General features: G+C 58.9%; 172 protein-coding genes, 1 tRNA gene and 2 riboswitches (1 of these 175 only partly in view). Of the genes, 107 read left to right on the top strand and 66 right to left on the bottom strand.

Features of this window, described 5'->3' with window-relative positions; translation table 11 throughout:
* Nucleotides 1-1,176 (top strand): elongation factor Tu (gene tuf, locus ACP15L_RS09620; protein ID WP_170381019.1); only part of this gene is annotated, 1,176 nt, incomplete at its 5' end.
* Between the two features lie 225 nt (nt 1,177-1,401).
* Entirely contained in the window at nt 1,402-2,343 is a 942-nt protein-coding gene (locus ACP15L_RS09615; protein ID WP_425083987.1) for a lipid A-modifier LpxR family protein, read from the top strand.
* A 36-nt stretch (nt 2,344-2,379) separates the two neighbouring features.
* Here ACP15L_RS09615 and rpe read toward each other — a convergent pair whose 3' ends face one another.
* Entirely contained in the window at nt 2,380-3,069 is a 690-nt protein-coding gene (rpe, locus tag ACP15L_RS09610) for a ribulose-phosphate 3-epimerase (protein ID WP_425083986.1), read from the bottom strand.
* Nucleotides 3,070-3,238: 169 nt separating this feature from the next.
* On the opposite strand from rpe, the gene phnC reads away from it, so the two are divergent.
* The 5 genes from phnC (at nt 3,239) to ACP15L_RS09585 (ending at nt 7,964) form a co-directional block, all read left to right on the top strand.
* The gene (gene phnC, locus ACP15L_RS09605; RefSeq protein ID WP_425083985.1) at nt 3,239-4,060 is read left to right on the top strand and encodes a phosphonate ABC transporter ATP-binding protein; all 822 of its coding nucleotides are present in this window, start codon (nt 3,239-3,241) and stop codon (nt 4,058-4,060) included.
* Between the two features lie 67 nt (nt 4,061-4,127).
* Nucleotides 4,128-5,030 carry a phosphonate ABC transporter substrate-binding protein gene (phnD, locus tag ACP15L_RS09600; protein ID WP_170527473.1) on the top strand — a complete coding sequence of 301 codons (903 nt, stop codon included), beginning with the start codon at nt 4,128-4,130 and terminating at the stop codon, nt 5,028-5,030.
* Nucleotides 5,031-5,096: 66 nt separating this feature from the next.
* Nucleotides 5,097-5,978: a phosphonate ABC transporter, permease protein PhnE gene (gene phnE / locus ACP15L_RS09595; protein WP_425083984.1), complete on the top strand. Its 882-nt coding sequence runs from the start codon at nt 5,097-5,099 to the stop codon at nt 5,976-5,978.
* Nucleotides 5,975-7,333, top strand: a complete 1,359-nt coding sequence (gene phnE / locus ACP15L_RS09590; protein ID WP_425083983.1) for a phosphonate ABC transporter, permease protein PhnE — start codon at nt 5,975-5,977, stop codon at nt 7,331-7,333. The genes phnE (ACP15L_RS09595) and phnE (ACP15L_RS09590) overlap by 4 nt, the downstream gene beginning before the upstream one ends.
* A gap of 16 nt (nt 7,334-7,349) precedes the next feature.
* Complete coding sequence (locus ACP15L_RS09585) at nt 7,350-7,964, top strand: chloramphenicol acetyltransferase (protein WP_170676738.1); 615 nt, start codon at nt 7,350-7,352, stop codon at nt 7,962-7,964.
* Nucleotides 7,965-8,104: 140 nt separating this feature from the next.
* On the opposite strand, the gene phnF is transcribed toward ACP15L_RS09585, so the two are convergent.
* Nucleotides 8,105-8,815: a phosphonate metabolism transcriptional regulator PhnF gene (phnF, locus tag ACP15L_RS09580; RefSeq protein ID WP_170676740.1), complete on the bottom strand. Its 711-nt coding sequence runs from the start codon at nt 8,813-8,815 to the stop codon at nt 8,105-8,107.
* A gap of 103 nt (nt 8,816-8,918) precedes the next feature.
* On the opposite strand from phnF, the gene phnG reads away from it, so the two are divergent.
* Genes phnG through phnN form a run of 8 tightly spaced genes read left to right on the top strand, consistent with a single transcriptional unit; the run spans nt 8,919 to nt 14,515 of the window.
* Nucleotides 8,919-9,377 carry a phosphonate C-P lyase system protein PhnG gene (gene phnG, locus ACP15L_RS09575; RefSeq protein ID WP_425083982.1) on the top strand — a complete coding sequence of 153 codons (459 nt, stop codon included), beginning with the start codon at nt 8,919-8,921 and terminating at the stop codon, nt 9,375-9,377.
* A complete protein-coding gene (gene phnH / locus ACP15L_RS09570) occupies nt 9,377-9,952 on the top strand; it encodes a phosphonate C-P lyase system protein PhnH (RefSeq protein ID WP_425083981.1) in 576 nt (191 codons plus the stop codon). Before phnG ends, phnH begins: the two co-directional genes overlap by 1 nt.
* Before the next feature lie 3 nt (nt 9,953-9,955).
* Complete coding sequence (locus tag ACP15L_RS09565; RefSeq protein ID WP_425083980.1) at nt 9,956-11,047, top strand: carbon-phosphorus lyase complex subunit PhnI; 1,092 nt, start codon at nt 9,956-9,958, stop codon at nt 11,045-11,047.
* The gene (locus ACP15L_RS09560) at nt 11,044-11,640 is read left to right on the top strand and encodes an HAD family hydrolase (RefSeq protein ID WP_425083979.1); all 597 of its coding nucleotides are present in this window, start codon (nt 11,044-11,046) and stop codon (nt 11,638-11,640) included. The genes ACP15L_RS09565 and ACP15L_RS09560 overlap by 4 nt, the downstream gene beginning before the upstream one ends.
* Complete coding sequence (locus tag ACP15L_RS09555) at nt 11,637-12,497, top strand: alpha-D-ribose 1-methylphosphonate 5-phosphate C-P-lyase PhnJ (RefSeq protein ID WP_170640654.1); 861 nt, start codon at nt 11,637-11,639, stop codon at nt 12,495-12,497. The genes ACP15L_RS09560 and ACP15L_RS09555 overlap by 4 nt, the downstream gene beginning before the upstream one ends.
* On the top strand, nt 12,494-13,264 hold the full coding sequence (phnK, locus tag ACP15L_RS09550) for a phosphonate C-P lyase system protein PhnK (protein ID WP_425083978.1): 771 nt from the start codon (nt 12,494-12,496) through the stop codon (nt 13,262-13,264). The genes ACP15L_RS09555 and phnK overlap by 4 nt, the downstream gene beginning before the upstream one ends.
* A gap of 22 nt (nt 13,265-13,286) precedes the next feature.
* A complete protein-coding gene (phnL, locus tag ACP15L_RS09545) occupies nt 13,287-13,970 on the top strand; it encodes a phosphonate C-P lyase system protein PhnL (protein WP_425083977.1) in 684 nt (227 codons plus the stop codon).
* Nucleotides 13,967-14,515, top strand: a complete 549-nt coding sequence (phnN, locus tag ACP15L_RS09540; protein ID WP_425083976.1) for a phosphonate metabolism protein/1,5-bisphosphokinase (PRPP-forming) PhnN — start codon at nt 13,967-13,969, stop codon at nt 14,513-14,515. The genes phnL and phnN overlap by 4 nt, the downstream gene beginning before the upstream one ends.
* On the opposite strand, the gene ACP15L_RS09535 is transcribed toward phnN, so the two are convergent.
* Nucleotides 14,497-15,180, bottom strand: coding sequence for a DUF1045 domain-containing protein (locus ACP15L_RS09535; RefSeq protein WP_425083975.1), 684 nt, complete (start codon nt 15,178-15,180; stop codon nt 14,497-14,499). The genes phnN and ACP15L_RS09535 overlap by 19 nt on opposite strands.
* A gap of 53 nt (nt 15,181-15,233) precedes the next feature.
* On the opposite strand from ACP15L_RS09535, the gene ACP15L_RS09530 reads away from it, so the two are divergent.
* Entirely contained in the window at nt 15,234-16,376 is a 1,143-nt protein-coding gene (locus ACP15L_RS09530) for an alpha-D-ribose 1-methylphosphonate 5-triphosphate diphosphatase (protein ID WP_425083974.1), read from the top strand.
* Here the strand turns inward: ACP15L_RS09530 and ACP15L_RS09525 are convergent, their stop codons facing one another.
* Genes ACP15L_RS09525 through ACP15L_RS09495 form a run of 7 tightly spaced genes read right to left on the bottom strand, consistent with a single transcriptional unit; the run spans nt 16,377 to nt 22,871 of the window.
* On the bottom strand, nt 16,377-16,853 hold the full coding sequence (locus ACP15L_RS09525; RefSeq protein ID WP_425083973.1) for a class I SAM-dependent methyltransferase: 477 nt from the start codon (nt 16,851-16,853) through the stop codon (nt 16,377-16,379). It lies immediately after the preceding gene.
* Nucleotides 16,850-17,620 carry a polysaccharide deacetylase family protein gene (locus ACP15L_RS09520; protein WP_425083972.1) on the bottom strand — a complete coding sequence of 257 codons (771 nt, stop codon included), beginning with the start codon at nt 17,618-17,620 and terminating at the stop codon, nt 16,850-16,852. The genes ACP15L_RS09525 and ACP15L_RS09520 overlap by 4 nt, the downstream gene beginning before the upstream one ends.
* Nucleotides 17,617-18,759, bottom strand: coding sequence for a glycosyltransferase family protein (locus ACP15L_RS09515; protein WP_425083971.1), 1,143 nt, complete (start codon nt 18,757-18,759; stop codon nt 17,617-17,619). Before ACP15L_RS09515 ends, ACP15L_RS09520 begins: the two co-directional genes overlap by 4 nt.
* Nucleotides 18,756-19,340 carry a histidine phosphatase family protein gene (locus tag ACP15L_RS09510; RefSeq protein WP_425083970.1) on the bottom strand — a complete coding sequence of 195 codons (585 nt, stop codon included), beginning with the start codon at nt 19,338-19,340 and terminating at the stop codon, nt 18,756-18,758. Before ACP15L_RS09510 ends, ACP15L_RS09515 begins: the two co-directional genes overlap by 4 nt.
* Entirely contained in the window at nt 19,337-20,413 is a 1,077-nt protein-coding gene (locus tag ACP15L_RS09505; RefSeq protein ID WP_425083969.1) for a glycosyltransferase family 4 protein, read from the bottom strand. The genes ACP15L_RS09510 and ACP15L_RS09505 overlap by 4 nt, the downstream gene beginning before the upstream one ends.
* A complete protein-coding gene (locus ACP15L_RS09500) occupies nt 20,413-21,660 on the bottom strand; it encodes a glycosyltransferase family 4 protein (RefSeq protein ID WP_425083968.1) in 1,248 nt (415 codons plus the stop codon). Before ACP15L_RS09500 ends, ACP15L_RS09505 begins: the two co-directional genes overlap by 1 nt.
* On the bottom strand, nt 21,657-22,871 hold the full coding sequence (locus ACP15L_RS09495) for a glycosyltransferase family protein (protein ID WP_425083967.1): 1,215 nt from the start codon (nt 22,869-22,871) through the stop codon (nt 21,657-21,659). Before ACP15L_RS09495 ends, ACP15L_RS09500 begins: the two co-directional genes overlap by 4 nt.
* A 273-nt stretch (nt 22,872-23,144) precedes the next feature.
* On the opposite strand from ACP15L_RS09495, the gene ACP15L_RS09490 reads away from it, so the two are divergent.
* Nucleotides 23,145-25,502, top strand: a complete 2,358-nt coding sequence (locus ACP15L_RS09490) for a mechanosensitive ion channel domain-containing protein (RefSeq protein ID WP_425083966.1) — start codon at nt 23,145-23,147, stop codon at nt 25,500-25,502.
* An 87-nt stretch (nt 25,503-25,589) separates the two neighbouring features.
* Here the strand turns inward: ACP15L_RS09490 and ACP15L_RS09485 are convergent, their stop codons facing one another.
* Genes ACP15L_RS09485 through ACP15L_RS09465 form a run of 5 tightly spaced genes read right to left on the bottom strand, consistent with a single transcriptional unit; the run spans nt 25,590 to nt 32,799 of the window.
* Nucleotides 25,590-26,933, bottom strand: a complete 1,344-nt coding sequence (locus ACP15L_RS09485; RefSeq protein ID WP_425083965.1) for a CoA transferase — start codon at nt 26,931-26,933, stop codon at nt 25,590-25,592.
* Nucleotides 26,930-28,084 carry an ABC transporter permease gene (locus ACP15L_RS09480; protein WP_425083964.1) on the bottom strand — a complete coding sequence of 385 codons (1,155 nt, stop codon included), beginning with the start codon at nt 28,082-28,084 and terminating at the stop codon, nt 26,930-26,932. Before ACP15L_RS09480 ends, ACP15L_RS09485 begins: the two co-directional genes overlap by 4 nt.
* Nucleotides 28,081-29,109 (bottom strand): ABC transporter permease, encoded by a 1,029-nt coding sequence (locus ACP15L_RS09475; protein WP_170377562.1) that lies wholly within the window; start codon nt 29,107-29,109, stop codon nt 28,081-28,083. The genes ACP15L_RS09480 and ACP15L_RS09475 overlap by 4 nt, the downstream gene beginning before the upstream one ends.
* Before the next feature lie 14 nt (nt 29,110-29,123).
* Complete coding sequence (locus ACP15L_RS09470; RefSeq protein ID WP_425083963.1) at nt 29,124-31,034, bottom strand: ABC transporter substrate-binding protein; 1,911 nt, start codon at nt 31,032-31,034, stop codon at nt 29,124-29,126.
* Entirely contained in the window at nt 31,027-32,799 is a 1,773-nt protein-coding gene (locus ACP15L_RS09465) for a dipeptide ABC transporter ATP-binding protein (RefSeq protein WP_425083962.1), read from the bottom strand. The genes ACP15L_RS09470 and ACP15L_RS09465 overlap by 8 nt, the downstream gene beginning before the upstream one ends.
* 231 nt (nt 32,800-33,030) lie before the next feature.
* Between ACP15L_RS09465 and ACP15L_RS09460 the strand changes: the two genes are divergently transcribed.
* From ACP15L_RS09460 to ACP15L_RS09425, 8 genes are all read left to right on the top strand, one after another.
* Entirely contained in the window at nt 33,031-33,528 is a 498-nt protein-coding gene (locus tag ACP15L_RS09460) for a class I SAM-dependent methyltransferase (RefSeq protein ID WP_425083961.1), read from the top strand.
* A gap of 53 nt (nt 33,529-33,581) precedes the next feature.
* A complete protein-coding gene (locus ACP15L_RS09455) occupies nt 33,582-34,730 on the top strand; it encodes an acetate/propionate family kinase (RefSeq protein WP_425083960.1) in 1,149 nt (382 codons plus the stop codon).
* 20 nt (nt 34,731-34,750) lie between these two features.
* On the top strand, nt 34,751-35,380 hold the full coding sequence (locus ACP15L_RS09450) for a glutathione S-transferase family protein (protein WP_425083959.1): 630 nt from the start codon (nt 34,751-34,753) through the stop codon (nt 35,378-35,380).
* 112 nt (nt 35,381-35,492) lie between these two features.
* A complete protein-coding gene (locus ACP15L_RS09445; protein ID WP_425083958.1) occupies nt 35,493-37,895 on the top strand; it encodes a GcvT family protein in 2,403 nt (800 codons plus the stop codon).
* Nucleotides 37,895-39,448: a trimethylamine methyltransferase family protein gene (locus ACP15L_RS09440; protein ID WP_425083957.1), complete on the top strand. Its 1,554-nt coding sequence runs from the start codon at nt 37,895-37,897 to the stop codon at nt 39,446-39,448. Before ACP15L_RS09445 ends, ACP15L_RS09440 begins: the two co-directional genes overlap by 1 nt.
* Entirely contained in the window at nt 39,449-40,123 is a 675-nt protein-coding gene (locus ACP15L_RS09435) for a TetR/AcrR family transcriptional regulator (protein ID WP_425083956.1), read from the top strand.
* Nucleotides 40,120-41,424 carry an NAD(P)/FAD-dependent oxidoreductase gene (locus ACP15L_RS09430; protein WP_425083955.1) on the top strand — a complete coding sequence of 435 codons (1,305 nt, stop codon included), beginning with the start codon at nt 40,120-40,122 and terminating at the stop codon, nt 41,422-41,424. The genes ACP15L_RS09435 and ACP15L_RS09430 overlap by 4 nt, the downstream gene beginning before the upstream one ends.
* Before the next feature lie 55 nt (nt 41,425-41,479).
* Nucleotides 41,480-42,211: a hypothetical protein gene (locus ACP15L_RS09425; protein ID WP_425083954.1), complete on the top strand. Its 732-nt coding sequence runs from the start codon at nt 41,480-41,482 to the stop codon at nt 42,209-42,211.
* A 4-nt stretch (nt 42,212-42,215) separates the two neighbouring features.
* Here the strand turns inward: ACP15L_RS09425 and ACP15L_RS09420 are convergent, their stop codons facing one another.
* A complete protein-coding gene (locus ACP15L_RS09420; RefSeq protein ID WP_170472196.1) occupies nt 42,216-42,605 on the bottom strand; it encodes a DUF3307 domain-containing protein in 390 nt (129 codons plus the stop codon).
* 216 nt (nt 42,606-42,821) lie between these two features.
* Between ACP15L_RS09420 and ACP15L_RS09415 the strand changes: the two genes are divergently transcribed.
* Nucleotides 42,822-45,818 carry an ABC transporter transmembrane domain-containing protein gene (locus ACP15L_RS09415; RefSeq protein ID WP_425083992.1) on the top strand — a complete coding sequence of 999 codons (2,997 nt, stop codon included), beginning with the start codon at nt 42,822-42,824 and terminating at the stop codon, nt 45,816-45,818.
* A 34-nt stretch (nt 45,819-45,852) separates the two neighbouring features.
* Here the strand turns inward: ACP15L_RS09415 and ACP15L_RS09410 are convergent, their stop codons facing one another.
* The 11 genes from ACP15L_RS09410 to ACP15L_RS09360 all read right to left on the bottom strand — a co-directional run bounded on the left by ACP15L_RS09410 (nt 45,853) and on the right by ACP15L_RS09360 (nt 57,049).
* A complete protein-coding gene (locus tag ACP15L_RS09410) occupies nt 45,853-46,140 on the bottom strand; it encodes a metalloregulator ArsR/SmtB family transcription factor (RefSeq protein ID WP_170555798.1) in 288 nt (95 codons plus the stop codon).
* A 112-nt stretch (nt 46,141-46,252) separates the two neighbouring features.
* Complete coding sequence (locus tag ACP15L_RS09405; RefSeq protein ID WP_425083953.1) at nt 46,253-47,485, bottom strand: mandelate racemase/muconate lactonizing enzyme family protein; 1,233 nt, start codon at nt 47,483-47,485, stop codon at nt 46,253-46,255.
* A 1-nt stretch (nt 47,486) separates the two neighbouring features.
* Entirely contained in the window at nt 47,487-47,855 is a 369-nt protein-coding gene (locus tag ACP15L_RS09400; RefSeq protein WP_170659828.1) for a hypothetical protein, read from the bottom strand.
* Between the two features lie 4 nt (nt 47,856-47,859).
* Nucleotides 47,860-48,951 (bottom strand): Zn-dependent alcohol dehydrogenase, encoded by a 1,092-nt coding sequence (locus ACP15L_RS09395; protein ID WP_425083952.1) that lies wholly within the window; start codon nt 48,949-48,951, stop codon nt 47,860-47,862.
* A gap of 81 nt (nt 48,952-49,032) precedes the next feature.
* Nucleotides 49,033-50,232, bottom strand: a complete 1,200-nt coding sequence (locus tag ACP15L_RS09390) for a TCR/Tet family MFS transporter (protein WP_425083951.1) — start codon at nt 50,230-50,232, stop codon at nt 49,033-49,035.
* 97 nt (nt 50,233-50,329) lie between these two features.
* Nucleotides 50,330-51,043, bottom strand: a complete 714-nt coding sequence (locus ACP15L_RS09385) for an alpha/beta fold hydrolase (protein ID WP_170555753.1) — start codon at nt 51,041-51,043, stop codon at nt 50,330-50,332.
* An 11-nt stretch (nt 51,044-51,054) separates the two neighbouring features.
* A complete protein-coding gene (pcaD, locus tag ACP15L_RS09380) occupies nt 51,055-51,843 on the bottom strand; it encodes a 3-oxoadipate enol-lactonase (protein ID WP_425083950.1) in 789 nt (262 codons plus the stop codon).
* A gap of 55 nt (nt 51,844-51,898) precedes the next feature.
* Nucleotides 51,899-52,873 (bottom strand): threonine ammonia-lyase, encoded by a 975-nt coding sequence (locus ACP15L_RS09375; RefSeq protein ID WP_425083949.1) that lies wholly within the window; start codon nt 52,871-52,873, stop codon nt 51,899-51,901.
* Entirely contained in the window at nt 52,870-53,697 is an 828-nt protein-coding gene (locus ACP15L_RS09370) for an alpha/beta fold hydrolase (protein ID WP_425083948.1), read from the bottom strand. The genes ACP15L_RS09375 and ACP15L_RS09370 overlap by 4 nt, the downstream gene beginning before the upstream one ends.
* Entirely contained in the window at nt 53,697-54,383 is a 687-nt protein-coding gene (locus ACP15L_RS09365) for a haloacid dehalogenase type II (protein ID WP_170719555.1), read from the bottom strand. Before ACP15L_RS09365 ends, ACP15L_RS09370 begins: the two co-directional genes overlap by 1 nt.
* A gap of 2,102 nt (nt 54,384-56,485) precedes the next feature.
* Nucleotides 56,486-57,049 (bottom strand): recombinase family protein, encoded by a 564-nt coding sequence (locus ACP15L_RS09360; protein ID WP_170802297.1) that lies wholly within the window; start codon nt 57,047-57,049, stop codon nt 56,486-56,488.
* A gap of 399 nt (nt 57,050-57,448) precedes the next feature.
* On the opposite strand from ACP15L_RS09360, the gene ACP15L_RS09355 reads away from it, so the two are divergent.
* Both ACP15L_RS09355 and ACP15L_RS09350 read left to right on the top strand, forming a co-directional pair.
* The gene (locus ACP15L_RS09355; protein ID WP_171212994.1) at nt 57,449-59,038 is read left to right on the top strand and encodes a DNA sulfur modification protein DndB; all 1,590 of its coding nucleotides are present in this window, start codon (nt 57,449-57,451) and stop codon (nt 59,036-59,038) included.
* Nucleotides 59,039-59,130: 92 nt separating this feature from the next.
* On the top strand, nt 59,131-59,727 hold the full coding sequence (locus tag ACP15L_RS09350; protein ID WP_425083947.1) for a hypothetical protein: 597 nt from the start codon (nt 59,131-59,133) through the stop codon (nt 59,725-59,727).
* Nucleotides 59,728-59,770: 43 nt separating this feature from the next.
* Here ACP15L_RS09350 and ACP15L_RS09345 read toward each other — a convergent pair whose 3' ends face one another.
* From ACP15L_RS09345 to ACP15L_RS09335, 3 genes are all read right to left on the bottom strand, one after another.
* A complete protein-coding gene (locus ACP15L_RS09345) occupies nt 59,771-61,189 on the bottom strand; it encodes a site-specific integrase (RefSeq protein ID WP_425083946.1) in 1,419 nt (472 codons plus the stop codon).
* A gap of 282 nt (nt 61,190-61,471) precedes the next feature.
* A tRNA-Ala gene (locus ACP15L_RS09340) sits at nt 61,472-61,547 on the bottom strand.
* Nucleotides 61,548-61,687: 140 nt separating this feature from the next.
* Entirely contained in the window at nt 61,688-62,014 is a 327-nt protein-coding gene (locus ACP15L_RS09335) for a TIGR02300 family protein (RefSeq protein ID WP_170377607.1), read from the bottom strand.
* 100 nt (nt 62,015-62,114) lie between these two features.
* On the opposite strand from ACP15L_RS09335, the gene ACP15L_RS09330 reads away from it, so the two are divergent.
* The 3 genes from ACP15L_RS09330 to ACP15L_RS09320 all read left to right on the top strand — a co-directional run bounded on the left by ACP15L_RS09330 (nt 62,115) and on the right by ACP15L_RS09320 (nt 64,731).
* Nucleotides 62,115-62,810 (top strand): M48 family metallopeptidase, encoded by a 696-nt coding sequence (locus tag ACP15L_RS09330; protein WP_425083945.1) that lies wholly within the window; start codon nt 62,115-62,117, stop codon nt 62,808-62,810.
* A 30-nt stretch (nt 62,811-62,840) separates the two neighbouring features.
* On the top strand, nt 62,841-63,488 hold the full coding sequence (locus tag ACP15L_RS09325; RefSeq protein ID WP_170377611.1) for a GntR family transcriptional regulator: 648 nt from the start codon (nt 62,841-62,843) through the stop codon (nt 63,486-63,488).
* A gap of 112 nt (nt 63,489-63,600) precedes the next feature.
* Nucleotides 63,601-64,731, top strand: a complete 1,131-nt coding sequence (locus tag ACP15L_RS09320; protein ID WP_425083944.1) for a lytic murein transglycosylase — start codon at nt 63,601-63,603, stop codon at nt 64,729-64,731.
* A gap of 4 nt (nt 64,732-64,735) precedes the next feature.
* Here the strand turns inward: ACP15L_RS09320 and ACP15L_RS09315 are convergent, their stop codons facing one another.
* On the bottom strand, nt 64,736-65,698 hold the full coding sequence (locus ACP15L_RS09315) for an acetyl-CoA carboxylase carboxyltransferase subunit alpha (RefSeq protein ID WP_170639227.1): 963 nt from the start codon (nt 65,696-65,698) through the stop codon (nt 64,736-64,738).
* Nucleotides 65,699-65,821: 123 nt separating this feature from the next.
* On the opposite strand from ACP15L_RS09315, the gene ACP15L_RS09310 reads away from it, so the two are divergent.
* Nucleotides 65,822-66,655: an AraC family transcriptional regulator gene (locus tag ACP15L_RS09310; protein WP_425083943.1), complete on the top strand. Its 834-nt coding sequence runs from the start codon at nt 65,822-65,824 to the stop codon at nt 66,653-66,655.
* Here the strand turns inward: ACP15L_RS09310 and ACP15L_RS09305 are convergent, their stop codons facing one another.
* On the bottom strand, nt 66,656-67,252 hold the full coding sequence (locus tag ACP15L_RS09305) for a LysE family translocator (protein WP_425083942.1): 597 nt from the start codon (nt 67,250-67,252) through the stop codon (nt 66,656-66,658). It lies immediately after the preceding gene.
* Between the two features lie 73 nt (nt 67,253-67,325).
* Between ACP15L_RS09305 and ACP15L_RS09300 the strand changes: the two genes are divergently transcribed.
* Nucleotides 67,326-67,778, top strand: coding sequence for an Lrp/AsnC family transcriptional regulator (locus ACP15L_RS09300; RefSeq protein ID WP_425083941.1), 453 nt, complete (start codon nt 67,326-67,328; stop codon nt 67,776-67,778).
* A 107-nt stretch (nt 67,779-67,885) separates the two neighbouring features.
* Entirely contained in the window at nt 67,886-68,464 is a 579-nt protein-coding gene (locus ACP15L_RS09295; protein WP_425083940.1) for a PA14 domain-containing protein, read from the top strand.
* Between the two features lie 54 nt (nt 68,465-68,518).
* Here ACP15L_RS09295 and ACP15L_RS09290 read toward each other — a convergent pair whose 3' ends face one another.
* Nucleotides 68,519-69,481: an L-malyl-CoA/beta-methylmalyl-CoA lyase gene (locus tag ACP15L_RS09290; protein ID WP_425083939.1), complete on the bottom strand. Its 963-nt coding sequence runs from the start codon at nt 69,479-69,481 to the stop codon at nt 68,519-68,521.
* A gap of 296 nt (nt 69,482-69,777) precedes the next feature.
* Here ACP15L_RS09290 and dgcN point away from each other — a divergent pair, with 296 nt between their 5' ends.
* From dgcN to rplQ, 12 genes are all read left to right on the top strand, one after another.
* Nucleotides 69,778-70,779, top strand: coding sequence for an N-acetyltransferase DgcN (gene dgcN / locus ACP15L_RS09285; protein WP_425083938.1), 1,002 nt, complete (start codon nt 69,778-69,780; stop codon nt 70,777-70,779).
* A gap of 66 nt (nt 70,780-70,845) precedes the next feature.
* Nucleotides 70,846-71,811, top strand: coding sequence for an N-acetyl-D-Glu racemase DgcA (dgcA, locus tag ACP15L_RS09280; protein WP_425083937.1), 966 nt, complete (start codon nt 70,846-70,848; stop codon nt 71,809-71,811).
* A 10-nt stretch (nt 71,812-71,821) separates the two neighbouring features.
* Complete coding sequence (locus tag ACP15L_RS09275; RefSeq protein WP_425083936.1) at nt 71,822-72,682, top strand: D-amino-acid transaminase; 861 nt, start codon at nt 71,822-71,824, stop codon at nt 72,680-72,682.
* Between the two features lie 389 nt (nt 72,683-73,071).
* Nucleotides 73,072-73,287 carry a DUF1127 domain-containing protein gene (locus ACP15L_RS09270; RefSeq protein WP_170472137.1) on the top strand — a complete coding sequence of 72 codons (216 nt, stop codon included), beginning with the start codon at nt 73,072-73,074 and terminating at the stop codon, nt 73,285-73,287.
* Nucleotides 73,288-73,493: 206 nt separating this feature from the next.
* On the top strand, nt 73,494-73,967 hold the full coding sequence (gene rplO, locus ACP15L_RS09265) for a 50S ribosomal protein L15 (RefSeq protein ID WP_170377635.1): 474 nt from the start codon (nt 73,494-73,496) through the stop codon (nt 73,965-73,967).
* 109 nt (nt 73,968-74,076) lie between these two features.
* Nucleotides 74,077-75,441 carry a preprotein translocase subunit SecY gene (gene secY, locus ACP15L_RS09260; protein ID WP_170555668.1) on the top strand — a complete coding sequence of 455 codons (1,365 nt, stop codon included), beginning with the start codon at nt 74,077-74,079 and terminating at the stop codon, nt 75,439-75,441.
* A complete protein-coding gene (locus ACP15L_RS09255; RefSeq protein ID WP_425083935.1) occupies nt 75,438-76,082 on the top strand; it encodes an adenylate kinase in 645 nt (214 codons plus the stop codon). The genes secY and ACP15L_RS09255 overlap by 4 nt, the downstream gene beginning before the upstream one ends.
* A gap of 79 nt (nt 76,083-76,161) precedes the next feature.
* A complete protein-coding gene (locus tag ACP15L_RS09250; RefSeq protein ID WP_425083934.1) occupies nt 76,162-77,178 on the top strand; it encodes a DUF1254 domain-containing protein in 1,017 nt (338 codons plus the stop codon).
* A gap of 208 nt (nt 77,179-77,386) precedes the next feature.
* Nucleotides 77,387-77,755 (top strand): 30S ribosomal protein S13, encoded by a 369-nt coding sequence (gene rpsM, locus ACP15L_RS09245; RefSeq protein ID WP_170377641.1) that lies wholly within the window; start codon nt 77,387-77,389, stop codon nt 77,753-77,755.
* A gap of 15 nt (nt 77,756-77,770) precedes the next feature.
* On the top strand, nt 77,771-78,160 hold the full coding sequence (rpsK, locus tag ACP15L_RS09240) for a 30S ribosomal protein S11 (RefSeq protein WP_008757289.1): 390 nt from the start codon (nt 77,771-77,773) through the stop codon (nt 78,158-78,160).
* A 114-nt stretch (nt 78,161-78,274) separates the two neighbouring features.
* Nucleotides 78,275-79,291: a DNA-directed RNA polymerase subunit alpha gene (locus ACP15L_RS09235; protein ID WP_170377644.1), complete on the top strand. Its 1,017-nt coding sequence runs from the start codon at nt 78,275-78,277 to the stop codon at nt 79,289-79,291.
* A gap of 118 nt (nt 79,292-79,409) precedes the next feature.
* Nucleotides 79,410-79,829, top strand: a complete 420-nt coding sequence (gene rplQ, locus ACP15L_RS09230) for a 50S ribosomal protein L17 (RefSeq protein ID WP_170334079.1) — start codon at nt 79,410-79,412, stop codon at nt 79,827-79,829.
* Nucleotides 79,830-79,930: 101 nt separating this feature from the next.
* Here the strand turns inward: rplQ and ACP15L_RS09225 are convergent, their stop codons facing one another.
* The 5 genes from ACP15L_RS09225 to ACP15L_RS09205 are packed head-to-tail and all read right to left on the bottom strand — an operon-like array spanning nt 79,931 to nt 83,338.
* On the bottom strand, nt 79,931-80,581 hold the full coding sequence (locus ACP15L_RS09225) for an energy-coupling factor ABC transporter ATP-binding protein (RefSeq protein WP_425083933.1): 651 nt from the start codon (nt 80,579-80,581) through the stop codon (nt 79,931-79,933).
* The gene (gene cbiQ / locus ACP15L_RS09220; protein WP_425083932.1) at nt 80,578-81,360 is read right to left on the bottom strand and encodes a cobalt ECF transporter T component CbiQ; all 783 of its coding nucleotides are present in this window, start codon (nt 81,358-81,360) and stop codon (nt 80,578-80,580) included. The genes ACP15L_RS09225 and cbiQ overlap by 4 nt, the downstream gene beginning before the upstream one ends.
* Nucleotides 81,360-81,938 carry a cobalt ABC transporter permease gene (locus ACP15L_RS09215; protein ID WP_170555663.1) on the bottom strand — a complete coding sequence of 193 codons (579 nt, stop codon included), beginning with the start codon at nt 81,936-81,938 and terminating at the stop codon, nt 81,360-81,362. The genes cbiQ and ACP15L_RS09215 overlap by 1 nt, the downstream gene beginning before the upstream one ends.
* A complete protein-coding gene (gene cbiM / locus ACP15L_RS09210) occupies nt 81,935-82,546 on the bottom strand; it encodes a cobalt transporter CbiM (protein WP_425083931.1) in 612 nt (203 codons plus the stop codon). The genes ACP15L_RS09215 and cbiM overlap by 4 nt, the downstream gene beginning before the upstream one ends.
* Before the next feature lie 6 nt (nt 82,547-82,552).
* The gene (locus tag ACP15L_RS09205) at nt 82,553-83,338 is read right to left on the bottom strand and encodes a DUF4198 domain-containing protein (protein WP_425083930.1); all 786 of its coding nucleotides are present in this window, start codon (nt 83,336-83,338) and stop codon (nt 82,553-82,555) included.
* 128 nt (nt 83,339-83,466) lie between these two features.
* Nucleotides 83,467-83,668: riboswitch (cobalamin riboswitch) on the bottom strand.
* A gap of 249 nt (nt 83,669-83,917) precedes the next feature.
* On the opposite strand from ACP15L_RS09205, the gene ACP15L_RS09200 reads away from it, so the two are divergent.
* Nucleotides 83,918-84,346 (top strand): FKBP-type peptidyl-prolyl cis-trans isomerase, encoded by a 429-nt coding sequence (locus ACP15L_RS09200; protein WP_425083929.1) that lies wholly within the window; start codon nt 83,918-83,920, stop codon nt 84,344-84,346.
* A 12-nt stretch (nt 84,347-84,358) separates the two neighbouring features.
* Here the strand turns inward: ACP15L_RS09200 and ACP15L_RS09195 are convergent, their stop codons facing one another.
* From ACP15L_RS09195 to fabA, 4 genes are read right to left on the bottom strand one after another with little or no spacing between them, the layout of a single operon-like run.
* Nucleotides 84,359-84,538, bottom strand: coding sequence for a hypothetical protein (locus ACP15L_RS09195; RefSeq protein WP_170377659.1), 180 nt, complete (start codon nt 84,536-84,538; stop codon nt 84,359-84,361).
* A 59-nt stretch (nt 84,539-84,597) separates the two neighbouring features.
* Nucleotides 84,598-85,389 (bottom strand): enoyl-ACP reductase FabI, encoded by a 792-nt coding sequence (locus ACP15L_RS09190; RefSeq protein ID WP_170377661.1) that lies wholly within the window; start codon nt 85,387-85,389, stop codon nt 84,598-84,600.
* 5 nt (nt 85,390-85,394) lie between these two features.
* Complete coding sequence (fabB, locus tag ACP15L_RS09185; protein ID WP_425083928.1) at nt 85,395-86,624, bottom strand: beta-ketoacyl-ACP synthase I; 1,230 nt, start codon at nt 86,622-86,624, stop codon at nt 85,395-85,397.
* 47 nt (nt 86,625-86,671) lie between these two features.
* On the bottom strand, nt 86,672-87,181 hold the full coding sequence (gene fabA / locus ACP15L_RS09180) for a bifunctional 3-hydroxydecanoyl-ACP dehydratase/trans-2-decenoyl-ACP isomerase (protein ID WP_170378117.1): 510 nt from the start codon (nt 87,179-87,181) through the stop codon (nt 86,672-86,674).
* 187 nt (nt 87,182-87,368) lie between these two features.
* Here fabA and irrA point away from each other — a divergent pair, with 187 nt between their 5' ends.
* The gene (gene irrA / locus ACP15L_RS09175; RefSeq protein ID WP_170477982.1) at nt 87,369-87,788 is read left to right on the top strand and encodes an iron response transcriptional regulator IrrA; all 420 of its coding nucleotides are present in this window, start codon (nt 87,369-87,371) and stop codon (nt 87,786-87,788) included.
* Here irrA and ACP15L_RS09170 read toward each other — a convergent pair.
* Entirely contained in the window at nt 87,763-88,686 is a 924-nt protein-coding gene (locus ACP15L_RS09170) for a LysR family transcriptional regulator (RefSeq protein WP_425083927.1), read from the bottom strand. The genes irrA and ACP15L_RS09170 overlap by 26 nt on opposite strands.
* A gap of 83 nt (nt 88,687-88,769) precedes the next feature.
* On the opposite strand from ACP15L_RS09170, the gene ACP15L_RS09165 reads away from it, so the two are divergent.
* A complete protein-coding gene (locus tag ACP15L_RS09165; RefSeq protein WP_425083926.1) occupies nt 88,770-89,567 on the top strand; it encodes a phytanoyl-CoA dioxygenase family protein in 798 nt (265 codons plus the stop codon).
* Nucleotides 89,568-89,631: 64 nt separating this feature from the next.
* On the opposite strand, the gene ACP15L_RS09160 is transcribed toward ACP15L_RS09165, so the two are convergent.
* Nucleotides 89,632-90,495 carry a hypothetical protein gene (locus tag ACP15L_RS09160; protein WP_425083925.1) on the bottom strand — a complete coding sequence of 288 codons (864 nt, stop codon included), beginning with the start codon at nt 90,493-90,495 and terminating at the stop codon, nt 89,632-89,634.
* Between the two features lie 122 nt (nt 90,496-90,617).
* Here ACP15L_RS09160 and miaB point away from each other — a divergent pair, with 122 nt between their 5' ends.
* The 11 genes from miaB (at nt 90,618) to cmk (ending at nt 102,258) form a co-directional block, all read left to right on the top strand.
* A complete protein-coding gene (miaB, locus tag ACP15L_RS09155) occupies nt 90,618-91,940 on the top strand; it encodes a tRNA (N6-isopentenyl adenosine(37)-C2)-methylthiotransferase MiaB (protein WP_170472116.1) in 1,323 nt (440 codons plus the stop codon).
* Nucleotides 91,941-92,224: 284 nt separating this feature from the next.
* A complete protein-coding gene (locus tag ACP15L_RS09150) occupies nt 92,225-92,863 on the top strand; it encodes an outer membrane protein (RefSeq protein WP_425083924.1) in 639 nt (212 codons plus the stop codon).
* A 122-nt stretch (nt 92,864-92,985) separates the two neighbouring features.
* Nucleotides 92,986-94,008: a PhoH family protein gene (locus tag ACP15L_RS09145; protein WP_170472113.1), complete on the top strand. Its 1,023-nt coding sequence runs from the start codon at nt 92,986-92,988 to the stop codon at nt 94,006-94,008.
* Between the two features lie 34 nt (nt 94,009-94,042).
* Nucleotides 94,043-94,537, top strand: a complete 495-nt coding sequence (ybeY, locus tag ACP15L_RS09140) for an rRNA maturation RNase YbeY (RefSeq protein WP_425083923.1) — start codon at nt 94,043-94,045, stop codon at nt 94,535-94,537.
* A gap of 36 nt (nt 94,538-94,573) precedes the next feature.
* Nucleotides 94,574-95,455 (top strand): hemolysin family protein, encoded by an 882-nt coding sequence (locus ACP15L_RS09135; RefSeq protein ID WP_425083922.1) that lies wholly within the window; start codon nt 94,574-94,576, stop codon nt 95,453-95,455.
* Nucleotides 95,452-96,957: an apolipoprotein N-acyltransferase gene (gene lnt, locus ACP15L_RS09130; protein ID WP_425083921.1), complete on the top strand. Its 1,506-nt coding sequence runs from the start codon at nt 95,452-95,454 to the stop codon at nt 96,955-96,957. The genes ACP15L_RS09135 and lnt overlap by 4 nt, the downstream gene beginning before the upstream one ends.
* A gap of 41 nt (nt 96,958-96,998) precedes the next feature.
* Nucleotides 96,999-97,047, top strand: a riboswitch (SAM-SAH riboswitch).
* A gap of 5 nt (nt 97,048-97,052) precedes the next feature.
* Nucleotides 97,053-98,234, top strand: coding sequence for a methionine adenosyltransferase (gene metK / locus ACP15L_RS09125; protein WP_425083920.1), 1,182 nt, complete (start codon nt 97,053-97,055; stop codon nt 98,232-98,234).
* A gap of 108 nt (nt 98,235-98,342) precedes the next feature.
* On the top strand, nt 98,343-99,056 hold the full coding sequence (gene trmB / locus ACP15L_RS09120; RefSeq protein WP_425083919.1) for a tRNA (guanine(46)-N(7))-methyltransferase TrmB: 714 nt from the start codon (nt 98,343-98,345) through the stop codon (nt 99,054-99,056).
* Between the two features lie 85 nt (nt 99,057-99,141).
* On the top strand, nt 99,142-100,215 hold the full coding sequence (locus tag ACP15L_RS09115) for an amidohydrolase family protein (protein ID WP_425083918.1): 1,074 nt from the start codon (nt 99,142-99,144) through the stop codon (nt 100,213-100,215).
* A gap of 85 nt (nt 100,216-100,300) precedes the next feature.
* On the top strand, nt 100,301-101,647 hold the full coding sequence (aroA, locus tag ACP15L_RS09110; protein ID WP_425083917.1) for a 3-phosphoshikimate 1-carboxyvinyltransferase: 1,347 nt from the start codon (nt 100,301-100,303) through the stop codon (nt 101,645-101,647).
* Nucleotides 101,644-102,258 (top strand): (d)CMP kinase, encoded by a 615-nt coding sequence (cmk, locus tag ACP15L_RS09105; RefSeq protein ID WP_425083916.1) that lies wholly within the window; start codon nt 101,644-101,646, stop codon nt 102,256-102,258. The genes aroA and cmk overlap by 4 nt, the downstream gene beginning before the upstream one ends.
* A gap of 23 nt (nt 102,259-102,281) precedes the next feature.
* On the opposite strand, the gene ACP15L_RS09100 is transcribed toward cmk, so the two are convergent.
* Nucleotides 102,282-102,758: a YHS domain-containing (seleno)protein gene (locus ACP15L_RS09100; RefSeq protein WP_170377702.1), complete on the bottom strand. Its 477-nt coding sequence runs from the start codon at nt 102,756-102,758 to the stop codon at nt 102,282-102,284.
* A 219-nt stretch (nt 102,759-102,977) separates the two neighbouring features.
* On the opposite strand from ACP15L_RS09100, the gene ACP15L_RS09095 reads away from it, so the two are divergent.
* The 8 genes from ACP15L_RS09095 (at nt 102,978) to trpB (ending at nt 110,673) form a co-directional block, all read left to right on the top strand.
* Nucleotides 102,978-103,514, top strand: coding sequence for a hypothetical protein (locus ACP15L_RS09095; protein WP_425083915.1), 537 nt, complete (start codon nt 102,978-102,980; stop codon nt 103,512-103,514).
* A 269-nt stretch (nt 103,515-103,783) separates the two neighbouring features.
* Nucleotides 103,784-105,457, top strand: coding sequence for a tryptophan halogenase family protein (locus ACP15L_RS09090; RefSeq protein ID WP_425083914.1), 1,674 nt, complete (start codon nt 103,784-103,786; stop codon nt 105,455-105,457).
* Nucleotides 105,458-105,735: 278 nt separating this feature from the next.
* On the top strand, nt 105,736-107,412 hold the full coding sequence (rpsA, locus tag ACP15L_RS09085) for a 30S ribosomal protein S1 (protein ID WP_170377709.1): 1,677 nt from the start codon (nt 105,736-105,738) through the stop codon (nt 107,410-107,412).
* A gap of 269 nt (nt 107,413-107,681) precedes the next feature.
* The gene (ihfB, locus tag ACP15L_RS09080; protein ID WP_008758048.1) at nt 107,682-107,966 is read left to right on the top strand and encodes an integration host factor subunit beta; all 285 of its coding nucleotides are present in this window, start codon (nt 107,682-107,684) and stop codon (nt 107,964-107,966) included.
* A gap of 7 nt (nt 107,967-107,973) precedes the next feature.
* Complete coding sequence (locus tag ACP15L_RS09075) at nt 107,974-108,324, top strand: lipopolysaccharide assembly protein LapA domain-containing protein (RefSeq protein ID WP_170489348.1); 351 nt, start codon at nt 107,974-107,976, stop codon at nt 108,322-108,324.
* A gap of 9 nt (nt 108,325-108,333) precedes the next feature.
* Nucleotides 108,334-108,975, top strand: coding sequence for a phosphoribosylanthranilate isomerase (locus ACP15L_RS09070; RefSeq protein WP_425083913.1), 642 nt, complete (start codon nt 108,334-108,336; stop codon nt 108,973-108,975).
* 46 nt (nt 108,976-109,021) lie between these two features.
* A complete protein-coding gene (locus ACP15L_RS09065; RefSeq protein ID WP_425083912.1) occupies nt 109,022-109,357 on the top strand; it encodes a hypothetical protein in 336 nt (111 codons plus the stop codon).
* 68 nt (nt 109,358-109,425) lie between these two features.
* Nucleotides 109,426-110,673, top strand: coding sequence for a tryptophan synthase subunit beta (trpB, locus tag ACP15L_RS09060; protein WP_170377715.1), 1,248 nt, complete (start codon nt 109,426-109,428; stop codon nt 110,671-110,673).
* A 50-nt stretch (nt 110,674-110,723) separates the two neighbouring features.
* Here the strand turns inward: trpB and ACP15L_RS09055 are convergent, their stop codons facing one another.
* The 8 genes from ACP15L_RS09055 to ACP15L_RS09020 all read right to left on the bottom strand — a co-directional run bounded on the left by ACP15L_RS09055 (nt 110,724) and on the right by ACP15L_RS09020 (nt 117,129).
* Nucleotides 110,724-111,044 (bottom strand): antibiotic biosynthesis monooxygenase family protein, encoded by a 321-nt coding sequence (locus tag ACP15L_RS09055; protein ID WP_425083911.1) that lies wholly within the window; start codon nt 111,042-111,044, stop codon nt 110,724-110,726.
* A gap of 84 nt (nt 111,045-111,128) precedes the next feature.
* Nucleotides 111,129-111,506: a DUF2237 family protein gene (locus tag ACP15L_RS09050; RefSeq protein ID WP_425083910.1), complete on the bottom strand. Its 378-nt coding sequence runs from the start codon at nt 111,504-111,506 to the stop codon at nt 111,129-111,131.
* Nucleotides 111,507-111,516: 10 nt separating this feature from the next.
* A complete protein-coding gene (locus ACP15L_RS09045) occupies nt 111,517-112,680 on the bottom strand; it encodes a serine hydrolase domain-containing protein (RefSeq protein WP_425083909.1) in 1,164 nt (387 codons plus the stop codon).
* Between the two features lie 81 nt (nt 112,681-112,761).
* Nucleotides 112,762-113,445 (bottom strand): aminoacyl-tRNA hydrolase, encoded by a 684-nt coding sequence (gene pth / locus ACP15L_RS09040; protein WP_425083908.1) that lies wholly within the window; start codon nt 113,443-113,445, stop codon nt 112,762-112,764.
* 137 nt (nt 113,446-113,582) lie between these two features.
* Complete coding sequence (locus ACP15L_RS09035; RefSeq protein ID WP_170472082.1) at nt 113,583-114,236, bottom strand: 50S ribosomal protein L25/general stress protein Ctc; 654 nt, start codon at nt 114,234-114,236, stop codon at nt 113,583-113,585.
* Nucleotides 114,237-114,472: 236 nt separating this feature from the next.
* The gene (locus tag ACP15L_RS09030; protein ID WP_425083907.1) at nt 114,473-115,639 is read right to left on the bottom strand and encodes an alpha-hydroxy acid oxidase; all 1,167 of its coding nucleotides are present in this window, start codon (nt 115,637-115,639) and stop codon (nt 114,473-114,475) included.
* A 130-nt stretch (nt 115,640-115,769) separates the two neighbouring features.
* Nucleotides 115,770-116,561, bottom strand: a complete 792-nt coding sequence (gene trpA / locus ACP15L_RS09025; protein ID WP_425083906.1) for a tryptophan synthase subunit alpha — start codon at nt 116,559-116,561, stop codon at nt 115,770-115,772.
* A 79-nt stretch (nt 116,562-116,640) separates the two neighbouring features.
* Nucleotides 116,641-117,129 carry an acyloxyacyl hydrolase gene (locus tag ACP15L_RS09020; protein ID WP_425083905.1) on the bottom strand — a complete coding sequence of 163 codons (489 nt, stop codon included), beginning with the start codon at nt 117,127-117,129 and terminating at the stop codon, nt 116,641-116,643.
* 199 nt (nt 117,130-117,328) lie between these two features.
* Here ACP15L_RS09020 and ychF point away from each other — a divergent pair, with 199 nt between their 5' ends.
* Entirely contained in the window at nt 117,329-118,426 is a 1,098-nt protein-coding gene (ychF, locus tag ACP15L_RS09015) for a redox-regulated ATPase YchF (RefSeq protein ID WP_425083904.1), read from the top strand.
* A 188-nt stretch (nt 118,427-118,614) separates the two neighbouring features.
* Here ychF and ACP15L_RS09010 read toward each other — a convergent pair whose 3' ends face one another.
* Both ACP15L_RS09010 and ACP15L_RS09005 read right to left on the bottom strand, forming a co-directional pair.
* A complete protein-coding gene (locus ACP15L_RS09010) occupies nt 118,615-119,556 on the bottom strand; it encodes a hypothetical protein (RefSeq protein WP_425083903.1) in 942 nt (313 codons plus the stop codon).
* 496 nt (nt 119,557-120,052) lie between these two features.
* A complete protein-coding gene (locus ACP15L_RS09005) occupies nt 120,053-121,648 on the bottom strand; it encodes a GMC family oxidoreductase N-terminal domain-containing protein (protein ID WP_170639269.1) in 1,596 nt (531 codons plus the stop codon).
* Between the two features lie 108 nt (nt 121,649-121,756).
* Here ACP15L_RS09005 and ACP15L_RS09000 point away from each other — a divergent pair, with 108 nt between their 5' ends.
* The 9 genes from ACP15L_RS09000 (at nt 121,757) to ACP15L_RS08960 (ending at nt 133,245) form a co-directional block, all read left to right on the top strand.
* Nucleotides 121,757-122,995, top strand: coding sequence for a TRAP transporter substrate-binding protein (locus ACP15L_RS09000; RefSeq protein ID WP_170380876.1), 1,239 nt, complete (start codon nt 121,757-121,759; stop codon nt 122,993-122,995).
* Nucleotides 122,996-123,064: 69 nt separating this feature from the next.
* Entirely contained in the window at nt 123,065-123,730 is a 666-nt protein-coding gene (locus ACP15L_RS08995) for a TRAP transporter small permease subunit (RefSeq protein WP_170555588.1), read from the top strand.
* Nucleotides 123,730-125,088, top strand: coding sequence for a TRAP transporter large permease (locus ACP15L_RS08990; RefSeq protein WP_170380872.1), 1,359 nt, complete (start codon nt 123,730-123,732; stop codon nt 125,086-125,088). The genes ACP15L_RS08995 and ACP15L_RS08990 overlap by 1 nt, the downstream gene beginning before the upstream one ends.
* A gap of 11 nt (nt 125,089-125,099) precedes the next feature.
* A complete protein-coding gene (locus ACP15L_RS08985) occupies nt 125,100-125,879 on the top strand; it encodes an IclR family transcriptional regulator (RefSeq protein WP_425083902.1) in 780 nt (259 codons plus the stop codon).
* 455 nt (nt 125,880-126,334) lie between these two features.
* Complete coding sequence (locus ACP15L_RS08980) at nt 126,335-127,216, top strand: LysR family transcriptional regulator (protein WP_425083901.1); 882 nt, start codon at nt 126,335-126,337, stop codon at nt 127,214-127,216.
* An 85-nt stretch (nt 127,217-127,301) separates the two neighbouring features.
* The gene (locus ACP15L_RS08975; RefSeq protein WP_170665783.1) at nt 127,302-129,005 is read left to right on the top strand and encodes an NAD(P)H-dependent oxidoreductase subunit E; all 1,704 of its coding nucleotides are present in this window, start codon (nt 127,302-127,304) and stop codon (nt 129,003-129,005) included.
* Nucleotides 129,006-129,019: 14 nt separating this feature from the next.
* The gene (fdhF, locus tag ACP15L_RS08970) at nt 129,020-131,806 is read left to right on the top strand and encodes a formate dehydrogenase subunit alpha (RefSeq protein WP_425083900.1); all 2,787 of its coding nucleotides are present in this window, start codon (nt 129,020-129,022) and stop codon (nt 131,804-131,806) included.
* Between the two features lie 111 nt (nt 131,807-131,917).
* A complete protein-coding gene (locus tag ACP15L_RS08965) occupies nt 131,918-132,703 on the top strand; it encodes a cyclase family protein (RefSeq protein ID WP_425083899.1) in 786 nt (261 codons plus the stop codon).
* Nucleotides 132,700-133,245 (top strand): thioesterase family protein, encoded by a 546-nt coding sequence (locus ACP15L_RS08960; RefSeq protein WP_425083898.1) that lies wholly within the window; start codon nt 132,700-132,702, stop codon nt 133,243-133,245. Before ACP15L_RS08965 ends, ACP15L_RS08960 begins: the two co-directional genes overlap by 4 nt.
* Here ACP15L_RS08960 and ACP15L_RS08955 read toward each other — a convergent pair.
* The 4 genes from ACP15L_RS08955 to ACP15L_RS08940 form a co-directional block, all read right to left on the bottom strand.
* Nucleotides 133,242-137,321: a translocation/assembly module TamB domain-containing protein gene (locus ACP15L_RS08955; RefSeq protein ID WP_425083897.1), complete on the bottom strand. Its 4,080-nt coding sequence runs from the start codon at nt 137,319-137,321 to the stop codon at nt 133,242-133,244. The two genes, ACP15L_RS08960 and ACP15L_RS08955, sit on opposite strands and share 4 nt — an antisense overlap.
* Nucleotides 137,318-139,123, bottom strand: a complete 1,806-nt coding sequence (locus ACP15L_RS08950; RefSeq protein WP_425083896.1) for an autotransporter assembly complex protein TamA — start codon at nt 139,121-139,123, stop codon at nt 137,318-137,320. The genes ACP15L_RS08955 and ACP15L_RS08950 overlap by 4 nt, the downstream gene beginning before the upstream one ends.
* A 253-nt stretch (nt 139,124-139,376) precedes the next feature.
* Nucleotides 139,377-140,363: a type I glyceraldehyde-3-phosphate dehydrogenase gene (locus tag ACP15L_RS08945; RefSeq protein ID WP_425083895.1), complete on the bottom strand. Its 987-nt coding sequence runs from the start codon at nt 140,361-140,363 to the stop codon at nt 139,377-139,379.
* 54 nt (nt 140,364-140,417) lie between these two features.
* The gene (locus tag ACP15L_RS08940) at nt 140,418-140,741 is read right to left on the bottom strand and encodes a hypothetical protein (protein WP_170377748.1); all 324 of its coding nucleotides are present in this window, start codon (nt 140,739-140,741) and stop codon (nt 140,418-140,420) included.
* A gap of 210 nt (nt 140,742-140,951) precedes the next feature.
* Here ACP15L_RS08940 and ACP15L_RS08935 point away from each other — a divergent pair, with 210 nt between their 5' ends.
* Nucleotides 140,952-141,302 carry a hypothetical protein gene (locus tag ACP15L_RS08935; protein ID WP_425083894.1) on the top strand — a complete coding sequence of 117 codons (351 nt, stop codon included), beginning with the start codon at nt 140,952-140,954 and terminating at the stop codon, nt 141,300-141,302.
* Nucleotides 141,303-141,308: 6 nt separating this feature from the next.
* Here ACP15L_RS08935 and ACP15L_RS08930 read toward each other — a convergent pair whose 3' ends face one another.
* Nucleotides 141,309-142,244, bottom strand: a complete 936-nt coding sequence (locus tag ACP15L_RS08930; RefSeq protein WP_425083893.1) for a 2-hydroxyacid dehydrogenase — start codon at nt 142,242-142,244, stop codon at nt 141,309-141,311.
* Between the two features lie 126 nt (nt 142,245-142,370).
* Between ACP15L_RS08930 and ACP15L_RS08925 the strand changes: the two genes are divergently transcribed.
* Genes ACP15L_RS08925 through ACP15L_RS08910 form a run of 4 tightly spaced genes read left to right on the top strand, consistent with a single transcriptional unit; the run spans nt 142,371 to nt 146,083 of the window.
* Nucleotides 142,371-143,606 carry an acyl-CoA dehydrogenase family protein gene (locus ACP15L_RS08925; RefSeq protein ID WP_170665768.1) on the top strand — a complete coding sequence of 412 codons (1,236 nt, stop codon included), beginning with the start codon at nt 142,371-142,373 and terminating at the stop codon, nt 143,604-143,606.
* Between the two features lie 8 nt (nt 143,607-143,614).
* Nucleotides 143,615-144,418, top strand: coding sequence for a thioesterase family protein (locus ACP15L_RS08920; RefSeq protein ID WP_425083892.1), 804 nt, complete (start codon nt 143,615-143,617; stop codon nt 144,416-144,418).
* Nucleotides 144,357-145,139: a DUF1007 family protein gene (locus ACP15L_RS08915; RefSeq protein ID WP_425083891.1), complete on the top strand. Its 783-nt coding sequence runs from the start codon at nt 144,357-144,359 to the stop codon at nt 145,137-145,139. The genes ACP15L_RS08920 and ACP15L_RS08915 overlap by 62 nt, the downstream gene beginning before the upstream one ends.
* The gene (locus ACP15L_RS08910) at nt 145,124-146,083 is read left to right on the top strand and encodes a nickel/cobalt transporter (protein WP_425083890.1); all 960 of its coding nucleotides are present in this window, start codon (nt 145,124-145,126) and stop codon (nt 146,081-146,083) included. The genes ACP15L_RS08915 and ACP15L_RS08910 overlap by 16 nt, the downstream gene beginning before the upstream one ends.
* A gap of 6 nt (nt 146,084-146,089) precedes the next feature.
* On the opposite strand, the gene truA is transcribed toward ACP15L_RS08910, so the two are convergent.
* A complete protein-coding gene (gene truA, locus ACP15L_RS08905) occupies nt 146,090-146,854 on the bottom strand; it encodes a tRNA pseudouridine(38-40) synthase TruA (protein ID WP_170676998.1) in 765 nt (254 codons plus the stop codon).
* A gap of 107 nt (nt 146,855-146,961) precedes the next feature.
* Here truA and ACP15L_RS08900 point away from each other — a divergent pair, with 107 nt between their 5' ends.
* The 7 genes from ACP15L_RS08900 (at nt 146,962) to ACP15L_RS08870 (ending at nt 154,849) form a co-directional block, all read left to right on the top strand.
* Nucleotides 146,962-148,377 carry a YcjX family protein gene (locus ACP15L_RS08900; protein WP_170677000.1) on the top strand — a complete coding sequence of 472 codons (1,416 nt, stop codon included), beginning with the start codon at nt 146,962-146,964 and terminating at the stop codon, nt 148,375-148,377.
* The gene (locus ACP15L_RS08895) at nt 148,374-148,829 is read left to right on the top strand and encodes a GNAT family N-acetyltransferase (RefSeq protein ID WP_170677002.1); all 456 of its coding nucleotides are present in this window, start codon (nt 148,374-148,376) and stop codon (nt 148,827-148,829) included. The genes ACP15L_RS08900 and ACP15L_RS08895 overlap by 4 nt, the downstream gene beginning before the upstream one ends.
* The gene (locus ACP15L_RS08890) at nt 148,822-149,811 is read left to right on the top strand and encodes a YcjF family protein (RefSeq protein WP_170377765.1); all 990 of its coding nucleotides are present in this window, start codon (nt 148,822-148,824) and stop codon (nt 149,809-149,811) included. Before ACP15L_RS08895 ends, ACP15L_RS08890 begins: the two co-directional genes overlap by 8 nt.
* Nucleotides 149,812-149,870: 59 nt before the next feature.
* Nucleotides 149,871-150,581 (top strand): VIT1/CCC1 transporter family protein, encoded by a 711-nt coding sequence (locus tag ACP15L_RS08885; protein ID WP_170639288.1) that lies wholly within the window; start codon nt 149,871-149,873, stop codon nt 150,579-150,581.
* 216 nt (nt 150,582-150,797) lie between these two features.
* Nucleotides 150,798-153,710: an isoleucine--tRNA ligase gene (gene ileS, locus ACP15L_RS08880; RefSeq protein ID WP_425083889.1), complete on the top strand. Its 2,913-nt coding sequence runs from the start codon at nt 150,798-150,800 to the stop codon at nt 153,708-153,710.
* Nucleotides 153,711-153,849: 139 nt separating this feature from the next.
* Nucleotides 153,850-154,305, top strand: coding sequence for a methylated-DNA--[protein]-cysteine S-methyltransferase (locus ACP15L_RS08875; RefSeq protein ID WP_425083991.1), 456 nt, complete (start codon nt 153,850-153,852; stop codon nt 154,303-154,305).
* Nucleotides 154,306-154,381: 76 nt separating this feature from the next.
* Nucleotides 154,382-154,849 (top strand): hypothetical protein, encoded by a 468-nt coding sequence (locus ACP15L_RS08870; protein WP_170377775.1) that lies wholly within the window; start codon nt 154,382-154,384, stop codon nt 154,847-154,849.
* Here ACP15L_RS08870 and ACP15L_RS08865 read toward each other — a convergent pair.
* The 4 genes from ACP15L_RS08865 to fsa form a co-directional block, all read right to left on the bottom strand.
* Nucleotides 154,834-155,547 carry a CDP-alcohol phosphatidyltransferase family protein gene (locus ACP15L_RS08865; RefSeq protein WP_425083888.1) on the bottom strand — a complete coding sequence of 238 codons (714 nt, stop codon included), beginning with the start codon at nt 155,545-155,547 and terminating at the stop codon, nt 154,834-154,836. The genes ACP15L_RS08870 and ACP15L_RS08865 overlap by 16 nt on opposite strands.
* 88 nt (nt 155,548-155,635) lie before the next feature.
* Nucleotides 155,636-156,556 carry a tyrosine recombinase XerC gene (locus ACP15L_RS08860; RefSeq protein ID WP_425083887.1) on the bottom strand — a complete coding sequence of 307 codons (921 nt, stop codon included), beginning with the start codon at nt 156,554-156,556 and terminating at the stop codon, nt 155,636-155,638.
* Nucleotides 156,553-157,260, bottom strand: coding sequence for a DUF484 family protein (locus ACP15L_RS08855; protein WP_425083886.1), 708 nt, complete (start codon nt 157,258-157,260; stop codon nt 156,553-156,555). Before ACP15L_RS08855 ends, ACP15L_RS08860 begins: the two co-directional genes overlap by 4 nt.
* Before the next feature lie 198 nt (nt 157,261-157,458).
* The gene (gene fsa, locus ACP15L_RS08850) at nt 157,459-158,112 is read right to left on the bottom strand and encodes a fructose-6-phosphate aldolase (protein WP_170719441.1); all 654 of its coding nucleotides are present in this window, start codon (nt 158,110-158,112) and stop codon (nt 157,459-157,461) included.
* A gap of 88 nt (nt 158,113-158,200) precedes the next feature.
* Here fsa and ACP15L_RS08845 point away from each other — a divergent pair, with 88 nt between their 5' ends.
* From ACP15L_RS08845 to ACP15L_RS08830, 4 genes are all read left to right on the top strand, one after another.
* Nucleotides 158,201-160,396, top strand: coding sequence for a primosomal protein N' (locus ACP15L_RS08845; protein ID WP_425083885.1), 2,196 nt, complete (start codon nt 158,201-158,203; stop codon nt 160,394-160,396).
* Nucleotides 160,397-160,476: 80 nt separating this feature from the next.
* On the top strand, nt 160,477-161,709 hold the full coding sequence (locus ACP15L_RS08840; protein ID WP_170477551.1) for an MFS transporter: 1,233 nt from the start codon (nt 160,477-160,479) through the stop codon (nt 161,707-161,709).
* A gap of 66 nt (nt 161,710-161,775) precedes the next feature.
* Nucleotides 161,776-162,648, top strand: a complete 873-nt coding sequence (locus tag ACP15L_RS08835; protein WP_425083884.1) for a 50S ribosomal protein L11 methyltransferase — start codon at nt 161,776-161,778, stop codon at nt 162,646-162,648.
* A 108-nt stretch (nt 162,649-162,756) separates the two neighbouring features.
* Nucleotides 162,757-163,101 carry a hypothetical protein gene (locus tag ACP15L_RS08830; protein ID WP_170377788.1) on the top strand — a complete coding sequence of 115 codons (345 nt, stop codon included), beginning with the start codon at nt 162,757-162,759 and terminating at the stop codon, nt 163,099-163,101.
* Between the two features lie 98 nt (nt 163,102-163,199).
* Here ACP15L_RS08830 and ACP15L_RS08825 read toward each other — a convergent pair whose 3' ends face one another.
* Entirely contained in the window at nt 163,200-163,415 is a 216-nt protein-coding gene (locus ACP15L_RS08825; protein ID WP_170472013.1) for a DUF1127 domain-containing protein, read from the bottom strand.
* Between the two features lie 332 nt (nt 163,416-163,747).
* On the opposite strand from ACP15L_RS08825, the gene ruvC reads away from it, so the two are divergent.
* The 13 genes from ruvC to ftsH form a co-directional block, all read left to right on the top strand.
* Nucleotides 163,748-164,245 (top strand): crossover junction endodeoxyribonuclease RuvC, encoded by a 498-nt coding sequence (gene ruvC / locus ACP15L_RS08820; protein ID WP_425083883.1) that lies wholly within the window; start codon nt 163,748-163,750, stop codon nt 164,243-164,245.
* Nucleotides 164,242-164,919, top strand: a complete 678-nt coding sequence (gene ruvA / locus ACP15L_RS08815; RefSeq protein ID WP_425083882.1) for a Holliday junction branch migration protein RuvA — start codon at nt 164,242-164,244, stop codon at nt 164,917-164,919. The genes ruvC and ruvA overlap by 4 nt, the downstream gene beginning before the upstream one ends.
* A gap of 4 nt (nt 164,920-164,923) precedes the next feature.
* On the top strand, nt 164,924-165,943 hold the full coding sequence (gene ruvB, locus ACP15L_RS08810; protein ID WP_170462271.1) for a Holliday junction branch migration DNA helicase RuvB: 1,020 nt from the start codon (nt 164,924-164,926) through the stop codon (nt 165,941-165,943).
* A 63-nt stretch (nt 165,944-166,006) separates the two neighbouring features.
* Nucleotides 166,007-166,630, top strand: a complete 624-nt coding sequence (locus ACP15L_RS08805) for a hypothetical protein (protein WP_425083881.1) — start codon at nt 166,007-166,009, stop codon at nt 166,628-166,630.
* Nucleotides 166,627-167,010: a tol-pal system-associated acyl-CoA thioesterase gene (ybgC, locus tag ACP15L_RS08800; RefSeq protein WP_170472006.1), complete on the top strand. Its 384-nt coding sequence runs from the start codon at nt 166,627-166,629 to the stop codon at nt 167,008-167,010. Before ACP15L_RS08805 ends, ybgC begins: the two co-directional genes overlap by 4 nt.
* A gap of 107 nt (nt 167,011-167,117) precedes the next feature.
* Nucleotides 167,118-167,813 (top strand): protein TolQ, encoded by a 696-nt coding sequence (tolQ, locus tag ACP15L_RS08795; RefSeq protein WP_170377803.1) that lies wholly within the window; start codon nt 167,118-167,120, stop codon nt 167,811-167,813.
* A 2-nt stretch (nt 167,814-167,815) separates the two neighbouring features.
* Complete coding sequence (gene tolR, locus ACP15L_RS08790; protein ID WP_170472004.1) at nt 167,816-168,286, top strand: protein TolR; 471 nt, start codon at nt 167,816-167,818, stop codon at nt 168,284-168,286.
* Nucleotides 168,287-168,301: 15 nt separating this feature from the next.
* Entirely contained in the window at nt 168,302-169,405 is a 1,104-nt protein-coding gene (locus ACP15L_RS08785) for an energy transducer TonB (RefSeq protein WP_425083880.1), read from the top strand.
* Nucleotides 169,402-170,721 carry a Tol-Pal system beta propeller repeat protein TolB gene (gene tolB, locus ACP15L_RS08780; protein ID WP_425083879.1) on the top strand — a complete coding sequence of 440 codons (1,320 nt, stop codon included), beginning with the start codon at nt 169,402-169,404 and terminating at the stop codon, nt 170,719-170,721. Before ACP15L_RS08785 ends, tolB begins: the two co-directional genes overlap by 4 nt.
* Before the next feature lie 84 nt (nt 170,722-170,805).
* Complete coding sequence (gene pal / locus ACP15L_RS08775) at nt 170,806-171,312, top strand: peptidoglycan-associated lipoprotein Pal (protein ID WP_170462258.1); 507 nt, start codon at nt 170,806-170,808, stop codon at nt 171,310-171,312.
* A gap of 4 nt (nt 171,313-171,316) precedes the next feature.
* A complete protein-coding gene (gene ybgF, locus ACP15L_RS08770; protein WP_170691129.1) occupies nt 171,317-172,141 on the top strand; it encodes a tol-pal system protein YbgF in 825 nt (274 codons plus the stop codon).
* Complete coding sequence (gene tilS, locus ACP15L_RS08765) at nt 172,132-173,391, top strand: tRNA lysidine(34) synthetase TilS (RefSeq protein WP_425083878.1); 1,260 nt, start codon at nt 172,132-172,134, stop codon at nt 173,389-173,391. Before ybgF ends, tilS begins: the two co-directional genes overlap by 10 nt.
* 76 nt (nt 173,392-173,467) lie before the next feature.
* A protein-coding gene (gene ftsH / locus ACP15L_RS08760) for an ATP-dependent zinc metalloprotease FtsH (protein ID WP_170377815.1) crosses the window boundary here: on the top strand, nt 173,468-173,525 show its 5' end (the start). It continues 1,859 nt past the right edge of the window; only the first 58 of its 1,917 coding nucleotides appear in the window; it begins with the start codon at nt 173,468-173,470; the stop codon falls past the right edge of the window.

The following is a 173,525-nucleotide window of genomic DNA, read 5'->3' as shown; positions in this document are numbered from 1 at the left end:
ATGGCAAAGGAAAAGTTTGAGCGTACAAAACCGCACGTCAACATCGGCACGATTGGGCACGTTGACCACGGCAAGACGACGCTGACCGCAGCGATCACCAAGTATTTCGGTGACTTCAAAGCGTATGACCAGATTGACGGTGCGCCGGAAGAGAAAGCGCGCGGCATCACCATCTCGACCGCCCACGTGGAATACGAGACCGAGAACCGCCACTACGCGCACGTTGACTGCCCCGGCCACGCCGACTACGTCAAGAACATGATCACCGGTGCTGCTCAGATGGACGGCGCGATCCTGGTTGTGAACGCTGCTGACGGCCCGATGCCGCAGACCCGCGAGCACATCCTGCTGGGCCGCCAGGTTGGCATCCCGAAGATGGTCGTGTTCCTGAACAAAGTTGACCAGGTTGACGACGAAGAGCTGCTGGAACTGGTTGAGATGGAAGTTCGCGAACTGCTGTCCAGCTACGAATACCCTGGCGACGATATTCCGATCATCGCAGGTTCGGCTCTGGCCGCGATGGAAGGCAACAAGCCTGAAATCGGCGAAGAGAAGATCAAGGAACTGATGGCGGCCGTTGATGAGTACATCGACACCCCTGAGCGTGCTGTTGACCAGCCGTTCCTGATGCCGATCGAAGACGTGTTCTCGATCTCGGGTCGTGGTACCGTTGTGACCGGTCGTGTTGAGCGCGGCGTGATCAACGTTGGTGACGAAATCGAAATCGTCGGCATCCGCGACACTTCGAAAACCACCTGCACCGGCGTTGAAATGTTCCGCAAGCTGCTGGACCGCGGTGAAGCGGGCGACAACATCGGCGCGCTGCTGCGTGGTGTTGACCGTGACGGCGTTGAGCGTGGCCAGGTTCTGTGTAAGCCGGGTTCGGTTACACCGCACACCAAGTTCGAAGCCGAAGCCTACATCCTGACCAAGGAAGAAGGCGGTCGTCACACTCCGTTCTTCGCGAACTACCGTCCTCAGTTCTACTTCCGTACAACTGACGTGACCGGCACCGTGACCCTGGCGGAAGGCACCGAGATGGTCATGCCCGGCGACAACGTGTCGTTCGGCGTTGAGCTGATCGCGCCGATCGCGATGGAGCAGGGCCTGCGCTTTGCGATCCGCGAAGGCGGCCGCACCGTCGGCGCCGGCGTTGTATCGAAAATCACTGAATAATTCGCGCAAGCGAATAATCAGACGGAAAGGGCGTCCCTCGGGACGCCCTTTTTCGTTTGAGCCACGATCCGGATGTCTCTCAGGGCGCCTGAGATGTTGCCTTTTGGCCGCGACTCACTGCACTCGCGCATGAAAATATTGTTGAAATCAAAACCTTTTCTTACGGTCCTTGAAAACGTATCGCGCCTGATGAACGGCTGAGCGTGAAGAGGGAAGGGGACGGCAATGAAGATATTCTGGGCACTTGTCTTCCTGTGTGTTCCGCATTTTCTGCTCGCACAATCCTTGTCTCCCACGCCCCAACAAACAGAGTCATCAAAGCGAGAGTTGATCGGCTTCGGCTGGATGTTCACGGATGATCTGATTGGTGATGATCATGACCGTTGGCAGACGTCGTCTCTGAACCTGTCCTGGATTCTTGCGCGCGGCTGGAGCGGGGAACTGCCCGAAACCTTTGGGGACGTGATCGAGATTCGGGCGTACACGCAGATGGTATCTCCCGAGGACCTGGTTACGCCAAACCCGCAGGACAGACAGTATGCCGGGATCCTGTCGCTTGGTGCTTATACGCATTTTCAAAGACGCGGTGCGCAGTTCACTGTAGGCGCTGAATTGGTGGCCGTAGGGCCGCAAACGGGCGTGGACAGTCTGCAGACCGAGTTTCACGAGCTGATCGGAAGCACCCCACCGTCCCGGGCGGTCCTGGATGATCAGATTTCCAATGATTTTTATCCCACCGTAGTCGCGGAAATCGGACGAGAGTGGGATTGGGGCCGAAACACGCGCCTCCGCCCGTTTGCCTCTGTGCGGGCCGGGGACGAAACTCTCGCCCGCGTTGGAATGGACGTGACATTTGGACAGGTGGGGCGGTCAGAGCTTCTGATCCGCGACAAGATCACTGGGCAGCGCTATCGCTCCATGCGGACAGGGCCAAAGGGTGTCAGCGGCGTGTTCGGGTTTGATGCAGCCTATGTGGACGACAGCGCATATATCCCGAATTCCGGGGTGGTCAGCCTTAAGCATGAACGGTATCGCGCGCGCCTTGGTCTGAACTGGGAGGCCAAATACGGAACTCTGTTTTACGGCGCGACGTATCTTAGCGAAGAATTCAACCAACAACCTGAAGGGCAGGTTGTTGGATCATTGAGTTTCAAGATCTCGTTCTGACCTTTTGCGGCTGAGATACAGCGGCGGCCAGTAGCATTACTTCAATGCAGATTCCGCAGCCGACCGAACCGAAGCGATATTCGCACCATAGACCTCAGGCTTGTCGACAGACCCGCCCTTGAACACGGCCGATCCCGCGACCAGCACATCCGCGCCTGCTGCTGCGACCAGCGGGGCTGTGTTTGGGTCAACACCGCCGTCAATCTCGATATGCACCGGGCGGTCTCCGATCATCTCGCGGAGCTTGCGGACTTTGGTGGTCATGTCGATGAACTTTTGGCCTCCGAAGCCCGGGTTCACGGTCATGACGCAGACCAGATCGGTGAGGTCCAGCAGATGTTCGACCGCCTCGGCAGGGGTGCCGGGGTTCAAGGCAACACCGGCCTTCATGCCCGCAGCGCGTATGGCCTGCAAGGTGCGGTGTGTATGCGGACCGGCTTCGATATGGGCGGTCAGGATGTCGGCGCCCGCATCGGCATAGGCTTGGATGTAAGGATCGACCGGCGTGATCATCAGATGCACATCCATCACCGTTTTCACATGGGGACGGAACGCTTTGACCGCCGGAGGGCCGAAGGTCAGGTTTGGCACGAAATGGCCATCCATGACATCGACATGGACCCAATCGGCACCCTGGGCCTCGATGGCCTGAATTTCGGCTCCGAAATTGGCGAAATCGGCGGACAGGATCGACGGAGCGATCTTGATGGAACGGTCAAAGCTCATGGCGGGCCTCATGCAGGAAACTGGGGTTGCGGGCGCGTATAGCGGGGAATGAGCCCGAAGGGTAGGCCCTATGGTACCGGCTGCGGTGTTTACAAAACTTTCACTGAACCGACACATATCCGTTGAGTGCAATCCGTAGCTACCCGCCAACATGAATTGGGGGTGGCACGTGCTGCACATCAAAAAACTGACCAAACGCTTCGGTGAGAATGTGGCGGTGGATACCGCAACGCTGGACGTGGACAAGCCCTGCATGATCGGCATTATCGGTCGATCGGGTGCGGGTAAATCGACACTGTTGCGCATGATCAACCGGCTGACGGATGCCAGCGATGGCGAGATCCTGTTCCAAGGCCGTGACGTGACCCTGTTGAAGGGTCGCGACAAGCGCGCCTGGCAGGCCGATTGTGCGATGATCTTCCAGCAGTTCAACCTCGTGCCGCGTCTGGACGTGGTGTCGAACGTGCTTCACGGCACGCTGAACCGCCACTCGACCCTGGCTACGATGTTCAACCTGTTTCCGATGGATGAGGTCCACCGCGCCATCGACATTCTGGATCGTCTGGGCATCGCGGAACATGCGCCCAAACGGGCCGAGGCGCTTTCGGGTGGTCAGCAGCAGCGCGTGGCCATTGCCCGCGCCCTGATGCAGGACCCCAAGATCATTCTTGCCGATGAACCGATTGCCTCGCTGGACCCGATGAACGCGCAGGTGGTGATGCAGACCCTGCGCCGCATCCACGAAGAGGACGGCCGCACTGTCATTGCCAACCTGCACACGCTGGATACTGCGCGGCGCTATTGCGACCGCGTGGTGGGTATGCGCGACGGACGTATCGTCTTTGACGGCCTGCCCGAGCAACTGACCACCGGTGTCGCCCGCGAGATCTATGGCGCCGATGCCAGCTTCTCAGAAGAGGCAACCTCGACCGAGATCGATACCCTCGACGCCACACAAAAGGCCCTGATGGAAGCTGAAGCGACCGTCTGAGCCACCCAAAACCCTTTCATCGCCCGGCCCGATGAGAGGTCGGGAACATCAAACTGGAGAGAGACAGATGAAAAAACTAGTTGCTGCCCTTGTTGCGACCACTGCCATGGCCGCGCCTGCAATGGCTCAGGAGATTTCCGAGCTTCGTATCGGCATTCTGGGCGGTGAGAACGCTCAGGACCGTCTGAACAACAACGAATGCCTGCGCGTCTACACCGAAGAGGCTCTGGGCGTTCCGGCCAAGCTGTTTGCCCCTGCCGACTATAACGGTGTGATCCAGGGTCTGCTGGGCGGCACCATTGACGTAGCCTGGCTGGGCGCGTCGGGCTATGCAAAAACCTACCTGTCCGACCCCGAAGCGGTTGAGCCGGTTCTGGTCAAGGTCAACACCGATGGTGGCTACGGCTATCACTCGATCGGGTTTGCGCGCAAAGACAGCGGCATCACCTCGCTGGAAGACATGAAGGGCAAGACCTTTGGCTTCGGCGATCCGAACTCGACCTCGGGCTACCTGATCCCGTCGATCGAAATCCCTGCCGCCACCGGCGCGACCATGGATTCGGGCGACTATTTCGGTGAAGTGAAGTTCACCGGCGGTCATGAGCAGACCATCGTTGCCGTGAATAATGGCGACGTTGATGGCGGTGTGACCTGGGCCGACGGTCTGGGCGAATGGGAAGACGGCTACCAGTCGGGTGCCCTGCGCCGTGCCGTTGATGCCGGTCTGATCGACATGAACGATCTGGTGCAGATCTGGAAATCCGAGCCGATCCCGGAAGGCCCGGTTGTTGTCCGCAAGGCCCTGCCTGCCGACGTCAAAGCCAAAGTGACCGAGCTGTGGGACACCCTGTCGGAAAAAGACCGCGATTGCTTCTACGGTGTGGCAGCGGGCGAAGCCAAGAGCTTTGATCCGATCACCCATGACGCCTACGAAATCATCATCGAAGCGCGCAAGCTGAAGTCCAACTAAGCTTGTCTCTTCTATTCGCGGGGTCCGGTTAAATGCCGGACCCCGTTTTCCACTCAGGAGCATTCCATGACAGACCTTTCGGCAGGGTCCTATAGCGTCGAACAGATCCGCGACGACTATACCGCGATGACGCGGCGCAAACGGGTCTATGGTGGTATTCTCCTGATCCTGTTCGTTGCCCTGATGGCAGCGGGCTTCCGCACGGCTGATGACCGCAATGCAGGCAGTTTCACAGATGGCTGGCATCGGATTCTGGACTACCCGTCCGAGGTTCTGTCCGAGGCGTGGGAAAAGATCGCCGAGATGCCGGCCAATCTGGTAGAATTCTTCCCGGCCCTGATCGAGACGATCAACATTGCCGCCGCCTCGACCCTGATCGGGACGATTGCGGGCACGTTTCTGGCCCTGATGTCGACGCGGGGCATGGCGCTTTGGCCCGCCTTGATCCCGCTGTTCCGTCGGATCTCGGATATCTGCAGAGCGATCCCGGAAATCGTGATTGCTCTGGTTCTGATCTTCATTCTGGGTGGAGGGCCGGTGCCCGCGATGATAGCCATTGCAATCCACACGGCAGGTGCTTTGGGCAAGCTGTTCTCTGAGGTCAACGAGAACGCCTCGCTCAAACCAGTCGAGGGGCTGCAATCCGTCGGGGCGAACTGGTCACAGCGCATGTATCTGGGCGTGATCCCTCAGGTTGGCCCGAACTATGTCAGCTACGCTTTGCTGCGGTTCGAAATCAACATCCGCGCCTCGGCCATCCTTGGCTTTGTCGGTGCCGGAGGTCTGGGCTATGAGCTGCGCAACGCCATGTCCTGGGGGCAGGGGCGCTACGATGAGGCTGCGGCCATCTTCATCCTTCTCTTCGTTACTATTGTGGTCGTTGATCAGATCTCTGGCTATCTGCGCGACCGTCTGACCCACGGGTCGGAAAAAGGAGCCTCGGCATGAGTACCTTTGCCACCGATTTGTCGATTGACGACCTGAAGGCCGAAGCGGACCGTCTTTTCAGCCGCAAACGCATTGTGAATTTCGGCTTGCCGGGGCTGGTTGCCCTCTATCTGATCTACGTCTTCTTTGCTTTCGACGTTCCGGGCCTGGCCGAGCGGGCCAACTGGGAAAACGGCAAGACGCTGGTCGCGGACAGCTACAGCTACAAGACCCATATCGAACGCGATAACCGCACGGGTGAGGTCTCTGCCGCGATCGAGGGCGAGCGAAAAGGGCGCTATCCCGACGGTACCGCGCCCGATTGGGTCGCGCTGGGTGAGACCACGGTGATTGATCTGGAAGACGGCCATGTGGTGCGTTTCGGGCCCGAGACAGTCGAATATGATATCCCCGGCTATGGCATTGTGCGCGCAACCCCCAGCCGGTCGGCCGGTGTGCAGGCCGAGTTGCCTGCCGGAGAGGTCCCGGACTGGATCAATGTCTCCAAAAACCGTCTGGCCATCAAAACCGATGCAGGCCGACTGACCGTCACCCGCAACCGGTCCGAGGTGTTCCGGTACTTCACCGGGTGGGAGCTGTTCTGGTTTACGCTCGACAGCCCCTATTACGGCAAGTCCTTCCCCGAGCTTGTGAGCCTTGCCGCATCCGGTGAGGCAGGTGCGATCCTGAATGACTTCTGGACCAATAAGATGTGGCGACATCAGGATGTGGCCTGGGCGATCTTTGAGACGATCCTGATGGCGTTTCTCGGCACGCTGGGCGCGGGCATGATTGCTCTGCCTCTTGCCTTCCTCGCGACGCGGAACTTCAATCCGCTGCGCTCCGTCCGCTTTGCAACGCGGCGTGTGTTTGACTTTGTACGCGGCGTGGATGCGTTGATCTGGACCGTGGTTCTGGCGCGGGCTTTTGGCCCGGGACCGCTGACAGGGGCGCTGGCCATTCTGGTGACCGACACCGGAACCTTCGGCAAAATCTTCTCGGAGGCGCTGGAGAATGTCGACAACAAGCAGATCGAAGGTGTCCAGTCGACCGGGGCCAATGCGCCGCAACGCTACCGCTTTGGGGTGATCCCGCAGATCACTCCGGTTCTGCTCAGCCAGCTTCTTTATTTCCTCGAATCCAACACCCGCAGCGCGACTGTGATCGGGGCGATCACTGGCGGCGGAATCGGTCTGTTGCTGACGCAGGCGATCATCACGCAGAAAGACTGGGAAGAGGTCGCCTACTACATCGTTCTCATCATTCTGATGGTGATGCTGATGGATTGGTTCTCGGGCTGGTTGCGCAAGCGTCTGATTCAGGGCGAGGCCGGCAAAAAGCGCAAGCCGCGCGGTGCGGCCAAGCTGCAATCCTGAGCGTATGGGGAATACGATGACGCGTCTGCGCTCTGATCAGCCTTTCATTCACCCGGATTGCCAAATCTCGGGCAGCAGCTTTGGCGCCTATGTTGAGATCGGCGCGGGGACGCGGGTCGCCAATTCGCGGTTCGGAGACTACTCCTATTGCGACCGAACCTGTGACATAGCCAATGCCGAGATCGGCAAATTCGCCAATATCGCCAGCTTCACCCGGATCGGCGCGACGGACCATCCGATGGAGAAAGCCTCCTTGCATCATTTCCTGTATCGCTCAGCGGATTATTGGGAGGACGCGGAAGACGATGCAGAGTGGTTTGCCCATCGTGCCGGGCGACAAGCGTCGATTGGCCATGACACTTGGATCGGCCACGCGGCGATCATCAAGCCCGAGGTGAAGATCGGGCACGGGGCGGTTGTAGCGTCCGGTGCGATCGTGACCAAGGATGTCGCCCCCTACACGATCGTTGCCGGGGTAACCGCGCAACCGATCCGGCGGCGCTTTTCCGAGCAGGTGTCGGAGAGGCTACTGGCTCTGGCCTGGTGGGATTGGAGCCACGACAGATTGCGCGACGTGCTGCCGGATTTCCGCGCATTGCACATTGAGGCGTTTCTGGAGAAATACGCGTAACCCTCCCGCGTCCGCATGTGCATCGGCTACGCCGATACCCGTTGGCGGTCTTAGGCCCAGCGCCGCGCTTTGCGCGGCGCGACCCCCAACAGGATGAGGCCTTCGACAGGAGGCTGAAGACGGGCGGGAGCACCCCCGGATCAGGTCTCGTGCAGCGTCAGGGTTACGCGCTCACCGGCGAAAACGGTTTTTCCATACTCGACCGGTTGCCCATCTGGGGCCGCATTGATCCCAAGCGAATGCAGGATCGGCGCGCCTTCGTTGAGGTTCAGGTGCAACGCTTGCGTCGCCGTGGCCGCGCGGGCCGTTAGCCGTGTGGATGTCCGTATGAAATCCTCGATACCGCAGAGTTGAAGCGCCTTGGTGACGGATTGGGTTTCGGTCAAGTGGGTGAGGATTTCAGGCAGTCTGAGCGCCGGAAAGACGCTTTGAAACAGCGCGATGGGTTGACCATCCGCCAAAGACAAGCCGTCATAAACATGAACTGGATCGCCGGGCTGCAAAGCCAGTGCTTCGGCTTCGGCCTCATCCGCAGCGCGGGTGGTCAGAGACAGGATGCGCTTGCCCGGTATCTTGCCGCTGGCGGAAATGCTCTTGTGATATCGAACTCGTTTGCCAATCGGATAATCCGTTGGCCGCGCGGTGACAAAGACACCGGCCCCGCGGCGAGGCTGAACCAACCCCTGCTCCGAAAGCTCGGCCAGCGCGCGCCGGACCGTATGGCGATTGACGCCGTGGGTGGCCGCGAGTTGCGCCTCGGTCGGCAGCCGGTCGCCCGTGCCAAAGCGCCCCTCGGCGATATCCGAGGTCAGGCTGAGTGCGATGCTTTTCCAGATCGGTGTTTTGCTCATGTCATCAAAACTTCATGGTCTCATGGATTGCCTGACAGGCGTATGCAGGTTAATATTTGTCTAGTTGTATAGTTCGAGTAGACAACCGCGACAAGGGCTTTCGATGACAGAACAGATGAAAAGCAACGGGATCACGCGTCAGGAGTGGATGGGCCTGCTGGCCCGCGCCCCCGAGGACGCGATGATGCCGCTTTGGGACAGGGTGGCGTATCATCCATCGTTCAAATGGCTGCGCAGGCCCGAGATTGGCGGAGTGATGGTGCGCGGTCGAGCGGGCGCCATTGGCGCGCCGTTCAATCTGGGTGAAATGACGGTCACGCGCTGCTCGTTGGCTTTGGAGGATGGCACTGTAGGGCATGGCTATGTCCAGGGCCGTTCCAAGTCCAAGGCTGAGGCCGCCGCACTGATTGATGCTCTGATGCAGACCGAGGCAGCGGATCGTCTGACCGAACTGGTGATCACTCCGCTCAAGACCCAAATGCAGGATACCCGCAAGGCGCGTGCGGCAAAAGCGGCGGCCACCAAGGTTGAGTTCTTCACGCTGGTCCGAGGAGAGGACTGATGAACGCACAACCGCATTTTTCAGGCGGATTTCAGGACGCCCCGCGTGATGCTGCGCACGCGTTTCGGGCCGCGATGACCGTGATGGCGCGACCCGGAGAAATCAGAACGCTAGTCGGGGCGGAACCTCCGGCACCGCTATCGGTTGCGGCAGGTACTCTGCTGCTGACTCTGTGCGATGCGGATACAGGGGTTTATCTGGCGGGCGCGGCAGATACGCCGGACATGCGTCAATGGCTCGGGTTTCATACAGGTGCTCCAATCGTCGAGGCGTCGAAAGCGGATTTCGCCGTGGGCCGCTGGCCTGAACTGATGCCTTTGAACGACTACAGGATCGGCACGTCCGAATATCCCGACCGCTCGGCCACTTTGATTGTTGAGAGTGATGCACTCGCGCCTAAGGGCGCGGTTCTGAGCGGGCCTGGGATCAAGACCACGGCACGTCTGTCGCTGCCGGATATCGCGGCGCTGCAGGGCAATGCGATGCTCTATCCGTTGGGCTGTGACTTCTTCTTCACCTGCGGGGATCAGGTCGCAGCCTTGCCGCGTAGCACGCAGATTCAGGCCGAGGGGTAACCGATGTATGTAGCCGTCAAAGGTGGTGAAAAGGCCATCAAAAACGCCCATGCCTGGCTGGCTGAGGAGCGTCGGGGCGATACCGACATCACCGATCTGAGTATCGCGCAAATCCGCGAACAGCTGAGCCTTGCCGTCAATCGGGTTATGGCCGAGGGTTCACTGTACGACCCGGACCTCGCGGCGCTGGCGATCAAGCAGGCGCGCGGGGATCTGATCGAGGCGATCTTTCTGATCCGCGCCTATCGCACCACGCTGCCCCGGTTTGGCTATTCCAATCCGGTCAAGACGGGGGATATGGCCTGCGACCGTCGCGTCTCGGCCACGTTCAAGGACGCGCCGGGGGGGCAGGTGCTGGGGCCGACCTTCGACTACACCCACCGCCTACTGGATTTCAAACTTGCCGCCGATGGAGAGGTTGCCCCCGCGCCCGAAGGCGATGCTCGGCAAGAACCGACACCGCACATCACCAGCTTCCTCAAGGGTGAGGGCGTTATTCAGAACGAACCACTCAGCGAGGATTCACCGGGCGACCTGACGCGGGAGCCGATGGAGTTTCCGTCGAACCGCCCTTTGCGTTTGCAGGCCCTGACCCGCGGGGATGAGGGGTTCGTTCTCGGCATGGCCTACTCAACCCAGCGCGGCTACGCCCGTAATCACGCGTTTGTCGGCGAATTGCGGATCGGCAAAGTAGCGGTCGAGATGGACATCCCCGAGCTGGGTTTCGCCATTGAGATCGGCGAGGTCGAGCTGACCGAATGTGAAACTGTCAACCAGTTCCAGGGCTCCAAGACGGAACCGCCTCAGTTCACTCGTGGCTATGGTCTGGTCTTTGGGCAGTCCGAGCGCAAAGCGATCTCGATGGCTCTGGTCGACCGGGCATTGCGGTGGAAAGAGCTGGGCGAAGACTATCTGGGGGCTGCCGCGCAGGATGAGGAATTCGTCCTCAGCCATGCGGACAATATTCAGGCCACCGGGTTCCTCGAACACATCAAGCTGCCGCATTACGTGGATTTCCAATCCGAACTGGAACTCGTGCGCAAGCTGCGCCGCGAGGCGGAAGAACGCATAGCACCCAAGGAGGCTGCAGAATGAAAGCGGTGGTTTTTGATATCGGTGGCGTGCTTGTCGATTGGCAGCCGCATCTGGCCTGGGTCGAGGCGCTGGGGTCGGAAGACGCCGCCCATGCCTTCATCAAAAGGACAGATTTTCTGGTGCGCAATGCAAGGGGCGACAACGGAGAGCGCTTCGCCGATATGGCGCAGGAGCTTTCTGACCCGCGCGATCAGGAACTGTTCGCAGCCTATGTCGGTCTCTACGCCCGCACGGTCGAGACACCGATCCACGGCACTTGGGACGTTCTGGATCGCCTGAAGACACAAGGCACGCCGGTCCACGCCATCACCAACTGGTCAGCGGAAACCTGGCCCGAGGGGCTGAAGGTTCAGCCGCGTCTTGGTGAGGTATTCGGCACGCTTGTCGTGTCGGGGCAGGAAGGGGTGATGAAGCCCGACGCGCGGATTTTCGAGATATTGTGCGAACGTTCCGGCCATGCGCCTGAAGACTGTGTGTTCATCGACGACGGCCTGCACAATGTCAAAGGTGCAAAGGCAGTGGGAATGGACGCCATTCTCTTCACGTCGCCGCAGGCTTTGGACGTCGCGTTGACAGAAAGAGGTTTGCTATGACCGAGTACAACTTCGCCTATCTGGATGAGCAGACCAAACGGATGATCCGCCGGGCCATCCTCAAAGGGTTGGCGGTTCCGGGGTATCAGGTGCCTTTCGCCAGCCGTGAGATGCCGATGCCCTATGGCTGGGGCACTGGCGGTGTTCAGGTCTCGGCAGCAACGCTGACGCCTGACGATACGTTCAAGGTGATTGATCAGGGGGCAGATGACACGACCAACGCAGTGTCGATCCGCAAGTTCTTTGAAAACACGGCCGGTGTTGCGACCACGGAAGAGACCGAGAAGGCCACCGTCATCCAGACCCGCCACCGCATCCCCGAGGCAAAGCTGACCGAGGATCAGATCCTCGTCTATCAGGTCCCGATCCCTGAGCCTTTGCGCTTTCTCGAACCACGCGAGACCGAGACGCGAAAGATGCACAGCCTTGAGGAATACGGGCTAATGCATGTGAAGCTTTATGAAGATATCAGCCAACACGGTGCGATCTCGACCTCATATGCGTATCCGGTCAAAGTGTCGGACCGCTATGTGATGGACCCGTCGCCGATTCCGAAGTTTGACAACCCGAAGCTGGAAATGGACGCGATCCAACTGTTCGGTGCGGGGCGCGAACAGCGGATCTACGCGGTGCCACCCCATACCAAAGTCGTCAGCCTCGATTTTGAGGACTACCCGTTTGAGGCCTCCAAAGCCGATCACCCCTGCGACCTGTGCGGGGCCGAGGACAGCTATCTGGATGAGGTGATCATGGATGATGCCGGCAATCGGATGTTCGTCTGCTCGGACACGGACTATTGCCGGTCGCGGCGTGAGGCGGGCCACCAAGGCCCCATGACCAGAGAGGACGCGGCATGACCCCGCTGTTGCAAGTCAAGGACATCGAAAAGAGCTATGGCGCCCATATTGGATGTACGGATGTCAGTTTTGATCTCTATTCCGGTGAGGTGATGGGGATCGTCGGCGAAAGCGGGTCGGGCAAGTCGACGTTGCTGAATTGCCTGGCGGGTCATCTTGAACCCGATGCGGGGAAGGTAATTTTTGACACCCGCACAGACGGTCCGGTCGATACAGTCACCATGTCCGAGCCTGAGCGGCGGATGCTCAGCCGCACGGACTGGGCCTTTGTTCATCAACACGCCCGCGACGGCTTGCGCATGTCGGTCAGTGCTGGCGGCAATATCGGCGAGCGCCTGATGGCCGTTGGCGATCGTCACTATGGCGACATCCGCGACAAGGCGATCGACTGGTTGGGCCGCGTCGAGATCAACGAGGCTCGGGTCGATGATCGCCCCACCGCGTTCTCGGGCGGGATGCAGCAGCGCCTGCAGATCGCGCGCAATCTGGTGACTGGGCCTCGGCTGGTGTTCATGGATGAACCGACCGGAGGGCTGGACGTTTCGGTTCAGGCGCGGCTTCTGGATCTGTTGCGCGGATTGGTGCGTGAGATGGGGCTGAGCGCAATCATCGTCACCCATGATCTGGCCGTTGTGCGCCTGTTGGCGGACCGCTTGATGGTGATGAAAGACGGGCATGTGGTGGAAACCGGCCTGACCGATCAGGTGCTGGACGACCCGCAACATGCCTACACGCAGCTACTTGTGTCCAGCGTTCTGCAGGTTTGAGTATTTGGGAAAAGATGAAGCGATGATTGAGCTTACAGACGTCAGCAAGAGCTTTACCCTGCACAATCAGGGCAGCGCGGTCATTCCGGTGATGGAGGGTGCCTCGCTAAAGGTGGCCCCCGGTGAATGCGTTGCTCTGACCGGCGCGTCGGGCGCGGGCAAATCCACCTTGATGCGGGTGATTTATGGAAACTACCTCGCGGCCACTGGCACGGTGCTGGTGGGTGGGTTGGACGTTGCCAAAGCCCAACCGCGTGAGATTCTGGCGCTGCGGCGTGAGACACTGGGCTACGTCAGCCAGTTCCTGCGGGTTGTCCCTCGGGTCCCTACACTTGAGGTCGTGGCCGAGCCGCTTTTGGCGCTGGGCTCTGACCGGCAAGCCGCTTTGGACAAGGCGGCGGGATTGCTGAAACGGTTGAACATTCCCGAACGGCTCTGGTCGCTCAGCCCGACCACGTTTTCGGGCGGTGAGCAGCAGCGTGTGAACATCGCACGCGGCTTTGCGCATGACTACCCGGCGATGCTGCTGGACGAGCCGACGGCCAGCCTGGACGCGCTGAACCGGGAAACGGTTCTGTCGCTGATAGAAGAGGCCAAGGCCCGTGGGGCCGCAATTGTCGGGATTTTCCACGACGTCGAGGCGCGGGAGCGTGTGTGCGACCGTTCGGTCAATGTCTCGGAGTTCACGCCCGGACAGGCAGCATGAGCCTTGCACCCGTCATAGCGGTTGTTGGCCCGTCAGGCGTGGGCAAGGACAGCGTCATGGCTGCACTAGAGGCCCGCGCGTCGGGGGTTCAGCGCCTGCGTCGCGTGATCACGCGGCCCGAGGGGGAAGAGGGTGAGGATTTCGACCGGGTCTCGGTCGAAATGTTTGAGCAGATGGTGCTGGATGGTGCCTTCTCGATGCACTGGCAGGCGCATGGGCTGCATTACGGTGTGCCGGTGCAGATCGCGGAACAGCGCACGCAATGTCAGGCTGTTTTGGTCAATTTCTCCCGTGCGGTTCTGCTGCAAGCGCAAGAGGTCTTTGGGGACCTTGTTGTGATCTCCCTGACCGCCGATGCAAAGGTTCTGGAACAACGCCTTGCGGCACGGGGGCGTGAAACCACAGAAGAACAGGCTAGGCGCCTTGGACGCGCCAAAGCGCCGCTGCCCGAAGGGTTGCGCCGTGTGATCGAGATCGACAACTCGGGCGCGCTGGACGATACGGTCAGCGCGATCCTTGCGCGGCTTCAACCGGAAAGGGCGTAGCGATGGATCAGGTGAAAACGTCCATCCTCGGCCTCGCCCATCAGGGCCAGATCCTCGATCCGGAAGGGTGCGGGCAACTTCGGGGCCAGATGCGCGCCCAAAGCCGCTTCGACCTCCGCCAGCACGGGTTTTGCCAGTTTTCCGCTCAGCGTGATGTGGAACCGGAAGGCCTTCAACACGTAAGGGTAGCCCCACTGTACCAGATTGACGTCCTGTTCCGGGGTCAGGTTTGCCGCGCGTCGGCGAGCCAGTTCGGCCTCGGACGCAGGCGCGCGGAACGCGTCAAGCTCTTGCACACAAGCCGCCGCGAGGGTGTTCAGGGCATGGGTCTCTCCGACCGGGCGCAGGGCCAGAAACCGGCCCAGCCGCGCGATCTCAAGCCCGTCCAGCGAGACCGGCGCATGGCGCGCGGCCAGCGTGGCGCAGGCCTCGTAGAGCGCCTCCACCGTCTGCCCATCCCGCAGCCGGAACGGAGGTTTTATCGTCGCGTGCAACCCGTATTTGCGCGGCACGTCGGTGATAGATGCAACGTCGATCCCATGCACAGCGGGATGCGCCACCGGTACCCCGGCTTCCATGTCCCAGCCCAACCAGCTGGTTGCAAATTGCGTCCACTCTGCATCGGCAGGGGGGGCATAGTAGATCGCGTATCGCGTGAATGTCACATTGGCCTCCTATTGCGTGGCCCGTTCAATAGCTCAAACTGTGTGAAGTTCAGATGACAGAAGAAATGATCCTTGCCAATGCCACGCTCGTGTTGCCGGACGAAACCGTTACGGGGCGTGTTCGAGTCGTAGGCGACAGCATTGCGGATATCGACACAGGCGCTTCGGTTCCTGCGGGTGCGGTTGATTGTGAAGGCGACTATATCAGCCCGGGTCTGGTCGAACTGCACACGGACAACCTTGAGCGTCACATTCAGCCACGCCCCAAGGTCGACTGGCCCCACGCCGCCGCGATCCTCGCCCATGATGCCGAGCTGGCAAGCACCGGGATCACCACCGTGTTTGACGCAATGCGGATCGGGTCCATCCCCTCAGGCTCGGCCCGGTATCTGAAATACGCGCGCGGGCTGTCGCAGGAACTCTGGGACTTGCGCGAACAGGACGCGCTGAAGATCAGCCACTTTCTGCATCTCAGAGCCGAGGTGTGTTCCGAAACTCTGGTCGAGGAGTTGGACGAATTCGGCCCCGAGGACCGTGTTGGCCTTGTCTCGATCATGGATCACACACCGGGTCAGCGGCAGTTTCGCGATCTCTCGAAGCTTGAGGCCTATATGAAGGGTAAATACGCCATGGACGATGACACGTTCATGCAACACGTGGCCCATCTGAAAGGGCTGCGTGATCGCAATGGCGAAAAGCATGAGGTCGAGACCGTCAAGGCCGCCAACCGCTTTGGTGCGGTTTTGGCCAGCCACGATGATACGACGGAAGAGCAGGTCCAGGTGTCCGCAGGTCACGGCATTCGTCTGGCTGAGTTCCCGACAACGGTCGAGGCCGCCCAGGCCTGCCACTCGCACGATATCAAGGTCATGATGGGCGCGCCGAACATCATCCGGGGCGGGTCGCATTCGGGCAATGTCGCCGCGCAGGAGCTGGCGGAGCTGGGCCATTTGGACATCATCTCGTCTGATTACGTGCCCTCGGCGCTGCTGCTGTCGGCTGTGCGGCTGGGACAGATGTGGGACGACATTGCCCGTGGGCTGAGGACTGTGACCCAGACCCCGGCACAGGCCGTGGGGCTAGACGACCGAGGCGTGTTGCGCACCGGCGCCCGCGCGGATCTGATCCGGTTCCGCATGCGGGCAGGTGTTCCCGCCCTGAATGCGGTCTGGTCGCGTGGGCGGCGCGTCGCCTGATCAGGCCATGTAGAACAGGTAGCGGTCCGGAGCGATGGTTTCGGGCCCCTCGATCTGATCGAACCCGACCAGCGGCTGGCCCGAGATCAGCAACCCTCCGGGCTGCATCACCTGCGCGATCAGGGGGCTGAGCCGCGCCGCCTCGGCCACGTCATCCGCCTTGATCCCTCGGCCGAAATCATAGTGCGCCATCGCCATCTTGTGCCCTGCGCCGGCAAGCTTTTGCAGCATCGGCTCGGCCTCACCCTGCAGGAAATCCTGTTCTGGTGGAGTGCTGTCGGGATGGCATTGCAGAACGCGATCCATCACCCAGATGCGGCGCTCGGGCAGGATTTCACGCAGATGGTCATAGGTGCGCCCATTGCCGAGCCCCATGTCCAGCACATCGCCCTTCTGATCAGCGATCTTCGCAGCGGCCCAGTTCAGCCCGTCGCGTTGCGCGGTCAGGCGGCGCAGCATGGAATCCAGTCGGCTCATTCGGGGTCTCCGTTTCCGTGTCTGGGGGCGATCCAGAGGGTCGCCGGCCCGTCCAGCAGGTGTTTCAGCAAAGCTTCGGTAAAGGCCCAGATGTCTTGATCATGGACCAGATGATGGGTCAATACGCCGAGCGGCTCGCTGTTGTCGGCGTGCCGTTCCCGGCGGTCACGCAGCAGCGCGGTGGCTTTCTGTATCAGCGCGGCAGGATCCGCCAAACTGCGGCTGCCGCGCCAGTCGATCGGGTCGATATGGGTGTTCACCTGCTCCAACCCCGGCGCGGCCTGTGCCGATGTCCGAGGGGTCGCGGTCGAGAGGATTTCATACCCGAGATCAGGCAGACGCGCTGCAATCTCGGGCGCGATACGATTCCACGGGGGGACGAACATGGGCCGCAAACTATCCGGAAACAGAGACCGCAGGCGCGTCTTACCGGCCTTCGCGTCCTGCAAGATCGTCTCCATGGGACGGTGCACGCGAAATTCGGATTTCTTTTCTTCTGGCGGAGCGTGGTTTTCATGCGCCCAGCCGTGGACAACCGGTATCAGGTTCGGCCGTCGCGCCATGTAAGTCGCCAGTTCGCTCGTTGCGTCACGCGGGATGATCGCCAGGTGAACCGAAATCCCAAGACGTTCAGACAAGGCGGAGAGCTGGTCCAGCTGAGGGGTCGGAGCAATCGCATCGTCGTCCCGCCACCACAGCGGAAAAGACAGCCCTTGGTCGCGCCAAATGGCCAGTTCTTCGTCCAATATGCGCCAATCTGCCATCATCTGCGCGCGTCCCACAGCCTCTGAACGATCTCAACGCTGCGCTGCGCTCCGTCGAAGCCAAAGCCTTGCGTCGAACGGGGTACGTCTGAAATCACCCGCTCCAAGGTCTCGGAAAGGCGGGTCGCGTCAAGGTCTTTGCTGGGAAGAACCTCCATCGCCGAAAGCGCAGACAGGCTTTGCCCGCGCAAGCTTTGTTCCACTTCACTACCGTCATCAAAGGGCACCATCACCGCCGGAGTACCCGATTGCAGCAGGTCCATCGCGGTGTTGTAGCCGCACATGCTCACCGATGCCGCTGCATGAGGGAGCATTTGCCGAAAATCCGGGCGCACGGGTTCGATGACAACGGGTGCGCCTTCGGCCAGTTGGGACAGTTCAGAAATGCGCGCCTTGGCATCACGCCCGCCCACCAACAGGCGCCAGCGCCTCTTGGGCATCTTTCGGACGGCTTCGATGGCCGCGCGAAAGATCGGCTGCCCTACCGATCCTCCGCCCGCGCTGACCAGAATCTCTCCCTCACCAACACCGTCCGGATGGGGCTGCGGCGCAGCCGGTGCGACAAAGCCGGTATAGTGCAAAGACCCGGCCAGCCGCTCCGAGACGGGCCAGCTGACAGTCAGCGGAGTGATACGCGCATCCGCGTGAACCAGAACACCGTCATAATACGCGTCAATAATCTCATCGGCCCTTTCGGCCTTGGAGGGTTTGGAAGGTGGTGCCAGAATATCGCGGATTGAGCTGAGGATGACGGGGGGGTGCGGGAGTGTTCGCGCCGCGGTCAGAGCAGCCTCGAATTCATCTGCCAATACGCGGCGGCCAAAGGGGAAAAGCTCGGTGATCAGCACGTCCGGCTGGAACGCGCGGACGGCCTTAACCAACGCCACGGTCCGCGCGTTGCGATAGGTTTCATCAGCCTCTTTGCCGTCCTCACCCAACAGCCGGGTAAAGTTGGTCCCATCCGAGCGCAGCGGTGGCAGGCCAAACAGCGTCAGGCCCGTGCTGTCGAGTTGCGGCGCAGGCATGCCACCAGACACCACCATTACTTCATGGCCTGCACCCACAAAAGCGCGCCCCAGCGTCAAGGTTCGGCTCAGGTGCCCGGTTCCCAACAGGTGGGTGACGACAAGCATCACTTTCATGTCGTGGCCTCGCGCTTGATCAGGCGGACTGGCTCCGCTTCGGGCGTCATCGCTTCCATGTCGATGACGTAGAGCCTGTTGCGCTTGATTTTGAAAGGGGCGGGGCCTTCAAAATCCCATCCCCAGGCGCGCGCCAGAATGACTCGCATGATGCCGATGTGACACACGGCAAGGGCGTCTTGCCTGAGTTCCGCCAGCCAAGGCGCGAGACGATCTGCAACCTCAGCCGGGCTTTCGCCATTTGGCGGACGGTAGTCCCAACCCCAGTCTTCGATATGCCGGTAGCCGCTGGACGGGTCTGCAATCAGGTCTACACCGCGCAACCCCTCCCAATCGCCCCAGTTCATCTCGATCAGCGCGTCGCTGGTCATCGGGGTGCGGCCCGAGACGATCTGCGCCGTCTCATGCGCGCGCTGCAACGGGCTGGCCCAGATCTGAGCCTGCTCCCAAGAGGCGGGCAGGGCGTATCCGGACAGTTCCGCCCGCGCCTCAGGGTCTAGCGCGATGTCGCTACGTCCCTGAATCTGTCCGGCGCGGTTCCACGGCGTATGACCGTGTCGCAGCAAGGCCAGTCTGGTCATGCGGAAACCTCCAGCATGGGGCGGATGGTCTGCCAGAACCGTCGTGTCGCACCGGGCATCAGGTGGCGCTCGGCGACGTATTTGCGAGCCTCGCCCCCTAAGCGTTGCCGCTCTTCGCCGTTCTGCAACAGGGTCTGAATGCGCTGGGCCAAGCCTTGCGCCCCTTGATCGACACTTGGGTAGTCCGAAGGCGAAAGCACGTCGCGCACCCCGGGGCGGTCTTGTGCGACCACAGGCAGGCCTGCGGCCTGAGCCTCAAGAAAGATCATGCCGTAGGCTTCGTTGACGCCGGGCCAGACCAGAAACCCTGAGTTCTGATAGAGGTGGCCCAGGCTCTCTTGGTCCAGTTGGCCCAGTAACGTGACCTTTTCACCGAACTGGGCCATGAGTGCTTCAACTGCGCCTCGAGCCGGTCCGTCGCCTGCGATCTGCAACTGCCAATCGCCAGTGAGATAAGTCAGAGCTTCGGCCAGCAGCTGATAGGAGGCCAGCTTGTCCCCGTGCCGCATCATGCCGACGGCCAGCATTGGACCTTCGGCAGCGGCCTGAGGGGACAAATCCGTAATCGGTAGGAACGGCGGCAACTCGACCAGAGCCTGAGCGTCAAAGCGATCGCGCTCCAACGTGATCAGGTCATTTGCGGTGTGGTAGAAAATCACCTTGGCCGCATCGCAGGCCTCGTGGGCGGATTGCGCGAACCCGGCCCAAGGCCCCTTCAGGCGGCTGCTGGCCCGCGTGCTTTCCATTTGAACATAAGGAATCCGCCGCGCCGCGCAGACCTGCGGGCCAATCAGATCGGGGGCTTTGTAGTAGTTGTGGTAGGTCACCCAAAGCGACGTGTCTTGCGGCAACGCGGCGATCAGGCGTTGAGTTTCTGCCTTCGCCGCCGCGCGCAAGGCGTGCTGTTTGGCGGTATCTCCGTGCTTGTCGTAGATCCGCAGCTCGGACACGAGGTCGACGTGATCCCCCTCGGCGGCAATGGCGGTGATCAGGTTCCGCGCCATCTCTCGGTCGCCCGAAGGTGTCGGGCTTTGTGGAGACTTCATGGGGGCGTAGAACGCCACGCGAGTCATTAGACCGTTTCCAGGCACAAAGCGTTCAGCCGATCCGAAAGCCGCGAGATACCCGGGTCCATCCGGAACTCGGCCAGCAAACGGTCATAGGCGGCCCTGGCCATTTTGGCAGTGGTTTCGGGATCGTTCGCCAGTGCTAGCATCGCGTTGGCCAGCGCCGTTGGATCGTCATCCGAAAGGATGCCGTGTGTGCCTGAGGAGATGAACTCAGGAATCGCGGACACCGGCGTCGACAGGATCGGCAGGAGTTGCGAGGCAGCCTCCATCAACACATTTGGCAACCCATCGCGGTCACCATCCTCGGCAATGCGGCTGGGCAGGACGAAGAGGTCGGCCGAGCGCATGGCTTCAATCACTTCGGGCTGATCGCAAGCTCCTTTCCAGCTGATCCGGTCTGCGATGCCGGCTGCCATAGCGCGGTCGCGCAGTACGTCCCCCAAAGCGCCGCCGCCGATATGGGTCCAGTGCCAGTCCAGCGTCTTGGGCAGCAAGGCCAAGGCATCAATCAGACGGTCGAAGCCCTTTTTCTCGACCAGGCGTCCGACCGAGATCATATGAAACGGCCCGTTCGCTGCACGCAGTTTCCGATCTGGCGGGCTTGGGAAGCGGGCAAGGTCCAACCCGTGGTAGATCAGGTCAACGCGTGCGGGGTCATCCGCCAGCTCCCGCAAATGGGCGGCCCCTATAGCGGTGCAGGTGGCCCCAAACGCGGCCCCATGGGTCGCCGCTTGCAGTTTCTCGCGCTTTTCCCACTCGGGCGAAGTCCAGATATCCTTCGCGTGAGCTGAAAAACTCCATGGTACACCGCGCATGATGGCGGCATAGCGCGCCACGGATGAGGGCGTGTGCATGAAATGGGCATAGAGCGCCTGCGTGGCGTCCGGTAGCTCAGCCGCCAAAACGCAGGCCTGTCCAAAGCGGCGAATGCGATTGTGGGTTGGGTCGCGGCGCAGGTCATGCCGCCACACGCGGTAGGCCTCGGCATAGCCCGGCAGGCGTTGGGCGATGGCTCGTGCGGCCCAGACGCGCTGTGGTTCCTGATAGAGGTATTCCGGCAGATAGCGCACCTGTCCTTTGAACCGATCATGCAGGGGGTGGCGCTTGGTGTCGGTCGGGTGGCGCAGGGACCAGATGTCAAACTGATGCCCGGCCTCCTGCAAGGCGACCAGTTCCTGAGCAATAAACGTCTCGGACAGGCGCGGCCATCCTTTGACCAGCACCGCGAGTTTCGGGTTTTGGGATGTCATCCGGTCGCTCGTTCCTGTTCCCGGTGCAGCAGCGCATCGACGCGGCCCGTCACATAGTCCAGCCCGTCCAGCAAGCCGTCGCTGATCGCCTCCGAGGGCAAGGGCTGGCGCGGCAATTCGCGGATGGCGCGGATCATCGCGTCGGTGGTCAAACCGTCGCGCTGTTCGTCCAGCATCCGGACAAGGCCAAGGTTTTCAGCGCGCGAGGCGCGTATCCATTGTTCCAACCGAGGTGTTGTGCGCGGCACGATGACGGCGCGTTTGTCGAAGGACAGGACCTCGCAGAACGTGTTGTAGCCGCCCATGCAGACAACGCCCGCCGCCCCGGCAAAAAGCGTTTCGATCTGGGATTCGAACCCGACAGCCGTCACGCGCCCGTTCAGCGCGGCCACGCGGGTTTCAAACTCATCACGCGACTCACCGGACAGGAAGGGTCCATAGACCAGCACCGCGCGAGGCGACAGGGTCGGATCCTGTTCGTAGGCCGAGAGGACCAGATTGACCATCGCTTTGCCGTCGCCGCCGCCACCGGGCGTGATCAGGATATAGGGTTGTTCCGGGGGCTCTCCGACCGGGCCGAGGTCGCGGCGCAGATAGCCGGTCCAGTGCAGGCGTGACCGGGCCGAGGCACTGAGCGGCAGGCCCTCGGTCGGGTCGTAGATCGAATGCAACCCATAGACCCAGATCTCATGATAGAACCGCTCGGTCGCAGCGATCGCGTCCTTGCGATCCCATTCGGCGGCCAGAACCTCAGGCTCGTCCAGAACATCGCGCAGGCCCAGAACCAGCTTGGTGTCACAGGACTGTTCGAGGAATTCCAGCGTAGGAAGCAGCTCCCCGCGAAAACCGGTGGGCTCCTTGTCGACGATCAGGACGTCAGGATCGAATTGCTGAACGGCTGTCTTGATCAGGCTCGAGCGCAGCTCGGTCACCTCATCAATGCCCATGCCAATCGTGCGGGCCGCGTAAGATCCGTCCGAGCGTTTGGTTACCCCCGGCAGGCGCACATGGTCGACGCGGCGGGGAAAGGTGAAACGCCCGGCCACAGGCGATCCGGTCAGGATCAGGGCGGATGCGCTTGGGTCGGCTTCGGTCATCGCCGCCGCCAGCGCACGCGAACGGCGCAAGTGGCCTAACCCAAAGGTATCGTGGCTGTAAAATAGCAGGCGCGGCGCGCGGTCCGGATTGTCTTGTTTTTTGCCTAGGCTCATTGGGTCGCCCGTCTTATTGGTCTGGGTACTACATCCGCGCGTATGCAAGCGTTACCGTATATCCTTATGCTGCGCTTGCCAAAGGGGAAATCGCCCGCTTGCAAATGTGCCAAACATGGCGATTTGGCAACAGGATATTGAGGATATGGGTTCAATTTGCACCAGTCTTTGCCGTTTCGTTCAAAGCGCGAAAACAGGCGGGCGGGAGGATTTGAACACGCACAACAGGTTCTGTACGGTGTGCGCCAGTGAAGAAATTGGATGCAACACCCTATGAAACCGAACTTTCTGGCCGCGACGCTTTTTGCATTTTGGGCTTTGTTGTTGGCGTTTCCAGCCAGTGTGGCAGCGCAGACCGCGCTGATACCGGGCTATGGCTCGGGTTCCGCAACGGAAGAGACTGCAACCAACGAAAGTGATCTCGCCGACGCGATCCGCACCGCCACCGAGGCAGGTGCCAGCGTCATCGTCATCGATAGTTCGGGCAATCTGGTCTCCACCGCGGGTGAGCAGCCCGAAGCGGAACCGGCTGAGGCTGACCCCATGGCCGAGGCCTCGCAACTGATGCGGACGCAGGCGCGTTTCACCAAGTTCCGTGAATCGGTCCAGTCACGCCTTGAGGCTCTGCCCTATTCGGTGTTCGAAGTGGAGTATATCCTGCGTCAGACCAGCCCAGATGGCCGTATCCAGACCTATGTCGAGGTTCTGGGCTGGAACATCCTCTTCCTGCTGCTAGGGCGATGGCTTTCAACCGAGATCTACGGCAAACGGATCGCCAAACGCTGGGTCGTGGCACGGATCAAGGAAAACCCGCAGGGCTATCGCGAGAAGATGCCGTTTCTCGTGTACCGCTTCGTGATGGGGATCGGCGGCACGATTTTTGCCATGTTGATGGCATTGATCGTGGGCTATCTGTTCTTTGGCGAGGCCGAAGATATCTCGATCCAGTTTACCGTGACCGCGATCTTCACGGCCTTTTTCCTGTCCCGCACGATCTCGGACCTGTGGCGAATGGTGCTGTCACCTTACCTGAGCCAGTATCGCTTGCCGCCCTTTTCCGACCGCCACGCCAAGCGGCTGTATATCTGGGCATCGGCGGTGGCGACCTATGATGTATCGGTCGTTCTGTTTTCGACTTGGGTGGCGGATTTTGGTCTGAACTACAACGTCTACGCCTTGGTCTACGGGTGCTTGACCCTGTTCGGGGCCTTCTTGAATATTCTGATGATCCTGTTCAATGCCGGGGCCATTTCAAACGCGATCCGGGGCGGGCGGGCACCGTCTCAAGTCTCGTGGATTCTGCGCTTCATCTCATTTGCTTGGGCTCCGGTGCTGATCCTGTACATCGTGTTCAGCTGGTCGAAGCTGGCCGTGGATCTGGTGCTTGAGAATGAAAACTCGGTCCCGATTGTGGCCAGCAGCTATGCGATCTTCATGTCGGTTGTCGTGGCCTACGGCGCGATGAACTACCTGCTGGAGCGCTATTTCGATCGCAACCGCAAGATCGAACAGATCAACGCCGAGACAGAGATTGACGCAGAGGCACCCTCGCCCGAGGCGGTACAACGCAAGCACGCCATTCTGACATATGAGGACCTGGCCCGCCGAGTGGCTGGCATTCTGGCCTTTGTTGTAGGCAGCTATGCGCTGGTGGTGATATGGAACCCGGATGCCAGCTGGAGCGAGGATCTGCCAATCGGGCGCGCGCTGGACGTTATGGTGATCCTGTTCATTGGATACATCCTGTTCAATTTCTTCCGCATCTGGATCGACAGCAAAATCGCCGAGGAGTCCGATGATGGCTCCGAGGCCGAGTTGGGCGATGAAGGCGGCGAAGGCGGTCAGAGCCGCTTGGCCACCTTGTTGCCCTTGTTCCGGGGGGCGATCCTGGCGGTCGTTGTCGTAACGATTGTGTTGATCGTTTTGATGGAGCTTGGCATTAACGTCAGCCCTCTGTTCGCTGGTGCTGGTGTGGTGGGTCTGGCCGTCGGCTTCGGATCGCAGACCTTGGTGCGCGACATCTTCTCGGGCGCCTTCTTCCTGTTGGATGATGCCTTCCGCAAAGGGGAATATATCGACATTGGAGATGTAAAAGGGACGGTCGAGAAAATCTCGGTCCGCTCGTTCCAGCTGCGCCACCATCTGGGTGCGCTGAACACTATTCCCTTTGGGGAGATCAAAGTTCTGACCAACTATTCGCGTGATTGGGTGATCATGAAGCTGCCTCTGCGCGTGACCTATGACACGGATGTTGAGAAGGTGCGGAAACTGATCAAGAAACTGGGTCAGGAGTTGCTGAGCGATCCGGTGATTGGCGACAACTTCATCCAGCCCTTGAAGTCGCAGGGCGTGATCGAGATGCAGGATTCGGCGATGATCATCCGGGTCAAGTTCATGACCAAACCAGGCGATCAATGGCTGGTGCGCAAAAAGGTGTATCAGGACATCCGAGAGCTATTTGCTCGCGAAGGTATCAAATTCGCACATCGTGAGGTGACCGTTCGTCTTGCCGATGGCAAAGAGGCCGAAGATCTGACCCCGAAACAGCGCGAGGCAGTGACTGGCGCGGTACAAGCGGCGATTGATGAGGACTATCTGGACGATATCGGACCGGGCGGCGACGACCGCTAAGACGGTCCTCCCGCCCCTTTGGGCTGCGTCTCCGGCGAGACGCCTTCCAAAGCGTTGGGCCGCGCGTGCCGCGCGGCGGTTGACGCATCAGGGCCAGGTTGGCTCAGATGTGCCCAGTTGTGGGGCGGGCAGGTCCCACCTCATCACCGTCTGACCAATGGTCAGTGCGGGTTTTAGCCGGTGGCCAGGGCCCCAACCGGACTGTTCGGTTTCTTCGCAATAGTCGGATTGGTTGGCCGTGATCGCACCTTGCCCTGTGTCGGTCTTGCCAAGAATGGCTAGCAACTCGGCGCTGCGCGCCAAAGACAGATGGGCGTGCATGATTGAATTTCCCGAGGCTGCCTCGGCCAGTGCAGAAAGAACTGCGGCTGCCATCAGGTATCCGGTCGCATGGTCCAGAGCCTGAACTGGCAGCGGGGTGGGTTTGTCAGCGTTGGCCCATTCCATCCCCGCATGGGCAATGCCTGCGCTCATCTGAACGAGACTGTCGAACCCTCTGCGTGTGGCCCAAGGGCCCTGCCAGCCATAGGCGTCCAGAGTGACCTCGACCCGGTTGGGGGCCAGTTCGTCACGCTTTGCTTTACTAAGCCCCAGAGCCTCAAGCGCGCCGGGGCGGTACCCGTGGATGAATACATCTGCTTGTGACAACAGGTCTTGCAGGTGGGTCAGGCCCTCGGTCGACTTCAAGTCCAGATAGGCGCAGCCTTTGCCCAGTGAGATGTCGGGGATAACGCCCGGCTCATCCCAGCCCGGAGGGTCGATGCGCAGCACATCCGCGCCGAATCCGGCCAGTGTGCGGGTTGAGACGGGACCCGCCAGAACGCGGGTCAAGTCTAGGACGCGTAGGCCGGCAAGCGGGCGTTCGGCTGTTGCAGCCGGGCGGTCTCGCAGAATGATCCGACGTGGATTCTGCCAACTGATCAAAGGGTCGCGGCTGACGGCGCGGCCTTGGGGATGGTCCAACCACTCGGCGCGGCTGCGCATGGCGGCTGCGACGCCGCCCTGGGCTACAACAGCGCTCTCGAGGTCGGCGATAGTCCAACTGCGCAGGGCCTGTGAGACCACGTCGCGGTCGGCTTGTGTGCCTAGAACTTTCAGGGCGGCAGCCCGGTGGTGGGGCAGGTTGGTGTGCAACCTGATCCAGCCGTCAGACGCGCGGTAGTCGCCTGCGATGGCGTCCCACAGGCTGGGCATCTGCCAGCCATCGGGCTTGAACGAATAGCGATACCAGAGCGAAGCGAGGCGGTGATCCACCGTGATCTCTGGCGAGGTTGGTGACAGGTTTGCGGCGGCCATGTATCTGGCCAGCTCCTGACCGACCGCTGCGAAGCTGGCGGTTGCGAGCTCGGAGACGGCAAAGGCGCTGGGCAGGGTTCCCTCGCCGGTGGTGCGATAGATGTCAGCCGCCGGAAGAGAGGACAGCAGGCTCATTGCTGATAGGGGTCCAGACTGTCGCGCAACCCGTCGCCAAGGAAGTTGAAGGCCAGAACGACGACGATGATGGGCAGCATCGGAATGGCCGTCCACGGGTAGATCTCGATCGAGGCGAGGTTCTGCGCGTCATTCAGCATCACGCCCCAACTGACCGCAGGCGCACGCAGCCCGAGGCCGAGGAAGGAAAGCGCGGTTTCACCCAAGATCATCGCCGGGATAGACAGGGTGGCCGACGCGATCAAGTGGGACATGAAGTTCGGGAGCAAGTGCTTGCGGATCACACGGCCCGAGCTCGCACCCATCATCTCGGCCGCGCGGACGTATTCTTCTTCCCTCAAGGATAGGAATTTGGCGCGGACGGACCTGGCGAGGCCTGGCCAGTCGAGAATGCCGAGGATGATCGAGATGATGAAGAAGACCGCGACGGGGCTCCAGTTCGAGGGTACGGCGGCGGACAAGGCGAGCCAGAGCGGCAGTTCGGGTAGGGATCGCAGGACTTCGATCACCCGGTTGATGGTCCAGTCGATGCGCCCTCCGAAATACCCGGCCATCGAGCCGAAGAGGATACCAAGGAAGAACGACACTGAAATGCCGATCAGACCCACGGTCAGCGATAGCTGCGCGCCATAGAGGATGCGGCTGAAGATATCGCGGCCCAGCCGGTCCGAGCCCCATAGGAACAGCGTCGCGTCATCAGGGGCACAGAACAAGTGGGTGTCAGACGGGATGAACCCGGCCAAGCGATACTCGGACCCTTCACAGAAAAACTTGATTGGACGAGGATCATCTGTGTCTGGAATGAACTTCCACTGGAAGGTCTCAAGATCTGCCTCTGCGGTGATGGGGTAGACATAGGGCCCGATGAACTCGCCCTCGTGGAACCAGTTGATCGACTGGGGCGGGGCGTAGAGGTGTTCTCCGTTCCGGTCATTGGGGCCGTAGGGGGCGATGAAGCCTGCAAAGGGCAGCATCAGGTAGCACAGCAGCAGAAAGACGCCCGAGATCAGGCCCAGCTTGTGCGTGCGGAATTTGCGCCACACCAGCACCCAGTTCGGGGCGTCCAGATCGGCGCGCTCGAGTTGTTGGACCGAAGCCTGCGGGTCGAACGGCGCGTCATCTACATAGCGATCATCAGGGCGTTGGGTCATGCGTCTCGCCCCTCATACCGAATGCGCGGATCGAGCATGACCAGCAGGATGTCCGAGATCATGGTGCCGATCAGGGTCAGCAGGGCCACGAACATCAGGATGAACGCTGACAGAAACTGGTCCTGCGTTTTCAGTGCCGTCAGCAGGGTCGGGCCAATGGTTTGCAGGCCCAACACGACCGATACCAGAACCGAGCCGGACACCATCGAGGGCAACAGGTTGCCGATGTCGGCGACAAACGGGTTGAAGGCCACGCGCAACGGATACTTGGTCAGCATCCGCGATGGGGCCATGCCCTTGGCAACGGCTGTCTCAACATAGGGCTTGCCCAGCTCGTCCAGCATGTTCGCGCGCAGGCGCTGCATCATAGCCGACGCGCCCGAGGTGCCGATTACGAAGGTCGGCACGATCAGGTGGACAAGGATGGATTTCAGCTTGTCCCAACTCATCGGTTCGCCTTCGAATTTGGGATCCATCAAGCCGCCGATGGGCAGGTTGAAATACTGATGACCGTAGTAGAACAGGATCAGCGCCAGCAAAAAATTCGGCGTGGCCAGACCCAGATAACCCACGAAGGCCGAGGTATAGTCGATCCAAGTTCGCGACCGCGCAGCGGCGATCACGCCCAAGGGTAGGGCGACGGCGTAAACGAACAGGATCGCGGCCAGATTGACCACAACCGTCAGCCAAAGCGTATCACCCACGATATCCGAGACGGGACGGTCGAATTCAAAAGACCAGCCGTAATTGCCTTGCAGTAAGCCTTCGAACCCGTGGGGGCCGGGCCAGAAGCCCATCCAAATCAGGTATTGCTCCCACATGGGGCGATCCAAGGCGTACTCGGCTCGCAGAAACTCGGCCTTGGCGACACCGGCGGACTGGCCGGAGGCCTGAAGCTCGGCGATCTGATTGCTCAGATAGTCGCCGGGCGGCAGGTTGATGATGACAAATATCAGAACCGAGACCACCAACAGTGTCAGCAGCATCGTGAAGAAGCGATAGACCGCATAGCGCAGCATGATCATTTAGCTGCTCCTGCTCAGTCGACCAAAAAGAACTCATCCGGGCGATGGACGCCGAAATGCGCGCCGGGTTCCCACGCCCACATGGCCTGCTCGGGGACATTGCGCAAACGGTTCGATACGACAATGGGCTGCGGTGCGCCGTTCAAAATGCCGATCGCGTATAGCTGGTCAGCGTGGATTTCCAACATCTCGGTCCAGACGGCAGCGCGCTGTTCATCCGTTGTGGCGGTCTCCCAGTCATGGACCAAAGTCATCAGGCGCTCAGCCTCGGGCATGTCGGGCGCCTCACCCACTTCGCCGCCGGTCTGATAGTACTGTCCCCATTTTGGCCAAGCGAGAAACACCTGATCCGTCGGGGCCAGATAGGCGGGCGAGGTGTGGACTTGAGGAAGCCCGTCATCCCAGCCAAACCAGACTGAAGCCATGGTGTTGCCTGCAAAAACCCGGTTGCGCAGAATATCGCGATCCAACGGGCGCATCACCAGATCGACGCCAATCTCGCGCCATGTGTCGGTGACGATCTGCAGGGCGTTTTCGACCTCCTGCCGCTCACCAGCGGTTTCGATGATCAGCTCCATCGGGCGCCCGTCGGGGAGCAGCCGAATGCCGTTCTTGTCGCGCTCAGCCAGCCCAGCCTCGTCCAACAGGGCGTTCGCCAGATCGGGATCATACTGGGCCCAGGCCTGGGCGTTTTCCTCGCTGTAAAAAGGCGAGGCAGGCAGAACCGCCATCGCGCCCGGTTTTGCCAGTTTGAAATAGAGCGCCTGGTTGATCGTCTTGCGATCAATCCCCAAAGACAGGGCGCGGCGCACGCGCACGTCTCGCATTACGTCCCGCCAAACCTCATCCGCGTAGTTCAGGTTCGGATAGATTGCGATCTGCGAGGCGACACCGGTTTTCCAGAGTAATGTCTTGTAGTTGCCAACCGCCTCACCCTTTTTCAGGATCGAGGCATCCCGGAACGCCAGACCACGCCCCTGCAGGTCGGTCTCACCCGCATTGGTCTTTGCGGCCACCAGCCCGGGGGCCACAATCTCCATCTCGACCACGTCGATATAGGGCAGTTGCACCCCTTTGGAGTCGATGCGGTGGTAGTACGGATTGCGGACGAAGTTGTGGCGGATTTTCTTGCCCGAGCTTGCGTTTAGCCAGGGCTGAAGCGTGGGCAGCTTGTGGTTGTCGAACTTGTAGAGGTTGTCGAGTTTGTTGTGCAGGGCCGCCCAGCTTTTGACGCGGGCATCATCGACCTGCGCGGCCAGATCCTCGGGATCAACATAGTTTTCGTGATATTGTTTCAGAAAAGCCGACGGGCGGTAAATGAAGGGCGGGCGGGCCTGTGCCAGTGTTTGCAGAAAATCCGGGTTCGGATCATCCCATTCGTAGACTACTGTCGTCTCATCCGGGAAAGAGACGGTTGGGGCCTTGCCCTCGACGATCAGAAAATCAGGAGGTCCAGAGGGGCTGAGCAATTCGTTGTTAGCGACATCTTCCCACCAGTACCGGAAATCTTCGGACGTAAACGGTGAGCCATCTGACCACTTATGTCCTTCGCGTAAATGCAGCGTGAACTTGCGGTTCCCGTCATTTTCGAACGAGGCCAAAATGTCGGGCACGATATTGTAATTTCCGTCAAACCCAACCAACCGGGCGTAACCGTAGACGACCATCTGGCGGATATCCTTGGACCGGGTCACCATGGTCCGCATTGTGCCGCCGGGGATGCCGAATTCACGCCCCTTCGCAGCCAAATCCACCACCAGAGGGTCTTTGGGTAGGCGTTCCGAAACCGGCGGCAGATCGCCGGCATTCACCTCAGCCGACCAAAAGCTGCTCTCTTGCGGGACCGGCACATCGGCCAGCGCGGGCAGCGTCCAGCCAAAGGCCAGAGCGGCGGCCAGGATCAGAGGGCGAGTGGTCTTAAACATGGCAACGTACCTTATGGCCCGGTTCCAATTCCACCAGCGAAGGTATCACGGTGTCCGAGAAACGAAAGGCCTCATCCCAACTGTCCGGCGCGCCGGCACCCAGAGAGACCATTTGCAGGTCAATCGGGCGGTTGATGTCGGGTTCTGGTTGAGCGGCAATCAACGCCTTGGTGTATGGATGGCGCGGATTGTAGAAGAGTGTTTCGGGCGGGGCTTGTTCGACGATCAGCCCACGACGCATCACAGCGACTTCGTCAGCGATACGGGCGACTACGGCAAGGTCGTGAGAGATGAAGAAATAGGACAGGTTCAGGCTGTCCTGCAAGTTTTCCAACAGTGTCAGGATTTGTTCCTGAACCGACACATCCAGCGCAGAGGTAGGTTCGTCACAGACAATCAACTGCGGGTCCAGCATCATGGCGCGCGCGATGGATAGGCGCTGCCTCTGCCCGCCGGAAAACGCATGCGGATAGCGTTTCAGCATGTCCGAGTTCAGCCCCACGCGCTGCAGCATCTCGGCCGCCTTGTCGCGTTGCTCCGAGACCGAACCGATACGGTGGATTTCCAGCGGCTCAGTCATCGCGTCCTGTATGCGCATCCGTGGACTGAGTGAGCTGTAGGGATCCTGAAACACCATCTGCGCCTTGCGTTGAAACGCGGTGCGCTGGGCGCGGGTCATCTGGTGGACCGGGATCGGGGCTTCGTCCGGGGCTGTGCAGAACAGAACCTCTCCGCCTGGGTCGGGCAGTTCAGCGCCAAGGGCAATCCGGGCGGCTGTGGTTTTGCCAGATCCGCTTTCGCCGACAATCGCCAGTGTCTTGCCACGCGCAAGCTTCAGGTCGACGCTGCGACAGGCATGGATCTGTTTGTCGGCTTGCCAGCCCTTGCTGGAGCGCATCGTGTAGGTCTTGGAGACGCCTTTCATATGCAGGATCAGGTCTTCGTCAGGCATCGGAATGCCGACGGCGTCCTGATCTGGAATGGCCAGGGCCGCATCGAACAGTTGTTTGGTATAAGGATGGGCCGGCGCGGTCAGGATGGGGGCGGCGGGGCCTGCCTCCATCACGCGGCCCTTGTGCATGACGACGACCTGCTCGGCCATATTCGCAACTACGCCTAGATCGTGCGTAACAAGGATCAGCGCCATCCCGGTTTCGCGCTGAAGTTCCTTGATCAGCCCCAAAACCTGAGCCTGTGTGGTTACATCCAGCGCAGTGGTCGGCTCGTCAGCAATCAGCAGTTCGGGTTTGGAGACCATCGCCATGGCGATCATGGCGCGCTGGCGCATACCTCCCGACAGCTCAAACGGATAGGAGTCATAGGCCCGCTGGGGATCTGGAAAGCCCACGCGTTCAAACTGGGTCAGTACTTCCTTACGGGCCTGCGCCTCGGACGCCCCGCGATGCAGCCAGAGGACCTCGCTGACCTGATTGCCGATCTTGTGCAGTGGCGACAAAGATCGCATCGGCTCCTGAAAGATCATCGAGACGCGGTTGCCGCGAATGCTGCGCATCTCCCGCTCGTTGATTTGCGTCAGGTCGGCCTGGCCCTTGGAATCATTCAGAATAATCGAGCCGCTGCGAATCTGCGCTACGCGGGGCAGGATACGCAACACGGCCCGGCAGGAGATTGTTTTGCCCGAACCCGACTCACCCACCAATGCTAGTGTCTGTCCGGCCTCCACGTCGAAATTCACGTCTCGCACGACTGAATCCGCCGTGCCGAAACCGATGCTGAGATCTCTGACAGACAACAACGCAGTCATTCGGGTTTTCCACCCGTTTGGCCGTAGATGAGCATCGGCTTTTTGTTCTCCCCGTTTTTTGACTTACTGTCGCGCGGTTTCACCCGACTCGTCAAACCCGTTCTTAGGCTGAAATGTCGCGGGAATGTGAAACTTTCGCCTCTACAACTACACAAACAGTTGAGTTTTTGCCATCAAGTTCGTGACCAGCACCATTTAAGCTGGCGTTGAGTATCAAAGAGAGAATCCCCTGTGCCCGAAAACCAAAGCCGACTGGATCTGTTTATTGACCGTATGGTGTCGCAACGCGCCTGCCTTGATTTTGCAATCGCGCAGACAAAATGCATGTCCGGGCCGGTGTTCGAACTGGGCCTGGGCAATGGTCGAACCTACCACCACATGATCCAGTACATCCAGAACCGCCCGGTTTTTGTGTTCGAACGCGCGGTGGCCTCACACCCCGACTCCACCCCGCCAGAGGATCGGGTGATTTTGGGCGATGTGCGGGACACTCTGCCAGCCTCGGTGGATCGGTTCGGCGCGACGGCCAGCCTGATCCATGCGGATTTGGGTGGGCACAATCGCGAAAAGAACGACGCCTTCGCGCGGTTTGTTTCGCCTTTGATTGAACCGCTTCTGGCACCGGGTGGCCTGATGGTTTCCAGTGATCGAATGTATTTCGATGCGTTGTCCGAGCTGCCCTTACCAGCGGGCGCAGTCGAGGGGCGCTGTTTTATCTACCGGCGGTGACGCCTTAGGCGCGTCCGGGTCCACCAAAAGGCTAAGTAAACGGGAGGAACGCAATGCAGGCCATCCTGACGCTGAACGCGGGAAGTTCGACCATCAAATTCGGAGTTTACCGCGCTGACGCTGAACCCGAATTGCTGTGGCACGGGCAGGTAGACAATCTGGGGCCGGTCACCCAATTGCAAATCAATGGCGACGGGTTTCATGAGACACGTGAGATCGGGCCTGCTGACCACGCGGCCGGGGTCGCGGCGATCTTGCAGAACATCGAGCCTCTGCTTCAATCGGATCTAATCGTCGGTGTAGGCCACCGCATTGTCCACGGCGGACAAACCTTCGAAGGGCCCACGGTTCTGGATGATCACGTGCTGGCCCAACTTGAAACGCTCTCGTCACTGGCCCCGTTGCATCAGCCCCACAATCTGGCGGCCGTCCGCGCTGCACGAACGGCTTTCCCGGGTGCGCAACAGATTGGGTGTTTTGACACCTCCTTTCACGTAGGCCATCCGTTTGTAAACGATGCCTTTGCCATTCCGCGCCGCTTTTATGAGAAAGGCGTTCGGCGCTATGGATTCCATGGGCTGTCCTACGACTACATTACCGGCAAGATGGCTGAGGATTTCCCGGATCTGGCCGCAGGCCGGGTGGTTATCGCGCATCTGGGCAACGGGGCGTCTATGTGCGCTGTGGCCAATGGCAAGAGTATCGGCTCAACCATGGGTTTTTCCGCGCTTGATGGGCTGCCGATGGGGACCCGTTGCGGTCAGCTTGATCCCGGTGTGTTGCTCTATCTGATGGAGCAAGGTCACTCTGCCGAAGCGATCACGCATATCCTCTACAAGAAAAGTGGCCTGCTAGGCCTCAGCGGGATCAGCCACGATATGCGCACATTGCTTGAAAGCGATGATCCCCACGCGCGTGAGGCGATAGACTATTATGTCTTCCGGATCAGGCGGGAACTGGGCGCGATGACGGCTGTCCTGGGTGGGGTGGATGCGGTTGTGTTCTGCGGCGGCATTGGTGAGAACGCTGCGCCTATTCGCCAGAGCGTGCTGGATGGGATGGGATTTCTCAACATCCATCTGGACGCCGAGGCCAACGCCCAAAACGCGACGGCGATTTCAGATGGCGGTATACCCGTGCTCGTGATCCCGACCGACGAAGAACGGGTGCTCGCGCGGGCGGTCGCCAAGGCTTTGAGCTAAACACAACAGAGGGAAAACGGATGATCTTTTACGACTGCGCCACTGCTCCGAATCCGCGCCGCGCCCGTATGTTCATTGCCGAAAAAGGCTTGGAGATCGAAACCCGGCAAATCTCGATCGCGGAGGGAGAGCAGTTGAGCGATGCTTTTCGCGCCGTTAACCCTCGGGCCACGATCCCTGTGCTGGTGACCGATGAAGGCACGATTCTGACCGAGAACCTTGGGATTGCTGCGTATCTTGAGGCGCAGAGCCCCGAACCCCCATTGATGGGCAAGACGCCGGATGAAAAAGGCCGTGTTCTGATGTGGAACGCAATCGCTGAGCAGCAAGGCGGTATGCCTATCGCCGAAGCCCTACGCAACGGCCATCCTGCTTTCAAGGATCGTCCTATTCCGGGACCAGAGAACTATCCGCAGATCCCCGAGCTTGCGCAACGGGGTCGCGACAGGGTGGGGGCGTTCTTCGATTTGCTCGAGGACCATTTACAGGGCAGCCCGTTTTTGGCGGGCGAGGACTTCACCCTCGCCGATATCACCGGATTCGTCTTTGTCGATTTCGCGCGCGTGATCAAAATGCGTATCCCGGAAACTAGTACCGCGACTCAAGCCTGGTTCGACAGGATCAAATCCCGGCCCAGCGCCAGCCTTTAAAAGGCACCTGAATTGGCTGACACAAGCTTGCGCTCGACACTGTACAGAAATGTCTAGACAGAAGTGAACAGTGCCACTAGCGTTTCTCCCGAGTCGTGCAGCGGAGGGCAGGATGAAATCTCAGTATCGCGTTGTGGTCATCGGGGGCGGTGTCGTTGGGGCCTCGGTCCTGTATCATCTGGCCAAGTTCGGCTGGTCGGACGTCGTCATGTTGGAGCGGCGGAGGCTGGCCTCGGGGTCATCCTGGCACGCGGCGGGTGGTATTCATGCGCTGAACGCAGATCCGAATATGGCGTCCTTGCAGGCCTATACCATTGACCTGCTCAGTGAGATCGAAAAGGAATCCGGCCAGAATATCGGCCTGCACATGACCGGTGGCTTAACGCTGGCTGGCACCCCGGAACGCTGGGAGTGGCTACAAGCCAACTACCGGATCTTCCAATCCATCGGCATTGACGATTGCGAGCTTCTGACCCCGGAAGAGGCACAGAGACGCTGCCCGATTATGTCCACCGATGGCGTGTTGGGCGCGATGTGGGCGGATCGCGAAGGCTATATCGACACGACCGGCACGGTTCAGGCCTACGCGACGGCGGCAAAGAAGCGTGGCGCAGAATATTATGAGGAAACCAAGGTCGAAAGCCTGACGCAGACCGCAGATGGTTGGCAGGTTGTGACCGACAAGGGCACGATCACCTGCGAGCACGTGGTGAACGCGGCGGGCCTTTGGGCCAAGCAGGTGGGCCGGATGGCCGGAGTGGAACTTCCGGTCTCTCCGCTCAAACACCACTATCTGATCACAGACACAGTCCCCGAGGTTGCCGAAGCAGAGTTCGAGATGCCGATGACCGTCGACCTCGAAGGCTTCACTTACATGCGGCAGGATCAGAAGGGCGTTCTGGTTGGCATCTATGAGGTCGACCACGAGCACTGGGCCATGGACGGGGCGCCATGGAACTATGGTGAGGAGCTGTTTCAGGAGCAGCTCGACCGCATTGAGAATGAACTGACCCTGGGCTTTGAACGGTATCCTTCGATCCAGAACGTCGGCATCAAGACATGGGTCAACGGCGCGTTTACCTTCTCGCCCGACGGGAACCCTCTGGTCGGCCCGGTTCCGGGCAAACGCGGCTACTGGTCGGCCTGCGCCGTGATGGCCGGGTTCCTGCAGGGCGGCGGCGTTGGCAAAACTCTGGCCGAGTGGATGATCCATGGCGAGCCCGAGGCCGACGCGTGGCCGATGGACGTCGCCCGCTATGGCGATTTCGCGCAGAACAAACGCTACATTCGCGAAACGACCGGTCAGTTCTACTCGCGCCGTTTCGTGATGACCTACCCGAATGAGCAACTGCCCGCCGGTCGTCCGCTGAAGATGGCCCCGGCGCATGATGCGATGACTGAGGCCGGGTGCAAATGGGGCGTCAGCTGGGATCTGGAGGTGCCGCTCTATTTCGCGCCGAAAGGGTTCGAGGAAACGCCGACGCTCAAGCGGTCGAACGCCCATGACATCGTGGCGGAGGAATGCAAGACGCTCCGCGAAGGTGTTGGACTGTTGGACATCTCGGGCTTTTCGCGGTTCGAGGTGACGGGTCCGAATGCGCAGGCCTGGCTGGACAAGATTATGGCCTCGAAACTGCCGGGACCGGGGCGCGCCAAGCTGGCTCCGATGCTGGGTGAGACGGGGCGGCTCAAAGGCGACCTGACCGTGATGAACTGGGGTGACGGAACATGGTGGATCATGGGCAGTTACTACCTTCGTGCGTGGCACATGCGCTGGTTCGACGACCACATGATGGAAGGCGTGACTGTCCGTGATCTGGGCGAGGAATACTGCGGCTTTGCCGTGGTCGGCCCGAAATCGCAGGCGGTGGTTGAGAAGCTGGCGGAACAGGATATCTCGGACCTGAAATTCATGGGCTGTGGAGATTTCGATATCGGTCTGGTCCGCGCCCGCGTCGCCCGCATGTCGGTAACCGGCGAGAAAGGGTATGAGATCAACTGCCGCTATGGCGATCACATTAAGCTGCGCCGGATGCTTTTGGAGGCAGGGGCAGACGAAGGCATCCGCGAATGTGGTTTCAATGCCATGCTCTCAACCCGGTTGGAGAAGAGTTTCGGCATCTGGTCCGCCGAGTTTACCCAAGCCTACACACCGGGCATGACCGGAATGGATCGTTGGATCGACTGGGACAAGGATTTCGTCGGGAAAGACGCCGCCTTGGCCGAGCGTGATGGAAATGGCCCGGCTCAGGTTCAGGTGACGCTTGAGGTTGATGCCGTGGATGCCGACGCCAGCGGGTATGAGCCGGTCTGGTCCGACGGCGAACGCGTGGGCTTTGTCACCTCGGGCGGCTATGGCCACTACACGGGTAAGTCTCTGGCGATGGCACTGATCAATCGCGACAAGGCCGAACCGGGGACGGAGCTTACCGTGCACGTGGTTGGTGTGGAACGGCCTGCGCGCGTGGTTGCGCCCTCTCCTTACGATCCGCAGGGCAAGGCGATGAGGGGCTGATGGTGATCTCGCAGACATCCGAGCGTGGTCGGCGACGGCGCGGGCGGGGTGCAGATGCCGCCCCACCACCCTCGCGCGATGTGAATTACCGCCAGCTGCGCAACCCTTTTCCGCAGATGGAGGTGTTCCCCGAAGATCAGATCGCGGACATGCACGAAACGGCGCTGCGTGTGTTGCAGGAACTTGGGGTGAAAACCCTGCTGCCCGAAGCCCGCCGCATCTTTGCCAAGGCAGGTGCGCGTGTGGACGAAGACACTCAGATGGTCTTTATCGGGCGCGATCTGGTTGAGGCCGCCGTAGCCTCGGCCCCCAAATCCATCGCGTGTCGTGCCGGGGCGCGGGACCGCGATTTTACGCTGGAACTGGGTTCGCTCGTGTTTCAACCGGGTGCTGGTGCCCCGAACGCAACCGATCTGGAACGGGGCAGGCGACCGGCGTCGGGTCAGGACTACATCGAGTTCCTGAAGCTGACGCATCACTTCGATGTCTTCCAGATGATTTCGCCTCAGGTCGAGCCGCAGGATGTACCGACCCATCTTCGCCACTATTTCACGACGCAGGCGCAGATGGAGTTGACGGATAAGTTCCCCTTCTTCTTCTCGCGCGGCACCCCTCAGGTGTTGGACAGTTTTGAGATGCTGTCGATCGCAAGAGGGCTTTCAGATGATGAATTCCGCGGTAGCGCGCATTGCTATACGATCATCAACACCAACAGCCCGCGCACGCTGGATATCCCGATGGCGCAAGGGCTGATCGATTTTGCCCGTCATGGTCAGATGTCGATCGTCACGCCGTTCACCCTGATGGGGGCGATGGCGCCGATCACGGTCGCGGGGGCCATCACGCTGTCCCATGCCGAGGCTCTGGCGGCTGTGACCCTGACGCAATTGACGAACCCGGGCGCGCCGGTCTGCTATGGAACCTTCACCAGCAACGTCGACATGAAATCCGGCGCTCCCGCCTTTGGGACGCCATCGCATTTTCAAGCGTCTTTGGCTGCGGGCCAACTGGCACGGTTCCTTGGCCTGCCATGGCGGTCGGCGGCTGGGTCGGCCTCGAACATCAACGACGTTCAGGCCGCGAATGAAAACCAGTTTGGCCTGTGGGGCTGTTTGATGGCCGGGGCGACGGTGATCATCCACTCGGCAGGCTGGCTCGAAGGCGGGTTGAGCGTGTCGTTTGAGAAGATGATCTGTGACGCCGAAGTGCTGAACATGGTGGCCGAGCTCTGTGCCGGTGCGCAGGCCGGACGGGCTGAGATCGGCTTTGATACCGCCCTGAGTGAGGTTGACCCCAGCGGGCATTTCTTTGCCTCGTCCCAGACGATGGAGCGCTACAATACCGAATTCTACCAGCCGCATGTCCACGACTACGCCAATTTCGGCACCTGGACCGAGCGTGGATCTGTCGATGCCAATCAGCGTGCAACGGGCGTTTGGAAAGGCATCCTGAATGATTTCAAACCACCCGCAACAGATAGTGATCGACTGGGCGCCTTGCACGATTTCATCGCGAAGCGGACCGCAGAAGGCGGCGCTCCGCCGGAGAGTTGAATGAATACCAAACCGATCCTGCACCGTGATGACCCCAAGGCCGAGCCTTTGGTCGGCAATATCAAAGTCACGCGGGATGACTGGCTGAATGTGGCGATGGACGTGCTGATCTCGGACGGGGTGGATCAGATCAAGGTCATGAACCTGGCCGAGCGCATGGCCGTGTCCCGCTCGTCTTTCTATTGGTACTTCAAATCGCGGCAGGAGCTTCTGGATGCGTTGCTGGCGCGGTGGCAGGCGACCAATACGGCGGCGTTGATCGCACAGGCCGAGGCCCCGGCTGAGACTATCACAAGCGCGGTCTGCAACGTGCAGCGATGCGTCGTGAACACGGATCTGTTCGACACGGCGCTTGATTTTGCCATCCGGGACTGGGCCCGCAAATCGGGCAAGGTGCGCAATGCCCTGGATCAATCCGATGCACGACGCCTCAAGGCGCTGCACGCGATGTTTGCGCGTTTTGGCTATTCGGACATAGAGGCCGAAACCCGGGCGCGCGTCCTTTACTACATGCAGATCGGGTATGATTTGGCGCAGCTGAATGAGCCAATGGAAACGCGCCTATCGCTTGTGCCTCACTACCTGCATGCTTTCACAGGGGTTCAGCCTCGGGCCGAGGAAATTGAAGAATTTCGCGCTTATTCCAAGCGCTATTGGGAAGGAAAGACAGAATGAGCCAACCAGATGCAATCATAATCGGGACAGGCGTCATTGGCGCGGCCATCGCGTTCGAGATGTCCAAGGCCGGATGGAAAACCCTTTCTCTGGACCGCAATACGCAGGTCGGCCATGGCTCGACCGCGGGGTCCTGCGCGATCATCCGCATGCACTATTCAACGTTCGATGGCACGGCTTTCGCGTGGGAGGGCTACCATTATTGGCGCGATTGGGCCGCGTATCTGGGCCTGCCCGCAGATGCCAATCTGGCGCAGTTCCGCGAGACCGGGTGCTTGGTCATGAAAACAGACGCCAACGGGATGCTTGAGAAGCACATGCAAAACAGCGCGGATCTGGATTGCCCGTTCGAGGAATGGTCGCCCGAGACGGTCACGGAACGCCTGCCGGTCTATTCTTTGGAAAGTTTCGCCCCCGCCCGCCGGATGGACGACCCGGATTTCGGACAACCGAACGGGCGCAAGATGCAGGGCGGCGTATTCTGGCCTCAGGCAGGCTATGTCACCGACCCGGCACTTTCGGCGCAGAACCTGATGGATGCGGCAATCCAGAACGGGGCCGAGTTGCGCACTGGGGCCGAGGTTGTTGAGATCCTGATTGAGGACGGGCGCGTGGCGGGTGTCAAACTGGCTACGGGCGAAGAAATTCGTGCCAAGGTCGTGGTAAACGTGGCCGGGCCTGGATCGGCCATTATCAACGGCATGGCTGGCGTTTTGGACGACATGACCATCGAAACCCGTCCTCTGCGGCAGGAAGTGGTCCATGTTCCCGCGCCTGAGGGGTTCGATTTCGAAAACAACGGAACCATTGTCTCGGATAGTGACATCGCCTGCTATTGCCGCCCCGAGCATGGCAACCACATCCTCGTGGGGTCCGAGGATCCCGAATGCGATCCGCATCAATGGTGCGAGGATGACAAGTCATATAACCGCGATTTCACCGATCAGTGGACGACGCAGGCGATGCGCTATGCGCAGCGGGTGCCAAGCCTTGGTATTCCGTCCAAAACGCGGGGTGTTGTTGACCTCTATGATGCGTCGACCGATTGGATTCCGATCTACGATAAATCCAGCCTGCCAGGATTCTACATGGCCTGCGGCACCAGCGGGAACCAATACAAGAACGCGCCGATTGCGGGCAAGATGATGACGGCTCTGATCGACTATTGCGAAGGCGGTGCAGACCACGATGCTGAACCGCTGCAGTTCGAACTGCCTTACATCAAACGCGTGATTGATGTCGGTTTCTATTCACGCAATCGCACGATCAACGAAGAAAGCAGTTTTTCCGTTCTGGGGTAGTCAGCCCGACAATTGGCCCTAACATCACGTAAACGCGAAAAGGAGCGGATACGTGATGCCTCAGACGCCAAACAAAGTCCTGATCCTTGGCAGTGCGCCGTCAGCGGTGGCCGCCCGGGATTGGGATCGGACGCCGTTCACGCATATCGTGGCCATCAACAACGCATGGCGTATTCGTCCGGATTGGGACATTCTAATCCACCCTGAGGATTTTCCGCCGGAAAACCGACCCACAACTCTGACGAAAGACCAAAGGATCGTGACAGCCGAAGACTACGTGCCTCGGCAAAACGCTTATGGCGGTTTTGTCTATGCGGGCGGCACCATGGCGTTTACCGCGGGCTATTGGGCGCTATCAGCCCTCAAACCTTCTATGATTGCCTATTTTGGTTGCGATATGGTTTACCCCGGATCTGGGAAGACGCATTTCTATGGCAACGGAACCGCTGATCCGCTGCGTGCCGACATCTCGTTGCGGTCGCTTGAGGCGAAGTCGGCCAGATTGGGCGTGTTTGCCGCCGCGCAGGGCTGTCGCATGGTGCGCTTGTCCGAGGGTGAAAGCAGGCTGCTCTATCCATCGCTTCGCGCGTCACGGATGGAAGACGCACCGATGCCGTCGACCGTTGGCGCGCATGACGCATTGGAGGCCGAAGTTCGCCTCGGCTACTATGTGCCATCAGGGAGGTATTGGGAATCCGAGCAGCATTTCGATCCGGACGAATTGGATGCAGTGGACCGTCTTTGGATATCCGCCTACCAAATCGCGCAAATGGACCGCGTTGCTTAAGACCTCAGACGGCGAAAGTGATCCAAGCCCAAACCATGGCAATATAGGTCAGGCTGTGCATCAGCTGGTCCAGACCAGTTGCCCGCCAGAATGCGGCTTGATTGGGCTGTAGCTTTTTCTTGTCAGAATAGCTGGCCTTGGCGAAATCAATATTGAAGTGGATGATCCATTCTAGGGCCGAGATGATCAGGATAAAGCTGATCGGTGCTCCAAACAGCAAAAAAATAAGGGCAGAGCCCACAACATGCACCCCTGCATGTTGCGCGCGTCCCAAATGAAAATACTCGCCACGCCCGGTCAGCATCTTGGGCGTCTGTAGATAGAAGTCCGCGAACATATGTTTGATCTGCAACAAGCAGAGCAACAGCAACACGGCACCATAGCTTTCGGGCAAACGTATCCTCCCGATATCGTCCTAAAGGGAACTCTAGGCGCTAAAATGCGTGTAGGCAAATGAACTAGTTCACACATGCGCAAAGATTGGCACTTTGTCGGAAACTATTTGCCTAGCAAAGCAAGATTACTGTAAATTCAGACTGTTAATTTTCCGTGCATCGTTTCGAAACCGGATCATTGATCAAAAGCAGGGACAGGTTCCATAGAACGCACGATTTTCCGCTTCATCTGGAAATACTCCAAGCGCGACCAGTTGATCCTGCTGGCCGTGACCTCGACGTTGTTTCCGCTGCTCTATCTCACGCTTGAGCTGCCCAAGCGCATTATCAATGACGCGATTGGTGCCTCGAGCAGCGTGGTTCAGGTTTGGGGCTACAGCCTGCAGCAGACGAATTTCCTGATCATTCTCTGCTTTGCCTTTCTGGCGGCGGTGCTGGCCCACGGCCTGATGAAAATGCGCATCAACACAATGAAAGGTGTCCTGAGCGAGCGTATGTTGCGCCGCTTTCGCTATCAGTTGATCAGCCGCGCCCTGCGTTTTCCCCAACCCTATTTCGAGCGGGTCAGCCAGGGTGAGATGGTCTCGATGATCACCGCTGAAAGCGAGCCGATGGGCGGGTTGATGGGGGATGCGATCAGCCAGCCAGTTCTGCAGGCGGGGCAGATGATCACTATCCTGTCGTTTCTGTTTCTGCAAAGCGTTTGGTTTGGTCTGGCTGCGGTGGCGCTGATCCCCGTGCAGGCCTGGTTGATTCCCAAGCTGCAGCGCCAGATCAACCTTCTCAACAAAAAGCGCATCCAGGAGGTGCGTATCCTTGCCGCCCAGATCGGCGAGAACGCGGCTGGGGCCTCGACCCTTCGCGCAAATGGGGGCTGGCGGTATCGCCGGGCGATGATCTCGGATCAACTGGGACGGCTATTCGGGATCCGGTTCGAGATCTACCAGAAGAAGTTCTTTATGAAGTTCATAAACAACTTCATCTCACAGCTGACACCGTTCATGTTTTATCTGGTGGGCGGCCTGCTGGTCCTCCAAGGCTCGGTTTCTCTGGGCGCGCTGGTGGCGGCGTTGGCGGCGTATAAGGACCTCAGCTCTCCGTGGAAGGAACTGCTGACCTACTACAACCAGACGCAGGACATGTCGTTGCGCTGGGATGTTGTGATCGAACGGTTTGCGCCGGCCGGAATGCAGGATGAGGCGTTGTTTGAGGGTGAGCCAAAGACCCGCCCGCATCTTGATGGCGATATCGCTCTGGATCGGGTGTCGGTGCGCGATATGGACGGCAACCAGATCCTGGACGATCTGAACCTGACCTTCCCGCATGGCAAAACGATCGGGATCGCCGCGCCTAGTGAAGAAGACCGCCGCGCTATTGCCGAGTTGCTGACCCGTGAGATTCTGCCAAGCGCTGGGCGTGTCCGTATTGGCGAGCAGAATCTGGCCGAACTGCATCAGGGCGTCGTCGCCGCGCGGATCGGCTATGCGTCATCGCGACCGGTGATGTTTCAGGGATCGCTGGGCGACAACGTGATGATGCCGATGCGCTACAAGCCCCTGTCGGAGGGAGGCGACGATCCAGGATTTGCCGAAACTCTGCGCGCGGGCAACAGCACCGACCCTTTCAAGGCCGAGTGGCTGGACCCATCTCTCGCCGGGCTGGATTCGGCGGATGCCCTGCGGGATTGGTGGCTGCAACTAATTGACGGAATGGGGTCAGGCGCGGCGCTTTTCCAGCGCGGGGCCGAGCAGGTTTTCGACGCAGCACTGCATCCGGAGCTGGCGCAAAAACTGGTGAAACTGCGCCCGTTGGTGCAGCAGGCGGTGAAGAAGGCTGGGCTTGAGCAGCAGGCGCTGATCTTCGACAAGTCCACCTATAACCCGGCCTTGCCCGTGGCTGAGAACCTGCTATTTGCCACGCCCCGCGTTCCGGTCACGCAAGCGCTGTTGGCACAGCAGAGGGTCTTTCTGGGTCAGTTGCGCGAACTGGGGTTGGACGAGACTCTGATCGCCTTGACCCGCGATGTGATCGACATGCTGCGCCAGATCTTCGGTCTGGATGGGACGGACCACCCGCTGTTCCGCAAGCTGGGGCTTGAAGCACAGACCTATGAAACAGCCGTCGAACTTGTCGAGCGTACCCGCAAAGAAGGCGCCGAGGGGCTAGACGACGAACAGCTGGCCACCTTGCTGGCGGTGCCTCTGGTCGTCTCGGCTGAACAGATCGGCCTGGCCTTTTCGGATGAGTTGAAGGATCGTATTCTGGAGCTGCGCCACAGCCACTCGGAAAAGCTGATGCGGCCGTTGATGGACGTGTTCGTGCCTCTGGACCCCGAAGCCGTCGCGCCCGGCCTGACCGTGATGGAGAACGCGCTGTTCGGCAAGGTCAGCGAGATCGGCGGCGCGCGCTCGGACGAGGTGCGCAAGCTGATCGTCGACGTTCTGGCCGAACACGGCGCGCGCCCGTTGGTGGTTGAGTTGATCTATGACGTGCCCGTGGCGCTCGGTGGGCAGAACCTGCCCGCAGTTTTTGCCGAACCCCTGGCGTTCACCCGTGCGACGATCAAGAAACCCGACATCCTGATCCTGGAAAACGCGCTGGCCAGCTATGACATGCAGACGCAGGTCGCGGTCTACAAAAACCTGCGCGCGCTGCTGCCCGAGACCACGGTCATCTATCTGAACGATCAATTCCAAAACCCCGATGTCTTCGACATGTATGTCGAGATCCGGCAAGGTCGGGTTGTCACGGATGAAGGACCGGGGGATGTGGAAGAGGATAGTGCCGCCTCGGCCGACTTGGCCCGCAAGCTGCGCGCCCTAGAGCAGACGCCGCTGTTTTCTGGCCTTGATCGGCGACAGTTGCGCCTGCTGGCCTTTGGTGCGCGGTGGTTTGATGCCTCTGCCGGGCAGGTGATCTTCCTCAAAGATGACCAGCCCACGGATGGTGCCTACGTTGTTCTCGAAGGCGAGGCGGGGTTGTATCTGCCCAAATCGGGCACGCCGGATGAGCTGATCCTACGCGTCGGCCCCGGGGCATTGGTAGGAGAGCTGGGCCTGATCCGCAAAGAGCCCCGCGCGTTGAGCATGGTGGCCGAAACCGACCTGTCCTGCTTGCGCATCGGGGAAGAGGAATTCCTGGCCGTGGTCGAAAACGACGCGGCGACGGCGTTCAAGTTGCTGCAGGTGGTTGCGGGATATGTCTCGAACTAGGGCCGTTTCGAGTTAAACCCGGAACGCTCCTCTGTCAGTCTTTCGGCTTGCAGAACAGTTGATAGAGCAGTTCGATCACTTGTTTTGTGTTGCCATCCTCAAGAGAATAAAACACCGTTTTCCCCGCGCGTCGGGTCGAGACCAAACCGTCCTCACGCAGACGGGCCAGCATCTGGCTGACGGCGGCTTGCCGAATTTGCAAAAGCGCCTCCAGTTCGCCCACCGATTTCTCGCCGTCTCCGAGGTGACACAGGATCATCAGGCGGCCCTCATGCGCCAGCGTTTTCAGAAACGCGGCGGCACGGGCTGCGTTGTCTTTCATTTCCGCCAATCCGTCCGATGCCGGGGCTTGAGTGGTGCTGTCTTTCAGTGTCACCGGTCAACCGTTCTTCAACTAAGTCTTCTGACACTATGCCCTAAGAAACGTTATAATGTCACCCCTCAGATACGGGAGCCCCACCCTGAAAGGCGTTACCATTGGCATAGTCGCACGGTTCTTCCTGCATCTGAAGGTGAAGCCCGTCGCCTTTGTAAGGATGCGCGCGAGCCAGATTTTCGTCCACTTCAATCCCAAGTCCGGCGGTGGTTGGAGGGGGCACGAACCCGTCCTCAACCCGGATTGAGCCCTTGATCAACTGGTCATGGAATGGCGTTTCAATGGTTTCCAGTAGCAACAGGTTCGGGATAGAGGCCGCCAGATGGATATTCGCAGCCCACTCCACCGGCCCGGCATAAAGATGCGGGGCCATTTGCGCGTTGAACACTTCGGCCATCGCAGCGACTTTCTTCATTTCCCAAATACCGCCTGCACGCCCCAAAGCCGGTTGCAAAATCTCCGCCGCGCCTGCGCGCAGAACCGCGCCAAATTCGGCTTTGGTGGTCATGCGTTCTCCGGTCGCGACAGGTATGCGGACGTTGCGGGCGACGCGGGCCATGTCCTCGATATTGTCGGGTGGAGTGGGTTCTTCGAACCAAAGCGGAGAGTATGGTTCCAACGCCTGACCCAAGCGGATAGCGCCTGCGGTGTTGAACTGGCCATGGGTCCCAAACAGCAAATCGGCCTTGTCGCCCACCGCCTCGCGGATCGCTTTGCAAAACGCGGCGGACAGAGAGATATCGGACATCGCAGGCATGTGCCCGCCCCGGATCGTATAGGGACCGGCGGGGTCGAACTTGACGGCGGTATAGCCCCGACGGACCGCATCTGTCGCAGCCTCAGCCGCCTGTTCGGGCGATGTCCAGAAGTCGGTCAGGTTATGCTGGGGCAGGGGGTAGAGGTAGGTATAGGCGCGAATGCGGTCATTCATCTTGCCGCCCAACAGCGCATAGACCGGGCGGTCGCGGTCCTTGCCCAGAATGTCCCAACACGCGATCTCAAGCCCCGAAAACGCTCCCATCACAGTCAGGTCCGGGCGCTGCGTGAAGCCCGAGGAATAGGCGCGGCGGAACATCAACTCGATGTTTTCCGGATTCTCGCCCTGCATGTGGCGGTCAAACACGTCGCGGATTATGTGGCTCATAGCGTCTGGTCCAACCGAGGAGGCGTAGCACTCGCCCCAGCCGGTGATGCCGGTATCCGTAGTCAGCTTGACCAAAATCCAATAGCGACCGCCCCATCCTGGGGCTGGCGGGGCCGTGACGATGATATCGAGGTCTTGCAGTTTCATCTTAGCCCTCTCGTGCTTGGTCAAAGGCAATGAGTTCGCGATCAATCTCGGCCACCACCTCGGCGCTGCCAAAGAACGCCATGTCCGGGGCGTCGACGTCGTCCATGAAAGCCTGAATTTCGATCAGCGCTGGTTTGCCGTCGAAACTGCCCTCGATCTGCCAGCGGCTGCTTTGGTCCACGGGCAAATCCGACAGGTTCTCCGCGATCTGGGTGACCAGAGCTTCGGGCAGCCCAAAACGGGGATTGTTGGCGAGGCCTGTCAGGAAAGGCGGTACCTCAGCCAAATCGAAATTCATCGACGTTTCCGAAGTGGAAGGCGCAGGTTTCGCCGCCTCGGGTTTGAAGAGATCGGTCAGGAAACGCAGCATCGGCCTACCTGTCGAACAGGATCACGTTGCGCTTGGCGGATCCGGTCTTGGTATCGGCAATCGCCTCATTGATCTGATCCAGAGACCAGCGGCCCGAGACCAGTTCATCCAGCTTCAGTCGTCCTTGCTCATAGAGGTCGATCATCCAGGGGATGTCTCGCTGGATAACCACGTCGCCCATCTTTGACCCCACCAGACCCTGACCAAGCGCGGCGAGGATCACCGGCTCATAGCTGGCTTCGTCCCCGGAATGGGGCATGCCGATCATCACGGCTTTGCCGCCCAAACCCAGATAGCGTGGGGCCTGATCATAGGCGGGGATCGCGCCGACAGTGATCAAAACTGCATCCGCGCCGCGCCCGCCCAATGCTTTGTAGGCTGCTTTCCAAGGTTCTTTCAGACTGGCGAGAACGCCGTGGGTGGCACCGAACTCTTTGGCGATTTCAATCTTCTCTTCGGTCATGTCGACCGCAACGATACGGCGCGCGCCAGCGATCCGAGCGCCTTGGATTGCGTTAAGGCCTACTCCGCCTGCGCCGATCACCACCACGTCTTGCCCGGGGCGCAAACCTGCGGCGTTCACAGCTGCGCCGACCCCGGTGATCACACCGCAGGACAACAGGCTGGCGAGGTCTTTGGGCAGGGTTTCTGGGATCCGAACGATCTGCCGGTGGCTGACGACGACTTTCTCGGCGAAGGCCCCGCAGGCCATCGCCTGTTCCAAAGGTCCGCCGTCACCTGTGCGCAAAGGCCCTTTGACCGTGTCATAGGGGGTTTCGCAGATCGTAGGTTTGCCGCCTGCACATGAAGGGCAGGAGCCGCAGGCCCGGATCAGCGTCACGACCACCGGGTCGCCCAGTTTGAAATCCCCTGCGGCCTCTCCAACTGCGCTGACTACCCCGGCGGCCTCATGTCCGTAGACAGCGGGCAGGAACCCGCCCCATGCACCATCGGCATATGAGATGTCCGAATGGCAGATGGCCACCGCGTCCAGTGTAACCTCGACTTCGCCGGTGCCAGGGGCGGCCAATTGGACCTCTTCTATCGTCAGAGGTTCCCCGAACGCCCGGCATACGGCGGCTTTGATGGTTTGCATATCGTCCCTCGCTTCGTTTGGTTTACGGTGGCGCGGGAATTGGCATCTCGCAAGACGGAAACCGTCACGGGTATGTCGGTATTACGCCACGGCAGGTCGGGCGCGCAGAAACAGCAAGAACCCCGCGGCCATAAGAACCAGTGCTAGGAGGAATGGCGCTCCGGGCAGGTAGAGCGATGTTTCAGGCCGGATGAACCACGCAAACACGCTGGTCATCAACAGGGGCGAGATCACCATGGACAAGGCGTGCAGAGACGTCAGGACGCCCTGAAGTTCACCCTGTTGCGAGTCTGGCGTCGCGCGCGAGGTCAATGCCTGCAGCGCGGGCGTGATCACCGCGCCCAAGGCGGTGATCGGGATCAGCATCAGGGCGATAGTGCCATTGGTCAGGAAGGCTAGCAAAGCGAAGCTGATGACCTCAAAACCCATGCCGCAGATAATGGTCATGCGCTCCCCAAGATGACGGGTCGCGGGTCTGATCAAACCGCCCTGAACGGCGGCCATGCCGATGCCATAGACGCCGAGAGACAGCCCGATCATCTGCGGCGACCACCCGAAACGCTCGGTCGTGAAATAGGACCAGATCGCTGGGTAGACGTAGATTGATACCGAGTAGAGGAAATAGACCCACAGTAGGGGGCGAACTCCGGGCAGGGCGGCGATGGCCTTTAGCGCGTTGACAGGGTTGGCACGTCGCAAGCTGAAGGCGCGGCGGGTTTTGTCTGTGACCGTTTCGGGCATGACCATCAGCCCGAGGCCGAACGAGAGAGCGGACAGTGCTGCGGCCGCCCAGAAAGGCGCGCGCGTTCCGTATTCGGCAAGCAGGCCGCCCATTACGGGACCCAGAACAAATCCCATGCCAAAAGCCGCGCCGAGCAGGCCAAAATTGGCTGCTTTGTCTTCGGGTTTCGAGACATCTGCCATGAAGGCAGCCGCGGTCGCGTGGGTTGCGGCTGTGATCCCTCCTACAATACGACCGAGCAAAAGCAACCAGATGCTGCCTGCAATGGCCATGACCACATAGTCCAAAGCCATCACAAACAACGAGACCAGCAAGACACGCCGACGGCCATAGGCGTCTGACAGATTGCCAAGAATAGGCCCGAACACGAATTGCATGGCGGCAAAGGCGGTGCTGAGGACACCTCCCCAAAGGGCGGCGTCGGCAAGCGTTCCGCCCTGCACCTCGACGATCAGTTGCGGCATGATCGGCATCACAAGGCCGATACCCATCGCGTCAATCATGACGGTCAGAAGAACAAAGACAAATGGAAGGCGCATGAAACCCGGCTATATGACCCGGCGCTTACCCTAGAGGGGCCAGCAGGATGTGGGAAGGGCGCAAAGACACCAACCCGGATGACGTCTCGTCAGGCGGCTAAAGTTTATCCGACAGCTCATCCAGTATTTGGGCAAGTTGCCGCGGGTGCGAGAAGAACGGAGAGTGTGAGCTGTCGATATCCCGCCGAAGATGTGCTGGAATTCGCTCGCTCATATCTTTCTGATAGGCCGGAGGGATAGTGTGGTCTTCGGTGGTGCGGATATAGGCCTTTGGGACCTGGTCAAAGTGATCCCCTATTGAAAGCGGTGTGTCTTGCGGCTTGATGGCCTGCGGGCAGAGCCGGGCGAATGCATAAGGCAGGATCTCGGGCGTGCAATCATGATAGAACAGGTCCTGAACGCGGTCGGGATGCACGGTATAAGATAGCCCATCGGTGGATTTGTCGACCGCATCGCCAATGGTTTGCACCGGACCACGTCTTCGCATGTCGACCAGAGACAATCCGCCCTGCGGGACATAGGCGCAAAGATAGATCAGCGCGCGCATGGCGTGCGGGTCGGCCTCGGCTGCGGCGCTGATCGGGTAGCCGCCCCAAGAATGCCCGACAAGGATCGCGTCTGGTGTTGAGGCCGCGAGCACGGCGTCTCGGCAGCTCTCCAGCGTGACATCGCAGATCGGCGTCGGGTCCGAGCCGTGGCTGGGCATGTCGATGGCACGAGCGATGTGGCCGAACGCTTCAAGCTCGGGTATCAGGTCGCGCCAGCACCAGGCGCCGTGACAGGATCCATGGACCAATAGAAATTCGGCCAAGGGACGCTCCTTCAGATGTGACCGATCTCGGTCAGGAATTGCCGCAACAGGGCAGCGTTTTCAGCGGGTTTTTCGACGCAGGGCAGGTGGCCCACCCGGCGCATCAATTCGAACCGCGAGCCGGGGATCAGGTCCACCGTTTCGCGTACCAGATCAGGCGGTGTCGAGCCGTCTTCATTGCCTGCGATCCCAAGTGTGGGCAGGCGCAGGCCGCTGGTCGGCGTGTAGAAATCGGTGCCCGCAATGGCGGCACAACAGCCCAGATACCCTTCGGTCGGCTGGCCGACCATCATCTCGCGCCATGCGAGGTGTTGGTTGGCGGCCCGGAAATCGCGCGAGAACCAGCGCTCCATCGTCGCATCGGCCAGCGCTTCGATTCCACCGGTTCGGACGGCCTCCATCCGATCCTGCCAGATTTTCGGCATCCCGATCTTGGCAGCGGTGTTCGACAGTACCAGCGCGCGGACCTGATCCATCCGTTTCACCGCCAGCCCTTGGCCAATCATACCACCAATCGACAAGCCAACGAAGACGCAATCCCGGATTTCGAGGTGATCCAGCAGCGCCTCGGCATCCCTGATCAGCGCGCCCATGGCGTAAGGCGCAGGCGGGACCGAGGATTGTCCGTGCCCCCGCTTGTCATAGCGAATGATCCGAAGCCCGTCTGGCAGGTGTGGTAGCACATCGTCCCACAGGTGCAGATTGGTGCCCAGCGAGTTTGCAAACACGATGGGCGCACCGTCTGGCGCGCCATCAATCCGGTAGTTTAGCTGAACGCCACCCAGATCAGCGATCGTCATGCTTTTGTTCCTTGCTCGGCTTGTGCGTGCAGATTGCACAAACCCGATATGGGTGTCAGGTCAGGAATTCCAACGCACGCGCAAAGACGCCGGGATCAACATTTCCGCCCGAGGCGACAACGATCACGTCATCCCCTTCGATCTGATCCTTGCGGAACAGGGCCGAGGCGAGCGATACCGCGCCGCCCGGCTCCAACACGATCTTGAGGCGCAAAAAGGCCAGCGCCATGGCGTGGAGCGCCTCGTCCTCGGTCACGGATAGGCCGGGGCCGCAGAGGCGGTTGAGGATCGGAAAGGTAATGTCACCCGGTTGCGGTGTCAGGATTGCTTCACAGATATTGCCTGCAGTTGCAGGATTGCCTTGGATCTGCCCCGCCTCCAGCGAGCGCTTGACGTCGTCGAACCCGTCTGGCTCGCACGGACGTGCGCGCAGGCCAGGGGCGTGCGCCTCAAGCGCGAGCGCGATGCCCGACGTTAGACCGCCGCCGCCGCAACAGACCAGAACGTCGGCATTGCTCACGCCTGCGGCTTTGGCTTGGCGCGCTATCTCGAGCCCGGCAGTGCCTTGCCCTGCGATGACTTGGGGTTCGTCGTAGGGGCGGATCAGGGTCAGTCCGCGTTCTGAGGCCAGTGCATTGCCAATCTCTTCGCGGCTTTCCGTGGCTCGGTCGTACAGAACAACTTCACCGCCCAAGACACGCGTGTTGTCGATCTTCAGCTGCGGCGCGTCCGACGGCATGATGATGACCGAGGAGATTCCGTGCTTCGCCGCCGCCAAGGCCACCCCCTGCGCATGATTGCCCGAGGAATAGGCGATCACACCGAGCTGTCTTTCCGCCTCGCTCAACGCCGAGATGGCCGACCACGCGCCGCGGAATTTGAAGCTGCCGGTGTGTTGCAGACATTCCGGTTTAACCAGAACCCGGCGCCCAGCAATTTCGTCAAGGAAGGGCGAGGTCAGAAGTGGCGTCACGCGGACATGCCCTTGCAGCCGATGGGCGGCGGCTTCGATCAGGTCGATTGTACTCATGCTTGGTCCAGAATCTTGCGGATAACGGTGAGGGATTGCGGCTCGTCCAGAAAGGGCACATGGCCGCGATCCGGGATTTCAGCCGTGATCAGGCCAGGGTGGTGGGCCTGCATCTGTTTCAGTGTTTCCTGGCTGAGGATGTCCGAGTTTGCGCCGCGCAGAACGCCGGTCGGAATGCCCTGTAGCGCCTCGAAGAAGGGCCACAAATCCGGCACGGGGCCGGCTGCGGCTTGTTCTATCAGGGCCATGCGCAGGGCCGGATCATAGCGCAAGGCCAGCCCCTCGGGCGTTTCTTGATACTGGTTCTCGGCCTGTATGCGCCAAACCTCCAACGGGATATCGGGGAAATGCGGCTCCGTCACTGCCTTAAGGACGGCGGCGGCCTCGTCAAAAGTCTTGGAGTTGGGTGCTACGCCCACATAATCCATGATCCGAGCGATACCTGAGGGTTCGATCACCGGACCCACGTCATTGAGGATCACGCCTGCCAGCCGGTCCGGCTGCAGCGTCGCGAGCATCATCGCAATCATCCCGCCGCGCGACGTGCCCAAAACAACTACTCGGTCAAGGGCCAGATGGTCCAGCAGCTCGATAACATCCTGAGTTTCGCGCAGCACATTGTAATTCGCGTGGTTCGGATCATGATCCGACTGCCCGCGCCCCCGCGCATCCATTGTGATCAGGCGGGCATCGGCCACATGCGGAGCAAGCAGCGAGAAATCGCGCCCGTTGCGCGTCAGTCCGGCCAGACAAAGAAGAGGAACGCCTGCGCCACTATCCTCATAGTGCAGCCGAATCCCGTCAGACGATTTGAATTCACCCATTACAGCCCGGCCAGTTCGGGGATTGAGGTCAGGTCAGACAGAACATGCGCCGGTTTCCACGGCAGTCGATCCATCGGTTCGCCAGCGCGATTGACCCATGCGGTAACAAAGCCGTATCCGCTTGCCCCGGCAGCGTCCCAACCGTTGGAACTGACGAACAGAACCTCATCGCGGGCACATCCGAACCTGTCTTGTACTAGATCATAGACCTTGGCGTGGGGTTTGAAGATACTGACGCTTTCGACTGAAAGCACATCGTCCAAAACATCGCCAATACCGGCCGATTGCACCGCGCCATCTAACATGGGAGGCGACCCATTCGACAGAATCGCGGTTTGCAGCCCGCCTTGTTTCAGCGTCTTTAGCATCTGGGGCACCTCGGGATAGGCGCGTAGCTCCCAGTAAAGATCCAGCAGCCGTTGGCGCAGCTCGGCGTCCCCTTGCAACCCCGTCGCCTCGAGCGCCCAGTCCAGCCCGTCTTGTGTGACATCCCAGAAATCGCAATGAGCGTCTGCGACGGCGCGCAGCCATGTGTATTGCAATTGCTTCAGCCGCCACTGATTTGCCAAATCCGGCCAAGTATCGCGGAGCGCCTCAAAGCCCGGCTCGACAGCGGCCTGACGTGCCGCAGCGGCTACATCGAACAATGTCCCATAAGCGTCAAATACGCAGGTCGTGATTGCCATCTGCTCTCTCCCCTTTTTCTGGCGCAAGGTGGCACAAGAGGGCGGTGCAGGAAAGAGCCAAGGTCCGACAACACTTTGTCAGGCTTGGATCGTGTTGCGCATTGACAGTAGCGGTTTGCACTTTTGCCGAGGCAAGAGGCCAGTTGTTTTTCTGGCAGTATCAATACTAACGAGACATGCACATCCCTTGCTAAAGAAAGCAGGAGGAAACCGATAATGATCTGAGATTTGGTGGAGCCTAGGGGAAACGCCGCCGAACGCCTAATGCACTGATAGTAAACACTATTGTGGTGTGTTGGTTTATAGTGTGTCTCACCTTAGTGTCACACTTATAAGTACGCAATCCTTAGCACCCAACTGCCTATGACCTAAACGCAGGACTTCTTCATTGTACTGTTTACATTCGGCACGGTATTCATTGATAGGTGTATTGATATGGAGCAATGCGCATGAAACGGACTGCAACTGCCTTTGGGTTGATGCTTGCGACCACATCACTAGCAAGTGCGGATGAGGGTAAATACCAAACCCTCATGTTGTCCGGTATCTTATTGGTTCAAACCAACACGGAAACCGGTCAAATGCGAATGTGTCGGGTGGACCCTAAGTTAGTGGTCTCTGCAGAACCAGTGGAGTTGTCTGCACCTGAGTGTGGGCAATGGAGTTCACCAGATAAGTAGGAGCAGTCGTAGTGGAGACAATTGTTGCTATTGTAGCAAGCGCCCTTGCACTGGCTTTTGTGATTTGGCTCTGGATCATCGTGCCTATGAATATGGCGCAGAACCGAAACCGGTCTGGTCTGATCTGGGTGCTCATCTCCATCGTAGGGTCACCGTTGTTAGCAATTCTTCTATTGTATGCTTTGGGTGATGCACCATCTGCGTAAGAGGCCTAGCATTCAAAACAGACTGTTCTCTATTGGTGTGTAGCTACTATCAACACGGCAGAACCACTGGAAAGTGCAGGTTTGCACAATTACGTCTGTAGCATGATTAAGTCGCTAGTCTCTGCATTGTCGACTGAATTGGTTCGTTCTGCTAAACGCCGAGCAGTCTTGTTGATGTGGCAGTGAAGCTAGCGTGCCAATAATTACGGCACTTAACCAGTTTGTTAGCTAATATATATTATAAACAGATAGATATGGGTTATCAGGTATAATGCACTATCACTGTATATCAGTAGCTGAGTAGATGCTGACTAACTTATCAGTTCGGTGTTGGTACTGGTATACTGTGTAGTGTTTAGGATGATGTAGCAGGCAAGTTCGGTGTCCAAATGCTATTGGGTGTATATTCCTTTTGTATATGTATTATATATACAAATAGAGGGCAATTCATTCAGTGTTATATGTGTATACTATTGATATACTACAGTGTGACTAACTTCTAATATTGTGGTTATTGTAATCAACAAGGACCATTGAATATGTATATATGATTGATGTACAGCATCTCATATCCGATACTGTATTGGGTGTGATCTAGTGAATACCTTGCAGAGGCAGACAGATCACACATTCGGTAAGTGCAATCTGTAAAATAACCCTGCAGGGGCAGACAGATGACACATTCGATAAACGTGATCTGTCGGTTTATTTGCTCATCTGAGGGAGGGCTAAGCTAATACCAACACTAATGCACACATGTCTGCAAAGAAGATAGATTACTGAGTAGCGCGGAAGACAGATTACCCAGCGGAAACGTACGGATGGTCCAGCAAATTTGCTACTTAAGTTAAGAATATTGGACGTTTCGAGGTGGTGTAAGGTATTGGTACTGTGCGTTTTCTTGGAGTGTTACCATTCAATAGCGGCCTCTCGCTGCGAATTATTGTAGCCTCGACCGCAAGCCTCCTGCTTGCTTCAGTTACAGTAATGCGAAGATACCAATCTCCGGTCATCCCTTGCTGTCGGTACCGCTTGTTCAAACTACTTAAAACGCGTCTGTGGAAGTTTACGGTACTTCCGACATAGGCCAGGCAATCGTTGTGGTACAACCAGTACACGCCAGCTTGCCCTCGAAGTGTTTCCAAGTACTCCAAAAGACCGGGTGCGGCGTCGCGACCAAACTTCCATTTTTTCCAGTTTTCGAACGCAGACGCACTCATGAATGATCCCTTGCATTGAGTATCCGGTACACCGACGCGCGGCTGATACCGAGGTCCAGAGCGATCTTGGTCGCACCAATGCCTTCACCTGCTAGAGCAAGCACCTCGCCCGACTTCGCCAATGCGGTTGGCTTGCGCCCTTTGTATTTCCCAGCGGCCTTGGCCTTGGCAATTCCTTCGCGCTGGCGCTCCAGCATAATCTCACGTTCAAACTCGGCAACGCTTCCTAGCAAGTTTAACATCAGCTTCCCTTGGGCCGTAGAAGTGTCGAGACTTAACCCCAAGATAGTTAGGTGTGCGCCAACGACGTCAAGCTGGCTACGGATTTCCATTAGGTGAGCCATAGAACGTGCTAGACGGTCCAGTTTGGTGACTACTAGGTGATCACCCTGTCGAATGAAGTTGAGCGCCTCTGTGAGCTTCTCACGCGCTCTCACATCGACTGAGGATACCTGTTCAGTGAATACCTTCTCGCACCCGGCCATTTCCAGTTCCCGTAGTTGAGCATCAAGCCCAGCCGTTTGATCCAAAGTGGAAGTCCTAGCATAGCCAACAAGCATGATCTGTCCCGTTTCACAAAGTCTTAAATATTGAGATACATACTGTCTCAAAAAGCAAAGTCAATATCTATGAGACACACTTTGCGTGTGTGCCAGTTGTGTCGCTGGGGCAGGGTCTATTGAGGCGGGGGACTTGTGGTTCCTTCCCTGGCCAAAGGCAGCATCTTGACCAAAGAATGGCATATCGAGAGCCGCAATGTTGCACGGGAATAGTTGCGTTGCGGGTGCTCCCTCCCCCCCCGCGGGGGGGCATTGCTGAAGGCTGTTGTTAGATATCACCTCAAAAAAATTTGCAGGTTTTCTGCGTTGCGGGAGTGCTCCTTCGCAAGACCAAAGCAACAGTGCAGGTTAAATAGCGGGGGGATTTCCAGGCCTGGAATAGATAAAAAAGTATCCTGGATGATATTTTTTTATTTTTTCGGGTTGATAAAAGTATCCAGGATAGTTTATCAGCTAAACCAGGGTATGAAAATAGTAGCAAAAAATATGGAAGGTTTTAGTATGCATCCATCTCGCGAAGGTCTGCCGCAACCACTGTCGAAGCATGAGGCACTTGATGACCTTGATGATCTCGACGCATCGGGCAGCATTCAAGAAACACCGTTTAACGTTTTTATTGGGCATAATTTGGGACACAGAGTGTTCACTATGTCTGTGAAATTCAAAGATTTCCACGACTTGTCCGAGGTAGCAAACGATCGCGAGGCAGGACCGGTCGCGCAAAGGCCGCTTGATGTCAATCATGCGAGAAACTTGGCCAAGTACATGCTGCGCGGTTTGGTGTCGGCAGCAGCTATACGTCGTGAAATACAAGGCAAGGAACGGACGGACGCTTTTGAAGCTATCCTGAATGCATTGGGCAACCAGCCCTACTTCTCCCTCCAGCCAATAGTGTGCAACGTACGAAACATTCCATTTGGCGGAAAAGGGCAAGGCAGCATACGCGGCATTCGTCTCGAAACGTTGAGTGGGGAGACTGCTGCATTCAAAGTCTTTCTTTCTGAGAAGCACGTACTATGGGTAGTTGATGGCCAACACCGGAGAGCAGCCGCTGAAATGGTCATGAATTTTATTCAGATTGTCAGGCAGACCGGCAAGTACCCAGCTAAGGTTCCCGTCTTATTTCCCGACAAAGGCCGAGAGGTGACGACGGAAGAAATGGATGTTTGGAACGAGACCTTTGACGCCGCGAGGTCCTATGCGACCCTTACTGTGGAGGTTCACTTAGGCCTTGATATTGCGCAGGAGCGCCAGTTGTTTCACGACCTCAACAAACTCGGCAAAAAAATCAATACTAGCCAGGCTCTCCAGTTCGACAGTTCAAATCCCGTTACACAGTTCATAAAATCGCAGGTCATTGCGAACGGGTTGGTCCAAGTCAACGATACTGAGATCAAAGACTGGACTAAAGATACGGGCGAGTTGCCTATGAAAGATGTTGTGGCTGTAAGTTCGCTTGCATTTTTGAATAAATCGAATGCGTCAGGGGCCACACCTGCGGTAGTAGAGCCGCGGCAAGAAGTTGTTGGAAAACTCTGGTCAGCAATTTCAGACATAGAAGGTTTTGGTGAAGAACGATCAAAAGAAAAGACGGTCGCAGCTCAGCCTGTCGTCCTGAAGGCTTTAGCAAAGCTCGCTTATGATCTGAACTTCAATAACAGGCGCCCAGATGCTGGTCCGGCGCTGTTCGAACAGATTATAGACCGGTTAGAGAAAGTCGACTTCTCTCACAGCAACCCGATTTGGCGTTACTACGAGTTGTCTGACGAAGAACGTGAACGCTTTGGCCTTTCCGATCTGTACCTTTGGCTTCCGGCAACGGAAGGTACCGCAAATCGAGACATCGGGTCTTACCAAGCTGGTTTCATGCGTTTTGGTGCCAAGCACAATGATATCTTCCCAATAATCGCTGACATGATCCGTTGGCAAACTGGTCTGCCGAGCAGGCACTCTCATGAGCCCGAACGCGACTTACTTTCTGAAGCATGACAAGCATCCTGGCTCGCTGCAAACGGATATTAAGTGGCGAGCCAGGCCCAAACTAAAATATGAATGAGCACTAAGTGCGTTGGAGCAGGACATTGTTTTACCTGGATTTTATTGACGAAGATGTTGAAGGCTTTCGAGCGATATCCACATCGGCAAGTTGGGAGCCTTGGCTCAAGAGGACTATACCAAGCGACTGGGACGCAACAGTTAAACGTCGTTTGGTTTCAAACCTAAAACACACCTTAGCGGGCCTGGAAATGAAGGCGGGTTTGATTGTACCCCAAGAAGTTGCGCGTGGTGCAGGTCGGCACTCCGTATTGTTCGAACCGTATTTTCAGGTGCTAACCTTTGAGTTCTGCGTAGGTACATACTCTGTCTGCGAAGGGATTGGTTCTTCACTTTATTTGTCGACAACTGGCGGTGACGCCGAACGACGGGTTTACGTGAGTGATTGGAAGTCTGCACTGGTGCAACATTTTGACGCGAAAGGTCGCGCGTGTTTGGATGAAAACGTCGGAAGAGTAAAAGCAATCCGAGATAAAATGCACCAGGATAAACTGGGCGCAAGAGAGAACATCGACTGGCACGAATTTGGCTACGAAGGGGCTTTTGTTCCAGCTAAACGTGTTTTGGAATGCTTGCTTCGAACTAACGGCGATCGAGTGCCATCGACTTCAAATCTCGGCTAACACGTTGAGGTTGCTGTCCTTCAATCTGCAAACGTAACCTAGTTTACGTGATTGAAAATTGCTCCACATCGAACTTGGACTGACGTAGGGAATAGCCGTCTTTCAAATAAACCCGATGCGTTACGCCCTGTCGCTCGTGGCCTATGATGAATTGTATGCGTTCAGTTGCTACGTCCGCGCGAGCTAGCCTAGTTGCGAAGGTGTGACGCAACCCATGAAAAACATGAGCGTCCGACTTGATGCCAAGGCTAGTGGTGAAGGTTCGATTGAACCACTTGCTGAGTTTGTCACCGTAGCCATGTTTTAAGCTATAGGTATAGTCTGGGAATAGCCTATTCTGGTCCACTAAGCCGCGATTAGAAATGAACTCCATTAGGCCAAGCTCAATTAGCTTCGAATGTATCGGAACGCTGCGGTGAGCGGCATCACTCTTGAGCCGCTTTTTATTCTCGCCGTCCTCAGTAATGTCAAACAGCCATATGCCCTTTTCTTGCCTAATGTCGCTCAACTCTAGTTGACACACCTCGTTCAATCGAGCGCCGCTGAACATAGCTATAAGCGTTGCCCACCGGTGGCTCTCTTTCCTGTAAAACTTGCTTTCCGGTTCAGTTAGCGCCTTGTAGGCTTTGCTTAACGCATCTTGCGTGTAAGCTTTTCTTTCTTTGGCTTGCCCGCCTTTTTTCCCAATAGTTAGCCCTTGAAACAATGCCTCTGTAGCGTAGCCATGTGCCTCTGCCCACGCCCAAAAGTTCTTGTAAGTACTCAGGTAGCTGTTCACCGTGGCATTGCTGATCCTAGGAATATCTTTGACTTCTATGGCCTCACGCAGTGTCAGCCCTTGCGTCGCAGCAGCTTTCGACCTGTTGGCTGGCAATGTCAGAATAGCATTCTTGAGTTCTGCCGCTTGCTGTTTGCCGATTTGGTTCATTCCGCAATTTGCACCAAACCACTCAACTGCAATCGCCAATCCAGCCCGGCGTTTCTGAACTGTTCCGGGTGTCCAGTTCGCGATCTTTGCTTGCTCGGTGAAATAGGCTTCTACAGCTTGAGAAAGCGTGGGGCCGTCGTGCTTAGGTGGCGGCGCTGGATCGCGTGCCTCAGTGGTTACCTCTGGGGCTAAGAAATCGTATTTCTCAAAGGTCTTGTCGTGTTCCAGTAGGGCCTTGGTCAGTGCCAATTGAGCTTTCTTGATTTCACCTAAGATCAAAAAGGCTTCTTCTTGTGTCTTCGGTTGCCCGACCCCGGTACCGTTACATAACTTATCTAGTTCTGAGCGGGCATAGTCTCTGCCAAGCATGTTCCAATAGTCTTCATTAACCGCCTCATGAAGTCGGATGGTGTCAGCGATGCGTTCTTTCTCTAGTTCGGTATAGGGGCCGAGTTCATCCCTACGTGCCTTTGCCTTCTTTAATACTTCCGTGAAGTGCTCATGCACCTTTGTGCGTAGTTCGCCGTAGTTCATGCCCGAATGTTCTATGTGCTTTGTTATTGTGTCGCCGCACACTGCAAGACGCCGTGCCAGAGTACCAGCCTCTTTAGGGCACCTTGTACGCAATGACACTCGAAGGGTCCTACGTGTGGTGCATATTCTATTGTGGTGTTTTGGTCTTGTGTCAGGCAGTGGCCAGCGGAAGTAATAGATGCCGTGTCGGGACAGTGAGAGATACGCATACAGCTTCATTTTGTGTCACACCTGTGTGTCACACCGCTCTAATGCTTGCTATCTAGTTGTATTGTTAGGTTTTGGTGGAGCCTAGGGGAGTCGAACCCCTGACCTCTTGCATGCCATGCAAGCGCTCTCCCAACTGAGCTAAGGCCCCTTCCGGGTACTGCCGAAGCAGTGGGCGGACGTTTATGAGACAGCGCGCACGAGTGCAAGAGCAAATTTAGAAATCTGCAAAAAACTGTGCGCCGTCTCTCGCTACGAAAAAGGGCGGCCAGTGGCCGCCCCTATATCGGATCAGTTTTCGTCTTCCGACGACATGTCCTTGATGTCGTCGAGCGAAACATCATCATTGCCGTCGTCATCATCGTCCAGCAGATCGTCATCCAGATCGACGTCGACATTGTCGTCATCATCGAGAACCAGATCATCCTCGGATGCGTTTTCGCGCGCTTTCTTGGTTGCCGCATCTTCGGCATCGGCGGCGATCATCCGGCTCTTGCCGGTTTCAAGTTCCACGATCTCGCCCGTGTAGGGGCTGACGATCGGGTCTTTGTTCAGGTCATAAAACCGCTTACCGGTGGTCGGACAAACGCGCTTTACGCCCCATTCTTCCTTGGGCATGTCAAATCCCCTTGATATCAGGTGAGTCGTCTAAAAGATTCAGTTCACCTGCCACAGGCGGCGGGTGCTGTCAAAGCCTTTGCGCGGAAGAGGACGGGATATGGGGGAACACGCTTTGCCGGGCAGGCCGCCAGTGCCGCTGACGCTGCGCAAATCCGCGCGGGCGCGACGGATCAGTCTGCGGATTTCCCAATTGGACGGACGAGTTACCCTGACCTACCCAAACGGCGTGCCCGAGGTTGAGGCGTTGAACTTCGCGCGCAGCAAGGAAGACTGGATCCGCCAGAATTTGGCGGGTCAGCCCGAGAGGGAGGACGTTCGCGTCGGCGGCCTGATCCCGGTCGAAGGCATTGAGCGCCGAATCGTCCCGGCAACCGGTCGGCGCGTTCAGCTGGGCGCGGACACGGTGGCCGTCCCCGCAGGAGCTGAGGGACGTCGATTGGCCCGTTTTCTCAAGGAACTTGCTCGGGATCGTCTGAGCGAGGCCTGTGATGACTACGCCGCCATTCTGGGCCGGTCCTACACGACCCTGTCTTTGCGGGACACGCGGTCGCGCTGGGGGTCGTGCAGTTCCCACGGCGGGTTGATGTTCTCGTGGCGCTTGATTCTGGCTCCGCCCGAAGTTCTGCACTATGTCGCTGCGCATGAGGTGGCGCATCTGGCGGAGATGAACCACTCGCCGGCTTTCTGGGCGCAGGTGGAGCGTATTTTCGGTCCCTATGATACACCGCGTCGCTGGTTGAGGGACAACGGAGCCGTGTTACATCGCTTCCGATTTGACGGGCCAGCGAGTTGACGTCACCGAATTTTGTGATCACATGAGGGCATGATAACGACACGGCCCACGGACTCGAGTATCGCAACGCATGATCGCGTCTATCGCACTCTGAGATCGCGCATTCTGCACGGAGAGATTGCGCCGGGCGAGGCTTTGACCCTCAGGGGCATTGGCAAGGAATTCGGCGTCTCGATGACGCCTGCGCGCGAAGCGGTGCGCCGGTTGGCGGCTGAGGGGGCTTTATTTTTGTCGTCATCGGGGCGCGTCTCGACGCCCGAGCTGACAAATGACCGGATAGAAGAGCTGGCAGCCCTAAGGGCGCTGCTGGAGGTTGAGTTGGCCAGCCGTGCTTTGCCTCGCGCGCATATGGCGCTGATCGACCGGTTGCAGAGCATAAATATGAATGTCGCCGAGATGGTGACCAAGCGCGACGCGGTGGGCTATATCCGAACGAACCTGGAATTTCATCGGACGCTCTACCTGCGTGCGCAGGCGCCTGCGATGCTGGCCATGGCGGAAACTGTTTGGCTTCAGCTTGGCCCTACCATGCGTGCGCTTTATGGCCGTTTGCGGCGCACCGAGCCGCCGCATTATCACAAGCTAATCATTGCCGCGCTGAAGGCGGGGGACGAGCCGGGCCTGCGCCTCGCGGTCCGCTCGGACGTGACACAAGGCTTGCGGTTGCTGGTGAGCTGAGCAACCAACCGCCGAGCGTCTCGATCAGGTCCAATCTTGGCTTGTCGTTCTGGTTTGCAAGCGCGGTCTGCGCTACTCTAGGGCAAATCACAAACAAGAGCAGATTTTAATCATGATCGATAGACGCAAATTCTCCGTCGGCCTTGGGGCGACCTTGCTGGCCGCATGCAGTGATGCGACCGCACCGGCGCGCGCGCCTGCATCCCGAATGCAGCCTGTTTCCAATGCGGGCTATGATGCCTGGGTGGCGGGTTTCAAATCCCGTGCCTCCTCGCAGGGTATCTCACAATCCACGTTAAATCGCGCTTTTCACGGGGCAGGGTATCTGCCCGGCGTGATCGAACGGGATCGCAATCAGGTCGAATTCAAACGCTCGCTTGAGGATTATCTGGCCATCGCGGCCTCTGATGAGCGGATCAGTACCGGCAAACAGATGCTGCAACGCCACAACGGTGTTCTGTCGCAGATCGAGGCGCAATACGGCGTCGACAAGGAGGTTGTCGTGGCCGTCTGGGGGCTGGAAAGCCGCTATGGCGCGCGACGCGGCGATGTGCCGGTGATCTCGGCGACCTCGACGCTGGCCTATGACGGGCGGCGCGGTGCGTTTTTCGAAAAGCAACTGATCGCGGCCTTGCAGATCATTCAGGCGGGCGACACCTCGGCGGACAATATGACCGGCAGCTGGGCGGGCGCGATGGGGCATACGCAGTTCATTCCGACCTCGTATCTGGCCTATGCGGTCGATTTCACCGGCGATGGGCGGCGCGATATCTGGTCCGAGGACCCGTCGGACTCGCTGGCCTCCACCGCCGCTTATCTGTCGCGGGCTGGATGGGTGCGTGGTCAGCCTTGGGGCGGAGAGGTCGGCACCGTTTCCGGCACACCCATCGCGGTCTTGCAGCCGCAGGTGCCCGGGCCGAAGATCGCAGTTTTCCGTAATTTCAACGTGATCAAACGCTACAACAATTCGGACAGCTACGCGATCGGCGTGGGCCATCTGTCCGACCGAATTGCCGGAGGCGGCCCGTTCAAAGCGTCGTTCGGACCAGATGAAACCGGCCTGACGCTGGAGGACCGCAAAGAGCTGCAACGCCGCTTGACCTCGGCCGGGTTCGATACCGAAGGCGCGGACGGGGTGATCGGCAAGAAGTCTGAGGCCGCGATCAACGGCTATCAGCGCGCCAATGGGCTGCCGGTGACCGGCAAGCCTTCGGTAGAGCTGCTACGCCGGTTGGGCGGCTGACGGTTTACGCCGCCAGCCCTTTTGAGCCGATATCCAGGAACTTCTGACGGCGGTCCTTGATCAGGGCCGCGGCATCCTTGCCGTCCAGCTCTTTCAGCATGGCGGCGATGGCGGCACGGACCGATTCAATCGCGGCCGGACGATCCCGATGGGCGCCGCCTTTGGGTTCGGTGATGATGCGGTCGCAGACGCCTAGCTTGTAAAGGTCCTGCGCGGTCAGGCGCAGTGCCTCGGCGGCCTCGCGCATCTTCTCGGCGTCTTTCCAAAGGATTGAGGCGCAGCCTTCGGGTGAAATCACCGAATAGACCGAATGCTCCAGCATCGCGACGCGGTTTGCAGTTGCAAAGGCGACGGCCCCGCCAGAGCCACCTTCGCCGATGATGACCGAGACCAGAGGCACGCCGATTTTCAGGCACATCTCTGTCGACCGGGCAATCGCTTCGGACTGGCCGCGTTCTTCCGCGCCCTTGCCGGGATAGGCCCCGGCGGTGTCGATCAGGGTCACGACCGGCAGACCAAACCGCCCGGCCATCTCCATCAGGCGGACGGCTTTACGGTAGCCTTCGGGACGGGCCATGCCGAAATTCCGTTCGATCCGCGATTTGGTGTCAGAGCCTTTCTCATGCCCGATCACCATCACCGGCTGATCGTTGAACCGGGCCAACCCGCCAATTACGGCCAAATCGTCGGCAAAGTTGCGATCCCCGGCCAGCGGAGTGAACTCGGTGAAAAGCTCTTTGACATAGTCCTGACAATGGGGCCGTTCGGGGTGACGTGCGACCTGACATTTCCGCCAAGGGGTCAGATCGGCATACAGCTCATCCAGCAGCTTGGCGGCTTTGGCGTCCAGAGCTGAGGCTTCCTCGGCCACATCCATCTCTTCATTGGCGCGGGCCAGGGCGCGCAGCTCTTCTGCTTTGCCTTCGATCTCGGCCAGCGGTTTTTCGAAATCCAGATACTGGGTCATGACGCCTCTCAACGCGGAAGTTCCCTGCTATATGACGTGTGGTCGCTTGGGATGCAACTCAGCAAGATTTGTGAGAGCCGATTATGCGACCACGATTGGGAAGAGAGAAGGAAGGGATGCCAGATGGCAACCAGTTACGAGGACCGCATCCTGCGGGTGCTGACCTATATCCACGATCACCCCGATGGAGATCTGTCGCTGGATGCGCTGGCCGATGTCGCCGCGATGTCGCGGTTTCATTGGCACCGCGTGTTCCGCGCTTTGACAGGTGAAACCTGCGCCCAAGCGGTACGTCGGATACGGCTGCACCGTGCTGCGGTCCAGCTGGTCCGGTCAGACAGCTCGGTTTCGCAGGTTTCGCATTCCGTTGGCTACCCCAACCCGAACTCTTTCATCCGGGCCTTTACCGAGGCCTATGGCAGCAGCCCCGCCGCTTTCCGCAAAGCCGGTCAGTTTCTGCCAGCCCATCCAAACTTCAAAACCGGAGGATATCCGATGCATCCCGTGACCACCCGAACCGAACCCGCCCGCCGCGTGATCGCCTTGCCGCACAAAGGCGCATATTCCGAAATTGGCAAGAGCTTTGAAGCGTTCGGCGCGTTGTGCGAATCTCGTCAACTTTGGCCGCAAGTTGGCCCTGTAGTTGGTATCTACTTTGACAGCCCCGATGAGGTGCCAGAGGATCAACTGCGCAGCTATGCAGGGGCCGAATTCCGTGGGGAAGGTACCCCCGATGGGATGGAGGACGTGCAGATCGCCGGAGGAAAGACGGCGGTATTAACCTACAAGGGGCCCTATTCTGGCTTGGAGGCCGCCTACCACAGTCTGTTCGGGAATTGGTTACCTGAATCAGGGGAAGAGCCAGCAGATCAACCCTGCTATGAGATCTACCTCAACGATCCGCGCGAAACTGCGCCCGAAGATTTGTTGACCGAGATCTGCCTGCCGCTGAAGTGATCAGCTTGGCCACAACACCGGATAGAGCGAGGCCACAAGCAGGGCTGCCATTGTCCAGTTGAACACCACCAACCGGCGCGGATTCGTCAGGAGCCGCGCCATTTGTTGCCCCAGAACCGTCCAGGTGCTGACCGAGGGCAAATTGACCGCTCCGAACACAAGCGCAACGATGATGATGACATTGAGGGTCTGCCCTGGCGCATAAGCCGTTGTCGCGGTCAGTGCCATCGCCCAGGCCTTTGGGTTGACCCATTGAAAGGCGGCGGCCTGCAGAAAGCTCATCGGCGTGCCCACGTCAGCGCCTTTCACAGCCGGTGCGGCATGCGCGACCTTCCACGCCAGATACAACAGATACGCGACCGAGGCCGCCTTCAGCACCGTGTAGCTGACCGGGTATTGGTTGAAAACCTGCACCAGACCCGCGCCAACCAGCAGCACCATGAAGGTGAAGCCAAGCCCGATACCCAACATATGCGGAATCGTACGCCGAAAGCCGAAATTGGCGCCAGATGCCATCAGCATCAAGTTGTTCGGTCCCGGCGTAATGGACGAGACGAAGGCAAAGGCGATCAGGGCCAGAAGGATATCGTAGGTCATGCGGGGGATATTTACCGCAAATGGCGCAAATGAAATTGCGTTATTGTGCGTGAATGATCTAGTTTGACAATTTATGACTAAGATGGATCGAATAAACCGCGAAATATTGCGTGAACTCTCATCGGATGGGCGCATCAGCAACCTTGAGCTGGCAGATCGTGTCGGGCTATCTCCCTCGGCCTGTTTGCGCCGCGTGCAAGAGTTGGAGAAGGCCGGAGTCATTACCGGTTACCGCGCTATTCTGGACCCGACCGCGCTTGGCAAGGGGTTTGTCGCCTATATCGGCGTTGGTCTGGGAGAGCATACAAAAGCCGCTCAGGAAGGGTTTGAACGGGCCTTGCAGCGCGCGCCCGAAGTGGTTGAATGCCACAATATCACCGGCACGATCGAATACCTTTTGCGCGTGGAATGCGCGGACCTTCCGTCCTACAAGGTATTTCACACCGATGTGCTGGGAACACTGCCCCATGTCACGTCGATCACGTCTTACGTGGTTATGGGGTCGCCCAAGGATTTGCGGGCCTAGCTTTCCTCTCACGCTGGCATCACACCCTTGCGGGGTAAAAGCTCAGGTCTTAGGGTCGTCATCAAAGACGCCCAAGACAAAAAGGGCGCGTTTACTGGGAGACCAACATGAACCAACTTCAAATTGGGTTGATCGCGGCCGCGCTCACCATTCTTGCTGGGCACGTCGGAGCGGCCCCGCTCAAGCTGGAACCGGCTGACCCGCAACCTGGAAATGTGCAATCCGGCCTAGACGTAAAATACGCTTGGAACGGAAATAGCCGCAAAATTCGCGACTTGAGCCACGCCAAATCCTTGCTGCCTAAGGCCGAGGCCGGGACACCTCTGCTTGGATTGGACTACCGTGACACCAACAAGGGTGAAGCTGTTCTGACCTTTGCGGAAGCCTTCAACGTCGCGGCCGACATAAACGGCTACATTCGCTTTGATTCCCCTGGCATTTATGAGCTTGAAACCTGGTCCAATGATGGGATTGAGGCATTTGTCGGGGGGCAACAAATCGGGTATGTAAGGGGCATTCAGGGTTGCGAGGCCAACCAAAGAACCGAAGTCGAGGTTCCAAAAGCCGGATGGTATCCACTTCACATCGTCTACTTCCAGAAGCTCGGCACCTCTTGTTTGATGATGAAATGGGGCAAGCAGGGCGAAGACTTTACTTGGACACCTGATAGCGCATTCGGCCGTTGAAAGCAGGACCCGCAGTAAAAAGAGCGCCAAATAGGCGCTCTTTCATTTTTTGGCTTAGCCGTTCGCTGCGATCAGTTCGGATTGCGCCACGATGACCTCGGCCTGTTTGATCGAAGCGATGTCGACCAGGCGGCCTTTGTAAACAGTGGCCCCTTCGCCATTTGCTTTGGCCTTTTCCATCGCGGCCAGGATTTCGCGGGCCTCGGATACAGCCTCGTCCGACGGGGTGAAGACCTGATTGGCCAGCGCGATCTGCTTGGGATGGATCGCCCATTTGCCGACCATGCCCAAAGTTGCTGAGCGTTTGGCTTGCGCGATATAGCCCTCATCGTCGCTGAAGTCCCCAAAGGGTCCATCGACCGGCAGAACGCCATGGGTGCGGCATGCGGCGACGATGGCCGCTTGCGCCCAATGCCACGGGTCTGACCAGTGCTTTTCACCTTCGCGCAGCATGTAGTAGTTTTCTTGCGTGCCGCCGATCCCGGTGGTCTGCATGCCCATGGACGCCGCGAAATCCGCAGCACCCAAGCTCATCGCCTGCATCCGGGGCGATGAGGCTGCAATTTCCTCGACATGGGCAATGCCGGCCGCGGATTCGATGATCACCTCGAACGAGATCGGCTTGCTCCGACCCTTGGCGCGCTCAATTGCGGTGACCAGAGCGTCCACGGCGTAGACATCCGCCGCGCAGCCGACCTTGGGGATCATGATCTGGTCAAGGCGGTCTCCGGCCTGTTCCAGTAGGTCCACTACATCGCGGTACCAATAGGGCGTATCCAGCCCGTTGATCCGAACGGACATGTATTTGTTGCCCCAATCGACGGAGTTCAGCGCCTCGATGACATTGGCGCGGGCGAAGTCCTTGTCAGAGGGTGCAACCGAATCCTCAAGATCCAGGTTGATCACATCCGCAGCAGAGGCCGCCATCTTCGGGAACAGCTTGGTGTTCGAGCCGGGGCCGAACAATTGGCAACGGTTTGGCCGCGCCGGAGCGGCGGGTTGGATGCGGAAACTCATCGGGACCTCGCAAGAGTAATGAAGTTACGTTTTGGTTCTCGTTCGGGATATTAAATTGCGCAATGCGGCGCAAGGGTCATTGTGCAGATGCGGCAATGCGCGCGCAGCATTTCTTGCGCAAGGCGCAGTTCGCGGGTGCTTAAAGTTTGTTCAGTTTAAAAACTTCGAAGAATTTTGCGACCAGACGTCAAAACGCGCGAAAAAATATTGGTGAGGGGACATATGTGGTGAGAATTCGCGAAACGCTCGTTCACGTGGTTCTTTAGTTTGGCGCGGAATCAAAGGAGTGCGATGCAATGATCGAGACACCGTATCTGTTGTTTTTGGGCGATGCGCCCGACCAGTTGGCTGCGAAAGTTGCCATCGGCATCCGTGACTGGCGTCCGGAAAACGCTGTAGGCCAGTACCGCATGGAGGGCTGCAAGGCCGATCTGGGTATGACCGACATGACTTTGGCCGCGGCCAAAGAGGCCGGCGCGAAGACGCTGGTTATCGGTGTCGCCAACCGCGGCGGCGTGATCAGCGAGGCCTGGAAAACCGTTCTGATCGAGGCGTTGGAAATGGGCTATGACATCGCGTCGGGCCTGCACAACCTGTTGCGGGACGAAGGCGATCTGGTTGCGGCCGCTCAGACCCACGGCTGCACCCTGCACGATGTGCGTGTGCCGACCGTTGGTTACCCCATCGCAAACGGCAAGAAGCGCAGCGGCAAGCGTTGCCTCGCAGTTGGCACCGATTGCTCGGCGGGTAAGATGTACACGGCGATGTCGATGGATGCCGAGATGCGCAAGCGTGGCATGAAATCCACGTTCCGCGCTACCGGCCAGACCGGTATTCTGATCACCGGCCAAGGTGTTCCGCTCGACGCGGTTGTTGCGGATTTCATGGCGGGTGCTGTCGAATACCTGACGCCCGACAATGATGAAGATCACTGGGATCATATTGAGGGGCAGGGCTCTTTGTATCACGTGTCCTATTCGGGCGTTACGATGGCTCTGGTTCATGGCGGCCAGCCTGATGCGCTGATCCTGTGCCATGAGCCGACCCGGACCCATATGCGCGGCCTGCCCGAATACTCGCTGCCGACGCTGCAGCAGCTGCGCGACACGGCCCTGCCGCTTGCACGGGTTGGCAATCCGGCCTGTCAAGTTGTTGGCATCTCGGTCAACACCCAGCACCTGAGCGAGGATGAAGCCACGGCCTATCTGGCCAAGGTCGAGGAAGAGATGGGCCTGCCTACTACTGACCCTTACCGCTTTGGTGCGGGAAAACTGGTGGATGCTCTGTCCGCTCTGTGATCAAAGAAACCCGCCGGTGGATCGCCTCCGGCGGGCGAATTTTTGAAAAGATGAAGGAGCAGGCGCGTGCAGGTTGAGGTCTCTCGTGATGTGTTTCGGCTGGCGCAGGTGTTTACCATCTCGCGCGGGTCGCGAACCGAAGCAAAGGTTCTGACGGTTCGAATTTCAGACGGAACCCATCAGGGCTGGGGCGAATGCGTGCCCTACGCGCGCTATGATGAGACGCTTGAGTCGGTCGAGACTGAAATCGCGGCGCTGCCTGTCGAGTTCACGCGGCAATCGCTGATGGACCTGCTGCCCGCCGGGGCCGCGCGGAACGCTGTGGACTGCGCTCTTTGGGATTTGGAGTGCAAGCGTGCGGGCAAGCGCGCTTGGGACCTGGCCGGTCTGCCGGTTCCGGGGTCTGAAATCACCGCCTATACCCTGTCTTTGGCGACGCCCGTCGCGATGCAGAAGCAGGCAGCAGAAAACGCGCATCGGCCGCTTTTGAAGATCAAGCTGGGCACCCCAGACGACATGCCCCGGTTGGAGGCCGTGCGCGCGGGCGCGCCAAAATCCAAGATTATTGTCGACGCCAACGAAGGTTGGTCGGCTGAGGTTTATGCGGACCTGGCACCGCATCTGGTGCGGCTGGGTGTAGAACTGGTCGAGCAACCCTTGCCCGCTGGCGAGGACGACGCGCTGATCGGGATGGAGCGTCCGGTGCCTGTCTGTGCTGACGAATCCTGCCATGATCGGACCAGCCTGCCCAAACTAAAGGGCAAGTATGATGTGGTGAACATCAAGCTCGACAAGACCGGAGGTCTGACTGAGGCTTTGCTGCTGCGTGAGGCGGCGTTGGCTGAGGGCTACAAAGTCATGGTCGGCTGCATGGTCGGCAGCTCTCTGGCCATGGCCCCTGCGACATTGCTGGCACAGGGTGCGATGGTGACAGACCTTGACGGCCCGCTTCTGTTGGCCGAAGACCGCACCAACCCGCTGATTTTTGACGACGCCGGAGTGCATCCGCCTAGCGTGGACCTCTGGGGCTGAGGAGAGTGACATGACCCGCACCGTTTATGTGAATGGCGAATACCTGCCCGAAACCGAGGCCAAGGTATCCATTTTTGACCGTGGTTTCCTGATGGCAGATGCTGTCTATGAGGTGACCAGCGTTCTGGATGGCAAGCTGATCGACTTTGAAGGCCACGCGGTGCGCCTGAAACGTTCTTTGGACGAGCTGCAGATGGCTGAGCCTTGCACCAAGGATGAGTTGCTGGAGATCCACCGCAAGCTGGTCGAGTTGAACGAGATTGACGAAGGTCTGGTCTATCTGCAGGTCTCACGCGGCAGCGATGGGGACCGGGATTTTGTGTTCCCCTCCGCCGACACCAAGCCGACGCTGGTTCTGTTCACGCAAAACAAGCCTTGTCTGGCGGATAGTCCTGCGGCGCAAAAGGGCGCCAAGATTATCTCGATCGAGGATATCCGCTGGGGACGTCGTGACATCAAGACCGTACAGCTGCTCTACCCGTCGATGGGCAAGATGATGGCCAAGGCTGCCGGGTGTGATGATGCGTGGATGATCGAAGACGGTCATGTCACCGAGGGCACCAGCAACAACGCCTATTTCGTGAAGAACGGCAAGATCGTCACCCGCCCGCTGTCGAACGAGATCCTGCACGGTATCACCCGCAAGGCCGTTCTGCGCATGGCTGCCGAGGCGCAGATGGAGGTCGAGGAACGCCTATTCACTATCGACGAGGCCAAAGAGGCGGATGAGGCTTTCACCACCTCAGCCAGTGCCTTTGTTATGCCGGTGGTTGAAATTGATGGCGTGGCGCTGGGCGACGGCACCCCTGGCCCAATCGCCAAACGTCTGCGCGAGATCTATCTGGACGAAAGCCGCAAGGCAGCCATTTAAGCGCGCTGGATCAGGGCCTTTTGGGTAAGGCTCTGATTAATACACATTGGTTGGCTGTAGATCGTGCCAACCAATCCGTGCAAGAGCTTTAATTGCTCTGAGTTCTGACCCGATCCGCGATTTTCCTGCATTCTGCAGCTATCCTACGCGCATGAAGTGTTCAAAGGTCATGTAAGCCTGCGCGAATTGCGCGGTCAGCAAGGTCGGTTGGTCATCGCAGGGGTTTTTTCGCCGATCTCCTTCCAATCAGTGTTGGATATGTCCGCCTTGCATAGCGGCTAGACCGTAACTGGCGTTGTCGGCCACGCGGCCCTTTCCTATCTGCTCGCTGTATCCAAAAGGAACACAAAAATTGCCGGGGAATACGCCTCGGTCTGAAAGGAAAGAAGATGGCACATACTGCAACACTCACCCCCTCGACCTTCAATTTCGGCGCACGCGTTTCCGCACTTATTGAACGCATCAAAGTCGCACGGGCTCGGGCTGCCGAATACCAGCGGACCTACTCCGAACTGCAGCGGCTCAGCAATCGCGAGCTGGACGATATCGGAGTCCGTCGCTGCGATATCGCTGATATTGCGCACAAGCACGCTTACTGCGCCTGACCTACCCCACCACTCACACGCGAAGAGGCGTCCTTCTGGGCGTCTCTTTTGCATTTGATGGGCTGCACATCCACGCGCCACTTGCAACGAGGGCCACAAAGCTGTAGAGCGCCCCGGTGGCATTGCGTCCACGAGAATCAAAACCAAGAAACGCCGTGTTTGGCCCATCACGCTTCGGGGGTCACATCCGGCTTAGGAGAAGCGATATGAAACTGAACGAATTGCGCGATAACCCAGGCGCCGCACCGAAACGGACCCGCGTTGGCCGTGGTCCGGGCTCCGGCAAAGGTAAAATGGGTGGCCGTGGTATCAAAGGTCAGAAATCCCGTTCGGGTGTGGCCATCAACGGCTACGAAGGCGGCCAGATGCCGCTGTACCAGCGTCTTCCCAAGCGTGGCTTCAACAAGCCGAACCGCAAGGAATTCGCCGTTATCAACCTGGGCCTGATCCAGAAATTCGTCGACGCCGGTAAGCTGGACGCCAAAGCTGCGATCACCGAGGACGCTCTGGTTGCTTCGGGTCTGGTTCGTCGCAAGCTGGATGGTATCCGCGTTCTGGCCAAAGGCGAGGTTAGCGCCAAACTGAACCTAGAAGTGACAGGTGCTTCGAAAGCTGCCGTTGAGGCAGTTGAAAAAGCGGGCGGCTCACTGACGGTCACAAAAGCTGCTGCGGCAGAGTAAGCGCTTGTGAGCGGGCGAAGACCCGCTTACATAGAGCACTAAGTTTTCCCAGACGCCGCCCGAGCCGGAAAACGGTTCTGGGCGGTGTTTTCATAAGAGAGACCGATTTATGGTATCAGCAGCAGAACAAATGGCAGCCAACACAAGCTGGTCTGCCCTTGGCAAAGCCACCGATCTGCGCAACCGCATCCTGTTCACACTAGGTTTGTTGATCGTTTATCGCCTTGGCACCTTCATTCCGGTGCCGGGGATCGACGGACAAGCGCTGCGTGAATTCATGGAGCAAGCGGGGCAAGGCATCGGCGGCATGGTTTCGATGTTCACCGGCGGGGCGCTGGGTCGAATGGGTATCTTTGCCCTCGGCATCATGCCCTATATCTCGGCCTCGATCATCGTGCAGCTGCTGACATCCATGGTTCCCGCGCTTGAGCAACTCAAGAAAGAGGGCGAGCAGGGGCGCAAGAAGATCAACCAATACACTCGTTTCGGTACTGTGGCGCTGGCTACCGTTCAGGCCTATGGTCTGGCCGTTTCGTTGGAATCAGGTGATCTGGCGACTGATCCGGGCCTATTCTTCCGCATGTCGACCATGATCACTCTGGTCGGCGGTACCATGTTCCTGATGTGGCTGGGTGAGCAGATCACTGCGCGCGGCATTGGCAATGGGATCTCTCTGATCATCTTCGTCGGCATCATCGCCGAGGTTCCGGCCGCTCTGGCGCAGTTCTTTGCCTCGGGTCGTTCGGGCGCAATCAGCCCCGCTGTGATCGTTGGCGTGATCCTCATGGTCATCGTCGTGATCACCTTTGTGGTGTTCATGGAACGGGCCTTGCGCAAGATCCACATTCAATACCCGCGCCGTCAGGCCGGTATGAAGGTTTACGAAGGCGGCTCGAGCCACTTGCCGGTCAAGGTCAACCCGTCGGGCGTTATCCCCGCGATCTTTGCAAGCTCGCTGCTGTTGCTGCCGGTGACGATTTCGACCTTCTCGTCGGGTGCTGCCAACGGTCCGGTTATGTCGTGGCTGCTGGCGAACTTTGGCCCCGGACAGCCGCTCTATCTGCTGTTCTTCGCGTCGATGATCGTGTTCTTTGCGTATTTCTATACGTTCAACGTATCTTTCAAGCCGGATGACGTGGCCGACAACTTGAAAAAGCAGAACGGTTTTGTGCCCGGCATCCGCCCCGGCAAGAAAACCGCCGAGTATCTGGAATACGTGGTCAATCGCGTTCTGGTTCTGGGTTCGGCTTATCTCGCGCTGGTCTGTCTGCTACCAGAAATCGTTCGGAACCAGTTTGCCATCCCGTTCTACTTCGGTGGCACCTCGGTTCTGATTATCGTCTCTGTAACCATGGACACAATCCAACAGGTTCAGAGCCACCTGTTGGCGCACCAATATGAAGGGCTTATCGAAAAGTCCCAACTGCGCGGCAAAGGCAAGAAACGCGGCAGAAAGGGAGCTGCTCGTCGATGAATATCATTCTGCTTGGCCCCCCGGGTGCCGGTAAAGGTACCCAAGCGCGTCATCTGGTCGAAACACGAGGTATGGTGCAGCTTAGCACTGGTGATATGCTGCGCGAGGCCAAGGATAGCGGCACCGAGATGGGCAACCGTGTGGCCGAGGTTATGGCCAAAGGGCAGCTTGTAACCGATGAGATCGTGATCGGTCTGATCCGTGAAAAGCTGGACGCAGGCGCAGAGGGCGGTTTCATCTTTGACGGCTTCCCGCGCACATTGGCACAGGCCGACGCGCTGGGTGACTTGCTGGACAGCACGGGCAACAGCTTGGATGCCGTTATCGAGATGGAAGTCGACGACGCCGCGCTGGTCGAACGGATTACCGCGCGTTCGACATGTGGCGGCTGTGGCGAGGTCTACAACGACATCACCAAGCCAATTCCAGCGGACGGCAAATGCTCCAATTGCGGCAAAGAGAATGACTTCAAACGCCGCGCGGATGACAATGAGGAAAGCCTCAAGACCCGCTTGATGGAGTACTACAAGAAAACCTCGCCGCTGATCGGCTACTATTATGCCAAGGGTCAACTGACCAAGATCAACGGACTGGGCGAAATCGAAGAGGTTCAGGGCGCGATCGAAGCTGCCCTAAGGTAACACATCTTGACAATTGAATGCGTGCGTTTGACGAGGTATCACTTCGGCCAACGCGCGCATTTTTTGTTGGGAGATAGCTATGAGCCTATCGCTTAAATCGCTCGCGATGACGTCCGCTCTGACTATGGCAGCAATCGGTGCTTGTGCAGAACAGACGCCGGTGACCATCGACAACTTTGTCCGTGCGGCGACAGATATCGAATTTCGGAAGTATCTGGCGCAGTCGGGCAGCGTCAACACGCTGTTTCACGTGCGCGAGCCTACACCGTTGGATAGGCAACCGACGATCCGCATGAACCGGGATACGCTTTACAGCATGGCGGTGGTTGATATTTCGGACGGCGCTTTGCTGACCGTGCCGGAGACCGGGGATCGCTATGTCTCGGTTCAGGTTGTCAATCAGGATCACTACGTCAACGACGTGTTCCTTGGCGGTGGAACTTATGAGCTGACGGTCGAGCAGTTCGATACGCCCTACGTTGCGCTGTTGTTTCGGTACCTCGTCGACTCGGAGGACCCCGCAGACATAGCCGCAGTGACTGCATTGCAGGATGGGGTCACGCTGCAGGCCAATTCCGCGCGTCCCTTTGACGAAGCGCATTACGACAAGGATGCGTTTGAAGAGGTGTTGAGCGCCGCATTGGAGCTTGCCCGTTTCTCGCCAGACAGTACTGGCACATTCGGTTCGAAAGAGGCGGTTGACCCTGTGCGCCACCTGCTGGGAACAGCGTTCGGTTGGGGTGGCTTGCCAGAGGCGCAGGCCTTCTATCTGAACGTCGAACCGGGGCTGGAGCTGGGGGCGTACAAACTAGAAGTTCCCGCCGAAGTTCCAGTTGGCGCGTTCTGGTCGGTCAGCCTGTATAACACGGCGGGGTTCTTTGAAGAGAACGATCTGGGTGTCTACGTGATCAACTCGGTGACGGGCGACAGCAACCCGGATGGCTCGATGACGGTGCATTTCGGTAGATGTGAAGACGGCCGTGTGAATTGCCTGCCGATCATGGAGGGATGGAACTATACTGTGCGTCTCTACCAGCCCGCGCTCGAAGTGATCGACGGGACCTGGACCTTCCCTGAAATCGAGCTTGCGGAGTGAATTCGGGATCAATATGCGATCTGCGCTTGACGCGCGGGTCGCGCGACACTAATTGACGCTATCTCGGAAGAGAATCGAATTGTGCGCGGGTATTCCGTTCACATGATCATATCATAAAATGCTGAGCCCTCTGGCGACACTGCCACGGTAAGGCGTTGTGAAAAAAGGTTCTGGAGTTACGGAACCGCAACGAAAAGGAAAGTGACACGTGGCACGTATTGCCGGCGTAAACATCCCGACTGCAAAGCGGGTACCAATCGCCCTCACATATATCACCGGAATCGGCAACACCTCGGCCAAAGCGATCTGCGAAGCCGTGGGCATTGAAGCGACCCGTCGCGTCAACGAACTGTCCGACGCCGAAGTTCTGAAGATCCGCGAATTCATCGACGAAAACTTCACCGTCGAAGGTGACCTGCGTCGTGAAGTTCAGATGAACGTCAAGCGCCTAATGGACCTGGGCTGCTACCGCGGTCTGCGTCACCGCCGCAACCTGCCGGTTCGCGGTCAGCGTACCCACACCAACGCTCGTACCCGGAAAGGCCCCGCAAAGGCCATCGCTGGTAAGAAGAAATAAGGGAGGGTCTGACTGATGGCACGTGATAAGACTCGCGTTAAGCGCAAAGAGCGTAAGAACATCGCATCGGGCGTCGCCCATGTGAACTCGACCTTCAACAACACCAAGATCCTGATCTCGGACGTACAGGGCAACGCCATCTCGTGGTCGTCTGCCGGTACCATGGGCTTCAAAGGGTCGCGGAAATCGACACCCTACGCCGCTCAGATGGCTGCAGAAGATGCAGGCAAGAAGGCGCAGGAACATGGCGTCAAGACGCTGGAAGTCGAAGTTCAGGGCCCCGGTTCGGGTCGTGAATCGGCTCTGCGTGCACTGGCTGCCGTGGGCTTCAACATCACGTCGATCCGCGACGTGACTCCGATCGCTCACAACGGCTGCCGCCCGCCGAAGCGCCGCCGCGTCTAAGCGATTTTGAATTCAGCTGGGGCTGCGTTTTTGCGCGGCCCCAGCATGTCATTTTGAACCTCGGGCGTCTGCACCTTGTTGGTCATGGGGCGCGGACAGGAATGGAGGGATTACATGATCCACAAGAATTGGGCAGAATTGATCAAGCCGACCCAGCTGGACGGCAAGCCGGGCAACGACCCTGCACGTCAGGCGACTCTGGTTGCTGAGCCGCTGGAGCGTGGCTTTGGTCTGACCCTGGGCAACGCGCTGCGCCGCGTTCTGATGAGCTCGCTGCAAGGCGCGGCCATCACCAGCGTTCAAATCGACAACGTCCTGCACGAGTTCTCCTCGGTTGCGGGCGTACGTGAAGACGTCACCGACATCATCTTGAACCTCAAGGGCGTGTCGCTGCGGATGGAAGTCGAAGGCCCCAAGCGCCTGTCGATCAATGCCAAAGGCCCCGCAGTTGTGACCGCTGGCGACATCAGCGAAAGCGCCGGCATCGAGGTTCTGAACCGCGATCACGTCATCTGCCACCTGGATGATGGCGCAGACCTGTTCATGGAACTGACGGTTAACACCGGCAAGGGCTACGTCTCTGCTGAGAAGAACAAGCCTGAAGATGCACCTATCGGCCTGATCCCGATCGACGCAATCTACTCGCCGGTCAAAAAGGTTGCCTATGACGTTCAGCCGACCCGTGAAGGTCAGGTTCTGGACTATGACAAGCTGACTCTGAAGATTGAAACCGACGGTTCGATCACGCCGGAAGACGCGCTGGCCTATGCCGCTCGTATCCTGCAGGATCAGTTGTCGATCTTCGTCAACTTCGACGAGCCGGAATCGGCTGGCCGCCAGGACGAGGACGATGGTCTGGAGTTCAACCCGCTGCTGCTGAAGAAAGTCGATGAGCTGGAGCTGTCGGTCCGGTCGGCAAACTGCCTGAAGAACGACAACATCGTTTACATCGGCGATCTGATCCAGAAGACCGAAGCCGAGATGCTGCGTACGCCGAACTTTGGCCGCAAGTCGCTGAACGAGATCAAAGAAGTGCTGTCCGGCATGGGTCTGCACCTCGGCATGGATGTCGAGGATTGGCCGCCCGACAACATCGAAGATCTGGCGAAGAAATTCGAAGACGCGTTCTAAGCGCGTCTTCCCCAATGCCCGGGATTTCCGGGGACAATACGGGCACTTCCGCCCCAAGGAGAGTCGGTGACACGCATCGCCGGCCAGACAAAGCAAAACGCAAGATAGGAATTGAAAAATGCGTCACGCACGTGGTTACCGCCGCCTAAACCGTACTCATGAGCACCGCAAGGCTCTGTTTGCAAACATGGCAGGCTCGCTCATCGAGCATGAGCAAATCAAAACAACTCTGCCCAAGGCAAAAGAACTGCGCCCGATCATCGAAAAGCTGGTCACTCTGGGCAAGCGCGGCGACCTGCACGCCCGTCGTCAGGCCGCAGCACAGCTGAAAGAAGACAAAGACGTCGCAAAGCTGTTCGAAGTTCTGGGTCCCCGCTACGCCGAGCGTCAGGGCGGTTATGTCCGCATTCTGAAAGCTGGCTTCCGTTATGGCGACATGGCTCCGATGGCGATCATCGAATTCGTTGATCGTGACGTCGACGCCAAAGGCGCAGCTGACAAAGCTCGCGTTGCAGCCGAAGAGGCCGCAGAAGAATAAGAAAGCCTACAGCTTTCAAAAAAGAACCCCGTGTCCTCGACGCGGGGTTTTTCTTTGCGCAGTACAAACTGTTTGCTTCGGCGTGACCAAGATGGGCTGTCTCACACAGCGACCAGCTTACCGTCTTGCAATTCCAGCCTGTCCGGGGCCAGCGCATCGCGAAATGCAGGAGAATGGCTGACCAGAAGGATAGCCTGAGGCAGCGATTGCAGGATTTCAAGCAACCGCGCCTCGTTTTTAGTGTCCAGCGCATTGGTCGGCTCGTCCAGCAGCAGGGCCTGTGGCTCCATCGCCAGAACAGTTGCCAGCGTGATCAGGCGCTTTTCGCCGCCTGACAGTTTATGTGTGGTCCGATCCTTCAGATGCATGAGGTTGAGATCACCCAATACTCGATCCACAATTGCCAAGGCCTCGGCGCGCGTCTTGCCGAGGTTCAGTGGACCAAAGGCAATGTCCTCGGCCACGGTGGGGCAGAACAGTTGGTCGTCAGGGTCTTGAAAGACAAGCCCGATGTGGCGGCGCACTTCATGGAAATCTGCCTCAACCTGTCGTGGTTTGCCAAAGACGGTCACCGTACCCGAGGACGGTCGCTGCAGACCAAGTGTGATACGTAGAAGCGTGGATTTCCCGGCTCCGTTCGGGCCGGTCAGTGACAGGCGTTGCCCGGCCTCCAGCCGCAGGTTTGCGCCGTTCAGAACCGGTGCTTGTCCAGTATAGGCAAAGCAGATGTCGTCCAGCGCGATTAGGGTCATGCGAATTCCACTAGGATCAGGGCTAGACAGAGGGCTCCAAGCCCGGCAGCAAAGACAATATCACGTCGGTTGATGCTATAGTCTTGCAGCAACAGCATCTTGCCTGAAAACCCCCGGCATTTCATCGCGCCGAGGATGCGCTCGGACCGTTCGATTGCCCGGACTAGCATCATGCCGACCAGATAGCCAAAGCTGCGATAGGTGTGCCAGTTGGTGCCGGGACGGAAGCCTCGGACTTTCATAGCGGCGCGGAGGCGTTGGTATTCCTCATGCAGGACGTCGATGTATCTGATGGTGAACATCAGAAGGTGCACCAGTGTTTCCGGGCAGCGTAGCCGGTGCAGGGCGTGGCCCAGTGTGACAGGCTCCATTGTGCCGACCAGAACCATCACGGTCAGGATCACGGCGTTGGCGGTCAGCGCGATTTCCACGGCTTTCCAGAGCCCTTGCCAGCTGGCCGGAAATCCCCAGATGGTAAACATCGGGTCGCCGGGCATGGTGAAGGGCAGAAGGACCAGCATAAAGATGATGAAACTGTCCATCATCGCCATTCGCTTGAGTGTTTTGCGCCAAGGCAGTCGGGACGGCACCAGCAGAGACAGCGCGATCATCAGTGCCGCCGTAAGGGCGGGCAGGGTGGATAGGGAGACAACAACGACCGCAAAGACAACGGACATGACGATACGGACCCGCGGATCAAGCGAGGTGATCAAACCTCGTTGACCGACCGTGCCAGCCTCGGCCAGCGTCCTTTCCTGTGGTCCCAATACGTGTCCCATCAGCCTGCCAGTTTCCTCCGCGCAGCGAGGTAGAAGCCCAGCCCGAACAGGCCAATGATGTATCCGATGCCGCCCAGAATGCTCTGGAGGTCGTTATGTTCGCGATAGGCGGCGATTTCCCGGCGCAGTGGGCGTATTTCGTCACGCACGGCTGCCGCGATGGCTTGACGTTCCTCATCGCTGAGGGAGGCCACTGTGACGCCCTCTGAGGCGGGAGTTGGTGTAGGCGACGCTGCAGGCGTGCTCTGGACGGCGACGCCCATGATCTTGGCGACGTCATCGGCGGGCATGGTAACCTCGGCCACGTGACCGGCGCCGAGGTCGGCAAAAAAGGTATGGGCGACGGGTGCGGTGGGTATGTAGATGAAAAACCCGTCGGCGTCGGTTGTGGCCCGGCCCAGCTCGACCCCGTTTGGATCGGTCACGAAGACCTCGGTATCGGTCGCCATGGTGCCGTTGGAGAAGCCGATTTCCCCTTCAATCGCATCGCCGGACGCAAAGACGCCGGCAATCACCTTATGGGCCAGCGCGGGCAGAGGGGCCGCGCAGAGGGCCAGGATGAGGGCAAGCTGTCTCATGTGGCGGGCCTTGTCAGGAACAATTCGGGTTTGACCTTTCGCGCAAGAAGGACTGCAAATCCGGTCAGGACGGCCTCGATGATCATCACGGGGATATGGGCGAAAAAGACCAGCTTGGCGGCGGGCAGGAATTCGTCCCCTGACAGGGCCAGTGAGATGCCCACCATGACAGTGGTGGCCGCAATGGCAAAGGCGCCGCCTATGCCGCCCCAGATCGCGCCATGGACAGGCGAGCCGCGCCCGATCAGAGGTCGAAACAGCAGCCCCGCCAGTACGGCCGGAAAGGCGATGTTGAGCGTGTTGATCCCCAGCACCGTCAGCCCGCCGAAGCCGAAAAAGACCGCTTGCAGCAGTAGACCTACGAACAGAGCAGGGAAGGCGGCCCAGCCAAGCAAAAGCCCGGCCAGACCGTTGAGAATAAGATGCACCGACGACGGCCCGATCGGCACGTGGATTAGAGAGGCCACGAAGAAGCTGGCCGCCAGGACCCCAGCCGTGGGGATACGGTCCAGATCCAGCGACCTGAGGCCCATGGCAACCCCACAAGCGGCGGCAATGGCTCCGCCGATGACGACCGGGTTGGACAGGGCTCCGTCGACGATGTGCATCTGTGGTTACTCCATGTCCCAGGCGCGGATCCAGATCACCGCGTCCTGGCTCAGCTCTTTGTCTTCATGTTCGGTTTCCGGACCAGCGCCGAGGGCGGCAAAGCCCCAGTAGCCAGCTTTCGGGACACCGAAGGAGAAATAGCCGTTGGCGTCGGAAATAGCGACAACAGCGCCACCCGGCATCGGCGAAACGGTCGGCTCGGACGAGGCTTGGCTGTCAAAGCTGGGCTTTGCGGCCATGTATTCGATCTCGACCTCAGCGCCGGCAACCGGTTCGCCATTCGCCAGAACCTGACCGGTGAAGGTCGAGCCTGCGATGATGTTGTGGGGCTTGTTCAGCGGCACGATCTCGGTCGCCAGACCCGCGGGGTTCATCCAGTCGGTCGGCAGTTCGTTGCGGTTCAGGAACGCCTTGGTGATCTGTTGGATATAGATGTCCTCGGCCTCTTCGTAATAGGGCTCAGGCACAGTGACCATCACGTAGTCGCCCGAACGCTTGACCGGAACAGATCCCTGAAAGGCCGCGCCTTCGTTTTCAGGGCTCGAAAACCGGATGGGTTCCAGCGTGTCCAGCAGGTCGGTCTTTTCGCCATTGTGGATCACATAGAATTCCTGCGGCTTTTCCAGATCCATGACATGACCGTTTTCAAACGGGTGCCAGAAGATCAGCTTGACCGGCACGTCGCCCGGCGCCTCGATCAGCGTGTCGGTGGTGTATTCCAGCAGAAAATGCGCCTGTGCCAGAGCTGGAGTCGCCAGCGCAGCAGCAGCCGTGCAAAATAGTTTCTTCACAAGGTCTTTCCTTCGTCCTTCGTGCCAACCCCGGCACGTTTCTTGCTTGATATCGGGACGAACGGAGCCATTTACCCAAAATGAGGGCATCGGCCCAATGCACACCCCGGCATCGGTGACACACCCCTTCCGAGGGTGCATATCCGGCAGGTCTCCTGACTTGCGGGTCAAAGCATCGGGCTGGCCTTCCCGGGTGGAACCCAGTGGCATGTCAGCCCTGCTCACCGCCTACAGTTGCGGGGGCAGTTGCGGCATTGGGTGGATCAGAATTCCCCGCACCGCATTCCCTTTTCTCCGGGCGAACCCGGAACCGGACATGAGGACGCTGATGGCAGAGATTCCCATCACCGGTCAATCTCTATTTAAGACTGTAGCGATAACATCTTGTCGATAGGATCGGATGTTCCTGTTCTGCCCACTTGGTATTGAAGGCGCGCGGGTAAGCGACGACAAGAGGACGCGCATGCCTGCACCGCAATCTGGACATCAGAATCAGATGCATGCATCCTGCGCCGCGTCAGACTCCGGCGTTGCGCGCTTGTGTTCGGCGCCCAATTCCCCACAAGCCCCGGAGGCCCAATGTCTGAGATCAAACAAGGCGACACAGTTCGCATCCACTATACCGGAACGCTGCTGGACGAGACCGTCTTTGACAGCTCAGACGGGCGCGATCCTTTGGAATTTGTTGTCGGTTCGGGCCAGATCATACCCGGCCTGGACAGCGCGATGCCAGGACTGGCGGTTGGCGACAAGAAGCGGGTCGAGATTGCCTGTGTCGACGCCTATGGCCCGATCAACCCGGCGATGCGGCAGGACATCCCGCGTGAAGGTATTCCGAACGACATCCCGCTAGAGCCTGGAAGCCAGTTGCAGATGCAGACCCCCGACGGTCAGGCGCTGCCGGTAACGGTTGTCGAGGCGAACGAGGCCACGGTGACGCTGGACGCCAATCACCCGCTGGCCGGGCAGGACCTGATCTTCGATATTGAGGTTGTCTCGGTGAACTGAAGGCTTGAGGTCTTAGCCCCAAAGCCCGTCAAGCGCTGCACGGACCTGCGGTTGCGTGAAGAACACGAACAACACCAGCAATGTGGTCAGCGTCAAAAGCAGAACACGGGCGCGGGGGCTTAGGAACCCCGTTTTCCGTCTGGTCTGGGTGCCACGCGTATTGCTGGCAAGGATCTGGTCGGTTTTGCTCATGCCCATATCCCTGACGCCGAAAGATGGTCAAATCTTGGCGGCGTCTGGGAAAGATATGGTCACATGAAATCCGGCTGTGGCATTCCAAGCACGTGGAAACCGCCATCCACCCTGATGATCTCGCCCGAGGTGCAAGCCCCCGCATCCGAGGTCAGGTAAACCGCTGTGCCGCCAACGGCCTCAAGCGTAGCGTTCGAGCGCATCGGCGCATTCTGGTCGCAGAATTTGTAGGTCTTGCGCGCTCCGCCGATTGCAGCCCCGGCCAGGGTCTTCATCGGGCCGGGCGAAATCGCGTTCACACGGATGCCTTCAGGGCCGAGGTCGTTGGCAAGATAGCGTGTCGCCGATTCCAGCGCGGCTTTGGCAACGCCCATGACGTTGTAATTTGGAACCACACGATTCGAGCCTTGGTAGGTCAGCGTCAGCAGCGAGCCACCATTGTCCTTCATCAGCGGATAGGCGCGACGGGCGACCTCGATGAAAGAGTAGGCCGACACATCCATCGAGTGCTTGAAATTGGCCCTTGTGGTGTTCAGAAACCGGCCTGTCAGCTCGTTCTTGTCCGAATAGGCGATCGCGTGAACGACAAAGTCGATGGTTGGCCAGCGTTCGCCCAACTCGCCAAAGGCGCGGTCCAGCGAGGCGTCATCGGTGACATCCGCATCGACCATGAAGTCGCTGCCGAGGCTTTCGGCCAATGGCTGCAGACGCTTCCCGAACGCGTCGCCCTGATAGGTGAAAGCCAGCTCAGCCCCTGCTTCGTGCATCGCTTTCGAGATACCCCAGGCAATCGACCGGTCATTGGCGACACCCATGATAAGGCCGCGTTTCCCTTTTAGAACTTCCGACATCTCGTTCACCCGTTATACTTTGACAGGATCATGGATCCGTTCGTGCCACCAAAGCCGAAGCTATTGGTCATGACCGAATCCAAACCTGCATTTTCAACCACTTGAGTTGCAATTTCACCGGGCTGGATGCCTTCGGCTAGTGTGTCGACGTTGATCGACGGTGTTATGAAATCATTGTCCAGCATGAGCAGGCAGAAGATCGCCTCAAGCGCGCCGGCCGCGCCCTGTGCGTGCCCGGTCATCGACTTGGTGGATGAGATCGGCGGCACGTTGCCTTCGCCGAAGATACGACGCACGGCTTCAACTTCGCCCACATCTCCGACCGGGGTCGAGGTGCCGTGCGCGTTGATGTAGCCAACCTTGTGGCCTTCGGGCAGGGTGGACAGCGCCAGACGCATCGCGCGCTCACCGCCTTCGCCGGACGGGGCCACCATGTCATGACCGTCCGAGGTTGCAGCATAGCCGGTCACCTCGGCGTAGATTTTGGCACCGCGCGCCAGCGCATGGTCCAGATCCTCAAGCACCACGATGCCGCCACCACCCGAGATCACGAAGCCGTCGCGGTCCTGATCGAACGCACGCGAGGCTTTCTGCGGAGTTTCGTTATACTTGGACGACATCGCGCCCATCGCGTCGAACAGGCAGGACAGGGTCCAGTCCAACTCCTCTCCGCCGCCTGCGAACATTACGTCCTGCTTGCCCAGCATGATCTGTTCCGCCGCGTTGCCGATGCAATGCAGCGAGGTCGAGCACGCCGAGGTGATCGAGTAGTTGATACCCTTGATCTTATAGGCTGTGGCAAGGTTCGCTGAAATCGTGGAGCACATGCATTTCGGCACGGCAAAGGGCCCGATCCGCTTGGTGGCGCCGTTTTTTAGTACCGTCTGATGCGCGGTCAGCATCGCGCTGGTGGACGGTCCGCCAGAACCAGCGACCAGTCCGGTGCGCGGATTGACGACCTGTTCCTCAGTCAGCCCGGAATCGGCAATCGCCTGTCCCATCGCGATATGCGCATAGGCCGCGCCCGGTCCCATGAAGCGCAGGGTGCGTTTATCAACGTGCTCGGACACGTCGATCTTGAGCGACCCGGCGATCTGGCTGCGAAAGCCGTGTTCGACCATCTGCTCATTGGCCTCGATGCCGGATTTGCCTGCTTTGAGCGAGGCGAGAACCTCTTCGGCATTGTTCCCGATCGAGGAGACGATCCCCAGACCGGTGACGACGACGCGACGCATATGCGTTCTCCTGTGTTCCGTTCCTGTTGGCGTAATGTCCGCTGGCGTCAGCTTTCGGACAGTGCAACCTTCATATCTTTGACTTGATAAATCACTTCACCATCCGCTTCGACACGGCCATCCGCGACCCCCATGGTCAGACGGCGTGTTTGTACGGCTTTGGTAAAATCAACATAATAGGTCAGCATCTTACGGTCCGGGCGGACCATGCCGGTCAGTTTGACTTCGCCCACGCCCAACGCATAGCCGCGCCCCTGCCAGCCGCGCCAGCCCAGGTTGAAGCCGGTCAGCTGCCATAGGCCATCCAGACCCAAGCAGCCCGGCATGATCGGGTTGCCGGGGAAGTGGCAGTCAAAGAACCAAAGATCAGGCGTGATGTCGAATTCCGCGACAACATGGCCTTTGCCATGGGCGCCTCCGTCACCTGAAACATCGGTGATCCGGTCCATCATCAGCATCGGAGGGGCAGGCAACTGCGCATTGCCGGGGCCAAAAAGTTCGCCTCGCGCGCATTTCAGCAGATCCTCTTTGTCAAAACTGCTTGGGAATTGGGCCATTCTTGCCGCCTCTTCTGCCTTGGGTCCGTTCATTACATTTGGCCTCACCTAGCACCCGTATGCAAGGTCCTGCAAGAGCGGCGGTCAGATGATGTTGCGTCCCGACGGTCTTTGCGAATGAATTTCATTTGAAATTGTTATCCCTGCGCCCCTATATATAAAGGCAGCAAAAACGGGTATCGGATTCATGACACCTCAGAGCCGTAAGATAGCTACAGACTGGTTGGAGAGCGCCGGATTGCGCCCGACGCGACAGCGTGTTGCGCTGGCCGAGTTGCTTGTGGGCGATGGTCGTCACCGGCATGTCACGGCGGAAAGCCTGTTCGACTCGGCCAAGACCAAGGGTGATGCCGTTTCGCTTGCGACCGTTTACAATACGCTGCGCGCGTTTTGCGATGCGGGCGTGCTGCAAGAGATCACGGTGGATGGGTCGAAAAGCTATTTTGACACCAACACCCATGATCACCCCCATTTCTATTGGGAAGACGAAAGCAGGCTGAGCGACGCTCCGTCCGAAGAGTTGGTGATCCAGCGCCTCCCGCAGGCACCGGAAGGGGTCGAGATTGCCTCGGTCGACGTGGTTATCCGCCTTCGCAAGAAACCTTAGTTCTAGCCTCGGACAACGCATCAAACAGAATACGTTCCGCTGAGGCCAATGTGGCTTCGACGGGGCCGGTTCCATGGCGCGCCAAGACGACAGGCTCAGCAGCGTCCTTGTCTAGGATCGGCAGACGCACAAGCGCTCGATTGTCGTAGCTCATCGAATTGTTGGGGCTGGCATAGCTGATTGCGATTCCTTCCCCATGGGCTGCGAGGCTGCGCTGAATCTCAAGCGTAGCGGCCCTGTGGGCGACTGTTGGGTTCAGGCCTTTGTGCCGAAACAGGTTCAGGACGTGCTGTGCGGACAACCCCTCTTTTGACAGGATCAGGGGTTCCTCTTCCAGAACGGCCAAAGTCACACTGTGGACAGAAGCAAGCGGGTGATCAGGTGGGAGCAAGGCGTGCGGGACACTGTCGAACAGCTCTTGCCGAGTAAACCCTGCATCCATGCCAAGGTCATACGTGATCGCGATATCTGTCTGACCGTCGATCAGACAGTCCAGCAAGCCCTCGAAACTGTCCACCTGATACGTGATGGTCACATCGGGCAGAGCTGTTTGCAGACTGCGCAAGGCAGAAGCCAGATGAAATGGTGCTAGGTCTATGAAACAGCCCAACCGCAGGTGTGAAGACCCGTGCGGTGCATCTGTCGGACGTTCGATTTGCGCGGCAGAGTGCAACAGCTTTTCCGCCTGTTCGATGAAAAGGCGCCCCTGGGGGGTTGTGGTCATCGCTGCTCCCCGACGACGCATGAACAGCGGATATCCCAGAAGCGACTCAACCCGCGTCAGGGCCGTCGATAGAGCGGGTTGCGATACGTTCAGCGCATGGGCTGCGGCAGACAAGCTGCCATGGCGGCCTATGGCGCAGACATATTCATATTGGCGCAGTGAGATATATAACATCAAATTAATTTTTACTTCGAAAGATATTATTTGAACAGATGGCTTTGTTGTCCTTTAAACGGGTCAAGCACAAGGAGAACGCCATGCCACACCCTCTTGTTTCTCAGGACATGATCTATACCTACCAGGTAGACGGGGTTGTCCTGATCAAAGGGCTTTTTGCCGATCACGTGGACGCGCTGCGCGACGGAGTTGCCGCCAACATGGCCGAGCCGGGACCCTATGCCTCGGACAACAAAAAAGAGGGGCAGACCGGGTTGTTCTTTGATGATTACTGCAACTGGAAGCGTATCCCGCAGTTCCGCGAGGTGATCGAGACCTCTCCGGCGGCTGAGGTTGCGGCGGATCTAATGCAGTCGAAAACAGTGCAGATGTTTCACGACCATGTTCTGGTGAAGGAGCCAGGCACATCGATGGCGACGCCCTGGCATCAGGACGGGCCATATTACTTTGTCGAAGGGCAGCAGACGATCAGCTTTTGGTCGCCCTTGGATCCGGTGAAGCAAGCCACCCTGCGCTGTGTTGCGGGATCGCACAGGTGGGAGAAAGAGGTGCTGCCGACACGTTGGGTCAGCGAAGAGGGGTTTTTTGCTGATGAAGGCCAATACATCCCGGTCCCTGACCCGGATGCGGAAGGGATGAAAGTGGTCGAGTTCGAAATGGAACCCGGTGACGCGGTTGCGTTCAACTACCGTACCCTGCATGGGGCGCGAGGGAATCACTCGGACAGTCGTCGTCGGGCGTTTTCACTACGGCTGGTCGGGGATGATGCGCGCTATGTCGAGCGTCCGGGCCGCACGTCGCCTCCGTTTCCTGGGCATGACATGACGCCAGGGCAGCGTCTGCGGGAAGACTGGTTCCCGATGCTGCTGCAGCGATAGGGCGCTCTGCCCCGGCCGCCTTCGGCGCCTCCCCCGGGATGTCTTCAGCCAGATGAAGAGCGGATCAGAACCACTGGCCTGGCTCGATCAGTCCCAGATCGAGCAGTTGCCGCGAAGTCCATTCGAACGAGACGGAATTGTGCCAACGGAAGCTCGAGATGTCGAAGGCGGAACCTGCGTTGCTTTTCAGGGCTTTTGCCGCCCGGAATGAGCAGATCGCAGCCGTCAGATTGTGATGCCAAGGGCAGGCATAGGTGTTGCATTCGGCCTCGTTGAACGTGTGATCCGGCTGCAGGATCAGGTCTTTGCGGGTCTTAAACAGGGCGATTCTGTCAATCCGGCGGCGTTCATAGGGGATGTGATCTTCGAACCGCCAGCGCAGGCCTCCGGACATGTCCAATTGGCGCTCGACCGGGCGGCCCGTGGGGTCGTGGCGGGTGTGGGCATAGTAACCGGTGCTGTCCAGCATGGCCTGGTCAGGGGCCACGCCGTTCGGGAACTGGGCCAGGTCACCCGCATAGAGGTCGATCACGTGGCACAGCATTGCATTGCGGCGTTCCTCGGTGTGGAAGGCCAGCAATTCCCCTACGCTGCGCGTTTCGCAGAAGGGGTAGAACAGGTATTCTGCGTTGTAGCAGTAATACATCCAGACACTGGGTGCAGCTTTCGTGATGCGGTTGATCGCGTCGAACACCACGGTCCGGGGCGCGCATCTGAACGTCACGCGATGTATCCGCGTTGACAGGTCGTGGCTAAGGGTGAACTCAACGGGCATGAAGGCCACAACGGACTTGAAGCCGAGGCCTATATGGTGGTGCAGCGTGCTTTCGACCTCGGTCTCGTCTTCGGCGAAAATCAGGGCTACGGGGCCTTTGGACAGGGCGGATTGGCCTGAATTCAGAAAGTTGTCGAGGGATTCGTACTGCATCGCCGGTTTTCATTCGCGTCTTGCTGGAAAGTTTCGCCAAATTCGGGTAATTGCGCCGGCATTGCAAGCGGCCTTCGAAGCATATAGATGACGCCGATCCAGCGACTGCAAAGGCCCGATCCATGTCTGAACCCAAAAAGCTTTTTATCAAGACCTATGGCTGTCAGATGAATGTCTATGACAGCGAGCGTATGGCCGAGGCCTTGGGCGGGCAGGGATATGTCGAGACCAAGTCGCCGGACGATGCAGACATGATCCTGTTGAACACCTGCCATATTCGAGAAAAGGCCGCCGAAAAGGTTTATTCCGAACTTGGCCGGTTCAAGGGTTTGAAGGCGGAAAAGCCCGACCTCAAGATCGGGGTGGCGGGCTGTGTTGCGCAGGCCGAGGGTGAAGAGATCATGCGCCGTCAGCCTCTGGTCGATCTGGTGGTCGGACCACAAAGCTATCACCGTTTGCCGGAGATGGAGGCCAAGACTCGTGAAGGTGCCAAGGCTCTGGACACGGATTTCCCCGAAGAGGACAAGTTCGAAAAGCTTAAGAACCGTCCCAAAGCCAAACGCGGCCCAACGGCGTTTTTGACGGTACAGGAGGGTTGCGACAAGTTCTGCGCTTTCTGCGTTGTGCCATATACCCGCGGGGCCGAGGTCAGCCGCCCGGCCGACCGCATCATTCGTGAAGCGCAGGATCTGGTCGAACGCGGCGTGCGCGAGATCACTCTGCTGGGTCAGAACGTCAACGCCTATCACGGTGCCGGCCCCAATGGAGACATGACGCTGGCTGGGCTTATCTGGGAATTGAACAAGGTCGACGGGCTGGAGCGTATCCGTTTCACCACCTCGCACCCCAATGACATGGCAGATGATCTGATTGAGGCGCATGGTACCTGTGAAAAGTTGATGCCTTACCTGCACTTGCCGGTGCAGGCGGGGTCGGACAGGATTCTCAAACGGATGAACCGCAGCCATACGGCGGACAGCTATTTGCGCCTGATCGAACGTATCCGCGCGGCGCGTCCGGATATCGTGATGTCGGGGGATTTCATCGTCGGCTTCCCGGAAGAAACCGAAGAGGATTTCCAGGCGACTTTGGATTTGGTTGAGCAGGTCAAATACGGCTATGCCTACTCGTTCAAGTACTCGACCCGCCCAGGAACTCCTGCGGCGGAACGCGCCCAAGTCGACCCGGCGGCGGCGGATGACCGCTTACAACGCTTGCAAGCTCTGATCACCAAGCATCAGCGTGAAATTCAGGATTCCATGGTCGGTCGCACTGTCGGCGTTCTGTTCGAGAAGCCCGGGCGGCTCGAAGGGCAAATGGTTGGAAAATCTGACTATCTTCACTCGGTGCACGTGGTCGGGTCTGACCTGAACGTGGGAGACCTGCGGAAGGTGCGTATCGTGAAGTCTGGTGCGAACTCTTTGGCCGGGGAACTGTTGCAATAAGGTGGTTCTTTGCGGGCACGTCGTGCCAGTACGAATATATCTAAAATTTACCCTTGATTTATGAATTGGAACTATGTTCCGAGAGGAGCCAAGTTTTCTGATGGGCCTCGACCGCGTGCGGAAGGTTTGTTTTTGCCGATCACGAAAGTGGCGTCGATGGAGGGTATTGAGTGGTAGTTCTGAAGTGCAGAGGTCTCTGGTCTGTGTCGGTCGCAACTTTAGTGGCTTTTGGGGCCAGCGCGACGTGGGCGAGCGATCAAACGGGGGACATATCGGATCCCGAAGTGATCAGCGACAAGCGCTTCAGCGACGATGTCAGTGCCTTCTATCTCGGTTTGACGGCCGGGTATGGCGGCGGTGGCGATGATCGGTTCGGTCTGACCACGCCAACTGATACTTTTGCAATCGGCGATCAGGACATAAGCGGAACCTATGGCGGTGTGCGCGGAGGCTGGCGCGGTGTCTTGCCGGCTCAGGGTGGTCGCGACTATGTCTATGGATTTGAGCTGGGATATGACTTCGGATCGCTGGACGACAGCGTATCCACCATAGTTGGCTCTGAGACGGTTCAGGGCGGGTCAGAGGTTTCGGACATTGTCACCTTGCGGTTTCGGAATGGCCTGACCAACCGCAGCGGGCGAATCCTTTATTTCGTCAGTGTCGGTTACCTTTGGGGCGACGTAGAGACCACAAACAGTATTTCGTCGCCGACTGGCACTCAGTCCTTCGAGTCCTCGGATCGGCGCAACGGATTCTCGCTCAGCATTGGCGCGGAACACTATCTGACGGAAAACTGGTCGATCACGGGCGAGTATGAATATGTCCAGTTCGACTCCAAGGATATTGAATTCTCTTCGGGTTTTTCGACAAAATCCACACCGAACTATCGCGGTCTGAGGTTCGGTTTGAACTACAAGTTCTAAGCCGGGGTAGAGCGTCTGATCGGCGCTTTTGTCATTGCCGCTCGATTTTTTGAAACTGTGGCTTGCACCGGGTCCGAGTTCTTGTCTACGCTCAAGGTGAAACGCCAAGACAGGAGAACGGATTGGCCATCGGTGCCCTAACCCCACCGCAAGATGAGATGCCCCAGCGCGAGGCATTTGTAGAATTCCCCGACAACCGCTTGTTGATTGATTTATGTGGCGAATATGACCGCAATCTGACCGAGATCGAACAGAAGCTCTCGGTCCAGATTGTGCGCCGTGGCAATCAGCTGGTGGTGATGGGCGAAGAGGATTCGCAGAAAAACGCCATTGAGGTTTTGCAGGCCCTTTACACCCGTCTGGAAGGCGGGCGCGATGTTGAAGCCGCTGATGTGGACCGAGAGTTGCGCATGGGTGGCTCGGAACAGGGGACTGGCAGTCGGGACGGCGACCAGCTTGAGATGTTCAAGGGCGGTACCGTTGAGATCAAGACCCGCAAAAAGCTGGTCGAACCCCGCACGGATGCGCAAAAAGCCTATGTGCAGTCGCTTTTCCAGAATGAATTGGCCTTCGGTATCGGCCCGGCGGGCACCGGTAAGACCTATCTAGCCGTTGCCGTTGGCGTGTCGATGTTCATCGGTGGCCATGTGGACCGCATCATCCTCAGCCGTCCTGCGGTCGAGGCCGGGGAAAAGCTGGGCTATCTGCCGGGCGACATGAAGGACAAGGTCGATCCGTATATGCAGCCGCTCTACGACGCGCTGAACGACTTTTTGCCCGGAAAACAGCTCGCCAAATTGATCGAGGAAAAGCGAATCGAGATCGCTCCGTTGGCGTTCATGCGAGGGCGGACGCTGGCCAATGCGTTCGTGGTACTGGACGAGGCGCAGAACGCGACGACCATGCAGATGAAGATGTTCCTGACCCGTTTGGGCGAAGGTAGTCGCATGGTTATCACGGGCGACCGGTCTCAGGTCGATTTGCCGCGTGGGGTTCAATCCGGGCTGGCGGATGCTGAACGCCTGCTGAAAACGATCCCGAATATCAGCTTCAACTACTTTACTTCGAAAGATGTGGTGCGGCACCCGCTTGTCGCCGCAATCATCGAAGCGTATGAGGCCGATTCAGGGCGCGAGACAGGATAACTCAAGGCCGGACATCAGGCTTTGAGGCGACAGGATGAATCTTGAACTCACCGTGGAAGATGACCGCTGGCAGGGGCTGGAGCTTCTGTGTTCGCGCGCGGTTGACGCGGTTCTGCACCATTGCGGGCTGGACCCGGATTTGTGTGAGGTCAGCCTGCTGGCCTGCGATGACACCCGAATTGCCGAACTGAACGCCGAGTTCCGGGAGAAGCCGACACCGACGAATGTTCTGAGCTGGCCCGCCGAAGACCTCGCAGCGGAAGTTGCGGGTGAAACGCCCGAACTGCCAGAACCCGATTTTACCGGCGAAATCGCGCTAGGGGATATCGCGATCTCATACGACACCTGCGCGCAAGAAGCTGCTGAGGCGGGCAAATCCATGTCTGATCACGTGACTCATCTGATCGTTCACGGAACGTTGCATTTGCTGGGGTATGATCACATTCGTGACCCCGATGCGACCTTGATGGAAGGGATTGAGGTCAAGATACTTGGCAAACTGGGTATCAATGACCCATATAATAGATGAAGCGGGTTATTTCACCCGATCAATTGGAAGAGGACAATGGGCGATACAGACGGCAGTTCTAGGGCGGCGCAAAGCGCGCAGTCTCAGAATTTGGACATTGAAGAGAAAAGCGGTTTCTTTTCGCGGATTATGGATGCCATTTCGGGGGCCGAAGAGGAGCAAAGTGCTCCGGTCAACGGGCATGAAATAGCCGGCAATCAACATCGCGGCATGGTTAACCTGCGTCGCAAGCGGGTTGAGGATGTCGCCATTCCGACCGTTGAAATCGTCTCGGTTCCCTCAACGATTTCCAAGGATGAGCTGGCGCAGGTCTTTCGCGAAAGCGGCCTGTCGCGGATACCTGTGTACGAAGGTACGCTGGATACGCCGCTGGGTTTTGTCCACCTCAAGGATTTTGCCCTGACCCATGGGTTCAATGGCGGCGGCGCCGAGTTCGACCTGACCTCGATGCTGCGCACGCTGTTGTTTGTGCCGCCCTCGATGCCGATCGGAGTTTTGCTGACCAAGATGCAGACCGAGCGTCGCCACATGGCGCTGGTGATTGATGAGTATGGCGGCGTTGACGGTTTGTTGACCATTGAAGACCTGATTGAGCAGGTCGTCGGCGAAATCGCGGATGAGCATGACGCGCATGAAGATCAGCTTTGGCTGCAGGAAAAGCCGGGTTGTTACGTCGTTCAGGCCCGCGTTCCGCTTGAGGATTTCGAAGCCGAGATCGGGCGCTCGCTGACCAGCCACGAGGATGTGGACGAGGAAGAGATCGAAACTCTGGGCGGTCTGGTCTTCATGTTGTCGGGTCGTGTTCCGGCGCGGGGTGAGGTCGTACTGCATCCCGAAGGCCCGGAGTTCGAGGTGATCGATGCCGACCCGCGCCGCATCAAGCGTCTGCGCGTCATGTTGCCGGACGTCGCTGCATGATCCCTGTCCGGGGTTGGCCTTTCTGGCTTAGGTTGGGTGCTTCAGGGGCCTTAGGGGCGCTGGGCGCTTATGGTTTGGCGCCGTTTGGCTACTGGCCGCTGACTCTAGTTGCGCTGATCGTGATTCCGGCGTTTTTTCTGGCCTGTGAAACCCGCGCGCGTGCCGCGTGGTTGGGCTGGGCCTTTGCCACCGGCTATTTCGCCCATGCGCTGAGTTGGATCATCGAGCCTTTCCAAGTGGACGCCGAGCGCCATGCGTGGATGGCTCCGTTTGCGCTGGTTTTCATGGCTGGCGGCCTGGCCTTGTTCTGGGCGGCAGCATTCTGGGCGGCGCGGCGGTTTGATGCTCCGGCTGTACGACAGGCTGTGTTGCTGGCCCTGGCATTGTCACTGGCTGAGTTTGGGCGTGGCTATCTTCTGACCGGCTTCCCCTGGGCCGGGGTTGCGCAGGTCTGGGTCGACACACCGGTTGCGCAACTTTTGTCTTTGGTTGGTCCGTATGGGCTGGCTGCGCTGACCTTCGCGGTGACGTTTTCGCTTGGGGCAGCGATAGCGCAACCTGTAGCTCTCCGCTCGCTTTTGGTTCCGGTCGTTGGGTTCGCCGGTGCCGCCGCTCTTGCCATGGTCTACGCCTCCAGCAGGCCGACCATAGAGTATGGTGAAAACACTGTCCGACTGATCCAGCCGAATGCGCCTCAGCATCAGAAATGGGATCCTGCATATGCGCCCCTTTTCTTCGCTCGGCAGATCGAATTCACCGCGGCAGAGCCACGTCCCGACCTGATCGTCTGGCCCGAGACTGCAATTCCGGCGTGGCTCAGCAGCGCCGGTCCTTATCTTGAGGCCGCCACGGATGCGGCTCAGGGCGTTCCGGTTATTCTGGGCATTCAGCGAGGGGACGGCCCGCGCATCTACAACTCGATGATCTATCTGGATGAGAACGGACAGCAGACGGGCCTGTATGACAAGCACCATCTGGCCCCGTTTGGCGAATATGTCCCGTTCGGAAACCTGATGGCCCGTTTCGGTATTCACGGCATGGCCACAACGGCTGGTCATGGGTTCAGTTCGGGGCCGGGGCCTGCTGTGATGCAGGCAGGTAAGCTGGGTCAAGCCCTGCCGCTGATCTGCTACGAGGCCGTCTTCCCGCAGGACGTCAACGGCGCGCCTGAACGCGCCGATTTCATCTTGCAGATCACCAATGATGCGTGGTTCGGAACCCGTTCCGGCCCTTACCAGCATCTTGCCCAGGCCCAGATGCGGGCGATTGAGCAGGGGCTGCCACTTATGCGGTCCGCCAACACCGGCATTTCGGGGATGATCGATCCTTTGGGTCGGATTACCGCATCGCTTCCTTTGGGGCAGGCGGGGTTCGTAGAAGCTGATCTGCCGCTGCCTCTTGCGCCAACCGTCTATTCCCGCATTGGGGACCTGCCCGTGTTGTTGGTCTCGCTCTTGTTGGCCGTGTTGTTGTGGCGCATGCCGCGGCCGCGCAGCACCTAGTTTCCGATTGACGCCATTTCGCAAGGCGCGTATGCCCTTGGTGCCTGTCACAACGGCTTCCTGGCGTGGCAGAGGAACTTCAATGGAGCACATTTATGTCCCGACAGAACTACACCTTTACTTCGGAATCGGTTTCCGAAGGGCACCCGGATAAAGTCTGTGACCGGATTTCGGACGCCGTACTCGACGCATTTCTGAATGAAGAACCCGAAGCGCGCGTGGCGTGCGAAACCTTTGCTACGACCGATCGGGTCGTCATCGGTGGCGAAGTAGGTCTGTCTGATCAGGAAAAGCTGCACGACTATATGGGGCGCATCGACGAGATCGCGCGCGCCTGTATCAAGGATATCGGTTACGAACAGGACAAGTTTCACCACGAAACGGTCGAAGTGACAAACCTGCTGCACGAACAGTCCGCTCATATCGCTCAAGGCGTTGATGCCTCGGGTGACAAGGATGAGGGCGCGGGTGATCAGGGCATCATGTTCGGCTACGCCACGACGGAAACACCTGCGCTGATGCCAGCCCCGATCCAGTATTCGCACGCGATCCTGCGTCGTCTGGCCGAAGTGCGTAAAAACGGCACCGAGCCTGCTTTGGGCCCGGACGCGAAATCGCAGCTGTCCGTTGTTTACCGCGATGGCAAGCCGGTTGGCGTCAGCTCGATCGTTCTGTCCACGCAGCACCTGGATGAAGCGCTGACCTCGGACGACATCCGTGCGATCGTCGAGCCCTACATCACCGAAACCCTGCCCGAAGGGTGGCTGAGCGCTGATACCGAATGGCACGTGAACCCGACCGGTAAGTTCGTGATCGGAGGCCCGGACGGAGATGCGGGCCTTACGGGTCGCAAGATCATCGTCGACACCTATGGTGGCGCAGCCCCTCATGGTGGCGGAGCGTTCTCGGGCAAAGACCCGACCAAGGTGGATCGCTCGGCTGCTTATGCTGCGCGTTACCTGGCCAAGAACGTGGTTGCTGCCGGTATGGCAGAACGCTGCACCATTCAGTTGAGCTATGCGATTGGCGTCTCCAAGCCGCTGTCGATCTACGCCGACACCCATGGAACCGGCCAGATCGCAGACGCCGTGATCGAAAAAGCTGTTGGTCAGGTTATGGATCTGACGCCACGCGGCATTCGTGAGCATCTGCAACTGAACAAGCCGATCTATCAGCGCACCGCAGCTTACGGTCATTTCGGCCGTGAACCCGCTGCCGATGGCGGCTTCAGCTGGGAACGCACTGATCTCATCGACGCCCTAAAAGCGGCGGTCTGATCCAAGACAAAAGGGGCGCGTCTCGCAGGATGCGCCCTTTCTCTTTTTCGAGATGCTCCGAGGGTCAGCCCCTTGTCACAAGACGCGCGCCACAGTAAGGGCACCGCCATGAGCAACCAGACACCCCAACGCCCCCGCAGAAACTTCTATGGCCGCTTCAAGGGCAAAACCCTGAAGCAAAGCCAGAAGACGTATCTGAACGAAGACCTCGATGCCCTGTCGCCCGGTGCTGTCGATTGGGAAACGAACCCCGAACGCCACCCGCTCGACCTCGATGCGCTGTTTGGCGGCAAGGATGTCTGGCTTGAGGTCGGCTTTGGCGGTGGCGAACATCTGGTGCATCAGTCCGCGAACAACCCCGATATCGGAATCATCGGGGCCGAGCCTTACATCAACGGCGTCGCCATGTTGCTCGGCAAGATCCGTCAGGCTGGGGTCGAAAACCTCGCGGTGCATCCCGGTGACGCGCGCGACCTGTTCGATGTGCTGCCAGAAGCCAGCATTTCACGCGCCTTCCTGCTCTACCCAGATCCGTGGCCCAAAACGCGCCACCACCGCCGCCGCTTCGTGACGCCCGAACATCTGGAGCCTCTGGCGCGTGTCCTGAAGCCCGGCTCGATCTTCCGCGTGGCCACCGACATTCCTGACTACGTGCGCCAGACGCTTGAGGAAGTACCCCGCGCCGGTTTCGAGTGGTTGGCTGAACGCCCTGTCGATTGGCGCGAGCCTTGGGACGACTGGATCTCGACCCGCTATGAGCAAAAGGCCCTGCGGGAAGGGCGGACACCGCACTATCTGACCTTCCGCCGGACAGACGCCTGATCGGTTTCAAATTTTTGTAATCCTGCACGCTATGCTAGGCTGTGCGCGTTACGCGTTTTCAGCATAGCTTATTTCAAGGATTACCATGTCTGATATTCGGATTACCAACTGCCACACGCATCTGTTTCACTCGCGCCACGTGCCCGAGGACTATCCCTATCCGGCGCTCAAACCGTTCAAGAAGATGCCATGGTTGATCAAGGCTCTGGCTTTCGGTGCCAGACTGATCGGCCAGCCTGGCGTCGCTGAAAAATTGGATCGGCTCTATCGTTTTCAGCAGGAAACGGATGAGGGCAGCCAGCGCGAGATTCTGGATAACCTGCAGCGACATTACCCCAGCAATACCCGTTTTGTCGTCTTGCCGATGGATCTGTCAGCCTTTGGCTTCGGCGCGCCTGAGGTGCCCCTGCGCGACCAGCACGACGAACTGGCGCAGCTCTCCACTGACCCAGAGGTTGGCCCTTCGGTGGTTCCCTTCGCAACCATCGACCCGCGGGCTGATCCCAATGCCACTGAACTGTGGCGTGCCATTGATGATCTGAAGTTTCGTGGGGTCAAACTCTATCCCCGTTTAGGGTTTGCACCGAATGACCCGGTTCTGATGCAGCATGTCTATCCGGGATTGCAGGACAAAAACCTGCCGGTGATGTCGCATTGTTCGCGTGGCGGGGTTCAGGGGCGGTATCTTTCCGACTATTGGGCCGACCGTTATACAGAGCCTGAGGCGTTTATCCCGGTGATGCGCGCCTTTCCCAACCTTCGGATCTGTCTGGCACATTTTGGTGGGCAGCGAGACTGGCATGCCTACGTCAATCCCGATCACAGCGACCCTTTGGACGATGCATTCAACCGGAATTGGCTGAGATCCATTCGCGACTTGATCGGCAGCGGAGACTTCGAAGGCCTGTGGACGGATATCTCCTACACCCTTTTCCAGTTCGAAGACTATGCGCCGTTCCTGCGTTTGTTCCTGATGGGCGAGGATGAGGAAAGCGAACGCCTGCGGTCGCGCGTTTTGTTCGGGTCGGATTACTACATGACCCGGCAAGAGGCGCTGTCAGAAAAGGCGGTCTGTATCCGGTTGCGCAACGTTCTGGGCGAAGAGATCTTTCGCCAAATCGCCGAGGAAAACCCGGCAAAATGGCTGGGAGAGACCTGAGAGACACCCATACCCTTATTGCCGCTGGACCAACTGGTCCCAATTCGCTAATCGGCATGGACTGATAGCGAAAACAGGAGCCCCCATGTCCGGACACGGCACGCCCATCCCGATGACCTCGCATCCCTGCGGCCCGTTGAACGGAACGGCTGAGGTGCCCGGCGACAAGTCGATCTCGCACCGGTCGCTGATCCTTGGTGCGATGGCGGTTGGGGAAACCAAGATCTCGGGCCTGCTTGAGGGCGAGGATGTCCTGGACACTGCCAAAGCCATGCGTGCCTTCGGGGCCGAGGTGACAGACCATGGCGGCGGTGAATGGACCGTGCATGGTGTCGGTGTCGGTGGCTTTGCCGAACCCGATCAGGTGATCGACTGTGGCAACTCGGGCACCGGCGTGCGGCTGATCATGGGCGCGATGGCAACCTCTCCGATCACGGCGACCTTCACGGGTGATGCTAGCTTGAACAAACGCCCGATGGCGCGGGTCACAGATCCGCTTGCGCTGTTCGGCGCGCAGGCGGTTGGCCGCTCGGGCGGGCGCCTACCGATGACCATCGTGGGCGCAGCGGACCCGACCCCGGTCCGCTATGAGGTTCCGGTTCCTTCGGCTCAGGTGAAATCGGCCGTTCTGCTGGCGGGCCTGAACGCCCCCGGCAAGACCGTTGTGGTCGAGAAAGAGGCCACCCGTGACCATTCGGAACGGATGCTGGCCGGTTTTGGGGCCGAGATCACCGTTGAAGATACAGATGAAGGTCGCGTGATCACGCTGACCGGTCGACCCGAGCTGAAACCTCAGGTCATTGCCGTGCCGCGTGACCCGTCGAGTGCCGCTTTCCCGGTTTGCGCGGCGCTGATCACCCCCGGTTCGGACGTGCTGGTGCCCGGCATCGGTCTGAACCCGACCCGTGCGGGCCTCTTTACCACTCTGCGTGAGATGGGGGCGGACCTGACCTATGAAAACGAACGCGAAGAGGGCGGTGAGCCCGTCGCCGATCTGCGCGCCAAATACTCGCCCAATATGAAGGGGATCGAGGTCCCGGCCGAGCGCGCCGCCTCGATGATCGACGAATATCCAGTTCTGTCCGTGGTGGCGGCCAATGCAACCGGCACTACGATGATGGGCGGCGTGAAAGAGTTGCGCGTCAAGGAAAGCGACCGGATCGACGCGATGGCGCGCGGGTTGCGGGCCAATGGCGTGACCGTGAATGAGGGCGATGATTGGTGGGCGGTCGAAGGGCTGGGCATCGGCAACGTTCCCGGCGGCGGCACTTGCCAGAGCTTTCTGGACCACCGGATCGCGATGTCCTTCATGGTGATGGGCATGGGCGCGAAAACGCCCGTCTCAGTCGATGATGGCGGCCCGATCGCGACCTCTTTCCCGATCTTCGAGCCGCTTATGGCCTCTTTGGGTGCCAAGGTCGAACGGACATGAGCTTTACCGTCGCCATTGATGGCCCTGCGGCGGCGGGCAAAGGGACGATCTCGAAAGGCGTCGCGGCGCATTTCGGGTTTGCCCATCTGGATACGGGGCTGTTGTATCGTGCCGTGGGACGTCGCGTGTTGGATGGGGTTGATCCCGTCGCGGCGGCCCAAACTCTGACCGCAGAGGAACTGGAGCAAGGCGATCTGCGCACGGCTGAGATCGCGCAGGCGGCGTCAAAAGTTGCTGTCATCCCTGAGGTGCGGGCGGCGCTGGTCGATTTCCAACGTGCCTTTGCCCGGCGCGCGGGCGGGGCAGTATTGGATGGGCGCGATATCGGGACGGTGATTTGCCCTGAGGCTGAGGTGAAGTTGTTCGTCACCGCCAGCGCTGAGGTTCGTGCCGAACGCCGGTTTTTGGAACTTAGTGCCAAAGGGGCTGATGTAACGCTTGATCAGGTCTTAGCCGATGTGCGCGAACGGGACGCGCGTGACGCAGAACGCAGCACCGCCCCCATGAAACCCGCCGAAGACGCCGTTCTGCTGGACACGTCCGAACTGAGCATCGACGACGCTCTGGCACAGGCTGTCGAAATCATCACACAGAAAAGACCCGCAGCGTAACTGCGGGCCGTAGTCTGAGCGGATCAGAGTTCGCCGACGGCGATGCTCTTGATATTTGCCCATTGGTCGTCGGCGGTTTTGGCAGTGCCGACCACGTCTTTCAGGAAGGCGGCGCGGGTTTCTGCGTTCAGGAACAGGAACAATTTGCCGTCCGCGATCAGGTACTGATCCGGGTCGCCGTCGAACTTCTTGCCAACCGAGACACCGAATGAGCAGAAGCCGCCGTGCTGGGGCAGGTAGGCCGCCGGGTTCGCCTCGAACGCCTCGCGGTTCTCGGCGGTGGTGAAGTAGTAGGACGCGCCATCATAGGTGGCCGAGTGGGTTGCAAAACCTTCGACCGGGTTGCCGCTGTTGACCAGCGCGACCAGATCCACACCATGCGCAGCAAGCGGCGCGCCAGCCGCCGAGATGCCTTTGGACACATTGATTTCATCCGCAGCAAAGGCTGGGGCCGACAGGGCAAGCGCAGCAACAAAAGCAGTGAAGACGAGCGATTTCATTTGGGTCATCCTTTCATTTTCAGATCCGGGCTGAGGTATCCCTCCGCCGATGTGACAAAGCTAGGGCAGGTGTTTTGTACGCGTAATCGCAGATAAGCCGTGAAATTGTGCAGATCGTTCAAACATCCGAATGAAACGCAAAAAACACTTCACACAGCTTTGTTTGGCCAGTGACCCGGTTGCTTTCTAAGGTAAGGGGGCAACTATGGGAGTGGCCTCATGATCCGACTAGCTGTGATTTTGTTCCTCATCACCGGCAGCGTGAGCGCGCAACAGGCCGAACCGCCCGTGCCTGAGGGCGAACCTCCGATGACATATGAGCGGTTGGGCAGGATTCTGTTTGCGCTTGATCCGGAGATGCAGCCCAGCGGGCCAGGGTTCCAGATTACCATTGCGGATGTGCCGGTTCTGGTGATCACCGATGTCGTGGCCGATCGAATGCGCGCTATGGTGCCCATCAGCAGCACGGCAGATCTGTCTGCGGAGGATCTCCAACGGATGATGCAGGCCAATTTCGACAGCACGCTGGACGCGCGTTACGCGATTGCCAACGGAACCCTTTGGGCCGTGTTCATCCACCCTCTGTCGCCGCTGAAAAAAGATCAGCTGATCTCGGGCCTGGCGCAGACGGTGAACATCGCCAACACCTATGGCACGCTGTATTCCGGTGGGACGGCTGAGTTCGGAGGGGGTGACAGCGGCGACCTGCAGCGCGCCCTGATCGATGAGCTTTTGAAAAAGGGTGAAGAGATCTGACGTCAGAGGGCGGTCGACTATCAGTTTGATCCTTGTCGGTATCAGCGCGATATCTGGCGTTATCAGGCTGCTCTGAAATCTGGGTTCATTGATATCAAACCATTGTTTTAAAATGGTAAATAGCCATATGATAAGGCCCTAGCCAGATGTCACAAAACTGTTATGCTCGCTTCACAAGCAATAAGGGGATGGCTGCTGGAAACCTCGAAAAACGGGGGTGGTCTAAAAATTCCCCAAGCCAACAGGGACAAGACAAGTTGAATAGTCGATTGAGTAAGATCACCATCGTGGGTGGTGGAACCGCGGGCTGGATGACTGCGCTGCTTCTGGACATGGTGTTTTCCCGCAGTTCTGCGCCCAAGGATCGGCCGCGCCTCTGCCTGATCGAAAGCCCCAATATCTCGACCGTCGGAGTGGGTGAGGCCACAGTGCCGCGTATGCCGCGCACGCTGCGGGAGGCGGGTATATCCGAGCGTGACTTTTTCCGCGAGACCAACGCGTCGTTCAAATTGGGTGTGAAATTCTGCAATTGGAACAAGGACGCAAATGGAAATCGCATCGATTATGTGAATCCGTTTGCCCACGGCCAGCCGCTTTACGGTTTGGATGCTGCTGAATATTTCTTGCGCTTTGGCAACGGAGACCGGGATTTCACGCAATCAATCTCACCGCATGATGATCTTGGCCGCCTGTGCAAAGGGGCACGGCCGTTGGGCGCACCCGAGTTTGAACAGCGCTTTGGCTACGCCTACCATCTGGATGCGGTAAAATTCGCAGGTATGCTGACCAAGGTTTGCACCAAGCGCGGCGTAGAGCATATTCAGGATGAGGTGCGTTCCGTCGAACTGGATGAGCAAGGCAATGTCAGCCATTTGATGCTGGAACGCAAAGGCCGTCATGATATCGAATTGGTCGTGGATTGTACCGGGTTCCGCGGGCTGATCATCAACCAGGCGCTTGGCGAGCCGTTTTTGGACTATTCAGATTATCTGCCCAACGATCGCGCTATGGCGCTGCAAATCGAACACCCTGACCCTGAAAAAATCGAAAGCCTGACACGGTCGACGGCGCTTGGTGCGGGATGGACGTGGCGCGTGCCGCTCTACAATCGGGTAGGTACGGGTTATGTGTACTCTTCTGCGCATCGTACTGATGATCAGGCGGCAGATGAATATCTTGAATGGCTGGGTGACAGCGGCAAGGGTCTGACACCGCGCGTAATCCCGATGCGCGTTGGCCGCGCGCGAAACGCCTGGGTCAAGAATTGCGTGGCTGTGGGTCTGTCCAGCGGTTTCATTGAACCACTCGAGAGCACCGCGATCCTTATGATCGACAACGCGGTGCGCTGGTTTGCCGAACATCTGCCCTCCCGAGATATCGAGCCCGCCTTGCGGAATCGTTATAATCGGCAAGTAAACAAGCTCTATGACGAGGTGCTGAACTTTATATGTCTGCACTATCGGCTGGGGAACCGCAGTGATGATCCATATTGGATAGACGTGCGGACACAGATGAAGGTACCCGACCGTTTGGCCGAGAATTTGGAGCTGTGGCAGTACCGTCTACCGATGAGTCACGATACCGAGTTTGCAACCCTTTTTGATGATCGCGTCTACCAAACAGTGCTTTTGGGCAAACAGGTCTATGACACTGGCTATGGATGCGGCATCCGAGATCGCATGCGGCCGTTGAAGAAACCGATCTGGTTTCAAGGCATGAGGCAGGCAAAGGCGGACTTGGTGCAGGTCATCAAGACGATGCCGGACCACAAAACACTGCTGCGCGATATCCGGGGTGAGCTCAAGAAACCCAACCTTGGGAAGGCGAACGCATTGAAGCCTACAGTTGAGGTGCCAAAAAGCGCACATAGTCCGGTAGCTACCCAGAACATGCCGAACCTGGCCGAAATCCAAAGCGGTGCGAAGGACCTGCAATTGTTCTAGGGCGCTTAGGCATGGGCAGAGTAATCTTCGACACCCGCTGCGGTGCCGAGATTTAGGCTTTGCCCTTGCGTATCTGGCTGAAACAGCCTATACGCTCGCTGTCTGAACAAGGGCGGTTAACGTCCGGATGACGTATCTGAGCAGGGCCGGGTTACCTCGGCCCTTTGTGTTTGTGTAGTCAGATGCGCACCGGGTCACGCCCTAAGACATCATGAAACAAGACCGGCGGAAACAACCGCTCGGCCAGCAAAAACGTATGTAAAGGAAAACAACGCCACATGGCTAACGCATCCATGGAGGAATTCGAAGCCCTCCTGAATGAAAGCTTCGAAATGGACACACCCGAAGAGGGTTCTGTTGTCAAAGGTAAGGTTCTGGCGATCGAAGCCGGCCAAGCCATCATCGACGTAGGCTATAAAATGGAAGGCCGCGTTGATCTGAAAGAATTCGCAAATCCCGGCGAAGCCCCTGAAATCGCTGTTGGTGACGAGGTCGAAGTTTACCTGCGCGCCGCAGAAAACGCCCGTGGCGAAGCTGTCATCTCGCGTGAGATGGCCCGCCGTGAAGAGGCGTGGGACCGTCTGGAAAAAGCATATGCCGACGACCAGCGCGTCGAAGGTGCAATTTTCGGTCGCGTCAAAGGTGGCTTCACCGTCGATCTGGGTGGCGCAGTTGCGTTCCTGCCCGGCTCGCAGGTTGACGTCCGCCCTGTGCGCGACGCTGGCCCGCTGATGGGTCTGAAGCAGCCGTTCCAGATTCTGAAAATGGACCGCCGCCGTGGCAACATCGTTGTGTCGCGCCGCGCAATCCTGGAAGAATCGCGTGCCGAACAGCGTGCCGAAGTTATCGGCAACCTGTCCGAAGGTCAGACCGTCGAGGGTGTTGTCAAGAACATCACCGAATACGGCGCGTTTGTTGACCTGGGCGGCGTTGACGGCCTGCTGCACGTCACCGACATGGCATGGCGCCGTGTGAACCACCCGTCCGAGATCCTGACGATCGGCGAAACCATCAAGGTTCAGGTCATCAAGATCAACAAAGAGACCCACCGCATCAGCCTGGGCATGAAGCAGCTGCAAGAAGATCCATGGGATCTGGTTGCTGCCAAGTACCCGCTGGGCTCGGTCCATCAGGGTCGCGTCACCAACATCACTGACTACGGCGCGTTCGTCGAGCTGGAAGCCGGTGTCGAAGGTCTGGTCCACGTGTCCGAGATGTCCTGGACCAAGAAAAACGTCCACCCCGGCAAGATCGTTTCGACCAGCCAGGAAGTCGACGTCATGGTTCTGGAAATCGACGGCGCCAAGCGTCGCGTGTCTCTGGGCCTGAAGCAGACTCAGCGCAACCCATGGGAAGTGTTTGCAGAAACACACCCCGAGGGCACCGAGGTCGAAGGCGAAGTCAAGAACATCACCGAATTCGGTCTGTTCATTGGCCTCGAAGGCGACATCGACGGCATGGTTCACCTCAGCGACCTGTCCTGGGACGAGCGTGGCGAGGATGCGATCCAGAACTACCGCAAAGGCGATATGGTTTCGGCCGTGGTCTCGGAAGTTGACGTTGAGAAAGAGCGTATCTCGCTGTCGATCAAAGCCCTGGGCGGTGACAAGTTCGCCGAAGCCGTAGGCGGCGTGAAGCGTGGCTCGGTCATCACCGTTGAAGTCACCGCGATCGAAGATGGCGGCATCGAGGTCGAATACGAAGGCATGAAGTCGTTCATCCGTCGTTCGGACCTGTCGCGTGATCGTGCTGAGCAGCGCCCTGAGCGCTTCAACACCGGCGACAAGGTCGACGTCCGCGTCACCAACGTCGACAGCAAGACCCGCCGTCTGGGCCTGTCGATCAAGGCACGCGAGATCGCCGAAGAGAAAGAGGCCGTGGAACAGTACGGTTCCTCCGACTCAGGCGCATCGCTGGGCGATATCCTGGGTGCAGCGCTGAAATCCGGCGACTAAACCCGGTCTCTGACCCGATACAAATTAACGGCCCCGTACATGTGTGCGGGGCCGTTTTTGTTGCGAATCAACAAGTTCCCAAATTGGGCGCTAAAATGTACATACTATGTGCATGAACGGGATTTTGGGTGTTCAAGCTAAAAATCATGCGAGTTTGCCCGAAATTGCAGCTACAACACACAGAGTTTACGTTCCCCCGAACCGGGTTTTTTTCTATACTGTCCAGAACACTAGAGATGGTAAACCGGTCGCCTGGGAGGGTAGCGCGCATGATCCGTTCTGAATTGATTCAAAAAATTGCTGATGAAAACCCGCATTTGTATCAACGCGATGTCGAGCGGATTGTGAATACAGTTTTCGAGGAAGTCACAGACGCGATGTCGCGGGGCGACCGGGTTGAGCTGCGCGGATTTGGCGCGTTCTCGGTGAAAAAGCGCGACGCCCGCGTGGGTCGCAATCCGCGCACCGGCGAAACTGTGCAGGTCGAAGAAAAATGTGTGCCGTTTTTCAAGACGGGTAAGTTGCTTAGAGACCGATTGAACGGTAAAGCCTGACCTTATGATGCGCTACATTCGATATGCTTTTCTGGGGGCGCTAGGGATCATCCTGATCTCAGTCTCCCTTGCCAATGTGGAATCCGTTGAACTCAAGCTGATGCCCGACCCTCTGGCCGAGCTGCTGGGGTTCAACCTGTCTACGTCGCTACCGCTGTTTCTGGTGGTGCTGGGCGGTGTTGTGGCCGGTCTGGTTATCGGGTTCCTGTGGGAATGGATGCGCGAGCATAAGCATCGCCGTGATGCGACCGTCAAAAAAGGTGAAGTGCGCAAGCTTGAGCGCGAGGTCAAAAAGCTCAAGAAAAAGCAGAATGAAGGCAAGGACGAGGTTCTCGCCATTCTGGATGAGGCAAGCTGAGCCAAAGCAATGCCTGATGTGTCTGTCAAAATCTGCGGTTTGACCGCCCCTGATCACGTGCGCGCTGCTGTTGATGCAGGCGCGCGGTATCTGGGGTTCAACTTCTTTGCCAAATCCCCTCGCTATGTCTCGCCCCAGCAAGCCGCCGAGTTGGCGACCCATGTACCGGCGGGCGTGGCCAAGGTAGCGTTGGTGGTGAATGCCTCGGATGAGGTGCTGGACGACATCACGCAGAATGCCCCGTTCGATATCCTGCAGCTGCATGGGGGCGAGTCGATTGAGCGCGTGCAGCAAATCAAGGACAGGTATGGCTTGCCGGTGATGAAGGTGATCGGGGTGGCCGATGAGGCTGACCTGGCTACCATTGATGCGTTCAGTGACGTGGCGGATCAGCTATTGATCGACGCCAAGCCGCCAAAGAATGCAGTTTTGCCCGGCGGCAATGGATTGGCTTTTGACTGGCGTCTGCTGGCGGGACGCAAATACTGGCGCAAGCCGTGGATGCTGGCGGGTGGCTTGACACCTGACAATGTGGCCGATGCGATCCGCATGACTGGCGCGCGTCAGGTTGATGTCGCATCCGGCGTTGAAAGCGCGCCGGGGGTAAAAAATGCCGCTCTGATAAAGGCATTTATTGACGCGACGCAGTGATCTGATCTCGTATACGCGCCGTATCTCTCGACGGAGGGGTACAAAAATGCTGGCGGCTATAGGCGGCGTTTCTCTGAAACACTGGTACAACGCGCCAGAATTTTTTTGGCGAGCAGGGCAGGCCTTGCGGCAAGCGCGGGGCGATCCGCTATGCTTACATGCGGCGACCTTCCGTCAAGACGGTCTCTATTTCTCTCTCAGCGTCTGGCACGATATCGAAGCGATGCTGACCTTCGCCCAATCAGGCCCACACCGTCGCCTGATGCAGGAGGCGAACCGCTTGGCGGATGTGAACCAGTTCCACCATTTCCCTTGCATAGGGATCCCAACGGCCGAGCAAGCTTTTGAGCTTTGGCGGCATCATACCCTGGCTGCCGAATGAGGCGTTTTGCCCATGGCAAAACCTGCCGCTACCTCCTATGAACAACGGATACGACGCGGGAGACTTCCATGGCCAACGATCTTTTCAATTCCTTCATGTCCGGCCCTGATGAACAGGGACGTTTTGGCATTTTCGGCGGGCGTTTTGTCAGCGAGACGCTGATGCCGCTGATCCTGTCTCTGGAAGAGGAATATGACAAAGCCAAGGATGATCCGACGTTTTGGGCCGAGATGGATGATCTGTGGGCAAACTATGTGGGCCGCCCGTCGCCTCTGTATTACGCAGAGCGCCTGACCGAGCATCTGGGCGGGGCGAAAATTTACCTCAAACGTGATGAGCTGAACCACACCGGCGCGCATAAGATCAACAATGTGTTGGGCCAGATCATCCTGGCGCGTCGCATGGGCAAGACCCGGATCATCGCGGAAACCGGGGCAGGGCAGCACGGCGTGGCCACAGCCACCGTCTGCGCCAAGTTTGGCCTGAAATGTATCGTCTATATGGGCGCCCATGACGTGCAGCGCCAGGCTCCGAACGTGTTCCGCATGCGCCTGCTGGGGGCCGAGGTGATTCCCGTGACCTCGGGCCGTGGGACGCTGAAGGACGCGATGAATGACGCGCTGCGCGACTGGGTGACCAATGTGCGCGACACGTTCTACTGCATCGGCACCGTGGCCGGTCCGCACCCGTACCCGGCTATGGTTCGCGATTTCCAGTCGATCATCGGCAAGGAAGCCAAAGAGCAGATGATGAAGGCCGAGGGCCGCCTGCCCGACACGATCATTGCTGCCATCGGTGGCGGCTCGAACGCGATGGGCCTGTTCTACCCGTTCCTCGACGACAAAGAGGTCAATATCATCGGCGTCGAAGCCGGCGGTAAAGGCGTGAACGAGAAGATGGAGCATTGCGCCTCATTGACCGGTGGTCGTCCGGGCGTGCTGCATGGCAACCGGACCTATTTGCTGCAAGACGATGACGGGCAGATTCTCGAAGGCTATTCGATCTCGGCCGGTCTGGATTATCCGGGCATCGGGCCTGAGCATTCATGGCTGAACGATATTGGCCGCGCGAACTATGTCGCCATCACCGACAAAGAGGCGCTTGAGGCGTTCCAGCTCTGCTGTGCCACCGAAGGCATCATCCCGGCGCTGGAGCCTAGCCACGCACTGGCCCATGTGATGAAGATTGCACCCGATCTGCCGAAGGATCACCTGATCTGCATGAATATGTGCGGACGCGGCGACAAGGACGTGCAGACCGTCGCCAAATACCTGAACTTCGACATGTCTGACACCGAAGGCCGCACGGCGGACTAACATTCGGTCAAGCGGATGGAACCGGCCCCCAAGAAAGGGCCGGTTTTTCTTTAGCTCTCTTGCAGGACGGTTTCGAACCCTTCGAACTGCGGCGGGCCCATCAAGGCGGATTGTGTCTTGCTGTTGCCTGCGTTTTTATGCGCGTCGCGGAACTGTTCCGACTTGGTCCAGGCTTCGAAATCTGCGCGGCTGTCCCAAATCACATGGCTGGAATACAGGCGATATCCGTCGCCTTCAGGCCCTTTGAGTAGGCGGAATTCCTGAAACCCTTTCAGCTCGTTCAGTCGCCTCTGGCGTTTCTTCCAAACATTTTCAAAATCGGCTTCACTGCCGGGCCGGACCTTGAAACGGTTCATTGCGATAAAGCTCATGGCTTTCCCCATTCTGTCGTGTTTCAGGCTGGCGAAACGAAATGTCGGCTGGCTGTTGGTATAGAGAGTATTCCCCGTCCGTCGTCAATTGGCACGCGTTGCGTGTTGGCGCAGGATGTCCAGCGGCACGATCTCAAGCGCGCGCTGATGCGTGGCTTCAAGATGGACCTTGGGCGCACAGCCTTCGTCATGCGCCTGAAGGAAGCGACCGGCACAGAGACACCAGCTATCCCCGGGGTTGAGGCCCGGAAAGTTGAACTCGGGCCGAGTGGTGCTGAGGTCGTTGCCAACGTATTTCGAATAGGCCAGAAATTCGGCCGTCATGACGGCGCAGACGGTGTGGCTGCCTTGATCCTCGATGCAGGTGTTGCAGGCCCCGTCCCGGAAGAACCCGGTCAACGGGTCTTTCGAGCAATCGGCCAGGACGCCGCCGAGAACATTGATGCTGTCTTCTTTCTGCATAAGGCTCACCTTACAGGCTTTGCGCGATACTGCGGAACATTTCGACATTCTGTTCGTTCACGCCGGGATCACGGAATTTGCGATCCGCACCGGTTGTCATGATCAGAACGCCACGAGGCTGGTCGAAGTACATATATTGCCCATAGACCCCGCGGGCCAGAAATTCTCCTTCATGCGCGCCAACGGGGATCCACCACTGATAGCCGTAGCCGATCTTTCCTGGCTCGGTCGGGGCGCTGGGCCAGGTTGATTCCTTGATCCATTCCGCGGGCACCAGTTGCTTGCCGTCATGCTCTCCGCCTTGCAGGATCACCTGGCCAAAGCGCGCAAAGTCGCGCGTGGTGAAATTCAGACCACCCAGCACAAAAGCCACATCTGCCCCGTCGGTGACATAGTATCCGTCGCGTTCCAGCCCCAAGGGCTGCACGATCTTCTCGGTCATCAGCTCCGTGACGCTGCGCCCAGTTGCCCCCCGGATCACCATGCCGATGACATGGGTGTCGATCGACACATATTGCCAGCTCTCTCCGGGTTCGATGAAGCTGTCCTCTAGCGCGATGGTGAAATCATCCAATTCACCGCCGAGGGCCAAAACGCGGCCCATTCGGTTGATGTCAGAGTTCGGGTCAAAATAGTCCTCGTCAAAGACCACCCCGCTGGCCATGTTCAGCACATTGCGGATCGAGGCGGTCTCATAGGCGCTGCCGGTCAGGTTGGGTGCGTATTTCACCACCGGATCATCAAGCGATGTGATCGCGCCTTCGTCCAGCAGAATCCCCAGAAGCGCCGAAAGATAGCTTTTGGCCACCGACCATGAGATGCGACGGTCGTCGGGACCTGTCCCCAGATAATATTCCTCGAACCGGATCTGGCCGTCCTGCATCACCAGAAGCGAGGTCACCGCGCGATCCTCGATCCAGTCATCGGTCCCTTCGGGCAGGTCAAAACCGGGGCCGTAAGGCAACTCCCACGTTGGGCCGTTGCCTCGAGGCAGATCGGCGGTTAGGAAAGCCTCATCCATGTGAGAGAAATTCTGGACGATCTTCTCTTCGGAAAACAGAGAGTTCACGGCCAATAGACGTTGAATTTCTTCGCGTTTCCAGACGCCGACAACCACTGCGGCCAGGACCAATGCCAGAGTGATCCGCAACACCCATTTGAACAGAGCTTTCATGAAATGCCTCCCTCTTGGTTGATATAGGAGCGCGAGACGCCGCATTCCGCAATCAAGACCTTACGGCACCAAGGGCGCAGGCTATTTGAACTTGTCCAACAGCTTTTGCATGGCCGAGCGGTTGTCGTCTTCGGGCACAGGCTTCGCCTCAGGTTTTGGGGTTGTTTTTTCGGGCTTTGGCGAGGTGGAAGAGCGGGGCGGTGCGGTACGCAAAGCAACGGCATTCATGAACTTTCCGCCGTCACCATCCGCAAGATGACCCGCGCCATCTGCCACGCCGCGCAGTACGTCTTCCAGCCAGTTCCCATCGGCTTTGGCAAAGTCACCCAGAACATAGGGCGAGACCATCTCTTTCCGTCCGGGATGCCCGATGCCCAAACGCACCCGATCATAGGCCGGGCTGATATGCTCATGAATGGATCGCAGCCCATTGTGCCCGGCATGACCACCGCCCGCCTTGACCCGTACTTTGCCGGGCGCAAGGTCCAGCTCGTCATGGAAAACGGTCACGTCAGTCGAGTCGAGCTTGTAAAACCGCATCGCCTCGCCCACGGATTGACCCGAGCGATTCATGAAAGTCTGCGGCTTGATCAGAAGCACCTTTTCGTGCCCAAGACGCCCTTCAGCAATCTCGGCCTGAAACTTGGATTTCCAAGGGCCGAAACCGTGATCTTCAGCAATCCGGTCCAGCGCCATGAAGCCGATATTGTGCCGGTTGCGGGCGTATTTCGATCCCGGGTTCCCCAATCCGACAAACAATTTCATGCCTTAATCCTCTTTCGCATGCCTTCAGCGCAGAGCGGTGATGGCATGAAATGGCATCCGTTTTCTAGCCCGGTGCCAAAAGAAAACGGGGCCCGATATTAGGCCCCGTTTCACAATCCGACAATTCGAATTCGGATTTATTCTTCAGCTTCTTCCTGGCCGACGACTTCTACTTCGTCTGCGGCCACTTCTTCGCCTTCCTCGTCGTCGCTGGTCGACAGACCGGTCGGTGCCGAAACGTTGGCGATCACGAAGTCGCGGTCGATGGTCGGCTTGGTGCCTGCGGGCAGGTCAACCGACGAGATGGTGACAACGTCGTTGATCTCCATGCCTGTCAGATCAACGGTGATCTTTTCAGGAATGTCGCCAGCGGTGCACATCAGTTCGACTTCCGGGCGAACAACGGTCAGAACGCCGCCCTTCTTGATGCCGGGGGCCGCTTCTTCGTTGACGAACTCAACCGGGATGAACAGCGCGATCTTGGTGGTCCGACGCAGGCGCATCAGGTCCAGGTGGGTCGGCAGGTCTTTGACGACGTCACGCTGCACGTCGCGGCAGATGACGCGTACGTCTTCGTGGCCTTCAACCTTCAGGTTCCACAGGGTCGACTTGAACCGGCCTGCTTTCAGGCGCTTGAACAGTTCGTTGAACGGGATCTTGATTGCCAGCGGATCTTTGTCGCCACCAAATACAACGCCCGGAACCATGCCTTCGCGGCGGGTCTGACGAGCGGCGCCCTTGCCTGTCCCCGTCCGTTCCAGAGCTACGAGATCAGGAATCTCTCCAGCCATGATATATTCTCCAATGTTAGGGCGGGCATCCTCCAAGGCTGTATGCCCGCGTGAAGCCGCGTCCTTAGCTTGTTTCTTGCGGTTTGGAAAGCAGTATTTTGCGAGGCTCGGCCTCGCGCTCCGAGGTATTTCCAAACAGAAGAAGATGCAAAACGCCCGTTGCTTCTTCTGTTCAAAAATACCTCGGGGGAGTCGCCCCTTCAGGGGCGGCGGGGGCAGCGCCCCCCTGGGACGGTTCAGCTTTGCCAGCGCCCGCCGAAATCTTCGGGTACAAGAAGGTTATGGCGACCCAGATCTGCGACGTTGCGCTCGCCGCACAGGGCCATCGTGGTATCAAGCTCCTTCTGGATGACGTCCAAGGCGGTCGTCACGCCGGATTGACCCATCGCGCCTAGCCCGTAGACGAAAGCGCGGCCGATATAGGTGCCTTTTGCCCCCAGTGCCAAAGCCTTTAGGACGTCCTGACCCGAGCGGATGCCGCTGTCCAGATGCACTTCGACATCGCCGTCGACAGCGTCCATGATCTCGGGCAGCATGCGGATTGAGCTTAGTGCACCGTCCAGTTGGCGGCCGCCGTGATTCGACACAATGATCGCGTCCGCGCCGAGTTTGGCGGCCATCTTGGCATCTTCCGCGTCGAGTATGCCTTTCAGAATCACTTTGCCGCCCCATTGCTCCATCAGCTTTTCGACCTTTGCCCAGTCGAGGCTGGGGTCGAATTGCTCAGCCGTCCACGCGCCCAGTGAAGAGGCGTCAGAGATACCTTCGACATGGCCAACGATGTTGCCAAACTCACGCCGCTTGGCTTGCAGCATTTCGATTCCCCACGACCATTTCGTCATCAGGTTGGCGATGGTTTTGGGTGTTAGTTTCGGCGGGGCAGAAAGGCCGTTCTTCAGGTCTTTGTGGCGTTGACCCAGAATCTGCAGATCCAGCGTAATCACGAGTGCAGAGCATTTGGCATCCTTGGCCCGCTGGATCAGGCGGCTGACATAGTCTTCGTCCTTCATGGTGTAGAGCTGGAACCAAAACGGCTTGCTGGTGTATTCAGCCACATCCTCGATCGAGTTGATGGACATGGTTGAAAGGGTGAAAGGCACACCGAACTCCTCGGCTGCCTTGGCGGCTTTCATTTCCCCGTCCGCGTGTTGCATGCCGGTCAGCCCGACCGGGGCAAGCGCAACGGGAAGCGACACGTCCTCTCCAATCATCTGCGACGCAGTCGACCGACCCGCCATATCCACAGCCACCCTTTGACGCAGGCGAATTTTCTCGAAGTCCGAGCTGTTTTCGCGAAAGGTCTGTTCGGTCCAGCTGCCGCTTTCGGCGTAGTCGTAGAACATGCGCGGCACGCGGCGTTCGTAGATCCGGCGCAGGTCTTCAATCGTCGTAATCACGGGCATGTTCGGGAACCTTCCTTGAATTGTCCCGAACTGTGTAACCGGCCAGAGGGCAGGTTCGCAACGCTATCGCGAGATCAAAAAAACGTGGCGGTCCCATGTCAGCCGCGCCTCAAAAACATATCGTTAGGGTTTATGCGGAATGGGCACCATCCGCGAGGGATTTCACGAAATCCAGTACCTCGGACACTGGCTTGCCCGCGCCGATCTGGCTGACGATAGCCGAGCCAACAACCGCCCCATCCGCGACCGAGGCGATGGCTTGCGATTTCTCGGGTGTGTTGATGCCAAAGCCGACAATGACCGGAAGGTCGGTGGCGGATTTGATCCGGGCGACCTCGGGGCCGACATTGGTCGCCTGCGCCTCAGCCGCTCCGGTGATTCCAGTGATCGAGACGTAATAAACAAAGCCCGAGGTATTCTGCAGCACGCGGGGCAGGCGTTTGTCGTCGGTGGTTGGTGTCGCGAGGCGGATGAAGTTCAGACCGGCGGCTTGGGCGGGCAGGCAAAGCTCCTCGTCTTCTTCGGGTGGCAGGTCGACGACGATCAGCCCGTCGATGCCCACAGCTTTGGCATCTTCGAGGAACGCATCGACGCCACGGCTGTAGATCGGATTGTAGTACCCCATCAGAACAATCGGGGTCGTGTTATCTGTTTCCCGGAACGCGCGCGCCAGATCCAGCGTACGTTGCAGGGTCATGCCGCCATCCAAGGCACGTTGACCTGCAAGTTGGATCGTCGGCCCATCCGCCATCGGGTCGGTAAAGGGCAGGCCAAGCTCAATCACGTCCACGCCCGCACCCGGCAATCCTTTGACGACCTCAAGCGAGGTCTCATAGTCTGGGTCGCCTGCCATCACATAGGCGACAAAGGCCTTTTTCCCCTCGGCTTTCAGAGCGGCAAACTTGGCGTCGATACGGGTCATGGCATGTCCTTGCAGTCAGGTTCGGACCTGATGTGCAGAAAGTTTTGCCGAAAATCAATCCCGCCGCGGCCGCAAACCTTCAGAACGCAAAGTGATAACGGAAAAGCAGGGCGTTGACGCCCGGATTATCCTCTTGCGTGCTGGCGTTGGATTTGTGGGTGATGGCCATCGACACCTTGTTGCCATTGTCCAGTGTGTACCCTATCCCAAGAAGGCTGCGGATCTGAAAGCTACCGCCAAGATCGTTCAACTCGTCAGCCTCAGAGAAGTAGCCGGGCATAACGCTGCCTTCCAGAAACCAGCGATTGTTCAGAGAATAGAGACCGACCAGACCCGCGCCGATATGGGTATCGCCCGCTTCGTCGATCGAAAGGGCTGCGCCCCACCCAACGCTGAACCGGGTGGCCTGATGAAACGGGCGGTGCTGATACTCCAACGCAATAAGCGCATGATCATCCGAGTCGCTGTCTGAGAAATCTGCGAAACCAGCCCCTAGAACAATGGACTGGGCATGCGCCATGCCGGCGCTTATGGCCAGAACAGCCGACAAAGCGAGGATTTTCTTCATAGGAACATTTCCGTTTGGTCTTCGATGTTCCTATTCACGTGCTTATTCCCGGTGCCTGTTTTCAATGCACCCACGAACACAACAGTGGAACAAAAACGTGAGACCAGCGTGAGGGTGCAGGGCGCCGATCATCCACATTGGCTTGCGAATTCACACTGACCCGCCTAGAAGCAGCCGCGAAAAGCATCAGGAGACCGTCATGGGCTTTAAAATGGGAATCGTGGGTTTGCCGAATGTGGGCAAGTCAACCCTCTTCAACGCGCTGACCAAAACCGCAGCCGCTCAGGCCGCGAATTTCCCGTTCTGCACCATCGAACCCAATGTGGGCGACGTGGCTGTGCCTGATGACCGGTTGGACAAACTGGCGGCGATTGCGGCCTCGAAGCAGATCATCCCGACGCGGATGACCTTTGTGGATATCGCCGGTCTGGTGAAGGGGGCCTCGAAAGGTGAGGGGCTGGGCAACCAGTTTCTGGCCAATATCCGTGAGACCGACGCCATCGCCCATGTGCTGCGCTGTTTCGAAGACGGTGACGTGACCCACGTAGACGGCCGAGTTGACCCGGTGGCCGATGCCGACACGATCGAGACCGAGCTGATGCTGGCCGATCTGGAAAGCATCGAAAAGCGCCGCGCCAATCTGGTGCGCAAGCTGAAAGGCAATGACAAAGAGGCGCAGCAGCAGGACCGTCTGCTGGCTGAGGCGCAGGAGATGCTGGAAAACGGCAAGCCCGCGCGTTTGGTTAAGGTCTCGGACGAAGATGCCAAGGCCTGGAAGATGCTACAGCTTCTGACGACAAAGCCTGTGCTTTACGTCTGCAACGTGTCCGAGGAAGAAGCCGCCGAGGGCAACGAATACTCGTCCAAGGTAGCCGAAATGGCCGCCGCGCAAGGCAACGCGCACGTCATCATCAGCGCCAAGATCGAAGAAGAGATCAGCCTGCTGGAAGAGGACGAAGCCGAGATGTTCTTGGGCGAGATGGGTCTGGAAGAGCCCGGCCTCGACCGTCTGATCCGCGCCGGTTACGATCTGCTCAAGTTGGAAACCTATTTCACCGTCGGCCCGAAAGAGGCCCGCGCTTGGACCATCCGCACCGGCACTTCAGCGCCGCAGGCCGCAGGCGTCATCCATGGGGACTTCGAGAAAGGTTTCATCCGCGCCGAGACCATCGCCTATGACGACTACATCGCCGCCAACGGCGAACAGGGTGCGAAAGAGGCAGGCAAGATGCGCGCAGAGGGCAAGGGTTACATCGTCAAGGATGGCGATGTGATGCACTTTTTGTTCAATACTTGAGCATCAGCACCTTCACTGCTCGAATGCTTGGGTGCCATTGAACGAGCACCTGAGCCAACAGCCTTTTTACCCCTAGGCGGTCCTTCTGTTCGGCTTCCATCGCTCAAACCTATTGTACCTTACAACGCACCAGCATGAGACGACGTATCCAAATTCCCTAAGACTACGGAGTGGTCATGCCAGGATGTTTACCGATACGGAGTTACGTCAATCTTTGTCGCTGGGTTCAAATCATCGTTCGGGTCCGTAAAGACGCTTTCTGGAAAGGACACTGAGATGGGCCGATCTATCGTGTCCATGCACAGCATATGATTGTTGTCCCCGTCACCTAGGTTCGCTAGCGCGAGCGGCTTCACTTCATTGCGGGTCCCATCGGGTGCCTCGACGGTGATCGTATATAGATCGCGTTCTGCCTCACCTGGTTCGTTGCCATCCTTAAGCGTCACACCCCCTTCCCACGTTACACGGATCGCCTGAACGACGCCTTCCGTCGGGCAGAGGCTACCCCTTACGCGACGCGGGCCCAAAGTGCCGACAAGTGTCCAGTCCTCCACAACTTCGGCCAAAACAATCGATGGTCCGTCTTCTAGTGGTATCACCGACGCACTCGCTCCCTGAAAATCAAGCGTGCCGTCGATCGACTGCAAATGCCCGACAACGTCAACCCTAACCGGTGGGTCGGTTTCGGCGGGTCCCAATTGCCCTATCAAAAGAACCGTGCGCAACTCACCTGGGTCTGTAGCTGGGAGAACGGACGCGCAGTGCATCTTCCCCGGCGCGCCTGACCGAGTTGTGACTTTAAAATCCCCGGCCTGCATAGTCGCGATGTCTATCTCAGTAGAAAAGATCACTGGCATTCCGGTGTTGCCCTCAGACCCCCTGCAAATCACATTTGAGACGCGTGGAAGTGCGTCAAGCCCGTGGAAGGCCGAGAGGAGTTTGGCGGATTGTCCGTTCGCTTCTCTAGGCAGGACAGCATCTGGCGTCGTGTCAATGAGGTCGCGATTGGATATGTTGTCAGTCCAAGACCCCGGTCCATACATTATGAACCAAACAACTCCGACGCTGATTGCCGCCGTCACACCTAGCAAGCCGGCGATGACGGTCCGCTTCGGAATGTCTTTGATCACACAAGTTACCTTTGCAAGCTGTGGGTCGCGGATTCAATGCTTACAGTAAGCTTCCTGTCCAATGAAGAAGAGTCTGGTAAGAAACCGCAAGAGCAGCGAAGCAAGCTCAATGGGTAGTGAGAATATACTCGTTTGGACTTCAAGTGGGCAGAACCATCGCCAATTGCGTCGACCGTATCTACACAACTGAACGGCCTGAAAATGACAGCTTCGTCCGCGCTACCGTTTTTCAAAACAAGCCGGGCGCAGGACCGGTTCGTTCCACTGAACTAGGTTGCTGAACTGATCGACTGTCCTGCGAACTAAGCGAACTGCTGAAACAGCACGTCTTTGGGCGTGAATTTACCTTTTCGGATCATGTTGACCAGTTCAATCCAACTAAAAGCCGACGCCGCAAGGGTAATTGACTGGAGACCCAACGTCGGTTTTCTATTTTTCAGAGATAAGAGCACACAGCTAAACTGAGTGATTAAACACCTTTCCCTCCATTTTTGTGTCACGCATCCGCCTGTATCAAGTCACTAGCCTTTTCTCCGATCATGATGGCTGGCGCATTGGTGTTACCACTGACGATTTCCGGCATGATCGAGCAGTCGGCCACACGCAGGTTAGCTATACCATGTACTTTTAGTTTTGCATCTACGACCGATGTTTCGGTGCTTCCCATCGCGCAAGTTCCGGTTGGATGATAAATGGATGCGGTGTTTGATCTTACCCAGTCCAACGTGCCCTCATAGTCTTCACAACTCAGCTGAGCTGTTGGCCGAAATTCCTCTGAAACCTTTGAGGCCAAAGGATTATGTTTGGCTATTCTGCGGGCGATGTTCACCCCGTCAACTATGGTTCGGCAGTCCGTTTCAGTGGACAGATAGTTCGGTAAAATTTTGACATATTTAGATGGATCCGGGCCGTTCAAGCGTAGCTCCCCCCGGCTTTCAGGGCGCAGTTGGCAGACCGACATGGTAAAGGCTGAGAACGGATGAACACCCTCTCCAGGGCTGTCGGCGGACCAGGGCTGGACGTGAAACTGGATATCGGGTGTTTCTACATCCTCGCGGGTTTTCATGAACCCGGTGGCAAGGCTGGCGGCCATGGTCATAGGGCCTGCACGGAACAGCGCGTATTTCAGGGCGATACGCGCCTGATTGAACAGGCTCCTGACTTCATCATTCAGTGTCGGTTCGTTGCATTTGAACACGAGCCGGGCCTGCAAGTGGTCCTGTAATCCTTTGCCAACACCTGGCAGGGCGTGCAGGGGGTCGATGCCGTTTTCTTTCAGGTGGTCCGGGTCTCCGATCCCTGAAAGCATTAGGATCTGTGGCGAGTTTATCGCTCCGCCGGACAGAATGATTTCACGCCGGACGGTCAGGGATTTTTCTGCGCCAGAGCGATCCCGGTACACCAATCCGGTTGCTTTTTTTCCCTCCAGAACCACGCGCGTAACGAGTGCATTTGTAATGATGTTTAGGTTTTGTCGATCCCGGATAGGTTTCAGGTAGGCAACGGCAGCGCTGCACCGGCGGCCATTGCGGGTGGTCAGTTGGAAATACCCCACCCCCTCTTGATCCGCGCCGTTGTAATCAGGGTTGAACGGATAGCCCGCCGCCTGCGCTGCGGCCACCCACGCGTCACAGATCGGACGCTGAATACGCATATTGGATACGGACAAGGGCCCACCAACGCCATGGAACTCGTCTTCACCTCGCTCCTGGTCTTCGCAGCGCTTGAATAGAGGCAGGACATCGTCCCACCCCCAGCCCTCATTGCCCATTTGGCGCCAGCGATCATAGTCCTCTTTCTGTCCACGCACGTAGAGCAAACCGTTCAATGAGGACGACCCGCCCAGTACCTTGCCGCGTGGCCAGTCGATGGATCGACCATTCAGACCAGGATCAGGTTCGGTGCGATAACACCAATCGACCGATGGGTTGTGCATGGTTTTGAAGTAGCCAACAGGGATGTGAATCCATGGGTTGGTATCGCGGCCACCTGCCTCTAGCAGTGCAACGGTCGTGTTAGGATCAGCGCTCAGCCGGTTGGCAATGACGCAGCCCGAAGACCCGGCGCCCACAACCGCATAATCCACTTCCATGACTGCCTCCTCCTCACGCCGACGAAAAAACTCTATGCAAGATGCAAGAAATATACTAGCCTTTTTTGATACAAAACGTCTCAATAATTGCGATCAGGGAGGTAAGCAATGGAGATCGGTAAGAAACTAAGTGGTATTTCGCGGCGGGATTTCTTCCGCGTGGCGGGCCGTTACGGTATGAGTTCGACTCTGCTGGCAGCAGGTGGGTTCGGTGGAGCGATGAGCTTGGCCAACCTGGCGCAAGCAGCTGAATCCACGTACGAAAAACGGTTCTCAAAAGAGCCCAAGCACACGCTGAAGTTTGGCGCTTCAGGCTTCAATACTCGCAACCTTCTGATCGAACGCGCCGGGGCTATCGAATTCGCGCGCGATCTGGAAGAACGCACAGATGGTGAGATTCGGATCGAGTTCATCGGCGACAATCAGATCTGCGGACAACTTAGCTGTGTTGAAAAAACGCAGCAGGGAATCGTCGATATCTACGCTGCTTCGACCCAGAACTCGGCTGGTGGCGCGCCTTATCTGAACGTGCTGGACTACGCTTACATGTTCCCAAGCCGCGCGGCGCAGTACCATTTCTTCTACAGCCCTGCGAGCCAGCGCATTCTCCGCGACCCCCTGGAGAAACGACATGGGCTGAAGTTCCTGTTTACCCATTGCGAACTGCGCGGCCTACAAATGGGCTCGACCTTTGCTGACAAGCCCACAGTAACCAAACTGGAAGAGCTGTTCGGCACCAAGAACCGCGTTACCGGCACGCAGTTGGGCCGCATTGCAATGCAGTTGCTGAACCTGAACCCGGTTCCGGTGGCCTGGGAAGAGACACTGGACGCTCTGAAAACAGGCCTGATTGACGGGGCTGAAACTTGGGCCTCTGCTGTGGCTTACGCCAATATGGCGCCGGTGGTTTCGCAGTCGGTGAACCTGAAGTTCTTCTGTGGCACCGAGCATACCTCGATGTCGGCCAAGGTCTTCGATAGCCTCGGAGGCGAGTTGCAGGACGCAGTGATGGAGTCTTCCTACTTCACTCAGGCGTTGATCCAAGGTGCGAATGAGGCTGCGTTGTTGAACACAGTTGGCTTCTCGGAGCCGCAGCTTCCCAACACGATCTTTGCAGAAAACGGTGTCCGCCCGGCCTTCCTGCCGGACGATCAGATCAAACTGGCCGAAGAGATGTGCGCCCCGAACTACAACCCTGAGCCTTGGGCGCAGTGGCGTGAACGCCTGAATAAATGGGCAGGCGGCATCGATACCTATCAGGAAATTTACGACATCGCGCGTGAAATTCCGGCTGACACCTTGCCGGAAAATGTCGAGCCGCGCCGTTGGTGGATGGGCCAAGCCTGATAAGCTGATGTGAACCGGCCCTCAAACGGGCCGGTTCAAAAAAACACACCGACTGGGAGGACGGGGTACATGTCGTTATGGGCAGACATAGGCGCGATCTTCAGCGCCTTTCTCAGCCAGGATTCGTTCGAGATTCAATCCGCTCTGGAATCTGACGCTGCTTGGGTTCTGGGTGCAGTGGCCTCCGCACTTGGCGGGCTTCTGGTCATGCTGATCTATCGAAAGGTGCCCTTCATAGAACGCCATCTGGAACGATCGGTGATGGTTTATTCCTATCTTGCGATTGCACTGATCATCTTCTGGGGTGTGATCGACCGCTTCGTGTTTAACGACCAAGAGCCATGGTCAACGACCATTCCACCCCTGCTATTTATGGTCATGGCGTGGTTCGGGGCGTCTTACAATGTGCGCCTTCGCACGCATCTGAGTTTCAGCGAATTCCGCACAGCGATGCCGAGGGCAGGGCAACTCACTTGCCTGATTCTTGATGCGGTTCTGTGGTTTATCTTCGCGGTGATTGTCATTGTCACAACAACCCGACTGGTCGCCCTGTCTGCGTCAAATTTCCAGATCGTACTGGGTACCGACAACGTCATGCAGTGGTGGTTCCTTCTTGCTGCTCCTCTGTCTTTCTTCTTGATGGTCGGGCGCGTGTTTCAAAACCTCGCGGATGATCTGCACAATTGGAAAACTGGCGAGCCGCTCATCAAGCAGGCCGTGATCGGAGCAGACTAATGACAGATGGAACCATGGTCACACTGATCTCGCTTGGGGTCACCTTTCTATTCATGCTGGGCGTACCGGTTCTACTGGTCATCGGCTACTGGGTCATCGGTTGTTCGTTTGTCCTTGGCTTGACGCTCGACAATATGGGCGCCGAGTTGCTGAATGTCTTCAACAAAGGTTTCGCCTTGCTGGCGATGCCGCTGTTCATCCTGACAGGAGACTTGATCAACAAATCCGGCATCGCGAGGCGGCTCAGCGACTTCGCCTATGCCTGTCTGGGCTGGATACGCGGCGGATTGGCAATGGCTTCTTTGGGGGCGTGTGGCTTGTTCGCCGCTATCTCGGGCTCAAACTCGGCCACGACGGCCACCATTGGGTCCATGCTGCACCCGGAGATGGTCAAGGGCGGTTACGATGAGCGGTTCAGCGCGGCCACTGCGGCGGCGGGGGGCACGGTGGGGATCATCATTCCGCCGTCGATTATTTTCATCGTCTATGGGTTCCTGATGAACCTGCCGATTTCGGAGCTGTTTGTCGCGGGCATTCTGCCCGGTGCGTTGATGGTCTTTGGTATGCAGTTTGCCTGCTGGATCATCTGTCGCATGAACGGCTGGGGCCACTTGATCCCGCTGCAACTGAACCGGGTGCTGAAAACCGCGTTTGGCGCATGGCTGGGTTTCTTCGCCATCGGGCTGGTTCTTTGGGGCATCTACACCGGCAAATTCTCACCAACCGAAGCAGCGGGTGTGACCGTCGGCTTCTGTGTGATCGCCGGGTTGGTCAGCTATCCGATCAACCGGATCATGGGCGCACGGAACGATATTCCACCGACCGAAAAAAGCTACGCCGAGATGTTCGTGGTCGAAGGTTTTACGATCCCCGAGATCCCCTCAATTGTGATCCGATCAGCCCAGATCACAGGCATCCTAGCACCGCTAATCGCCATTTCAGTGGTGATGCAGCAAATCCTTTCGCTGCTGGGGGCGCAAGAAACCATTGGAAATTTTGTAACCTCAATGGGCGGCTACCACGCGGTTCTGTTCACCTCGATGGTGATCGTCTTCTTCTCGGGGATGGTGTTGGAAAGCTTGCCCGTGACGATCATCCTTGCGCCGATACTTGCTCCAATCGCGGCCTCGGTCGGGATAGATCCGATCCATTTCTCGGTGATCTTCCTGGTGGGCGCGTCTATCGGGTTCATCACTCCGCCCTACGGTTTGAACCTCTATGTGGCATCAGGAGTGACCGGCGTACCCTATTTCCGGCTTTTGCGATACACGGTGCCGTATCTGGTGGCTTTGCTGTCGGTATGGATCTTGGTGTCGCTTGTGCCCGATCTGGCCTTGATCCTGCTGCCAAATAACTAGAATGTTGCGGGATGGCCGAGACGGAAACACAAGACAAAGAAACTCAGATCCCGACCAACCTGCGCCTTCTTCTCATCCTCGAGGAGGTGGCGCGGCGCGGGGTCGCCGTCAAACCATCGGACCTCATCGAGACATTGGGGCTGGCCAAGCCCACAATCCACCGTCTGCTGCAAACCGCGGAGGCCGAAGGTTTCCTGCAGCGGGATCTGGATGGCCGCTCATTTGGTCCTGGGCACAGGCTGCGGTCGCTTTCGGTCAATACCATGTCTTCAGAACACCTGCGCACCGCGCGTTTGGCAATCTTGCGCAGCGTCGCCGAAAACGTTGGTGAGACTTGTAACTTGGCGATCCCGGACCGCGAAGGGATGATCTACCTCGACCGGGTTGAAACGAAATGGCCGCTACGCATCCAATTGCCAATCGGTACACAGGTGCCGTTCCATTGCACAGCTAGCGGCAAGATGTACCTGTCTACCCTGCGGCAGAAGACGTTGGATGGGTTCCTATCTGCAGGCAATTTACAACCACAGACCAAACAAACTCTAACGAACCCTAATGCACTACGCGAGGAAATCCGGGGAATCGCCGAGAACGGTTACGCGACAGATGATGAGGAATTCATGGCCGGAATGACGGCCATCGCTGTGCCCATTCGTGATGGTCAAGGTAGATTGGTAGGCACACTTTCGGTACATGCCCCAACCCAACGCCACGACGTCAACAGCCTGCTGTCCTTTCTGAACATCCTGCAAAAAGGAGCAGGCGAGCTTTCGGAAATGCTAGCTAACTGAATTCTGCTCGTGACCATGATCAGAGCTTTCGCCCAATCAGAAAAAAATGATCGTTTTGAGCTGGCTGAAATTGCGAGCGTGTTTGACGCTCTCCCAAGGGATCGTGCGATCTCGGCGAAGGGTTGGTTGAATCGGAAGCGAATGTCTGTGCATCGGGGAATGCTCGCTCGCGAATCAGATGGCAAGCCGTCATAGCCAGTGTCACGTTCCCATTTGCTTGGCACGGCTAGGACGAAGAGTTGGTCTCGAAATCCGAAAACGGTCGTTCAAGTACAAAGTGGGAAGGTCGGCAAAGTCCGTTTCTCTGACATTCAGGTACCATCTCGGGGAGTTTGCCTGCTAGTATTTTGCCTTGCATAGTCGCGCTACGCTGAGATTCCCGTCGTATTACGCGTTTCTGCGCATTGAAAACCCCGCTAGTATTGTTTGTAGCCTGCCGTCCGAGAAACCCTTCCATGATCGAAATCCGAGACCTCCAACTCCTCAGTGCCCTCGCGCGGCATCGGCATTTTGCCAAAGCGGCTGAGGAATGCGGGATTTCCCAGCCTGCCTTCTCGATGCGCATCCGCAATCTTGAAGACCGGCTGGGTGTCTCGATTGTCCGGCGTGCCAACCGGTTTCAGGGTCTGACCGAAGAGGGTGAGATGATCGTCCTGCGCGCGCGGCGCATTCTGGATGATGCCAAGGCGCTGGAGCAGCAGGTGCAGGCCGCAAAGGGTGAGATCACCGGAACGTTGATGCTGGGTGTGATCCCGACCGCCATCGCCTTTACCGGACGACTGACGAAACATTTGCGTAAAGCGCATCCGCGGATCGTAACCCGGATCGAGACCATGTCGGCCTCGGCCATTCAGCATCGGCTGGACGAAGGCAGCCTGGATGCGGGCGTGACCTACGGCGACAGTATCGGCACCGATTTGCGGCAGGTGCAGCCTCTTTACGAGGAAACCTATGTCCTACTGGCCCCTGCGCATATGGTCGAGGACACCGGCCCGATCCCTTGGGCCAAGGTCGCTGATTTCCCCCTCAGCCTGCTGGTTCCGCAGATGCAGAACCGGCGTATTCTGGATCGGATCTTTCTGGATCAGGGGCTGCACCCGGATGTGGTGGCCGAAACCAGCGGCTTTACCGCCTCGATGGTGATGGCGCGTGAGGGGTTGGCGGCCACTGTGGTTCCGCGTGTTCTGCTGCGATCTCTGGGCGATCTGAAGGGGACCAAAGTGCTGCCCTTGATTGACCCCGTGGTCAGCAAACCGATTTGCCTGGCGACCCTGATCCGAGATCCGGAATTGCCAACGGTCGAGGCCCTGAGGGCGGTTGTGACGTCTTTGCGGTGATAAGGTGTCGTTATCGTGCGATTGTGTAAGACGATTTGACGATATCCTCCTCTGATGAGACACGGAGCCTCAATCGGAGGGCATCATGGCACCATTAGATACCAAGCCATCAGGCGCACCCAAGGGCGTTTGGAAGTCAGGTAAAGGCAAAGGGCGGCACACGCCCAAAGGCCGTCAGTTCACGGATGAGGCACAGGCGGAGATTGCGCGCCTGTTGGGGGATCGCCCCCGTCGCCGCGATTTGCTGATCGAATTTCTGCATTTGATTCAGGACGCGCACGGCCATATCAGCGCCGACCACATCGCCGCCTTGGCGGTTGAAATGCGCATCGGTCAGGCCGAGATCTATGAGACCGCGACCTTCTACGCCCATTTCGATGTGGTGAAAGAGGGTGAGACGCCTCCTCCGGCGTTGACGATCCGCGTTTGTGATTCTCTGTCCTGCGAGATGGCAGGTGCCCAGCAGTTGCAGAAGGCGCTGGAAGATGGGCTGGACCCCGCCGAGGTTCGTGTTGTTCGCGCGCCTTGCATGGGCCGCTGCGATACCGCCCCGGTGCTTGAGATCGGCCACAACCACATCGACCACGCGACCCCCGAAAAGGTGCAGGCCGCAATTGTAGCGGGTGACACCCATGCGCATCTGCCTGACTACGAAACCTTCGCGGCCTATGAGGCCGAAGGCGGTTACGCCAAGCTGAAAGAGCTGCGCGACAGTGGCGATTGGGAGAAGGTGCAGGAAGACGTTCTGTCCTCGGGCCTGCGTGGTCTGGGCGGTGCTGGCTTCCCGTCTGGCAAGAAATGGGGCTTTGTTCGCATGAATGAAGGTCCGCGCTATCTGGCTGTGAATGGCGATGAGGGCGAGCCCGGCACGTTCAAAGATCGCTACTATCTTGAGCGCACGCCGCATGTCTTCCTCGAAGGGATGCTGATCGCCGCATGGGCGGTCGAGGCCGAGACCTGCTTTATCTACATGCGCGACGAATACCCTGCGGTTTTGGAAATCCTGCGCCGTGAGATTGCGGCGTTGGAGCAGGCCGGGATTGTCGAAGAAGGCTACATCGACCTGCGCCGGGGAGCTGGTGCTTACATCTGCGGTGAAGAATCCGCGATGATCGAGTCGATTGAGGGCAAAAAGGGCTTGCCGCGTCACCGTCCTCCGTTCGTGGCGCAGGTTGGGGTCTTCAATCGTCCAACTTTGGTGCACAATGTCGAGACGCTGTATTGGGTCTCGAAAATCTGCCGCGAAGGGCCGCAAATCCTGAGTTCGGTCGAAAAGAATGGCCGCAAGGGCCTACGCAGCTACTCGATCTCGGGTCGTGTTGCGAAGCCGGGTGTATACCTCCTGCCCGCTGGCTCGACCATTTTGGATGTCATTGAAGCTGCCGGTGGCATGGTCGAAGGGCAGACGTTCAAAGCGTACCAGCCGGGCGGTCCGTCCTCGGGCCTGCTGCCTGCGTCGATGGATGATATCCCGTTGGACTTCGACACGCTGCAACCGCATGGCACCTTCATCGGCTCGGCGGCCGTGGTGGTTCTGTCCGATCAGGACACCGCCCGTGACGCGGCGCTGAACATGCTGCGCTTCTTCGAAGACGAAAGTTGCGGCCAGTGTACGCCCTGTCGTGCTGGCTGCGAAAAGGCGGTCAAGCTGATGCAGGCCGATAAGTGGGACACCGATCTGTTGGAAGATCTGTGCCAGGTCATGGGCGATGCCTCGATCTGCGGTCTGGGGCAGGCGGCTCCGAACCCGATCCGCCTTGTCATGAAACATTTCGCTGACGAAATCTGAGGGGAGACAGAGCCATGCTAGACGCAAGCCCAACCAAGACCGTCACCTTCAACCTGAACGGCGAAGATGTCACCGTGCCCGAGGGCTGGACCATCTGGGAAGCCGCCAAGGGGCAGGGGTTCACCATCCCGCACCTGTGCCACAAACCGCAGCCGGGATATAAACCCGACGGCAACTGCCGCGCCTGTATGGTTGAGGTGGAAGGCGAGCGCACACTGGTCGCCTCGTGCATCCGCCCTATCGCCGAGGGTATGGTGGTGAAAACCGACAGTGAACGGGCCGAAAAATCGCGTGCCATGGTCATGGAACTGCTGGTCGCCGATCAGCCGGAAGAAGCCCATGACGCGTCCAGCCACTTCTGGGACATGGCCAAGCTGAACGATGTCAGCGAGAGCCGTTTTCCGGCGAAAGAGGCCGAAAAGATCCCGCTGCTGGATGACAGCCACGTTGCGATGCGCGTCAATCTGGACGCGTGTATCAACTGCAACCTCTGCGTCCGCGCCTGCCGTGATGTGCAGGTGAACGATGTGATCGGCATGGCCGGTCGGGGTCATACGGCTCAGGTTGTGTTCGATCAGAACGACCCGATGGGCGATTCGACATGTGTCGCTTGTGGTGAGTGCGTTCAGGCTTGCCCCACCGGCGCGCTGATGCCCGCCACCGTGCTGGACGACCAGCAGAAGGGTGACAGCAAGGACTACGACTCTGAGACCGAAAGCGTCTGCCCGTTCTGCGGCGTGGGCTGCAAAGTCTCGCTGAAGGTCAAGGACGGTAAGGTCAAATATGTCGAGGGCATCAACGGTCCCGCAAACGAAGGCCGTTTGTGCGTCAAAGGCCGTTTCGGGTTTGACTATATCCACCACCCGCACCGCCTGACCACGCCGCTGATCCGGCGTGAGGACGCACCAGCCAAGGGTCTGAACGTCGATCCGGGCAACCTGTCGACCCATTTCCGCGAAGCGACCTGGGAAGAGGCGATGGATCTGGCTGCCACCAAGCTGATGGCCCTGCGCGAAGAAGACCCGCGCAGCGTTGCGGGCTTTGGCTCGGCCAAATGCACTAACGAAGAAGCGTATCTCTTCCAGAAGTTCATCCGTCAGGGCTTCCGTCACAACAACGTCGACCACTGCACCCGTCTATGCCACGCCTCGTCGGTTGCGGCCCTGATCGAGAACGTGGGCTCGGGCGCTGTGACCGCGACCTTCAACGAGATCGAAAACGCAGATGTGGCGATCATCATCGGCTCGAACCCGATCGAGAACCACCCCGTCGCGGCGACCTACTTCAAGCAGTTCGCCAAACGCGGCGGCAAGCTGATCGTGATGGACCCGCGCGGCGTCGGAATGCGCAAATTCGCCGACGAAATGCTGCAGTTCCGTCCGGGGGCTGATGTCTCGATGCTCAATGCGATCATGAACGTGATCGTCGAAGAGGAGCTCTATGACAGCCAGTATATCCACCGCTGGACCGAGAACTGGGAAGCAGAGAAAGAGCATCTGCGCCAGTTCACGCCCGAGGCGATGTCGCCGATCTGCGGTATTGAGCCCGAGCAGTTGCGCCGCGTCGCGCGCACCTTTGCGCAGGCTAAGGCCGGTCTGATCTTCTGGGGTATGGGCGTCAGCCAGCACATCCACGGGACCGACAACTCTCGTTGCCTGATCAGTCTTGCGCTGATGACCGGCAATGTGGGTAAACCCGGTGCTGGTCTGCACCCGCTGCGGGGTCAGAACAACGTGCAGGGGGCCTCGGACGCCGGTCTGATCCCGATGTTCCTGCCGGACTATCAGTCGGTCATGGACGATGACATCCGCGCCAAGTTCAACAGTGTGTGGAATGACGAACGTGACTTCTCGAACGAGAAGGGCCTGACGGTCACCGAGATCATTGATCAGGCATATGCGGGCAACATCAAGGGGATGTATATCCAGGGCGAAAACCCGGCCATGTCCGACCCCGATGTTGGTCACGCGCGCGATGCTCTGGCCAAGTTGGAGCTGATGATCGTGCAGGATATCTTCCTGACCGAAACGGCGAACTATGCCGATATCATCCTGCCTGCCTCGGCGCTCTATGAGAAGAACGGCACCGTGTCGAATACCAACCGTCAGGTGCAGCGTGTGCGTCCGGCCGTGACCCCTCCGGGTGAGGCGCGTGAGGATTGGAAGATCACCGTCGAACTTGGGCAGCGGATTGGACTGAACTGGGACTACACCGACGTGTCTCAGGTGTTCAACGAGATGAAGTTGACGATGAACTCGCTCAACAACATCACGTGGGAGCGTCTGGAGACCGAGACCATCACCTATCCGTCCCTGTCCGAGACAGACCCGGGGCAGGCGATCGTGTTCGGTGACGGTTTCCCACGCGCGGACGGCAAGGCCCGGTTCACTCCGGCCAGCGTCATCCCGCCGGATGAGGCCCCGGATGACGAATACCCGATGATCGCCACCACTGGCCGTCAGCTGGAACATTGGCACACTGGGTCGATGACTCGTCGCGCCAAGGTTTTGGACGCGGTTGAGCCAGAGGCAAACTGCTCGATGAACCCGCGGACGCTGAAACTGATGGGGATTGAACCGGGCGAGATGATCCGCCTGACCACGCGTCGTGGCTCGATCGAGATAATGGTTCGTGCTGACCGTGCGATTGCCGAAGATATGGTGTTCATCCCGTTTGCCTATGTCGAGGCGGCGGCGAATATCCTGACCAACTCGGCCATCGACCCCTATGGCAAGATCCCCGAGTTCAAGTTCTCGGCAATCCGGGTCGAAAAGATCGAAGACGCCATCGCGGCAGAGTAAACTCCATTCCAGACGCTCGGAAAAGGCGGCCCATTGGGTCGCCTTTTTCGCGTCTTGACAGCGGCTTACACGCGGCCAACCCTGTCACCGTCATTCATGATGGAGTTGCCGATGCCCCGCCGTTTCGTCGATTTGTCCGTTCCGCTGGAAACCGGGATCGTGTCAGACCCGCCGATCATGCTGCCTGAGATCGAGTACATGACCCATGATCAAACGGCCGAGCAGGTCATGTCCTTCTTTCCCGGCCTGCAAAAGGATGACCTGCCGGGCGGAGAGGGTTGGGCCATCGAACGGTTACAAATCGCGACCCATAATGGGACCCATCTGGACGCGCCATATCACCATCATTCGACAATGAATAAAGGTGAACGGGCGATCACCATTGATGAGGTGCCGCTGGAGTGGTGCATGAATCCCGGCGTTAAACTGGATTTTCGCGATTTCGAGGATGGTTATGTGGTCACAGCAGCGGATGTCGAGGCCGAGCTGAAACGGATCGGGCATACGCTGAAACCGTTGGATATCGTGGTCGTCAACACCTCTGCCGGGACGCAATATGGCCAGCCCGACTATCTGATGAAGGGCTGCGGTATGGGGCGCGAAGCAACCCTATATCTGACAGAACGCGGCGTGCGCGTCACAGGCACGGATGCCTGGAGTTGGGACGCGCCCTTCCCGTTGACCGCACAGGAATATGCGGAAACCAAAGATGCCTCGATCATCTGGGAGGGGCACCGCGCCTCGATGGAGATAGGCTATTGCCACATGGAGAAGCTAACCAATCTCGAAACACTGCCCGCAACGGGGTTTGAGATATCTTGTTTTCCCTTCAAGATCAAAGGAGCGTCAGCCGGGTTCATCCGCGCCGTCGCGATCTTTGAGGACCCCGAGGAGTGAAAATCACCAACATGTCGCAAGATACACAACCCCTTGGCGGCCATGATGGCCCGTATGATGCACCGGTTGAAATCCACGGCTTTGCCTTGCAGCCGGACTGGATCGACTACAACGGGCATATGAATGTCGGCTACTATGGCGTGGCGTTCGACATGGCCTTTGAACGTCTGCTGGTCGATCATCTGGGTCTTGGTGAGCCACAGGTCGCCGCGATGGGGCAGGGGCCTTATGTGCTGCAGTCGCATATGCAGTTCCTGCGTGAGGTCACTCCGGACATGACGATCCACTTTCGGTTTCGGCTGTTGGATGCAGATCAGAAACGAGGGCACTATTTCGGGCAGATGGTCTCAATGCCGGATGAAAAGGTGTGTGCCACGCAAGAGGTGCTGTTCATGAATGTCAGCCACGAGACGGGGCGGTCTGCGCCTTATCCGGATTGGGCGGTCAGGCGGCTGGCGCGGATGGTCTCCGATCACAAGGCGCTTCCTCTGGCACCGGAAATCGGCCAACCGATTGGTATTCGCCGAAAGGAGTCTGGTTAGTAGTCGCGCTCGAAAAACAGCCCGATCCCGGTTTCTCCGCGCCCATCAACAGTGCCCCGGACAGTGAAGCTGTCCGTGACGTCCAGGTTCAGGTTCACCTCGGTATCGCCGTCTGTGTTGACGGTGAAGTCCGTGTAAAGATTGTCCCCAAGATATGCTCCTGCTCCAAAGCGACCCGCGCCGCCTTCGGTCGCACCGATATCCACCGTGTCAACACCGGTCGAGTCCCGCAGGCCCTTGGTCGCATCGCCGCCGGCCCCGCTAAGTTGTGCCAGAGAGGCCGCCATCTGTGCGATGACAAACGGTGAGAGTTCCGAGAACCTGTTGCCAAACAACAGCATGGCCAGCGCCTCTTCGGTCGGGCGTTCGGGATCTGAGAAAACATTGACTTCGGGCGAATCCAGAGGCCCGGCGATCTCGATCGTGGCGGTTCCGTCAGAAGTGCTGCTCGAAGATTCGAACTCGATATAGGGCGTCAGGTCCCCTTGCAGCGTGACGATCCCTTTGGTCAGGGTTAGCCTGCGCCCCAGAATGTCCAGGTTGCCGCGCAGCAGTTCGATCTGACCCGAAGGGACAACCGATGTCGTTGTGCCGCCGATTGAGATGTTCCCGCCCAGTTCCGCATTCACGCCGCGCCCCCTTACAAAGACGGCTTTTGGGGCCAGCAGGCTAATATCCAGCGCAATGCGCGAGTTGCTTTTGCTTTGCTCTTCCTTGGGGATCAGTTGCGCCCGTTCGCGAGTGACATAGCCCAGGCGGCTTTCGTTGATATGCTGTATTTCGGGGATCGGAGCTGCGCCGACGGCGCCCGATGCAGCGGCGAGGTTGATGTTGGTTTCGCCAAATGTGATCTGCCCCGCGAGGCTGCTATTGCCTGTCAGAGCGCCCGCCAGCACGATTTGACCGTTCAGCGTGGTCTCGTAGAGCAACTGGTCGGTAAGCACGAGGTTGTTCAACGTCGTTGTGATCTGAGCATTGAATGGCGGGGTCAGGTCGACGGGTCCGCTGACAGTGAATCCTCCTCCAGCACGCATGGCCCCGTTCATCGATATCGTGGCACGGCCTTGGGTCAGATCGACCGACCCGCCAATCCCTGTGATAGTTTGACCTGCAGTCGGGATCGCAAAGGACGTGCCCGAGGTTGTGATTGTACCCGACAGTGCCTCCAGCTCGGGTTGACCCTTGAGCGCCAGATTGTATCGGGCTGAGCCTTCGATCTTGTTGGGCGTGATGAATGCATTGGCGATACCCAGATTGATCCCACCTTGGGCGGTTACATCTGCCAGACCCGTACCCTCATCGAACGTTCCGGACAGCTCGGTGCTGAGATCCGCGGGCCCTGTCGCGTTTGAGGAAATCGTCCAGACTCCATTGTCGCGTTTCGCAGTGCCTTCGGCCGTCACTGTGCCGGGGAAGTCCGGCACAAAGCGTTCGATCCGGTTGAACTTGGCCTCGTAGTCCAGATCTGCCGAGCCATCCGTCTCAACCGTTCCGACAACGTTTACATACGAGCTGTCAGGCCCTTGCAGGCGCGCGGTGCCTTCGAGCCCCGACTGAGTAGGCGCGACATTGCCATCCAGTTTCAAAGGACCGGACAACGTAGTGGAAAGGCGGCTGAGGTCATCCAGCATCGCCGAAAAGTTCAGCCCGCCTGCTTCGCGATCAAGCTGGCCCGAGGCATTTGCCGTCAGCGCCGTCCCGTTTAGCCGGAACGTGCGGATGTTCATACCGGCGTCAGTGTTTTCGGCATCCACGTTCAGAGTCGTGCGACCCGAAACCAGCGCGTCCAACTGGTCGATCCCAGTGCGGATGTCATTGGCCTCGACCGTGCCCTGCACATCGAACAGCTTGCTGCCCATAGCGCCTTTGCCCTGCATATCGGCCTTCACAGACCCGGCCAGATCACGCCCTGCAAGGCCTGAGAACAGCGATAGGTCGGGCACGTTCGCCTTGGCCTGCCCGTCGACGGCCAGATCGCTAGTGGGGTCGGTGATCGTCGCAGCGACTTCAGCCGTCAGAGCGCGCCCGTTGATCGTGGCCTGACGAATCTCGATCTGCTCTTGCGACAAGGCTCCGTCGAATTCGATTGAGGTCTGCCCGGCCAGAAGCGGATCCAGATCATCCATCCCGGTCTTAATATCCCGCGCGGTCACACTGGCCGTGCCGTCAAACTCCAGCGTTTGGACTGTGCCCTTGCCGTCCAGACTGGCCTGTACCGAACCGCCCAGATCACGCTTGGCGAGGCCTGAGAAAACCGACAAATCTCGGGCGCTGACCGTAGCTTGCCCGTCAATGGACAGGTTCCCATCGGGCGTGGTCACGGTTCCTGCAGCCTGAGCCCGGGCGGCATCTGCGATCAATGTGAAGTCCCGGATTGTCACACCGTCCGAGCCGCGTTTTACATCCAGCGTGATCGTGGTCTCGCCCGTGATCACCGGATCGATGTCGTCTCGACCCGTGGAAAGATCGCTGCCTTTGACGGTGACTTTCCCGTCAAAACTGCGCTCTAGTGGCGACCCGCTGCCTTCGACGGTGGCCGAGACCTCTCCGCCGAGGTCAAGCTTGGCCAGATCCGAGAACCGCGAAAGGTCGGAGGCGTTGAGCCTCGCCGAACCGTCGATGTTCAGGCCGCTGGTCAGCCCGCTGATCAGCGCGTCGAGATCAAGTGTGTAGTCCGCCCCGATCAACTCAAACCCGGATAGGTTCAGCGTTTGGTCGCTGCCATATTCGAACACGCCGTCCAGCGTGATTCTGTCGCCTATCGCGGTGTTCAGGGCGGGGTCGGACAGATCTAAGCCGTCAAGCGCGGCTTGCAGGTCACCATCCACGCTGAGGGCATCCCCCTGTTCCAAGCTCCCCTGAGCCGCAATTTGCGCGCGCCGCAGGCTGATCTGGTCTGTGGTCAACCCATTGGCTGTCAGGCTCAGGTCCCACAGATTGCCGTTCTTCTGGTCGAACAGGGCCGAGATTTGCGCGGCTTCGATCGACGTCCCTCCGCCCGAGACGGGCAGGACCACCTTGTCGCCCTCAGGTGGGGTGATGCGGCCCTGCAGAGCGGCCAGTTGCAAGGTGCCGCCCGAGGCTAGCTCTAACTGGCCTTCCAGTTTCAGCGCCTGAGACGTAAATTCCAGATCACTGATGTTCAGCGCGCCTTCCGGCTGGGTCTGGCCATCGACAAAGAGGCGCGTGTCGGAGCCAAAGAACACATCCATATCGCTGGCGACAAAGGGCGTCAGGTCACCGCCCAGATCGGCGGTGAACGCGATCCCATCCGCTGCACCGCTTTCGGCGGCACGCAGACGCACCTGACCCGACACACGCGGCTGGTTGTCACTGCTCAGACTGATATCTGCGGTGAAGTCTGTAACTGGGCCAGAGCCTTTGGCCGTCAAACCAATGGGAGGGCTGTCGGGGATTTTCAGCGCGGTTGAGATGAGGCCGCCGGAGGCTTCGACAACGCTCAGGTCCAGGTCAATCTGGCTACTGGTGTTCTGGAAGCCGGCTTTGAGGGTGATTTCGTCTCCGGCGCGGTCAAGGCGGGTGATGTCGAGGCTGGTATCCAATGTTCCATCGGCCAGCGACAGGTTGCCGGTGACGTTCAGGTCAGCGGCAACACCGATCAAGGGCTCGCCCAAGGCTAGTTCATCAATCCGAAGCTCTCCGATTTCGATGGCAACGGGCAGTTCGGGCAGCTGGAACGGTGTGGTCTCGGCCGAAGGGGGCGGGGCCTCCTCGGTCGTGGTGCCAGGGGCACGGGCGATGTCGATTTCCTGTGCGGTCAACGCGTTGACCGAGAACCGCCCCCGGATCAGCGCCAGACGGTTCCAGTCAAGCTCGGCATCCTTGATGGTCAGCCAGACGCCGTCATCATCGGCCACCGTGATCTCGGCAATGGTGGCACGGGAGCTCAGCGCACCTTGCAGGCCTTTGACGGTGACGTTCTGGTCATCACCCGACAGAGTATCCTGTAGGAACCGCTCGATCATGCTGCCGCCTTCGTCCTCTTGGGCGTGCAGGGCTGGGGGCACACAGATCAGCGTGCCGATCAGCAGCGGATATGCGAGGTAGCGTTTCAAAATGCCTGTCCAATCCCGATATAGAATTGCAGCCCGTTGCCGGTGTCGCCCTGAACCGGGTAGGCCAGATCAAAGCGTAGTGGTCCGAACCCGCCAAGATCATAACGCACACCCAGACCGGCACCGGCGTGATTCTCTGCATCGCTGCCAATGAACGAAGATGTATCCACGGTACCGTAGTCGTAGAACCCGACCAGCGACAGGCTTTCGGTGATTTTGCCGCGTACCTCGCCGGAAAAGCCCAGAAACGATTTGCCGCCTGCGATGCCGGTTCCCACCGGAATACCGAGGCTTTCAAACGGTTGCCCGCGTACGGTTCCTGCGCCGCCCGAGAAGAACAGGAAGTCCGGCGTTACCCCATCCGCTGACGGGCCGATGACTGACCCGATTTGAACGCGCCCGGCCAAGACCAGTTTTCCGCCAGTACCCAGACTGGTGTAGGCCCGTCCGTCTCCGAAGAGGCGAATGCCACTTTCGGTTCCGGAGAGCCCGGCGAAGGGAGTGGCCTGCGCGTCCAGGTAAAACCCGCGTGTCGCACTGATCTTGCTATCGCGCTCGTCCCATTCTGACCGAAAGGGGATTATGAAGTATCGGAATTTTCGCCCATCTCCGTAGGCGTCATCGGCATCCGACCACTGAAAACCGACAGACGCTTCGGCATAGAGCCTGTCCGAAAACGTGCGCCGCGCACCATAGGCCAATGAGGCGACGGTGACGTTGTAGTTTTCCGTGTTGCGTCGTTCCAGCAGAGCGTTCCAGAACGTGTTGTCGTCGGGTCCTAGTCGGTCGGGTTGGTCCAGTCTTAAACCGATCCGCCCGTCCAAATCCTCGGCCCCGCCGATATTGCGCAGCGCGGCTTCAAATCGTAGCCGCTCGGCTCGGCGAAAGACGTTTCGGTGGGTCCAGGTCGCCGTCACATCCAACCCATCGCGAGAGGCCAGCTCGACCCCAAAGGTCAGGCGGCGTTTGGGCAGGTCTTCGAAGGTTGCATCGAAGTCCAGCGTGCCATCGGGGTTGGGGGTCTCGCGCTCTGTGATCGAGACAACGCTGAAGGTACCGGTCCGGCGCAGGCGCGTGCCGACTTTCTGGATTTTGGCCGGAGAGTAGACCTCGCCACTTGGGAAGCCCGCGATATCTTCGATTGAACGGTGTTTGACGTCAGTGTCGCCCTTGATGAACATTCTGCCGAAAGTCAGGCGACGCCCCGGGTCCAGATCAATCTGTGCGTCCAGCTGCGCCTGCGCATGGCGGGCGATAATGGTTTGGTTCGCAAGTTCGGCCTTTGCGTGACCAGCGTCTCTCCAGCCCTGCACACCGGCCGAGGTTGCCTGTTGGATTGCCCCTGTAGTGGCCAGTTTGCCCGGCGCGAACTCTTCCGGCAGTACCGTGTCCGGGGCGACGGGCTGTACGATCGCTTTGCCGAACCGGAAGCTTGGGCCAGTTTCGACGGTGATCGCGGCGCGATTGATTTGCGCTGGAACGCTCAGGGTGCTGAGGTCTGCCGCTTCTTTGCCGTCGAGTTTGATGCTGACCACGGGGCTGAAATAGCCCTCGTCGTACAGAATCTGAACAATGGTGCGATAATCGGACAGGGCCGCTGAGAGGATTTCCAAAGGGGTGTCCAGACCACGGGAGTCGGCGGTCGTAACGGATGAAGTCTCTTCAATGCGTTCTCTTAACTCTTTTGAGGCCCCTGGTGCGACAAGACTGGTTTCAAGAGCCATCAGGCCGGTTGGGGCCAAAGCTGTCATTGCGGCCAAAAGCCAACCCGTCAGACGGCGTTGCGGTCTGCTGCCCTGCATCAAATGGCTCCAACTGCCTCAACTCGAATACTATTCGACCGCGCTGTCGGATCGCGGTCGATTAAATTCATGTTAGAGCATTTGAGGCCGTTCAGGAAAAGGCTTTTGATGTGTGGCTAGTGAATAAGGTCCGCAGTTGTGTTGCGTCGGGGTCGACGGCTTGGGGCGGCTCCCGCCCGGTTTGGTCGCATCGTAGATGCACCCAACCCGGTTGGGCCAGGCAGCGCGCGGGGCGCGCTGCGGTTGCGACGGGTCAGGCGGCGGTCATCAGGCAGGCGACGTCCAGCATACGTGCGGAGAAACCCCATTCATTGTCGTACCAGCCAAAGACGCGGACCTGGTTCGCGCCGACCATGCGGGTCTCTGGTCCAGCGATGACCAGCGACTCGGGACGGGCGCGCAGATCGGAGGAGACCAACGGCATATCGGTCCATCCCAGAACAGGCGACGCGTCGATGCGATCGCGCAGAGCCTCGTCGAAGGTCTCTGCGTCAAGGCTGCGGTCCAGTGTGACAATCAGATCGATGGCCGAAACACTGGCCGTTGGCACCCGTACCGCCGCGCCTGAGATGCGCCCGGCCAAATGCGGTAGTACGACATCGATCAAGTGAATCGCGCTTGACGTGGTTGGGACCATCGACAGCGCACCTGCGCGCGAGCGGGCAAGGTCACCGCGCGGGGCATCCACCATCGGTTGGCTGTTAGTATAGCAGTGGATCGTCGTCATGTGGCCCGTGGTGATCCCGCCGATGTCATCCAGAACCCGGACCAGAGGCGCCAGCCCGTTGGTGGTGCAGGACGCGTTCGAGACGACATGAGCGCCGCCCAATTGATCCTCATTGGCGCCAAGGACCACGGTCACCTCGGCGGCGGGAGAGGGGCCGGAGATCAGCACTTTGCCCGCCCCGGCGGCCAATCCGCGTCGTGCCACGTCGGATGTCCGCGCGATGCCGGTGCAGTCCAGCAGGACATCCACGCCAGACAGGTCGATATTTGCAAGATCCGAGCTGTGGGTCATGGGGATGGCCTGCCCATCCACGACCAGTGCGCTGTTTCCCTCGGAGACGTCCCCGGCATAGGGGCCGAAGGTGCTGTCGTATTTGAACAGGTAAGCACAGGTTGCCAGCGGTGCGATGTCGTTGATCAGCACCAACTCAATATCCGATCCTTGCGGCATGGCCAGAACCTGCCGCAGGATCGTGCGGCCAATTCGGCCGAATCCATTGATCGCGAGTTTCATGCGCAAGCTATGGCAGGCGTCTCAGGCGACCTCAATGAAAGTATTGTACCAATTTCAGTTGCAGCTAACCTGCGAGAAAAACTGGCCCGAGATGTTCTGATACATGCTGGCCACGATGGGCCTGCAGCCGGTGGCCTGCTGAATTGCAGCAATGGCCTGCAGGGTCCGCAGGCGCGGTGGTGGGCCAAACGGGTTGAGGTTGTTGTTGTCCCGCGTGGCGCGGTAGATCACCGGCTCTTCGGCGACTTGGGTCACCGCCCATGTGCGGCTGAGAACCACGACGGACTTGGTCTCTTCCTTGGCGATGGCAGGGGCGCTTGGCGCGACGGTCAAAGTGGCAGCCGCGGCGAGGGCCAGAAGGGGCAGGCGCAGGGTCATAATGCAAACTCCTACATTCAAATGAGAATTTCCCTGATTTCACCAGATTTAGGCGCTGCTGTGAACCCTTTCGGGTCAAATTCGCAGAACCTTTGCGCGTTTCAAGCGCTCAATTTGGATTTTCTGAAGGTGCAACCGCTCGGGGCTTGGCCCGGCCCGCGCTGGGGTATATCCTTGAGGACAAATTGATTTCAGTCATGTGAGGCACAGATGAAAGCCCGGATTTCTTTGGTTTTGGCAGCTGTAGTTCTGACGGTTGGGGCGGTTCAGGCTAAACCTCTGTCACGAATTATTGCGGAAATGGGCCTCAGCCCGCAGGATTTCGAAGTGCTCAGCGCCGCCTCGACCGCGTTATTGACCAGCGGCGCTCCGTCCGTTGGGCAAGAGCGTGCATGGACCAATGATGCAACTGGTTCGAAAGGCACCGTGCGTATCGCCGCGGTACAGGGGAATTGTGTCTCGTTGCAGCATTCGGTTGAACCCGGCGGAGAAGAGCAGAACCGGCAGATTCGAACGCGACGGTGCAAGGACGCCAGTGGGAACTGGTTGCTGACGCCCTGATTCGCTTCAATAGCCTCTGCCTCGATCGATTTCGTGCAGCAGCGGCTGGCCCGAGGATAGCCGCTCAAAATTCCTGGCCACGTCTGCAAGCGCGTCCCCCAGATGCCAGCCCGAGACATGCGGCGTGATTGTCACGCCGGGATGTTGCCAAAGGGGGCTGTCCTTCGGCAGAGGCTCCTGAGAGGTTACATCCAGAACGGCATGGCCGGGCGTGCCCGCGTCCAATGCAGCGATCAATGCGGTCTCGTCGATCAGATCGCCGCGCCCTGCGTTCAGCAGATGGCTGCCGGGCTTCATCGCTGCCAATATGTCGGCACCAAACAGCCCAACGGTTTGCGGGGTCGAGGGTAGGATGGCGCAGACGTAGTCGCACTGACCAAGCAGTTCAGGCAGGGCATCCTGACCGTGCAAGCAGGTCACGCCGTCGATTTGCTTGGGTGACCGGCTCCAACCCATGACCTGAAAGCCAAGGCCCTTCAGCATGAGGGCAGTGCGCGTGCCGATAGTGCCAAGACCCAGTACACCGACCTTCGTGTCTGACGTGATGCGCGGCGCTTTTGGCGACCATTCAGACTTGCGCTGGGCGGCTTCGTAGTCTCCCAAATGGCGCTGGGCGCGGAGGACATGGGCCAGAAACCACTCGGCGATTTCTTGCGCTGGGGCGTCCGGCCTCAGGCGTGTGACACGGATATGATCGGGCAATTTGGGGTTGCCTACGATGGTTTCCACGCCAGCGCCCAGTTTCTGCACCAGTTTGAGGTTGGGCAGGCGCTCAATATGCGCATCCTGCAGCGTGCTGACCGCCACCATGGTAATTTCAGTCGGATTCCCGATCGTGTCTGGGGTGCGGACATCAGCGTCGGGCGACTGGTGCAGGACCTCTTTGGCCAAATCCGCATCGCTGATCCAGTTGGACAGGCCGGTTTCGATCAAAAGTGCCATGGGTGCCTCATGTATTGGAAATAGATGGAGGTGACGTTCCGTCACGGAACTGGACAGGGTCCGGGCAGCTAAGCCATTCTTCAGGCGAAGGTAAAGCCCGAACCGATGGGCAACGGAGGAGCGTTCATGAACATGTCATTCGGTCTGCGCGAGGAAAACCGCGCCCTTTTGCAGCGCGTCGCAGATATGATCCGCGATGATATCATGCCGCTGGAAGAGGAGTATCAGGCCGAAATCGGTAAGGGCGACCGTTGGCAATATACAGACCGTCAGGCGGAAATTCTTGAGGGGTTGAAGGCCAAGGCCAAAGCGGCCGGGCTTTGGAATTTTTGGCTGACCGACAGCGAAAAGGGCTTTGGTCTGACAACGGTCGAATACGCTTATTTCGCCGAAGAGATGGGCAAGACGCCTCTTGGGGCCGAGGTATTCAACTGCTCGGCCCCCGACACCGGAAACATGGAGGTGTTCGAGCGCTACGGCACCGAGAAGATGAAAGAGCAGTGGCTTAAGCCTCTGCTGGAAGGCCAGATTCGCTCGGCCTATTTGATGACCGAGCCGGACGTGGCCTCATCTGACGCGACAAATGTGTCAATGTCCTGTGTGCGGGATGGGGATGACTATATTCTCAATGGTGAGAAATGGTGGTCCTCGGGTGCGGGCGATCCACGCTGTAAGGTTTACATCGTGATGGTCAAAACAGGGGGCGAGGATCAGCCGAAGCATCAGCGCCAGTCCATGGTTGTGGTGCCAGCTGATGCACCGGGGATCGAGATCCTGCGGCCGATGGAAGTCTATGGCCACGACGACGCCCCGCACGGGCATATGCACATCCGGTTCAACAACGTCCGCGTCCCGGCCGAAAACATCCTGCTGGGCGAAGGGCGTGGGTTCGAAATCGCGCAAGGCCGGTTGGGACCGGGTCGCATTCACCACTGCATGCGCGCCATCGGTCAGGCCGAAAGCGCGCTTGAGCAGATGTGCAAGCGGTCGCTGCAGCGTGAGGCGTTTGGCAAGAAGCTGGCGCAGCTTGGGGCCAATTATGACATCATCGCCGAATGCAGGATGGAGATCGAGATGGCCCGTCTACTGTGCCTGAAGGCAGCGTGGTATATGGATCAGGGTGACGCGCGGGCGGCGGCGCCGTGGATCAGCCAGATCAAGGTAATTGCGCCTCAGGTCGCGCTGAAAGTCATTGATGAGGCGGTGCAGATGTTCGGGGCGCAGGGGATCAGTCAGGATACCCCGCTGGCCAATGCCTGGACCCATGTCCGCACCTTGCGCCTCGCTGATGGGCCGGACGCGGTACATCGCCGTCAGGTCGCGCGTGCGGAGCTTAGGAAATACACTCAGGAAAAGGTCTGACGCCCCGGATGGCTAACTATAATTTCGAAGATCTCTCCTATTTTCATCAGCGAGAGGACGGGGCTTTTGTCGGCAATGACCCGGCGCGTGGTCCTTGGTCGGCGGAGCATTGTCACGCAGGTCCGGTGAGCGGCCTGATCGTGCGCGCGGCTGAAACCGAGATCGGGCCCGAGAAGATGCTGACTCGCTTGACCGTGGATCTGCTGCGCCCTTTGCCCCTTGCCGGGCTGCGCGTGGCGGCTGAGACTACGCGCCATAACAGAACGCTCGCGACCACACGAGTGACTGTGCATGATCTGGATGATACCCTTTGCGCAACCGCAACCACGATGCATTTAGTGCGTCGGGACTTGGGCGTTGTGCCCAATGTCAAAACGCGGCCATTGCGCTTCGAAGATGCGGTCGAAGGCCCTTTCCCGATCGGAGAGCTACGCCATGACCTGCCCGGTTTTGCGCACTATAGCGACATTAGATACGGGGCGGGGGACAGGCACGGCGTAGGACCGAAAACCGTGTGGATGCGGACCCCGAACCTGTTGGAGGGTGAGGTGCAGTCTCCGATCCAATCGATCTGTGCCTTGGGGGATTGCGGCAATGGAATCTCATGGAATGCCCCAACGGCTGAGATGGGGTTCATGAACACCGATCTGACCATCAACATCCACCGAGAGCCCACCTCGGACTGGTTGGCCTCTCAATCCATTTCGCATTGGCAGCCCTCGGGGATCGGGATGTCTCAGTCGGTGCTGCATGACAGCCAGGGGCCTGTCGGAACGGCCCTACAAACGATTGTTCTGTTCCCACCCAAGTGATCGGTCGGCCAGTTTCTGCATCGAGACTGGAAATCGCATTGCCGAAGCGTACTTCGACGCCTATCTTGCCCTTATGCGATGGTTGTTCCCATTTCTGACCTGCTGCCTGCCGATCCCGGCCTTGGCCCACCCGCATGTCTTCATTGACACGGGGTTGGAGTTCATCGTGGACGAGGCCGGACAATTAACCCATGTCCGCGTGACCTGGGCCTATGACGAGCTGTTCTCGCTGCTGCAACTGGAGGACATGAGGTTGGATCAGGATGGCGACGGCGCGCTGACCGATAGTGAGCAGCAGTTCCTGTCAGGTTTTGATGCGCAATGGATGGAAGGCTATAACGGTGATCTGGTTGTGACCGCCGCCGGTGCCCCGGTTGCCTTGTCTGGCCCGTTGGAGCCGCATGCCACGACCGAAGATGGTCGCATCGTCACAACTCACCTACGCGCTGTCGAAGGCGGATCTGTCCCGGCTGAAGCGATTTCGGCAAAAGCCTTCGATGAAACCTATTACACCGCCTATGACGTTACCCGTCCGGTCACCGTGTCTGGCCCGGCAACTTGTCTGCTCGAACGGATTGATCCGGATATCGACGGCCAATTGGCGCAGATGCAGGCCTTTCTCCTGACCCTGGATGCAGAATACGACCTTGAGGAAAACGATATCCCGCTTGTCGGCGAAAGCTTTGCGACCGAGATTTTGATTTCATGTCCAAATACCTGATTGTTCCCGTCGCTATCGCATGTGGCCTTCTATTGTGGTTCTGGGGCAGCGGCGGTTTTGACAGCCTTGCTGCTTGGGCGGCTGGCGAACAGCGCGAATTCCAGAACCAGATCGCGCGTGCCCTTCGGGCGGCCCGCGCAGAACAACCTCAGGCGGTGGCAACTCTGTTAACCGTTTGTTTCGCCTACGGTTTCTTTCATGCCATCGGTCCGGGGCACGGCAAGGTCCTGATCGGAGGCTACGGTCTGGGCCGTCAGGTCGCCTTCTGGCGCTTGTCGGCGATCAGCGTGCTGTCGAGCCTCGGGCAGGCCGTAACAGCAGTTGTTCTGGTCTATGCCGGGGTTCTGATATTCCAGTTGTCGCGTGAGACGCTTGTGGGCACAACCGAGCAGGTGATGGCTCCGATCAGCTATGCGGCCATCGCGGCCATTGGTTTGTGGTTGGTCTATCGCGGGATGCGCAGTTTCGCGCGACGGTCTCGCAGCGATGCCGCGCAGGGGCATTCTCACGAGCATGAGCATCACCACGACCACCACCATGAGGAACGCGACCACCACCATCATCACCACGATGAGGTCTGCTCGGATTGCGGCCATCGCCACGGTCCCAGCGCGGAAGAGGTCGCCAATGTCGGGTCACTGCGTGAGGCGCTCGTGCTGATCGCGGGCGTCGCCGCGCGCCCCTGTACCGGGGCATTGTTCGTGCTGATCCTGACCTGGCAGATGGGAATCGCCATGGTCGGAGTTGCCGGAGCTTTCGCGATGGCGCTGGGCACCGCGACTGTCACAACGCTGGTCGGCTGGACGTCCTTTGGCCTGCGGGGTGGGTTGCTTGCCTCGGCCTCGGCCACGCGATTTGCGTCGATACTGGCCCCGACCATCGAACTGGTGGCAGGGCTTGTGATTGTCGTGATTGCAAGCGGTCTGTTGTTGCGCGCGATTTAAAGCGATCTAGAAAACCGGGTCAGGATAGCCAACCCGCGCCAGATACAGCCCTTGCGGCGGGCAAACCGGCCCGCAGGCGGCACGGTCTTCGGCCTCTAGCGCGTCGCGCACATCCTCGGGCGACCACGTCCCCGCGCCAACACGTTCAAGCGTTCCCACAAAGCTGCGCACCTGATTGTGCAGGAATGACCGAGCGCGCACGTGAAAATGCACCTCGGGGCCAGAGAAGCCCTGCACCTGCTCCACCCGCAACTCATCCAGAGTTTTCACCGGACTAGCCGCTTGACAGATTGAGGATCGGAAAGTGGTGAAATCATGCCGCCCGATCAACATATTCGCGCCCGCCTGCATAGCCTCGACATCCAACTGATGGTTGATCTGCCAAACCTGCCCTTTGTCATGGGTCGCAGGCGCGCGGCGTATTAGAATGCGGAACAGGTATTGACGTTCAGCCGCCGTAAAACGCGCGTGCCAGTCATCATCGACCCGAGCAGCCTGTACAATTGCCACCGGCTGCGGCTTAAGGTGATAGTTCAACGCCTCGGACAGGCGGAACGGATCCCACTCCTTGACCAGATCGCAATGCGCCACTTGCCCCAGCGCATGCACACCCGCATCGGTGCGCCCTGCGGCAGCAATGGTGTGATCGCCCGGCTGGATGCGGGATAGGGCGTGCTCAATGGCCCCTTGCACCGAGGGCAGCTCTTTCTGGCGTTGCCATCCGGCAAACGGCTCCCCTTGGTATTCGACTTTCAAAGCATATCTGGGCATGGGCCGCTGGTAGCGCGCGACGCGCAAACGGGCAAGGGGGCGAAAGCGCTGGCATGTCCGGCAGCGGCTTCCTATCTTGGGCGAAACGATTATTGCGGGGCGACAATTTGGTCATCTCATCCCTGGCAGACAGTCTTGTGCGCGGCGTCGAATCCATCGGCGACAGCGTGTCCGAGACGTTTTTCGAGCCTGTCATCCGTCTGGGCGTCACCGGTCTGGCGCGCTCAGGCAAGACGGTTTTCATCACGTCGCTGGTGGCAAACCTGCTGGACCGGGGCCGCATGAGCGGCCTGGTTGCGCAGCAAGAGGGGCGCATCAACGCGGCCTACTTGCAACCGCAGCCAGACGACACGGTCCCGCGGTTCGACTACGAATCTCACCTCTCCGACCTCACAGGCCCACAACCGCACTGGCCCGAAAGCACACGCGCCGTGTCCGAGCTGCGCCTGTCGTTCAAGGCGCGACCGGCCGGATTGCTGGCAGGGCTTCAGGGACCGCGCACCGTTCATCTGGACATCGTGGACTATCCCGGCGAGTGGCTTCTGGACCTCGCGCTGCTGGACAAATCCTACGCGGACTGGTCGCAGGAGACGCTGTCGCGCATCGTAAACCGTCCCGAGGCGGCCGAGTTTCTGGCGCAGGCTCGTGGCACCGATCTGACGGCAACGCATGACGAGCCGACCGCGCAGGCTCTGGCCGCTGCGTTCACGACCTATCTGAACACCGCGCGGGACGCTGGTTTCTACGACTGCACGCCGGGTCGTTTTTTGTTGCCGGGCGATCTGGCAGGCTCTCCGGTTCTGACTTTTGCGCCTTTGCCTGTGTCCGAACCCTCGCGCCGTCGCACCCTGCAGCGCGAGATGGAGCGGCGCTATGAGGCTTATAAATCTCAAGTGGTGAAGCCCTTCTTCCGCGATCATTTCTCACGCATCGACCGTCAGGTTGTGCTGGTCGATGCGTTGGGCGCAATCCACAAAGGCCCGCAAGCGGTCGAGGATATGCGCCGCGCCATGGGCGATATCCTCTCGGCCTTCCGTCCGGGGCGCAACGCGTGGCTCAGCCAGTTGTTGCTGGGCAAACGGGTTGAACGCATTCTGTTTGCAGCCACCAAAGCCGACCATCTGCACCACACGCAACACCCGCGCCTGACCGCGATCATGGAGGCCCTGACCCGTGAAGCACGGGATCGGGCGAGCTTCGCTGGTGCTGAAACGGCAGCCCTGTCGCTGGCCTCGCTGCGCGCCACGACCGAAGAAATGCGCAACCACAACGGAACGGAATTGCCCTGCGTTCGGGGAACACTATTGAACAGTGGCAAACAAGCTGCCTTCTACCCCGGAGAGCTGCCGAATGATCCATCCCATCTGCTCGGCCCGGCCCGAAACGGGGCCGAGGCGTGGCTTGGCGATGATTATGGTTTCATGGCTTTCGCCCCGGCCCAGTTGACGCTACGCCCGGGCGACGGCCCGCCGCATATCCGGTTGGACCGCGCCGCGCAGTTCCTGATCGGAGACCGGCTGTGACGGTTACCCTCCGCCCCGCCCGCAGCACCGATGCCGGTGCAACCGGGGAAATCTTGCACGGGTTTTCGCGTGAGAATGACTGGATTCCCGACCTCCACAGTTGCGCTGAGACCATCGCATTTTGCGGCCGTATGATTGATCAAAGCTGGGTTACAGTCGCTGAGGTCTCGGACACAGTGGTTGGATTTTTGGCCCTGAACGGAACGGATGTGCATTCCCTGTACTTGACGCCTGCTGCGCGCGGGCAGGGGATCGGCAAGCGGTTGCTCGATCATGCGAAGGCGCAGCACTCGCGGCTGACGCTGTTTGCATTTCAGGCCAACACCGGCGCTTGCAGGTTCTATGAACGCAACGGCTTTGCCGAGGTCGCCCGAAGCGACGGGGCGGACAACGATGAAAACCTGCCTGACATCAAATATGTCTGGCGTAGTGAAGGGGCAGAGAATGGCTAAAGGCCCGGTCCTGATCGACCTCGAAACAGATGAGCCCGCCGCCGACGTGGCCAAGGCCCCTCCGGTGCCTGATCTGGCGGTACCTCAAGGGCAGGCTATGCAAAGCGCGGCGCGATTTGCCGCCCGCAAACCCTCAGCCTTGGCGCGTTGGTTCTGGGGGTTGGCGCTGGCGGTAGTCGGGGCTGCGATTTCGGTCGCCGCATGGGATTTCGCGACCTCGCTGATCGCACGCGCGCCCATTCTGGGCTGGGTTGTCACCGGTTTGATCGCAGCTTTGGTCCTTGTTGCGCTGATCATCGCCGTCCGGGAACTGGCTGCAATTGGCCGCCTGTCCCGCGTTGACGGATTGCGCCGCGCAGCGGATGAGGCCTTGGCGGATGCTGATCTGACCAAGGCGCGCGCGGTCACGACCCGTCTGATTGCCTTCTACAAAGGCCGGGATGAGACCAAATGGGGCCGTGATCGGCTGTCCGAACGTATGTCAGAACAATTCGACGCCTCTGGCCTGTTGGCTTTGGCCGAGGATGAACTGCTGGCCCCGTTGGACGCCGCCGCAAGCCGTGAGGTTGAGGCAGCAGCCCGGCAGGTGGCTACGGTCACGGCCTTGGTGCCCCTGGCCCTTGCGGATGTGGTCACGGCCCTTGCGGCCTCGTTGCGAATGATCCGGCGGGTGGCCGAGATTTATGGTGGGCGGGCCGGGTTTCTGGGAAGCTGGCGCCTGACGCGCGCCGTTTTCGTGCATCTCGTGGCGACCGGTGCGGTGGCCGTCGGCGACGATCTGCTGGAGCCTGTTCTGGGTGGATCGGTCCTCAGTAAACTGTCGCGACGCTTTGGCGAAGGGTTGGTGAACGGTGCCCTCAGCGCCCGAGTCGGAGTGGCCGCGATGGAGGTGTGTCGACCTTTGCCTTTCTCGGATCGTCACAAGCCGTCGGTCCGAACGATGATCAAAAGGGCGTTGCAGGGGCTGTTCAGTAAGACTTGATCTGACGCAAAGCGGTATGGCACGCCATTCGTCACAGTGAATGTGACAGAAAGCGAGCCATGACAGATCACGGTCACAGCCAGCAGGAAATCGAACAGAGAATTAGCGACCCGCCCGGGCGGGGCGTTTTGCGTGACATCGTGTACGGAGGCATCGACGGGTCGGTCACCACATTCGCGATCGTTGCTGGTGTTGCAGGTGCTGGGTTGTCCTCGTTCGTAATTGTCGCTCTGGGCTTGGCAAATGTGTTGGCCGACGGGTTTTCAATGGCAGTCGGCAACTATTCAGGCACCAAGGCCGAACTGGACAATATTAAACGCATTCGAGCCATCGAACAGCGTCATATCGCGCTCTACCCAGATGGCGAACGCGATGAGGTGCGCGAGATCCTTGCGCAGAAAGGTTTGTCTGGGCAGGTGCTGGAGGATGCGACAGAGGCTATCACCGCGGACCGCGAAAACTGGATCAACCTGATGATTGAGGGCGAATACGGGCTTGGCAGCGTAGATCCTCATCCGGTGAAGGCTGCGATGGCCACGTTTCTGGCCTTTCTTGTGGCCGGAATGGTTCCTTTGCTGCCGTTTCTGCTGGCTCTGGACAACGCTTTCACTGTCTCCGTCTGCATGACCATGGGGGTGTTTTTCGCCATCGGAGCGCTGAAAAGCCGGTGGTCGCTGACCCCGTGGTGGCGCTCGGGGCTTGAGACGTTTGCCATCGGCGGTGCGGCGGCTATGATTGCCTATTTCGTGGGGTCGTTGTTTCACCCTTAGCCCGATGATGTAGCGCCATTCGTCGCATGGGTCGGAGCCTCTGGACCATCGGGCATGGGCGGCTTATAAGCGCCCCCATGTATGACCGGATGGCCATCATTATTCGAATTATATCCCCGGCGCTCTGACCCTCTGAGACGCCGGGCAAAGGTGTTTGAGACTTCGCACCGACCGCTTCGATCCTAGTACGACCAGATCATCCAAAGGACGCCCCAAATGTGCGCCGACACGATCCAGACACCTGACTACAAAGACACGCTGAACCTGCCCAAGACTGAATTCCCCATGCGCGCCGGATTGCCCAAGCGCGAACCCGCATGGCTGGAGCGTTGGGAAAAGATCGGCGTCTACGACCGCCTGCGCGAGAAAGAAGGCCGTAAGCCTTTCACCCTGCATGACGGCCCACCCTACGCGAACGGTCACCTGCATATCGGCCACGCGCTGAACAAGACGATCAAGGACATGATCGTGCGATCGCATCAGATGATGGGTTTCGACGCGCGCTATGTGCCCGGTTGGGACTGCCACGGTCTGCCCATCGAATGGAAGATCGAAGAGCAGTACCGCAAGAAGGGTAAGAACAAGGACGAGGTGAACATCGTCGACTTCCGTCAGGAGTGCCGCAAGTTCGCTGAAGGCTGGATCGACATCCAGCGCGAAGAGTTCAAGCGCCTGGGCATCACCGGCAACTGGCCGGATCCCTACATCACCATGGACTACCATGCCGAGGCCGTGATTGCGGATGAGTTCATGAAGTTCTTGATGAACGGTACGCTCTATCAGGGCTCAAAACCCGTTATGTGGTCGCCCATCGAGAAGACCGCGCTGGCCGAGGCCGAGGTCGAGTATCACGATAAGGAAAGCTTCACCATCTGGGTGAAGTTCAAGGTCGTGAATGCGGGCGATTTGGATAACGCATTTGTTGTAATCTGGACCACGACCCCCTGGACCATGCCGTCTAACAAGGCGGTCGTCTATGGCAAGGACATCTCATACGGTCTCTACGAAGTCACCGGCGCGCCCGAGGAATGCTGGGCCGCTGCGGGTGACAAATTCCTGCTGGCTGACAATCTGGCCGCCGACGTGCTGGGCCGTGCGCGTCTGAATGACGACCAGTGGACGCGTGTCCGCGATGTGACCGGTGATGAGCTGGCAGGTGTGCAACTGACACACCCGCTGGCCGGGGCCGAAGGCGGCAATGGCGAATGGGATGACATCCGCGACTTCCGCGCCGCTGAGTTCGTGACCGATACCGAAGGGACCGGTTTCGTCCACTGTGCACCGTCGCACGGTATGGAGGAATTTGAGCTCTACCGCGATCTGGGCATGCTCGAGCAGGTCATCACTTATAACGTGATGGACGACGGCTCGTTCCGCGCCGATCTGCCGTTCTTTGGTGGCAAATACATCCTGTCGCGCAAGGGTGGCGAGGGTGACGCGAACAAAGCCGTCATTGACAAGCTGGTCGATGTCGGCGGACTGCTGGCGCGTGGCAAGATCAAGCACAGCTATCCGCATTCGTGGCGCTCGAAAGCGCCGATCATCTATCGCAACACGCCGCAGTGGTTTGCATCCGTTGACCGCAAGCTGGACGACGGCATGGGCGAGATGGGCGACACCATCCGCGAACGCGCCCTGCGATCAATTGATGAACTGGTGAAATGGACGCCGCAGACCGGTCGTAACCGCCTGTATTCGATGATCGAGGCGCGCCCGGATTGGGTTCTGTCGCGTCAGCGCGCCTGGGGTGTGCCGCTGACCTGCTTTACCAAGAAGGGTGCTTTGCCAACCGACGCGGATTACCTGCTGCGCAATGCCGATCTGAACGCGCGCATCAAGGCGGCGTTCGAGAAAGACGGCGCGGATATCTGGTACACCGACGGGTTCAAAGAGAAGATCCTCGACGGCATCGCCAATCCGGATGACTACGATCAGGTCTTCGACGTGTTGGACGTGTGGTTCGACTCTGGGTCCACCCATGCCTTCGTTCTGCGCGACCGTGAGGACGGCACCGAAGATGGCATCGCCGATGTCTACATGGAAGGCACCGACCAGCACCGCGGTTGGTTCCATTCGTCGATGCTGCAGGCCTGCGGCACCAAAGGCCGTGCGCCCTACCGCAACGTGGTGACCCATGGCTTCACGCTGGACGCCAAGGGCAACAAGATGTCCAAATCTCTGGGCAACACCATCGTGCCGGAAGAGGTCGTCAAGCAATACGGCGCCGATATCCTGCGTCTGTGGGTCGCTCAGACCGACTACACCGCCGACCAGCGGATCGGGCCGGAAATCCTGAAGGGCACCGCCGACAGCTACCGCCGTCTGCGCAACACCATGCGGTTCATGCTGGGATCTTTGGCTGACTTCACCGAGGCCGACCGCGTCGCCCCAGAGGATATGCCGCGTCTGGAGCGTTGGGTCCTCAGCCGCCTGGCCGATCTGGATGAGCAGGTCCGCAAAGGCTATTCAGAGTTCGATTTCCAGGGCGTGTTCAGCGCGGTCTTCACCTTTGCTACGGTTGATTTGTCATCCTTCTACTTCGACGTCCGCAAGGACGCGCTGTATTGCGACGGCGATAGCCTGCGCCGCCGTGCGGCCCGTACCGTTCTGGATATCCTGTTCCACCGCCTGACCACATGGCTGGCGCCGGTTCTGGTCTTCACCATGGAAGAGGTCTGGTTGGAGCGGTTCCCAGGCGACGACAGCTCGGTCCATCTGGTAGATTTCCCGGAGACACCGGCGGATTGGCGTAATGCCGAGTTGGAAGAAGCCGTTGCAAAGGTTCGTCGCGTACGCCGCGCCGTGACCGCAGCGCTAGAGGTTCAGCGTCAGGACAAGGTGATCGGATCCAGCCTTGAGGCCGCTCCGATCGTGCATGTCGAAGATCAGGATACTATTGCGCTGTTGGCGAGTTTTGATGTGGACGATCTTTGCATCACGTCGGGCTTGACGGTCTCCAAGAACCCGGCCCCGGCCGAAGCCTTCCGCGTGCCCGAGATTGAGGGCGTCGGTGTGGTTTTTGAGAAGGCGGAAGGCGACAAATGCCAACGCTGCTGGAAGATTCTGCCCGACGTGGGACGGCATAGTCATGCGGGCGTCTGTGGGCGCTGTGATGAAGCACTGAGCTGAATTACCTACTTGAGTGCGGTGGGCGGAGTCTTTTTGCGAGGCTCTGCCTCGCGCTCCGAGGTATTTTTGAACAGAAGAAGAGGTGGGCGCGGCGCGATATGGGTTGCGCTTTGCCTGCAAAGACTGGCAGCCTTCGGTCATGCCGATGATTGCAGTACAGACCCAGTTTGGGTGTCTTGGGGTTGAGGAACAGGACGGGGCGATTACGCGTCTTGTCTGGGACGGCGTGAGCGACGGGCCCGAGACACCTTTGTTGCGTGAAGCGGCGGCACAGTTGAAGGCCTATGATGACGGGCGGCTTGAGCGGTTTGATCTGCCCTATCATATCTCGGGGTCCGAGTTTCAGCGGCAGGTCTGTGATTTGATGTATGCGATCCCGCTCGGCGAAACCCGCACTTATGGGGATATCGCAAAGGAACTGGGCCAGCCGCCTCAGCCGGTGGGGCAGGCCTGTGGGGCGAATCCGATCCCTGTCATCATTCCGTGCCATCGTGTTCTTGCGGCCAATGGGTTAGGCGGGTTCTCGGGCGATGGCGGCGTTGAGACCAAAGTGGCCCTTTTGCTGCACGAAAAGGCGGCGGGTCTGTTGATCTGATCGGTGAAAACCTGTTGCATTCCAACGTCTCGAGCCTCACCTTGTTTCAAAAGGAGAGTTCGAAGGATCCCATTGAATGACCGACCAAGCAGAACGCGCCGCAGAAAAGAAAGCCATTATTGACCGTCTGATGTCTCTGGAGGCGCAGGAACTGGCCACGGCCCAGGCGCATTACGACGCCTTTTTGAAAGATGCCCAACTGGATGACCGAGAAGGGCATGACAAGGATGATATCGCCGCGTCGCGCGAGAATGCGGACCTTGCTGCGGCGTTTGACGCGCCGGTGCATGCGCATCATGCCAAGATCGACGTGATCGAGAACACCAATTTCGGTATCACCGATACCGTTCAGCCTGGCGCGGTCATCAAGTTCAACAATCGCCGTTTTGTTGTCTGCGTCTCGACCACTCGGTTCGACGTGGACGGCAAGACCTATATGGGTATCTCAACCCAGAGCCCGATTTATCTGGCCATGATTGGCCTGCAAGCGGGCGACGTCTTCACCCATAACGGGACTGAGTTTGAGGTTCAGGACGTTTTGTAATCCGCGCTTTTGCGTTGCGGAATGATCTGCTGCGCAATGCCTGCGAAAACCAGATACAGGCTGGTCACAACCAGCCCCCAATGCGCCCAGCTTTCCGGGTGGAAATCAACCCAGGCCGCCCATCCTGCAAAGAAGGTCCAGGCCAGTGCCATGGGCAGGGTCACGTTGCGCCAGCGTTCGGTGCGGACGGGGTGGACGAATTTCAGGGGCAGAAACATTGCGACGGCCAGAAGGGTTACCAGAATGAGGCTGACCCAAAAGTTCGGTTCGAGCGCGAAGATCACGATGACGAACATGTTCCAGCATCCGGGGAAGCCGGAGAATGAGTTATCCTTGGTCTTCATCCGTGTGTCGGCAAAGTACATGGCGCTGGCGAATGTGATGACGATGATCGCAAACCATCCGGTCCAGCCATCCATCAAGCCGGATTTGAACAGCGCATAGGCTGGTATGAACACATAGGTCAGGTAGTCGATGATCAGGTCCAACAGGACACCATCAAACTCGGGCGCGTTCTTCTTGACGTGATAGTGGCGGGCCAAGGGGCCGTCGATGCCGTCGACGATGAAGGACACCACAAGCCACAGATACATCAGGCTCCATTTTTCATCCACGGCCGCCAGCATGGCGAGCATGGCGAAAACGGCTCCGGTTGCGGTGAAAAGATGAACGGCAAGCGCTTTGAATCTAAGTGTCATGCCCGTGTCATGAAGGATGTGGGGGGCAGATGCAAAGCAAAAAGACAGTTTGGTTGCAAGGACATTGAGGATGCCGTGCTTTTGAACCTCAGGCCTTTGGGTGGGCGCGGTTGTACACCTCCATCAGCCGGGCAGTATCGACGGCCGTGTAGGTTTGGGTGGTGGATAGAGAGGCGTGGCCCAGAAGCTCTTGAATAGCGCGCAGATCCCCACCGGCCGAGAGCAGATGCGTGGCAAAACTATGCCGCATGGCATGAGGCGTTGCGGTCGCGGGTAGGCCGAGCTGCATGCGGGCCTTCGACATAACCTCTTGGATCGCGCGGGGATTGAGCGCTCCACCCCGGACACCGCGAAACAGGGCAAGGTTGTCTGATTTCGGGTGCGGGCAGAGTTGGAGATAGTGGTCCACCGCGTCGCGGGCGGCAGGAAGGACAGGGACGATCCTCTCTTTGTCGCCTTTGCCTGTAATGCGCAGGGTTGCCGGCAGGGGGGCATCTGCACCGGTCAGTGACAGCGCCTCGGAAATGCGCAACCCGCAACCGTAGAGCAGCGTCACAACAGCCACGTCACGGGCTGAGACCCAGTCATTGCTGGATTGCAACTCAACCGTTTCAATCATGGCGCGAGCTGCGTCCTCGGCCAGAGGGCGGGGGAGCTTTTTGGTGAATTTCGGCGCGCGGGTTGAAAGGACGGCAGTTGGCTCGAACCCTTCACGCTCGGCCAGCCAGCGGTAAAAGCTTTTGACGGCTGATAGTTTTCGGGCCAGAGAGCGCGCGCCCACACCGCTCTGGCGCTGATCGGCCATCCATGCGCGCATGTCCGAAACTGTGATGCGTTCGAGCGCGGCGATGCCCTGGCGGTCTCCATGGTGGAGGGTCATGAAGGAGAGGAAATCAGTGACATCCCCGCGATATGCGGTTTGGGTGTTCTGAGACCGTCCCGCCAGTGCGCCCAGGCTCTCCAACCAGTGTTGGAGGGCGTCTCGGCAAGCTGGCGAAATCAGGCTCACGACAACCAGTGGCGCATTGAGCGTTCGAACACGCCAGCAAAAAACGACAGTAGATCGGTGCCAAGTTGCGGCGTGAAGTGCCTCGGGTCCAAGGCCCCCATGACAATCAGACCGGGCAGGCGACCGGAGCCGAGATCTAGCTTCAGGCAAGCTTCGGACCTGAGTTGAGCGGCAAGAGTGCCGAATACGCGTTGGTTCGGCTTCTGGATTTCGCGCAAGATGACGTCGCGCGCAGGACCGCTGCGGTCATAGGTGAGGTATTGGTCGACAAAGCCCGGTTCGACAACGGTCAGCGTGCCCCCCAGCTTGTCGATCGCGGGGTCGTCCATAAGGGCGGTGGTTTCCAGCACCAGAGTGATGCGCTGGACCCGCAGGATTTCGGCGATATCCTGGCCAAGCACGCGCAGGAAGTCTTCGAAATCGACCGGTTCCAGAAGACGCAGAATGGCGCGGTGGACCTGATTGGTCCCGGCAAGGTTTTCATAGGCTGCGGCGATGACGGACCGGTGCGTGTCTTCCAAGCGGTCCAGTCTGGCTTCGAGCCGTTGCATGGCGATGCCGCGCAGGTCGATGACGTTGTCGCCTCGGGCTTGTTCATTGGCGTCCACCAGTGCCTGCATCAGATCTTTGTCATCCAGCAAAGCATCAGGCTTGGCCAGAATCGCGGCTCGGAGGTTGTCCTCGAGTTTTGGGTTGCTGCTCATGTCCCGTCCGGTCGTTTTTTGTTTTGGCGGCTTATAGCACGGCCAACCGGAATTACCTTGGGAAAAATGCACGTCTGGGTGGATTTCGTTTTGCGCTGTGTCCGGAGCGCTCCCGCCTGCTTGGCGCTGATCAAAGATCAGCCCCGCACAGTTGGGCCGGGCGCGGTGCCTGTCGGCACCGCGCGGTCGTGCAAAGGGTCAGAGGATTTTCTGACCGGTTTTGGCCCAGTCTGACAAGAAGGTTTCCAGGCCTTTGTCCGTCAGCGGGTGGTCGGCCAGTTTCTTGATGACGGCGGGCGGTGCGGTGATCACGTCGGCACCGATGCGCGCGCTGTCGGTCACGTGGTTCACGGTACGGATCGAGGCGGCGAGGATTTCGGTCTCGAACCCGTAGTTGTCATAGACCTGACGGATATCGGCGATCAGATCCATGCCGTCGAGATTGATGTCGTCGAGACGGCCAATGAAGGGCGAGATGAAGGTTGCGCCTGCCTTGGCTGCCAAAAGAGCCTGGTTCGTCGAGAAGCACAAGGTCACGTTGACCATCTGGCCTTCGTCGCTGAGGGTTTTACAGGTTTTCAGGCCGGCCCATGTTAGCGGTACTTTGACCGCGATGTTCGGGGCGATCTTGGCCAGCTTGCGGCCTTCGGCGATCATGTCGTCGGCCTCGGTGGCGACAACTTCGGCGGACACGGGGCCGTCGACCAGATCACAGATCTCTTTGGTGACTTCAAGAATGTCGCGACCTGACTTCAGGATCAGCGAAGGGTTGGTGGTGACGCCGTCCACCATGCCCAGGTCGTTCAGTTCGGCAATGGCGTCGATCTCGGCAGTGTCTACGAAGAATTTCATGCGGGCAGTCCTTTGATGGGTTGGCCTTGGTCGCGGATGGCTTTACCTCAAAGAGACCCCTGCTGGAACCCCCTGCATAGGATATGCTGTGAGCGCTAACGGATTTTTCGACGAAGGAGAGCTGGTTGCGGTGTTGACCACGCAGCCTCTGGACCGGACGTTGGACTACAAAGCGCCCGAGGGCGGGTGCTTTCTGGGTGCGTTTGTCGAGGTGCCATTGGGGCCGCGCAAAGTGCTGGGCGTGGTGTGGGGGCCGGGGCAGGGCGGGTTCGATCTGGCCAAGGCGCGGTCCGTGATCCGGGTACTTGAAGTTGCACCCATGCGCGAAGAGATGCGGGTGTTTCTGGGGAAAGTGGCGGACTACACGCTGACACCGATGCCTGCGATGCTGCGCCTTGCAACCCGCGCGCCGGGCTTGGGGGATCCGCCCTCGATGCGTAAGGTCTACCGGTTGGGTGCATCTGAACCGGATCGGATGACCGATGCCCGCACCCGGGTGCTTGAGGTGTTGAAAGAGTATGGCGGGCTGGCCTTCACCTTGAAGGAACTGGCCGAGCAGGCCGGGGTAACCACCTCTGTCGTCAAGGGGTTGGTCAAACTGGGCGCGGTTCGGGAAGAGGACAGCCCGCGCGATTTACCATACCCCCATCTCGATCCCGAGTTGCCCGGTAAAGACCTGACCGAGGATCAGGCGGCAGCCGTGGCGCGGCTGCAGGCGGGCCAGCGGACCGGCACCTACGGCACAACGCTGCTGAAAGGTGTGACCGGTTCGGGCAAGACGGAGGTCTATCTTGAGGCCGTCGCCGAAGCTCTGCGCATGGGGCGGCAGGCGCTGGTTCTGCTGCCTGAGATTGCGCTGACGGCCGAATTTCTAACCCGAGTCGAGGCCCGGTTTGGTGCCCGCCCGGCCGAGTGGCATTCAGGGGCTACGATGACCGAGCGTCGCCGGGTCTGGCGGATGGTCGGGCAGGGCGAGGCGCAACTTGTCGTGGGTGCGCGCTCGGCCCTGTTCCTGCCATTCCGTGACTTGGGTTTGGTTGTGGTCGATGAGGAGCACGATACCTCGTACAAACAGGAAGACGGCGTGCACTACAGCGCGCGGGACATGGCAGTTCTGCGCTCGGCCATTTGCGGCGGGCGGGTGATTCTGGCCAGCGCGACGCCTTCGTTGGAAAGCTGGGCCAATGCCGAGGCGGGCAAATATGAGCGGCTGGACCTGACCTCGCGCTTCGGGGCGGCGGTTCTGCCCGAGATGAAGCCGATCGATATGCGCGCCGAGCAGATGCAGACAGGGACGTGGATTTCCCCGTCCTTGCGGCAGGCGGTGCGGCAACGGATCGAAAAAGGCGAACAGTCGCTGCTGTTCATCAACCGCCGGGGCTATGCGCCGGTGACCCTGTGCAGGGCTTGTGGGGAGCAGATCGCCTGCGATCACTGTGACGCGCGGATGGTGGAGCATCGATTCCTCAAGCGCCTGATGTGCCATCAATGCGGCGAGACCAAACCAATGCCCGATACTTGCCCCTCTTGCGGGGTCGAAGGGAAACTGGCTCCGGTCGGGCCGGGGATCGAACGGCTGGCGGAAGAGGCCGAGGCGACTTTCCCCGAGGCCAAGATCGCTATGCTCAGCTCCGACCTGTTCGGCTCGGCCCGCGCGTTGAAGGCAAAGATCGAAGAGATCGCCGAAGGGGATGCGGATATCGTCATCGGCACGCAGCTGGTGGCTAAGGGGCATAACTTTCCCAAGCTGACGCTGGTGGGGGTCATCGATGCCGATCTCAGCCTGCATGGCGCGGATTTGCGCGCTGCTGAGCGGACGTTTCAATTGATGCGGCAGGTGGCGGGACGTGCTGGGCGCGCGGATAAGCCGGGGCAGGCGCTGTTGCAGACGTTTCAGCCCGAGCATCCGGTCATCCGCGCCATTCTGTCGGGTGATGAGGAAGGCTTCTGGAAAGCCGAGGCTGCCGGTCGCCAAGCCGCTGGTGTGCCGCCCTATGGGCGCATGGCGGGGATCGTGCTGTCTGGCCCCGAGGTCGCTCCGGTCTTTGATATCGGCAACGCGATGGCGCGCAATGATGCGCCGCTACGCGAGATTGGCGCTCAGGTCTTTGGTCCGGCCCCTGCGCCGATTGCCCGCATCCGAGGCAGGCATCGCGTGCGCCTTTTGATCAAGGCCCCCAAGGGCGCGCCCATTCAGGACGCCATCGCCCGCTGGATCGCGCCGCTGCGTCTGAAAGGCGATATCCGCCTGACCGTCGATATCGACCCGCAGAACTTCTACTGACCTCTGCACAGGCGCAGAACGGATGTGCGCTGGGATCTCTCCTCTCGCCAAAGCGCAAAAATCGGCGTAGAGGGAGTCGCATGTTGAAACCCATGCCACTTTCCGAGGCGCAAAGCCTGCCGTTCTGGCGGCGCCCGATCACGCTGCTGTTCATGATGGCGCTGACTATGCCCATTGCGTTCAATGGGTGGAGCGCGCTTTTGAACAACTTTGTCATCGAAGTGGCGAATTTCGATGGCGCGGATATCGGCTTGCTGCACACGGTGCGGGAAATACCGGGTTTTCTGGCCGTCGGTGTGATCGCTGTGATCATCTTTGTGCGGGAGCAGGTGCTGGCCATGATCTCGCTGATGATGCTGGGCGTGGCGACGGCGGTGACTGCATGGTTCCCAAGCCTTGGTGGGCTGCTATTCGTAACGCTCTTCAGCTCGATCGGCTTTCACTACTACGAGACGGTCAACCAGTCGCTGCAGTTGCAATGGCTGCCAAAGGACCGCGCGCCGCAGATTCTGGGATGGCTTGTGGCGATGGGCTCGGCTGCGACGGCAGTGGTCTATGGGCTGATCGTCCTGACATGGGATCGGTTCGACCTGTCCTATAACTTCGTCTTCATGATGGCGGGCGGTGCGACGGCGCTGTTGGCTCTGTTCTGCCTGTTGGCCTATCCGCAATTCGACGCGCCGACGCCGCAGACCAAAAAGCTGATCCTGCGCAAACGCTACTGGCTGTATTACGCGCTGCAATTCATGGCTGGCGCGCGCCGTCAGATCTTTGTGGTGTTCGCGGGCTTCATGATGGTCGAGAAATTCGGGTTCGAGGTCCACGAACTCACCAGCCTTTATCTGATCAACCTCGTGATCAACATGGCGGCAGCTCCGATGCTCGGCAAAGCGGTGTCCAAATTTGGCGAGCGCCGGACATTGATCTTCGAATATGCCGGACTAGCCATTGTTTTCGCAGCCTATGGTGGCATCTACTGGTTTGGGTGGGGCGTGGTTCTGGCGGCGACCCTCTATGTGATCGATCATGTGCTGTTCGCGCTGGCTTTGGCTTTGAAAACCTACTTCCAGAAAATCGCCGATCCCGCCGATATCGCACCAACGGCCGCTGTGGCGTTCACCATCAACCATATCGCCGCGGTGTTCCTGCCTGCGCTGCTTGGGCTGCTTTGGGTGGCCTCACCCGGTGCGGTGTTTGCGCTGGCGGCGGCAATGGCGATGATCTCGCTTGCTCTGTCTCTGTTGATCCCGCGCCATCCTGAGCCGGGAAATGAGACCATCCTGACCAAATACGCGCCGGCACCCGCCGAATAGGCGCAAGAGCTTGACCTTGGCGGGCCCACGCCCTAGGCGCTGTCCTGACCCAGACAGGAGGCCCCTATGCCCACATTCACCGCTCTTACTACGCTGACTGGTAAGAAACCCGCCGAAGGTCTTGGCGAAGCGATGGAGCGTCTGGATCCTGAACCCACTGGCGTTGGCGTTTTTGAAGTCGAAGATGGCTCGGGCCTGTGGGAGGTTGGGGGGTATTTCACCGAAGCCCCCGATGAGACAGCGCTGGCCGTACTGGCCGCGGCCTTTGAGGCCAAGCCCTTTGTGGTGTCCGAGCTGCCCGAAACCGATTGGGTTGCCCATGTGCGCCGTGAACTGGCCCCAGTCGAGGCAGGCCGTTTCTTTGTCTATGGCAGCCACGACGCCGACAAGCTGCCCGAAGGTCGGATCCCCCTGTTGATCGAGGCTGCGATGGCCTTTGGTACCGGCCACCACGGAACCACTCTGGGCTGTCTGAAGGCGCTGGATCAGTTACTGGACGAAGGGTTCTCGGCCAGCAAAGTCGCCGATATCGGGTGTGGGACTGCCGTGCTGGCCATGGCGGCTGCGCGTGTTTGGGAAGGGGACATCATCGCCAGTGATATTGATCAGGTTGCCGTCGATGTGGCCGAGGCAAACCTGAAGGCCAACGGCATGTCCGGCCAGGTTCACTGTGTCGAGGCCGCTGGCTTCGATCACCCAGACCTGAACGCCCACGCGCCCTATGATCTGATTTTTGCCAACATCCTCAAGGGTCCGTTGGTTGCTCTTTCGCCGGAAATCTCGGCGAATCTGCGGGCTGAAGGCTATTCAATCCTGTCGGGAATCCTGAACGAACAGGCCGATGATGTGGTGAATGTTTATTCCCAGAATGGCTTCAATCTACATCATAGAGGTGAGATTGGTGAATGGACGACGCTAATCTTAAGTAAACAGGGCTAAATCGGGGCCATTTACAGGAGTTTTCTAGAGTCGCGCCACGTTTTTGTCGCAATCTATGCTTACCGTTTTCTAATCATTTTGATGGGGGGCGGTTTTGTGGAGGCTGCCATGGCGGGAAAACAACTGGAATTTGATCAGCGCGTTCAGCGTCTGAACAAGAAGCACTCGAAGCTCAGCAAAGGCTATCGCGCGACGATGCGCAAAGATGGTCTGGTGGTGATGAAGCCGCAAAGGGTCCGCTCGGCGGTTCCGGCCAAGGTGCTGCTGTTTACCCTGCTGGCGGTTTTTGCGTTCAAAGCGTTTCTTTTGTCCAGCCTCGGCCCTTCAGGGTATCAATACCGCATCGACAGCCTGAAAGAAGGCACCCAGGTCGAACAGGCAGGCGCCTGGATCATGCAGATCGACCCGGTTTCACAGTTCCTCTCGGTTCAGCTCAACAAAGTTCTCTACTAAGCACCGGCTGAAACAGAAAACACCGCGGCCTTTCGGCTCGCGGTGTTTCTTTGCGCCCCTACAGGGAGGAGAAAGGGGCGTATAGCGAGGGGGTCGTCTTACCGGCGGCCTTCGGCGATCACGTCGATGTCGCCGCGGCACAGGCCGATATCATCCAGTTCGCGGTCGCTCAGACCGGTCAGCACGTTGCGTGTCACGCGGGCGTCATTCCAATCGACGGCGGCATGTGCAACCGATGTGAAAAATGCGCCGATACGGCCAACGAGGCCGAATGAGCCAGTGGTGGCGATGCGGGTCGAGTCCAGTGCAGCCATATCCTGTTTCCTTCTGGTTTGTGTGAACATTTGATCTTGCGATCTGAGCGGCATCTAGTGTCGAAGATTTGCCCGCGCAATAGCATTTTTTGCATGTGTCCTATGCAGTTTTTGCAACACTTTCTGAATCTGTAAGCACCTTAAAAACATGGTTAAAATGGGTCCATAAAAGTGTCGATTTCAGACTTTTCGAAGTCGCAAACTGTCCTTTGTGTCGCGCGCAGGATGGCGGTGTCGTTTTCAGACTTAGGGTCAATTCGCTTGGAAAATGTTCACGCTTCGTGCTATCCGTTGAAAAAAGATCACAAAACCCGAGCGGGCTGAGGCGAAGCATGCGAATTCTGGGCATTGATCCGGGGCTTAGGACCCTGGGATGGGGCGTCATCGAATCAAACGGCAGCCGGTTGAGCCACGTTTCGAACGGTTTGTGCAAATCTGACGGGGATGATCTGGGCGAGCGGCTGCTGTCTCTGCACAATCAGATTGTCGAGGTCATCGCCGAATACAGGCCCGACCAAGCTGCGATTGAGCAGACTTTCGTGAACAAGGATGGTGCCGGAACGCTTAAACTCGGTCAGGCGCGAGGTGTTGCTTTGCTGACGCTGGCGCAGGCTGGGTTACCGGTGGGGGAATATGCTCCGAACCGGGTCAAGAAAACCGTCGTTGGCGTTGGGCATGCCGAGAAAGAGCAGGTCCTGCACATGGTCAAGTTGCAGCTGCCAGGGTGTTTGCCCAAGGGCGCGGACGCGGCGGATGCATTGGCGATCGCTATCTGTCATGCGTATTACGGCAAGACACGACAGCCGCGTGTGAAAGAGGTGAGGGCATGATCGGTAAACTGACAGGGCGTCTGGACTATCGCGCCGCAGACCACATCCTTATCGACGTGCGGGGCGTGGGTTACATCGTCTATTGCTCGGACAGGACCATGGCTGCGTTGCCGGGCGTGGGTGAGGCGGTCTCGATCTACACAGATATGGTCGTGCGTGAAGACTTGATGCAGCTTTACGGGTTTCTCTCACTGATCGAGAAGGAATGGCATCGACTACTGTGTTCGGTTCAGGGCGTCGGGGCCAAGGTCTCGCTGGCCATTCTCAGCGCGTTGGGGCCGGATGGTGTCAGCCGCGCGATTGCTCTGGGCGATTGGGGCGCGGTGAAGGCTGCCAAGGGGGTTGGCCCGAAGACCGCGCAGCGCATTGTGCTGGACCTCAAGGACAAGGCGCCGGGGGTTATGGCGATGGGCGGCACCGTGACCGAGGCGATGGACGGCCCAGCGTTGGAAGTTATTGAAACCGTCGAGCCGCAGCCGGCGCCGAAACGGACTGCGAAACCGGCCTCGGGGTCGGCGGTGGCCTCTGCGGGGGCGTTGTCGGCCTTGTCGAATCTGGGATATGGCCCGTCCGAGGCGGCCTCGGCCGTGGCGGAGGCGGCGGCCAATCTGCCCGACGCGGGTGAGGCTGAATTGATCCGCGCGGCGCTCAAGCTGTTGGCTCCGAAAGGGTGATTGAATGGTAGACGCCGATCCGACGCTGCGGCCTGACCCTCTGCCCGAGGACAATGACCGCGCCCTACGCCCGCAGGGGCTGGATGAGTTCATCGGTCAGGCCGAGGCGCGTGCGAACCTGCGCATCTTCATCCAATCCGCCAAGCAGCGCGGCGAGGCGATGGATCATACGCTGTTCCATGGTCCCCCGGGTTTGGGGAAAACCACTTTGGCGCAGATCATGGCGCGCGAGTTGGGCGTGAATTTCCGTATGACCTCTGGTCCGGTTCTTGCCAAGGCGGGCGACCTGGCGGCGATCCTGACCAATCTGGAAGCGCGCGATGTGTTGTTTATCGACGAAATCCATCGTCTGAACCCGGCGGTCGAAGAAGTTCTCTATCCTGCAATGGAGGATTTTGAACTCGATCTGGTAATAGGCGAAGGTCCAGCGGCGCGAACCGTTCGGATCGAGTTGCAGCCGTTTACGCTGGTTGGAGCCACCACGCGGATGGGTCTGCTGACCACTCCGCTGCGCGACCGTTTTGGTATTCCGACTCGGTTGCAGTTCTACACGGTCGATGAGTTGCACGAGATCGTCACCCGCAACGCACGCAAACTTGGCGCGCCAGCGGACGACGATGGCGCGCGTGAGATTGCGCGAAGGTCGCGCGGAACGCCTCGGATCGCAGGCCGTTTGCTGCGGCGCGTGGTAGATTTTGCCATCGTCGAGGGTGACGGACGGATTACGCGCGAATTGGCGGATGGGGCATTGACGCGGCTAGGGGTGGACCATCTCGGGTTGGACGGAGCCGATCGCCGGTATCTGAAACTGGTCGCTGAGAACTATGGCGGTGGTCCTGTTGGGATTGAGACGATGTCGGCGGCGTTGTCGGAAAGCAGAGACTCGCTTGAGGAAGTGATCGAACCATATTTGCTGCAGCAGGGACTGATCCAACGCACGCCGCGCGGGCGGATGTTGGCGCAAAAGGCTTGGACGCATTTGGGCATGGCTGCGCCAAAGGGTCAGAGCGATCTGTTTGGTTGAAGGCAGCGCCCAGAGATCTTAAGCCTTCTGTGAGAGCATTGTCAAAAAGATGAAAGGCTGGGCGTGACACCGGAAGAGATCGAGGCGCTGTTTACGCGCGAAAGCGGAGAGTTCCTGTTTGCGCGGTGGGGTCGCCCAATTGTGCCGATCGTTTTCGGTGTCGAGGATGAGACGTTGGCAACCGTCAAGGGCGCGTTCGAGGCTGTGGTGACGCTGGCCGGTCACAAGATGGCCGAAACGGACCCAGAGCTGGGCGCCAATTGCATGGTCTTTTTCTTCCGCGACTGGCAGGAGTTGCTTGAGGTTCCGGATCTGGACCGCCTTATCCCCGATCTGGCGCCTTTGGTTGAGCGTCTGGTTGCGGCGGATGCCAATCAGTACCGCATCTTCCGGTTCGAAGAAGACGGCGCGATCCGCGCGGCCTTTGTATTCCTGCGCATGGATAAAGAACTGTCTAAAGTCCCGGCCGAGACTCTGGCGCTCAGTCAAGTGGTGCAGACCATTCTGCTCTGGTCGGATACGGCGTTTCGAAAGCAATCGCCTCTGGCTGTGGCGGGTGAGGCGACGATCCTGCGCCCGGATATTGCGGGCCTGATCCGGGCCGCTTACGATCCGATTTTGCCGGGGTCGGCGCAGGATGCCTCGTACGCGCTTCGCCTGTTTGCCCGGTTGGAGCTGCCGCAATGAAGCACATCTTTCCAGTTCGCGTTTACTATGAGGACACCGACATGGGCGGGGTCGTCTATCACGCGAACTACCTGCGCTATATCGAACGTGCGCGCTCGGACTGGGTGCGCCGTTTGGGCAATGACCAGAACGCCATGCGGGATGAGGGGATCGTCTGGGTCGTACGGCGGGTCGAGGCGGACTACCTTTCTCCCGCCAAGTTTGACGACGAATTGATCGTCGAAACTGAAGTGACCGAGATTTCCGGCGTGCGCCTGACCATGGCGCAGCTTGTGAAACGGGGTGAGACCGATATTTTCCGCGCTTCGGTCACGGCGGTTTGCATCAACAAAGACGGCAAACCAATCCGCCTTCCGGCAGAGATTCGCGCATTGATGTAACATTTTCGCAGCCGGGGGTGGTTCTGTTGGCTTTTCAACCCCAACTGCGTTAGCGTTTGGCAAAACAAGGCCAAACAAACGGCCATCAGGCAAAAAAGAGCAGGTTCATGGAAGCTGAAACGCTGGCGCTGGCGCAGGAGATCGATTTCTCCATGTGGGGGCTGTATGCCCGCGCGACCTTTATCGTAAAATTGGTGATGCTAATGCTGATCGCGGCGTCGATCTGGTCTTGGGGCATCATCATCCAGAAACTCATCAACTACCGTGCGGCTCGGCGTGAGGCGCAGAAATTTGATGAGAGCTTCTGGTCTGGCAACCCGCTCGATGAGTTGTTTGAGCAGATCGGCTCGCAGCCCGATGGCAGTTCTGAGAAGATCTTTGCGGCAGGTATGATCGAATGGCGCAGGTCGCATCGCACGGATGGCGGTTTGATCGCCGGGGCGACGGCTCGGATCGACCGGTCCATGGATGTGGCAATCGCGAAAGAAGCGGAGACACTGCAGAAAGGTCTGCCGATCTTGGCGACTGTCGGCTCAACCGCTCCGTTCATTGGTCTGTTTGGTACGGTCTGGGGCATCATGAACGCCTTTATCGAGATTGCCGAGCAGCAGAATACCAACCTCGCCGTTGTGGCCCCCGGCATTGCCGAAGCTTTGCTGGCAACTGGTCTTGGCCTGCTGGCCGCGATCCCAGCTGTGATTTTCTACAACAAGCTCAGCGCCGATAGTGACCGAATCGTCGGAGGCTATGAGGCCTTTGCCGATGAATTCGCCACCATCTTGTCGCGCCAGTTGGACAGCTAACTATGGGGGCAGCGGTTCAGCAAAGCTCGGGCGGGAACGGACGTAGGCGCGGACGGCGGCGTGGTCGCGCCCAGCCGATGGCTGAGATCAACGTCACGCCGTTTGTCGACGTCATGCTGGTGCTGTTGATCATCTTCATGGTCGCAGCGCCTCTGCTGACCGTTGGTGTGCCGGTTGACCTGCCCAAGACTGCCGCAAGCGCCTTGCCCGGCGATAGTGAGGAACCGCTGACCGTCACGCTGACCGCCGATGGCCGTATTCAGATCCAGACTACGGATATCGCGCGCGAAGAGCTGATCGGACGTTTGCGCGCCATAGCGGCTGAGCGCAGCAGTGACCGTGTCTTCCTGCGGGCGGATGGGGCGATCCCCTACGCGCAGGTGATGCAGGTGATGGGCGCGTTGAATGCGGGCGGGTTTTCAAATGTGGGTCTGGTGACGGATACCGGCGGGCCGACGCTGGACGATGGGTAAAGGTGGGGTCGCGCGGTGGATACCGGCACCAAGATTTCAGCGATTGCGCATGTCAGCCTGATCGGCTGGGCGTTGTTCGGCGGCACCTTCCGGTCCGAGCCATTGCCGACGCAAGTGCAGGATGTGTCCGTGATTTCGGCTGAGCAATTCGCAGCGCTCACGGCGCAGCGCGATGCGCCTGAGCTGCCGGAGTCGCCGGGTACTCTGGAACAACCCGACGCGCCGGAACCTGAGGTCAGCACCCCTGAGGTGACACCGGAAGAACAGCCGCGCCCGGAGCCCGTGACGCCCGCAGAACCGGAGCCTGAGACTGTCCCCGAAACGGTCGAGGTTCCGCCTGAGCCTGAGTTGCCCGAAGAACCTCCGACATTGACGGAACCGGAAACGGCCGCCTTGCCGGTGCCTCCCGGACCCGAAGCGCAACCCAGCCCGGCCGAGCGTGTTGCCCCCGAGGCTATCTCGCCGCCTCCGCCCGAGGCTGAGCCGGATGAGGTGGAAACGCCCCCGGTTTCACTGGACGAAGGCGCTGAGACACAGCAAGAACAACAAGATCAAACGGCCCCGGAAGAAGCCGCACCCGAGATCGTGACTGAGGCCGAAGAAACCGACGAGCCAGCACCTCTGACCTCTCCGCGTCCGCGTGTGCGGCCCAACCGTCCTGAACCCACGCCTGAGGTTGCGGAAACCCCGGAACCGGCCCCGGAAACCCCAACGCCAAAGCCTGCGCCGGACAATAGTGACGCCATCAATGACGCGTTGTCCGAAGCCTTGGCGGGTGGAACGGAACCCTCCGGCCCGCCGCTCACCAGCGGTGAAAAGGACGCGATGCGCGTTGCAGTGTCGCGGTGCTGGAATGTCGGATCGCTGTCGACCGATGCGCTGAACGTGGTGGTGACGGTTGCGTTCTCGCTCAATCTTGATGGCACGGTGATTGGCGAGAGTATTCGTTTGCTGAATAGCTCTGGCGGTGCTTCGGGTGCCGAAAATCAAGCCTATCAGGCCGCCCGACGCGCAATTTTGCGCTGTGGCGCGCGTGGATATGATCTGCCTGCTGACAAATACGATCACTGGCAGGATATTGAGATTACATTCAATCCCGAGAGGATGCGGATCAAATGATGAAACTTCTGACCAGCCTCTTTCTTGGGCTGACCCTGGTGTCGGCCCCGGTTTACGCTCAGAACAGCCCCCTGCGGTTGGAAATCGACGAAGGCATCATCGAGCCGATGCCCTTTGCGGTTCCCAACTTTGTGCCCGACGGCCCGGCAGCGACGCAGTTCGCTAACGATATCTCGCGTGTTGTTGCGGCGGATCTGACCGGAACGGGGTTGTTCCGCGAAATCTCCTCGGAAGCGTTCATCAGCCGGGTCAGCAGCTTTGACGCTCCGGTCCAGTTTGCCGATTGGAAAGCGATCAACGCGCAGGCTTTGGTGACAGGGGCTGTGAATGTCTCGGGCAAGCGGCTGGCGGTTCGGTTCCGGGTCTGGGATGTGTTCTCGGGGCAAGAACTTGGTAACGGTCTGCAGCTAGCGGGCACCACGGATGGCTGGCGGCGCATGGCGCACAAGGTTGCTGATCAGGTTTATAGCCGTATCACCGGTGAAGGCGCCTATTTCGATAGCCGCGTTGCTTTTGTATCTGAAAGTGGCCCTAAGAACCAGCGCCTCAAGCGTTTGGCAATCATGGATTATGATGGGGCCAACGTTCAGTATATGACGGATAGCGCGGCCATCGTTCTGGCCCCGCGCTTTTCACCGACAGGCGAGCAACTGCTCTATACCAGCTACGAAAGCGGCAGCCCGCGCATCTATATTCTGGATGTGGGCCGCGTGCAGCGGCGCGAACTGCAAACGCAGGACGGCACCATGAGCTTTTCTCCGCGTTTTTCACCGGACGGGCGGTCGATTGTGTATTCGCTGATTCAGGGCGGCAATACCGATCTGTGGCGGATGGATCTGGCCTCAGGCCAAAGCACCCGCCTGACCAACACGCCTGCGATCGAAACCGCGCCCAGCTATTCGCCGGATGGCAGCCAGATCGTGTTTGAAAGCGACCGTTCAGGCACGCCGCAGCTTTATGTGATGGCGGCAAACGGCGGCGAAGCGACGCGGATCAGCTTTGGTCAGGGGCGGTATGGTACGCCGGTCTGGTCGCCGCGTGGTGATCTGATTGCCTTCACCAAGCAGAACAAAGGCCGCTTCCATATCGGCGTGATGCGCACCGATGGCAGTGAGGAACGCCTGCTGACTTCGTCCTTTCTCGACGAAGGCCCGACCTGGTCGCCAAACGGCCGCGTCATCATGTTCACCCGCGAGACGCAGGGCGCAAGTGGACGGGCGACGCTCTATTCCGTGGATATCTCGGGTCGAAACCTGCGCCCCGTGCGCACGCCGGATGGCGGCAGCGACCCGTCCTGGGGGCCATTGCAGAATTGATCGCCGCCAATGCGAGGCGAAGTTCACAAGAAACAGTCGCTGTGATAGACAGGCGGCAACAAACAAAACAACGAGGCACTTGAGATGAACGTATTGGGCAAAATCCTGGCCTTGGGCGCGCTAAGCGTGGTCGCGGCCTGTACCAACAATGATCCTTCGGCTTTGGGTGGCAGCGGCGCTGGTGGTAGCGGCTCGATTGTCGCTGGCTCTCCTAGTGATCCGCGCTCGCCCGCCTATTTCCAGCAGACGGTCGGGGATCGTGTTCTGTTCGCGGTTGATCAGTCCACCCTGTCGCCGCAGGCGCAGACCGTTTTACAAGGGCAGGCGGAATGGCTGCTGGCCAACCCTGATTACGTGGCAACCATCGAAGGTCACGCGGATGAGCAGGGCACGCGGGAATACAACCTTGCGCTGGGCGCACGTCGGGCCAATGCGGCGCGTGAATACCTGATTTCGCGTGGGGTCGCAGGCAATCGTCTGACGACGGTCAGCTTCGGCAAAGAACGCCCGATCGAGATTTGCAGCACCGAGGACTGTTATTCCAAAAACCGCCGCGCGGTTACGGTGCTGACCGGTTCAACCTTGGGGTAAGACGATGAGAGTTGCAGGATGGGTTCTGGCCGCAGTTGTGGCAACAGCAGGCGTCGCGCAAGCGCAGGATCAGCAGACCCTGGCGGATATCCGGCAGGAGTTGACAGTGCTGTATGTCGAGATACAGCGCTTGAAACGTGAGTTTTCGACCACTGGCTCTCCTGCGCCCAACCTGTCTGGCAGCTCGATCCTTGAACGTGTGGATGCGATTGAGGCCGAGTTGCAGCGCCTGACCCGTCAGACTGAGCAGTTGAATCAGCGCGTCCAGAATATCGTGACCGACGGCACCAACCGGATCGGTGATCTTGAATTCCGCTTGGTCGAGCTGGAAGGCGGCGATTTGTCGGCACTGGGTGAGACCTCCACTTTGGGCGGCGAAGGGGAATCCACCGCTGCGGTAACACCCGCGCCGACGGAGCCGAACACTTCGGACCAGGGCGAGCTGGCCGTTGGCGAGCGAGCGGATTTCGACGATGCGTCTCAAGCGCTGGCGGATGGTGACTTCCAGACAGCCGCCACGATGTTCGCACAATTCGACACCTCATATCCCGGCAGCCCACTTGCACCCGAGGCGCATTTGAACCGCGGCAAAGCGCTCGAAGGGCTCGGGGATACGCGCGAGGCGGCGCGTGCATTCCTCGCCAGCTTTACTGGGGATTCCGAAGGAGCTGTGGCGCCCGAAGCTCTGTTCGAACTTGGCGCTGCTTTGGGTCGTTTGGGCCAGACCGATCAAGCCTGCATCACCTTGTCAGAGGTTGGCGTGCGTTTCCCTGCCTCGGGGCAAGCCACCAGTGCAGTGCAGGAAATGGCCTCTTTGGGGTGTTCTTGACCCCGCCACTCGACACACTGACATCCGACATGCGCGCCCGGCTGCCTGACCGGTTGCCAGAGCGTATGGGCATCGCGGTCTCGGGCGGAGGGGACTCTGTCGCCCTGATGCACCTTTTGCACCGTATTGCGTCTGACGAAGGTGTGGCGCTGTTCGCCGCCACGGTCGACCACGGTTTGCGCGCCGAGTCTGCGGATGAGGCCCGAATGGTTGCAAAACAGGCCGCCGCGTTGGGTATTCCTCACGAAATTTTGAGCTGGCAGGGTTGGGATGGCGCAGGCAACCTGCAGGATCAGGCCCGGCAGGCGCGATATGCGTTACTGACGGAGTGGGCGAAGCGCAACGATATCAGCGCGATTACGCTGGGCCATACGGCGGATGATCAGGCCGAAACACTTCTTATGCGACTGGCCCGTTCGGCCGGGGTGACGGGACTGTCGGGTATGCCAAGCAGTCGAACCCACGATGGGATCGACCTGTTGCGCCCTATGCTAGGGATCACTCGAGATAGGCTGCGGGCCTATTTGACCGAGATCGGCGCGCAGTGGGTCGAGGACCCCTCGAATCAGGATACACGCTTTGACCGGATCAAGGCGCGGCAAGCCGTGTCTGATCTGGAACCGCTAGGCATATCGGCCGAAACCCTGACGCGTGTCGCCGACAACCTCACACAAGCGCGTGAGGCGCTAGAACGCTATGCGCAGGACTCCGCCCAAGGGGTAGCTACGGTCGATGCTGGGTCCGTTGTGCTGGATCGCGATTGCTTTGCCGCGCTGCCCGAAGAAATCCGCCGCAGGGTTCTGGTTGGCGCTGTTTCATGGATCGCGGGCCCCGGCTACCCGCCGCGCCAATCGACTGTGGATCAGGCGTTGCAGGCCATTCTGAACGGGGGTCCCGCCGCAATTGGGGGCTGTTTGCTGTTTTCAAAGGCAGAAAAACAGTGGATCTGCAGAGAATTCAACGCGGTTGACGGCCTGACCGCGAAAATCACGGCTACATGGGACGCGCGATGGGTGCTGTCCGGCCCCGATATTCCGGGTGCCGAGATTCGGGCTTTGGGTGAAAACGGGCTGCAGATGCTGCCCGACTGGCGTGCCACGGGGCGTCCACGGCTTGCTTTGCAAGCGTCCCCAGCGGTTTGGAGGGGCGACATTCTTGAGGCCGCACCACTGGCCGGTTTCGCCAATGGTTGGAGTGCTGATATGGCCCCTGATTGGCCCGAGTTTCACGCATCTTTTTTATCGCATTGAACCTCAGCCAATCCTCTCTATTTTAAGAAGCAACCCGGCAGGTCCTTGTCTGCCGAAATCTTTTAGGAGAATTTCCTTGGGCAACGCTCGTAATATCGCCTTCTGGGTCGTTCTGTTCCTGCTGATCCTTGCAC

The sequence above is a fragment of the Ruegeria profundi genome, assembly GCF_049800715.1.
In the GTDB taxonomy this organism is placed as follows: domain Bacteria; phylum Pseudomonadota; class Alphaproteobacteria; order Rhodobacterales; family Rhodobacteraceae; genus Ruegeria; species Ruegeria profundi_A.
The sequence above is the reverse complement of the archived record's forward strand: the minus strand, read 5'-3'. Positions and strand labels throughout refer to the sequence as shown.

Bases quoted from the DNA above. Each gene is read 5' to 3' on its own strand.
- ACP15L_RS09510 (WP_425083970.1), bottom strand. From the start codon at position 19,340: ATGACCAGACTGGCCTTGCTGCGACACGGTCATACGCCGTGGAACCGC.
- phnH (WP_425083981.1), top strand. From the start codon at position 9,377: ATGAACGCACAACCGCATTTTTCAGGCGGATTTCAGGACGCCCCGCGT.
- ACP15L_RS09435 (WP_425083956.1), top strand. From the start codon at position 39,449: ATGAATACCAAACCGATCCTGCACCGTGATGACCCCAAGGCCGAGCCT.
- phnF (WP_170676740.1), bottom strand. From the start codon at position 8,815: ATGAGCAAAACACCGATCTGGAAAAGCATCGCACTCAGCCTGACCTCG.
- ACP15L_RS09430 (WP_425083955.1), top strand. From the start codon at position 40,120: ATGAGCCAACCAGATGCAATCATAATCGGGACAGGCGTCATTGGCGCG.
- ybgF (WP_170691129.1), top strand. From the start codon at position 171,317: ATGAGAGTTGCAGGATGGGTTCTGGCCGCAGTTGTGGCAACAGCAGGC.
- irrA (WP_170477982.1), top strand. From the start codon at position 87,369: ATGACACCTCAGAGCCGTAAGATAGCTACAGACTGGTTGGAGAGCGCC.
- ACP15L_RS09275 (WP_425083936.1), top strand. From the start codon at position 71,822: ATGACCCGCACCGTTTATGTGAATGGCGAATACCTGCCCGAAACCGAG.
- ACP15L_RS09305 (WP_425083942.1), bottom strand. From the start codon at position 67,252: ATGACCTACGATATCCTTCTGGCCCTGATCGCCTTTGCCTTCGTCTCG.
- ACP15L_RS09100 (WP_170377702.1), bottom strand. From the start codon at position 102,758: ATGAAATCGCTCGTCTTCACTGCTTTTGTTGCTGCGCTTGCCCTGTCG.
- ACP15L_RS08825 (WP_170472013.1), bottom strand. From the start codon at position 163,415: ATGGCTGCACTGGACTCGACCCGCATCGCCACCACTGGCTCATTCGGC.
- ACP15L_RS09270 (WP_170472137.1), top strand. From the start codon at position 73,072: ATGGCACATACTGCAACACTCACCCCCTCGACCTTCAATTTCGGCGCA.
- ACP15L_RS09045 (WP_425083909.1), bottom strand. From the start codon at position 112,680: ATGAAAGCTCTGTTCAAATGGGTGTTGCGGATCACTCTGGCATTGGTC.
- rplO (WP_170377635.1), top strand. From the start codon at position 73,494: ATGAAACTGAACGAATTGCGCGATAACCCAGGCGCCGCACCGAAACGG.
- ACP15L_RS09235 (WP_170377644.1), top strand. From the start codon at position 78,275: ATGATCCACAAGAATTGGGCAGAATTGATCAAGCCGACCCAGCTGGAC.
- ACP15L_RS09020 (WP_425083905.1), bottom strand. From the start codon at position 117,129: ATGAAGAAAATCCTCGCTTTGTCGGCTGTTCTGGCCATAAGCGCCGGC.
- ACP15L_RS09055 (WP_425083911.1), bottom strand. From the start codon at position 111,044: ATGAGCTTTATCGCAATGAACCGTTTCAAGGTCCGGCCCGGCAGTGAA.
- fdhF (WP_425083900.1), top strand. From the start codon at position 129,020: ATGCTAGACGCAAGCCCAACCAAGACCGTCACCTTCAACCTGAACGGC.
- aroA (WP_425083917.1), top strand. From the start codon at position 100,301: ATGTCCGGACACGGCACGCCCATCCCGATGACCTCGCATCCCTGCGGC.
- tolR (WP_170472004.1), top strand. From the start codon at position 167,816: ATGGGGGCAGCGGTTCAGCAAAGCTCGGGCGGGAACGGACGTAGGCGC.
- ACP15L_RS09475 (WP_170377562.1), bottom strand. From the start codon at position 29,109: ATGATCATGCTGCGCTATGCGGTCTATCGCTTCTTCACGATGCTGCTG.
- fabB (WP_425083928.1), bottom strand. From the start codon at position 86,624: ATGCGTCGCGTCGTCGTCACCGGTCTGGGGATCGTCTCCTCGATCGGG.
- ACP15L_RS09445 (WP_425083958.1), top strand. From the start codon at position 35,493: ATGAAATCTCAGTATCGCGTTGTGGTCATCGGGGGCGGTGTCGTTGGG.
- ACP15L_RS09480 (WP_425083964.1), bottom strand. From the start codon at position 28,084: ATGACCCAACGCCCTGATGATCGCTATGTAGATGACGCGCCGTTCGAC.
- ACP15L_RS08995 (WP_170555588.1), top strand. From the start codon at position 123,065: ATGTCGTTATGGGCAGACATAGGCGCGATCTTCAGCGCCTTTCTCAGC.
- ACP15L_RS09225 (WP_425083933.1), bottom strand. From the start codon at position 80,581: ATGACCCTAATCGCGCTGGACGACATCTGCTTTGCCTATACTGGACAA.
- phnE (WP_425083984.1), top strand. From the start codon at position 5,097: ATGACAGACCTTTCGGCAGGGTCCTATAGCGTCGAACAGATCCGCGAC.
- ileS (WP_425083889.1), top strand. From the start codon at position 150,798: ATGTGCGCCGACACGATCCAGACACCTGACTACAAAGACACGCTGAAC.
- lnt (WP_425083921.1), top strand. From the start codon at position 95,452: ATGATCCCTGTCCGGGGTTGGCCTTTCTGGCTTAGGTTGGGTGCTTCA.
- ACP15L_RS09250 (WP_425083934.1), top strand. From the start codon at position 76,162: ATGAGCCTATCGCTTAAATCGCTCGCGATGACGTCCGCTCTGACTATG.
- ACP15L_RS08830 (WP_170377788.1), top strand. From the start codon at position 162,757: ATGGCGGGAAAACAACTGGAATTTGATCAGCGCGTTCAGCGTCTGAAC.
- ACP15L_RS09495 (WP_425083967.1), bottom strand. From the start codon at position 22,871: ATGAGCCTAGGCAAAAAACAAGACAATCCGGACCGCGCGCCGCGCCTG.
- ACP15L_RS09400 (WP_170659828.1), bottom strand. From the start codon at position 47,855: ATGCTGCGTTTCCTGACCGATCTCTTCAAACCCGAGGCGGCGAAACCT.
- ACP15L_RS09390 (WP_425083951.1), bottom strand. From the start codon at position 50,232: ATGCGCCTTCCATTTGTCTTTGTTCTTCTGACCGTCATGATTGACGCG.
- ACP15L_RS09325 (WP_170377611.1), top strand. From the start codon at position 62,841: ATGATAACGACACGGCCCACGGACTCGAGTATCGCAACGCATGATCGC.
- ACP15L_RS09455 (WP_425083960.1), top strand. From the start codon at position 33,582: ATGCAGGCCATCCTGACGCTGAACGCGGGAAGTTCGACCATCAAATTC.
- ruvC (WP_425083883.1), top strand. From the start codon at position 163,748: ATGCGAATTCTGGGCATTGATCCGGGGCTTAGGACCCTGGGATGGGGC.
- rpe (WP_425083986.1), bottom strand. From the start codon at position 3,069: ATGAGCTTTGACCGTTCCATCAAGATCGCTCCGTCGATCCTGTCCGCC.
- ACP15L_RS09315 (WP_170639227.1), bottom strand. From the start codon at position 65,698: ATGACCCAGTATCTGGATTTCGAAAAACCGCTGGCCGAGATCGAAGGC.
- ACP15L_RS09565 (WP_425083980.1), top strand. From the start codon at position 9,956: ATGTATGTAGCCGTCAAAGGTGGTGAAAAGGCCATCAAAAACGCCCAT.
- ACP15L_RS09335 (WP_170377607.1), bottom strand. From the start codon at position 62,014: ATGCCCAAGGAAGAATGGGGCGTAAAGCGCGTTTGTCCGACCACCGGT.
- miaB (WP_170472116.1), top strand. From the start codon at position 90,618: ATGTCTGAACCCAAAAAGCTTTTTATCAAGACCTATGGCTGTCAGATG.
- ACP15L_RS09395 (WP_425083952.1), bottom strand. From the start codon at position 48,951: ATGCAAACCATCAAAGCCGCCGTATGCCGGGCGTTCGGGGAACCTCTG.
- ACP15L_RS08925 (WP_170665768.1), top strand. From the start codon at position 142,371: ATGAACATGTCATTCGGTCTGCGCGAGGAAAACCGCGCCCTTTTGCAG.
- ACP15L_RS09095 (WP_425083915.1), top strand. From the start codon at position 102,978: ATGATCCGACTAGCTGTGATTTTGTTCCTCATCACCGGCAGCGTGAGC.
- ACP15L_RS08890 (WP_170377765.1), top strand. From the start codon at position 148,822: ATGGCTAAAGGCCCGGTCCTGATCGACCTCGAAACAGATGAGCCCGCC.
- ACP15L_RS08935 (WP_425083894.1), top strand. From the start codon at position 140,952: ATGAAAGCCCGGATTTCTTTGGTTTTGGCAGCTGTAGTTCTGACGGTT.
- truA (WP_170676998.1), bottom strand. From the start codon at position 146,854: ATGCCCAGATATGCTTTGAAAGTCGAATACCAAGGGGAGCCGTTTGCC.
- ACP15L_RS09515 (WP_425083971.1), bottom strand. From the start codon at position 18,759: ATGAAAGTGATGCTTGTCGTCACCCACCTGTTGGGAACCGGGCACCTG.
- ACP15L_RS08835 (WP_425083884.1), top strand. From the start codon at position 161,776: ATGCCCACATTCACCGCTCTTACTACGCTGACTGGTAAGAAACCCGCC.
- ACP15L_RS08865 (WP_425083888.1), bottom strand. From the start codon at position 155,547: ATGACACTTAGATTCAAAGCGCTTGCCGTTCATCTTTTCACCGCAACC.
- ACP15L_RS09360 (WP_170802297.1), bottom strand. From the start codon at position 57,049: ATGCTTGTTGGCTATGCTAGGACTTCCACTTTGGATCAAACGGCTGGG.
- trmB (WP_425083919.1), top strand. From the start codon at position 98,343: ATGAGCAACCAGACACCCCAACGCCCCCGCAGAAACTTCTATGGCCGC.
- ACP15L_RS08885 (WP_170639288.1), top strand. From the start codon at position 149,871: ATGACAGATCACGGTCACAGCCAGCAGGAAATCGAACAGAGAATTAGC.
- ACP15L_RS09375 (WP_425083949.1), bottom strand. From the start codon at position 52,873: ATGAGTACAATCGACCTGATCGAAGCCGCCGCCCATCGGCTGCAAGGG.
- ACP15L_RS09520 (WP_425083972.1), bottom strand. From the start codon at position 17,620: ATGATGGCAGATTGGCGCATATTGGACGAAGAACTGGCCATTTGGCGC.
- ACP15L_RS08915 (WP_425083891.1), top strand. From the start codon at position 144,357: ATGACAGCCAGGGGCCTGTCGGAACGGCCCTACAAACGATTGTTCTGT.
- ACP15L_RS08875 (WP_425083991.1), top strand. From the start codon at position 153,850: ATGCCGATGATTGCAGTACAGACCCAGTTTGGGTGTCTTGGGGTTGAG.
- cbiM (WP_425083931.1), bottom strand. From the start codon at position 82,546: ATGCACATCGTCGACGGAGCCCTGTCCAACCCGGTCGTCATCGGCGGA.
- ACP15L_RS09170 (WP_425083927.1), bottom strand. From the start codon at position 88,686: ATGTTATATATCTCACTGCGCCAATATGAATATGTCTGCGCCATAGGC.
- ACP15L_RS09070 (WP_425083913.1), top strand. From the start codon at position 108,334: ATGCCTGATGTGTCTGTCAAAATCTGCGGTTTGACCGCCCCTGATCAC.
- ACP15L_RS08840 (WP_170477551.1), top strand. From the start codon at position 160,477: ATGTTGAAACCCATGCCACTTTCCGAGGCGCAAAGCCTGCCGTTCTGG.
- ACP15L_RS09195 (WP_170377659.1), bottom strand. From the start codon at position 84,538: ATGAGCAAAACCGACCAGATCCTTGCCAGCAATACGCGTGGCACCCAG.
- secY (WP_170555668.1), top strand. From the start codon at position 74,077: ATGGTATCAGCAGCAGAACAAATGGCAGCCAACACAAGCTGGTCTGCC.
- ACP15L_RS09320 (WP_425083944.1), top strand. From the start codon at position 63,601: ATGATCGATAGACGCAAATTCTCCGTCGGCCTTGGGGCGACCTTGCTG.
- ACP15L_RS09330 (WP_425083945.1), top strand. From the start codon at position 62,115: ATGGGGGAACACGCTTTGCCGGGCAGGCCGCCAGTGCCGCTGACGCTG.
- phnK (WP_425083978.1), top strand. From the start codon at position 12,494: ATGACCCCGCTGTTGCAAGTCAAGGACATCGAAAAGAGCTATGGCGCC.
- ACP15L_RS09115 (WP_425083918.1), top strand. From the start codon at position 99,142: ATGTCTGATATTCGGATTACCAACTGCCACACGCATCTGTTTCACTCG.
- tolB (WP_425083879.1), top strand. From the start codon at position 169,402: ATGATGAAACTTCTGACCAGCCTCTTTCTTGGGCTGACCCTGGTGTCG.
- ACP15L_RS08930 (WP_425083893.1), bottom strand. From the start codon at position 142,244: ATGGCACTTTTGATCGAAACCGGCCTGTCCAACTGGATCAGCGATGCG.
- ACP15L_RS09065 (WP_425083912.1), top strand. From the start codon at position 109,022: ATGCTGGCGGCTATAGGCGGCGTTTCTCTGAAACACTGGTACAACGCG.
- pal (WP_170462258.1), top strand. From the start codon at position 170,806: ATGAACGTATTGGGCAAAATCCTGGCCTTGGGCGCGCTAAGCGTGGTC.
- pth (WP_425083908.1), bottom strand. From the start codon at position 113,445: ATGAAATTGTTTGTCGGATTGGGGAACCCGGGATCGAAATACGCCCGC.
- phnG (WP_425083982.1), top strand. From the start codon at position 8,919: ATGACAGAACAGATGAAAAGCAACGGGATCACGCGTCAGGAGTGGATG.
- ACP15L_RS09295 (WP_425083940.1), top strand. From the start codon at position 67,886: ATGAACCAACTTCAAATTGGGTTGATCGCGGCCGCGCTCACCATTCTT.
- rpsK (WP_008757289.1), top strand. From the start codon at position 77,771: ATGGCACGTGATAAGACTCGCGTTAAGCGCAAAGAGCGTAAGAACATC.
- ACP15L_RS09555 (WP_170640654.1), top strand. From the start codon at position 11,637: ATGACCGAGTACAACTTCGCCTATCTGGATGAGCAGACCAAACGGATG.
- ACP15L_RS09470 (WP_425083963.1), bottom strand. From the start codon at position 31,034: ATGTTTAAGACCACTCGCCCTCTGATCCTGGCCGCCGCTCTGGCCTTT.
- ybeY (WP_425083923.1), top strand. From the start codon at position 94,043: ATGAATCTTGAACTCACCGTGGAAGATGACCGCTGGCAGGGGCTGGAG.
- ACP15L_RS09050 (WP_425083910.1), bottom strand. From the start codon at position 111,506: ATGCAGAAAGAAGACAGCATCAATGTTCTCGGCGGCGTCCTGGCCGAT.
- ACP15L_RS09500 (WP_425083968.1), bottom strand. From the start codon at position 21,660: ATGACATCCCAAAACCCGAAACTCGCGGTGCTGGTCAAAGGATGGCCG.
- ruvA (WP_425083882.1), top strand. From the start codon at position 164,242: ATGATCGGTAAACTGACAGGGCGTCTGGACTATCGCGCCGCAGACCAC.
- ACP15L_RS08950 (WP_425083896.1), bottom strand. From the start codon at position 139,123: ATGCAGGGCAGCAGACCGCAACGCCGTCTGACGGGTTGGCTTTTGGCC.
- cmk (WP_425083916.1), top strand. From the start codon at position 101,644: ATGAGCTTTACCGTCGCCATTGATGGCCCTGCGGCGGCGGGCAAAGGG.
- cbiQ (WP_425083932.1), bottom strand. From the start codon at position 81,360: ATGGGACACGTATTGGGACCACAGGAAAGGACGCTGGCCGAGGCTGGC.
- ACP15L_RS09485 (WP_425083965.1), bottom strand. From the start codon at position 26,933: ATGAGCCTGCTGTCCTCTCTTCCGGCGGCTGACATCTATCGCACCACC.
- ACP15L_RS09160 (WP_425083925.1), bottom strand. From the start codon at position 90,495: ATGCAGTACGAATCCCTCGACAACTTTCTGAATTCAGGCCAATCCGCC.
- rplQ (WP_170334079.1), top strand. From the start codon at position 79,410: ATGCGTCACGCACGTGGTTACCGCCGCCTAAACCGTACTCATGAGCAC.
- ACP15L_RS09200 (WP_425083929.1), top strand. From the start codon at position 83,918: ATGTCTGAGATCAAACAAGGCGACACAGTTCGCATCCACTATACCGGA.
- ACP15L_RS09035 (WP_170472082.1), bottom strand. From the start codon at position 114,236: ATGGCTGGAGAGATTCCTGATCTCGTAGCTCTGGAACGGACGGGGACA.
- ACP15L_RS09030 (WP_425083907.1), bottom strand. From the start codon at position 115,639: ATGCCCGTGATTACGACGATTGAAGACCTGCGCCGGATCTACGAACGC.
- ACP15L_RS08910 (WP_425083890.1), top strand. From the start codon at position 145,124: ATGTCCAAATACCTGATTGTTCCCGTCGCTATCGCATGTGGCCTTCTA.
- ACP15L_RS09425 (WP_425083954.1), top strand. From the start codon at position 41,480: ATGCCTCAGACGCCAAACAAAGTCCTGATCCTTGGCAGTGCGCCGTCA.
- ACP15L_RS09135 (WP_425083922.1), top strand. From the start codon at position 94,574: ATGGGCGATACAGACGGCAGTTCTAGGGCGGCGCAAAGCGCGCAGTCT.
- ybgC (WP_170472006.1), top strand. From the start codon at position 166,627: ATGAAGCACATCTTTCCAGTTCGCGTTTACTATGAGGACACCGACATG.
- ACP15L_RS08990 (WP_170380872.1), top strand. From the start codon at position 123,730: ATGACAGATGGAACCATGGTCACACTGATCTCGCTTGGGGTCACCTTT.
- ACP15L_RS09585 (WP_170676738.1), top strand. From the start codon at position 7,350: ATGACGCGTCTGCGCTCTGATCAGCCTTTCATTCACCCGGATTGCCAA.
- ruvB (WP_170462271.1), top strand. From the start codon at position 164,924: ATGGTAGACGCCGATCCGACGCTGCGGCCTGACCCTCTGCCCGAGGAC.
- ACP15L_RS08945 (WP_425083895.1), bottom strand. From the start codon at position 140,363: ATGAAACTCGCGATCAATGGATTCGGCCGAATTGGCCGCACGATCCTG.
- ACP15L_RS09505 (WP_425083969.1), bottom strand. From the start codon at position 20,413: ATGACTCGCGTGGCGTTCTACGCCCCCATGAAGTCTCCACAAAGCCCG.
- ACP15L_RS08920 (WP_425083892.1), top strand. From the start codon at position 143,615: ATGGCTAACTATAATTTCGAAGATCTCTCCTATTTTCATCAGCGAGAG.
- ACP15L_RS08855 (WP_425083886.1), bottom strand. From the start codon at position 157,260: ATGAGCAGCAACCCAAAACTCGAGGACAACCTCCGAGCCGCGATTCTG.
- ACP15L_RS08985 (WP_425083902.1), top strand. From the start codon at position 125,100: ATGGCCGAGACGGAAACACAAGACAAAGAAACTCAGATCCCGACCAAC.
- ACP15L_RS09490 (WP_425083966.1), top strand. From the start codon at position 23,145: ATGAAACCGAACTTTCTGGCCGCGACGCTTTTTGCATTTTGGGCTTTG.
- metK (WP_425083920.1), top strand. From the start codon at position 97,053: ATGTCCCGACAGAACTACACCTTTACTTCGGAATCGGTTTCCGAAGGG.
- ACP15L_RS09075 (WP_170489348.1), top strand. From the start codon at position 107,974: ATGCGCTACATTCGATATGCTTTTCTGGGGGCGCTAGGGATCATCCTG.
- ACP15L_RS09440 (WP_425083957.1), top strand. From the start codon at position 37,895: ATGGTGATCTCGCAGACATCCGAGCGTGGTCGGCGACGGCGCGGGCGG.
- ACP15L_RS09525 (WP_425083973.1), bottom strand. From the start codon at position 16,853: ATGAGCCGACTGGATTCCATGCTGCGCCGCCTGACCGCGCAACGCGAC.
- tolQ (WP_170377803.1), top strand. From the start codon at position 167,118: ATGGAAGCTGAAACGCTGGCGCTGGCGCAGGAGATCGATTTCTCCATG.
- ACP15L_RS09190 (WP_170377661.1), bottom strand. From the start codon at position 85,389: ATGTCGGAAGTTCTAAAAGGGAAACGCGGCCTTATCATGGGTGTCGCC.
- ACP15L_RS09000 (WP_170380876.1), top strand. From the start codon at position 121,757: ATGGAGATCGGTAAGAAACTAAGTGGTATTTCGCGGCGGGATTTCTTC.
- ACP15L_RS08870 (WP_170377775.1), top strand. From the start codon at position 154,382: ATGACCGACCAAGCAGAACGCGCCGCAGAAAAGAAAGCCATTATTGAC.
- ACP15L_RS09005 (WP_170639269.1), bottom strand. From the start codon at position 121,648: ATGGAAGTGGATTATGCGGTTGTGGGCGCCGGGTCTTCGGGCTGCGTC.
- ACP15L_RS09165 (WP_425083926.1), top strand. From the start codon at position 88,770: ATGCCACACCCTCTTGTTTCTCAGGACATGATCTATACCTACCAGGTA.
- ACP15L_RS08975 (WP_170665783.1), top strand. From the start codon at position 127,302: ATGGCACCATTAGATACCAAGCCATCAGGCGCACCCAAGGGCGTTTGG.
- ACP15L_RS08940 (WP_170377748.1), bottom strand. From the start codon at position 140,741: ATGACCCTGCGCCTGCCCCTTCTGGCCCTCGCCGCGGCTGCCACTTTG.
- ACP15L_RS09410 (WP_170555798.1), bottom strand. From the start codon at position 46,140: ATGAAAGACAACGCAGCCCGTGCCGCCGCGTTTCTGAAAACGCTGGCG.
- ACP15L_RS09355 (WP_171212994.1), top strand. From the start codon at position 57,449: ATGATATTTTTTTATTTTTTCGGGTTGATAAAAGTATCCAGGATAGTT.
- rpsA (WP_170377709.1), top strand. From the start codon at position 105,736: ATGGCTAACGCATCCATGGAGGAATTCGAAGCCCTCCTGAATGAAAGC.
- trpB (WP_170377715.1), top strand. From the start codon at position 109,426: ATGGCCAACGATCTTTTCAATTCCTTCATGTCCGGCCCTGATGAACAG.
- ACP15L_RS09345 (WP_425083946.1), bottom strand. From the start codon at position 61,189: ATGAACTACGGCGAACTACGCACAAAGGTGCATGAGCACTTCACGGAA.
- phnN (WP_425083976.1), top strand. From the start codon at position 13,967: ATGAGCCTTGCACCCGTCATAGCGGTTGTTGGCCCGTCAGGCGTGGGC.
- ACP15L_RS09300 (WP_425083941.1), top strand. From the start codon at position 67,326: ATGACTAAGATGGATCGAATAAACCGCGAAATATTGCGTGAACTCTCA.
- fsa (WP_170719441.1), bottom strand. From the start codon at position 158,112: ATGAAATTCTTCGTAGACACTGCCGAGATCGACGCCATTGCCGAACTG.
- ihfB (WP_008758048.1), top strand. From the start codon at position 107,682: ATGATCCGTTCTGAATTGATTCAAAAAATTGCTGATGAAAACCCGCAT.
- pcaD (WP_425083950.1), bottom strand. From the start codon at position 51,843: ATGACGATCGCTGATCTGGGTGGCGTTCAGCTAAACTACCGGATTGAT.
- dgcN (WP_425083938.1), top strand. From the start codon at position 69,778: ATGATCGAGACACCGTATCTGTTGTTTTTGGGCGATGCGCCCGACCAG.
- fabA (WP_170378117.1), bottom strand. From the start codon at position 87,181: ATGGCCCAATTCCCAAGCAGTTTTGACAAAGAGGATCTGCTGAAATGC.
- ACP15L_RS08965 (WP_425083899.1), top strand. From the start codon at position 131,918: ATGCCCCGCCGTTTCGTCGATTTGTCCGTTCCGCTGGAAACCGGGATC.
- phnE (WP_425083983.1), top strand. From the start codon at position 5,975: ATGAGTACCTTTGCCACCGATTTGTCGATTGACGACCTGAAGGCCGAA.
- ACP15L_RS09255 (WP_425083935.1), top strand. From the start codon at position 75,438: ATGAATATCATTCTGCTTGGCCCCCCGGGTGCCGGTAAAGGTACCCAA.
- ACP15L_RS09310 (WP_425083943.1), top strand. From the start codon at position 65,822: ATGGCAACCAGTTACGAGGACCGCATCCTGCGGGTGCTGACCTATATC.
- ACP15L_RS09615 (WP_425083987.1), top strand. From the start codon at position 1,402: ATGAAGATATTCTGGGCACTTGTCTTCCTGTGTGTTCCGCATTTTCTG.
- ACP15L_RS09560 (WP_425083979.1), top strand. From the start codon at position 11,044: ATGAAAGCGGTGGTTTTTGATATCGGTGGCGTGCTTGTCGATTGGCAG.
- ACP15L_RS09290 (WP_425083939.1), bottom strand. From the start codon at position 69,481: ATGAGTTTCCGCATCCAACCCGCCGCTCCGGCGCGGCCAAACCGTTGC.
- ACP15L_RS09365 (WP_170719555.1), bottom strand. From the start codon at position 54,383: ATGGCAATCACGACCTGCGTATTTGACGCTTATGGGACATTGTTCGAT.
- trpA (WP_425083906.1), bottom strand. From the start codon at position 116,561: ATGACCCGTATCGACGCCAAGTTTGCCGCTCTGAAAGCCGAGGGGAAA.
- phnL (WP_425083977.1), top strand. From the start codon at position 13,287: ATGATTGAGCTTACAGACGTCAGCAAGAGCTTTACCCTGCACAATCAG.
- phnD (WP_170527473.1), top strand. From the start codon at position 4,128: ATGAAAAAACTAGTTGCTGCCCTTGTTGCGACCACTGCCATGGCCGCG.
- ACP15L_RS09450 (WP_425083959.1), top strand. From the start codon at position 34,751: ATGATCTTTTACGACTGCGCCACTGCTCCGAATCCGCGCCGCGCCCGT.
- ACP15L_RS09465 (WP_425083962.1), bottom strand. From the start codon at position 32,799: ATGACTGCGTTGTTGTCTGTCAGAGATCTCAGCATCGGTTTCGGCACG.
- ACP15L_RS09215 (WP_170555663.1), bottom strand. From the start codon at position 81,938: ATGAGACAGCTTGCCCTCATCCTGGCCCTCTGCGCGGCCCCTCTGCCC.
- ychF (WP_425083904.1), top strand. From the start codon at position 117,329: ATGGGCTTTAAAATGGGAATCGTGGGTTTGCCGAATGTGGGCAAGTCA.
- ACP15L_RS09370 (WP_425083948.1), bottom strand. From the start codon at position 53,697: ATGGGTGAATTCAAATCGTCTGACGGGATTCGGCTGCACTATGAGGAT.
- ACP15L_RS09530 (WP_425083974.1), top strand. From the start codon at position 15,234: ATGACAGAAGAAATGATCCTTGCCAATGCCACGCTCGTGTTGCCGGAC.
- ACP15L_RS08980 (WP_425083901.1), top strand. From the start codon at position 126,335: ATGATCGAAATCCGAGACCTCCAACTCCTCAGTGCCCTCGCGCGGCAT.
- ACP15L_RS09405 (WP_425083953.1), bottom strand. From the start codon at position 47,485: ATGAAACTGCAAGACCTCGATATCATCGTCACGGCCCCGCCAGCCCCA.